Source organism: Dyadobacter sp. HNCC25DJ183 (assembly GCF_056895175.1).
On sequence record NZ_JBXHAP010000008.1, the window covers coordinates 57,672 to 288,357 of the forward strand.

183 protein-coding genes, 1 tRNA gene and 1 pseudogene (2 of these 185 only partly in view) are annotated in these 230,686 nt (G+C 48.1%); 103 read left to right on the plus strand and 82 right to left on the minus strand.

Annotated elements, in window-relative coordinates:
* From AC1XTG_RS20045 to AC1XTG_RS20060, 4 genes are all read left to right on the plus strand, one after another.
* Positions 1-180 carry the 3' portion of an AGE family epimerase/isomerase gene (locus AC1XTG_RS20045; protein ID WP_484843173.1) on the plus strand. It extends 1,047 nt beyond the left edge of the window, so 180 of the gene's 1,227 nt are visible here — the last part of the coding sequence; its start codon lies off the left edge, out of view; the stop codon is at positions 178-180.
* A gap of 2 nt (positions 181-182) precedes the next feature.
* The gene (locus tag AC1XTG_RS20050; protein WP_082489187.1) at positions 183-1,343 is read left to right on the plus strand and encodes a sialidase family protein; all 1,161 of its coding nucleotides are present in this window, start codon (positions 183-185) and stop codon (positions 1,341-1,343) included.
* Between the two features lie 60 nt (positions 1,344-1,403).
* The gene (locus AC1XTG_RS20055; RefSeq protein WP_484843174.1) at positions 1,404-2,342 is read left to right on the plus strand and encodes a glycerophosphodiester phosphodiesterase family protein; all 939 of its coding nucleotides are present in this window, start codon (positions 1,404-1,406) and stop codon (positions 2,340-2,342) included.
* A gap of 150 nt (positions 2,343-2,492) precedes the next feature.
* Positions 2,493-3,032, plus strand: a complete 540-nt coding sequence (locus AC1XTG_RS20060; protein WP_484843175.1) for a YceI family protein — start codon at positions 2,493-2,495, stop codon at positions 3,030-3,032.
* 89 nt (positions 3,033-3,121) lie between these two features.
* On the opposite strand, the gene AC1XTG_RS20065 is transcribed toward AC1XTG_RS20060, so the two are convergent.
* The 11 genes from AC1XTG_RS20065 to AC1XTG_RS20115 form a co-directional block, all read right to left on the minus strand.
* The gene (locus AC1XTG_RS20065) at positions 3,122-4,870 is read right to left on the minus strand and encodes a DUF6528 family protein (RefSeq protein WP_484843176.1); all 1,749 of its coding nucleotides are present in this window, start codon (positions 4,868-4,870) and stop codon (positions 3,122-3,124) included.
* 13 nt (positions 4,871-4,883) lie between these two features.
* Positions 4,884-6,437 carry a RagB/SusD family nutrient uptake outer membrane protein gene (locus AC1XTG_RS20070; RefSeq protein WP_484843177.1) on the minus strand — a complete coding sequence of 518 codons (1,554 nt, stop codon included), beginning with the start codon at positions 6,435-6,437 and terminating at the stop codon, positions 4,884-4,886.
* A 20-nt stretch (positions 6,438-6,457) separates the two neighbouring features.
* Positions 6,458-9,832: a TonB-dependent receptor gene (locus tag AC1XTG_RS20075; protein WP_484843178.1), complete on the minus strand. Its 3,375-nt coding sequence runs from the start codon at positions 9,830-9,832 to the stop codon at positions 6,458-6,460.
* A gap of 306 nt (positions 9,833-10,138) precedes the next feature.
* Positions 10,139-11,143, minus strand: coding sequence for a FecR family protein (locus AC1XTG_RS20080; protein WP_484843179.1), 1,005 nt, complete (start codon positions 11,141-11,143; stop codon positions 10,139-10,141).
* A gap of 12 nt (positions 11,144-11,155) precedes the next feature.
* On the minus strand, positions 11,156-11,713 hold the full coding sequence (locus tag AC1XTG_RS20085) for an RNA polymerase sigma factor (protein ID WP_484843180.1): 558 nt from the start codon (positions 11,711-11,713) through the stop codon (positions 11,156-11,158).
* 237 nt (positions 11,714-11,950) lie between these two features.
* Positions 11,951-12,628 carry a VTT domain-containing protein gene (locus AC1XTG_RS20090; RefSeq protein ID WP_056284375.1) on the minus strand — a complete coding sequence of 226 codons (678 nt, stop codon included), beginning with the start codon at positions 12,626-12,628 and terminating at the stop codon, positions 11,951-11,953.
* A 62-nt stretch (positions 12,629-12,690) separates the two neighbouring features.
* Complete coding sequence (locus tag AC1XTG_RS20095; RefSeq protein WP_056286371.1) at positions 12,691-13,077, minus strand: GreA/GreB family elongation factor; 387 nt, start codon at positions 13,075-13,077, stop codon at positions 12,691-12,693.
* A 226-nt stretch (positions 13,078-13,303) separates the two neighbouring features.
* Positions 13,304-14,287 (minus strand): hypothetical protein, encoded by a 984-nt coding sequence (locus AC1XTG_RS20100; RefSeq protein ID WP_056284372.1) that lies wholly within the window; start codon positions 14,285-14,287, stop codon positions 13,304-13,306.
* A 128-nt stretch (positions 14,288-14,415) separates the two neighbouring features.
* The gene (locus tag AC1XTG_RS20105; protein WP_484843181.1) at positions 14,416-15,261 is read right to left on the minus strand and encodes a helix-turn-helix domain-containing protein; all 846 of its coding nucleotides are present in this window, start codon (positions 15,259-15,261) and stop codon (positions 14,416-14,418) included.
* 5 nt (positions 15,262-15,266) lie between these two features.
* The gene (locus AC1XTG_RS20110; protein ID WP_484843182.1) at positions 15,267-16,082 is read right to left on the minus strand and encodes an oxidoreductase; all 816 of its coding nucleotides are present in this window, start codon (positions 16,080-16,082) and stop codon (positions 15,267-15,269) included.
* A gap of 140 nt (positions 16,083-16,222) precedes the next feature.
* Entirely contained in the window at positions 16,223-16,501 is a 279-nt protein-coding gene (locus AC1XTG_RS20115) for a hypothetical protein (protein ID WP_484843183.1), read from the minus strand.
* A gap of 336 nt (positions 16,502-16,837) precedes the next feature.
* Between AC1XTG_RS20115 and AC1XTG_RS20120 the strand changes: the two genes are divergently transcribed.
* From AC1XTG_RS20120 to AC1XTG_RS20150, 7 genes are all read left to right on the plus strand, one after another.
* The gene (locus AC1XTG_RS20120; protein WP_082489226.1) at positions 16,838-16,915 is read left to right on the plus strand and encodes a potassium-transporting ATPase subunit F; all 78 of its coding nucleotides are present in this window, start codon (positions 16,838-16,840) and stop codon (positions 16,913-16,915) included.
* A 48-nt stretch (positions 16,916-16,963) separates the two neighbouring features.
* Positions 16,964-18,649 carry a potassium-transporting ATPase subunit KdpA gene (gene kdpA / locus AC1XTG_RS20125; protein WP_484843184.1) on the plus strand — a complete coding sequence of 562 codons (1,686 nt, stop codon included), beginning with the start codon at positions 16,964-16,966 and terminating at the stop codon, positions 18,647-18,649.
* A gap of 158 nt (positions 18,650-18,807) precedes the next feature.
* Complete coding sequence (gene kdpB, locus AC1XTG_RS20130) at positions 18,808-20,847, plus strand: potassium-transporting ATPase subunit KdpB (protein ID WP_484843185.1); 2,040 nt, start codon at positions 18,808-18,810, stop codon at positions 20,845-20,847.
* A gap of 61 nt (positions 20,848-20,908) precedes the next feature.
* Positions 20,909-21,472, plus strand: coding sequence for a K(+)-transporting ATPase subunit C (locus AC1XTG_RS20135; protein ID WP_056284353.1), 564 nt, complete (start codon positions 20,909-20,911; stop codon positions 21,470-21,472).
* A gap of 27 nt (positions 21,473-21,499) precedes the next feature.
* Positions 21,500-22,585 carry a porin gene (locus tag AC1XTG_RS20140; RefSeq protein WP_484843186.1) on the plus strand — a complete coding sequence of 362 codons (1,086 nt, stop codon included), beginning with the start codon at positions 21,500-21,502 and terminating at the stop codon, positions 22,583-22,585.
* A 299-nt stretch (positions 22,586-22,884) separates the two neighbouring features.
* Entirely contained in the window at positions 22,885-24,009 is a 1,125-nt protein-coding gene (locus AC1XTG_RS20145) for a sensor protein KdpD (RefSeq protein ID WP_484843187.1), read from the plus strand.
* 30 nt (positions 24,010-24,039) lie between these two features.
* Positions 24,040-25,764, plus strand: a complete 1,725-nt coding sequence (locus AC1XTG_RS20150; RefSeq protein ID WP_484843188.1) for a sensor histidine kinase — start codon at positions 24,040-24,042, stop codon at positions 25,762-25,764.
* Between the two features lie 135 nt (positions 25,765-25,899).
* Here the strand turns inward: AC1XTG_RS20150 and AC1XTG_RS20155 are convergent, their stop codons facing one another.
* Positions 25,900-26,409, minus strand: coding sequence for a T9SS type A sorting domain-containing protein (locus AC1XTG_RS20155; protein ID WP_484843409.1), 510 nt, complete (start codon positions 26,407-26,409; stop codon positions 25,900-25,902).
* Between AC1XTG_RS20155 and AC1XTG_RS20160 the strand changes: the two genes are divergently transcribed.
* The gene (locus AC1XTG_RS20160) at positions 26,402-26,743 is read left to right on the plus strand and encodes a hypothetical protein (protein WP_484843413.1); all 342 of its coding nucleotides are present in this window, start codon (positions 26,402-26,404) and stop codon (positions 26,741-26,743) included. The two genes, AC1XTG_RS20155 and AC1XTG_RS20160, sit on opposite strands and share 8 nt — an antisense overlap.
* Positions 26,744-26,775: 32 nt before the next feature.
* Here AC1XTG_RS20160 and AC1XTG_RS20165 read toward each other — a convergent pair.
* The 10 genes and pseudogenes from AC1XTG_RS20165 to AC1XTG_RS20210 all read right to left on the minus strand — a co-directional run.
* Positions 26,776-27,333: pseudogene (locus tag AC1XTG_RS20165) on the minus strand (hypothetical protein); the annotation flags it as partial.
* A 28-nt stretch (positions 27,334-27,361) separates the two neighbouring features.
* The gene (locus tag AC1XTG_RS20170) at positions 27,362-28,030 is read right to left on the minus strand and encodes a hypothetical protein (RefSeq protein WP_484843189.1); all 669 of its coding nucleotides are present in this window, start codon (positions 28,028-28,030) and stop codon (positions 27,362-27,364) included.
* A gap of 122 nt (positions 28,031-28,152) precedes the next feature.
* Positions 28,153-29,730 (minus strand): trypsin-like peptidase domain-containing protein, encoded by a 1,578-nt coding sequence (locus AC1XTG_RS20175; protein ID WP_484843190.1) that lies wholly within the window; start codon positions 29,728-29,730, stop codon positions 28,153-28,155.
* A gap of 513 nt (positions 29,731-30,243) precedes the next feature.
* Positions 30,244-31,338: a hypothetical protein gene (locus tag AC1XTG_RS20180; RefSeq protein WP_484843191.1), complete on the minus strand. Its 1,095-nt coding sequence runs from the start codon at positions 31,336-31,338 to the stop codon at positions 30,244-30,246.
* A gap of 5 nt (positions 31,339-31,343) precedes the next feature.
* A complete protein-coding gene (locus tag AC1XTG_RS20185; RefSeq protein WP_484843192.1) occupies positions 31,344-34,508 on the minus strand; it encodes an FAD-dependent oxidoreductase in 3,165 nt (1,054 codons plus the stop codon).
* Between the two features lie 33 nt (positions 34,509-34,541).
* Positions 34,542-35,837 (minus strand): TolB-like translocation protein, encoded by a 1,296-nt coding sequence (locus AC1XTG_RS20190; protein ID WP_484843193.1) that lies wholly within the window; start codon positions 35,835-35,837, stop codon positions 34,542-34,544.
* A gap of 21 nt (positions 35,838-35,858) precedes the next feature.
* Complete coding sequence (locus AC1XTG_RS20195; protein WP_484843194.1) at positions 35,859-37,301, minus strand: RagB/SusD family nutrient uptake outer membrane protein; 1,443 nt, start codon at positions 37,299-37,301, stop codon at positions 35,859-35,861.
* Positions 37,302-37,313: 12 nt separating this feature from the next.
* On the minus strand, positions 37,314-40,781 hold the full coding sequence (locus AC1XTG_RS20200; protein ID WP_484843195.1) for a SusC/RagA family TonB-linked outer membrane protein: 3,468 nt from the start codon (positions 40,779-40,781) through the stop codon (positions 37,314-37,316).
* A gap of 70 nt (positions 40,782-40,851) precedes the next feature.
* Positions 40,852-41,850: a FecR family protein gene (locus AC1XTG_RS20205; RefSeq protein WP_484843196.1), complete on the minus strand. Its 999-nt coding sequence runs from the start codon at positions 41,848-41,850 to the stop codon at positions 40,852-40,854.
* 1 nt (position 41,851) lies between these two features.
* Positions 41,852-42,490: an RNA polymerase sigma-70 factor gene (locus tag AC1XTG_RS20210; RefSeq protein ID WP_056284312.1), complete on the minus strand. Its 639-nt coding sequence runs from the start codon at positions 42,488-42,490 to the stop codon at positions 41,852-41,854.
* Between the two features lie 315 nt (positions 42,491-42,805).
* On the opposite strand from AC1XTG_RS20210, the gene gdhA reads away from it, so the two are divergent.
* The 18 genes from gdhA to AC1XTG_RS20300 all read left to right on the plus strand — a co-directional run bounded on the left by gdhA (position 42,806) and on the right by AC1XTG_RS20300 (position 59,356).
* On the plus strand, positions 42,806-44,122 hold the full coding sequence (gene gdhA, locus AC1XTG_RS20215; protein WP_056286368.1) for an NADP-specific glutamate dehydrogenase: 1,317 nt from the start codon (positions 42,806-42,808) through the stop codon (positions 44,120-44,122).
* A 115-nt stretch (positions 44,123-44,237) separates the two neighbouring features.
* On the plus strand, positions 44,238-44,672 hold the full coding sequence (locus AC1XTG_RS20220; RefSeq protein ID WP_484843197.1) for a cupin domain-containing protein: 435 nt from the start codon (positions 44,238-44,240) through the stop codon (positions 44,670-44,672).
* 41 nt (positions 44,673-44,713) lie between these two features.
* Positions 44,714-45,520 carry an AraC family transcriptional regulator gene (locus AC1XTG_RS20225; RefSeq protein ID WP_484843198.1) on the plus strand — a complete coding sequence of 269 codons (807 nt, stop codon included), beginning with the start codon at positions 44,714-44,716 and terminating at the stop codon, positions 45,518-45,520.
* Positions 45,521-45,592: 72 nt separating this feature from the next.
* A complete protein-coding gene (locus AC1XTG_RS20230; protein ID WP_484843199.1) occupies positions 45,593-46,564 on the plus strand; it encodes a nitrilase family protein in 972 nt (323 codons plus the stop codon).
* Positions 46,565-46,706: 142 nt separating this feature from the next.
* A complete protein-coding gene (locus tag AC1XTG_RS20235) occupies positions 46,707-47,711 on the plus strand; it encodes a WD40/YVTN/BNR-like repeat-containing protein (RefSeq protein ID WP_484843200.1) in 1,005 nt (334 codons plus the stop codon).
* A 2-nt stretch (positions 47,712-47,713) separates the two neighbouring features.
* The gene (locus tag AC1XTG_RS20240; protein ID WP_484843201.1) at positions 47,714-47,857 is read left to right on the plus strand and encodes a hypothetical protein; all 144 of its coding nucleotides are present in this window, start codon (positions 47,714-47,716) and stop codon (positions 47,855-47,857) included.
* A 50-nt stretch (positions 47,858-47,907) separates the two neighbouring features.
* Positions 47,908-48,129 carry a hypothetical protein gene (locus AC1XTG_RS20245; RefSeq protein ID WP_484843202.1) on the plus strand — a complete coding sequence of 74 codons (222 nt, stop codon included), beginning with the start codon at positions 47,908-47,910 and terminating at the stop codon, positions 48,127-48,129.
* A gap of 216 nt (positions 48,130-48,345) precedes the next feature.
* A complete protein-coding gene (locus tag AC1XTG_RS20250) occupies positions 48,346-48,753 on the plus strand; it encodes an EthD family reductase (RefSeq protein WP_082489183.1) in 408 nt (135 codons plus the stop codon).
* 205 nt (positions 48,754-48,958) lie between these two features.
* Positions 48,959-49,495 (plus strand): alpha-L-rhamnosidase C-terminal domain-containing protein, encoded by a 537-nt coding sequence (locus AC1XTG_RS20255; protein WP_484843203.1) that lies wholly within the window; start codon positions 48,959-48,961, stop codon positions 49,493-49,495.
* Positions 49,492-50,361 carry a helix-turn-helix domain-containing protein gene (locus tag AC1XTG_RS20260; RefSeq protein WP_056284295.1) on the plus strand — a complete coding sequence of 290 codons (870 nt, stop codon included), beginning with the start codon at positions 49,492-49,494 and terminating at the stop codon, positions 50,359-50,361. Before AC1XTG_RS20255 ends, AC1XTG_RS20260 begins: the two co-directional genes overlap by 4 nt.
* Positions 50,362-50,480: 119 nt before the next feature.
* On the plus strand, positions 50,481-50,996 hold the full coding sequence (locus AC1XTG_RS20265; protein ID WP_056284292.1) for a cyclophilin-like fold protein: 516 nt from the start codon (positions 50,481-50,483) through the stop codon (positions 50,994-50,996).
* A 249-nt stretch (positions 50,997-51,245) separates the two neighbouring features.
* Complete coding sequence (locus AC1XTG_RS20270; RefSeq protein WP_157474704.1) at positions 51,246-51,449, plus strand: hypothetical protein; 204 nt, start codon at positions 51,246-51,248, stop codon at positions 51,447-51,449.
* Positions 51,450-51,520: 71 nt separating this feature from the next.
* Complete coding sequence (gene paoA, locus AC1XTG_RS20275; protein ID WP_484843204.1) at positions 51,521-52,165, plus strand: aldehyde dehydrogenase iron-sulfur subunit PaoA; 645 nt, start codon at positions 51,521-51,523, stop codon at positions 52,163-52,165.
* A gap of 45 nt (positions 52,166-52,210) precedes the next feature.
* Positions 52,211-53,161, plus strand: coding sequence for an FAD binding domain-containing protein (locus AC1XTG_RS20280; RefSeq protein ID WP_484843205.1), 951 nt, complete (start codon positions 52,211-52,213; stop codon positions 53,159-53,161).
* A gap of 1 nt (position 53,162) precedes the next feature.
* Positions 53,163-55,361 carry an aldehyde oxidoreductase molybdenum-binding subunit PaoC gene (gene paoC, locus AC1XTG_RS20285; protein WP_484843206.1) on the plus strand — a complete coding sequence of 733 codons (2,199 nt, stop codon included), beginning with the start codon at positions 53,163-53,165 and terminating at the stop codon, positions 55,359-55,361.
* Between the two features lie 115 nt (positions 55,362-55,476).
* Entirely contained in the window at positions 55,477-56,109 is a 633-nt protein-coding gene (locus tag AC1XTG_RS20290) for a (2Fe-2S)-binding protein (protein ID WP_056284279.1), read from the plus strand.
* Complete coding sequence (locus AC1XTG_RS20295) at positions 56,106-57,125, plus strand: FAD binding domain-containing protein (protein WP_056284276.1); 1,020 nt, start codon at positions 56,106-56,108, stop codon at positions 57,123-57,125. The genes AC1XTG_RS20290 and AC1XTG_RS20295 overlap by 4 nt, the downstream gene beginning before the upstream one ends.
* A 2-nt stretch (positions 57,126-57,127) precedes the next feature.
* Entirely contained in the window at positions 57,128-59,356 is a 2,229-nt protein-coding gene (locus AC1XTG_RS20300; RefSeq protein ID WP_484843207.1) for a xanthine dehydrogenase family protein molybdopterin-binding subunit, read from the plus strand.
* Between the two features lie 26 nt (positions 59,357-59,382).
* On the opposite strand, the gene AC1XTG_RS20305 is transcribed toward AC1XTG_RS20300, so the two are convergent.
* The 3 genes from AC1XTG_RS20305 to AC1XTG_RS20315 all read right to left on the minus strand — a co-directional run bounded on the left by AC1XTG_RS20305 (position 59,383) and on the right by AC1XTG_RS20315 (position 62,441).
* Positions 59,383-60,510: a PAS domain S-box protein gene (locus AC1XTG_RS20305; RefSeq protein WP_484843208.1), complete on the minus strand. Its 1,128-nt coding sequence runs from the start codon at positions 60,508-60,510 to the stop codon at positions 59,383-59,385.
* 223 nt (positions 60,511-60,733) lie between these two features.
* On the minus strand, positions 60,734-61,438 hold the full coding sequence (locus AC1XTG_RS20310) for a LytR/AlgR family response regulator transcription factor (protein WP_484843209.1): 705 nt from the start codon (positions 61,436-61,438) through the stop codon (positions 60,734-60,736).
* Positions 61,425-62,441: a sensor histidine kinase gene (locus AC1XTG_RS20315; protein WP_484843210.1), complete on the minus strand. Its 1,017-nt coding sequence runs from the start codon at positions 62,439-62,441 to the stop codon at positions 61,425-61,427. The genes AC1XTG_RS20310 and AC1XTG_RS20315 overlap by 14 nt, the downstream gene beginning before the upstream one ends.
* A 138-nt stretch (positions 62,442-62,579) precedes the next feature.
* Here AC1XTG_RS20315 and AC1XTG_RS20320 point away from each other — a divergent pair, with 138 nt between their 5' ends.
* The 7 genes from AC1XTG_RS20320 (at position 62,580) to AC1XTG_RS20350 (ending at position 73,839) form a co-directional block, all read left to right on the plus strand.
* On the plus strand, positions 62,580-64,145 hold the full coding sequence (locus AC1XTG_RS20320) for a serine hydrolase (protein ID WP_484843211.1): 1,566 nt from the start codon (positions 62,580-62,582) through the stop codon (positions 64,143-64,145).
* A 160-nt stretch (positions 64,146-64,305) separates the two neighbouring features.
* A complete protein-coding gene (locus AC1XTG_RS20325; RefSeq protein WP_056284255.1) occupies positions 64,306-64,899 on the plus strand; it encodes an RNA polymerase sigma factor in 594 nt (197 codons plus the stop codon).
* 141 nt (positions 64,900-65,040) lie between these two features.
* Entirely contained in the window at positions 65,041-66,075 is a 1,035-nt protein-coding gene (locus AC1XTG_RS20330) for a FecR family protein (protein WP_484843212.1), read from the plus strand.
* Positions 66,076-66,279: 204 nt separating this feature from the next.
* Positions 66,280-69,816: a SusC/RagA family TonB-linked outer membrane protein gene (locus AC1XTG_RS20335; RefSeq protein WP_484843213.1), complete on the plus strand. Its 3,537-nt coding sequence runs from the start codon at positions 66,280-66,282 to the stop codon at positions 69,814-69,816.
* Positions 69,817-69,860: 44 nt separating this feature from the next.
* Entirely contained in the window at positions 69,861-71,684 is a 1,824-nt protein-coding gene (locus AC1XTG_RS20340) for a RagB/SusD family nutrient uptake outer membrane protein (RefSeq protein ID WP_484843214.1), read from the plus strand.
* Positions 71,685-71,981: 297 nt separating this feature from the next.
* Positions 71,982-72,911, plus strand: a complete 930-nt coding sequence (locus AC1XTG_RS20345) for an alpha/beta hydrolase family protein (RefSeq protein ID WP_484843215.1) — start codon at positions 71,982-71,984, stop codon at positions 72,909-72,911.
* Positions 72,912-72,924: 13 nt separating this feature from the next.
* Positions 72,925-73,839, plus strand: a complete 915-nt coding sequence (locus AC1XTG_RS20350; RefSeq protein ID WP_484843216.1) for a helix-turn-helix domain-containing protein — start codon at positions 72,925-72,927, stop codon at positions 73,837-73,839.
* Here AC1XTG_RS20350 and AC1XTG_RS20355 read toward each other — a convergent pair.
* Positions 73,836-74,789, minus strand: a complete 954-nt coding sequence (locus AC1XTG_RS20355) for an AraC family transcriptional regulator (protein WP_484843217.1) — start codon at positions 74,787-74,789, stop codon at positions 73,836-73,838. The two genes, AC1XTG_RS20350 and AC1XTG_RS20355, sit on opposite strands and share 4 nt — an antisense overlap.
* Positions 74,790-74,882: 93 nt before the next feature.
* Between AC1XTG_RS20355 and AC1XTG_RS20360 the strand changes: the two genes are divergently transcribed.
* The 3 genes from AC1XTG_RS20360 (at position 74,883) to AC1XTG_RS20370 (ending at position 77,265) form a co-directional block, all read left to right on the plus strand.
* On the plus strand, positions 74,883-76,022 hold the full coding sequence (locus AC1XTG_RS20360; protein WP_484843218.1) for an FAD-dependent oxidoreductase: 1,140 nt from the start codon (positions 74,883-74,885) through the stop codon (positions 76,020-76,022).
* 209 nt (positions 76,023-76,231) lie between these two features.
* Positions 76,232-76,936 (plus strand): response regulator transcription factor, encoded by a 705-nt coding sequence (locus tag AC1XTG_RS20365; RefSeq protein WP_484843219.1) that lies wholly within the window; start codon positions 76,232-76,234, stop codon positions 76,934-76,936.
* A complete protein-coding gene (locus AC1XTG_RS20370; RefSeq protein ID WP_484843220.1) occupies positions 76,933-77,265 on the plus strand; it encodes an Hpt domain-containing protein in 333 nt (110 codons plus the stop codon). The genes AC1XTG_RS20365 and AC1XTG_RS20370 overlap by 4 nt, the downstream gene beginning before the upstream one ends.
* Here AC1XTG_RS20370 and AC1XTG_RS20375 read toward each other — a convergent pair.
* Positions 77,260-82,896, minus strand: a complete 5,637-nt coding sequence (locus AC1XTG_RS20375) for a hybrid sensor histidine kinase/response regulator (RefSeq protein ID WP_484843221.1) — start codon at positions 82,894-82,896, stop codon at positions 77,260-77,262. The genes AC1XTG_RS20370 and AC1XTG_RS20375 overlap by 6 nt on opposite strands.
* 194 nt (positions 82,897-83,090) lie before the next feature.
* On the opposite strand from AC1XTG_RS20375, the gene AC1XTG_RS20380 reads away from it, so the two are divergent.
* The 5 genes from AC1XTG_RS20380 to AC1XTG_RS20400 are packed head-to-tail and all read left to right on the plus strand — an operon-like array spanning position 83,091 to position 88,589.
* Positions 83,091-84,341 carry a styrene monooxygenase/indole monooxygenase family protein gene (locus AC1XTG_RS20380; protein WP_484843222.1) on the plus strand — a complete coding sequence of 417 codons (1,251 nt, stop codon included), beginning with the start codon at positions 83,091-83,093 and terminating at the stop codon, positions 84,339-84,341.
* Positions 84,342-84,391: 50 nt separating this feature from the next.
* The gene (locus tag AC1XTG_RS20385) at positions 84,392-85,399 is read left to right on the plus strand and encodes a class I SAM-dependent methyltransferase (RefSeq protein WP_484843223.1); all 1,008 of its coding nucleotides are present in this window, start codon (positions 84,392-84,394) and stop codon (positions 85,397-85,399) included.
* A gap of 59 nt (positions 85,400-85,458) precedes the next feature.
* Entirely contained in the window at positions 85,459-86,676 is a 1,218-nt protein-coding gene (locus AC1XTG_RS20390) for a serine hydrolase domain-containing protein (RefSeq protein ID WP_056284212.1), read from the plus strand.
* Between the two features lie 23 nt (positions 86,677-86,699).
* The gene (locus AC1XTG_RS20395) at positions 86,700-87,458 is read left to right on the plus strand and encodes a hypothetical protein (RefSeq protein ID WP_484843224.1); all 759 of its coding nucleotides are present in this window, start codon (positions 86,700-86,702) and stop codon (positions 87,456-87,458) included.
* Between the two features lie 21 nt (positions 87,459-87,479).
* Positions 87,480-88,589, plus strand: coding sequence for a ThiF family adenylyltransferase (locus tag AC1XTG_RS20400; protein ID WP_056284207.1), 1,110 nt, complete (start codon positions 87,480-87,482; stop codon positions 88,587-88,589).
* A 217-nt stretch (positions 88,590-88,806) separates the two neighbouring features.
* On the opposite strand, the gene AC1XTG_RS20405 is transcribed toward AC1XTG_RS20400, so the two are convergent.
* The 3 genes from AC1XTG_RS20405 to AC1XTG_RS20415 all read right to left on the minus strand — a co-directional run bounded on the left by AC1XTG_RS20405 (position 88,807) and on the right by AC1XTG_RS20415 (position 94,470).
* On the minus strand, positions 88,807-92,658 hold the full coding sequence (locus AC1XTG_RS20405; protein ID WP_484843225.1) for a GEVED domain-containing protein: 3,852 nt from the start codon (positions 92,656-92,658) through the stop codon (positions 88,807-88,809).
* Positions 92,659-93,028: 370 nt separating this feature from the next.
* Positions 93,029-93,112, minus strand: a tRNA-Leu gene (locus tag AC1XTG_RS20410).
* Between the two features lie 113 nt (positions 93,113-93,225).
* Positions 93,226-94,470 (minus strand): ABC transporter permease, encoded by a 1,245-nt coding sequence (locus AC1XTG_RS20415; protein ID WP_484843226.1) that lies wholly within the window; start codon positions 94,468-94,470, stop codon positions 93,226-93,228.
* 147 nt (positions 94,471-94,617) lie between these two features.
* Between AC1XTG_RS20415 and AC1XTG_RS20420 the strand changes: the two genes are divergently transcribed.
* The 10 genes from AC1XTG_RS20420 to AC1XTG_RS20465 all read left to right on the plus strand — a co-directional run bounded on the left by AC1XTG_RS20420 (position 94,618) and on the right by AC1XTG_RS20465 (position 105,891).
* Positions 94,618-95,904 (plus strand): asparagine synthetase B, encoded by a 1,287-nt coding sequence (locus AC1XTG_RS20420; RefSeq protein ID WP_409012514.1) that lies wholly within the window; start codon positions 94,618-94,620, stop codon positions 95,902-95,904.
* Between the two features lie 167 nt (positions 95,905-96,071).
* The gene (locus tag AC1XTG_RS20425; RefSeq protein ID WP_056284182.1) at positions 96,072-97,316 is read left to right on the plus strand and encodes an efflux RND transporter periplasmic adaptor subunit; all 1,245 of its coding nucleotides are present in this window, start codon (positions 96,072-96,074) and stop codon (positions 97,314-97,316) included.
* Between the two features lie 8 nt (positions 97,317-97,324).
* Positions 97,325-98,767 carry a TolC family protein gene (locus AC1XTG_RS20430; protein WP_056286355.1) on the plus strand — a complete coding sequence of 481 codons (1,443 nt, stop codon included), beginning with the start codon at positions 97,325-97,327 and terminating at the stop codon, positions 98,765-98,767.
* A 163-nt stretch (positions 98,768-98,930) separates the two neighbouring features.
* On the plus strand, positions 98,931-99,593 hold the full coding sequence (locus AC1XTG_RS20435; protein ID WP_056284175.1) for an ABC transporter ATP-binding protein: 663 nt from the start codon (positions 98,931-98,933) through the stop codon (positions 99,591-99,593).
* 111 nt (positions 99,594-99,704) lie between these two features.
* Complete coding sequence (locus tag AC1XTG_RS20440; RefSeq protein ID WP_056284172.1) at positions 99,705-100,949, plus strand: ABC transporter permease; 1,245 nt, start codon at positions 99,705-99,707, stop codon at positions 100,947-100,949.
* A gap of 62 nt (positions 100,950-101,011) precedes the next feature.
* A complete protein-coding gene (locus AC1XTG_RS20445) occupies positions 101,012-102,178 on the plus strand; it encodes an ABC transporter permease (protein ID WP_484843227.1) in 1,167 nt (388 codons plus the stop codon).
* Positions 102,179-102,295: 117 nt separating this feature from the next.
* Positions 102,296-103,669, plus strand: a complete 1,374-nt coding sequence (locus AC1XTG_RS20450) for a sigma-54-dependent transcriptional regulator (RefSeq protein ID WP_484843228.1) — start codon at positions 102,296-102,298, stop codon at positions 103,667-103,669.
* Positions 103,666-104,961: a sensor histidine kinase gene (locus AC1XTG_RS20455; RefSeq protein ID WP_484843229.1), complete on the plus strand. Its 1,296-nt coding sequence runs from the start codon at positions 103,666-103,668 to the stop codon at positions 104,959-104,961. The genes AC1XTG_RS20450 and AC1XTG_RS20455 overlap by 4 nt, the downstream gene beginning before the upstream one ends.
* A 109-nt stretch (positions 104,962-105,070) precedes the next feature.
* Positions 105,071-105,322 (plus strand): hypothetical protein, encoded by a 252-nt coding sequence (locus tag AC1XTG_RS20460; protein ID WP_484843230.1) that lies wholly within the window; start codon positions 105,071-105,073, stop codon positions 105,320-105,322.
* A 32-nt stretch (positions 105,323-105,354) separates the two neighbouring features.
* A complete protein-coding gene (locus AC1XTG_RS20465) occupies positions 105,355-105,891 on the plus strand; it encodes a methyltransferase domain-containing protein (protein ID WP_484843231.1) in 537 nt (178 codons plus the stop codon).
* Positions 105,892-105,896: 5 nt separating this feature from the next.
* On the opposite strand, the gene AC1XTG_RS20470 is transcribed toward AC1XTG_RS20465, so the two are convergent.
* Genes AC1XTG_RS20470 through AC1XTG_RS20490 form a run of 5 tightly spaced genes read right to left on the minus strand, consistent with a single transcriptional unit; the run spans position 105,897 to position 111,176 of the window.
* Positions 105,897-106,919, minus strand: coding sequence for a phosphotriesterase family protein (locus AC1XTG_RS20470; protein ID WP_484843232.1), 1,023 nt, complete (start codon positions 106,917-106,919; stop codon positions 105,897-105,899).
* Positions 106,919-108,118, minus strand: a complete 1,200-nt coding sequence (locus tag AC1XTG_RS20475; protein ID WP_484843233.1) for a site-2 protease family protein — start codon at positions 108,116-108,118, stop codon at positions 106,919-106,921. Before AC1XTG_RS20475 ends, AC1XTG_RS20470 begins: the two co-directional genes overlap by 1 nt.
* Positions 108,108-108,743 carry an HAD family hydrolase gene (locus tag AC1XTG_RS20480; protein WP_484843234.1) on the minus strand — a complete coding sequence of 212 codons (636 nt, stop codon included), beginning with the start codon at positions 108,741-108,743 and terminating at the stop codon, positions 108,108-108,110. Before AC1XTG_RS20480 ends, AC1XTG_RS20475 begins: the two co-directional genes overlap by 11 nt.
* 26 nt (positions 108,744-108,769) lie before the next feature.
* Complete coding sequence (locus AC1XTG_RS20485) at positions 108,770-109,723, minus strand: acetyl-CoA carboxylase carboxyltransferase subunit alpha (RefSeq protein ID WP_484843235.1); 954 nt, start codon at positions 109,721-109,723, stop codon at positions 108,770-108,772.
* 34 nt (positions 109,724-109,757) lie between these two features.
* Positions 109,758-111,176, minus strand: coding sequence for an MBL fold metallo-hydrolase RNA specificity domain-containing protein (locus AC1XTG_RS20490; protein ID WP_056284131.1), 1,419 nt, complete (start codon positions 111,174-111,176; stop codon positions 109,758-109,760).
* Positions 111,177-111,316: 140 nt separating this feature from the next.
* Here AC1XTG_RS20490 and dacB point away from each other — a divergent pair, with 140 nt between their 5' ends.
* Both dacB and AC1XTG_RS20500 read left to right on the plus strand, forming a co-directional pair.
* Positions 111,317-112,783, plus strand: coding sequence for a D-alanyl-D-alanine carboxypeptidase/D-alanyl-D-alanine endopeptidase (gene dacB / locus AC1XTG_RS20495; RefSeq protein ID WP_484843236.1), 1,467 nt, complete (start codon positions 111,317-111,319; stop codon positions 112,781-112,783).
* Between the two features lie 44 nt (positions 112,784-112,827).
* Positions 112,828-113,844 carry a hypothetical protein gene (locus AC1XTG_RS20500; protein WP_484843237.1) on the plus strand — a complete coding sequence of 339 codons (1,017 nt, stop codon included), beginning with the start codon at positions 112,828-112,830 and terminating at the stop codon, positions 113,842-113,844.
* A 79-nt stretch (positions 113,845-113,923) separates the two neighbouring features.
* Here AC1XTG_RS20500 and hslV read toward each other — a convergent pair whose 3' ends face one another.
* The 7 genes from hslV to AC1XTG_RS20535 all read right to left on the minus strand — a co-directional run bounded on the left by hslV (position 113,924) and on the right by AC1XTG_RS20535 (position 122,282).
* Positions 113,924-114,463 (minus strand): ATP-dependent protease subunit HslV, encoded by a 540-nt coding sequence (gene hslV / locus AC1XTG_RS20505; protein WP_031529165.1) that lies wholly within the window; start codon positions 114,461-114,463, stop codon positions 113,924-113,926.
* A 111-nt stretch (positions 114,464-114,574) separates the two neighbouring features.
* Entirely contained in the window at positions 114,575-116,272 is a 1,698-nt protein-coding gene (locus AC1XTG_RS20510; protein WP_484843238.1) for a pyruvate dehydrogenase complex dihydrolipoamide acetyltransferase, read from the minus strand.
* A gap of 114 nt (positions 116,273-116,386) precedes the next feature.
* Positions 116,387-118,174 carry a translation elongation factor 4 gene (gene lepA / locus AC1XTG_RS20515; protein WP_056284121.1) on the minus strand — a complete coding sequence of 596 codons (1,788 nt, stop codon included), beginning with the start codon at positions 118,172-118,174 and terminating at the stop codon, positions 116,387-116,389.
* A gap of 143 nt (positions 118,175-118,317) precedes the next feature.
* Positions 118,318-119,331, minus strand: a complete 1,014-nt coding sequence (locus tag AC1XTG_RS20520) for a zinc-binding alcohol dehydrogenase family protein (RefSeq protein WP_484843239.1) — start codon at positions 119,329-119,331, stop codon at positions 118,318-118,320.
* Between the two features lie 37 nt (positions 119,332-119,368).
* Entirely contained in the window at positions 119,369-120,157 is a 789-nt protein-coding gene (locus AC1XTG_RS20525) for an SDR family oxidoreductase (RefSeq protein ID WP_056284117.1), read from the minus strand.
* A gap of 35 nt (positions 120,158-120,192) precedes the next feature.
* Entirely contained in the window at positions 120,193-121,446 is a 1,254-nt protein-coding gene (fucP, locus tag AC1XTG_RS20530) for an L-fucose:H+ symporter permease (protein WP_484843240.1), read from the minus strand.
* A gap of 86 nt (positions 121,447-121,532) precedes the next feature.
* Positions 121,533-122,282: a LytR/AlgR family response regulator transcription factor gene (locus AC1XTG_RS20535; protein WP_484843241.1), complete on the minus strand. Its 750-nt coding sequence runs from the start codon at positions 122,280-122,282 to the stop codon at positions 121,533-121,535.
* Positions 122,283-122,527: 245 nt separating this feature from the next.
* On the opposite strand from AC1XTG_RS20535, the gene AC1XTG_RS20540 reads away from it, so the two are divergent.
* Both AC1XTG_RS20540 and AC1XTG_RS20545 read left to right on the plus strand, forming a co-directional pair.
* Positions 122,528-124,129: a tail fiber domain-containing protein gene (locus tag AC1XTG_RS20540; protein WP_484843242.1), complete on the plus strand. Its 1,602-nt coding sequence runs from the start codon at positions 122,528-122,530 to the stop codon at positions 124,127-124,129.
* Positions 124,130-124,136: 7 nt separating this feature from the next.
* On the plus strand, positions 124,137-124,385 hold the full coding sequence (locus AC1XTG_RS20545; RefSeq protein ID WP_056284103.1) for a hypothetical protein: 249 nt from the start codon (positions 124,137-124,139) through the stop codon (positions 124,383-124,385).
* Between the two features lies 1 nt (position 124,386).
* On the opposite strand, the gene AC1XTG_RS20550 is transcribed toward AC1XTG_RS20545, so the two are convergent.
* The 5 genes from AC1XTG_RS20550 to AC1XTG_RS20570 form a co-directional block, all read right to left on the minus strand.
* Positions 124,387-125,400 carry a cytochrome d ubiquinol oxidase subunit II gene (locus AC1XTG_RS20550; protein WP_056284101.1) on the minus strand — a complete coding sequence of 338 codons (1,014 nt, stop codon included), beginning with the start codon at positions 125,398-125,400 and terminating at the stop codon, positions 124,387-124,389.
* Between the two features lie 97 nt (positions 125,401-125,497).
* Entirely contained in the window at positions 125,498-126,805 is a 1,308-nt protein-coding gene (locus tag AC1XTG_RS20555) for a cytochrome ubiquinol oxidase subunit I (RefSeq protein ID WP_484843243.1), read from the minus strand.
* Positions 126,806-126,876: 71 nt separating this feature from the next.
* Positions 126,877-127,878: a 3-hydroxyacyl-CoA dehydrogenase family protein gene (locus AC1XTG_RS20560; protein WP_484843244.1), complete on the minus strand. Its 1,002-nt coding sequence runs from the start codon at positions 127,876-127,878 to the stop codon at positions 126,877-126,879.
* A gap of 102 nt (positions 127,879-127,980) precedes the next feature.
* The gene (locus AC1XTG_RS20565) at positions 127,981-128,178 is read right to left on the minus strand and encodes a CsbD family protein (protein WP_056284092.1); all 198 of its coding nucleotides are present in this window, start codon (positions 128,176-128,178) and stop codon (positions 127,981-127,983) included.
* A 152-nt stretch (positions 128,179-128,330) separates the two neighbouring features.
* Complete coding sequence (locus AC1XTG_RS20570) at positions 128,331-129,599, minus strand: AGE family epimerase/isomerase (protein WP_484843245.1); 1,269 nt, start codon at positions 129,597-129,599, stop codon at positions 128,331-128,333.
* A gap of 234 nt (positions 129,600-129,833) precedes the next feature.
* Between AC1XTG_RS20570 and AC1XTG_RS20575 the strand changes: the two genes are divergently transcribed.
* Positions 129,834-131,555 carry a PHP domain-containing protein gene (locus AC1XTG_RS20575; protein ID WP_484843246.1) on the plus strand — a complete coding sequence of 574 codons (1,722 nt, stop codon included), beginning with the start codon at positions 129,834-129,836 and terminating at the stop codon, positions 131,553-131,555.
* 68 nt (positions 131,556-131,623) lie between these two features.
* Here the strand turns inward: AC1XTG_RS20575 and AC1XTG_RS20580 are convergent, their stop codons facing one another.
* Complete coding sequence (locus tag AC1XTG_RS20580; RefSeq protein ID WP_484843247.1) at positions 131,624-132,556, minus strand: LysR substrate-binding domain-containing protein; 933 nt, start codon at positions 132,554-132,556, stop codon at positions 131,624-131,626.
* A gap of 204 nt (positions 132,557-132,760) precedes the next feature.
* Here AC1XTG_RS20580 and AC1XTG_RS20585 point away from each other — a divergent pair, with 204 nt between their 5' ends.
* The 4 genes from AC1XTG_RS20585 to AC1XTG_RS20600 all read left to right on the plus strand — a co-directional run bounded on the left by AC1XTG_RS20585 (position 132,761) and on the right by AC1XTG_RS20600 (position 136,493).
* Complete coding sequence (locus tag AC1XTG_RS20585) at positions 132,761-132,985, plus strand: hypothetical protein (protein ID WP_484843248.1); 225 nt, start codon at positions 132,761-132,763, stop codon at positions 132,983-132,985.
* A gap of 103 nt (positions 132,986-133,088) precedes the next feature.
* Positions 133,089-133,658, plus strand: coding sequence for an RNA polymerase sigma-70 factor (locus AC1XTG_RS20590; RefSeq protein WP_484843249.1), 570 nt, complete (start codon positions 133,089-133,091; stop codon positions 133,656-133,658).
* A 6-nt stretch (positions 133,659-133,664) separates the two neighbouring features.
* Positions 133,665-134,657 (plus strand): FecR family protein, encoded by a 993-nt coding sequence (locus tag AC1XTG_RS20595; protein WP_484843250.1) that lies wholly within the window; start codon positions 133,665-133,667, stop codon positions 134,655-134,657.
* A gap of 15 nt (positions 134,658-134,672) precedes the next feature.
* Complete coding sequence (locus AC1XTG_RS20600) at positions 134,673-136,493, plus strand: STN and carboxypeptidase regulatory-like domain-containing protein (protein ID WP_484843251.1); 1,821 nt, start codon at positions 134,673-134,675, stop codon at positions 136,491-136,493.
* Here the strand turns inward: AC1XTG_RS20600 and AC1XTG_RS20605 are convergent.
* Both AC1XTG_RS20605 and AC1XTG_RS20610 read right to left on the minus strand, forming a co-directional pair.
* Entirely contained in the window at positions 136,488-136,874 is a 387-nt protein-coding gene (locus AC1XTG_RS20605) for a zeta toxin family protein (protein WP_484843252.1), read from the minus strand. The genes AC1XTG_RS20600 and AC1XTG_RS20605 overlap by 6 nt on opposite strands.
* Positions 136,867-137,127 (minus strand): hypothetical protein, encoded by a 261-nt coding sequence (locus AC1XTG_RS20610; RefSeq protein ID WP_484843253.1) that lies wholly within the window; start codon positions 137,125-137,127, stop codon positions 136,867-136,869. The genes AC1XTG_RS20605 and AC1XTG_RS20610 overlap by 8 nt, the downstream gene beginning before the upstream one ends.
* 207 nt (positions 137,128-137,334) lie before the next feature.
* Between AC1XTG_RS20610 and AC1XTG_RS20615 the strand changes: the two genes are divergently transcribed.
* Positions 137,335-138,435: a hypothetical protein gene (locus tag AC1XTG_RS20615; RefSeq protein ID WP_484843254.1), complete on the plus strand. Its 1,101-nt coding sequence runs from the start codon at positions 137,335-137,337 to the stop codon at positions 138,433-138,435.
* 186 nt (positions 138,436-138,621) lie between these two features.
* Positions 138,622-139,104, plus strand: coding sequence for a CHRD domain-containing protein (locus tag AC1XTG_RS20620; protein WP_056284061.1), 483 nt, complete (start codon positions 138,622-138,624; stop codon positions 139,102-139,104).
* Positions 139,105-139,189: 85 nt separating this feature from the next.
* Here AC1XTG_RS20620 and alaS read toward each other — a convergent pair whose 3' ends face one another.
* From alaS to AC1XTG_RS20635, 3 genes are all read right to left on the minus strand, one after another.
* Positions 139,190-141,850: an alanine--tRNA ligase gene (gene alaS, locus AC1XTG_RS20625; RefSeq protein ID WP_484843255.1), complete on the minus strand. Its 2,661-nt coding sequence runs from the start codon at positions 141,848-141,850 to the stop codon at positions 139,190-139,192.
* A gap of 15 nt (positions 141,851-141,865) precedes the next feature.
* Positions 141,866-142,435, minus strand: coding sequence for an RNA polymerase sigma factor (locus tag AC1XTG_RS20630; RefSeq protein ID WP_484843256.1), 570 nt, complete (start codon positions 142,433-142,435; stop codon positions 141,866-141,868).
* A 114-nt stretch (positions 142,436-142,549) separates the two neighbouring features.
* Positions 142,550-145,717, minus strand: coding sequence for a glycoside hydrolase family 9 protein (locus AC1XTG_RS20635; RefSeq protein ID WP_484843257.1), 3,168 nt, complete (start codon positions 145,715-145,717; stop codon positions 142,550-142,552).
* 246 nt (positions 145,718-145,963) lie between these two features.
* Here AC1XTG_RS20635 and AC1XTG_RS20640 point away from each other — a divergent pair, with 246 nt between their 5' ends.
* The 10 genes from AC1XTG_RS20640 to AC1XTG_RS20685 all read left to right on the plus strand — a co-directional run bounded on the left by AC1XTG_RS20640 (position 145,964) and on the right by AC1XTG_RS20685 (position 160,043).
* A complete protein-coding gene (locus AC1XTG_RS20640) occupies positions 145,964-146,350 on the plus strand; it encodes a hypothetical protein (protein WP_056284048.1) in 387 nt (128 codons plus the stop codon).
* A gap of 502 nt (positions 146,351-146,852) precedes the next feature.
* Entirely contained in the window at positions 146,853-149,930 is a 3,078-nt protein-coding gene (locus AC1XTG_RS20645) for a SusC/RagA family TonB-linked outer membrane protein (protein ID WP_229238619.1), read from the plus strand.
* 36 nt (positions 149,931-149,966) lie between these two features.
* Complete coding sequence (locus AC1XTG_RS20650) at positions 149,967-151,625, plus strand: RagB/SusD family nutrient uptake outer membrane protein (protein ID WP_484843258.1); 1,659 nt, start codon at positions 149,967-149,969, stop codon at positions 151,623-151,625.
* Positions 151,626-151,750: 125 nt separating this feature from the next.
* Entirely contained in the window at positions 151,751-152,662 is a 912-nt protein-coding gene (locus AC1XTG_RS20655) for a sugar phosphate isomerase/epimerase family protein (protein ID WP_409012513.1), read from the plus strand.
* A gap of 166 nt (positions 152,663-152,828) precedes the next feature.
* Positions 152,829-154,193 carry a 3-keto-disaccharide hydrolase gene (locus tag AC1XTG_RS20660; protein ID WP_484843259.1) on the plus strand — a complete coding sequence of 455 codons (1,365 nt, stop codon included), beginning with the start codon at positions 152,829-152,831 and terminating at the stop codon, positions 154,191-154,193.
* A 113-nt stretch (positions 154,194-154,306) separates the two neighbouring features.
* A complete protein-coding gene (locus AC1XTG_RS20665) occupies positions 154,307-155,647 on the plus strand; it encodes a Gfo/Idh/MocA family protein (protein WP_484843260.1) in 1,341 nt (446 codons plus the stop codon).
* Between the two features lie 42 nt (positions 155,648-155,689).
* A complete protein-coding gene (locus AC1XTG_RS20670; RefSeq protein WP_484843261.1) occupies positions 155,690-156,736 on the plus strand; it encodes a DUF6807 domain-containing protein in 1,047 nt (348 codons plus the stop codon).
* 440 nt (positions 156,737-157,176) lie between these two features.
* A complete protein-coding gene (locus AC1XTG_RS20675; RefSeq protein ID WP_484843262.1) occupies positions 157,177-157,740 on the plus strand; it encodes a DUF1697 domain-containing protein in 564 nt (187 codons plus the stop codon).
* Between the two features lie 84 nt (positions 157,741-157,824).
* Positions 157,825-158,238 carry a Dabb family protein gene (locus tag AC1XTG_RS20680; protein ID WP_484843263.1) on the plus strand — a complete coding sequence of 138 codons (414 nt, stop codon included), beginning with the start codon at positions 157,825-157,827 and terminating at the stop codon, positions 158,236-158,238.
* 38 nt (positions 158,239-158,276) lie between these two features.
* Positions 158,277-160,043 (plus strand): glycoside hydrolase family 9 protein, encoded by a 1,767-nt coding sequence (locus tag AC1XTG_RS20685; protein WP_484843264.1) that lies wholly within the window; start codon positions 158,277-158,279, stop codon positions 160,041-160,043.
* On the opposite strand, the gene AC1XTG_RS20690 is transcribed toward AC1XTG_RS20685, so the two are convergent.
* Positions 160,044-160,250 (minus strand): hypothetical protein, encoded by a 207-nt coding sequence (locus tag AC1XTG_RS20690; protein ID WP_056284030.1) that lies wholly within the window; start codon positions 160,248-160,250, stop codon positions 160,044-160,046.
* Positions 160,251-160,393: 143 nt separating this feature from the next.
* Here AC1XTG_RS20690 and AC1XTG_RS20695 point away from each other — a divergent pair, with 143 nt between their 5' ends.
* Complete coding sequence (locus tag AC1XTG_RS20695) at positions 160,394-161,752, plus strand: acyl-CoA dehydrogenase family protein (protein ID WP_484843265.1); 1,359 nt, start codon at positions 160,394-160,396, stop codon at positions 161,750-161,752.
* 21 nt (positions 161,753-161,773) lie between these two features.
* Here AC1XTG_RS20695 and AC1XTG_RS20700 read toward each other — a convergent pair whose 3' ends face one another.
* The gene (locus tag AC1XTG_RS20700; RefSeq protein WP_484843266.1) at positions 161,774-162,526 is read right to left on the minus strand and encodes a hypothetical protein; all 753 of its coding nucleotides are present in this window, start codon (positions 162,524-162,526) and stop codon (positions 161,774-161,776) included.
* 163 nt (positions 162,527-162,689) lie between these two features.
* On the opposite strand from AC1XTG_RS20700, the gene AC1XTG_RS20705 reads away from it, so the two are divergent.
* Complete coding sequence (locus AC1XTG_RS20705; protein ID WP_056284021.1) at positions 162,690-163,091, plus strand: DoxX family protein; 402 nt, start codon at positions 162,690-162,692, stop codon at positions 163,089-163,091.
* Between the two features lie 140 nt (positions 163,092-163,231).
* Here the strand turns inward: AC1XTG_RS20705 and AC1XTG_RS20710 are convergent, their stop codons facing one another.
* Complete coding sequence (locus AC1XTG_RS20710; RefSeq protein ID WP_439554936.1) at positions 163,232-164,188, minus strand: 3-keto-disaccharide hydrolase; 957 nt, start codon at positions 164,186-164,188, stop codon at positions 163,232-163,234.
* 170 nt (positions 164,189-164,358) lie between these two features.
* Here AC1XTG_RS20710 and AC1XTG_RS20715 point away from each other — a divergent pair, with 170 nt between their 5' ends.
* Positions 164,359-165,615 (plus strand): sensor histidine kinase, encoded by a 1,257-nt coding sequence (locus AC1XTG_RS20715; protein ID WP_484843267.1) that lies wholly within the window; start codon positions 164,359-164,361, stop codon positions 165,613-165,615.
* A gap of 58 nt (positions 165,616-165,673) precedes the next feature.
* Here the strand turns inward: AC1XTG_RS20715 and AC1XTG_RS20720 are convergent, their stop codons facing one another.
* From AC1XTG_RS20720 to AC1XTG_RS20735, 4 genes are all read right to left on the minus strand, one after another.
* Positions 165,674-165,928, minus strand: a complete 255-nt coding sequence (locus AC1XTG_RS20720; RefSeq protein ID WP_056284013.1) for a DUF3072 domain-containing protein — start codon at positions 165,926-165,928, stop codon at positions 165,674-165,676.
* A gap of 97 nt (positions 165,929-166,025) precedes the next feature.
* Positions 166,026-166,451, minus strand: coding sequence for a VOC family protein (locus tag AC1XTG_RS20725; RefSeq protein WP_056286342.1), 426 nt, complete (start codon positions 166,449-166,451; stop codon positions 166,026-166,028).
* Between the two features lie 178 nt (positions 166,452-166,629).
* The gene (locus tag AC1XTG_RS20730; protein WP_056284010.1) at positions 166,630-167,034 is read right to left on the minus strand and encodes a response regulator; all 405 of its coding nucleotides are present in this window, start codon (positions 167,032-167,034) and stop codon (positions 166,630-166,632) included.
* A gap of 112 nt (positions 167,035-167,146) precedes the next feature.
* Positions 167,147-167,971: a DUF4349 domain-containing protein gene (locus AC1XTG_RS20735; protein ID WP_484843268.1), complete on the minus strand. Its 825-nt coding sequence runs from the start codon at positions 167,969-167,971 to the stop codon at positions 167,147-167,149.
* 137 nt (positions 167,972-168,108) lie between these two features.
* Here AC1XTG_RS20735 and AC1XTG_RS20740 point away from each other — a divergent pair, with 137 nt between their 5' ends.
* The 3 genes from AC1XTG_RS20740 to AC1XTG_RS20750 all read left to right on the plus strand — a co-directional run bounded on the left by AC1XTG_RS20740 (position 168,109) and on the right by AC1XTG_RS20750 (position 169,368).
* Entirely contained in the window at positions 168,109-168,324 is a 216-nt protein-coding gene (locus AC1XTG_RS20740; RefSeq protein WP_056284005.1) for a hypothetical protein, read from the plus strand.
* Positions 168,325-168,330: 6 nt separating this feature from the next.
* Entirely contained in the window at positions 168,331-169,110 is a 780-nt protein-coding gene (locus tag AC1XTG_RS20745) for an ATPase (protein WP_484843269.1), read from the plus strand.
* Between the two features lie 66 nt (positions 169,111-169,176).
* Positions 169,177-169,368, plus strand: coding sequence for a hypothetical protein (locus tag AC1XTG_RS20750; protein ID WP_031529117.1), 192 nt, complete (start codon positions 169,177-169,179; stop codon positions 169,366-169,368).
* Between the two features lies 1 nt (position 169,369).
* Here AC1XTG_RS20750 and AC1XTG_RS20755 read toward each other — a convergent pair whose 3' ends face one another.
* Positions 169,370-171,724, minus strand: coding sequence for an ABC transporter permease (locus tag AC1XTG_RS20755; protein WP_484843270.1), 2,355 nt, complete (start codon positions 171,722-171,724; stop codon positions 169,370-169,372).
* Positions 171,725-172,144: 420 nt separating this feature from the next.
* Here AC1XTG_RS20755 and AC1XTG_RS20760 point away from each other — a divergent pair, with 420 nt between their 5' ends.
* Both AC1XTG_RS20760 and AC1XTG_RS20765 read left to right on the plus strand, forming a co-directional pair.
* Complete coding sequence (locus AC1XTG_RS20760; protein WP_056283998.1) at positions 172,145-172,720, plus strand: porin family protein; 576 nt, start codon at positions 172,145-172,147, stop codon at positions 172,718-172,720.
* A gap of 211 nt (positions 172,721-172,931) precedes the next feature.
* Positions 172,932-173,183, plus strand: a complete 252-nt coding sequence (locus AC1XTG_RS20765) for a hypothetical protein (protein ID WP_484843271.1) — start codon at positions 172,932-172,934, stop codon at positions 173,181-173,183.
* 48 nt (positions 173,184-173,231) lie between these two features.
* On the opposite strand, the gene AC1XTG_RS20770 is transcribed toward AC1XTG_RS20765, so the two are convergent.
* From AC1XTG_RS20770 to AC1XTG_RS20795, 6 genes are all read right to left on the minus strand, one after another.
* A complete protein-coding gene (locus AC1XTG_RS20770) occupies positions 173,232-174,896 on the minus strand; it encodes an FAD-dependent oxidoreductase (protein ID WP_484843272.1) in 1,665 nt (554 codons plus the stop codon).
* 20 nt (positions 174,897-174,916) lie between these two features.
* The gene (locus tag AC1XTG_RS20775) at positions 174,917-176,929 is read right to left on the minus strand and encodes an FAD-dependent oxidoreductase (protein WP_484843273.1); all 2,013 of its coding nucleotides are present in this window, start codon (positions 176,927-176,929) and stop codon (positions 174,917-174,919) included.
* Positions 176,930-176,962: 33 nt separating this feature from the next.
* Entirely contained in the window at positions 176,963-178,402 is a 1,440-nt protein-coding gene (locus AC1XTG_RS20780; protein WP_484843274.1) for a RagB/SusD family nutrient uptake outer membrane protein, read from the minus strand.
* 27 nt (positions 178,403-178,429) lie between these two features.
* Positions 178,430-181,750, minus strand: a complete 3,321-nt coding sequence (locus tag AC1XTG_RS20785) for a TonB-dependent receptor (RefSeq protein ID WP_484843275.1) — start codon at positions 181,748-181,750, stop codon at positions 178,430-178,432.
* 206 nt (positions 181,751-181,956) lie between these two features.
* Positions 181,957-183,087 (minus strand): FecR family protein, encoded by a 1,131-nt coding sequence (locus AC1XTG_RS20790; RefSeq protein WP_484843276.1) that lies wholly within the window; start codon positions 183,085-183,087, stop codon positions 181,957-181,959.
* Between the two features lie 117 nt (positions 183,088-183,204).
* A complete protein-coding gene (locus AC1XTG_RS20795; protein ID WP_056286336.1) occupies positions 183,205-183,813 on the minus strand; it encodes an RNA polymerase sigma factor in 609 nt (202 codons plus the stop codon).
* A gap of 297 nt (positions 183,814-184,110) precedes the next feature.
* Between AC1XTG_RS20795 and AC1XTG_RS20800 the strand changes: the two genes are divergently transcribed.
* Complete coding sequence (locus AC1XTG_RS20800) at positions 184,111-184,395, plus strand: type II toxin-antitoxin system TacA family antitoxin (protein WP_031529107.1); 285 nt, start codon at positions 184,111-184,113, stop codon at positions 184,393-184,395.
* Complete coding sequence (locus tag AC1XTG_RS20805) at positions 184,385-184,900, plus strand: GNAT family N-acetyltransferase (protein WP_484843277.1); 516 nt, start codon at positions 184,385-184,387, stop codon at positions 184,898-184,900. The genes AC1XTG_RS20800 and AC1XTG_RS20805 overlap by 11 nt, the downstream gene beginning before the upstream one ends.
* A gap of 51 nt (positions 184,901-184,951) precedes the next feature.
* Here AC1XTG_RS20805 and AC1XTG_RS20810 read toward each other — a convergent pair whose 3' ends face one another.
* From AC1XTG_RS20810 to AC1XTG_RS20825, 4 genes are all read right to left on the minus strand, one after another.
* Complete coding sequence (locus AC1XTG_RS20810) at positions 184,952-186,301, minus strand: aryl-sulfate sulfotransferase (RefSeq protein ID WP_484843278.1); 1,350 nt, start codon at positions 186,299-186,301, stop codon at positions 184,952-184,954.
* Positions 186,302-186,304: 3 nt separating this feature from the next.
* Positions 186,305-187,906, minus strand: a complete 1,602-nt coding sequence (locus AC1XTG_RS20815; RefSeq protein ID WP_484843279.1) for a SusD/RagB family nutrient-binding outer membrane lipoprotein — start codon at positions 187,904-187,906, stop codon at positions 186,305-186,307.
* Between the two features lie 14 nt (positions 187,907-187,920).
* A complete protein-coding gene (locus AC1XTG_RS20820) occupies positions 187,921-191,109 on the minus strand; it encodes a SusC/RagA family TonB-linked outer membrane protein (protein WP_484843280.1) in 3,189 nt (1,062 codons plus the stop codon).
* A 188-nt stretch (positions 191,110-191,297) separates the two neighbouring features.
* Complete coding sequence (locus AC1XTG_RS20825) at positions 191,298-195,413, minus strand: hybrid sensor histidine kinase/response regulator (protein WP_484843281.1); 4,116 nt, start codon at positions 195,411-195,413, stop codon at positions 191,298-191,300.
* A gap of 228 nt (positions 195,414-195,641) precedes the next feature.
* Here AC1XTG_RS20825 and AC1XTG_RS20830 point away from each other — a divergent pair, with 228 nt between their 5' ends.
* Positions 195,642-196,244 carry a GDSL-type esterase/lipase family protein gene (locus AC1XTG_RS20830; protein ID WP_484843282.1) on the plus strand — a complete coding sequence of 201 codons (603 nt, stop codon included), beginning with the start codon at positions 195,642-195,644 and terminating at the stop codon, positions 196,242-196,244.
* 1 nt (position 196,245) lies between these two features.
* The gene (locus tag AC1XTG_RS20835; RefSeq protein WP_484843283.1) at positions 196,246-196,998 is read left to right on the plus strand and encodes an esterase family protein; all 753 of its coding nucleotides are present in this window, start codon (positions 196,246-196,248) and stop codon (positions 196,996-196,998) included.
* Positions 196,999-197,025: 27 nt separating this feature from the next.
* Here AC1XTG_RS20835 and AC1XTG_RS20840 read toward each other — a convergent pair whose 3' ends face one another.
* Positions 197,026-197,586, minus strand: coding sequence for an RNA polymerase sigma factor (locus AC1XTG_RS20840; protein WP_056283967.1), 561 nt, complete (start codon positions 197,584-197,586; stop codon positions 197,026-197,028).
* 383 nt (positions 197,587-197,969) lie between these two features.
* Between AC1XTG_RS20840 and AC1XTG_RS20845 the strand changes: the two genes are divergently transcribed.
* Genes AC1XTG_RS20845 through AC1XTG_RS20855 form a run of 3 tightly spaced genes read left to right on the plus strand, consistent with a single transcriptional unit; the run spans position 197,970 to position 199,477 of the window.
* Positions 197,970-198,197, plus strand: coding sequence for a helix-turn-helix domain-containing protein (locus tag AC1XTG_RS20845; protein WP_484843284.1), 228 nt, complete (start codon positions 197,970-197,972; stop codon positions 198,195-198,197).
* Positions 198,175-198,495 (plus strand): HipA N-terminal domain-containing protein, encoded by a 321-nt coding sequence (locus AC1XTG_RS20850; RefSeq protein ID WP_484843285.1) that lies wholly within the window; start codon positions 198,175-198,177, stop codon positions 198,493-198,495. Before AC1XTG_RS20845 ends, AC1XTG_RS20850 begins: the two co-directional genes overlap by 23 nt.
* A 1-nt stretch (position 198,496) precedes the next feature.
* A complete protein-coding gene (locus AC1XTG_RS20855; RefSeq protein ID WP_484843286.1) occupies positions 198,497-199,477 on the plus strand; it encodes a HipA domain-containing protein in 981 nt (326 codons plus the stop codon).
* A gap of 88 nt (positions 199,478-199,565) precedes the next feature.
* On the opposite strand, the gene AC1XTG_RS20860 is transcribed toward AC1XTG_RS20855, so the two are convergent.
* A complete protein-coding gene (locus AC1XTG_RS20860) occupies positions 199,566-201,350 on the minus strand; it encodes a RagB/SusD family nutrient uptake outer membrane protein (protein ID WP_056283954.1) in 1,785 nt (594 codons plus the stop codon).
* 6 nt (positions 201,351-201,356) lie between these two features.
* Positions 201,357-204,713, minus strand: coding sequence for a SusC/RagA family TonB-linked outer membrane protein (locus AC1XTG_RS20865; RefSeq protein ID WP_484843287.1), 3,357 nt, complete (start codon positions 204,711-204,713; stop codon positions 201,357-201,359).
* A gap of 495 nt (positions 204,714-205,208) precedes the next feature.
* Between AC1XTG_RS20865 and AC1XTG_RS20870 the strand changes: the two genes are divergently transcribed.
* Positions 205,209-206,075, plus strand: a complete 867-nt coding sequence (locus tag AC1XTG_RS20870; RefSeq protein WP_056283947.1) for a lysophospholipid acyltransferase family protein — start codon at positions 205,209-205,211, stop codon at positions 206,073-206,075.
* A 15-nt stretch (positions 206,076-206,090) separates the two neighbouring features.
* Here the strand turns inward: AC1XTG_RS20870 and AC1XTG_RS20875 are convergent, their stop codons facing one another.
* The gene (locus AC1XTG_RS20875; RefSeq protein ID WP_484843288.1) at positions 206,091-207,269 is read right to left on the minus strand and encodes an ABC transporter permease; all 1,179 of its coding nucleotides are present in this window, start codon (positions 207,267-207,269) and stop codon (positions 206,091-206,093) included.
* 129 nt (positions 207,270-207,398) lie between these two features.
* Here AC1XTG_RS20875 and mnmH point away from each other — a divergent pair, with 129 nt between their 5' ends.
* From mnmH to AC1XTG_RS20890, 3 genes are read left to right on the plus strand one after another with little or no spacing between them, the layout of a single operon-like run.
* Positions 207,399-208,454 (plus strand): tRNA 2-selenouridine(34) synthase MnmH, encoded by a 1,056-nt coding sequence (gene mnmH / locus AC1XTG_RS20880; RefSeq protein WP_484843289.1) that lies wholly within the window; start codon positions 207,399-207,401, stop codon positions 208,452-208,454.
* A complete protein-coding gene (gene selD, locus AC1XTG_RS20885; RefSeq protein WP_484843290.1) occupies positions 208,451-209,491 on the plus strand; it encodes a selenide, water dikinase SelD in 1,041 nt (346 codons plus the stop codon). Before mnmH ends, selD begins: the two co-directional genes overlap by 4 nt.
* 46 nt (positions 209,492-209,537) lie before the next feature.
* Positions 209,538-210,239: a DUF2490 domain-containing protein gene (locus AC1XTG_RS20890; RefSeq protein WP_484843291.1), complete on the plus strand. Its 702-nt coding sequence runs from the start codon at positions 209,538-209,540 to the stop codon at positions 210,237-210,239.
* 30 nt (positions 210,240-210,269) lie between these two features.
* Here the strand turns inward: AC1XTG_RS20890 and AC1XTG_RS20895 are convergent, their stop codons facing one another.
* Positions 210,270-210,653 (minus strand): DoxX family protein, encoded by a 384-nt coding sequence (locus AC1XTG_RS20895; RefSeq protein ID WP_056283933.1) that lies wholly within the window; start codon positions 210,651-210,653, stop codon positions 210,270-210,272.
* A gap of 112 nt (positions 210,654-210,765) precedes the next feature.
* Here AC1XTG_RS20895 and AC1XTG_RS20900 point away from each other — a divergent pair, with 112 nt between their 5' ends.
* The 6 genes from AC1XTG_RS20900 to AC1XTG_RS20925 all read left to right on the plus strand — a co-directional run bounded on the left by AC1XTG_RS20900 (position 210,766) and on the right by AC1XTG_RS20925 (position 219,187).
* The gene (locus AC1XTG_RS20900; RefSeq protein WP_484843292.1) at positions 210,766-211,104 is read left to right on the plus strand and encodes a winged helix-turn-helix transcriptional regulator; all 339 of its coding nucleotides are present in this window, start codon (positions 210,766-210,768) and stop codon (positions 211,102-211,104) included.
* A gap of 50 nt (positions 211,105-211,154) precedes the next feature.
* Complete coding sequence (locus AC1XTG_RS20905) at positions 211,155-214,943, plus strand: metallophosphoesterase family protein (protein WP_484843293.1); 3,789 nt, start codon at positions 211,155-211,157, stop codon at positions 214,941-214,943.
* 188 nt (positions 214,944-215,131) lie between these two features.
* On the plus strand, positions 215,132-215,494 hold the full coding sequence (locus tag AC1XTG_RS20910) for a YtxH domain-containing protein (RefSeq protein ID WP_056283926.1): 363 nt from the start codon (positions 215,132-215,134) through the stop codon (positions 215,492-215,494).
* Positions 215,494-215,925, plus strand: coding sequence for a YsnF/AvaK domain-containing protein (locus tag AC1XTG_RS20915; RefSeq protein WP_082489177.1), 432 nt, complete (start codon positions 215,494-215,496; stop codon positions 215,923-215,925). Before AC1XTG_RS20910 ends, AC1XTG_RS20915 begins: the two co-directional genes overlap by 1 nt.
* 59 nt (positions 215,926-215,984) lie before the next feature.
* The gene (locus AC1XTG_RS20920) at positions 215,985-216,923 is read left to right on the plus strand and encodes a YsnF/AvaK domain-containing protein (RefSeq protein WP_484843294.1); all 939 of its coding nucleotides are present in this window, start codon (positions 215,985-215,987) and stop codon (positions 216,921-216,923) included.
* 185 nt (positions 216,924-217,108) lie between these two features.
* On the plus strand, positions 217,109-219,187 hold the full coding sequence (locus AC1XTG_RS20925) for a CehA/McbA family metallohydrolase (RefSeq protein WP_484843410.1): 2,079 nt from the start codon (positions 217,109-217,111) through the stop codon (positions 219,185-219,187).
* 1 nt (position 219,188) lies between these two features.
* Here AC1XTG_RS20925 and AC1XTG_RS20930 read toward each other — a convergent pair whose 3' ends face one another.
* Positions 219,189-220,265: a calcium:cation antiporter gene (locus AC1XTG_RS20930; RefSeq protein WP_056283915.1), complete on the minus strand. Its 1,077-nt coding sequence runs from the start codon at positions 220,263-220,265 to the stop codon at positions 219,189-219,191.
* A 260-nt stretch (positions 220,266-220,525) separates the two neighbouring features.
* Between AC1XTG_RS20930 and AC1XTG_RS20935 the strand changes: the two genes are divergently transcribed.
* The gene (locus AC1XTG_RS20935; RefSeq protein ID WP_484843295.1) at positions 220,526-221,023 is read left to right on the plus strand and encodes a GyrI-like domain-containing protein; all 498 of its coding nucleotides are present in this window, start codon (positions 220,526-220,528) and stop codon (positions 221,021-221,023) included.
* A 67-nt stretch (positions 221,024-221,090) separates the two neighbouring features.
* Here the strand turns inward: AC1XTG_RS20935 and AC1XTG_RS20940 are convergent, their stop codons facing one another.
* Positions 221,091-221,534: an SRPBCC family protein gene (locus tag AC1XTG_RS20940; protein WP_056283909.1), complete on the minus strand. Its 444-nt coding sequence runs from the start codon at positions 221,532-221,534 to the stop codon at positions 221,091-221,093.
* Between the two features lie 142 nt (positions 221,535-221,676).
* Here AC1XTG_RS20940 and AC1XTG_RS20945 point away from each other — a divergent pair, with 142 nt between their 5' ends.
* On the plus strand, positions 221,677-222,669 hold the full coding sequence (locus AC1XTG_RS20945; RefSeq protein WP_056286320.1) for a GlxA family transcriptional regulator: 993 nt from the start codon (positions 221,677-221,679) through the stop codon (positions 222,667-222,669).
* A 40-nt stretch (positions 222,670-222,709) separates the two neighbouring features.
* On the opposite strand, the gene AC1XTG_RS20950 is transcribed toward AC1XTG_RS20945, so the two are convergent.
* From AC1XTG_RS20950 to AC1XTG_RS20965, 4 genes are all read right to left on the minus strand, one after another.
* Entirely contained in the window at positions 222,710-225,211 is a 2,502-nt protein-coding gene (locus AC1XTG_RS20950; protein WP_484843296.1) for a phosphocholine-specific phospholipase C, read from the minus strand.
* A 233-nt stretch (positions 225,212-225,444) separates the two neighbouring features.
* Complete coding sequence (locus AC1XTG_RS20955; RefSeq protein WP_484843297.1) at positions 225,445-227,277, minus strand: RagB/SusD family nutrient uptake outer membrane protein; 1,833 nt, start codon at positions 227,275-227,277, stop codon at positions 225,445-225,447.
* A 20-nt stretch (positions 227,278-227,297) separates the two neighbouring features.
* Complete coding sequence (locus AC1XTG_RS20960) at positions 227,298-230,438, minus strand: SusC/RagA family TonB-linked outer membrane protein (RefSeq protein ID WP_484843298.1); 3,141 nt, start codon at positions 230,436-230,438, stop codon at positions 227,298-227,300.
* A gap of 101 nt (positions 230,439-230,539) precedes the next feature.
* Positions 230,540-230,686: the final stretch of a helix-turn-helix domain-containing protein gene (locus tag AC1XTG_RS20965; RefSeq protein WP_484843299.1), read on the minus strand. It continues 690 nt past the right edge of the window; 147 of the gene's 837 nt are visible here — the last part of the coding sequence; its start codon lies beyond the right edge, outside the window; it ends in the stop codon at positions 230,540-230,542.

A 230,686-nucleotide genomic window follows, 5' to 3' on the forward strand; every position in this document is an offset into this window, starting at 1 on the left:
GGCGAATGGTTTGGTTACCTGCACCGCGACGGAAGCGTGGCGCAAACGGCCAAAGGCAATTTGTTCAAAGGCCCATTCCACCTGCCGCGACAGGAATGGTATTGCGCGCAGCTGATGCAGGAATTGGTCGGAAAGGAAGCAGCGAAAAACATCGTGGAAACTGAAAAACAGAACTTTTGAATATGAAAATGATAAAATTCACCCTCATCGCATTGTTGATCTGCCAGTTCGCCGTCCAGGCGCAGAGGCCCGTATTTGTGTCGGGCGCGGAAGGTTATAAATCATTCCGAATCCCTGCCATTGTAAGCGCGCCGAATGGTGACCTGCTTGCATTTGCAGAGGGCCGCGTGGCCGGAAGTGGTGATTTTGGTGATATTGACATTGTGATGAAACGCAGCAAGGATAAAGGCAAAACGTGGTCGGCGTCGCAAGTGGTGGCGGGTTACGATAAGCTGCAAGCCGGAAATCCGGCCCCGGTGTTCGACCTGAGCGATCCGGCTTTTCCGAAAGGGCGATTGTTTTTGTTTTACAATACCGGTAACAACCACGAAGGCGAAGTAAGGAAGGGAAAAGGACTGCGCGAGGTCTGGTATATCACCTCAACCGATGCCGGCGCTACCTGGACAGAACCTGTGAACATTACCACGCAGGTCCACAAACCCAACATGCCGGACGTGAATGCGGCTTATCATTTCAGCGAAGATTGGAGGAGTTATGCCAACACGCCCGGGCACGGCATGCAGCTTACCGAAGGTCCGTATAAAGGAAGGATCTACATTGCCGCCAACCATTCTGCGGGAGATCCAAAGCCCAAAAGTGCAGATTACCAGGCACATGGCTTTTACAGCGACGATCACGGCAAGACATTTAAACTGAGCGAAACCATTTCTTTTGAAGGCTCCAACGAAGCTACGACGGCAGAAATTTCAGGTGGAAGGGTCATGTTCAATGCCAGAAACCAGCACGGCGATGTGCGTGCGCGCATTGTGGCGGTGAGCAGTGATGGTGGTGTGAAATGGGATACTACTTATTTTGACCACAACCTGCCGGATCCCGTATGCGAAGGAAGCATTCTGACCATTGGCAAAAACAAAAAACAAAACATCCTCGCATTCTCCAACGCTGCCGACACCAAAAACCGTGATAACCTCACATTAAGGATCAGTTTCGATGATGGAAAAACATGGACGAAACAGTATGTAGTGGATAAAAGCAACGCCGGTGAAAGGGACTTTACTGCGTACTCTGATCTTGTAAAAACAGGAAAAAAGACGATCGGAGTGCTTTATGAACGGGACGGTTATAAATCGATTGTATACAAAGAGATAACCTGGGGTAAGTAGGTTAGCTGTTTTTATGCAAAATCGAGGACAAGCCAAACCCCTGATTTTAACAAAACATATATGCAAACGCGACCCATTTACGGCCTGATTTTAGCAGGTATGCTGACGTTCAGCGGTAGTTTTTCAGTCTGTGCACAGGATAAGTTGAATGTGATCAAATCCGGCAGTGCGAAGGAAATGCATGCTTTTTTCAAATATACAGGCAACGACAGGCTGCTGATTGCGGGACATCGCGGTGGTATGGTGAAGGGATTTCCTGAAAATTCGATTGCTACTTTTGAAAATACGCTGAAACATACGCCGGCATTTTTCGAGATCGATCCGCGGCTGACCAAGGATAGCGTGATCGTTTTGATGCACGACGCCACGCTGGACCGCACCACGACCGGAACGGGAAACCTGAAAGATTACACTTATGAAGAACTGAAAAAGTTCAGGCTGAAAGATGCCGAAGGTAATGTGACCAACTTTCAGATCCCGACCTTAGCGGAGGTCATTGAATGGGCGCGGGGGAAAACAATCCTGAACCTGGACCGCAAAGACGTGCCTTTGAAAATGACGGCTGACCTGATCCGTAAACACAAAGCCGACGCCTTCGTCATGCTCACAGTGCACAATCCCGCAGAGGCAAGGTTCTACCTCGATGATAACAAGGACCGCATGTTTTCCGCATTTGTCACGAACAAAAAGCAGTTTGACGAATACGAGCAGGCGGGCATTCCTTTTACCCAAATGATCGCCTATATCGGTCCGCGTGTGAAGCCCGACAACCAGGAGCTTTACACCATGCTCCACAAAAAAGGCACCATGTGCATGATATCGGCGGCTTCCTCTTACGACAAGCTCAAAAGCGCCGAGGAAAGAAAGGCTGCGTACATCTCCATTGTGAAAGACGGCGCGTCCATACTTGAAACGGACCTGCCGATCGAGGTCGCAGAAACCTTGGACGATCTCATCAAAAAGGATACGCCCAAGAAGAAATTTTTCGGAAGAAAATAGCGGCTGGTTGAGAGCTTCGCATCGGTGCACTATACCAGAGGTTACTACTAACCTTTGGTATACTACTATATAATGAATAGTTACAAGATCTATGTTTGTGCTGCCAATCAGAAATGGTTCAATGATCAGTATAAACATAACTCTTGCACAATGTCAAAAATAGTTTGGAATGTAGATCCCATGCATTCGGAAGTTCTGTTCAAGGTAAAACACCTTGTTATCTCAACAGTAACAGGATCATTCAAATCCTTCAACGGCCAAGCCGTTACCGACGGAGATGATTTCGGGAATGCAGAAATTGAATTCACGATCGATGTAAACAGCGTGGATACAGGGCAGCCTGCGCGTGATGAGCATTTGAAGAACAGCGACTTCTTCGAGGCAGAAACTTATCCGCAGTTCAACTTCAAATCCACCTCATTTACCAAAATCAAAGCCGATTTATACAAACTGAAAGGTAACCTGACGATGAAAGGTATTACCAAAGAAGTGGAATTGGAAGCAGAATATGGCGGCACCGTAAGGGACCCCTGGGGCAATACGAAGGTAGGGTTTGAAGTGACGGGGGTGATTGACCGCAAAGACTTCAATGTTACATTCAACTCAGTGACTGAAACTGGGGGCCTGGCTTTGGGTGAAAACATCAGGATCATCGCCAATATCCAGCTCGCCAAGCAGGTAGCTGCCTGAGTTGTGTACAAAAAAGGCTCCGACTTTTGCATCGGAGCCTTTCTAATTTCTTAAAACGTACTAACCCAGTTTGCCGGACACCAGAATCCTCACTGATAAAACCACCGGGCTTTATATACCTTCATATCCGGGAATGCTAAGCTGCGTTCGGGAGCAAGGAAACGTACGTGATAAGTCCACCAGCTTTTTTCCGGGATTGTGAAAATGTACTGGCCGGAGCGGTCCCGGTTCAGGCTCTTGATATTTTCAGCATCGGGAAATCCTTTGATCTTCGTGAACTGATGATCGTTCTGGTTGAAAATCCATGCGCCGGTATGTTCGGTTACGAACAGGGTATTTTCATCCGAAGTAAGGCCCAGTTCATGCCCGCCTTCACCGGGGATCTTCCAATGCGCTTTCAGGGCAAGACTGTTACCATTCAATTTATACTCCCGCAAAACATCAAAGCCCAATGCGAAAAGGCTTTCCCTTTTGGCATCCCACACAACACCGTGCGCTGAATACAGGCTGTCTGTAAAGAGCGGCTGATTGGGTTTGTTGAGATCGAAAAGCATGATCTTGTTTCCTTTGGCATGCGTGGAAGCCGCAGCTGCCAGCCTGTTGCCGGGAAGCAGTGTAATGGAATGTGCATTGGGCACTTCCGCGAAGAAGGTAACTTTTTTATCAGCCACGTTCAGGATTGCAATCGCTCCGGACGAGGAAGAAATCAGTATTTGTTTTCCATTGTTAATGGATTTGCAATCGTCAGTCGAGTTGAACTTCCGGTTTCTGAACTCCTCGGGAAGGTCCTGGGCTTCGTGCGCATCCCAGCTCCATATTACCTGGGGAATGCTGTCGCGGGATTTGTTGTAATCGACAATCAGGATTTTGCTGTCGCCACAAACGAGGAAGGATTTAGGTGGAATGGCTTGCGCATATTCCTGATTTAGCCACGCTTTTTTCAAAGATTCGTAATTGGGTTTCAAATCTTTAAAGCTGTAATCGTTATCGGCTTTCTTGACAGCCTCGTACATGAAAGAACCCTGGTAACCCACTTCGACAAGAGCTGAAATCACTTCATTCCAGTCGATAATTCCTTTTCCGGGCAGCCAATGGCGCTCGTTTACATTATCGTAGTCGGAAATGTGAAGCATACGGATCCGCTTGTTCACTGCCCTCACAAAATCCTGGGGCGTTTCTTTCAGGAGGTGATTGGAGTCAAAACAGATGCCGATGTTGTTGATACCGTGGAGTATCTGCAGGATTTCCTTGCTCGTGTTGCCCAGGCAGGTGCGCGGGAGGCATTCGATGTTGAGCGACGCGCCTTTTTTCCGGCAGTACACTGATAACTCTTTCAGCGATTCCCGGCAAGCCGCTATTTTAGCTGTCCGCTCCGCATCTGCAATCGGCTCCGTACTCGGGTGGATCACGATCTGTTTCACCTTCATTTCCATTGCCAGGTCAATATACTCTTTGGCATTGCGCAGGATCTCCGGCCTCTTTGCGGGATCGGTTTCGGCCAGGTCGAACTTTTTCCCATAAGGAATATGTGTTGACCAGACTATCAGCCCTGCCTTTTTTGCATCCCGGTAAAAGTTCTTCACAAAAGCCAGTCGCTCCGCCGGTGTACCATTTACCAGATCCGGCTTCCAGTTAAGCTCTACGTGTTCAATGCCGCTTGCTTTCACCTCGCGTAAAGTCTCGGGTGTCAAATCCGGGAACAAGCCGGAAGCTGTGCCCAGCTTCCAGCTTTCCGGAATTTTTTTGGTACCCTGAGCAACACAAGGTTGAAAAACGTAGCCTGTCGCCAGTACAGCGAGCAGTATCAGGTATTTCAATCGTGCTATCCCTTCATTCATGGTTGTTCCGGTTTTAGTATCCAACGTTTTGTTCAAGTTTAGGATTTCTGTCGCGTTGTACATCCGGGATTGGCCACCAGTAATCGCGTTGGGCATTGAATGTGCGGGTCATGATCGGCTTGGCCTCGTAAGTAAGAACGGGCGCATTCAGTACCCTTTCGGCCGTTTTCCATCTGCGGATATCCGTATAGTACAAGCCTTCACCTGCAAATTCTACCCGGCGTTCCAGACGGATGATCTCACGCATTTCTTCTTTCGTTTTGCCTGCGCTTACAGTTGGCATTCCGGCCCTTGCGCGTATTTTGTTCACCGCGTCCAGTACCGTTGCGTCCGGAGCTGCGGAAACTTCGTTTTGCGCTTCGGCATACATGAGCAATATATCTGCGAAGCGGATCACCATATAGTTGGTCTCCGAGCGACCATCCTGAAGATTATTGGTGTTGGCCTCTTTATCATAAATGGTATACTTCTTCGTACCATATCCGGTTACCACAAACCGGGAAGGGGTAACCACCTCACCCTGGAACACATCGCCCGGATATACGATCGTCTGGTACATACGCGGGTCGCGGTTGTCGTGCGGCTTAGCTGGGTCGTACAATGGCGACTGTGATTGCGGCAGTCCGTCTTTCATCAGGTACGCATTCACAAGATCGCGCACGGGTGCATTCGTATTGTACTGGCGACCGATGAGGTCAAAAGAGTTGCCTTGCTGGGGCGCGATAAACTGCACGTCAAAGATCGACTCGCTGCTGTTTTCGTTGGCAGGAAGGAACAATGCGCGGTAGTTTGGAAAAAGGGCATAGCCGATTCCCGGAAGATCAATAACAGCTTTGGCTGCATCGGCTGCAAGCTTCCATTTAGCCACATCTCCCGACGTATTCACCAGCGGGCTCGCTTCAAAAAGCAGTATTTTTGCTTTCAAAGCCAGTGCCGCGCCCTGGGTTGCTCTGCCTTTATCCGTAGCAGCCGCATACTTCACCGGCAACGCAGCAATGGCCGCATCCAGATCTTTCATGATCTGCTGTACCACTTCCTCCCGCGAATTGCGCGGCAGTTCCGACTGGGTAGCCGGGTCTGGCTTGTCGAGGATCAAAGGCACACCACCGTAGTAGGTTGCAAGCGTGGAGTAATACAATGCTCTCAGGAAACTGGCTTCTCCCTTCATCCGGTTTCTCAATGCGGCATCCATGGACACGCCATCGATTTTTGCAAGAAGCGTGTTGCAACGTCCGATCCCACGATAAGCATCGTCCCACCTGCTGGTGATGATCGCCGAGTTGCTGGCAGTTTGGGTACCGGCTCCGATCACGTTCCAGCCTCCCGAGTTGTCGTAATTATATGCATTGGGCGTGGCCGTTTCTTCCCAGAGGGGCGTTGCGGTGCCGCCGTACATGCCTGCACTGCGTAAAACAGCGTAGCAGCCGGTCAGTCCCATGACCGCATTGGATTCGGATGTCCAGAACGTTTCTTCGGTATACCGGTCATTAGGCTGCACATTCAACATATCGTTTCCGCAGCCGGCCAGGACTAAGCTGAGCGTAAAAACGCATATTATCTTTTTCATAATGTCTTTTTAAGGTGGGATTAGAAAGTAACATTCAGACCAAAACTCACAGTCTTGAGCATGGGATAGTCGTAAAGGTTATCAGCCGTGATATTGCGTTCAGGATCAGAGTCTTTGTACTTCGAAAAAGTAAAGAAGTTCTGAACATTGGCAAACAAATTCAGCTTGCTGATCGATGCCCGCGAAACCCACTTCTCGGGAAAAGCATAATTGAGCTGAATGTTCTGCGCGCGCAGGTACGATCCGCTTCTTAGCCAGGCAGTTGAGCCCTGGTAGTTTTCCGAAGCTCCCTGCGGCGTGGTAAGGATAGGCAGCTTTGCGCCCCGGTTTTCCGGTGTCCACGAGTCAGTTGCCCATTCTTTGGTCAGTCCGGCGCCGTTGTTCACCGGATAAGCCAGGTTGGCAGTTGGGTAAATGTTGATACCCTGCACACCCTGAAAGTAGGTATTGAGGCTAAACTGTTTGTAGGTCAGGTTGATCGCAAAGCTGTAATTCCATTTCGGTATGGAAGATCCGGTGATTACGCGGTCGTCTCCGTTGATCGTACCATTGCCGTCCACATCCTTGTACTTGATATAACCCGGCTTCACCGCACTGCTCACTTTTGCGCTGTTGTTTACTTCTTCCTGTGTCTGGTAAATGCCCTCGGCCTGCAACAAATAGTAAGCGTCCAGTGCGTAACCTTCTTTCAGGATCCTTCTGCCGTTGATTACAGTCTCGCCATTCAGGTCGACGATCTTGTTTTTAACATAACTTACAGAAGGACGGATTTCATACCTGAATGCACCAATCCGGTTTCTGTGGCTCATGGTAAGTTCAAAACCTTTGTTGTCCACCACCCCGATATTGCTTTGCGGACCTGCCAATGCGCCGATCTGCGAAGGCAATGCTACCTGCCGCAATATGCCTGATGTTCTCTTCTTGAATACCTCAAATTCAGCAGAAAGCTTTCCTGACCACAACTCTGCATCAATGCCGGCATTGTAAGTGGTGGTAGTTTCCCATGAAATGTTCGGATCGTTGTAGGAAGTAGCCGCAGCACCGGGTTGCAGTACATTGCCAAACGAGTAGTCAGCGCCCAGATTAACCACATTGAGGTAGCTGTAAAGCGGTACAGCCTGGTTACCCAGCTTGCCGATAGATGCGCGGAGTTTCAGAAGATTGATAAAGTTTACGTCAAAGAAGCTTTCCTGGTCAATGCGCCAGCCGGCAGAAAGGCCGGGGAATACGCCCCAGCGGTTATTTTGACCAAAACGCGAGGAACCATCGTACCTTAAAACCGCTTCAAGCAGGTATTTTTCTTTAAAATCATAATTTGCCCGGCCGAAAAAGGAGGTAAGCTTGTCGCGTGTTACTTCGCCACCAATTACCGGATTCAATGCGCTGGCTTTTAAGTCAGTAAGCATGTTTCCCGAAAGGTTTTCTATGCTCGCATTGAACAGGCTGTTGTCAAAATCGTTATAGCTCGTTCCTACCAGGGCAGACAAGTTGTGCCCGCCTGCAAATGTTTTGTTCCAGGAAAGCGTCTGGAAGAAGTTCAGATTAAGGTTGCTTACGTTACCATTGTAGGAAACCGTCTGACCATAGTTCATTACTGCCAGCGTAAGCGGATCGTAGGTATTTACCCTTGAATTAAAGCGTCTTTCCACATTATCCAGTTTGTCGATACCCAGGTTGACACTGTACTTGATATCATACGGAAGCTGGTAATCAGCAAAAAGCTTGGCGAAAATGCGCTGCACGGTAGGTTTGCGGTAACCTTCTTTTACGAGTTTCATCGGATTTTCGATCAGGTTACGTCCGGGTGTCCTGAACACGACGTTACCATAACGGCCATCTTCCACATAGGGCGTAAAAATGGGCAGTACGCGCATCAGCGAAGTAAAATAACCGCCGGTACCATCTGCCGGCTCGGTGGATTTGCGGTAGTTGGCAATGATATTGGCTCCTACGCGCAGGCGGTTTGTTACCTGCGTAGACAGGTTCAGGTCTATCGAATAGCGTTTTGCATTATCGTTGGCGATCAGCACGCCTTTCTGGTCCATGTAACCCAGGGATAGCTTGTAAAGCGTTTTGTCAGTTCCTCCTGAAAACTGCAGATGGTGCTGGTTGAGCGAGCCATTCTTCATTACCTGGTCAAACCAGTTGATATTCGGATAAGCATACGGATTGCTGGCCATTCCATTTCTGTATTGCTCAATCTGCGCGTCCGAATAGTCCACCACGGTTTTGCCTTCGTTGCGCAGTGCCTGGTTTTTCAGTTGCATATACTGAATGGGGTCCCAGATCACGTCCGGCATCATCGTCGGGCTTTGGATACCGTGCGAGAAGTTGTAGCTGATCTTGCTTTTACCTGCTACTCCTGTTTTGGTCGTGATCAAAACAACACCGTTTGCAGCGCGGGAACCGTAAATGGCGGCCGAAGCATCTTTCAACACGGTAATCGTTTCGATATCGTTGGGATTCACCTCATTCATATCGTATTCCATTCCATTGACCAAAACCAGCGGGTTGCTGTTGTTCGTCGTACCTACACCCCTGATGCGAATGGTGGCGTTATCGGCGCCGGGACGTGACCCTGCCTGGTTTACCCAAAGTCCTGATACACCATGCAGTGCCTGACTGGCGTTGGTTACCGGGGTATTTTCCTTGGTTTTCATATCCAGCATAGAAAGCGCGCCTGTCAGGTTCACCTTCTTCTGCGTTCCATACCCCACTACTACCACTTCTTCCAGCGCTTTTGTGTCCGGTTTGAGGGTGATGTCCAGGGTAGTTTGGCTGCCGACAGCAACTTCCTGGGTCAGGTAGCCCACAAAGGAGAATACCAGCACATCGGAATCCGTCTGCGCGGAGATCTGGTATTTTCCATTTACATCGGTCGTTGTTCCCTGCTGGGTCCCTTTGAGCAGTACACTTACACCGGGCAAACCGGCGCCTGTTTCATCGGCGACGGTCCCGGTAAGCAGCCGGGCAGCGGCATTTACGGACTCAATGGTGCCCGTGGGCTTCTGAGGAAGTGCTTTCTCCTCCTTTTTCTCTGTTTTAAGTAAAATCCGGTTTTCCGAAACAGTGTAGCTGACTGCGATCGGTTTCAGAAGATCCCTTAAAATCGCATCCAGGTTTTTGTTTGTAGCATTGACATTCACTTTCTGGTTAATGTCAATCACACTGGAACTGTACACAAAACGCACATTGGTCTGACTTTCAATCGACAAAAGCACTTTTTTTAATTTAACATTCTCCAATTTCAGGGAAACAGGCCTGCTGAGTATTTCCTGTCCGGCGGCTTCGCGGGCATACGCAAATCCGCAAAAAAGCAGAATGATGAGAAATTGGTGAACTGACATTTTCATTGCTCGCCAGGCCAGGCCTGGGATCCGTAATTTTTTGTTCATAAATTGTTAAGGTCTAAGGTTTATACGACTTTAAACAGGTGCATTTCCGCTCGTAAGATGTCGTTAACAGGCGTCGGGCGGTGTACTTTCATAAGCCGGCAATGTTGGCGCATTGTCGGCTTACTTTCTTTCGGGTAATTGGAAAAGGGTTTAGGGAAGTGCTTTAATCAAGTGGGTTAAGGTGAATAAAAAATGTAAAGTTGCTCGCTTCGTGTTATTCCCGTATTAAGAAGATTTCATCAGAAGTTTAAGATTTTCAATACTGTGAATGCGGGCGCACTTGACGGGCTGTGATCAGATCCTGGTTCATTTTTCACAGCCGGTACCATTTACGAATATGGTCGTGCCGCGTATCTCGTACTCCGCATTTACCACTCCGCAAACCATTTCGAGCTGCTGGTACATGGTCAGTCCGTTTAGATCGCCCGTAAATGCGCATTCGTTCAAAACAGCATTTCCTACCAGGATTTCAACGCCATAAGCCTGCTGCATCCTGGCCAGCACATTGCGCACGGTTGCTTCATCAAACTGGAAATCCGAAACAGCTGGTTTGGGTAGTATCACTTCGGGCACATCGACGATATCCTGTCGGATGGTCTTGCTTTGAGCATCGTACAACACGCGCTGATTAGGGGTGATGATCACGCCATTCTTTTTTCTGCTGCCGCTACCGTCCGGCGCATACACAGATACCCGCCCTGATTTAACCGAAACTTCAATCGTATTGCTGCCTCTTTGCGGTTTGATCCGGAAGCTCGTGCCGAGTACTTCCGTTACCAGGTCGCCGGTGTGCACCAGAAACGGCATTTCAGTATTGCGCTTGATGTCGAAGAATGCTTCTCCGGTCAGGTAAACTGTCCGGGTCTTTTTTCCATAATTCTCTTCTGTGATGATGCTCGCATTTTCCGAGAGGATCACCACACTACCGTCTGGCAAGGTGACTTTGTGCTGAGAGCGGGCAATGTTCTTGGTCTCAATACCATGAATGGAAGTTGCCGCGGCAGGGACGCGCTCGTCATTTTGATTGATGTACCAATAGGAGAGCAGCATTGTAAAACAGGCAGCTACACCCATCCAGATCCACTTATTAATGAACCACGGCCGCCTTTCGCGGGGTGTCATATCTGATTCTATCCTGTCCCACAGCAGCCGGCCGGTTTCGGCAGCTTCGGGTTCAGCTTGAAAGGGTTGGTTGAGGTTGTTTTGGGTAAAATGGGTATCAGACCATTTTTGTAGCATCTCGATCTCCTCCGGTGAACAATTGCCTGCCAGGTACTTTTCAGAAAGGATGTTAAATTCATGATGTGTCATCAAGCCCGGATTTTAGTTGTTGGAGTGATAGTTCTGCAGGTGTTGCCGCAGCATTTTGAGAGACTTGGTAATGTGGTATTCTACGGCTTTGTCGGTAAGATCCATTTGCCGCGCGATCTTTTTGACTGGCATTTCCTCGATTTTGCTCATCCGGAAAATGGCAGCTGTTTTTTCGGGCATCTTCTGCAGTACATTTTCGATTGCTTTCGAAAGGTCTCTTACATGAAAGATTTCGTCGGAATTGGCAGACTCGAATACGTGATGCAAAAGCTGGTACTCGCGGTATTTCCGCAGGTTGATCTGGGCTTTGATGAATTTGTTGGTGAGATTCCGCGCGGCAATGAAAAGGTAAATGCGCAATTGCTGGATCTGCGCCTGCTGGCGGTTTTGCCAGAGGCTTAGCATCAGGTCATGGACGATCTCTTCGGTATCTTCTTTGGAACCAAGCTGTTGGTACACGAAACTATACAGCTGCCGCCAGTACCTTTGGTAAATAACCTTGAAGGCATCTGGATCATCGTTTTTCAATAAACATACCAACAATTCGTCGGTAAGATCTGCGTAGGGCATCAGGATCTTGATTTATTGCCTAAGGTTCGCCTCGGCAGGCAAATCCCTAAAATTTCGTCTATTTATTTTTTAAAAAGTGCTAACAACAAGCATATAGCTGTGTTTTCGGCCTGCAAAACAAAGGCGTTTCAGATTGTCCGCAAAAAAGAAATCCCTCTGCGCATCAGAAATGAGCAGAGGGACAAAGCCGCTATTCTTCCATGAAAAGCGGATAGTAATAAACAGGCTGTATGGAAATCAGATGCTCGCCGTTGTGTTCGAATTGCTGGCAACGCGGTCGCCTTTGACGAACTGCCATACCAATGGGAGCACTGACAGTGCAACGATGGCGAGTATTACTTTCTCAAAATTTTCCCTGACAATGTCAATGCTGCCCAGGAAGTAGCCTGCGAGTGTAAGTCCCACGATCCAGACGAATGCACCGATAACATTGAATTTGAAGAAAACGGCATAGTTCATTTTCCCTATCCCGGCTACAAATGGCGCCAGGGTGCGAACGATGGGAACAAAGCGGGCAATCACGATGGTAGAAGGTCCGTGTTTGTCGTAAAAACTGTTTGTGCGCGCCAGTTGCTCGGGTTTGATCAGCGCTCTGCCGAATATTCTGGTTCTTAATGCCCTTTCCCCGAAGTACTTGCCGAACATGTAGTTACAGGTATCGCCAAGTACGGCGGCTACCAAAAGCAATGCAATAATTAACCATACATTCAGGGATTCGCCGTATTTAGCCGCCATCATACCGGCAGCAAACAGCAGGGAATCGCCGGGTAAAAAAGGCATGAACACCACACCGGTTTCGATGAAGATGATCAGGAAGAGTACGATGTAAGCAAGTGCGCCATAATCCTCAACTATTTGTCCGAGATATAAATCCAGGTGTAAGAAAATGTCAATAAACTGGCTGAGGAATTCCATTTAAATGTGTTTTGATATGGATTACTGGTTGGACTTTTTTTGAATTAATCTTCCTGTTGCGATCAGCTCTGTTTTACATCCAGGATTTCGAACTTCTTCATACCTGCCGGCATCTTCCATTCCACGGTTTCTCCCTTGCACAAACCGATCATGGCCGCGCCCATTGGTGTTAAAATCGAGATCTTCTTTGCATTGAAATCTGCGTGTGCGGGCATTACAATGGAGAATTCCATTTCTCTGTTCGTGGTCAGTTCCCGTACTTTTACAAACGAGTTCAGGCGAATGCTGTCGGCCGGTAGCTCGTCATCTTCAACAACAATGGCGCGGTTCAGCTCGTAAGACAGGGACATTTCGTTTGTCCCGGTGTTATTGGAGAGCGTTTCTGTAAACTGTTTCAGCATGCGAAAATCATCGCGGCTAAGTATGACGTGGTTTCTTTGCGTGTTCATTTTGATTGACATTAATTGATTGATACCTGTAATAAGGAAATCAGGCCCTTGAAGTCTCCCGCTTCAAATGGCCGATGTGTGACATTCGTCGTTATGTAATAAATAATTCACACACCACTTTTCAGGGAAGTGTGGAGGCAGGAGTTTTTTTGTAAAAAGATGTAGTCTGTTTAGCTGTTCCGGATTGGTGGAAACTGGATTTCAGATCAGAAATAAAGAACAATCCTTAATTCTGATGGATCAGCGCGCTTGCAGCAAGCTGGTGAAAGACTTTCTCATCCAGTTTATAGCGGTCGTTCAGGGTAAGACTGCTTCTTGCATTGAAAAGCGCGTGATTGACAGCATTGTACATCAGCCAGTAAGATGGATCTGAACCAAGTATACGCTGCTCAAACCGGAGCCGTTCTTTGGCCTGTTTGGCTAATTGCACCGGAATAGGCAAGGCTTTCAATATCTCATCGTCGGCCCGGTACACTGTTTTTTGCTGGAACTGTTCATATACCCTAGCCGTCAATGTCGGCTGTTGCTGATTGAGCCCTTCGAGCAGGTTATAGAGCTGCTCCTGAAACATTTCCGGAGCAAGAGTACTTTGATGGATCTTCCGCAACGAAGGTTCTTTTTTTAGCAAGGTCGAAATAGACGCACTTTTTCCTGCCCTTTTCTTTTTCGTCTCGTGCGCCCCTTGTTGCAGCCAATCCTGGTAGTCGGTCAGCGCGGCAAAGGAGTCAGCCCAACCCATTAAACCATTTTGGCACAAAGCCCGGTACATACTCCCGGCGTGCCCTGAACTGCCGTCGAGAATGGTCGTGAGCGTTTGTCCCTGTATGCTGAATGGCGTTTTGCCATTGTAGCTGTTTGTCAAAATAAGACTGCGTTGTAAAGATTCTCCGCCGATCGTGAGTTCGTGGGGAAGAATGATACTGATACTGAATTCACCTGTGGAAGTATACTTGATCTGCAAGCTGTAATCGGAATACAGCTTGTCGATCACCTCCCGGATAAGGATGTTAGGGATTATAGAATAGTCAGCACTCTGAATACCAAAGATAGTTTTCCGCTCTCCCAAAGGCTCGCCAACTACCAGCTGCTGCCTGTCAGTGGCCATGATTTCATAGTCCGGCAAAATATCCGCCAGCCAAACCGGTCTGACCGGATAGCAAATATCATCCCAGGAATCTGATAAACTTGGCTGAGCAGTTAAGTACGTCATGACTTACAATTTTTACAGTTGTAAATTTACTAAGGCAAACTTGCTATTCCAAATAACGGTTCAAACTTTGATCTTGCCAGAGTGCATACTTGTAGTGAAACGATAGGAGCGCTGAGGGTGAGGAATCTCTACTGGCGACTGCTGATCCTGTTTTGTGCAGTGAGCTCGGAGGGTGTCATGCCGAATGTTTTTTTGAATGCGAATGAAAAGTGTGACAGGTTTTCAAAGCCGACTTCCAGGTAAACCTCTGACGGCCGCATTTCTCTTTTTGAAATAAGATAATGTGCTTGTTCCAGTCGCTTTTGTTGCAACCACTTTTCCGGCGTCGTTTCGAATATTCTGGTGAAATCGCGCTTGAATGCAGACAAGCTGCGGCCTGCGAGTTTGGCGAAAGACGAAAGCGGAATGTTGTACTTGAAGTTGTGGTTCATGTACATCTCCAGATCTATCTTATGCGGCTCTTGAAAATCAAACAAAAGCTTTCTTTGAGAATCGCCGGTTTGAAGCAATAGCTCAATCGCTTCGTAGCTTTTGAGTTCTGCGAGTTTTGCGGTTAATCTTTTCGGATGATCGGCATAGGGAAGCAATGAACCGAAAAAGCCTTTCAAAAATGCATTATCTGTCAGGTCGATCATGGCCTTACCCTTGTATGCGTTTTGTTTCGGAAGATCGTTTTCTGATGCATACCGCTGCAAGGTTTTCTGATCGAGGAACAGGCTGATCAATGAAGGCGGCTCGCCGTTGGGACCAGCTTTTTTCAATTTTTTAAACAGCTCATTACGCCGCATCAGGCAGATGGTACCCTCTTTCATTACAAATGTCCCCTCATTCGAGAAGTAATGCGATTCGCCAGAGAGCATGATCCCCAATGCATGATCGGGAAAGTAGTGTTCACTGCTCTGCATTTTCTGATGGCCCTGCGCATACAGGAAGTTGTGCTGAATGACGACGTTTTCCAGTATGCTCGATTCCATTGCGGCTATTTTATTTGGCTCATGATCAGTTTGTCCATTTGCTTGTCGGACAGAATCCTTCTCAAAAATAATAAAAGCGAAGAGGCCAGTTGCGAAGTGGTATACCGTGTTTTCGGGTTTTTGGCTTCGATTCCATTCCTGACGAGCTTGGCGATCACTTCTGGTTCGGCGATATCCTTATTCAATCGGGTAAAAACGTTGTGCGTTTTCGCTGCGAGGTCTTTATAAGCAGTGTGTCCCGAAACTTTCATCAGAATATCCGTTGCGACATTCCCCCATTCAGATCGGGTAGCACCCGGCTCTACCACGATCACGTCAATGCCGAAATCCTTTACTTCACTCCGCATACTATCGCTCAATGCTTCCAAAGCGAATTTGCTTGCGTGGTACCAGCCGCCCAGCGGGAAGGCAATCTTGCCGCCAACTGACGAAATGTTCACGATCTTACCGTATCTGTTTTCACGCATTTTCGGCAAAACCAATTGCGCCAGACGCATGGCGCCGAATACATTCACCTCCAATTGATAGCGTGCATCGCCGATCGGAATATCCTCGATTGCGCCTTCCATTCCAAACCCCGCATTGTTTACCAAAATATCAATACTTCCAGCTTCCTGAAAGATTTGATTCACACAGGCGGTCACGCTTTCATCTACCGTTACATCGAGCGCGATGGGTTTAATGCCATAGCTTTTTAATGTTTCCAGCTTATCGATCCGCCGTGCAGCACCGTACACATTATAACCATGTTGCGCGAGATAAATGGCCGTCGCCATCCCAATTCCAGCCGAAGCCCCTGTTACCAAAACTGTCTTTTTCATGTTGCCTGATGTTTTTGTTTATGTAAAATCTACACAACAAAGGTACCTCAGCCCCACAGGCGCCGGTTTGTTGAAAAGTCCAGGTTTGTTTGTTCAGAGGGTCAGGGTATAAATTGGCTCAGCGGCTGCGAAGTTCATTTTCAAGATCTTGAAAAGCCGTAAATGACCAAACCGACCAGTACTGCTTCTGTGATCCAGATGGTGCGGGTGTTATAATGCGATATTCGCCGGATAAGCCAGTGGCCTCCCAGGCAAAGGATCATGATAGGCAGGCCGAGAACAATTTCAAGCGGATAGTCGCGCTTCTGGTCCGGTGTTCCATAGAGCACATAGAACAAACCATGCAGGATCTCGTACAACCCCACCAATGCACCCAGCGTCAGTGGTGTAATCCAGGTCAGCAACTTCCGCGTGTTCATGTTTTCTGTGGTTTGATCTTTATCAAAGCTACTTTAATGGCTTCCAAAATGACAGGTTGCAAAAAAGGGAAGAAATTCTTTCTGTTCTATCAAAATGATACCGCCTTATCATTTTGATAGGGTTACCTGGTGACCTGGATTAGTGGTATTTCACATTAATGTATTGATCCATAAGTAGATGCAGCATGATGCGTGCAGCTGGCATATTAATGGAACCTCCTCCATCATTACTACTTAAATATCTAAAATCATGTTAACAATCCTCTTAATTCTCGCCGGGCTGATCTGCTTCGCGATCTTTTATGGTTCAGTATACTATTTCGAAAAAATCTGATTATGGCAGCGCTATTCATCGTCGCGATCCTGGTGTTTGGGTACATGTGCTATGTGCTGGTCAAGCCGGAAAAATTTTAAAAACAAGCGGCTTCGGCAACAAACCGGGCCGGACTAAATCACAAATAAATGAATACTGAATTATTAGGTGTTATTGCCATGTTTGTCATCACGGTGGTGCTGGCAATCCCCTTCGGGAAATACATCGCCAAAGTGTACGCAGGCGATAAAACGCTGCTCGACCCGATGCTGGGTCCGCTGGACAAGTTGCTCTTCAAACTTACGGGCATAGATGAAAAGCGCGAAATGACCTGGAAAGAGCACATGTTCGCGCTGCTCACCATCAATATGGTATGGTACCTGCTTTGCACGTTTGTCTTGATGAACCAAAGCTGGCTGCCGCTCAACCCCGATGGTAACCCCGACCAAACCGCCGACCTGGCATTCAATACCAGCATTTCGTTCGTGGTGAACTGTAACTTGCAGCACTATTCGGGTGAAAGCGGCGTGAGTTATCTCTCGCAATTGTTTTTAATGTTCCTGCAATTTGTCAGCGCCGGTACCGGTCTGGCAGCGGCGGCGATCATTTTTATTGCATTAAAAAACAGGACTACCGAGCAGCTGGGCAACTTCTGGAATTTGCTTGTGAAGTCCTGCACACGCATCTTGCTACCGTTGTCGATTTTAGTCGCCACTATTCTGGCGTTCAATGGAACACCGATGACGTTTGACGGAAAAGATACCGTGATTAATGTGCAGGGCGATACGGTTCAGGTTTCTACCGGCCCCGTGGCTGCTTTTACAGCGATCAAACATTTGGGCACCAATGGTGGAGGGTTCTTCGGTACCAACTCGGCGCATCCGCTCGAAAATCCGAATTACCTGACCAATATGGTTGAAATGTTTTCGCAGCTGATCGTTCCGTTCGCGATGGTATTTGCCTTCGGTTATTTTTTGAGACGGAGAAAATTCGGCTGGATGATCTTCGGCGTGATGACGATCGGCTTTATGCTACTCGTCATTCCGACCATGGTTTGGGAAATCAATGGTAACCCGGCGATCGGGAAACTGGGTGTCGATATTTCATCGGGTGCGATGGAAGGCAAGGAAGTCCGCTTCGGCAGCGCCGCATCTGCATTTTGGAGTATAGCCACTACCGTTATCTCGACAGGCTCCGTCAATTCCATGCACGACAGCGCGATGCCGCTTTCAGGAATGATGCAGTTGCTGGCGATGATGACCAATGCATTTTACGGCGGCTGCGGCGCGGGGATACTCAACTTTTTCGTCTTCATTGTACTGGCAGTATTTATCAGCGGTTTGATGGTAGGCCGCACGCCGGAGCTTTTTGGTAAAAAAATTGAGGCGCGCGAAATGAAGATTGCAATGATCGTCGCACTGCTTCACCCGCTCATGATCCTGGCAGGTACCGCATTGGCTTCCGCCTTTCCCGAAGTCACATCGGCCAACCTAAACAACCCGAGCTTCCACGGTTTCAGCGAGATGCTTTATGAATACACTTCTTCGGCCGCCAACAACGGTAGTGGTTTTGAGGGACTTGGTGACAATAATCTCTGGTGGAATATTACAACGGGTATTGTACTGATCTTCTCCCGCTTCATCCCGATCATCGGCCCGGTAGCAATCGCAGGTCTTTTAGCCAAAAAGAAATTCATCCCGGAAAGCGCAGGTACGCTGCCTACTGACTCAGCTACTTTCGGCCTGATGACACTCGGCGTAATCGTGATCATCGCCGCACTATCCTTCTTCCCGGCACTTACGCTGGGGCCAATTGCGGAGTATTTTAGCTTTTAGAGCTATCAGCTGTCGGTTATCGGCAGTCGGCTTTTGGGCCGGTTACATTTAAAAATCTTATTGGAGGATTTCAAATATCAATTAAACCAATGCTGTCTAATAAATGCAGAAAGCTCAAAGCCGATTGCCGAAAGCCGACTGCCGACAGCCCATATACAATGAAAACTCAAAGTGCATCCTTATTCCAAAAGGAGCTTGTTAACGAGGCGATTAAGCAATCGTTTATAAAACTCAACCCAAAATTGCTCTTCCGTAACCCGGTCATGTTTACCGTGGAAATCGGGACCGTAGTGATGCTGATCGTCAGTCTGTGGATCCTGGCGGGTGAAAAATCGCAGGGCAGCTTCGGCTATAACTTCGTGGTATTTCTGATCCTTTTCCTGACGCTGCTTTTTGCCAATTTCGCAGAAGCAATTGCCGAAGCCAGGGGTAAAGCGCAGGCGGACAGTTTACGGAAAACACGGGAAGAAACCCAGGCGAAACTGGTTGTCGACAACGTGCAGGGATTCAATGTAAATACCAAACAGGTGATGTCGGCCCAGATGAAAAAGGGCGACGTGTTTATCTGCGAGGCAGGCGACAACATTCCGATGGACGGTGAGATCATCGAAGGTCTGGCTACCATCGACGAGAGTGCGATCACAGGTGAATCCGCACCGGTAATCCGCGAGGCAGGCGGCGATAAAAGCAGCGTCACCGGCGGTACCAAAGTGCTTTCCGACCGGATCAAAGTACGCGTGACCACTGCGCCGGGCGAAAGTTTTCTGGACAAAATGATCGCGCTGGTAGAAGGTGCCAGTCGCCAGAAAACACCGAACGAAATTGCGCTGACGATCCTGCTGGCTGGTTTCACGCTGGTATTTATCATTGTGTGTATCACCTTGCAGCCTTTTGCCAGCTACGCAAGTACGCCAATTACGATTGCTGCATTCATTTCCCTGTTCGTGTGCCTTATCCCAACCACGATCGGCGGGCTGCTTTCGGCCATCGGTATTGCCGGCATGGACCGTGCATTGCGGGCAAATGTGATCACCAAATCAGGTAAAGCAGTGGAAACTGCCGGAGACGTGGACGTGCTTTTGCTGGATAAAACAGGTACCATCACCATCGGTAACCGTAAAGCCACCCGGTTTCACGCTGCCAGAGGCATTAATGATACTCATTTTATCAAAAGCGCCGTACTGAGCTCGATTGCCGACGAAACGCCGGAAGGTAAATCCATCCTCGAACTGGCCAATGCGACGCCTGCTACTTACACTTTGCCCAGTCCGAAGTTTGTAGAATTTACCGCCGAAACCCGCAGTTCAGGAGTCGATTATGAGAATACCCGCATCAGAAAAGGGGCTTTCGATTCTATCAAAAAACTGGTGGAAAGCGCGGGCAACCATTTCCCGGAGGAGATTGATACCAAAGTGAAAGAGATCTCCAACAATGGTGGTACCCCGCTGGTGGTTGCTGAAAACGAGCGGGTACTGGGTGTCATCGAGTTGCAGGATATTATCAAAACCGGTATCAGCGAGCGTTTTGAAAGGCTACGCAAAATGGGCGTCAAAACAGTAATGGTAACAGGTGATAACCCGCTGACTGCCAAGTTTATCGCCGAAAAAGCAGGTGTAGACGATTTCATTGCCGAAGCCAAGCCGGAAGACAAAATGAACTACATCAAGAAAGAACAGGAAGGCGGCCGCCTCGTGGCGATGATGGGTGACGGTACCAACGACGCGCCTGCATTGGCCCAAGCCGACGTAGGTGTAGCGATGAACAGCGGTACCCAGGCAGCGAAAGAGGCCGGCAACATGGTAGACCTGGACAACGACCCGACCAAGCTGATCGAAATCGTAGAAATCGGAAAACAACTCCTGATGACCCGCGGTACGATGACTACTTTCTCCATCGCCAACGACGTAGCCAAGTACTTTGCAATAATCCCGGCACTTTTTATAGCCAGCATTCCGGCGCTGCAAGGATTGAATATCATGCGCCTGTCCAGCCCTGAAAGCGCAATACTCTCAGCCGTGATTTTCAATGCGATCATCATCCCATTCCTGATCCCGCTGGCTTTGCGCGGCGTAAAATATACCCCGATCGGTGCAAGTGCATTGCTGCGGAAGAACCTGTTTATCTACGGCCTGGGCGGCGTGCTGGTTCCTTTTGTGGGAATTAAAGTGATTGATATGGTAGTGAGTATCTGGTTGTAAAAAAATACAAAAGTCAAACAAAGGTCTAAAAGCTAATCGCTAACAGCCAAAAGCTAAAACTATGAAAACGAATTTAATGCCTGCCATCAGGCTCACTCTTGCTACACTCGTGCTTTTTTGTGTAGTGTATCCCGGCATCGTCTGGGCGATTGCCCAGCTTGCTCCCAACAGTGGAAAAGGAGAAGTGATTATAAGTGGCGATAAGAAGTATTACGCCAACATCGGGCAGGTTTTTACGGAAGACAAATATTTCAATTCCCGTCCGTCCGCGGTGGACTATAACTCTGCCGGTAGCGGGGGTAGCAACAAAGGCCCATCCAATCCCGAGTACCTGGCTGTGGTGCAGGCGCGGATTGATACCTTCCTGGTGCATAATCCGGGCGTCGCAAAAGAAGATATCCCCGTAGAAATGGTAACTGCCAGCGCCAGCGGACTTGACCCGCACATTTCGGAGCAGGCTGCATTGATCCAGGCTGAGCGCATTGCGCAAGTTCGCGGTATTTCCAAAACAGCAATCACTGACCTGATCGGTAAAAATACGGAAGGCGCATTGCTGGGCATTTTCGGCCCGTCGTCACGTGTCAATGTATTGAAGCTGAACCTGGCTTTGGACGCGCTTAAATAGTAATTCAATTTTTTGATTTTAACACAAATGAAAAAGTACCTCGTGGCAGCTATGATGCTTGCCTTGTTTCAAAATACCAATGCCCAGGATTCAACCGAGACTGCCCCTGTATTTACCGTAAGCGGATACCTGGAAGCTTATTATAATTGCGATTTCAACCGTCCGGTTAATAACACCACGCCGTCGTTCTTATACAATTTTAACCGTGCAGGTGAAGTCAACATCAACCTCGGCTTTATTAAAGGAAGCTACAACAGCGACCGCGTCCGCGCGAACCTGGCTTTGGGAGTAGGTACTTATATGAATGCCAACTACGCCGCCGAGCCGGGCGTGCTGAAAAACATTTACGAGGCCAATGCTGGTGTGAAGCTCGCTAAAAATGCCAATCTGTGGCTGGATGCAGGTATTATGTCGTCGCACATTGGTTTTGAGAGTGCGATCGGAAAAGATAACTGGGCATTGACCCGCAGCTTGGTGGCCGAAAATTCGCCGTACTTCGAATCGGGCGCAAAGCTGAATTTTACAACAAATAATGGCAAACTCTACCTGGCCGCGATGTACCTGAACGGTTGGCAGCGTATACAGCGCGTGGACGGCAATACGACCCCGGCATTCGGGACGCAGGTAACTTACAAACCAAGTTCGGCTGTGACATTGAATTACAGCACATTCATCGGCAACGACAAGCCCGACAGCGCGCGCCTCATGCGTTACTATCATAATGTGTATGGGATATTCCAGTTAAGTCCGCAATGGGGCATCACCGCCGGTTTTGATTACGGTACCGAGCAAAAGGAAAAAGGCAGCAGCAAGTATAACCGGTGGCTGGTACCCGTCATGATCGTGCGCTACTCGCCAACTTCAAAAGTCAATGTCGCCGTTCGCGGGGAATATTTTGAAGACAAAAATGGCGTGATCATTGCGACGGGAACGGAGTCAGGATTCAGGACGTGGGGCTTTTCAGTGAATGCAAATTACCTTATTTTGCCGAACCTGGTTTGGCGGATTGAAGCGCGAACTTTGTCGAGTAAGGATCCGATTTTTGTGGAGCAGAATGATGGTGTTAACAGGGATAATACTTTTGTCACGACGTCGCTGGCGATATTGTTTTAATATGATCTAGCCTTCTGGATTAAGCCACTTTTGTCATTCTGAGCGTAGCTTCCTTTTGTCACCCTGAGCGGACCGGGCCGCCGGGCGGTCGAAGGGCGCAACCGGAGGTAAAGCTAACGACATTGCTGTAGCCTCTGGCCACGCCACCTTTGTCACCCTGAGCGGAGTCGAAGGGCGCAACCGGAGGTAACCAGGTAACATTGTGCTTACCTCCGGCGATGCCCTTCGACCGCCCGGCGGCCCGGTCCGCTCAGGGTGACAAAAGGAAGGAAGAAACCAACAACCCAAACCCCCACCTCATGTCCGAAACCAACCCAAGCGCGCAACACTTCCTTGACCTGATTAAAAAGTCACGGCGGGGGAAATTTAAAATTTACATTGGTATGAGTGCCGGGGTGGGGAAGACTTACCGGATGTTGCAGGAAGCGCATACGCTTATGCGGAATGGGATTGATGTGAAGATCGGGTATGTGGAGACGCATAACCGGAAGGAGACGCATGATTTGCTGGATGGATTGCCGGTGATTCCACGCAGAAAACTCTTTTATAAAGGGAAAGAACTGGATGAGCTGGATGTGCAGGCGGTGATCGGGCTGCGGCCGGAGATTGTGATTGTGGATGAGCTGGCGCATACCAATATTGAGGGGAGTAAAAATGACAAACGCTGGCAGGATGTGCTGGAAATTTTGGAGGCGGGGATCAATGTGATCAGCGCGGTGAATATCCAACATATTGAAAGCCTGAACGAAGAAATTAAGCAGATCACCGGTGTGGAAGTGCGGGAGCGGATTCCCGACAATGTGCTCGCAATGGCCGATGAAGTGGTCAATATCGATTTGACGGCGGATGAATTGATCACGCGGTTGAAAGAAGGCAAAATTTACCAGCCTGAGAAGATCCAGACTGCGCTGAACAACTTTTTTCAGGCCGACAATATCCTGCAATTGCGTGAGCTGGCATTGAAAGAAGTAGCCAGTCAGGTAGAGCGGAAGGTGGATTCGCAGGTGCCGAAAATGATCGCGCAGCGTCGCGAGAAATTTCTGGCTTGCGTGAGTTCCAATGAAGTCACTGCCAAGCATGTGATCCGGAAAACGGCCCGGCTTGCCGGCTATTATAACAGCAAATGGTTTTTACTTTACGTAGAAACTCCCAAGGAAAGTAAGGACAGGATTGCATTGGACAAGCAGCGGCATTTGATCAATAACTTTAAATTGGCGACCGAAATGGGCGCCGAAATTATCCGCGTGCAAAACCGGAATATTTCAGAAGCGATTATTCAGGTAGCCGAGCAGAAGGAAATCACGACCATTTGCATTGGAAAGCCGCATATTACATTGATAAGGGTTATTTTGGTTACAAACCTTTTTAATAACCTCCTGAAAAAACTATCATCCTCAAACACCGATCTTGTGATCCTTTCCTGAAAAACCGGATCTTGCCAAACAACCCAACTCATGAATATTAAAACCAAACTTCGCCTGAGCATCGGTCTGCTTTTCGTAATGATTTTGCTGCTTACACTCATATCGTCCAAATACATTTACAGTCTGCGCGACGATACCACCAACATTCTGGCCGACAATTATCAGTCACTGGAATATTCCCGCAACATGCTGACCGCACTGGATCAAATGCAGGCAGACCCGAATGCAAGGCTGGCTTTTCAGACGAATTTGAAAAAACAAAAGGCCAATGTTACCGAAATAGGAGAGGCGGAAGCGACCCAGCGCGTGGAAGACCACTTTCTGGAACTGCTATCAGATCGCAACCAGACAAATGCATTGCCGCTGATCAGGAAAGACATTTCGGAGATCATGGGTGTGAACATGCGTGCGATACAGGCGAAAAGCGATAAGGCGGTTCTTACTGTCAAATCGGCGATTGCGTGGATTCTCATTGCAGGCACGATTTGCTTTATAGTTTCATTGACGTTATTCATCAATTTGCCCGGCAGCATTGCCAATCCGATCAAAGCGCTGGCTGAAAGCTTTCGTGAAATCGCGGGCAAAAATTATGCACAACGCGTTCACCTGGACCGCAAGGATGAATTCGGTCAATTGGCTGACTCTTTTAATACAATGGCGGAAAAACTGGAAGAATATGACAACAGCAATCTGTCCAGGATATTGATCGAAAAGAAGCGAATTGAGGCTTTGATCAACAATATGCATGAGCCCGTTATCGGTTTGGATGAAAATAAAATTGTCCTTTTTGCCAATGAAGAAGCATTGAAAATTACTGGTCTCTCGATGTCGGATATGATAGGCAGGTCGGCATTGGAATTGTCTTTACAAAATGACCTGATCCGCGCGCTGATACAGCAGCCGCAGACCGCCAGCACATCGGGCAGTCAGCCTGCGCTGAAAATTTACGCAAACAATAAGGAAAGCTATTTCGAGAAAGAAATCGTGGATATCACCATTACGCGCACCGGAGAGCGGCAGAAAGCTTTTATTGGTCAGGTGATTGTGTTGAAAAATGTGACGATGTTTAAAGAGCTGGATTTTGCCAAAACAAACTTCATAGCGACCGTTTCCCACGAATTGAAAACACCGATATCTTCCATTAAAATGAGTCTGCAACTGCTGGATAACCATCACACTGGCGAGGTGAACGAGCAGCAGAGACAGCTGATTGAAAGCATCCGCGAAGACAGCGACCGACTACTGAAAATTACGGGCGAGCTGCTGAATATGTCGCAGGTTGAAACCGGGAACATTCAGCTGACGATCCAGCAAAGCAAGCCGGAGCAGATCCTGCAATATGCTTTGGATGCAGTGAAAACGACGGTGGATCAGAAAGACATTAAGTTGATGATCCTGGTGCCTGAATATCTGCCTGACGTGAAGGCCGACCTGGAAAAAACGGCGTGGGTATTGATCAATTTTCTCACGAATGCGATCCGGTATTCGCAGCCCGAAAGCAAGGTGCTCGTGGAGATCAGGGAAGAGAAGAATGCGATTCGGTTTTCGGTAAAAGACGAAGGAAAAGGTATAGACAGCCGCTATCGCGACAGGATATTCGACCGCTATTTCCAGGTACCCGGAAGTGCCAAAACAGGTACGGGACTTGGACTGGCAATCAGCAAGGAATTTATCGAAGCACAGGGGGGCAGCATCGGGGTTGATAGCGAAGTGGGAATGGGGAGCACATTTCACTTCGAGCTTGCCAGAGCGTAGATACTTGTTGTTCCGTCGGATTTGAACATTACGGTCGCTAGTATTTGCCGGAGTATCAAATAAGGACGTTATGAAAAGGATAAAAGCAAAAAAGCCCCTCCACTTGCGCGGAGGAGCTTTTGCGCCTTTGGCTTCTCATTTTAAAACTACCTGTACTTTCTCCGGCTTTTTATTCGATTTAACCGGGTACAGGAGGTGAAGAAAGTAGGTGCCGCGTGGTAAATCGCTCACGTTCAGGTCAAACTTTTGCTTTTTAGATAGGTCTGTCGTGCTTTTGCTAATATTCGTATCAACCTTTTTCATTGTCATGCCCGATCCTTCACTGATAAGAAGGATATTTTCCGGTAATGTGGGATTGTCCTCTGCCGATTCAAATTCCACTGCGATCACATCCGTCGCAGGGTTTGGGTATATCGCCATTTTGAAACAATTTTGAGAAATCAGCGATGCGCCGCTGCTAAGGCTGCCGCAACTATTTGACACGTTCAGGCTGATCGTCGAATATTCAGCCGTATAGTCGACGAAATCGACGTATGAGTTTGTTGCCGAACTACTAAAATAGCCATTGTTGCCGCCGCTTCCATAGGTTTTAGTCCAGTTGTAACTGAGCCACTGCTGATAGCTGGGGGAAGCTGATATGGTCAAAGTACTTCCTGTACAGAAAGTGGTGTTCGACGGCGATACACTACTCAGAATCGGGTTCCCGACCCATACTTCCCTATTGACGTTAAAGGTCCCGCAGCCGTTTACTATCCGGCCGGTAATTGTGACAAGCCCATTGCTCGATCCAACTCTCGTAGCCACTCCCGACGAATTGATAGTGAGCTTACTGGCGTCACTTGTAAGCCAGGTAACTGATCCCGTGGCAGTACCGTTCAATGTAAAAGTGGAGCTGGTACATATAGGACTGGGCCCATTTATGGCAGTCACAGTGCCTGTGCCACTAGGTCTGGTAATCACTAATGTTTGGGACGTATAAAATCCGGATACATCCGATCTCATAGCCCTTACCGTAATTGATCCGCCAGATGAACCTGGGGTGACTGTGATACTGTTCCCACTGCCGGTGTATGTCCAGCCACTCGGAAGAAACCATTGATAGGATGTAGCGTTTGTAACCGGATCAACCGAAGCCGTGAAAGAGCTCACCGAGCAGTTAACAGCGTATGATCCGCTTTGAGCAGCACCGTCTATCTTGATATTGCCCACAGGCCCTAAATATCTTATCTGGGTTGATCGGGTTACCGATGTACAGGTAGAACTTGGGTTGCAAGCAGAGACAGCCACAGATATCGTGCCGTTTGAAGCAGAATTATTCCATTTCACAGGCACTGTCACTAGTCCTACGCCGGTCGATGCAGTTGTAATGACGCCATTTGTAACGGTCCAGGTATAGGTACAGTTACTCGGAGACGATGCACAAAGGTTCGTGACAATATAGAATACATTAGTTTCCGGCGGCGCCGACGTAGCATAACTTGAATTGACAGGTTGAATCTGAAGAGTTTGAGCGGAGGTCTTTAAAGCGACCGTCAGCAGCAGCGCTAGTACAAGTAAAACATTTTTCATAGGGCATAATAGTTATACAGTTAGATGATTAGAAAAAAAATGAAATGTACAGATGGTTTAATGGCAGGAATTTAATTCCGTATCCACGTGTAACGCCCGCGTCATTTGAATTTTGTCCAATAAATGCTTTGGATCTCTGCGCATAATAGGCCAAAGAAGTTTCTGTGGAGATTGCCAGATTTTTAAGTACGAAATAACGAACTCCAACAAACGCGCCTGCTCCAATTTTGCCAACAGTTACGGTAGAAGTTTCAAATGTGTCTGGCAACTGATCCGAAGGAACATTCTTTTGTTTATACCAGGAATAACTCGCATATGGTCCGTAAAACAACTGGAACCGGCCGTTTGATTTTCTGAATTCTATCCCGGCTTCCAACAAATAATTCAATGTTGATTGCGTATAAAGTGTAATGGCGGGAGAGAGTGAGTCCACTTTTCCGGAAGGCTTTAAGTTCTCATAATCAAAGCCCACATTAAGACGGAGTGCGCTCTTTTCCGGATTTTTCGCGTATCTCAGCATCATTAACGGCGTTCCTGATTTTAACAGATTGTAAGCATCAATGCTTAAATCCCAATGTAATTCATTTTGAAAATAACTGGTAGATTTTGTCAAATCCTGTGCATTGGTTTGCGGAACAAATGCGAATGCGATCAGAAACAATAAGTACAGAAATGATAGCGCAATTTTCGGCGACATTTACTAAAATAGTTTTGGTGATTGTGATTGTTTGATTAAATAAAATTCTCGGAAAGGAATACTTTTTAAACTGTAAGGAAACAGCTAAAAGGATTTCCAGAATGGAACAGAAAAGTATCTCCTTACTTAATATTGACCCTCCGTTTCTCTACCTTTTTACCTTTAACAATATGGACGAAGTAAGTTCCGCTTTCAAATTTGCTTACGTCGATCTCCATTTTGTTATTGACGATATTCTTTCGTATCCTTTCACTCGTTACATCCAGGGTTAAGGCAGGGGTTGATGATTTGTCGCTAAAAAGGTATAGTGCATCCGGTAGCAATTCTTTCTGGTCGGTCCTGCTAAATTCAACTGTTAACACATTGCTTGCAGGATTGGGATAGATGAGAATTGACGACCAATTAGCCCAGAATTCAATTGTTCTTGTGGACGTGCCACATTCGTTTGTAACGGAAAGCGGACTGAAGAAAAGACTTTGTCCTGGTTGCAGTTGAAAGTCAAACCGGTTTATGCCGGGTGAGCCGCTCGGAATGCCGCTACTCCAGCTTTGATTCCATGAATAGGAAGTATTGCGAACTGGATAGAGCGTCATGTAGTGATTATCGTAGGGCGTCACAACCGTCAGGGAACTGACAGGTGTGTTGGAAAAATCATACGTCAGCAGGTTCAATGCAGGTTTTCCCACTGTAAGGTCCAGCGTTATCGCCTGGCCTTCCCACGTGGCCCTGACCCAGCCCCAGCCCGACGCACTCGGACCATTGGCTGTAATGTTTGCAAAATTGCCGCCTGAATTTACAATTGAAACATTACTTGATGTAGTCCATGTAACATTCTGACCGGCCGCCAAGTGCGGCATGTTCACAGTCCTGTTCGTGCCGTAACAAAGAATTTCCGGACGTATTCCGTTAAAGGAAAACGGCTTCAAATAATCCATGCTGGTCAGATTGGAATAGGGAGAAAGCCAGTATTTTAATTGCTTGTCAGTCGACGAAGACCTGTCCCACATTTTGTCAAACCTTCCGAAGTTTTCGGCATATGACAGCGCTCCGATAACTTGTCTCGAATCATTTAGCAATGCACCGCCAGATGCTCCGGATGCAGTTCCTCCCTGGTCCCAGCTGACAGTTGTTTTCCATGGATCATAGGATTGTATTGTCGCTTTATGTCCAAACGATATTTTTTGGGGATCGCCATTAGGATGGGCAATGTGCGAGAAGTTTCCGGAGGGAGCTTCTCTTTTCCAACCCGCATAAACGAGATCAGGATCAAGAGGCAAGTTGTTAGGATGTATCTCCAATAAAGCGAAATCGGTAAAGAAGTCAGCAGCTCTGAAAATTGCTCCGGTATAAACTTCCGTTGTTTCGTTGACAGTACCGCCACAGGTTGTACGACGAAGCTTGAATGTAAATGTTGCATTTTGCGCAGATGCCTTTTCCGCAGCCGACAGGCTTACATCAAAGTTGTTAGCGGTCAATATATGTCTGGCTGTTAAAACATACGGTTTTTTATCATTGTTTTCATTGTTCAATAAAATACCTGATGCAGTAACACCATTGACTGATATCTGGCATACCGCATTTGCAGGAATGAGATAGCCGGGAGGTGCACATTGTACATTAGTTTGTGCGACAGATTCTCCTATGCAAATCGAGCTGCATACAATGAGAATAAATGCAATCCTTTGTAGAGCGTTTTTCATATGTGATCATTTTAGAGTTGATGTTCATTTGTGTTGCTGGAATGCGCGTATTTTATGTTTCTTAACCTGAGCTGCGCATTAATTATATGCGTATCAATCGGGTGGAACTTTGCAAAAAAGGTTTTGCGCAGGCCAAAGCTTTCGAGATCTAAATTCATGTGAATCAGATCTGTTTATTAAGCAAGTTTAACGGGTAAGAAATATGCTTTGTTAAAACGCGCCACTGTATACGCTTCCATATAGCATTGTTAATTGATGCAGGCGATAATGCACTGAATAGTGTGAGGAGCTTTCTGAACAGAGGGACGTTTAACTTGTAAGAAAGTTACTTGAATGTCAGACTCGCTTCAAAAAAAATCGACTAACACAATATAGCATTCGATGAATGCAACTTAATCTTCGACAAACACAGAATAAATACAGTCGGGGGTACTTTGCCGGGAATGATTTGGAAGGGAATTCCGGTAATGGGAGGTTGAGGCAGGTGCTCCATTTGAGCACCTTCAGAAGTTGTTACCGCGAGGCCGATCGTGCGCTTTCGAATTCTTTTACTGCCTTTTGCACGACAGGTATATCGCTTTGCGACAGCTTTTTTACAGTTTCAAGAACCTGCGGGGATTGGGTGCGACTGTGCTTTAATGCGGCGAGAATTTTGACAGACATCCAGGGATTTTCCGCACTTAAATCTTCTGCCAAAGTAGTGTAAAAGCTTTCCGATAGCTGGGCTGCGGGTCGTAACCGGGTCAGTATCTCCACGCGTTCGGGCTGTTTTTTATTTTTGTAAATGGCTGCCAGGCGGTCTTGTAATGCAGGTTGTGTCAGGTCCAGCTGCTGTAATGCATTGAGCGTCACTGCGTGCAGCGTAGGATTTGCAGCATCGGTAAGACTGCTTAAAACGAGCGATTCTGTGAAGCTGTTTTGCGGCAGATTTCCCTGCGCGAACATATCGAGCAAAAAAGGCTGGTATTTTTCGCGTTGTGCCTGCAATGCTTTTTCGAGGAGATTTTTGTCAGTCAATCTCGCAGCAGTCAACTTTGCAAGTTGTTCTTTTTCTCCTACATGGATTAAATGCCAGAGCGTATGCGTGGTGTAAACAGCCTTTTCCACCGCCGCCTGCGCGATTTCATGTTTGGTAGCACCGCTTACCACATCCACGCTGTCTTCTTTTTTCTCGTCCACCAGCTCGCTCAACGAATATTCCCGCAGCGGCGACCAATCATCGTTCAGGATCGACATGAGTCTCCGGTAATCGAACGTGGAAAAATCGCTGTGATCGGTTTTGGTTAACGGCTCTTTAAATACTTCCAGACCAGCAAAATCGCCGGTTCCGTCCCAATAAATCCCAACGTCTATCGGGCGGCAGTCGCCGGTGAGGCATACCTCGGTGGCAATGCGCCGGTACCAGTAAATAATACCGTCTGGAGTAGTGAATTCCTGAACCGCAAAGGGTTCCATGTGGTCGTCGTTGATGCTTGCTGAGAATCCTTCGGTAGTCAAAGTCAGCCTTTCCAGCTCGGGAGTCCGGTAATAAGTTCTTTCCACCAGCTGCCCGAAAGTCAGCGTGGTGGAAAGCAGGAAAAACAACGGTATCAATCGGTTATTTAGCATTGATATTAGATTTCGACTTCTTTTTTCAATGCCCTCACAGGTTGCGGATAGGAGAGTCCTGCCACGTATTTCTGCCATTCCTGCGGCTTGTAACCCCAATTTTTCCCTGTAAGTTCTTTCAGTTCATTGAGTGCAAATGTCTTGTAATTATAATGCAGATCTCCGAGATAAGCTTGTAAAAGCTCGTACCCTTTTTTGCTTCCGCACCGCGCCATGGCCGCCGCCACGCTGATTTCCAGTGAACCGCCGTATACGCGCCACCTCACTTTTTCGTAGGTCGAAGTCACAAAACCGCCCACGTTCGGATCTTTCAATACGTTTTCGAACCCGCTGATCAGTGATGGGTCGGGCAGACGCTCGGCATATACTGCAAGCGCGATGATGCGGTTGTGAAACGGAACAAATTTGATATCAATGCGCTCATTGAAGTAGTCGCTCGTACGTGGTACCATTCCCCCGCCGGAAGCTGTTTTTTCAAGAATATGCCGGATTTTTGCCGTTTCCGAACCACTTCCGGACATGCCCAGCAAAGCAATGTTCTGATTGATTTTCCAGAACAATCCTTCCAGCTTGTTCTTGGGCCGGCCGCGAATGTTGTCGTAATCGTCGATATACCCTTTTGGATAACCGTCTTCCTGTTCCAGCTCGAACAAATTGGCCAGTTCTGCTCCGATGAGGGCATTACCACTGGCCTCGCCAAACCATGCCAGCATTTTGGCAAGCAGCAGCTTCCCTTCCGGACGATCGGTTTTTTCGAAACGTTCTTTGATCAGGGGCAAAATCAACGACTTCTCCACCCGGCTGCATTCGTACAGGTATTCCGTCGCGCCGGATTCCAGCTGTTGCACGCGGCGTTCTATTTCTGCTTTGTCGGCGCGGAGATCACCCGGTTTTTTGCTCAAATATTCAGCCGGAAGATATCCCAGCGAAACCCATTCTTTCTGCAAAGTGCTGACGCTGTAATCTCTTGGACGCACTTTTTTCCAGGCTATGTCGGCAGCGATTTGTCCGGTGAGGTAACCCAGCACGAGCAAATCAGCGGTCATCCGCGTGAACTGCAATGCATTGCGGCTTTGCCCAAACCCGCGACCTGATATCAGCAGGCCGTCGAGCTTTTTGGGGACAATGGAACGGTAAGGAATTTCAACAGTAATGTCATTGGAATGGGGCAGTAGAAATCCACATTTGCTATACTCCGACGAAGCTACATTGTGCGGGTCGAAATCGCTGCTGGCGAGTGCCAGTACATCCTCGAAGTGCCGTTTTTCAACACAATCAATCAGGTCCAGATTATGGATACCATCAATGCGCCGCGACTCGCGCACGGTCATAAATGGGTGAAAGTCATAGCAATGCGCCTCATAATGCGAGATAAAAAATCCGCGCTGCTGCTCGGACACTTTCCGGTTGTCGAGAATGTCGTAGTCACGGTTGGTGGCCGAAGGTAATTTGCCCGCGCCGGCAATGTCCCATTGACTGTAATTTTGGGTAAATCCGATGCGCGAATCGCCGATCTGGAAACTTGCACCCGCCATCGCAGCCACGTCGCCATCACCGGTAGCGTCGATGGTCACTTCGCCAAGTACCAGTTCCAGCTGTCCGTGGCGGCACACTACTACACCTTTCACCGTATTGTCTTTCGAAACTGCCTGGCAAAGTATCGCCGAGGTCAGAAACTGTCCGCCTTTTTCCACCACCGAGCGCAGGTGATAAATCTGCCGCCCGATCTTTTTGTTCATGTTAGCTTCCAGCGCAAGTCTTTCCGCTTCTTCATTCTGTTTTTTGAAGAACACATTTTCTTTCACGCCGTGGTAATACCCCATCACGCCACCCATGGTTTTGGTGCCGCCGAGGTCATTGAAATAGTCCACGACAATGGTATCCGCTCCTTTTTCCACCGAACCGGCCGCAGCGAGCGCCCCGGCTGTACCGCCGCCCGCAATTACCACCTGGGTTTGCTTCCTCGCAACGACTGCGTCCATCCAATCGAGATGTACGGCCTGTAACGGCACATTGAACCCCGGCTCGTCCACCTCTTCGAATTTCACCTTCCTGATATCCAGTTTTTTACCGGGAAGAATCAGGTTTTGAGGAGGTGCGGTTTGTGTCGAAATTTTTACCCGGTCTACCAGGGCCTGGGCATTTTTTTCTAATGCTAAAAGTGCCGTCGCGGAAAGGGGTGTAGCGGTACTATCCAGCACGTAATGTCCATTTAATGACGGAATTGGAGCTGCATTGTCTGCTAGTGTCAGCGAAGCTTCCAATGCGTATTGCTGGATCTGGGCGGTTGATAAACCTGCGCCCAGTGTCTTGATTTTTAAGCCGAGCTGCGTAGCGATCTGCCTGCCTTTATGCTCGATCTCTTCCAGTTTGTCGGTGTCGACCGAATATTCGAATGCAAGAAATGCGTGGTCGTCCGAGAGTTTTCCCGGGTATAATGTCAGCTTATTTCCATCCAATCCAAAAGCGGCATCCGTTTTGATCTCCTTGAATGCCGGTTTACTTACTTTATTTAATTCCACTACAAAACCGGCCTTTTGCACTTTCAGCGACTTTCCTGCCAGCCGGCGGCTGAATATCAGCTGGTCGGAAGCATCGATAAAGGTTTTGCATGGAACGGAGAAAATACCCTGTTTGGTAGCCAGCAATACGCCGCTTACCTGACCTTTGCTTTCAAACAATCCGCAGGTATCGGTCATCAGCAAAAGATCCACTTTGCCGACGAGCAGGTTGCGTACCATTCCCTTTCGGATACTGCCTTTGAAAAGCGCAATGTGATCGCCAAGCTGACTTTTTCCTTTGCCGGTACCTTTGGTATTCTTGATTTCCATGAGCTCCTGCTCGGGTAGCAGCAGTTCCTGCAGGTCGGGCCGTAATGTGTCGAATCCTTGTGCATTGAGCCAGAGCCGGCTTTTGGCAGCTATTTCAAATCCCGGACTCGACCGCTTTTCCACGACCAGCACTTTCTTCCCTTTTGAAGCTGCGTGGAGCGCAGCGAAGTATCCCGAAAGTCCCGCGCCATTGATCACAATATCGTAATGCCCGACCGCATTCTTGCCATCGAATTGCCGACCGATCTCAGCCATGGCCTGCTCGCTGAGCAACGAGCTGGTCAGGAATACGGCGCCGGTGGCGGGTAATGTCAGATTTAGAAATTTACGCCTGTCCATTGTAAAGGTTTTTAACTTGTCAGGGACAAGTGGTTAAGGTTTCAGTTCTTCAATTGTCTTTTGCAGGTCGGCAATGTACACGCCCCTGTTATTATCGTCGTACCCATTAAAAATCACATATCTGCCGCTGCGGTCCCACGTTGGGTGGGCGTCCATCCGGAAGGAATTGTCTTCTACTTTGGGTACCCGCACATTCGCGAGAAGTATCTCCTTGCCCGTTTTCGTGTTCATCAGCCGGATCGGCACAATTCCGTCTCCTTTCGCCACGCTTTTTTCGTGGTTATAAGCGTCAGTAATGATCAGCGGCAGGCCTTTCGGATGAAAGCTGGGGTGGCCGGATCCCGGGGAGAATACGGTTTTCAGCTCGGAGCCGTCGTACTTCGCGGTAATGAGTTCGAGGCCGTTTTTGGTGCTGTCTACTTCCAGGTTCATCGAAAAGTGGTCACCGTCGGGCATCCAGGCCATGTGGTGGCCGCCTTTGGCATATTGTTTCGTGGTCACGGCGGTGCGGATATCGCTGCCGTCGGGCCTGATGGTGATGAGCGCTACTTTTCTCGGCCCGCCAGTTTTTGGTTTGATAATCAGGCAGGTCATCAGCCTGGTACCCTGTGCGTTCCACATCGCTTTGAATGTGTAAATTTCATAGTTCTCGGGATTGTCGATTCCGACCTTTGGTTTGGCTTCGTCGAAAATGCGTTTGATAGAAGCGATCATTTTCGTTTTGCCTGTTTTTACATCCGTTACAAAGAGGCCGTCGTTATTTACTACGCCCGAATTTTTGCGGCGGAATTTTTCAGGCAAAATCACCCCGTATCCCGACTGTGCGTTTACCGAATTGATCATATTGTGGCTTGCTGCCTGTTTTCCATCCGGTGTTACCATGAATGTGGCACCTTCCCATTTCCGGGATGTTTTGCGGATCGGGTCATGCAGGATGGTATAAGCTTTCCAGGTGCTGGTATCTACCTGATTGTAAAACAATTCGTGATCGGTTGCGCCCCACTGCACATTTGCGCCGACCTGCATTTCCCAGCCAAAAGAACGTTCGATGACAGTTTCCTTGCCAGTCGCCATGTCTATCAATACCACCTCGCCGACGTCACCTGCTTCGGGATAATGGTCCTCGAAAGGGATGCGGAACAAGGCAATGTATTTGCCCGACGGACTAATGGGCGAGGTGTCGTGGAAACGGTGGATGATCTTGCCCGAAGCGATTTTCCGGATCGGAATGTCGGCCGCGCCGCCGAGGGTGTTTGTTTTCGGAAAAATCATTCCCGAAAACGCAGCCGCCAGCGCACATATCCATATGGTTATCAAACAATTTTTCATAAATGTTTTGGTCGGATCAGCTTAATAACCTTCATTTTGTTTCAGTTTCGGATTGGCATCCGTGTCGGATTGCGGGAATGGGAAGAGTACGTGGAATGGCTGGATTTTCGGGTTCCGGTTGAAGGTCGTTTCGGCTTTCACGGCATCGATCAGTTTGCCGGTCCGCAGCAGATCAAAGCGACGGTGGTTTTCAAAGGTCAGTTCCAGGCGTCGTTCCAGCCAGACAGCTTCTTTGAATGACTGGTAGGTCAGGCCGGTTAATGCCGCAAGTTTGGCTCTCGTCCGTACTTTGTTCAATGCGGCATAAGCCTCGGCAGTAGGTCCGTTGTTCACTTCATTCAATGCTTCGGCGTAAAGCAGCAGTAAGTCGGAGTAGCGGAGAATGGGAATGCTGGTTCCTTCGCCGCCGCTCGTTTTCGCCGTTTTATCCCATAATTTTTGGAAGGAAACTGCTTTGGTAAAGTCCGGATCGGTGATGGACAGCTGGGTGGTAGTTCCATTGTAGGTATAGGAGGTCAGAAAAGTAATCGGTTTTCTGGCGTCCTCGGCTGAATAGAGATCAAACAGACTCTTGGTAGGCCGCGCAATCCCACTTCCGCCGCTCGGGTAAATGAGGGCACCCCGCACGCCATAACCTCTTCCCTGACCATGGCCGCGGACATCCGTCAGGTATTGAACTTCAAACACATTCTCTTTTCCACCTCTTGCTGTAAGCGCAAATGCATCAGCAAAGTTGGCATAAAGGTCATAAACCCCGGAATCGATCACCTGTTTGAGCTTGGCAACTGCCTGCGCCCAGTAGGGAGACTGGCGGTTGGTACCTGCCATCGTAATATACACTTTGGCAAGAATCCCCATGGCAGCGCCTTTTGTAGCCCTGCCCACATCGCTGGCCGGGTAGGTGGCCGGAAGCACACTTTCAGCCGCAGTGAGGTCATCAATAATCAACTTATAAACTTCTTCCACCGAAGCTTTTTCCACTTCCAGACCTTCCAGCGAAGCAGTTTCGGACGTCACGATCGGCACGCCGCCATACCATCTTACCAGGTTGAAATAATGCAACGCCCGCAGGAAACGCGCTTCGGCAATGTAACGGGTTTTCAATGCTTCGTCCATGGTGATGCCGGGCAGCCTGTCGATCACAATGTTGGACCGGTTAATGCCCCGGAAACCACCGGCATATTGAGCTATGAAAGAGTTGGCTGTGGTGATCTCGTAACGCCAGAGCTGCGGCCGGTCGGCGGCACCTGTCAGGAACGGGATCGCATCGTCGGTCGTCACCAGATCGGCAAATGGGTCAAGGTTTCCGATGGCGGCGTAGCAGGCGCCGAGCGCAGCTTTCGCGTCTTCGGCGGTTTTATAATAGGTAGCGTTTGTCAGGTTGGTGACGGGCGTAAGGTCGAGCTTGCTCTCGCAGGACATGGTCAGCAGGGCCGGAAGCAGATATATAAGGTAACGTTTCATGGATTTTATATTTTAAAATGTCAGGTTCAGTCCTACAAGAATGGTTTTGGAAGCAGGGTATCCGCCGTAATCGATACCCTGGCTTAGCGAGGAACTTCCGTAGCGGTTTACCTCAGGATCGTAACCGGTGTATTTGGTCAGCGTGAAAAGGTTTTGCGCGGCTACATAGATTTTAGCCTGCTGCGACCGCAGTTTGCTGCGCCATTGCGGAGGCAGGTTATAACCCAGCGAAATGTTCTTGAACCTCAGATACGAACCGTCTTCCACATGAAGGGTCGACAACAACCGTGAGCCGCCGGCCGCATTGGCGCGGGGAATGGTGTTGCTTGGGTTGGTAGGCGTCCAGCGGTCCAGTACACGTGTCGACTGGTTGTTTCCACCCGTGAAATTCAGCTGATCGAATGAGCCATAGTTCAGGATTTCATTGCCATAAGAACCTTGCACGAATATATTGAACTCGAAACCCTTGTAAGAAACTGTGTTGTTGACTCCCCCGAAAAAATCAGGATTGGCGCTGCCCAGGATATCCCGGTCATTGTCGTTGATCGCGCCGTTGCCGTCACGGTCCAGGTAGCGGATGTCACCAGGCTTGGCGGTTTTTTGTGCCGAATTGTCTACTTCCGACTGGTTCTGGAAAATGCCGTCCATGACCAGTCCGTAGTAGTTGCCTAGCTCGGTTCCCACGCGGAGCAGGATGGGGTTTTGGGATGTATTGGAGATCGTAGCATCCGAGCCGGTCCGGAATTCCTGGCGACCATCGAGGGTCAGGATCTTGTTGCGGTTGAATGTGATGTTGAACTCCGAACTCCATCTGAAACCACCTTTGTCGATATTGACGGTATTGAGCGCCAGTTCGAGACCTTTATTCTGTACGCTGCCAATGTTTTTCAGTGTAGTAGAAAACCCGGACGAAGTTGGTACACCGACGTCAAAAAGCAGGTCCGAAGTCTTTTTGTAATAATAATCGGCTGACAGTGTAATCCGGTTACGGAACAATCCCAGATCCAGACCAATGTCAAATTGCGCGTTTTTCTCCCATCTCAAATCGGGATTGGCGATACCGGCCGTGGCCGAACCTGTGTTGAGCACGCCGCCGATCACGTAAGGCGAAGCGCTGATGTTGGCCAGATATCTGTAATTCCCGATCTCCTGGTTTCCCGATAGTCCGTAGCTGGTACGAAGTTTCGCCTCGGTAACCGAGGGGATGTTACTGAACCAGCTTTCATTATGCAGCTTCCAGGCCAGTGCGCCAGATGGGAAAAAGCCCTGCTTGCGGTTAGGTCCGAATCGGGATGAACCGTCGCGGCGGCCAGTCAGGGTCAGCAAAAAACGGTCGTCATACCCGTAGTTTACACGTGCCAGGTAGGAGATGAGCGCCCATTCACTGGCTGTGGACGAAGGAGCGATCAGGGTAGATCCGGCGCCGAGATTGTTGTATTCAGCAAAGTCGTCGGAAAATGTATTAGCCCTGGCTACCGCTTCTTCCGTTTTGATCTCCTGGATCGTATATCCGACTAATGCGCTGAATGAATTTTTAGGGTTAAAATTTTTGGTGTAGTTTAATGTATTCTCATTCAGCCAGTTGAGTCTCTGTCTGGTGGTGATTGCCGCGCTTCCCTGCACGCTGGCGCCTACGAGTGCATTTCTGGTGACGTAGTAGTTGAGCCGGGAGGCCAGAATGTCGGCACCGATGCTGCTCCTGAAATTCAACCCGTCCATGATCTTGATGTCAACAAAAGAGTTGGCCAGCAACCTGATCGCAGAGGTTTTGTTGGTAAACTCATTCAATAGTGCCAGCGGGTTGTCGGCGCCGAGGCCATTCAGCTGTCCCTGGTTTTTGTAGTACGTGCCATCCTCGTTGTACATTTTAAATGTCGGCGAGTAGTTCATGGCTGCGCTGATCACGCCGGTGTAAGCAAGGTTGTTGGTAGGTTCCGTTTGTGCATCGTTGCTTTCGGTATATGCGCCCTGAAACGTCAGGCCGACTTTAATGCGCGAGGATACGTCCGAGTCGATATTCGAGCGTAAGGTGTAGCGCTTGAAACCCGAATTCTTGATAATACCGTCCTGATCGTAGTAACCGAACGAGATCGCATACCTTGATTTTTCCGAACCGCCGGAAATGCCCAGTTGGTGATTCTGGATCGGGGCATTTTGAAGAATGGCGTCCTGCCAGTCTGTTCCTTCACCGATCGCGGAAGGTAGAGGGCGGTCGGCATTGGAGCCGTCGAAATAGGGTTTACCTCCATTGTTAACCTGCGCTTCGTTGACAAACTCGGCAAACTGTTGTCCATTTAGCAAAGGTATTTTGCGGCGCACCGATTGCACCCCGTAATATCCTTCATAGCTCACTACCGTTTTTCCAGCCTTGCCATGTTTGGTCGTGACCATCACCACGCCATTGGATCCCCGGGAACCGTAAATGGCTGTGGCAGAAGCATCTTTCAGGATTTCAATGGATTCGATGTCGTTCGGGTTGATCGAGTTGAGGTTATCGGTAGGAAATCCGTCGACCACGTAAAGCGGGTCATTACTGGCATTTACCGAACCTGAGCCGCGGATACGGATGGTGGAGCTGCCGCCCGGCCGGGCCGAGTTACTTACTACCTGCACGCCTGCCGCCCGTCCCTGCATCGCGCGGTCGAGCGACACAATGGGTGTGGCTTTGATATTCCCTTCCCCGATCTTGGATACTGCGCCGGTCAGGTCACTTTTTTTGACCGTACCATATCCCACTACCACCACCTCTTCAAGCGCTTTGGTATCCGCAGCAAGCTTCACAGATAGGTTCGACTGGTTGGTTACTTCAATCTCTTTTGATAAATATCCAACAAAGGAAAACACCAGCGACACAGGTAATGCATTCAGCGTCAGTCTGTAATTTCCAGATGCGTCGGTGGCAGTACCTTGCTGGGTACCTTTTACCATTACACTCACACCCGGCAGAGGCTCGCCCGCCTCATCGGTTACCTTTCCCGAAATACTCACATCGGCACGGTTCTGAACCGGCGCAGCTGACGCGAGTGTCTCATTTGCAGCTGACTTACCTAATCCATTCTGCAAATCAGCCGGGTTTTCAAGACCTGTGGTTTTGATCTTTCCGGGGACCAAAGTATTGGTACCACTGCTCCGGTCGACGATCAGGTAAGAGCTTTTATTTACCTTTTTATAGGTGAGGCCCAGCGGCGAGAGCATTTCATCCAGGTTCTTTTCAACATTCCATTGTTTGTTAATGCGGAAATTGGGTACCTGCACACCATTCGTTGCCTGTGCGTCGAAGAGAATATCAATCCGGAAATGATGTTTCAGCTCGTTAAGCGCATCTCTCAAGAGCAGCGTTTTTGACTGGTGCTGCGCATTGGAATGGGTTTGTTTCGTCTGGATTACGGCCAGCGCCTGGGCACCTGCCGGAACTGAAATCAGTAAATGAAGAAAGAGGAGAGCTCCCCAAATGGTAGCCGGGTAGTAAAGTCTGGACATAATGGGTTGGGTTGTTTAGGAACAGTTTTGTATTCGCGACGGCCGGAAGATCAGCACCGGCCGCCGTACTTCAGTGGTCTGTAAAAAGCACTTTGTTGTTCTCGCGGGTGACCGAGAGGTCGAGTACTTCCGCGATGGATTGTAAAAATTCATCAATGGTACGTCCTTTAAATGATCCCATCAGCTGCCGGTTGGCGATTGTCTGGCTGCTGAATTTCACGTCAAGTCCGTACGTTTCATGGAGCTGGTAACCCATCTCTTCCAGGGTTGTCTCGTCAAACACGAACCGTTTGTTTTCCCATTCCGAATAGGTCTCAGGCGCTTCGGTGCGGGTTTTCTCCATTGGCCGGTCTTTCTTGAGCTTCACTACATCGCCGGGTTTCATAATGAGCTCTTTTTCATTTGTGGCTTCCTTGTAATGCAGTTTAACCTTTCCGTTGTTCAGCACCACTTTGGAGCCAAACTTCCGGGCCGACATCGTGAATTCGGTGCCCAGTACCTCCACGGCGAAGTTTTCGGGCGTATTAACGATGAATTTCTGGTGATTTTTAAGATGTTTCACTTCAAAACTTGCGTCACCTTTCAGGAATACCTCCCTTTTTTTATCTCCAAAATTCCAGCGTGAAAGCTTTAATACCGAGTTCCCATTCAGTTTTACTTTGCTGCCGTCGCTAAGCTCGAATATCTCAATCTCACCATAGCCTGTTTTGTAGGAAACATAGGTGATCGTGTCCCGGTTGTACCAGGCTAATCCTAATGCAATAGCTATTACGGCGGCGATTTTCCCTGCATTGTAATGCGTCCAGTTTGCCAGTTTCTCACGGAAGCTGGTGCGCTCCTCAGGAGAGGCAAGTTCTTCTTGTTCAACAATTGAAAAAAAATTTTCCAGCGCAGTCTCGCTTGGCGCGTCGTATTGAAGATGGTTTCGTTCCCATTCTTCAAGCCACTCATAGTAAAGTTCTTCGTTATGCCTGTCTGTCAGCCAGTTTTCAATGGCCGTGCGCTGCAGGGGAGATGTTCTGTTTGCAAAATGGTCGAATATGAGCCGCTTGCTGATGGTTGGTTTCATATCAAATCCAATGTTCTTTTAAGCCCTGGCGCAGGGAAAGCAGCGCCCGGCTGATGTGTACTTCTACCGTTTTGATGGAAATGCCCAGCTCGTCTGCGATCTCCTGATACTTTTTTTCTTCAAAGCGGCTCATCAGGAATATCTTACGGCACTGAGGCGGAAGGCTTTGCACCAGGCGCTCCACATGGTGCAGGATCTCTTCATACTGCGTGATCATATCGGGCAGCTGACCACTGCCAGATACGTGCCCGGCCGCTGCTTCCAGCTGTTCGGTTGGCTGAAATTCCAGCCTGATGTAGTTGTAAGCCTCGTTTCTCACCGAGCGGAACAGGTAAAACCGGTAGGAGGTGGTGATGTTTTCGTAAGACCTTGATTTCCAAAGTTTGCAAAAAACCTCGCTGACAATGTCCTGCGCTACCGCATCTGAATATACGAAGCGGGCCGCGTGGCTGCAAAGTACCTTGTGATAGCGCTTGAACAGCAATTCAAAACCATGTTTCGGACTTTTTGCAAAACCGTTGCGGATCATCCATTCACTGTCAACAGGACCGTCCGTCTGAGCCGGTGTGCGCCCCACATTCATTACATTGTCCGACTCATCGTTCTCCCCGGAGGAATTTTGTGGCAGATTATCAGTCATAAGAGGCAGGACAATTTTTTCTTTGAATCGGTCTATTATATACAAGACAACTTTTAGAAAAATACCCCTTAATGGATTCTGGATTTTCTTTAAGAAAAATGTGAATAATTATTGGTCAGTATCTGCAGCGACTCGCAATAGCGACGATTTCTTACCTTTGTTCATTCTGGTGCGCAATTCCCTGATGCGATCACGTTCACAAAAAAGGCGGATTTGATTGCGATTGTTAAAGCGGGAATGTCATTTCATACAAAAGCCACCACTTTTACCAGTTATTCACCAACCACCGAAACAGTGACTTCAGTACAATCCTTTATGGACCGGATCGTAAAGCGAAATCCGGGTGAAAACGAATTCCACCAGGCTGTCAGAGAGGTAGCTGAAACAATTATTCCTTTCATTGAGAATAAACCACAATACCAGAATGCGAAGATTCTCGACCGTATGGCAGAGCCTGAGCGCGTCATCATTTTCAGGGTTCCCTGGATGAATGATCTTGGAGAGGTGGAGGTTAACCGGGGTTATCGTGTTCAGATGAACAGCGCAATCGGCCCTTACAAAGGTGGACTTCGTTTTCATCCTTCCGTCAATCTGGGCACGCTTAAATTCCTTGCATTCGAGCAAATTTTTAAGAATAGCTTAACTCAGCTTCCAATGGGTGGTGGTAAAGGCGGGGCTGACTTTGACCCAAAAGGACGTTCCGACCGGGAGGTGATGTTCTTTTGCCAGAGCTTTATGACAGAGCTTTTCCGTCATATCAGTTCAGATAATGATGTACCGGCAGGAGATATCGGCGTAGGAGCCAGAGAAATCGGGTTTTTGTTTGGCCAATACAAGCGCCTGAAAAACGAGTTCACGGGAGTATTGACGGGAAAAGGCGCCAGCTATGGCGGAAGCCTGATCCGCCCGGAAGCTACCGGTTATGGGGTGGTGTATTTTGTGGAACAAATGCTGAAACAGCGTAACGACAGCATCAAGGGAAAAAGAGTTGTCATTTCCGGGTCCGGGAATGTAGCACAATATACCCTTGAAAAGTGCATCGAACACGGTGCCAAGGTACTGACGTTGTCTGATTCATCGGGATACATTTACGATGAACAGGGCATTGACGCTGATAAGTTTGCCTACATCATGCACCTGAAAAATGAAGAGCGGGGCCGGATCAATTCGTATGCCGATAAGTTCGGATGTGAGTTTGTAGCCGGGAGGAAGCCTTGGGAGGTTCCATGTGATATTGCCCTGCCTAATGCTACCCAGAACGAACTTGACGCAGATGATGCCCGTCTGCTGATTAAAAACGGCTGTTTTTGCGTGGCGGAAGGTGCCAATATGCCTTGTACGCCGGAAGCTATCGAGGTATTTGAAAACAATGATATTCTTTATGCGCCCGGAAAGGCGGCGAATGCGGGTGGTGTGGCAGTTTCAGGACTGGAAATGTCGCAAAATTCACTCCGCTTATCGTGGTCGCGCGACGAGGTAGACAAGAAATTACAGGATATCATATTAAATATCCACTCCACATGCCTGCGGTACGGACGTAAGCCCGACGGTCGGATGAGCTACATGCAGGGCGCCAATATAGGAGGCTTTGTACGGGTAGCCGACGCAATGCTTGCACAAGGACTTGTTTGATCCGCTGTTGCCGCATACTACTTTTAGGCTGCGTCTTACACACCAATCTTGGTAAATACCAACACGTCTGACTCTTGTGTATCCCAATTTTGCAACGTACTAAAACAACAGTAACATGCGAACACAGGTTATTTTGCTTTGTTATCGCCTGAAAACTTACCTGTCATTCATTGCGATAATCTTTCTTGTTCATATGTCGTACTTATCAGGTATGGCTCAAACCGGGCCGACGCGCAAAGCATTGCTGGACGTTATGCTGACCAGTCAGCAACTATCCAAGGTGGAGGTCAACGAAGTTACAATGGCGGCGGGCCAGAGAGCGCCCAGGCACAGCCATCCTTGTGCAGTGGTGGGGTATGTGTCTTCCGGCCGGGTGCTGTTTCAAATGGAGGGAGAAGAAAAACGCATCATTGAAGCCGGGGAAGCCTTTTACGAACCCAAAGACAAGGTTGTCCTGCACTTTGACAATGAATCTTCGGAGCAGCCGCTGACATTCATTGCTTTCTATTTAAAGCAAGCCGACGAAGAATTGGTGAAGATTATCAAGTAGGATTTAACATCTTTGATCTGCACTTAGTAAAGCAGTTTAACATGCAACGTCCAGCAACTACCGCACTTTCCCAATTGATCAAACACTTTTTGATCATTGACAGCGATGTTGCGGCGAACCGGAACCTGCGAATGTTTTCGGACGGCAATACCGGCATGGTTTTCAACTATAAAGATCCCATTCTGATCAGGCAAGATGGCAAGCCGGCTGCATTGCTTCCAGCTTGTTTCATGTACGGGCCATTTCGCCAGTATCAGGATATGACTGCCACAGGCAGAATCGGGCTCCTGGTTGCCGTGTTTCATCCTTTCGCCTTTTCTTCCATGTTGAAAATGCAGGCTAACAATATGGTAGACCAGATCGTTGACCTCGAATCCGTTTACCAGCAGGAGGCCGGCGATGTGTTTGATCGGATATGCAATGCTTCGGATTGCAATGGGAAAATCAGGGTTGTGGAAGATTTTTTTCTGGGGAAGCTTTCGAATTTCAAGCCGGTGAGCCATTATGCTATTCAGGCCGTCAAATTGATTCAGCAGCGGAATGGTGACGTGCCGGTCAGTGCGCTCTTGTCGTCGCTGCAAATTAGTGAAAGGAAATTGGAGCGCGTTTTTCAAGATAACATCGGCTACCCGGCCAAAAAATTTGCAGGCATAATCAAGGTGCAGCATTTCCTGAGGTTACTCCGGCAAAACAGGCCGTCGAATTACACAGGTCTGGTTTATGAATCCGGTTTTTTTGACCAGGCGCATTCCATTCGGGTTATGAAAAATATTTCAGGGCTTACTCCGGGCGATTATATAGCGAATGCTCATTTGCTGGCTGCCAACTTTTTAGAAATGCATATATGAGTGTCGGTTTTGTACAATCTTCAAAGTTTGCGTCGGTCTAGCTTTGCAGCATTCAACATTGATGTAAAAGACATGGAAAATTTAAAGGTTGCGACTGCCCAGTTCGAGAACCGCAGCGGAGACAAATCTTATAATCTCGAAATGATCAACAGGCTTTCCGCAAAAGCCGCACAAGAAGGTGCCACCGTGATCGCCTTTCATGAATGCTCGGTAACGGGCTATACCTTTGCGCGAAAGTTATCCCGCGAACAGCTGCTTGAAATCTCCGAAATCATCCCCGATGGTCCGAGTATTCAAAGGCTAACTGAAATCTCTCGCGCCAATAACATTACCATTTTGGCCGGCTTGTTTGAAAAGGACGCTGAGGACAATATGTACAAGGCATACGTGTGTGTTAATGCGGACGGACTTGTGGCCAAATTCCGGAAACTGCACCCTTTCATCAACCCTCACCTTACTCCGGGCAATGAGTATGTTGTCTTTGATTTATTTGGATGGAAATGCGGGATACTGATCTGTTATGACAACAACATTATCGAAAATGTACGGGCAACCAAATTGCTGGGAGCTGATATCATTTTTATGCCGCATGTAACCATGTGCACACCTTCTTCCCGCCCGGGCGCTGGCTTTGTCGATCCGGCTTTGTGGCTGAACAGGGAGTCTGATCCTACTACATTGCGTCAGGAATTTGACGGGCTTAAAGGGCGTGGCTGGCTAATGAAATGGTTGCCGGCGAGAGCTTACGACAATGCGGTCTACGCCTTCTTTTCGAACCCGATCGGAATGGACGATGACCAACTTAAAAATGGGTGTTCAATGATCGTAGACCCTTTTGGAGACATCGTCGCCGAATGCCGGGAATTGGGTGATGCTATTGCAATAGCGACACTTTCACCGGAGAAAATAAATGCCGCCGGAGGAAGCAGATACATCAATGCACGCAAACCAGATTTATACAGCGAAATCATTGGAAAGGCACATACTTCGGAACAAAAGGTTGTCTGGCTCAACGATTCCGGCAGCATTCCGGGGAAAAGCTGAATTTACACGCGTTTACATTTCTTTTTACAATTGCCGGACAAGGTTTTACAATTGATTTACAAGCACGGATAAGCAGGCGGCTACATTTGGATATGTGAAGTAAAAACAATTTTTAGCTATCATCTATCAAATCATTTCAGTCATGAAAATCCATCGCCTACCGTTCGTTCTCCTTGTTTTATTCTCGTTTGCCTTTTATCAGGCTTCTAAATCTCCAAAGTCAGCCCCACTTACGGAGAGCCATGAAAAGCTGAATAAGGTGGTAGCTGCAAACATCATCTTTAAATCTTCTGATGGCGGCAAAACCTGGCAGGACATTAGTGCAGGGCTGCCTGTAAATGCGACCGCAAACGGATTTCCGAAGGATGGTTTCATTGCCAATGAGAATGGAATCTATCTGCGCACTGCAAATGAATTGTATTACCGCAAACCAAATTCCGGGACTTCTTTTTGGAAAAGGGAGACTGTTCCGGTCAACCGTGCGAGTATTGTTCCTGGTAAAAATGGAGTGCTTGCATTTAACTATGGCGGGCAGTTTTCACAAAAAGTAAACGGAACAGATTTATGGCAGCCGATCTACACGGGTTTTCCGGGCAAGAACGTCCGCACTGTTTTTGAAGCCGGGGACACTGTTTTTGTCGGTTGCGATAAAGGCCTTTTTAAATCTGATGACAATGGAAAATCCTGGGAGCGGGTCTATGACGGAGGCTGGGCGATGAAACTGGTTGCGTCGGATGGTGTGTTGTTGGCAACCAGCCAGAAAGGCATTATCCGATCGGTAGATGGTGGTGAAAATTGGGTGAATGTGATTAATGAAGGCGGGGTGGGCATTGCTATAGAACGCATCAAAGGCGGATTTGCCGCGATCACCTTCAATACTGAAACGGAGACAAGAAGAGTACGGACATCTTATGACGGCGGTAAAACCTGGCAGCCTATCGATGCCGAGCTTCCGCCAAGTATGGAGGTCGCCTCGATAACGCAGGTTGGGGAATACCTGTTCTGCGGTCACCCGGCTGGCATTTACAGATCCTCAGACAAGGGAAAAACGTGGAAGCTTTTACTTCCGGCTATACAGGACAAAGTCTTCAACCTGTCTGTTTCCGGCAATGTGATTTACGCCATACCCAGAAGTGGAGGCTGTTAAAAATGCATGTTGTGGTTGCATTCATGTTCCGGGAGATCGATTTGATGGGAGATCAGATCGGGCGGTTTGATACCGGCCATCTGACTTTTCATCCCGCGTCCATCCCTGCGGCTGGATCGAGATTCCCCGATATGCTTACAAATTAAAAAAGGATGGGAAAGGACACGTTTTTCTGATCATTCACGGGGAGAAGATTTTGGTTTATAATGCTGCAGAAAACAGCTTTGAAACCAACCCCGGCATCATTCAATATCCCGCAACACTCAAACCAACCTCCTTACAAAGCGACGCGGCGGGCAATATCTGGATCGGCTCCAAAAGTGGACTGGGCGTTTTTAGTGCCAAAATGAAGCGGTACTATTCGGCAGGTGATGTTTCAGAGTTTCAGGCTACTTTACAAAAAGCGGCACGCATTTAATCTATCACCCATTTTCTTATCCAGCAAACCCTACATTACATTCAGTGCTATACTCATAATATTAATTTGGTGGTTAGCTGCAAAGAAAATATTGCTACATACCGCTTAATATGTAAATGCGACGAGTTGCCTGTTTGAAAGTATGAAATATGGTTTAAGGTTAATAAACTTGTATAAAAAGGGCAGGGTTGCCGGTTAACACTTAAAATCAATGATATGAAGCTAAGATTCACTTTCTCACTTTTTCTTTTGCTCAAATGTTTCGCTGCATTCAGTCAGGAAAATCAGAATGAAGGCCCTGCTTCAAAGGGCACAATTAAGATCCTTGTTATGTACCCTTATGCCGAAGGCAAAACTTTCGATATGGCGTATTATGAAACGAAACACATGCCGATGGTCGCCGGCTTTTTGGGGTCAAATTTGATTAAATACACAATTGAAAAGGGACTTGCCAGTGGCATTCCAAATCAACCGCTGCCATTTATGGCCATCGGTACATTCTACGTAAAAAGCCTGAGTGAGTATCAAGCTGCGCTGGCGCCAAAAAGGGATGCGATCCGCGCCGATTTTGCAAACTACACGAATATCAGCCCGGTGATTTTAGTGAGTGAGATCGTAAAATGAAAATCAAATTTACGTGTAATTATCCGCGACATTGTCACTTTGCCTTAATCGGTAAAACTGGTAAATGAAACAGTAAAATGTATAAAACAAATTCAAGCCAAGCTGACAATATTTGATGCGCATTGACACGAAATGTGATGTCATCAACAACCGCTTCGCCAAGAAACTGCCTATATGGAGATCATTCGGTAAAGTTTAGCAGTTGATGGCTTTTTGTTTCCAGCAATACACGCCGTTGAGCTGGCGGACATATCGCTACATCCAGCTGGTGGTCGAGATCAGGGCGGATCCCCTGGTGATCGATGACATTTACGGCACTTTCACGGGCTATCCTTTCGAGCAAAAAGCGAAATCGGCTGGCGTACTGCCCGGCTTTGCGCATTTGAGACCTATATGGATTGTCCATATTATGATCAGTTGCAATACATTGGCGACGCCCACGTCGCGCTCGGATTGCCATGCGTGGGGATCGAGCCCTAACATTGAATTTTTCAGGACGGTTTTGGGGATTGACAGCGATGCGGCAGGTTTTGCAAAAGTGAAAATAACACCTCATTTGGGTTCGATCACAAGTATCAGCGGGGAGATGCCGCACCCGAACGGCGTTATTTCGGTGAACTATCAAGTGCAGCAAGGCGCGATGCAAGCAGAGATCAATCTTCCGGAAAAAACCTCGGGGAGCTTCGTTTGGAAGGGTAAAACCGTCCCTTTGAAGCCAGGGAAAAATGCGCTAAAAATATGAAAGATCGTAACGTTGCACCTGTATCCGAATTTGGTGCTGAGCTCAGAAACCAGGGATTCAAGGTTTTTGAAATCAAAGCTGGTGAAAATGTGGTCAGGACTTACAACCGGAAAGATTTTTATAAAATCTGCCTGGTTACAGGTCGCAGTATTGTGCAGTACGCCGACCGCGGAATTGAGATCGATGCAAAGACTTTATTCTTCGGTAACCCGCATATCCCATACTCCTGGGAGATCATTTCGGAGGAATATACCGGGTACACCTGTTTGTTTTCGGAAGGTTTTTTGAAGGTCAATGAACGTTCGGAAAGCCTGCAGGAAAGCCCGTTATTCAAAATAGGAGGGACGCCCATTTTTACATTATCTGAGGAGCAGCGGGACTTCATTGCTTCGATATTTCAGAAGATGATCGCCGAAGATGCGACAGACTACTTGTTCAAGCATGATCTGATGCGTAACTACATCAACCTGCTCATTCACGAAGCATTGAAAATGCAGCCCGCTGAGAATTTCTTTAAACATAAAAATGCGGCCGAGCGTACGGCTTCTTTGTTTTTTGACCTTTTGGAAAGACAATTTCCAATTGAAAGTATCGATCAGCCCATGCAGTTTAAAACGGCCCAGGAATTTGCTAACCGGCTCTCGGTGCATGTGAATCATTTGAACCGGTCTGTGAAAGAAATTACAGGCAGACCGACCAGCGCCCACATTGCAGAAAGGATCATTATGGAGGCAAAAGCGCTTCTCATCCATACCGATTGGACCATTGCCGAAATTGGCTATGCGCTTGGATTTGAGTATCCTGCGTATTTCAACAACTATTTTAAAAGACTCACCGGCACTGTGCCATCTTCGGTGCGATCCTGATTCATCTTGCGACGTGCTTTGGTCAGCATTGTTTGATATCCATAGTATACCGGTTGATTTCCATTGGATTCAGCAGTGGGATTCCCGCTAGATTTGAAGTATTAAAACGCAGAAAGCACATGAAACAATCAAGAGCAATCCTGTACCCTTTACTGGTATTTATCCTGGCGATCATGGCATGTAATTCAAACGGTAGCATGGACCCGAACCGCAATAACGACACCGGGCTGGAAAGCCCCGGTCAGGATAGCCCCGGCATCGACAGCACTGACGTGGACTCTTCCGGCAACCGATTGAAAATCATCATTGGTTCAAGAACATTCAATGCCACGCTGGTTTCGAGCCCGACCGTTACGGCCTTCAAAGCAAGACTTCCAATGACAGTGAACATGACCGAGTTGAATGGCAATGAAAAGCTTTACAATTTCGGCAGCGCCTTGCCAACCAAAGCTTCCAACCCGCGCAACATCGCAGCCGGTGATCTGATGCTTTACGGATCCTTCACGCTGGTGCTTTTTTACGAGTCATTTCCGACACCGTACAGCTATACCAGGCTAGGGAAAATAGACAATCCATCCGGTTTTGCTGCGGCTGTCGGCAAAGGTTCGGTTTCAGTCCGCTTTGAAATGGAATAGGGAAGGGGTGGAGTTGTCAGAGTCGCTTTTTAACGAAGCGATACCTCGCCTTTGTAGCCCCAGAGGGGCTTCCAGTCTATCACGAAATCGCACAAGATAGGATGTAGGGGGCTCCTCCGGAGCCAGGTTTTGGAATATTTATTTCGCCTTTTTTGCATCGCCTTTGTAGCCCCAGAGGGGCTTCCTGTTTATAGAAACATCGCACAAGATATGAAAAAGGGCTCCGGAGGGGCCTCCTGACCGACTACAATGAAGGAGGCCTCGCGGGAGCCTGGATATAGAGGAAATCTGTTTATGGCGATCGCTTCCGCGATCCGCCAGCTGGACGATGCGGATATGCCTTTCGGACAGTTTGATATTCATAAGGAATTGTTTGATATCCTACATTCTCCTCAATCGTGTCAGCTTATATTGGGTATATCAAAAGAGTGCAGAATGATCACGATTTTGTGACTATGACTTAGCTTACTTTTACACGGTATAGTTATTGTAGTTCAACAAGTTATACGCAAAAGGGCGAAACTATGAAAGAAGAAAATTCAGCAGGCCACATCAGCCGGCGCGAAATGCTGGCCGGGACTGCAATTGCAGTTACCACGCTGGCTATTACCAAGGTCACCGGAGTAGAGGCGGGGCCGGAGCCGCAGGCCGTTACACCTGTTGTTTCAGCTGAGGTATCGTTCACCGTGAACGGAAAGGTCCAGAAACTGGAAATCGATACCCGGACAACATTGCTGGATTCACTCCGGGAACATTTGCACCTGACAGGCACCAAAAAAGGTTGTGATCATGGACAGTGCGGTGCTTGCACGGTGCTTGTCAATGGCAAGCGTATCAATTCCTGTCTTTCGCTTGCATTACAGCATGAAAATGATTCGATCACAACCATCGAGGGGCTGGGCACACCGGAAAAGCTTCATCCGATGCAATCTGCATTCATCAAGCATGACGGATACCAATGCGGTTATTGCACGCCTGGACAGATCTGTTCGGCCGTGGCTGTTCTGGAAGAGATAAAGGCAGGCATCCCCAGTCATGCCAGTGCCGATTTGAATTCGAAAGTTGCTTTTACCAATGAAGAATTCAGGGAACGGATGAGCGGGAATATCTGCCGGTGCGGCGCATACTCCAACATTGCCGAGGCAGCAGCAGAAGTTGCGGGCGCATAGCGGGTAAAACCTAATGCATCATTTTCACCAAAGACATTCCATCCGATGAAATCATTCACATACCAGCGCGTGACTACGCCAGTCGAGGCGGCCGCAGCCATTGCTGCTAAACCAGGTGCTAAATTTCTAGCCGGCGGCACAAACCTGCTCGACCTGATGAAATTACAGATCGAAACGCCCACCCACCTGATCGACATCGGCCGTATTGGACTGGATAAAATTGAACCGACAGCCAATGGCGGCGTAAGAATAGGCGCACTCGTCACCAACACCGACCTTGCGGCAGACCCGCTTATCCGCAAAGATTACGGCATTTTATCCAGGGCATTGGTCGCTGGCGCTTCGGGTCAGCTTCGTAATAAGGCGACGACGGCGGGCAATCTTTTGCAGCGCACGCGGTGCCCTTATTTCTATGATACCAATCAGCCATGTAACAAGCGGGTGCCCGGAAGCGGTTGCGCAGCCATTGCCGGTTTCAGTCGGCAACTAGCTGTTATAGGCAGCAGCGATGCCTGCATTGCCACCTATCCCGGCGATATGGCCGTGGCTATGACGGCGTTGGATGCGACGGTTGAAACCATTAACCCAGCTGGCAAGACCCGGCAGGTTCCCATTTCGCAGCTTTATCGTTTACCGGGGAAAACGCCGCATCTGGAAACCACGCTGGAAAAAAATGAGCTTATCACTTCCGTGGTGCTGCCTGCTCCGGCCGGAGGCACACATATCTATCATAAAGTCCGTGACCGGGCTTCCTATGCATTCGCACTGGTTTCGGTTGCTGCCATTTTATTTAAAGATGGGACTGGCAGGATTGCCGTTGGCGGCATTGCTCCAAAACCCTGGCGTGTTCCCGGGGCAGAAAGTCTGTTACCATCGGGCGCCAAGCCATTTTCTGCAAAACTGATGGAAGGCGCCAGGCCCACTAAGGAGAATGAATTCAAAGTCAATTTGGTAGAACGCACTATTGCACTGGTCTTAAAAGAAGGGAAAAGCTGATATGAAATTCGACAAACCAGCAGGGCAAAACCCCATCGATCAGTTAAAGGTCGTTGGCAAGCCAACCGACCGCATTGAAGGCCCTTTGAAAACAACCGGCACGGCCAAATATGCCTATGAATACAATGAGGAGGTTACTAATCCTGCTTACGGCTATATCTTAGGTGCGGCCATTGCGCGTGGGACCATTACGCGCATCGATCAGGCTGCGGCCAAAGCTGCGCCAGGTGTGTTGGCAATTGTCACCGCTGCGAATGCCGGTCCATTGCAGGCTGGAAAGTTTTACGTCAGCCGTTTTCTGGCCGGGCCGCAGGTCGACCATTATCACCAGGCGGTGGCTATCGTCGTGGCTGAAACTTTCGAACAGGCACGGTCAGCAGCCGCGCTTTTGAAGGTTGAATACAAAAAACAAGCTGGCAATTATGATCTGGAAGCTTCAAAAGAGGGTGCCCAGCCTCCTAACCCAGGCCCATACACGCCTCCGGGTGAATCCCGCACAGGCGACTTTGACGGAGCATTCAAAACAGCTGAGGTAAAAATAGATCGATCTTATTCCACACCTGACCAGGCACATGCGATGATGGAGCCTCACGCCACCATTGCAAAATGGGAGGGTGATAAGCTGACATGCTGGTGTACCATTCAGCAGATTAACTGGGGCGTACGCGACCTAGCTTTCATATTAGGTATACCCAAAGAAAATGTGCGGCTTATCTCAGCTTACATCGGCGGTGGTTTCGGCGGGAAGGGTACAGTGCTTTCAGATCTTGTGGCTGCAAGCCTAGCGGCCCGTGCTGCTGGCCGGCCGGTAAAGCTGACATTGCAGCGTCCTTTGATGTTCAATAACACCATTCACAGGCCTAAAACCATTCAGCGGATCAGGATCGGGGCAAATCCCGACGGCACTATTACGGCGATAGGTCATGAAAGCTGGTCGGGTAATCTGCCAGGGGGCATGACCGAATCTGCTACTGCATCAACCAGGATATTATATGCGGGTGCCAACAGGCTTACCAGGCTCCGGCTGGCCGTTTTGCATCTTGCTGAGGGCAGCGCCATGCGGGCACCGGGAGAGGCATCGGGTATGATGGCACTGGAAATAGCGATGGACGAAATGGCTGAAAAGCTGCAAATGGACCCGGTCGAGTTCCGGATCAAAAATGATACACAGGAAGATCCCGAGAAACCGGGACGCAAGTTTTCGACCCGTAAACTGGTTGAATGCCTGCGCGAGGGAGCTAAGAAATCTGGATGGGAGCGCCGAAATGCCAAGCCGGGTGCAATCAAGGAAGGGGACTGGCTCATCGGGATGGGCGTGGCCGCAGCGATGCGGGGTGCTCCCATTACTAAATCCGCTGCACGTGTACGGCTGGATAGCAACGGCAGGATCACTGTGGAAACCGATATGACCGACATCGGCACCGGCACCTATACCATTATCGCCCAGACAGCCGCAGAAATGATGGGCGTCGGGATTGATCAGGTTCAGGTGAAGCTTGGCGACTCGTCTTTCCCCGAGTCATCAGGGTCAGGCGGGCAGTGGGGAGCAGCATCTTCCACTTCCGGCGTGTATGCGGCCTGCATCAAACTGAGGGAGGCAGTAGCCGGTAAGCTTGGTTTCGATGTGGAAAAAGCACGGTTTTCGGATGGTCGTATTATTCTTGGTGATAAAAGTGCTGCCTTAATTGAGGCTGCCAAAGGCGGGGAGCTTGTCGCCGAGGATACAATGACCTATGGCGAACTTTCCAAAGAATACGCGCAGGATACATTCGGGGCGCATTTTGTGGAAGTGGGCGTGAATGCATTTACCTATGAAATCCGTGTAAGAAGAATGTTGGCAGTGTGCCACGCAGGCAGGATTTTGAATCCAAAGGCGGCGCGCAGCCAGATAATCGGCGCGATGACGATGGGCGTAGGCGCAGCATTAATGGAGGAAATGGTTGTGGACAAGAAGGTAGGCTTTTTTGTAAATCATGACCTGGCAGGCTACGAAGTGCCTGTTCATGCAGACATCCCGCACCAGGAAGTAATCCTGTTGGAAGATCTTGACCCTACGATGTCGCCGATGAAAGCGAAGGGAATTGGTGAGCTGGGCATTGTTGGTGTGGCAGCAGCCGTGGCCAATGCAGTTTATAATGCGACCGGCATCAGGGTTAGAGATTATCCTGTTACGCTGGATAAGCTATTAAGAGTAGTTTAAATAGATAGCGACTGGGAATTATCACGGACCCGAGATCATTCGCATGATTTTAGTACGGGTACAATAACATTTACCCAATTACCTGCAGCACTGTATTTATATCACGAGGATCACCATGGAGAACGAAAATAATGCCGGCGAACCGGAAAGCACGGGTGCATCGCGGCGTGCATTCCTGAAACAATCGTCCGCGCTTGCTGCCTTCGCGCTGACGCCGCCCGCCGCCGTTCACGCCGTGGAGAGAGGGCTGGACGAAAAAGTGGCAGTTGCATTTGAACAGCAGCCGCTTCGCGTGGAGATCAATGGTGTAGCGCAACAATTATCGGTGGAGCCGCGGGTGACTTTACTGGACTTACTTCGCGAACAATTAAACCTTACCGGCACCAAAAAAGGCTGCGACCACGGTCAGTGCGGCGCTTGCACGGTGCACGTCGATGGGCAGCGCGTCAATTCCTGCCTCACGCTGGCACTCACCACGGAAGGCAGCAAGGTTACAACGATCGAGGGATTGGGTAGTGTCGACAAACTGCATCCGATGCAGGAAGCATTTATCAAACACGATGGATTTCAATGCGGCTATTGCACACCTGGACAAATCATGTCGGCCGTGGCCTGCATTAATGAAGGACATGCCAATTCGCCCGACGAAGTGCGGGAATATATGAGTGGAAATATCTGCCGCTGCGGTGCGTACGCCAACATTGTGGAAGCGATCATGGAAGTTAAATCGAAAGGAGGCCGGATATGAACCCATTTCAATTCACGCGTGCAAACACGACCCAGGCGGCAGTATCGGCCGTTTCAAAAGAAACTGGCGCCTATTTTCTGGCCGGTGGCACAAACCTGATCGATCTTGTCAAAAGGGAGGTTATCATTCCCGAGCGGCTCGTTGACATTAACCGTTTGCCCCTTGCCACGATTGAAGAAACCGCCTCAGGTATCCGAATTGGAGCAATGGCAAAAAACTCGGCGGTTGCCGATCACCCGTTGATTAAAAAACATTTCCCATTGCTATCCATGGCCTTGAATGCAGGTGCTTCTGCCCAGCTTCGCAACATGGCGACCGTAGGAGGCAACATGATGCAGCGGACACGCTGTCCGTATTTTTATGATCATTCCATGCCTTGCAATAAACGCAGTCCGGTGCAGTCGGGTCCTTTCAAAGGGCAGCTTAATGGTCCCGCAGGCTGTGGTGCGATTGGTGGTGTCAACAGAATGCATGCGATCTTCGGGACTTCCGAAAAATGCATCGCCGTGCACCCCAGCGACATGTGCATTGCGCTGGCTGCACTGGACGCGACGGTCAATGTAACGGGGCCAAAAGGGAACCGCAGCATTCCTTTTGCCGAATTTCACCGCCTGCCAGGCGATGCTCCACAGAAAGATAACACGCTCCTTCCGGGAGAGCTGATTCTTTCAGTAGATGTTCCAAAAAATGAAATGAGCAAATATTCGCATTATCTCAAAGTGCGCGACCGCGCATCCTATGCATTTGCGCTGGTGTCAGTGGGCGTTGCTGCGGATATGAAGGGCAAGACGATTCAGGATATCAGGCTGGCGATGGGCGGCGTAGCACATAAGCCGTGGAGGCTCGCCGAAGCGGAGGTTTATTTGAAAGGGAAGGAAGCAACCCTTGAAAATTTCAAACAAGCCGCCACCTTGGCTATGCAAGGCGCAAAAGGTTACGGGGAAAATGATTTTAAACTGACCCTAGCTCCAAATGCCATCATCGAAGCACTTCAAATCGCCACGCAAACCGTCTGATCATGAAAAACGAAAAAAATCCACCGCTTGACCGGATCGACGGACGAATGAAAGTAACCGGCGGAGCCAAATACTTTGCTGATTTTGCCATTCCCAATATGACCTATTGTGTCATTGTAGGCAGTGAGATCGCGCGTGGGACCGTCACTAATATTGATATTAAAAAAGCACAAGGCGCTCCGGGCGTGCTCGGCGTATTTACCCATCAGAACATGCCGCCCATTCCGGGCTGGGATGCGCCGCCAAGCAAGCAGGCTGACGGACCACCGCCCAAGCCGGATACTGAAGAAAAATACCGCATTCTCAGCAGTCCGAAAATTCTGTTCGACGGGCAGCCGATTGCCATGGTTGTCGCTGATACCTACGAGCGCGCCACCTACGCGGCATCATTGGTCAAAGCCACTTACAGCAAGCAGGCAGCACGGACGGATCTGGACAAACATAAAAAAGACGAGATCACACCCAAGGGTGGCGATTACGCGCGCGGAAATGCAAAAGCTTTTGAATCCGCTCCTGTCCAGCTGGAATCGGAATATACCATTCCGATTGAAGTCCATAATCCGATGGAATTGCATGGGATTGTTGTGCATTGGACCGGCGCTGATCAGCTGATGATCTATGCCAAAACGCAGGGCGTCAATTCTACCCAGCAGGCTATGGCGCAAGCATTCAAACTGGATCCAAAAAACATCCATGTGCATACCGAATTCATGGGAGGCGGCTTTGGAATGGGATTACGCACCTGGCCGCAGGAAACCGCGACTGTGGCTATCGCCAAAAAGGTAGGTCGCCCCGTGAAACTGGTGATGCACCGCAGCCAGATGTTTACCATGGTTGGTCACCGTCCTTACACGGCGCAGTCCATTCAAATGGGCGCGGACAAAAATGGCAAACTCATCTCCATTCATCACGCGGCAACAGCAGAAACAGCTAAATACGAAGACTTCACGGAAGCGACTGTCAACATGACGAAGTTTATGTATGACTGTCCGAATGTAAGCACGCGCTATCGCCTCGTGCGCCTGGACCGCAGTGTACCCATCTGGATGCGCGGTCCCGGTGAAGCGACAGGTGCATTTGCATTGGAGTCGGCCATGGACGAAATGGCGCACAAGCTAAACATGGACCCGATTGAGTTTAGGATCAAAAATTATACGGAAACAGATCCCGAACACAACCGGCCGTATTCAAGCAAACATTTAAAAGAAGCTTACGAGCGCGGCGCCGAAGCTATCGGCTGGAAAGACCGGAAAAACGAGCCGGGCGTCAGCAAAGAAGACAACTGGCTTGCCGGTTATGGCATGAGCACTGGTGTCTTTAATGCATTCAGATGGGAAGCTTCGGCCAGAGTGGTGCTTAATGCGGATGGATCGCTGGTGGTGCAAAGTGCGGTGACCGACATCGGTCCGGGCACGGGCACAGCCTTGACGATGATCGCACACAATGTGCTGGACATTCCTTTTGATCGCATCAAGGTCGAGTATGGCGACACGTCGTTACCCAAAGCGCCAAGCCAGGGCGGTTCGGCGATTGTGTCCGCGGTAGGCTCTGCTGTTTTTGATACTTGTACCAAAATCAAAAACGAGCTGTTTGAACTTGCGACAAAGGCAGGTGCACCGCTTGCCGGCAGTAAGGCCGCTGATCTTTCAATTGAAAATGGCAATGTGTTCAGCTCAAACAATCCTTCAAAAAAGGTGACGGTGGCAGAATTGATGAAAGCCAATAATTTGCCCTCTATCGCACAAACGGCCGACTCGAAAGGGAGCGCCGAGCAGGAAAAATATTCGATGTATTCTTTCTCCGTGCATTTTGTGAAGGTTAAAGTGAATGCACTTACAGGTGCTGTTCGTGTGAGCAAAGCCGTCAGCGTAGCTGATTCGGGCAGGATTATCAGTCCAAAAACAGCAGCCAGCCAAATGATCGGCGGCGTAACGGGCGGCATCGGGATGGCGCTGACTGAGGAAGCGATCATTGATCACCGATTTGGTCGGTTTGTCAACAACAACCTGGCGGATTACCACGTAGCAGTCCATGCCGACGTGCCCGCAATCGAAACCATTTTCATTGATAAACCCGACCCGATCATCAACCCGATGGGCGCGAAAGGAATGGGTGAGATTGCGTTAATCGGCTTTTCTGCGGCGGTTGCCAACGCGGTTTTTAATGCGACTGGAAAGCGGATCAGGCAGCTGCCTATTACACCGGATAAGGTGATGCAGCAGGTATCTTGAAGCTCAATTTATGATTCTTGATGGTTCTAGTAAGCCAGTGTATTGCTTTTTGCCAGACGTTCTTTGGATTGCAATAGCCGCGTCACCTTCGTAAATCCGATTACGTCGCCGGAGTCATCATGAATAGCAGTAATCACGATTCTTGCCCAGAACCGGGAACCATCTTTTCTAAGACGCCAACCTTCCGTTTTTGCTGAGCCAACCGCGGTAACCCGCTGGATCAGCAACTGTGGCACCCGAAGCGCCAGATCCTCATCACTGTAGAATATACTAAAATTTTTACCAATGACTTCGTGCGCTTTATAGCCTTTTAAAATCTCAGCTCCCTTATTCCAGTTTTCCACATTCCCTTCCTTATCCAGGAGAAGGATCGCGTAGTCTTCAATTTCTTCGACCATTTTGCTGAAACGAAGCGCTTTGATGTCTTTTTCAGCTAGTGACTCGGTGACAATAGCACGAATCCGCTGATCCAGCAGATCAGTAGTCTGGGACATCATCGCGATCCATTCTTCATCGACTTCCTGATATCCATTTTTGACAAGACTCACAAGTGCCATGATCGTGGTTAAGGGCTGCCTTATATCATGTGACTGGATGTAAGCGATTTTTACCAGAGACTCATTCTTTGACTGGATTTCGTCCATTTGTTTCTTTAATAACTTGTCACGTATTTCCAGTTCAAGCATAAATACAACCTGTCTTGCCAGAACTGTAAGTGCGGTTTTCTGGATCTCGCTGAGATCATTGGGTTTGAGATCGAACAAGCACAGCGTGCCAAGTTTGTACCCATTATTAAGCGCAAGGGGAACACCCGCATAAAAACGAACGCCAGGATCAAACTTTACCAGTACATTTTCATGAAACCGCAAGTCCTTGGTTGCATCAGGGACAATCATCAGCTCGTCTTCCTCAATGGCATACCGGCAGAAAGAAGTTTCGTGCGGCATTACCTCGTGGTCCACTCCGATCCGTACCTTGATCCAGTTATGGTGCTCATCCAGAAGCGTTATGAGGGCCACCGGCTTTTCACACAGGCTGGCAGCTAATTCAACGATATCCTGAAACTCCTTCTTTTTGTCAAACTCAGTTTCCAGGAGAAACCGGACCAATTTCAACCTTTCATGCTCCCTGTCCGATCCAGACTTATTCACCATAACCGTATTCTTTATCAACATGCAGTATCCCTGCGTGTCATTTAACTATAATGGGTTCTTAAACATGATATTAATCTAATCACAAAATCTTACACTATGAACTTTAAATGTTAATTCTGCACAAAGATTTCCGCAGTGTTGTTTGCCAAGGACGTTTTCCAAGTAAGTGCATGTACCGCTCAGTTAACACCGGCAAATCCATACAGCTTGGTAGTTCAGCTTTTTATTGCCAACCCAGCTTCACTCGCAAGGCGCTTTTATAGGTATCTCCAACCGGCAGATGTTTTCCTGCAACTACAATCTTTAACTTTTCGAAATAGTTGATTTTGCTGATGTTAACAATGTAGGACTTATGGATCCGGACGAAGCAATTATCCGGTAATATCTGTTCCATATTCTTCATTCGCTCCAATGTCAAAAGTTTGCCAGTTGTGAGATAAAAAACAAGGTAATCGCCCAGGCCTTCGATGTAAAGGATCGTTTCGTAATCCACCTTCTGGGTCTTGTATTCTGTTTTCAAAAGCACATATCCGGAGCAAGGCGGCATTGCCGACGATTCCATTCGCTGCTTTGCCTTGGCTATGCCAATAAGGAAGCGCTCAAAGGTTATCGGCTTTAAAAGGTAGTCTACCACATCATATTCGTATCCATTCAAAGCGTATTCTGCATAAGCTGTGGTGATGATTACTTTGATTTTGCTATTGTTCAAAGACCTCATGATATCAATGCCTGTGATCTCCGGCATTTGTATGTCCAGGAACACCAGGTCAGCCAATCCATTTTGAATAGCGTCAAGTGCCTGGTTAGCGCTCGTCGTTTGCAGAACAAGTTGAAGACCCGGTGTTCTTTTGATGTAACCTGCTAACAACCGGATAGCGGGGTGCTCGTCATCTACGACGAGGCAACGCAGCACGTTATGATGCTCCATACAGTAACTGCAGTTTTACGATAAACAGGTCCCCGTTGCTTGTGATATCTAACCGGTGACGTCCGGTATAAAGCAAATTCAATCGCTGCTTTACGTTATGAATGCCAATGCCCCCGGTCGCATCCTTTCGATGACTTCCAATTGCATTGCTGCAAATGAAATCCAGTCCGACCGGGTCACTGCTGATCTCGATATTCAGCCAGCGTTTTTCGTCGCTTACTTTCCCGTGCTTAAATGCATTTTCTATGAATGGGATCAATAGGAATGGAGGTATTCTGGCCTCTTCGTTGCTGATTTTTCGGGTAATTTCTATTTCTGAGGGATGCTCGAAACGGAGTTGTTGTAACGCGACATATTTTTCGAGATAGTTGATTTCCGTGCTTAACAATACCGTTTCGTCGCTGTTGTATAGCATGTACCGGAGTAGCTCAGACAATCCGGATATCGCCGGCAATGCAAGCGGACTCTGTTCAGACACAAGCGAGTAAATGTTATTTAAATGATTGAACAGAAAGTGCGGATTGATTTGTGAGCGTAGTAAGGACAATTCTGTCTTGCGGTTTTGCAATTCTAATGCTACTTGTTGCACTTCTTTATACTGGGAATACCTGACCAGATAAAAAACGGTTGCAAAGCCCACCTGTGTTGCAATCGGAAAAATGACCAGCTGGAAATAACGTGTCATACGCACAGGGGCATCTTCAAACAGCCTTGTCCAGGACAGCGCACAGAAAAAACTGATGATGCAGATCAGCAACAGTCCGCTGATCAGGGGTAGGTAACGCTTTCCAGGATGGTACCTGAATAGCAAAAGGTAAGCGCTTAGCGCCAGCAGATAATATATCCCAATGTCGCCTGTGAACTGTACCCATTCGGAAAGGCTGTGACTGCCATTCCCAACAGAAAAGTACCCGCGTGCCAAGGCAGGTAATTGCTTTGCGAGACCAAGCAGCGCATAAAAAACAACGAACGCTACCGAGAATAAAAGGAGCCTTTTCTTCATGGAACGAAGGTATTATAAATTTACCCTATCTACCTGACAGGGACTTACCTGTTTGTCGATGTGTTTTGCCTGTTGAACGACTTTCGGGGTTTCGGATAAACCTGCCGCCTACCTTGCCCGAAATTTAAACGTTCGATGATGAAACAATTTCCCCTGTTTTTAGCCCTTTTATGGTTGGTAAATGCAGTTGCATTAGTCCAATCCCAGCCGATTGATTCCTATTTTCAAGAACTCGGCCACCTCAAACAACATAATGGCAACATTTTACTGGCCCAAAACGGAAAGCCGGTTGTCAACTTTTCGTCTGGTTATTCAGACTTCCGCAGGCAGGTGCTAAACACCTCAGGTACTCAGTTTAATCTGGCTTCGATATCAAAGGTCATTACTGCAACTGCGGTATTGCAACTGAGAGACAGGGGCGGTTTTAATCTGGATGACGCAGTAAGTAACTACCTGCCTGACTTTCGGTACAGCGACATCAGGATCCGTCATTTGTTGACGCATACCTCCGGCCTTCCGGACCTGGAATTGTTTGAAAACCTGGTACGGCAATTCCCGGATACAATTATTACAAACCGGAATGTGTTACCGGAGCTGCACAAATGGGAGCGGGGCTTGTATTTCAAACCTGGCGATGAATTCCGGTACTGTAATACCGAGTATAATGTTCTGGCCCTTTTGGTGGAAAAAGTGAGTGGGATGCCGTTTCAGTCATATTTACAAAAATATATTTTCACACCATCGGGAATGAATGAAACCTATGTCGGCGGCGCTGAGATGAGCAGTAAAAAAGCTGCTCGTCCCACGGCGCATCCACACATGAAGCCGCACCCTGGCTACGATTCTTCGTTCGTCCTGGTCGATTCAATGTCAAGGTTCCGGTACTTGACTTATAATAACAGCGGCACAGTAGGTCAAGGCGGTGTAATCAGTACGGTCACAGATATGCTCCGCTTTGACAAGGCTTATTTTGATGGGAAACTTCTTAAAACGGGTACTATGCAGGAAGCAATGACGCCTGTCAAACTCAACAATGGACAGATATATTATTCCAAGGGAATGGATACGATGGCTGGTGAAGGCGCGATGACTTATGGCTTAGGCTGGGAGATTTTTGAGCAGAAAAGGTTTGGGAAATCTGTCGGTCACGGCGGTTTCAAATTCGGACTTGCCACTTTTTACTTGCATAACCTTGCCAAAAATCAGACGATCATAGGCTTTGACAATACTGCTGGCAGCGAGTTCGGGCGGTTCATCACATCAGCATTACTATTGTTAAACAACCAGTCGCCGCTCCCATTCAGGACCCGGAAATCATTGGTGACACTTTATGGAACAGCATTGGTGAAACAGGGTATCAACCACGCTGCTGCGCTTTTCAATGCAAACAAGGGGGACACTTTGACGTACTACTTACATGAAGGAGAGATGAATGAGCTTGGCTATAATCTTTTTTACATGTCGGATATGTCAAACCATCGGGAGTTGGCACTCGAAGTTTTTAAACTGGCCACCTTTATTTTCCCTGAAAGTTTCAATACTTACGACAGCTATGGCCAACTGTTGAGGGACACCGGGAAGAAGGAAGACGCTATCCGGATGTACCGGAAATCAATTGAGTTGAACCCGGCCAATGAGGACGGAAAGAGGATTCTCAGTCAGTTATTAAAGTCAGACAGCGATCGTAATTCACCCAATCGGTAAATCACTGCTCACTATCTGACCAAAAACGAATCAGACTTGACTATAAACTGCAGCATTACAAATTCTACGTTTTAATTTTTTATTAAGTTAATCCTCAATCCACTAAAGAAGTAAAAACAAAAGATATATTTGAGGTCACGCGACACGATCATTGGTAATCATGAATTCCGGTAGCCTATTCGACGAAAGAGAAAGCCTCGCTGCACTGGCGCGGGGTGACGAGTCGGCGTTCGTGCAAATCTTCCAGGAGTACAGCCCCAAGGTTTACCGGGTCGCATTGAAATTTCTGGACTCCCGAGAAGCTGCGGAAGAGGTGGTGCAGGATATTTTCATGGACATCTGGCTCCGTCGTGAGAAAATGGCCGAAGTCCTGAACCTGGGCGGTTACCTGCGGGGAATGGTGCGGAAGCAGGTTTACGACGCTTATCGCTCAAACACCGTATTCTCGAACCTGGCCAGCGAGCTGAATTACCTCAATCAATCGGCCAACACCACCGAACAGCTGATCCAGGAGCATGAATATGAATGCTTTTTAGAAGAAGTAATCGGCAAGCTGCCTGTTCACCAACAGGAAATTTACCGGCTCGCACGCCAGGAAGAACTTAGCCACGAGGAGATCGCGCAGCGGCTGAACCTTACGCGTCTGGCCGTCAAATCTCACATGAAGCGTATCCTCAGTTTCATTCGCGTCCGGCTGGAACCCCTCTTAAAAGCTGAGATGCTGGCTTTTATTTCCCCTTTTTTGATGAATTAGAAGATCAGGATTCCCTGATTTCCTCATTATGTATTCCATTCTCAATTTATTTTGAAAATGCGTGCCCCCTGCGACACTTTTCGCGGACATGTATTTTATAAGCCGGACAATAAGCCGGAACATCATCATTTTTTTGTTCTGATGGAAAAAGAACCAGACGGCCGGGACACACCGGATCCCGGACAAACCCAGCGATTTGATTATTTGATGGCGCGCTATATTGCCCGCGAAGCTTCCGGGGCGGAGCAGGAGGAGCTGCGATGGCTTGCCGAGAATGGTTTTGAGACACAATTCAAAAGATGGATAGACGAGCAGTACAACCTCGAAACCGGCACCGAATCCATGCCGGACCAGGTGCAGGCCGAAATCCTGGTTAATATTCTGGGTGCAACCCCGGCAAAACAAAAGTCATTTCAATTCCGGTGGAGCTGGGCAGCAGCGGCTATCCTCCTGCTGGGTTCGGTATGGTGGCTTACAGCCCGGAATGTGCCCGTCAATGAGAACATTGCCCGCACGGAAATCCATTCAGAGAATTCGGATCAGCTGAATTTTAAAGGAAAGCAATACCTGAACCTCCCCGATGGCAGCAGCGTGCTCATGAACGAAGGCAGTGAGCTGAGCTACTCTCCCGGGATGTTCGCAAAGGGAACCCGTACCGTAAACTTAAAGGGCGAAGCCTACTTTGATGTAGCGCATGATCCGAAAAGCGTTTTTCAGGTGAGGGCAGGAGAGATCCTGACGCGTGTGTTGGGGACCGCATTCAATGTTCGCGTTCTGCCGGGTGAAGTGAAGGTGACAGTTACCCGCGGGCTCGTGGAAGTGGGAGGTAATGACCGTGTTTATACGAAGTTGAAACCTGACGAGCAGGTTACTGTCAATGTAGAAAATGATCAGTTCACGACTACGCGCATTAACGCAGAGCGGGAACTGGCCTGGCGAAACAACTACCTGGTTTTTGACAACATAAGACTTGAAGAAGCCCGCGAGCTGATCGAGCATCACTACGGCACCGAGCTTACATTTACCGAGCCCGAAATCCTCAAATGCCGCGTCACCGCTTCCTTCCTGAATGCAGAAGATTTGCCTACCGTTCTCAAAGTACTATCCGCATTGACGGGCGCTACCTATTCCATCGATGGGAAAAAGGCGACTATAACGGGAGGTTCCTGTACCTAACCCTTGCAAAACCAGCTTAACCAACCATAACATGCCAACCCAACACCTCCTCCGCCCACATCCCGACGACAGCTAGACGGCACGACCCGTATATGGAGTAAAAAACAAAGCCCCCCGGCGGCCACCGGAAGGCTTCAATACCGTAGCAAATGGATGTTACGGCTCCGTTTTTAACATTTTGGAATCACTAAAAACGTCTGGTAAATGTATAAAAATTTTATCAACCGGGGAAGGCATGCCCTTTCTGCCCTACAACCCGCTATTAAGTCGATCATGCGAATAGGGTTGCTCTATCTCATTATTACCGTCACCTGTGCACAGCTGCTACTGGCTAATTCGTCAGGTGCACAGTCGCTGGCCGAAATCCAGGTTTCAGTCGAGCTCAGGAACGAAGAAGTCAGGAGTCTTCTCAAACAAATAGAGAAGCAGACTGCACTGCGCTTCGCTTACATGGAAAACCAGCTGAGCCGTAAGGAAAAGTTTAATCTTCCAAAAGGCCGGTACAGGGTTTCAGAGGCGCTGAATGTCACATTGCCCGCCTTGAACCTGGCCTATATGAACACAGGAAACGTTGTGTATATCGTGCGGAAGCAGCCCGACCAGGGAGACGGGAAATCTCCGCAGTCAGGCATAAGTGAGCATACCGGTGTGGCACCTGCCGCGCCTGTTCAACTAACAGTAAAGGGGAAAGTTGCCGATGAAAAAGGGGAGGGGTTGCCGGGTGTCAACATTATTTTAAGAGGTACCCAACAAGGACAGATCAGCGATGTAAATGGCCGGTTTTCTATTGAAGTTCCCGACGAAAACGCCGTGCTCGTGTTTTCTTTCGTGGGGTACATTCCGCAGGAAGTGGCAGTTGGTAAAAAAACGGAGATCGAGGTTCTGTTAAAAGTGGATCAGAAGGCGCTTGATGAAGTGGTGGTAGTCGGCTACGGCACCCAGCAACGTAAGAACATCTCTGGTTCCATCGCTACTGCACCGACAGAGCTGGTCGCCAACCGGCCGGTCATGAATGTGGGCCAGGCACTACAGGGAACGGTCGCCAACCTTTCCGTCAATGTGGGGAATGGCCGGGCAGATACTTCGCCGAGCTACAACATCCGCGGCCAGAATTCGATCAATGGGACCGACGGGCCGATGGTGGTGATCGACGGCATCATTATGGATGCTGCCGCGCTCAACAACCTCAATCCCCAGGATATTGAAAATGTAAGTGTACTGAAAGATGCTGCGTCGGCCGCCATTTACGGTTCGCGTGCAGCTTTCGGGGTGATTTTGGTCAAAACCAAATCGGGCCGGACTGAAAAACCCCAGATCAGCTATAACAATAATTTCGTGATCAAGCAGCCGACTTACCGACCACAGATCGTGGAGGACCCTTATACCAACTTTTGGTACTCTAATCAAATGGGTGCTTTTCAGTTCGGTGCACACGTGCTGGAATATGCCCAGCGTCTGCAAAACGACCCGGGCCTGCCCAAATTCATGGAGTTCGGCGGTTCCTGGACTTACTTTGAAAGCACAAACTGGTATGATCAGATTTTCAGGAAACAAGCATTTTCAACGCAGCACGGGATCGAGATCTCGGGTAAAACGGATCGCGTAAATTATCTTTTGTCAGGGAATTTTCAGCACGAAGACGGTCTGCTTAAACCCGTTGGCGAAGATTTTAACCGCTATAATATTCGCAGCAAGCTGGATTTCAGAGTGACCGACTGGTGGACGATCGGCAACAATACCAGCTTTATGCGTAACAGCTACTCTCGCCCCAGCGCATTCAATGACGCTTTTCTGTTTTACTCTCAAACAATGGGATCTTATGAGGCAGTACGCAATCCGGAAGGCGGCTGGTCGTCGGCGGGTGTTCAAAGTGTAGGTAAAATGATCGACGGCGGACAAGCAGAAACGACGAACAATCTCTTTCAATCATCGCTCAACACAAAGATCACTTTACTGAAAGATGTGCTGGATTTGCAGGGCAATTTTGCTTATACCAACAATATGACGCTGAATCAGTGGGGTAATTTCTCCGTTCCCTACAAGCGCGGTCCGAGCCTGCCCTTTATTTCGGGAGGTAACAATGCGGCAGCGAGAGGTACCACGCCCCGCACTCAGATCTACATGGATGCGTATGCGAATTTTACCAAAACATTTGCGCAAAAGCATTTCGTGAACGTAATGGCGGGTTACAGCCAGGAATCGTATCGTAACCAGTATCTGTACTACGACCGGGTGGGGCTCGTTACACCTACTTTCCCTACGCCGCAGCTGGCAACAGGTACTATATCCTTGCAGGAGAGCGTTACGAAGTGGGCGATGCGAAGCGGATTTGCCAGGCTGAACTACATTTTCGACAATAAATACATTGTGGAAATGAACGGCCGCTACGACGGATCTTCCCGGTTCCCGAAAGGCAAACGCTTTGTTTTTAATCCCTCGGCTTCCGTGGCGTGGGTACTCTCTAACGAATCGTTTATGGAGTTCCTGACACCGGTAGCGAGCCACCTGAAAGTGCGGGCTTCTTATGGCCAGCTTGCGAACCAGGCCAGCAGTGTGTTCGGGTATATGCCAACAATGGGTTTTTCAAGATTGAATGCCATGCTTGATGGTACGCGCCCGATGACCGTCGGCGCACCTGGGCTCGTGGCAGGCGACTATACCTGGGAGCGCGTAATCACGCGTAATTTGGGACTTGACATGAATTTCCTGAGCGACAGGCTTTCATTCTCGGGTGACCTTTTCATCAGGGACACAAAGGATATGCTCACCAAAGCCAAAACCTATCCCGGTACGCTCGGCGCGGCTGCTCCCAATGTGAATGCGGCCGACCTGCAAACCAGAGGATGGGAAGTTAACCTGGGCTGGCGCGACCGGTTCAAGTTGGGTAAAGACGATTTTCGATACAATTTCAATTTGATCCTTTCTGATAACCGCGCCAAAATTACCCGGTACGACAATGCGACGGGTACGCTGGACGACCATTATGTAGGGAAGCGGATGGGCGAAATCTGGGGACTTACCACATTGGGCTACTTTGGCAGCAATGATGAAGTGAAAGCCCATGCAGATCAGTCGCAGGTATCTTCCAATGCCTATCCGCTCGAAGCAGGTGACCTCAAATTCGCTGACCTTAACGCAGATGGAAAGGTGAACCGCGGGCAATGGACGCTCAATGACCACGGCGACTATTCTATTATCGGAAACAGCGAGCCGCGCTACGCATTCGGTCTGAACCTGCGCGGCGAATGGAAAGGCTTTGATGTGGGCGCGTTTTTCCAGGGAGTAGGCAGGCGTAATTTTTACCCGACCTACCGCAGTACTACAACGGATTACGAGTTTTACAGCTATTACGCCACGCAATGGACGCATCTCACACCGCACATGCGTGATAACCACTGGACGCCCGAACGTACTGATACATTCTACCCTCGCCTGAAACCCGGCATTGCTGAGACACCCGGCAGGGAAATGGCAGTGGAGCAAACCCGCTATCTGCAGAACGCTGCCTATTTGCGTTTGAAAAACCTGTCTATCGGGTACACGCTTCCCGCGAATGCGACCAAAGCAATCCGTCTGAGCAGGGTCCGCGTTTTTGCCAGTGGGGATAACCTGTTTACGTGGAGCAAGCTTCCGAAGTTCTACCAGGTTGACCCTGAACTTGCCGGACGTGCAAGCAATGGTGGCGGGATCGCCTATTCCTTGCAGCGTGTTTTTTCTTGTGGCCTGAATGTAACTTTTTAAATCTCAAATGTCATGTGCATGCATGACATCATACTGTATCTGTTATGAAAATCAAGCTGATTAAATATAGATCCCTGGTTCCGGCAATTTTAGCCGCAATCTTCCTTGGCAGCTGCGACGATGCTTTTTTAAATGTGCGCCCCGAGACGGAGATCACTGCCGATGCATTCTTCGCTACACCTGCCGATCTTGAAATTTACTCCAATCAATTTTACACCTATCTGCCCGATCCTGTTAATGACCGGGGTTCCGACAATGTGGTGGCTACGGCCATTGATAACGAGTATGCCTATATGGTGATGAGGGGCGTAGTCAATCCGGACAATGTAGGCCAGTGGGCTTCACAATGGAACCGGTTGCGTACGATTAATTTCATGCTCGAAAGGGTAAATCAGACTGCCGGAGCTGCTGCGGATATTAACCATTATGTCGGCATTGCACGTTTTTTCCGGGCTCTGCATTACTACGATCTGGTGAGACAATACTCCAATGTGCCCTGGTATGGACGCACATTAAAGACTACCGATACCGAGCTGCTTTTCAAATCCCAGGATCCAAGAGCGGTTGTGGTTGATTCGATTATGGCGGATCTTGCCTTTGCGGTGGAGCATATCAAGCCTTCTATTGATGGGAAAGTATCCAAAACAAGATTGACAAAGTACGCTGCGCTAGCCGCGCAGAGCCGTATTGCGCTTGAAGAAGGGACCACGCGAAAATACCGCAAGGAGCTGGGCCTGAATGATGGAAACCGTTTTCTGGAAACTGCCCGGGACGCAGCAAAACAACTGATGGATACCGGTCTTTTCTCGATTTTTACTGCCAATGGGGCCGGCGAACGTAAACGAGCGTATGAAGCGCTTTTCAACAGCGAAAGCCTGAGCGGTAATCCTGAAATGATCCTGATCAGGGAATACAACCTTGCTGAAAGTGTTACCAATACCAAAAAAGCAGTTTTTAATGAAAATACCGGGTTATCGCGTGATTTGCTGGAAGCGTATCTGGCGGTCCAGAATGGAAAAGCAGTGCCGTTCCAGCAGGTTGCAGGTTATCAGACCATGACCTACTGGCAGGTATTCCAAAACAGGGATCCCCGTCTGAATCAAACCTTCATGCAGCCGCTTTTCAAAATGCCGGGCAATCCGAAGATCGCCTACCCAAACTGGAACATAGGCGGCTACCCGCAGGTCAAATCGTACCCGACAGATGCAGACCAGATTGACCTCGCAGGCGGACGCGGGCATACAGACAATCCGGTTTTCAGACTGGCGGAGGTTTATCTCAACTATTGCGAAGCCAAAGCCGAGCTGGGCGAGCTCACGCAGGCGGACCTGGACCTGGCGATCAAACCGTTGCGGGATCGCGTAGGAATGCCCGCGCCGGTGCTTGCCGACTGGCTCGCAAACATCGATGCGCGCCTTGCCGGCAAATATCCCAATATTACTTCTGCACAACGCGGAGCTGTGCTTGAACTGCGCCGTGAGCGTCGCGTGGAGCTTGCCTGCGAAGGATTTCGTCTGAACGATCTGAAACGCTGGAAAGTAGCAAACCTCGCGGCAGAAACGCCGGTGGGCATGTACATTGGCAAACTCGGGGCAGTAGATATTTCTGGCGACGGGGTACCGGAATTCTACATTTCCGAAGCTGGGGAAGGAATTGAGCAGGTACGTCAGCAATATCCGGGTGTGGAGATTTTCGAATATAAACTGAATGCGTCACCTTTTGAATTGACGGGTGGCGATAAAGGATTTATCAGGATCAAAGCGCAGAACAACATTTTCAGCTTTCCGGAAAAGTACTACTACCGTCCTGTCAGCAATCAGGATATACTGGTTAATTCAAACCTGAAACAGCACCCATTGTGGCAATAGCTGCTCATCAAATCCTTCCGGCGGCATAGTCGGGAGTTAATGCGTAGCCATACGCGAAACGGATAAACAAAAAGAGTGCAGATGATTGATTTCAATCGTCTGCACTCTTCTTGTTTTTACCCGCAACGGAACAATGTCCGACCAATACTGGATGATTTCAAATATTATGTGCCTTTACTAAGTGTATCCGTAATGCATCCCTTTTCCGGATTTTGGCTAAGCAATGCCCCGATTTCACTACGCCGGGGAGTTAAGGGCTGATGAACTTTGCATTATCAAAATTTAATCAAAGATCAAATGAAACAGTCACAAACACCCATCATGAGTTTTAGTCCGGTTGTATTACCAGTTGCCGGCCGCCACGTAGATCTTGAAATGAAAGTCTCTGCTCCTGCCAGCGGAAATAACCTGCCGGTCATTCTTCTTTCGCATGGACATGGTCCGTCTAACTTTCTTTCTTCGTACAAGGGATATGCCCCCATGGTTGATTTCTTTGCGGCAAAAGGCTTCGTGGTAATTCAACCCACTCATCAAAATTCGAGAGCACTTGCGCTTCCTTCATCCCTTCCTGAAGCACCCTTGTTTTGGAGTTCACGGGCAACGGATATGCAATTTATCCTGGATCATCTGGACGAGATTATTGCGACAGTACCTGGGCTAGCCGGGAGAGTTGATAAAACAAAAGTGGCTGCCGTCGGCCATTCCATGGGCGGCCAGACCGTGGCTATGCTGGCAGGTATGGAGGTAACCGACCCCGCCACAGGTAAAATAGTGAATGCTGCAGAACCGAGATTAAAAGCCCTGGTGCTGATTGGCGCGTCTGGTGGACCCGAAGGATTTAACGGAGTAAACAGACAGCATTATCCTGTGTTGGCGGCGGGCAATTTCGGCACCATGACTTTGCCAGCACTTATTGTGAATGGGGACAAAGACATCAACCTCATGTTCTCTGATGTGGACAATTGGCGAGCAGATGCTTATTACCAAAGTCCGGGACCGAAAGACCTGCTGACTGTTTTCGGTGCCGAACACATCTTTGGTGGCATATCGGGGTATGATGCCCGCGAAACAAGTGATGAAAATCCGGAGCGTGTTGCCTTTGTATGTGAAAGCATTCTTGCCTATGTTCGGAGTATGTTTGATCCAAACGATACAAGCTGGGAAGATGCCAGGAAAAGCCTTAACGGCGTACAGGGTGCATTAGGCAGTATTGAAAGTAAATTATAAAACAGGCATTATTATGAAGGATGAGCTGTCTAGCCATAGATTCCATTCCTTATCAAGGCTGCATAAGGCGCTGGACATTCCGGCACCTATGCACCCATTGGTAAGTTTAATCAACAATGCTGATGGGACCGTTCCGCTGGAAAGACTTCCCAGTCCCCATATTCTTAATTTTTACAAGATCTCTTATAAGATGAACTTCCAGGGAAAGTTTAAATATGGGCAGCATTACTACGATTTCGACGAGGGGGGAATGTTCTTTGTTTCGCCTAATCAGATCACGGGAGGCCACGCACCAATCAGTGATCAGTCTGGTTATACTCTACTTTTTCACCCGGATTTTTTACTGGGTTACGAACTCGCCCGAAAGATCAAAGAGTACGGATTTTTTTCCTATTCTATCCATGAAGCGCTGCACTTATCCGAAAAGGAAAAGACCACGATCATTTCTGTTTTTGAAAGCATTGAAGAAGAATTGAAGGACAGAATTGATAATTTCAGCCAGGACGTTGTGATTTCTCAGATCGAATTGCTGCTGAATTATGCCAACCGGTTTTACAACCGGCAATTCATTACCCGTAAGGCAGTAAGCAGCGATCTGCTTCAAAAGGTGGAAGACATTTTACATTCCTACTTTCAGTCAACACCCGCCCAAAAGCAGGGGCTTCCAACTGTTCAATTTCTGTCTGAGCAATTAAACGTGAGTGCGAGTTATTTAAGTGATATGCTGAGATCACTTACAGGACAAAATACGCAACAGCACATTCATAATCACCTGATCGAAAAAGCAAAGGAACAGTTATCGACGAGCGATGCTTCGATCAGCGAAATAGCGTATGAATTAGGGTTTGAACATCCGCAGTCTTTCAGCAAACTTTTCAAGCTCAAAACCAGTGTATCTCCTTTGGATTTCAGGCGTTCTTTTAATTAAAGCATAACTGAAAACTTCTTTGGCTTAACACCAATGTGCTTTTCGAATACCCTGGAAAAGTGGCTCAGGTTGGCAAAGCCGAGTTGATATCCTACCTCTGAAACGGACAGCCTTTCTGTTTTTAATAGACGCGCCGCCTCATTGATGCGGAATGCCTGATAATAGCTGAATATGCTGTTGCCGAATATTTGTCTGAATAACCTTTTTAGTTTCGTTGGACTCATTTGGGCGCTACTTGCTAATTCACTAATTACCGGCGGGACTTCCAGGTGTTCCAGCATTTGTTCCTTAATCCGGTAAATGGTTTGAATATCCTTGCCATTTAATGCATAAAGCTGGTTTTCATCCCGCTTTTCCAGGACCATTAACAATCGGCAAATCAGTTCCTCGGTTTTTACACGCCGAAAAAATAAGGCAAAATTGTCATCAACCGTTTCGCTTACCAGCTGATCAATAATGGTCTGTAAAGCGGGAAATACCATTTCTTCAAAAAACAAAGGCTGCGTGTTTTCCAGCAGGCCTTGCAAGGCCGGCGATTTGTGGGATAAAAAGAGTCTTTTCAGATAATTGGCGTCCATTTCTACATTGATCATTGCCCGGTTGCGTTGAATTGGAATAACCAGATTAGGGTTCAGGCGACTGGTTAAGATCAAAACCGACGGGGCCTGCTGATCTGCTGGTATATGGGTTGATGTCGTTAGCACATGCTGGAACTTAAACAGGATCATTCTTCCCGCAGTTTCTATATCCGGATTGTCAATGACGAGGTCTTCTCGGAGCTGGTAATTGAAAATGATCAGCCGGATAAACTCATTGAATTCGAACCCGGCGCAATAACCATTACCGAATTTCTGAGGAATATCCAGTCGCCAGTTTTTCACCTCTGTCCCTAGTCGATGAGCTAGCCCGATCAGCACTTTGGGTATTGTTGATTGTTTATCTTCTTCCATTAAAGTCTTTTGAGACTATTTTTGAGTCTAATGTAGCTAATTTGCTTCTAACAGACTTGGTAAGTTTGCATTGGGATTAATCAATACCAACTCATGATGCTTAGTAACAAACAGGTAGCCATTGTTGGCGCTGGGCCGGTTGGTCTTACGTTGGCCAGCTTATTACAACAACAAGGTGTCCATGTCACTGTCTATGAGCGGGACAAAGACGCTCAGGCCAGAATCTGGGGTGGGACCCTTGACCTTCATAAAGAGTCGGGGCAAGCTGCCTTGAAAAAAGCAGGTTTGCTCGAACGCTATTTTGCGCTGGCAAAACCAATGGGGAGGACTCTGGCCGATCAGCACGGCAATGTTATTTTTTCTAACAAACCAACCGCTGAAAACCAATTTGATCAACCCGAAATCAGCAGAAATGATTTACGGACTTTACTGCTTGATAGTTTGGCTACCAGCACAGTACTTTGGGACAGAAAATTGACAGGGCTTTCCCGGGACAATGGAAAATGGAAGCTACATTTTGACGGAAAACCGGATGCTGCCGCTGATCTGGTGATCGGCGCAAACGGCGGGATGTCCAGGCTAAGATCTTATGTGACAGATGCACAGGTCGAAGACACTGGCACCTTTATTATCCAGGGCGAAGTGCTTGACCCGGCACAGAAATGCCCCAACTTCTACCAATTGTGTAACGGCAATATTTTGATGAGTTCGTACCAAGGCAACTTACTGGTAGCAAACCCCGATAATCACGGGGCATTGGCTTACGGAGTAACATTCCAAAAACCAGAAGAATGGTCGAACGGTCCTGGACTGGATTTTAAAAGCCCGGCCCGTATCTGCACTTACCTTTCCGAAAGATTTGCGGATTGGGACAAGCGTTATCATGAATTGTTCAAGGCCACATCGTTCTTTGTTGGTTTGCCCACCCGAAAACTGTCTCTTGACAATCCCTGGAAAGTAAACCGACCGTTACCAGTGACACTGATCGGAGATGCCGCACATCTGATGCCGCCTTTTGCCGGTCAGGGTGTAAATATTGGCCTGATGGACGCTTTATTGTTAGCAGGTAATCTGACCAGCGATAATTATGAAACCATGCAGGCCGCTATTGAAGATTATGAGCACAAGATGTTTGCCTATGCATCTGATGCCCAAAGAGCATCCAGCGAGAATGAGATGGAGATTCGTCAACGCGACTTCACGTTTCAGAGATTCATGTCTCCTTCGCAGTAAACAATTTATGAAGAAGGGTTCAATTACAGTTGACTGTGAATGCATTGCTGTCAGCCTGTGGCTGTTTTGCCGCTTTTAGTTATTTGCATTGAAATGGAAATATGACACCAAAACCATTCAATAAGAATATTGGGGAAAAAAGAAATGGAGGACGATATAACTCTATTTTTGCCGCCTTTGCATCCCGAAATTTGCACTAACTCAACACAATGGAAACGCCAAGCTTACTACTGATCGACGACGAGATCCAATACAGTGAATTGACCAAGGAATATCTGGAAATGAAGGGCTGCAAGGTCATGCTGAAACACGATGGACAGGCCGGGCTCGACGCATTTAAACTACATTCGTTTGACCTCTGTGTGCTGGATGTTAAAATGCCTAAAAAAGACGGCTTCACACTGGCCGAAGAGATCAAGGAAATCAATGAAATGACACCCATTATTTTCCTGACCGGGCAGTCGCTGAAAGAAGACAAGATCAAAGGCCTGACGCTCGGCGCAGACGATTATCTGACCAAACCATTCAGCATGGAAGAGCTTTACCTGCGGATCAAAGCCATTTTGAAAAGGGTAAAAGTGCAGGAGAAATCGGTTGTGATTGACCAATATCAGTGGGGCGATTCAAAATTTGACCTTGAACTCCGGGAGCTCACAGTTGCAGGTGAAAAAATCAAGCTTACTTCCATTGAATCCAAGCTGCTGAAACTGTTTTGTGACAATCAGAATAAAGTACTCACGCGCGATGCAGCAATGATAGGAATTTGGGGCGATGAGGAGCATTACCGCGGATATAGTTTGAATGTGTACGTCGGCAAGCTACGCAAGTTCCTGAAACCCGATTCTTCCGTGGAGATCCTGAATCTGCATGGAGAAGGTTATAAGCTGGTGTATAAACAAAGTGTGGCCGGATGATCGATTTGTCTTTGCTTAAAAATCTGATGTCAGGCGATGAAAAACTTGTCGCACGTTTTATTTCGATTTTTAGAACACAGGTACCCGCGCAGGTTCGGCAACTGCCTGGCCTTTGCGAGAATCAGGAATGGGAAGAACTTTCAACTTCGCTCCACAGCCTTAAAACCCAGTTCAGCTATGTGGGCATAATTGAATTTGCTGAACAAATGCGGGAAATGGAAGAAAATGTCGACAATGGAGATACCAGCTCAATCGCAGCCGGGATCAGTCAGTTTATAAAAGCCTTCGATCAATTCATGCAAGCGGAATTTCCGGAAAACAGCTTATAGCGTTTGCTCCATCTGCTTTGTCGCTTCCAGCAATTTCCTGATCTTATATTTTAATTTTTTGGCTTCAATGGGTTTGGTGATATAATCGTCCATACCTGCATTCCGGCACTTTTGCGCTTCGGCCGGATTCGCATTGGAAGTAAAGGCGAGAATAGGCGTGTTTTTATCTTTTTCCCGCAATCGAATCGCCTGAGTTGCCTTGTAACCGTCCATGACGGGCATTTTTACATCCATTAATATGATGTCAAAACTTGCTTCGTCCAGCTTTTTCAGCGCGATCTCACCATTGTCGGCAATCGTAACACGCACGTTCTGGATGATTTTTTTCAAAGTTTCTTCCGCGACGACCTGATTGAAGAGGTTGTCTTCCACCAGCAGGATATTCACGCCGGAAAGTATTCTTTCATTGTCTTCATCCTCCACATGCTCACCAGGGTTGCAGATCTCGAAAGTCAGGTTGAAACTGAATGTGGTACCCTGGCCCAGAATGCTGTTCACCTGCATGCTGCCGCCCTGTTCTTCCACGAGCTTTTTAGCGATAAACAATCCCAGCCCGGTCCCCGATTGTTTGGTGTTCAGATCGTCGTCAATGCGGGTGAACGTTTCAAATATATAAGCCAGCTTGTCCTGCGCAATGCCGATGCCCGTGTCGGTTACCTCGAATAGCAGCTCCTCACTTTCCCGGTCTTTGTTCACTACACTTACCCGGATCGAAACACCGCCATTATCGGTGAATTTGACTGCATTGCCGGCCAGGTTAAGCAAAATCTGATGCAGTCGGATCGGGTCGCCGATCAGTTGCAGACTTACATCATCGTCGACGGCCACTTGCAAATTAAGTCCCTTTTCTTCCGCAATTACTCTCAGGATATAACCCAGTCTGTTCATCCTGTCGCGCACCTGAAATGGTTTATTTACAAATGAAAACTTGCCAGCCTCGATTTTAGAATAGTCGAGAATGTCGTTGATGATCGCCAGCAGGTTTTCGGAAGAGTACCTGATCCCCTTCGCATACTCGGTTTGCTTCGCATCGAGCTGGGTATCGAAGATCAGCTCCGACATGCCCAGGATCGCCGTCATCGGTGTGCGGATCTCGTGGCTCATATTAGCGAAAAACTGCTCCTTGAACCTTGATTTCTCTTCCACAAGCTGCTTCTGACGTTCAATTTCCTCTTTCTGAACCTGGATTTCCGCAGTTCGTACCGCCACTTTTTGTTCCAGCTTTTCATAGAGAATCGCATTCTCAATGGAAACTGCAATTTGTCCTGACAGTAACTTCAAAAGCTGGGTGCGTTCATTGGTAAATACCGCTGTGGCCAGGTTATTTTCAAGATAAAGCACCCCCACCAGCTTGCCTTGGTTCAATGCCGGAATGCACAATGCAGAGCGGATTTGCCTTTCTGCGATTACCGGATCGTTTTTAAAGGCATCACTGGCAAGTGCATCGTGCAGGACGACGTCTGATTTTGTGTGAAAAACGTGCTCGATAATGCTGGCCGGAACTTCATTCGAATCGGCCAGGCGCAGCTTGCGGACGTCGCTCACTTCATCAATCACCGACCTTCTGGCTTCAATGTACAATTCACCGCCCCAGTCGAGCACGAAATAGCCCGACTGCGCGCCCGCGTTTTCAATGGCGAACTGCATGAGCTTTTCCATTAACCTGCTGAACACTACCTCACTGGAAATTGCAGTAGAAGCTTTCATCAGTGTAGCCAGATCCAGTGTGGAAACAATGCTTTCTCCCGCAGTAGCCTTGGATGTGAATGGAAGCGTCTGATCAAAGATATCCTGTGAAAGTACCGGGAATTCAGCCAACAATTGTCGCTCTTTGATCACACAACCCCATTCTCTGTAACCGTCCAATGCTGCACTCAGGTAAGTCAGGGCCATTTTGATCTGGCCTTTTTCACTCCAAAACCTGCCGCAAAGCTCATTGGACAGCGCTGCTTCGTGCAAATGTCCGTTCGCATTGCTGGTCTTAATGGCTTTGTCGTAGCTAACAGCGGCTTGCTCACTCTTCCCTTTTGCAGCAAAAATCTCGGCCTCGAGCAGATAAACCCTGTGTTCCAGGTTGATGGGAATGTGCCGGGAAAGCTTCCTTAATTTATCGCAATGTTTGACAGCATTTTTGAGGTGAAGATTACTTCCGCGCCCCGTTTTGTAAACCGCGCTATTCAGCAGACTGAAAAAGAATGAGAAAAGCGATTCGAACTGGGTACCGCGCACATTGGTGGCAAACCGCTCAGCCTGCCGCGCATATTCCAGTCCTTTTTCAGTTTCACCGGAGAAACAGGCAAGCGCCATTTTGTAGGCAAAGCAGACAAACATGCGGGAGTTATTCTTCAAAGCAAAAATGCCGGAAAAATGAGCTCCTTCATCGAAATAATCCCCGGTCAAAACGACAGGGTCATTATTCTCGCCCAGCAGGTTGCAGGCGATCTGAATCAGCGGCTCGTTATAATGCGAAACCGGTTCTTTGGAGAGCGATTTGGGCAGCTGCTTGTAACGTAGCATTTCGTGCTTTACCCAATGGAGGTTTTTGCCGGAAAGTAATAAGTGGAAACTGTAAGAACTGGATGCATAGGAGCAATATTCCACGTCGCCACGTTCAACCCCGGTTTGGTAAGCAACCCGAAGTGGTTCGAGCGATTCATTGATATGTTCGCCCGACGAGCGGTTGATGATGTTGAACAAAAGTAATGTCCGCGCTTTTGCTGCTGAGTTTTCCATCCGGTCGGCGAGCTTCAATGCCACATTTCCGTACCGGTAACAAGCTTTATGATTTGTTTCAATGGCATTCACAATGGCGCCGTAAGTCGCAAATGTGATCGCAGATTCAGGCGCGATGCCGTATTTGAGCGACAGCTCGACCATTTTGAGTACCATTACCGGGTACAGCTTGGGTATTGCAGAAAACGAGGCGGCGGTAATGTTCTGCAAAAGGCGCATCGCAGCCAGCTTATCTGGCTCGGTCATTTTAGGCAAGTTTTCAAGATCCTCGATTTGCTTGCCGCGCATCAGCCATTTGGATTTCAAATAGCCGACAATCGTGTGAACAGTGCTGACCTTCGAAGGGAAAGTAACATTCAGATCTTTTAATACTTTCAATGACAGCGCAATAGCGTCCAAATGCTGCTCATGAAATATAAGGCTCTGGATCTGGGTATGATATAGCTCAATCCGATCTGCTGCATTTTTTGTGAGACCTAATGCCGTTTCGGCAACGCTCATACAAGTTGCTGCGTCGCCAGCCAGGTAGGCGCTCTCGGCGAGATGCAGATGCAGGTCGAATGTAAGCTGATATGCATTTGTCCAATCTTCGTGAGTCAGCATTTCCTGCCCGATCCTGAAATAGGCCATAGCCACTGAATATGCAGCGGAGGATCTGGCCTTTTTGCCTGCTTCAAAATTCAGTCCGGCTATTTTATGCCGCTCTTCGGGTTGTGAAAAGTTTTTGGGGTGATGATTGAGATGGTTGACGATCTCGAAAAGCTGCTCGTAACGCTCCGCGGGTGAAAGTCTTTCAAGCAAAAAATAGCCGATATTCACATGCATTTCGTCCCGTGATTCGGGTGAAAGCAGGTTATAAGCCGCCTGCTGCACCTGGTCATGGACGAACCGGTACCGTTTTGTTGTCAGAAACTGATGCTCATTTCCCCGGTCGGCCGAGAGGCGCAGCAAATTTTCTGTTACCGCTTCGCGCAAATCCTCCGCCGTTTCCTGCGGCGTTTTATCATTTAATGCCGAAAGCATGATCAGATCGAAATCCGAACCAATGCACGATGCGGTCACCAAAGACTGGCGAGCTGGTTCCCCCAGGTTGTTGATCTTGGAAGTAAGTAATTGCTGCGATGTTCCCGACAATGCATAACCCGCTACTTCCTGCTGATTCCAGGTCCATTTACGTTGCTGACTGCTGTATGCTACCAGTCCGTTCGCTACCAGGTCTTTGATCGTTTCCGAGACAAAAAACGGGTTGCCGAGCGTGCGGGTGAGCACCACGTCGGCGAGCCGGGCGGCGATGTTCGGGGGACAGGAAAGCGTGTCGGATACCATTTCAGTAATGTCCGCGGATTGTAACGGATACAATGTGAATGGGGTCAGGCCGGCTGTTGCCGCGTCCATATCCTTTAATGCAGCGCGCAGCGGATGGTTTTCAGTCAGTTCATTGTCACGGTAAGTGCCGATGATCAGCAGGTTGGAGCCTTCTACCGAGTAGGTAACCCGGCTCAGAAAGCGCAAGCTGGAAGGGTCGGCCCAATGAAGATCGTCGAGGAAAATGACAAGCGGGTGTTCCTCTTTGGTAAAAACATTGATAAACCGTGTAAACACATTCACAAAGCGGTTCTGCGCTTCAATGGGCGTCAGGCTTTCTACCAGCGGCTGCGTTCCGATGATCTTTTCCAGCTCGGGAATTACATCAATTATGATCTGCCCGAAAAGACCCACTGCGTCCAGTATCTGTGCTTTCCAGCAGCCCCGGTCACCGAGTGAAATCTTGCAGACGAGCTCTTTAAAAGCTTGTATAATCGCCTCGAATGGGATATTCTGCACATATTGGTCAAACTTTCCTGTAATAAACAACACGTTTTGAGCTTCTATCCGGTTTTGCAGCTCCCGGATCAGCGACGATTTACCGATACCCGAATTACCTGAAACCAGTACCATTTCATTGCGCTCACCAATGCGCCCGAAAGCTGCAGTTAAAAGCGCGATCTCCTGGTCACGTCCATACAGCTTATCCGACAGACTGAACTCGCCGGCAGTATCATGCGCGGCGATTTGAACTTGAAATGCCTCATTCCCCTTATTTAGATTTGTCGCGCAACATGCAAGATCGTGCCTGATCCCGCTTGTGGTCTGGTAACGCCCGGAAGGCTTTTTGGATAAAAGTTTCAGAATAATCTCCGAAACCGCAACTGGTACTTCCGGGTTAATTTCTGACGGGTTTGCAGCCGAGCGCGCCATGTGTGCATGCACCAGCTCATTGGGATCGGCATTTTCAAAGGGTAAAACGCCAGTGAAAAGCTGGTAGAACATGACGCCCAAATGGTAGTAATCCGACCGGAAATCCACCGGAATGTCCATCAGCCCGCTTTGCTCGGGCGACATATATTGCAATGCAGCCAGGGAGGTGTTCGCCCGGGTAACCTGACCTGAATTTTCCTGTAAAACCGCGTAGCATAAATCAGTCAATCGGGTTTCAAGTGTATCTGTATTGATCAGGAAATGAACCGGCCGCAGATCCGGATGCGCAATGTTGTGGTATTGCAGCTCTTCGATGATTTGTGTTAAAGACAATGCAATCTTCAACGCGGCATCAATTGCTGGCTGGTTTTCTGATAGATAAGCTTCCAGGTTGCAGCCTTCAAAATCGTCCATTTCGAGCACCAGGTAATTTTCCGGCCGCAGCAAGCGACGGTGATTTAAAATCCGGCTGAATGTAAACTGGCTGCCGAATTCAAATTCCTGCTCGATTTCCTGACCAGCCGCATCGTGAACACCGCTAAAAGGAATAACCTTCAAAATCAGCGTTTCTCCGGTGGCTGAATCTTCCGCGCGTACCGTTGATTTATGCAGTTCTTTATGTAATACATTGAAGATCCGGTATTCCTGAACGTTTATCATAGCCAGAGGTCGTGAGTATCGTAATGCTGTGTATATCAAAGTCCTGCAAAGTCTGACTTTCACCTTATATCATCAAATCCCGCCGCCCGATTTTTATAATTTTTTATACTTTTTTAGGACTTCTTTCAATTTGACCGCTTTGCGCCGCCTTACCTTTGTCGTGTTCAAAAAATCAAATGCAAAATCAAAGCGCAATGAGAAAGATAGCAATCATGGGAGCAGGGCAGTCGGGGTTGCACCTGGCGATCAGACTTGTAAAAAGCGGATACGACGTGACGATCATTTCGGAACGTTCTGCCGAAGAGATCTTCAACGGTCCGCCGACGGGAGCAACCTATCTTTTTCACGACACGCTGCAATTGGAGCGCGAGCTTGGTCTCGATTTCTGGAACGACACAGCTTATCATTCCACGGGTTTCAATATCAATTTCGGTAAGCCGGACGGAAACTTCGCTTTCGGTATTAAATCACGCACCAGCAAGCCCGGTGTTTCCATTGATCAGCGTCTTAAATTTTACCAATGGATCAAGCTTTTTGAAAAGCTGGGAGGCAAGTTCGTAGTGAGCGACACCACACCTTCTGATCTGCTCGAATGCACAGCGCAGTTTGATCTTGTCATTGTATCATCGGGAAAGGGCCCGCTCGCCAGGCTTTTTACAAAAGATGAGCAGCGCTCTACACACGAAAAGCCGGCCCGGAAGCTTGTACAGCTGCATATCAACGATTTTGAACAAACCGATAAGACGAAATTTACTTCCATCACCCTGGATGCATTAATGGGTAGCGGAGAAATCATTACCGCACCATTTTATCAGAAAGACGATATTCAATGCTCTTTTATATTGGTCGAAAGCATTCCCGGCGGGCCAATGGACGTGTTCGATGACGCGACGACTGCCTCAGAATTGCTCGCAAAAGCAAAAGAAATGATCCGGACATTAATGCCCTGGCGCTACCCGGCCTTTGCCAATGCGGAGGTGATCGCCGACAATGCATTTTTAAAAGGTTCGTTCACGCCGGTAGTACGTAAGCCGGTGGTACAGCTCAACTCAACTGCGGCAGTACTCGGAGTAGGCGATACCGTTATTTTAAATGATCCTATCGTTGGTCAAGGAGGTAATAATGCGTCCAAAATGGCCAACGTGTACGCCAAAGCGATCATTGCGAGAGGCAACAAACCTTTTGACGTAGCCTGGATGAACGAGACTTTTGAGACCTTTTGGGAGTATTCGAAATATACAAACCGGTTCTCGGACATATTCCTGGCGCCCGCACAGCCGCACGTGGTGGAAGTGCTCCAGGCCGCCACGGAAAATCCTGAAATCGCCTCTGATTTTGTAAACGGCTTTAACCACCCGCCCGCATTATTCCCTTGGCTCGACGATGCGGAAGAGGCTAAGAAATACCTGAACAGCAAAACCCGAACCGCAGAGCCTGTCGTGTAACAGGCCTGCAATACCCAAATCGTTACTTACTCACACGTAAAATTCAAACAATGAACAAGCTCAACTTCGCATCTGTCGCAGATGCAGAACAGGAGAACTATGTCTCCGTTCCAACAGAAAAAGACTTTGTATTCGAGTCACAAACGATCTCCATGCTGCGCCAGATGCTGGCGAACGGCGGGCCTGACGAGCAGGAGTATCCGCTCATTGATCATATTATGCAGCAGTTATACCGCATGAAGCAAAGTGGGATGATAGGCGAAATGGAAACTGCTTTCCTGCAAAGCATTTTTAATAATGAATTTTTAGCAAATACCATTCACGGCTACGTGTATCGCAAACCGTTAGGCTATGCAGGCGACTACGCGCTGATCGATATGATCTATACATACGACAGTTTCAACCATCCTGATTACCAAAAGTGGGACCGTTACTTTCACTATCACGCGGCAACAGAGGCAGTGCGAAACCGGAAAGCATTTTTTAAAGACAAATTGCTGGCCAAACTGAAAGACCGCAAATCGCCGCTCAACCTGCTGAATGTAGCCAGCGGTCCCGCGCGTGACCTGTTCGAGTTGTATCAAATGATCGATCCACAGACGCTGCGGACGACTTGCGTGGATATTGATTCCGATGCCATTTCTTTTGCAGGTAACCTTTGTCAACCCTATGAAGATCAGGTTCATTTTTGCAGAAAAAACATTCTGCGCTTTTCAGGAGCTGAGAAGTATGATGTAATCTGGTCGGCTGGTCTGTTTGATTATTTTGAAGATCGCGTGTTTATCATGGCTATCAAACGGCTGCTTACTTTCCTAAAACCTGGCGGTGAGATCCTGATCGGTAACTTTTCAGAAAACAATCCGAGCCGCGGTTACATGGAAATTTTCGGCGAATGGTTCCTGATTCACAGAAGTCCCGAAGAGCTTATCCGGCTCTCCATGGAAGCGGGTGTGAATCGTGCAAACATCACCGTAGAACAGGAGCCGCTGGGCATTAATCTGTTCCTCAAAATCCGCAGCGCATTATCCGCAGAGCAGTCAGCACTCTGCATGAACTAGTCTCGCTTACCCAATTCAATTATATCCATACCAATCAAAAATTCTCAATTAACTCAAAGATGAAAAATCGCTTTTTAAAATCCGGTACATTCTGTTTTGTCTTACTATCGTCCCTGTTTGCCACCAGCTGCCGGGAAGACGAACTGCTTTCGGAGCAGGTTACTACCGAAAAAATTTCGGATTCCACGCGTGCGGCCAAGTTCGGGGTTCCTACCAAGTTTGACCAACATGTATTCGCACAGAAAATAGAAGAATATATGGAGCCGCTCGTGGCGGGATACGGCTACACCATCTACAATGACGGTGTTCCTTATTATGTGTCCAATGGCGGCGATGGTTTTGCGCGCAAACCTGTCGATACTCCTTTGCAATTCCACAGCGCAATGGCGAAACAGGAAATTTCTAAGGTGAGCCAATATGTAACGGCCATTGCGGTGATCCACGCACTTCAAAAGCATAAGGTAGACCTGGGTTCAGCGGTGTGGCCTTACCTGCCCAAATACTGGAAGCCAAGTAAGGAATTCAAGACGCTAACCTTTGAAAGACTGCTGGCGCACCAGACCGGGCTGATTGATTACCACGACCATTACAAACTGTCACTGACAGTCTCAGGCGATGTGAACAAAGCTGTTTTTGAAGCCAAGACTGTTAAAAACGACGACGTGAACTACCTGTTGCTTGGCATTATATTGCCTTATCTGGAAGCGAAGAAGCTCGCTATACAAGGAAACAGCACAAAGCTGAACAGGCTGGAACAGTCGAATGACAATTTTTTTGAGTATGGTGAACAGTTCCGTGCTTATGTGAGAGAGAATGTGTTCAAGGCTGCTGCACTGGAAAGTGCAAGTGTGATCGACTGGGGCGGCTGGAACGAAAAAGGCACTATTCCATCTTCGCAGGCCAGCAAGGGATACCCTACCAAAAATGGCGATGAGCCGGGAACGAAAAAGGTGCAGCACCTGGTCGACTGCGGAGTGACCGGCTTGTACATGAGTGCAGAGCAGTTTGCGAAATTACAATCAGCAGTTGCCCAGTTCAGGATTGTCAGCTTTGATAACCTCAACAGGATGAAATCCAAGCTACTCGGTTTTGACGGAAGCGTTGCAGGCAAAAAGAGCATTTATTACTGGAAAAAGGGCGAAGAAAATAATTGCGAAGCGATGATCATGGATTTTGGAAAAGTGCAGGTTGCAGTATTCGCTACCTCCACACACAGCCAGATCTCCAATCCTGCGGTGCTGTCGCAGATGTATGAGGCTTCTTTTAAAGAGTTGTAACAATTACATTAATATCAGCTCCAATGGCATTTAACTTTCATCATCTCATCGAGAACTTCGAGCTCCGGGAACTGAAAAGTGAGACAGATATAGTTGATCATCTTACTTTAAGAAGAGAAGTTTATAAAAAGGAGTATTCCGGCAAATACATGGACAACCAGTATGATCTGTTGCCCAGTGACTGGAAAGCAAACCTGATCGGCATATTTTCAGGAGCGCGGCAGATTGCAACAATCAGGGTTGTCAAAAGACAGGTTAATGCAGCAATTGAAAAGCAGTTGCAAACTATTAACCATCAGTTTGATCTGCAAATCAAGCCTGACTTTTCAAATGTTCTGCCGACGGAATATGCATTTGATCTGGATTGTCAGGGACGTCCGGGCTATAAAGATGCGACCGTTGAGCTGAGCAGGGTTGCAGTATCCGATGAATTCCGGGGCCTGGGTTTGTGCAGGTTCGCCATGCTGGCGGCGGTCGGAATTTCAATCCTGGATAATGCCAAGTATTGTCTTTACTCCTGCTCGACCGGCTCGGTCAGGTTCCATGCAGATCTTCTGCCGATGATGGAGGGAATCACGGCGAAGCAAAACAGCGCAGGTTATCCGGGATTCAAATTCCCGACCTCGTCTGCGGCGGTTCTGTCTTCGGTCGAGCGTATTTCTCAACAACAAACGAACCAGGCCATTCTTGCAGGTATTGTGTGCAGATACGGAATGGGGGTGTTGGGCGATAATTTCTTTGCAAAAACCAATGCCGCCCAGCAGTTGCCGTCTTTCGCTTGATAAACCTTTTAATCATTGCTCATGGATTCAATGACGAAGTGCAACCACAAATCTTCGGAGCATTTAAGCGACACTTTTAAGCCTGTCTTTTATCAGCTGGACGATGTAGATGACAAGAAAAGGCTGGACTTTCTACTGGAACGAAATCCTGATGTCATGATTTTTGATACAATCTACGATCAGCTTTTTGAACTGGTAAAAATTGAAAACGCTGTTAAGAAACTAGATGACGAGCAGGCAGAGGCAGAAATCCGGAAACATCTCGATGGTCGGAAATATGCGGAATATGGTGTCTGGGTGTTTTACCCATGGAGCAGGAGGCTGGTCCATCTGCTTGACTGCGAAGCGTTTTATAAAGTCAGGACAAACAGGAATAATTGTAAAATCACCACCGGGGAACAACAGGTTCTATCAACAAAAAAAGTGGGCATCATTGGCTTGTCAATCGGACATGCTGTTGCAATGACGCTCGCCACCGAGCGATCAGTCGGCGAGCTGCGCCTGGCGGACTATGATCAGATTGAACTTTCGAACCTCAACCGTATTCAGACAAGCACGCACAATCTGGGCATGAACAAGGCGGTTGTTGCGGCCCGGGCTATCGCAGAGATCGATCCGTTCATTAAAGTGCAGGTTTACCGGAGTGGAATTTCGGAAGGCAGTATTGATCAGTTCCTTACAGAGGGAGGGAAGCTTGATGTGTTGGTGGAAGTATGTGATGGCATCGATGTTAAATTCATGGCCCGGCACAAGGCGCGTGAATATGGAATCCCGGTGGTGATGGACACCAGCGATCGCGGAATGATCGACATTGAGCGTTTTGATATGGAGCCGGAACGCCCGGTCTTCCACGGATTGTTGAACGATGTTGATGCTGGCTTTTCGGGGAATCTGACAACGGAAGAGAAAATAGAATTGGTAGGTTCGATCATCGATATGAGCAAAATTTCGGATCGGTTGAAAATTTCTATGACTCAGATAGGCAAGACGATTTTATCCTGGCCGCAACTGGCTTCCTCGGTGGCATTAGGCGGTGCTATTACTGCAGACAGCTGTCGAAAAATCCTGCTCGGCACCAATGTGAAGTCAGGAAGATATTATGTGGATATAGATCAAATAATCGGAGTCTGAACGGCTCCGATTATCTGATCTGGACGCCTACTGCATCACCAATCGGTGTACTCGTATCGAGCCCCGTTCTTCGACGCTAAGCAAGTAAATCACACTGGTTGAAGGGTTTTTGTATCCGCAACGAAACGTTCATTGTATGACCCAGATATCTGCATTAAGTTCATTAAATGCTTCTCCTTTCGATCAGCTTTTCTGAGTTATGTTCCGTCGGAAAGCGCTACTCTTTTACTATTTTCCTGATTTCGGTAATACTTCCGTTGTCAAACTTTAGAATGTTTAAACCAGGAGACAGCGTGTCTATCATAATAATGTTGGACCCAGGTTGTAAAATCTTGCTTTTATGAGATAGTACTCTCCCTGATACGTTATAGTGGGTTATGTTCCAAGTGCCTTTCTTAATTGCATTAATTTCGATGTATACTTTATCAGAACCAGGATTTGGATAGAAATTTCCGACCAGGTTTTTTTCTGTATCGCTTCCCAATGCAATTGTTTTTGAGTAAGCATATTTGGTATCCAGGTCTATCATTTTCAGGCGGTAATATGCTTTTCCGGAAGGCGTTTTTGGGTCAATGAAAGTGTAAGTGCGTGATTCGTTTGGTGCTTGCGTGCCTATTTTTTCAAATGTTTTTGCATTCATGCTCCTTTGGATCTCGAAATGACTAAAATCAACTTCTGAGCTGGTTTTCCAGGTAAGCTCATTGCTTTTCTCAATGGCTTTTCCTGTGAAAGAAATTAATGTAACCGGTAAAGCTTGAGCAATTGATTTCGCTATAAAGCCGCTAGATCCTGCTACAGGGAATGTCACTTCCCAAATGGAATTGGTTGCATTCCAGGCAAAGCTATAATCTCCTGCATTCCAAGAATTTGCGCCGCCTGGGATATATGTGGGCGACCCGGAATAATTCAAGCCTGTCGGACTGGTCCCTGCAAATTTAACGATCTGGAAGTTGGCAATACCTGATACATCATCCGGACCGGTCGGTAAAAGGCCGGCACTTATGGTTGCATTATAGGCATCAAAATCGGATTGTGAGAAGTATAAGGTTACCGTGCCGGTTGCTGTGTTAGCGTTGGTGGCTGGTGTAATTTCATAATGCCGCGGCACATAGCTGAAAGGTGGGGTTGTTTCAAGCCAGCTCTTGATAGTAGCTTCCGTAAAGCCGTTTGTGGGTGCTACTTTGGCTATATATTCACAACCATTGGCTACCAGGGGCGTTGAGGCTACATTTTGCGTGTTGGTCGTTGCCGCAGTCGGAAGAGAGACGTTGCCACTGCAAGCCGGGGCGACAATATTGACAAGGTAATCTTCCGTCTCGCCCAGGCGATAAGCTCCGCAGGCACTTTCAGTTACGTCACCGTTGCCGGATATAACCCTCATGCGCGTTAAACCTGGCAGGGCAGTTTCCGGAATGGTGATAGAACCAGTTAAAGTGTATTCCGGTGCAAAGTTTTCTGTTGAGAGATACACTCTTTCCCCTGGCGCATCGAAACTTCCGTTATGGTTAAAATCAATCCAGACAGACGTAAAACTAGTGAAGAAAGCGCCACAGCTAGTCATCCCAATAGAAATCGGAATCGTGTTTGCTGCTGTAAGATTCGGAGCAGCAGCGAGGGAGCTGTAATCTGAATATCTGCTGAGCACCGAGCCCGGGCCTCCGGTCTGACCACAGGTAGAGGAATTATTCAATTCGCCCACCGTAACATTGGCTATATCCGCAGAATTGGCATCGCTTGAAATGGAAGTACAGGAGCAATACAGGTAAGGACCTTGCACAGCCACCGGTGTGGATATGGTTGTGCTTGCGCCGGTCGGACAGGTTACTTCGCAGTAAAAATTGTCAGGACCTGTGATGGTCGTAGTGTATGTCGCATTCGTAGCACCTGCAATCGGACCAGCATTATTATACCATTGAAACGTGTTATTGGCAGTATTTATCGCAGGGCTGAGTGAGAAAGTGAAACTCACCTCCGGGCAAACCGGGTTTTGCGTGGCTACTGCATTTAATTGTAACGGAGTTTCGGTGCAGGGAGGAGGTGGTACAATATGGATCAGATAATCTTCCGTTTCCCCTGCTTCGTAATTTTGGCAGGCAGAATTTAGTGGAGCTTGGCCAGCATTCATAACGATGCGCATTCGGGTAACCCCTAGCGATGCAGTGATTGGGATCGTAAAAGAACCGCCGAAGGTTAATTCCTGAACACCTCGTGCCTGAGTGATGAATTCACCCGGACTTTCAAAAGTGCCATTGCGGTTATAATCTATCCAGATAGCAGTATAGAAAGAAGAAGAGGTCGCGCCAGAGGTAATTGAAAATGGAATCGTGCCTAATTGATTAAACACGGGCGCATCCACCACGGTTGTAAAGTCGCCATAGCTACCCGCCACGGAACCGGGTCCGCCGGTTTCAGAAACAGTAGTCGAATGGTTTAATGTTCCTGCTGTTACATTAGAAATATTTGCTGATGGCGCATATTGGGGGGCAGAAGGGCAATAGCATAACAAGACCGAAACAGGAATTGACCTTGTTGTTTTTGAGCCATTGGGGCAGGTTACTTCGCAATAAAAGTTATCGGGACTTGTAATTGTAGCGGTATAAGTGTTACTAGTTGCACCTGCAATGGGTCCGGCGTCATTAAACCATTGATAGGTGTTGCCAGTTGTATAAATGACTGGACTCAGAGAAAAAGTATACCTTGCTTCCGGGCAAACGGGAAGTTGTGTAGCGATGGTTTTGGTTTGTATCGGGTCACCGGTGCATGCAGGAAGTTCCCCAATGCTGACTAAATAATCTTCGGTTTCTCCCTCTCCATAATTTTCACATGCAGAGCCTACCGGGTTTTGACCGCCATTGGTAATAACTCTCATCCGCGTAGTGCCCGGCAAAGCGGTTGGAGGGATCGTAAAAGAACCGGTCAATGTCTGGTTTCCTGAATTTGGCACTGCGGTTTGATAAGCCTGTTCATCAGGACTTTCGAAAATGCCATTCTGATTGTAGTCAATCCAGATGGAAGTGGCGGCGTTGCCAGTGTTTGCACCAATTTGTATTGAAAATGGAATTGTAGCTAATCCATCAAACACAGGCGCATTAATCACGGTTGTATAATTGGAATATCTATTGATAACGGAGCCGGCCCCTCCGGTTTGAGAAAGATCAGAAGCGTTGTTCAGTGTCCCTGCCGTGACATTAAAAATGTCCGGACCTGTGGTATTGTTAGCAATAGAATTGCAATAGCATTCATTAAAAGGTATTAAACTAATGGCAACCGGAGTCGATTGGCCTGTTTGGGCCGTTTGACTGCATGTGACCTGACAATAGAAATTGTCGGCATTTGTAATGGTCGCCGTGTAGGTTGGGTTGACAGCACCCGCAATAGAACCGGCATTGTTAAACCATTGGTAAGTAAAACCGACAGCTTCAGCACTGTTGAGCGCGGAAGTTGATGAGAATGAGAGATCAATGGTTCCATTGAAGCAAGCAGTTGTTTGACTCGCAAGGGTATTTCCCGGTGCAGGTGCACCATTGCAAAGGGGCGGGGCTACAATATTTACCGTATAATCTTCTGTTTCACCACCCTCGTAACTTCCGCAAGGGTCTTCATATCCAACTGCTGCGGTAATCACCCGCATTCGTGTTTGGCCGGGCAATGCATCTCCGGGAACCGTGATTGTACCTGTTACAGTGGGATTTGGTTCGAAGAGGGCTCCCGACCGATACGCAAGTTCACCATTGCCGAAATTTCCGTCATGGTTATAGTCGATCCAAATTGAAGTTTTAACGGAATTAAAACCATTGCAATAGGCGACGCTTACAGAAAAAGGAACGGTTAAAGATCGTACGATATCCGGCGCAGACAGTTCGGTGTAATTCGAATAACTGCCCGGCACAGATCCTGTGCCAGCCGTTTGATTGCAAGTTGAAGGATTGTTTAATGTGCCGATTTGCACGTTTACAATATCCTGGACACCGCCACCGCCGGAGGCGCAATAAGTTTGAGCGTTGATGATGCCGCTACTGGCGAGACACAAAAGGATTGATAAAAATGTTGAGTAGAGCTTGGTTTTCATCCGAATGTAGTTAAGGTCTTTTGGTCGTATCAGGCGAGGTCTTATCGCTGGCAATGCACTTTGTTCAATAAGCAATGCAAGGCTATAAGCGGTAAGTTGTGATACAAAAGACAGGAAATGGTAGGCAGTGCACAATAGCAAATACTTGCTATCCCTGCGTCTAGGGAGCAAGTTGATGGGCTAGCGTATTTAAATCGATAATACTGGTGAGTTCGCAAATTTCTCACGCCAATTTCGACAACGTGTCCAGCTTCGGTTTAGTCAATTGAACCGGAGTCGAACCATTGAAGGGCTGACAAGGGGTAAAGATGAGGTTTTAATAGAGCTATGAAAGCAAAAAAGCCCCTCAACTTGCGTCGAAGGGCTTTTGTACCCAGAGCCGGAGTCGAACCGGCACGAGTGTAACCTCATTGGTGTTTGAGACCAACGCGTCTACCGATTCCGCCATCTGGGCATTCTCTTACTTGTTGGGAGTGCAAAAGTAGACAGAAAAACAGATTAAGCAAGTGTCAGACGGAAAAATTTAAGATCAATTCACATTTAAATTTCGCAAGGCTTCTAACCTCTTTATTCATAGCGCAATGCTTCTATCGGGTCCAGCCGCGATGCTTTGATAGCCGGGTAAATGCCCGATATTACTCCTACAAACACGCAAACTGCAATTCCCATTGCCATCCAAAGCCATGGGATAACAAATGAGCTTTCGCTGCTGATAGAGGTGGAGATCACATTCCCGATAATAATCCCCAGGAAAAGTCCGCCGATACCTCCCAAAATGCAGACGACAATGGCTTCGATCAGGAATTGAAATCGAATAACCCGCGGCGTGGCGCCGAGCGACTTGCGTATTCCTATTTCGCGCGTCCGCTCGGTTACTGACACGAGCATGATGTTCATCAAAGCAATGGACGCGCCGAGCAGCGTGATAATGCCAATACCGAACCCGCCCAGACGAAGGTACCCGGAGACTTCTTCAAAATTCTTTGCAATCGCATCTGCGCGGTCAATTTCGAAGGAATCTTCTTTACCCAACTGGTCCTGGCGGATCGTGCGCATGATGCCGCGTGCTTCTTCCACTATAAAATCCCCGTCTGCAATATTGGGTGCAGAGGCTGTGGTACTATAAGCAAGTGTCTGGTTGGCTGCCAGTCCGCGTGCGTTTTCCAACGGGATCAAAATAATGCGGTCCGAATCATTGTCTCCGCCAAGCGATCCTTTCTTTTGTAAAACACCGATAACCCTGTACCGGCTGCCCATAAATGTGATTTCCTTGTTGACCGGATCAGCACGTTCAAACAGCTTGCGGGCTATTTCCTGACCCAGCACAGCCACATTGAGCGACTTCTCCATATCGTTGCGGTCAATATTCCGGCCCTGATCGATCTTGTAACCTTTGATCCCAATATACTGATCGTCTGTCCCAACAACACTGCTGTTTGGATTAGTCTTTTTGGACTGGTAATTGACCTGAACTGCACCCGCAATGTCCGACGAAAGCGAAACGCGGGCATCGTATGAGTCTTTAAACTTCTGCGCAAATGCGACCGCCTGCCGGTAGTTGATCGGGGGATACTGCTTGCTGCGCCTGCCGCGGCTGAAAAAGCCGTCGTCGTACCGGTTGCGAATGGTAAAGGTATTGGCACCAAGGTCTGCGAAGCTGCTGTTCACGGAACTTTGAATTCCTTCAATGGCGGTGAGTATACCCACCAGCGAGGTTATGCCAATTGCAATGATAAGTGCGGTAAGTACCGTTCTTAGCAGGTTACTTTGAATGGACCTGAGGCCTTCGTCAACATTTTCACGGATATTCATAAGTACGGTAGCGAATGCACCAGAATGTATTACTCGTCGTTAAAAAGACCTGGGTTCCGAAATAGCAATCAACGTTACAGGATAGTACAGTTTCTGATCGGTTGATTTTATTTCTATATTTAATCATTACAATATGTAAAACTGCGCATGAAACCGGAAAGAATCAAACCAGTGATACGCCTGATTGTCCCGCTTATCATTTTTTTAGTTATCTCATTCAAAGGGATGTCCAACAGGATTTTAATCCCGATGGATGAAAGTCAGAAAAACCATTTGAAGGCTTATGGGATATCTTTCTGGATATTGAAAAATTTTGAAATGGAAATGGACTGGCTGCTCAACTACCGCGGCGGCAGCTTTATGGTGGCACACAACCAGCAGCTCGCTTCTGAAATGACGGTGCGCGGGGTCAGTTTCGAGGTGATTTCAGAAGGACAGGCAGGACAGATCCTCTCGCAGATCAGCGCGCCGGATGTGAATATGGATGCGGTGAAATTGCAGAAAGCGCCTAAAATCGCGGTTTATTCACCCAAATCGAAATTGCCCTGGGATGATGCCGTGACCTTGGTATTAACTTATGCTGAAATACCTTATGACGTGATTTACGATGAGGAGGTGCTGAGTACCAAATTGCCTGAATACGATTGGCTGCATTTGCACCATGAAGATTTCACAGGACAATTCGGAAAATTCTATCAGTACAAGGATTTCCCCTGGTACCGCGAGCAAAAGAAGGAAGCCGAAGAGACTGCTAACAAATTCCAGTTTGCAAATGTGCCGCAAATGAAGCAGGCGGTCGCCAAGCGGATCGCCGAGTTCGTGGCGGGAGGCGGTTATATGTTTGCGATGTGCAATGCAACGGATACATTTGATATTACCCTCGCCGCCGAAGGAATCGATATTGTGGACGCCATGTACGACGGCACACCTGCCGATCCAACGGCAAACAGCAAGCTGAACTACGAAAATACATTTGCATTCAGGGATTTTAAAACCATTCCTTACCCATACGAGATCGAGTTTTCGGACATTGACAATCAGCCCGATGAACGTGGATTGAGTGAGTCCAATGATTTCTTTTCACTCTTTCAGTTTTCTGCCAAATGGGACCCGGTACCCAGCATGCTGACGCAGAATCACAAGACGATCATCAAAGGGTTTTTGGGACAAACCACTGCATTCAAAAACAGGCTGATTAAGCCAGAGGTAATCATTCTCGCTGAGAACAAGTCGGCGAAAGAGGCAAGATACATTCATAGTACACATGGAAAAGGCTTTTTTACCTTTTATGGCGGCCACGATCCGGAGGATTACCAGCATCGGGTGGGAGAGGAGCCGACGGACCTGAACCTGCACCCAAATTCGGCTGGGTACCGCCTGATTTTGAATAATATTCTGTTTCCGGCGGCAAAAAAGAAGAAGCTGAAAACCTAGTAGCAATTTCCTGTTCTATAACACACAAACCGTGCGGATCCGCACGGTTTTTTGCTTTTGTGAAAGGAGGTAAGTGTCTGTTGATAAGTGTGTTATCCATTGGCATGATATTCGGACTAGGTAAGGTATTATTAGCCATGAACCTTACTTAAAAAGAAAGCCTCGAAATGGATCGGGAAATTGCCCCTCACTACCTGAAAAACGCCCGCTACCGACGGTTGCTATTTGTGCTGGCCGCCGTCGTTGTGCTCGGGTTTGTTATTTATTTTTTTCGAAAATCACTTTCCAGCACGGTGGAAAGTGCGCGGATCAGGACTGCGGTGGTTGAAACCGGAGATGTTGAAAATACATTGACAGCCAGCGGAGAGATCATTCCTGCTTACGAGCAGATCTTTACCAGTCCTATCCGGGCCAGTATCAAGCGCATCCTGATCACGCCTGGCACACAGGTACGGCCGGGACAGGCGCTGGTCGAGCTTGACAAATCATTGACCGAGATCGAGTTTGAGCGTTACCAGGACCAGCTTGCATTGAAACGGAACGGGATCGATCAACTCAAAATGAAGCTGAACAAGGATCTGTACGATGCAGAAATCAACGATCGGATCAAGTCTTTGAACATCAACAAATTGCGCGCTGATTTTGAAGATGCAAAGCGCCTGCAGAAAGTAGGCGGCGGTACTTTTGAAGACATTACCCGCGCAGAAAATGCATTGAAAATAGCCGAGCTTGAAAAAAGCCTTCTGGAAAATGACCTGCGTTATAACCGGGAGTCAATGGGTGCCAGCCTGAAAGAAACCGAACTGGGTGCGCAGATTGAAGGAAAGAACCTGAAAGAGCTGCAACACAAGCTCAAAATGGCCGATATCGTGGCCGACCGGAAAGGCGTACTTACCTGGGTGAATGAAAATATTGGCTCGTCGGTGAATGAAGGTGAAATGCTGGCCAAAGTCGCAGACCTGGGCAGCTTCCGGGTTGAAGGCAGCTGCTCCGACGTATATGCAGATCAGGTGAAGACGGGCTTGCCGGTCATTATCAGGATCAATGAAGCCGAAATGCGCGGCATGATCACGCAGGTGAAGCCTTCTGTGAAAGATGGAGTGATCGGATTTACGATTCAGCTCGAAAATGCAACGAACGAATCGCTCAGGCCCAACATGAAAGTGGAGGTATATGTGGTAACCAACAAGAGCAGTAATACGCTGCGGGTTGCCAATGGACCGGCATTTACCGGGAAGAGGAAGCAGCATGTATTTGTACTGCAAAATGGCGTCGCTTATCGCAGGGACGTGGAGCTGGGCTTGTCCAATTTCGATTTTGTGGAAGTAAAAAGCGGGTTGAAAGCAGGAGAGAAGGTGATCCTCACGGACCTGAATGCGTATGAACATCTGGAAGAAATCACCATTCAATGAGCGCGGCGATGAGAAACTTCTTCCATTTGATATTTATGCTTCTGGCTTTCTCCGCCTACGGACAGGTGCAGCAGCTGACGCTCTCCGAAGTAGTGGAAATTGCGCGGGAAAATTCCATTGCTTCCAAGCAGGCGGCTACCCAGAAGAAAACGAACTACTGGCAGTACCGTTCTTTTCTCGCCGATTACAAACCGCAGCTAAGCCTCAGCGGCACGATCCCGGGATTTAAAAGGAGTTATATAGAAGTGGTGCAGCCCGATGGTACGATCCTGTTCCAGCCGGTTTCCAACAACAATGCATTGCTGGGATTGTCACTCAGCCAGAGCATTGCGCTCACCGGTGGCAAGGTTTACGTGCAGCAGCAAATGCAGCGGTTTGATGATTTTGCAAGAAATACAACCCGGTACAATGGAGTACCTTTCGAGATTGGTATTGATCAGCCGCTTTTCAAATTCAATCCTTTGAAATGGGACAGGAAGATCCAGCCGCTGAAATACCAGGAGGGGAACCAGCAGTTTGTACAATCCATGGAGCAGATTGCGCTTGACGCTACCGGGTACTATTTTGATCTGCTGGTCGCGCAGGTGAATCTGCAGATTGCCGAGAAGAACAGGAGCAACAATGATATTTTGTACAAAATTGCGCAGCATAAACTGGAATTGGGTAAAATCTCGCAAAATGACCTTCTTCAACTCCAAATGGGTTTGCTCACTGCGCAAAAAGACCTCGCCTCTGCCCGGCAGGCCGCGGCAGTAGCTTCGCTGAAATTGAAGTTATTTATGGGCCTGAGGGACGAACGCGCCATTGCATTGGGTATCCCATTGGAGACGAAAGAGTTTGAAGTGGATACCCAGGTTGCACTTGACGAAGCTTTCGCGAACCGCTCAGCAGCAATCGGGTTTAAAAGGAAACTTCTGGAGGCAGAGCGCGACGTGCAGTCTGCCCGGAAGGACAATGGGCTGAATGCGTCGCTGGTGGCTACTTTCGGGTTATCGAACCAGGGCAGGGTGCCTGGTGACGTGTACATCAGTCCGCAGGACCGGGAGTTTGTCGAATTGCAGCTGGTATTGCCGATATTAACCTGGGGACGAAACAAGGCGCGGACGGAAGTAGCACGTACCAACCAGGAATTCGCACGGCAATCAGTAGAGCAGGATAAGTTAACCTTTGAACAGGAAATATTTACGCAGGTAACCCTTTTGCAAATGCTTCAAAAGCAGGTAAAACTCACCCGCACTGCCGACGATATTGCTGCCGAAAGGTACCAGATCGCCAAAGAAAGATTCATCCTGAGCGACCTGAGCGTAACCGACCTCGGCATCGCAACTCAGGAAAAAGACATTGCCAGAAGAGATTACGTGCTGGCATTGCGAGACTACTGGCAGTCGTATTACAGTTTGAGATTATTAACTCTTTATGATTTCGAAGCAAAAAGGAAGATAGTTTATTAGGAGGAAGGGGAGGACGGAGGAAGGGGACGAAAGGGGGTATGAGTGTTTACCGTCTGAAGTCCGCATTTATTTCAAAATCAATGTTAATACCTTTCTTCCCGTTCCTCCATCCTCCTTTTCCTCCGTAAAAGTCATTCACTCATTCACTCATTAAAAATGCGCCATGATTAATCTTCAAAATGTTGAGAAAGTTTACCGGACGAGTTCTATTGAAACGCTTGCTTTGAATAACATTAATATTCATGTCAAGAAAGGAGAGTTTGTTTCTATTATGGGGCCGTCGGGCTGCGGTAAGAGTACGCTGCTGAATATTATGGGGCTGCTTGACGAGCCTTCCAAGGGGCATATCGAGATTGATGGCAGCCGGGTAGAGCAGTATTCGGATAAAAACCTGGCCCGGCTTCGCAATCAGAAATTGGGTTTCATTTTTCAAAGCTTTCACCTGATCAATGATCTGTCGGTGATAGATAACGTCGAAATTCCGCTGCTTTACAGGAATAGCTCTGGTAAGGAGCGCAGGGAACTGGCGCAGGAGGCGCTGGAAAAAGTGGGGTTGAGCAACAGGATGAAGCATTTTCCCAAACAGCTTTCCGGCGGACAGAAGCAGCGTGTCGCCATCGCCCGGGCTATTGTAGGTAAACCCGAAATTATCCTGGCTGACGAACCTACAGGAAACCTGGATAGTGTAATGGGGAATGAAATCCTGAATATCCTGCAAAAGCTGAACAGCGACGGAGCGACGATCGTGATGGTAACCCACGACGATGCGATGGCTAAAAAGACCCACAGACTAATCCGCCTTTTCGACGGAACTCAGGTGGGATAAGGGAGAATGGGGAAAGGAGGAAAGGGACGAAGGAAGAAGAAACAAAAGTCCATCCTCCCTTTCTCCATCCTCCCATTCCTCCCCAATAAACAGATTTAACAACAAAGCACAATGCTAGCTAACTATATCAAAATCGCCTGGAAGGTTCTGCTGCGGCATCCTTTCTATACTTTTATAACACTGTTCGGCATTAGTCTTACCCTGACTGTGCTCATGGTGCTGACCTCCTTCCTGGACCATCTGTTTGGGACGCATTACCCGGAAGTGCGGCGGGACAGGTCGCTTTATATCGGGACTGTTATGCAAACGGATTCCACTATGAACAGCATGTCGTCCGGACCGGCTGGCTTTGGGTTTTTGGTAAAACATGCCAAATCCCTGAAATCTGCCGAACGTGTGAGTATCTTTTCCAATTTCAGCTTTTCCAACACCTATGTAAATGGAAAGCGGATCAAGCTGAATACCAAATATACCGACGCTGACTTCTGGTATGTGACGGGGTTCGAGTTTCTGGAAGGAAAGCCTTACAATGAAAACAATATCGCAAATGGCGATCATGTTGCTGTGATTACTGACGCATTGCGTGACCAGTATTTCGAGCCGGGTTCAGGATCTGTGGTCGGGCGAAATATTGAGATCGAGAATGTCATTTACAAAGTGATAGGAGTGGTAAAAGGCGGGCCACCGACTCGGGTGTACACTTACTCGGATATTTACTTCCCTTATACTGCGCCTAAAAGCAACTATGAGAACAAGGGAATGCGTGGCCGGTTCATTGCAATCGTGCTCGCCAAAGACCGCGCCGACCTTCCTGCGATCCAATCAGAATTTGACAGTAATATCTCGCGCATTCCTCTGGCAGAGATCGAGGATGGACAGAAGTTTACGGTACTGATCGTGAAAGCGGACAAGTACTTTAATCATTTTCTCAACACATTGGCCCGGTCCGATTCACAAAAGCTGATCTTTTATGCAATCGTGACGCTTGTGCTGGTCATGTTTATGGGTTTGCCTGCTATTAATCTGGTGAATGTAAATGTGAGCAGAATACTCGAAAGAGCGTCTGAAATCGGTGTCAGAAAAGCATTCGGTGCGCCGGCGAAGGCGTTGCTCTGGCAGTTTATCATCGAGAATGTATTTATCACGTTCATTGGCGGTGCATTCGCGCTTATTCTCTCTTTCGCAATTATCAAAATGATCAACGCCAGCGGCTGGATCGCCTACGCCGACCTGACGATCAACCTGCCCGTTTTCGCCATCAGCATCGCAGTTTGCTTGATCTTCGGTCTGCTATCCGGCGTGTTACCCGCATTCAGGATGTCAAAGCTGAGGATTGTGGAGGCTTTGAAGGGGTGAGAAAGGGAGGAAACTTATTCATCACACCGTTTATTCACTCATTCATCATTCAATAATTAAAAATGCTCTCACATCTTTTTAAATTGATCTGGAACAAAAAGGGGGCTCATGCTTTGCTTATTGTGGAGATATGGGCTTCGTTTCTCGTCCTGTTCGGCGTGCTCTCGCTGATTGTGTACAATGTGCGTAACTACTTGAAGCCTATTGGTTTTCAGTATGAAAAAGTCTGGGTTGTCGACCTGGCGAATAACCAGGACACCGTAAATGTAGCAGGCAAGCTGAACCGGATCATGGAACGGATCAGGACTTACCCGGAGGTAGAATCTGCTTCACGGATGAGCAGTAACACGCCGTTTTCGGCCAATCAGATGAGCAATTCGGTGAGCTACAAGAAGGTAAGCATCGGCAGCGACTTCTATTATACCGATGCGGAATTGTCGGAAACCATTGACCTGCCTGCCGTCAGGGGAAGGTGGTACCGCGATGCCGATCTGGTCTCCAAGTTTGTTCCCGTGGTGATCAACAAGGCATTGGAAGAAAAGTTATTTCAGGACGAAGTCGCAGTGGGCAAGGTATTGGGCGGTTCGGATAAGGTTTTTTTTAAAGTAACGGGAGTTGTAGAGCGGTTTAAGGCAAAAGGTGAATTTATGTCTGACAGCCCGGCAATGTTCCAGCTGATAAAGAAAGACGATGCATGGAATTCTAATGTGCTGATCAAAACAAAACCTGGAACAGACGCGCATTTCGAGGCGAGACTTGTGAAGGATATCGCGATGATGGCTCCGGGCTGGGGTATAGAAGTTACTTATCTGAAAGAATCCCTCAAAAACAGGCATAACCTGACACTTGTGCCGGTTATCATCTTCCTGATCGTAAGCGGATTTTTGCTCACCAATGTTGCACTCGGCCTCTTTGGTATTTTGAACCTTAACATCGGTAAAAGAAGAAATGAGATCGGGTTAAGGCGTGCGATGGGCGCAACCGAAGGAAAAGTCGCTATCCAGTTCCTGGGTGAAATATGGGTGCTGGCAAGTTTTAGTCTCCTCCTGGGCCTCGTTTTCGCAGTACAATTCCCGCTTATGCACGTTTTCGATCTCGACAACGAAGTATATCTGGTCGCGATCTTGGCGGCGATCGTAGTTATTTATATCATTGTAACCCTCTGCGCCTGGTTCCCCAGCAAACAAGCCGCCAGCATACATCCGGCGGTAGCGCTGCATGAAGAGTAATTTTGAATGAGTGAATGACCGGGAAGAGTGAATTACGATAATTGATTAAGTCTAATAGCTAACAGCTGAAAGCCAACAGCCGAAAGCCGACAGCCGAAAGCCGACAGCCCCATATTTATGCTCCTTATAGTCGACGACGATATTGCAATCCGGACTTCCCTGACTTTACTTCTCCGAAACGAGGGGTTTGATGTGAAGGGTGTTGGCTCGCCGGAGGAGGTTTTTGAGGTTTTGACATCAGTTACGCCGGAGTTGATTTTACTTGACCTTAACTTCTCTATCGAGACCTCCGGAAAAGAAGGAATGCAGCTTTTGCAGCGAATCAAGAAAAGCTATTCCGCCATTCCGGTGATTTTGATTACGGGCTGGGGTACGATCGACCTGGCTGTGAGAGGGATGCGGGAGGGTGCCATTGATTTTATTACAAAACCCTGGCAGAATGAATACCTCCTGCAATCCGTGCGCACGATCCTGAATCTCGCACAGCAGGAGCAGAAATCGGAAACCCGGCGGAAGCTGGAACAGAAGTACCATCTCGAAAACATCGTTGGACAAGATCCCAAGCTGCTCGAAATCCTTTCTACTGTGGGGCGGGTCGCCGCTACTGATGCGCCGGTATTGATTACCGGTGAAAGCGGGACAGGGAAGGAGCTGATTGCGGAGGCAATCCATTCCAACAGCAAGCGGAAATCGCGTCCGTTCGTAAAGGTTAACCTGGGCGGTATTTCGTCTACATTGTTTGAAAGCGAACTTTTCGGGCACGTCAGAGGCGCATTTACAGATGCGAAGTCTGACCGGATCGGACGGTTTGAAATGGCCAATAAAGGGTCGATTTTTTTGGATGAAATAGGGGAGCTGGATTTGCCAAGTCAGGTGAAATTGCTGCGTGTTTTGCAGGAAAGGACATTTGAGCCGCTGGGAAGCAGCAAAAGCAGGACGGTGGATGTGCGCGTGATTTGTGCTACTAACAGGAACCTGGAAGAAATGGTCGCACTTGGCACTTTCCGGGAAGACCTTTACTACCGCATTAACCTGATCACGGTGAAGCTGCCTGCACTCAGGGAGCGGCCCGACGACATTCCGCTGCTCTCGGAGTTTTTTGTAAATAATCTCAAAACCATTTACCAGCGCCCCGACCTGCAACTCAGTCAGCCTGCATTGAAGTGGCTGAGAACATTGCAATTGCAGGGGAACATTAGGCAGCTGAAAAACCTGGTTGAAAGGACCGTTTTGCTCTCGCCGAAAGACACGCTGGATATTGCTGATTTTCAGAAAAACCTGTCTGCGGGTGGACAGCCTGCTGCCGCGAAAAACCTGCCGGAAGTAGGAAGTATTACGCTTGAAGAAATGGAATACCAGATGATCAGTAAAGCAATGCAGTTTCATCAGAATAAGATCAGCAAAGTAGCGCGGTCGCTGGGTATCACTCGGTTTGCACTCTACCGAAGGCTTGAAAAGTATGGTATATCCTTCGATCCTGACGAACAATGAGGCTATCTACCCGCGCCAAATACATCAGCTACATTGCGGTACTGCATTTGGTGTTAATCATTCTGGTTGCCAATCTGCTTTCTGAAAACAAGCCATTATTCATTGCTTCCGAGGTATTTCTGTTGTTATCTGCTGCCGCATCCATTCAGCTGTACCGAAACTTTATGCAACCTATCCAATTTGTGAAATCCGGGATCGAAGCGATCAAGGACAAGGATTTTTCGATCAAGTTTGTGCCCACAGGCAAGGGTGAAATTGATACCCTGATCGAAGTTTACAACCTGATGATCGACCAGCTGCGGGAAGAGCGCACGCGCCTGCACGAGCAGCATTTCTTTCTGGAAAAGCTCATTGAAGCTTCGCCGATCTCCATTGTGATTCTCGACTATGACGAGAAAATCGATTCTCTTAACCACAAGGCGCAGGAACAATTTGGTGCGGTTGCGGAACAGTTACATGGAAAAGCATTGAATGAAACCAACCTGCCGCTGTTGCACGAGCTGGTGGATATGCAGGATGGAGACTCGCGTGTAGTGAAGACAAATGGCGTCGTGACCTTCAAGGTGCAACGCTCGCATTTTATGGATAAGGGTTTTAAAAGGTCCTTTCTGATGATCGAAGAGCTCACGAACGAGCTGCTGGTATCCGAAAAGAATGCGTATGGAAAAGTGATCAGGATGATGGCGCATGAAGTGAATAATACGCTTGGCGCCACCGATTCTATTTTACAAACTACCCGCAATATCCTGACTGATCCTGGTTTTACGGAGCTTAAAGAAGCACTCGGCGTTGCATCGGAGCGAAACGGGCGACTTACTCGCTTTATGCGGAATTTTGCCGATGTGGTCAGGTTACCGACACCCAATCGCGCAACTGCCGACTTGTCCCTGCTGGTTCGTGATGTAAGTACTTTTATGCAGGCAGCGGCATCTGAGCGTCAGGTTTCCATTCAGTTATTTTTGCCGGAGGCACCTATTGTTAAAAGTGTCGATACCGGCCAAATGGAGCACGTTCTGGTGAATGTGATCAAGAATGCAATGGAGGCTTGTGCGCCTGGGAATGTAATTGAAATACATCTGACTCAGTCGCTGCTGCTGATCAAAAACAATGGCACGCCTATTGAGCAGGAAGTGAATGCAAGTTTGTTTAATCCGTTTTTCAGTACCAAAAAAGATGGTCAGGGAATTGGTTTAACACTGACAAGGGAAATCCTCGTGAACCACAATTTCGGCTTTTCGTTGAAAACGGAAGAAGACGGCTGGACTGTTTTCCGGATTGAAATGGAAGAGTGAATAAGGTACATGACCATTCAAAATCTCATTTCGTCCTTTAATTAAACGATCCTGTATTTCTAATCTTAAAACTGCTTCTTGGATGTTTAAAGCAAGCATTTTACAGATTATGAAAAGCAAGATCACGGGCGGAGAAACTGAACTTCTGTTTTCATTTAAGATACTCCACAAATATGATGTCAAATATTATCGCTGCAAACAGACGGGATTTATTCAAACCGAGGAGCCTTACTGGCTTGATGAAGCTTATAAAAATGCGATTACAAAATTGGATGTTGGTCTGGTTCGCAGAAACTCTAACCTGGCCGATCTCACCGAGAAGCTCCTTGTCAAGTTCTTTGACTACAATGAGCTTTTTTAGACTACGCAGGAGGGTACGGGTTGTTCACACGTATGATGCGGGATAAAGGTTTCAAATTTTACCACACAGATCAATTTTGTGACAATCTTTTTGCCGAGTACTTCGATTTCGATCAATTAACAGAAGATAATCGATTTGAGCTTGTTACGGCTTTTGAAGTTTTTGAGCATTTAGCTGACCCATATCGGGAGATAAATGATATTCTTAAATTAGCTGATAACATCCTGTTTACTACCGAGATTATTCCCGCGAACATTGACAATATCTCGGAATGGTACTATATCTCAGGAGAAACCGGTCAACATATATCGTTCTACACAGTGAGTGCATTAGAATATCTCGCCAGGCAGTTTGGTCGCTATTTTTACACAAACGGAACGACAACTCATTTATTTACAAAAAGGTTTTTAGGCGCCGACCCATTTTTCACGCCTATTGTGCGCGAGCCGTTTTTACTTCGTAAAGCCAGAAAATATGTCAGAAGGTACGATGAAAAGGAGCGTATTCAAATGGAAAGCCTAATTGGTCACGACTGGCAATTTGTCAAGAATAAACTTAATGGCTTATGAGCGCACTAGTGCTTACGAATCTTTATCGCGAATGCATTTGCAGGGTTTGTAATCAGCAGCTGATTGATATCTTTTTCGGTAAATCCGCTTTGCTTTAATGCGGGAATGAGCTTGTCGGAAATGGAAGTATACCCTCTGAACTTTCCTCCATCGGGCTCGCCTGGCTGATACCAGCCGGCGTCGTGTGAAATCAAAACCTGATTCAACAGGCGCTTTGTTTTGAGATGATCAAGCAAAGCCGCCATTTTATCAATGTCCTCGTCGTTTATTCCATCCAAACTAATCCAGCAGCCGGTTTTCCCGATCCTTTCCATTTCCTCATAGCTGCCATTTGCATGTACCCAGACGAAAGCTGCGGGACTTACTCCGGCATTTTGCAGGATCTCGATTTCCTGAGCGGCGGGAAGCGCAGGACCTGTGTGAGAGCAGATGGTCAGTCCCGTTTTCAGGTGTGTCAATGCAGCTGCTTTTATTAGTTTTTGGTGGAGTTCAGATAATGCGCCACTGTTTACGCCGGTTTTGATAAATCCAGGCTTCACATTTGTCCCTTCAATACCATTTTCAAATTCACTTGTCCACCTGGCTGAAAGTTGCTCAGCAGTTTCGGTAAAGGCCCATTCAGGAAGGTATTTATTATCTGACGCGCCATAGTAGCCGGTATTTGTCAGAATTTGAAGACCGGATCTTTCCGAGAGTCTTTCCAGCAATCTGACATTCCGCCCGATGAATGCAGGGGTGCATTCCACGATACTTTGGAAGCCCCGTTCCTTAATCTCGATCAGGTAAGGAAGTACTTTTTTGATCACCTGCCCGTGCTCCCATCTGTCGGATGAAATTTGGCCGGCGCCAATGAAGTCAACAAGTACGTGTTCGTGAATAAGTGTTTTGCCAAGTCCGGCAGGTTTGATCCTGCCCTGAACTGTGTTGATATAAGTTTCTGAAAAACTGGGTATGTTAGAAAGGAGCACCGTCGCTGCCGAACTTTTGATAAATTCCCTGCGCGAATAGTTGCTGCTGCTTCGTCCCATTATTCGACAATGATAAATGGAGTCGGGCTGAATGAGATTACAAATATGATCAGCGCGCAAATCCCCAGAATAATCCGTGGCGTGTCGAGCGGTTCGTTCTGTTCAGTTTCGGGATGTTTGATTCCCAGAAAACGTCCAAGTATAAATACAAAAGGCAGAAAGCCAGTCGAACCCTGCAAATCTGGTCGCAGGTAAGACAATGCAAATTGGAGTACGACGATGATCAGGCTGCACATCAATGCGGTGCTAAGATTATCGAAAACCCTTTTAAAACAGATATAAAGCAGGTAAATGTAGATGAAAAGATACAGCAGCTGTTCGTAGAAGATTGCGTCGCTGCCCGTTGCGAAAGACTCTGCACGAAAAAGGCCAAGACCCGCATAGAATGCAAAAAGCCCGAACAGAATGGGCGCTACCACATCGAATTTCTTTTTTCCTATCAAACCGTAAAGAATGTGGCCGCCGTCGAGCTGGCCGATCGGGATCAGGTTAAGTGATGTGAAAAACAAGGCGAGATAGCCTGCCAGCAGATAAGGATAATGCTGCATTTCGTAAGGATGCGGCAGTCTCTCCGGGTTTGCAACGTAAGTTTTAAACAGCCAGAAAAGGATATTATCGCCTAATACAAGGTTACCTGAGGCATTTTCATAAACAAACTGCGGGTAGCTGGATCCGAATCGCGCATATTCCGGGTGGATCGTAAAGATATAATCCACTGGCGGCAAATGCGTAAATCCGTACCAGAGTACCGCCAGCGCCGCGACAAAGCCTGCCAATGGACCGGCGATCCCGATATCAAAGAATTTAAGACGAGATTTTACGACAGAAGTAATGCGGATAAACGCGCCCAGCGTGCCGATGCTTTGCGAGAAACCAAACCACATTGGAATGTAATAAGGCAAGGTCACTTTTACCTGATGGGCCCTTCCTACAAAATAGTGACCGAATTCGTGAATGGTCAGTATGGCAAGGAATGGAATGGAGAAATGGAAGCCTTGCTTGAATTGCTCCCAGCCCATTAACCGGGATTCAGCCTCAATGGATTTTGCGGCATCAACCCCGCCAAGAAATGCGAAAAAGTCGTAAACGAATGAGAAAATATTACCAAAAATCCATTCAGCACCTGCCAAAGTGGTTGTGATTACAGTCACAATAAAAAGTATCGCCTGAATCAGATAAGTGCGTGTGCTAGACTGCATATTCTTTTAGATATTCCAGAATGGTGGTCGGCTTTTGAACGTGAATAGTAGCAATGCCAAGCTTCGCTGCGCCTTGAATGTTGTCGTAATTATCGTCTAAGAACAGCGTCTCTTCTGCTTTAATGCCGGCCTGATCGAGCACTTTTTGGTAAATGCGCGTATCGGGTTTCATCAGGCCCATTTCATAAGAAAGGAAGACTATCTCAAAAAGATCTTCCAGCCTGTCGATACCTGTTGAGGCTTTCAGGATTTTGTTAACCTGGGTAATGTGAATGGAGCTGGTATTGCTAAGCAGGAAAATCCGGTATTTGGTCGCCAGCTTTTGAAGCAGTTCCACGCGCTCGGGTGGGAGATCAAGCAGCAGACTGTTCCAGGCTGTATCAATTGCCTCGTCGGACAGATCTGAGAAGTCCAGGATCTTTCTTACAAAATCACGGAATCCTGCTTCGTCGAGCGAGCCTGTCTCGAAATGCCGGAAAATGTCGTTATCCCTAAAAATTTCAAGTATTTCGCGCTGTTCCCGGCCACTCAGTTCCGCAAATGATTTCGACGCAACAGGAACATCAATGTTCAGAATGACGTCGCCTAAATCGAAAATAATGTTCTTGATCTGCGGATTTTTCATAGTTTTTGGGTGTTGCTGGCTATTAGCTACTCAACCACAACTCCCATGGCGCAGAACTTCTCGATGCGCTGGTCAATGCGGTCTTGCTCGTTGATGGAAGTAAGTGATGATATGTTTTCGAGGATTACTTTTTTCAGCTTTTCGGCCATCCAGTTATGATCCAGATGTGCGCCTCCGAGCGGTTCGGGGATAATTCCGTCTATCAGGCCGTTTTTCTTCATGTCCTTGGCCGTAATCTTCATCGCTTCCGCTGCCTGCTCCTTGAAATCCCAGCTCCTCCACAGGATCGCAGAGCAGTTTTCGGGAGAGATGACCGAGTACCAGGTATTTTCAAGCATTAAAACACGGTCACCTATCGCAATACCCAGTGCACCGCCAGAAGCGCCTTCTCCGATCACAATACAAATCACCGGTACTTTCAGCATGAACATTTCTTTCAGGTTCCGCGCGATGGCTTCGCCTTGTCCGCGTTCTTCGGCTTCCATACCCGGGAATGCACCCGGCGTGTCGATCAGCGTGACAATGGGCTTGTTGAATTTCTCGGCCAGCTTCATCAGGCGCAATGCCTTACGATAACCTTCCGGATTTGGCATCCCGAAATTCCTGTGCTGACGCTGCTTTGTGTTGCGCCCTTTCTGCTGGCCAATCAGCATAAAAGACTGTCCGCCTACATTCGCGAGCCCGCCAATAATAGCCGGATCATCACGTACCTGGCGATCACCGTGCAATTCAATGAACTCGTCACAAATCAGCTCGATGTAGTCAAGCGTGTAGGGGCGGTCCGGGTGACGTGAAAGCTGAACACGCTGCCAGCGCGTCAGGTTTTCAAAGATCTCTTTTCGAAGATTTGTGATATTGTTTTCCAATAAGGAAATGGCGTCTGAAAAATCCACATTGTTTTCCTGCGCCAATGTCTTCATTTCTTCGAGCTTACGTTCGAGCTCGGCCATAGGTTTTTCAAAATCCAGGTATGTTCTCATCTTTTAGGTTCTGGTTGGTCGGGGAAAAGCGTTTTCAGAGTTCGTAAGTGGTTCCCCTCACAGGTATTTCTACCGATTTAAAGCCATTTTCTTGAATCTTGCTTTGGAATTCAGCCATACTTTGCTGTTCTCCATGGACCAGGAACACGCGTTTGAGCTTTTCCGGGTCCTGCATTTTAACAAATCTCAGAAGATCGTTCTGATCTCCGTGGCCGCTAAATACGTCAATTTTTTCAATATTAGCCAAGACAGGCAGCTGCTTTCCGCGGATCGAGATTGTATCCTGTCCATTGAGCAGGCGCCAGCCCAGCGTGCCTTCGGAAGCATAGCCGATCATCAGGATTGTAGCGTATGGATTGCCGATGTTGGCTTCCACGTGCTGCTCCACTCGTCCGCCTTGCACCATTCCCGATGAGGAAATGATAATGCAGGGTTCATTGTAGTTGGATACAGCCCTGCTCGCATCGGCGCTTTCCAGGTAAATAAGGTTCTCGAAGTCGAAAAGCATATCATTGTCTTCCTGAAAATCCCGTGCCTCTCTGTTCAGCATTCTGGCGTGTTTCTGGTACACTTTCGTACTGCTGTGCGCAAGCGGACTATCCGAGAATACTTTGATAAACGGGAAAGACTTGTCCAGATATAACTGGTTGAGCGTGTACAGCAATGCCTGTGTGCGGCCAACACTGAACGAAGGAATAATGAGCCTGCCGGGTATGTCAATGCAGGTACGTTTGATCACATCTGCCAGCGCATCCACCGGCGTGCCTGTATTTTCATGCAGCCGATTCCCGTAGGTAGACTCGCAAACCAGGTAATCCACCTGTGGAACTTCCTGAGGATCAATCAGGAGCGGATAGTTTTTACGGCCGATATCTCCTGAGAAACAAAGCCGCTTCTTTTCGCCGTTTTCGTAAACTTCAAGCACAATGTGTGCAGCGCCAAGCAAATGTCCTGCCGGGTAGAAGGTCACAGTTACATTATCTGCAATGCGGTAGCGGTTACCAAAAGCAACCGGCACAAAATTGTCCATTGCTTCGATCACATGTTTTTCAACATAGTAGTCTTTCGGTACCTCTTTCTTTTTGCCGCGCTTTTTAGAAGAACCCTGTCGCGCATTAAGCCGCTTCTGGTGCAGGTTGGCAGCGTCTTTCAGCAGTAGCGACGTGAGCGCCATAGTGGGCTCCGTACACACAACCCTGCCTTCGAAACCCTCCTTGTATAAATTAGGAATGTTACCTGAGTGATCAATGTGAGCGTGTGTTAATAGTACTGTATTAATGAGGCTTGGTTCAAACGGAAAGACACCTTTTTGCTCTTCATATCTGTTTTTCCTGCCAATCTCATCCAGGTCAAAATCCGAGCCGCAGTCAATCAAAATCCGGTAGTCGTCAGATTCCAGCAGGAACATGCTTCCGGTCACTTGTTGTGCAGCTCCCCAAAATGTCAATTTCATATAAAAATGGGGTGAAAACCTAAATTGGTTTCATGCATCTGACAAAAGTACCAAAAATCAGGCTGAGATTTGGGCTTAACTTATTAGTTTAGATTCTCAGGCCAAAGTTTTACCCCTGTTTTCAGCTCGACTACATCTCTATGAATTTGCGTATTTTCCTGTGTACTATCCTTTTCTGTCCCGCTGTTTTTGGTCAAAAGGTAGATAGTACCGCATTGAACAACCTGCGCGACGCGGCGGTGGAATTTCAGAACAGCGAAATGATGCGAAGCGGGACACTGGCGATCAGCATCAAGTCGGTGAAGGAGAAGGTACCTGTTTTTGGCCTGCACCAGGAAATGTCTCTTCCGTCGGCATCGACATTGAAACTCGTTTCCACCGCTACTGTACTGGCTGTTTTTGGAGGCGATTATAAATTTCAGACTTTCCTTGAACACGACGGACAAATTAAAGGGGATACCTTGCTGGGGAACCTGTACATTCACGGAACGGGCGATCCTTCGCTGGGCAGTGAGCGGTTTCCGGGCTTTCTCAAATCTCCGGAACTGATTGGTCGATGGTCGGCAGCAGTTAAAAACGCCGGAATAAAGCACATTAAAGGAAAAGTGCTTGCCGATGCTTCTTTTTTCGATAGTGAAACGGTAGCCAGTACGTGGATTTGGGGAGATATGGGCAACTATTACGGAGCTGGTGTGCAGGGACTTAACTTGAATGAGAACCTATACCGCGCCAAGTTCAGGCCCGGCTCGGAACCTGGCGATCCTGCGACATTCTTAGGCATTGAACCGGCTATTCCATATCTCACATTTACGAACCGGGTAATTACCGGTGAAAAGGGGAGTGGCGACAAAACGATTCTTTATTCCAGTCCGCTCGGGAATCAGGTGGTGCTCACGGGAACGGTACCCGCAGGTACTGCCAGCTTCACCGTTAAAGGCTCCATTCCCAATGCAGCTGAATATGCCGCATTCGCATTGAAAACGGCACTTGCTAATGCAGCAATACGAATTTATGATCAGAACCCGCCTTTTTCAGGTGTAGTCACAGGAAGTCAAAGGAAGGTCTTGGATGAATATAAATCGCCTGCGTTGCGAGAGCTTTGCCAGCAGACAAACTACTGGAGTATCAACCTTTTTGCAGATGCATTCTTAAAGCAAGCAGGAAAGAGACTTTCCGGTAAATCGGACTTCGACAATGCGGCACTCGCAGTAACTGGTTACTGGTCTGCAAAAGGAGCTGATTTGCGGGGATTTTACATTAAAGATGGCAGCGGGCTCTCGCCTTCGGGTTCTATTACTGCCGGCAGCCTGACTGAGATTTTAAATCTCGCAAACAAAGAGGCAAGCTTTAATGATTTTTATAAAAGTATTGCAGTTTTAGGTCAAAATGGTACAGTCAGGAATCTGGCAAAAGGTACAAAGGCAGCGGGAAATGTGCATGCAAAAAGCGGCTCCATTGAAGGTACACGAGCGTATGCAGGCTATTTCACGACAAAGTCTGGCGCGCTGATGAGTTTTGCGATTATTGCCAACAAGTATATGCCTGGCAGCCAGCGTATAGTTTCCGACGAGCTCGTAAAGCTCATGGTCTTAATGGCGCAGTTGTGAGAAGTCTTGCTAGCTTTGCAGGATAGCTCAACTTCCGGTTACAAATGAATAAAATTGATGTATGCGTTATCTACTATGGTAAACCGTACCAAACGATCATCTCCATACTCTCACTCCTGAAATTCAGCGGTCAGCACATTAACAAGCTTTACATCACGATAGAAAAGTCACAGCCTTACGATAAATTCGGAGATGTGTACCATGTGATCAAAACGATTACCCCGCTGGTTGAGGTCGACCTGTACTACCCCGAATACTTTTACCAACTCGACTGTCTTGATTACGAGCGTACCCGACATGACAGCGCGTACCGCTACCATATTCCATATCAGTATGCACTTGAAAATGCGACAAGTGATTACCTGTTTATCATGCATAATGACATGGTTTTTCACCGGGATATGATCGGTGAGATGCTGCCCACATTCACTGATCCGAATGTGGCCGGAACAGGTTCAATCGGACAATGCTGGTCGTGTCCGGGCTTTTCCGCCGGGCTTTGCCACGGATCAAAGTTTGAGCAGTATGTTCCTACTCAGGAAGAGGCAATTGCGTTGCATGAAACATACAACACCCCACGAAAGGAAAAGGATATTGAAGTGTTAAAAACAGGGCGCGTTCACCCGATGCCCGAGTGCCGCCTGAATGAATATGCCTGCCTGATTAACCTGAATTTATATAGAAAAAACACGCTGCCGAAAGGCGATAACGTATGTTTTGGTGGAAACTGGGGCTTTACTGCCGATTTGGGTACGGGCTGGTTTCACCAGATGGTCAACCAGGGATTCCGTTTTCAGCACTTTGTTTTGGAAGACTATGCGAAGCATTCGCAGTTCAATCCGGTAGGTCAGGGGATACAAGCCTATACCAAGGCAGACAACTACAACCTGAGCGAGCGGAATGCATTGGAATACCTCAAAGCCAACTTCGAAACAGACGCAGCACTTGACAGGAAATACAAGCTCTTATCGAAACTAAGAGTTGCCAAAGGAAAGCTGGGAAAATTCCGGGCACTCTGGATCCACCGCGCTAAAAAAGTTTACAGGATGGTAGCTGAATAGGGTTTGTCAACCTGAACGTTTTTTGTCACCCTGAGCGGACAGGTGCGCTCAGGGTGACAAAGCTTTGCTAGCTCATTACTTACTTCACCTCCTCAATCACAAAGTTGTGATTCGTATAAATGCAAAGATCAGCTGCAACTGTGAGTCCCTCTCTCACCATTTCTCCTGCTGATAAATGCGGCGCGTGTTTTTTCAATGCCTGAGCAGCAGATAATGCATAATTTCCACCGGAGCCGATTGCTGCAATGCCGTTTTCAGGTTCCAGAACATCGCCTGTTCCTGAAATAACCAGGATTTCATCTTTGCTGGCTGTGATCATCATCGCTTCCAGCTTTCTTAAATAGCGGTCTGTACGCCAGTCTTTGGCAAGTTCAATTGCTGCGCGTTTCATATTGCCGCCGTATGCATTCAGTTTTTCTTCAAACCGCTCGATCAATGTAAATGCGTCCGCTGTGGAGCCTGCAAATCCGGCGAGGATCTTTCCTCCCATCAATACCCTGATTTTTTTGACATTACCTTTGGCAACAGTATTGCCCATTGTCGCTTGCCCGTCAGCGCCGAGCGAAACTGTTCCATTGTGTAAAACTCCCAGTACGGTTGTTGCGTGTATTTTCTCCATGAATATTGACTCTGAGTGATTCGATTTGGTTAGTGCTTCAAAACAAAAGTGCCAGACCGGGAAGCCTGACACTTTGTGCATTGGTTGGTATTTATAGAACTGATTTTGTCATTAAACCAGCATGCTCATCGGCTCTTCCAGCAATTTCTTAACTGTTAGCAGGAATTGGGCAGCAGTTGCTCCGTCCACCACACGGTGATCAGCAGAAAGCGTTACTTTCATAATGTTGGTCGGGTAAACCGTTCCGTCTTCTTTGAAAGCAGCAACCTTCTTGATCCCACCTACTGCAAGAATGCAGGAATCCGGCGGGTTGATGATCGCAGTAAATTCATCTACTCCGAACATACCCAGGTTGGATACAGAGAATGTATTTCCTTCCCATTCTTTCGGCTGCAATTTTTTATCCTTCGCTTTTCCGGCCAGTTCTTTTACCTCTGTTGAAATAGCAGAAAGCGTCTTTTTGTCAGCATCACGTACCACGGGAACAAGCAAACCTTCGTCTACCGCAACCGCAACACCTACATTGACATAATTGTATCTTCTGATCTTATCACCCAACCAGGCGGAGTTAACGGCAGGATGTTGCTTCAATGCAACTGCACAAGCTTTGATCACCATATCATTGAAGGAGATCTTGGCAGGGCTTACTTCATTGAGCTGCGGGCGAAGCGACATGGCTTTGTCCATTGTGATTTCCATGGTAACATAGAAATGCGGCGCAGTGAACAAGCTTTCGCTCAGGCGGCGCGCAATGGTCTTGCGCATTTGCGACACTGGTGTATCCGTGAAATCGCCGGTTGCAGGTGCGCTTGCTGCGGCTGGCGCAGCTTGTTCTGCCTGTTTTGGTTTTTCAGCAGGAGCAGCTGAGGCAGTTTCAGGCGCAGCTTGTTTAGCAGCAGGCTTGAATTCGTCTACATCCCGTTTTACGATCCTTCCATTGTCACCGCTGCCTTCGATCTGGCTCAGGTTGATTCCTTTCTCATCTGCCATTCTTTTGGCAAGCGGAGAAGCTTTGATCCGATCGCCGGAATCTGCTACGGAAACAGATTTGTCTGCTTCGCTTTCGCCAGCAGGTGCAGCTGATTTTTCCGGTGCAGGAGCACTTTCAGCAGCAGGTGCTTCGCCGTTTTCACGGGCGATCAATGCATCTACATTGGCGCCTTCTTCTCCGATTACCGCGATAATTCCATCGACAGGCACCGATTCACCTTCTTTAATTCCGACGAAAAGCAAAGTCCCGTCTTCATATGCTTCCAGCTCCATCGTGGCTTTGTCGGTTTCGACTTCTGCCAGAATATCACCGGATTTCACTTTATCACCTACTTTTTTCTGCCAGGAAACCAAAGTTCCCTCTTCCATCGTATCGCTCATTTTGGGCATACGAACCACAGCAGCATTGATTTTCTCGGCAGGTGCACTTGCAGGAGCGGGTTCCTTGGCTTCCTGCTCGGGGGTTACGGTTTCCACCGCAGCTGCTTCCGGCGCTGGTTTTGTATCCTCTTTTGGTGCGGCACTTCCGTTGCTTGAAGCTCCGTTGCTGCCACCTTCCAGCAGCGATTTATAATCTTCACCTTCGTTACCTACTACCGCCATAACTCCGTCAACTGGCACGGAATCACCTTTATTAACTCCGATGTAGAGAAGCGTACCGTCATAGTAAGATTCCATTTCCATCGTAGCCTTATCGGTTTCTACCTCAGCCAGGATATCGCCGGATTTTATTTTATCACCTACTTTTTTGTGCCATTCCGCGATAACACCCTCTTCCATGGTGTCGCTCATTTTGGGCATACGAATTACTTCTGCCATATCGCTTGTTAAGGTATTTTAGTTTCTTCGGTCTTAAATTAGATTCAGGTCAAAATTACAATAAAAGGCCAATTCTGCACCCAGTTTTGAGATAATTCTAAAACCCGGAATGCATTAATTGATCTTCAATACAGCCATAAACGCCTCCTGCGGGATCTCGACGTTACCAACCTGACGCATTCGTTTCTTTCCTTTTTTCTGTTTTTCAAGAAGCTTTCGTTTCCTTGAAATATCACCTCCGTAACACTTGGCCAATACGTCTTTACGCATTGCTTTCACTGTTTCCCGTGCAATGATCTTCTGACCTATCGCTGCCTGGATTGCAATTTCAAACATCTGCCGTGGGATCAGCTCACGCAATTTTTCGCAAAGCTTTTTACCCCATTCGTAAGATTTTGACCTGTGTACAATAGCAGATAATGCATCCACCGGCTCGCCGTTGAGCATCACATCCAATTTCACCATATCCGACTCCTGGTAACCTGCCAGTTCGTAGTCAAGGGAGGCGTAGCCGCGGGAAATGGTTTTAAGTTTATCAAAAAAGTCAAACACAACCTCAGCCAGCGGGATCAGGAATTGCAGCTCCACGCGCTCGGAAGTAAGGTAAACCTGATTTTTCAGGATACCTCTCTTGTCCATACACAAGTTGAGAATCGGACCGATGTAGTCCGACTTGGTAATAATCTGTGCATTGATATAAGGTTCTTCAATAACCTTGATATGATTTGGATCAGGCATCTCGGAAGGTGCGCTGATATTCAGGAGCTTGTCTTTTGTATTAACCACCCGGAACTGCACGGAAGGAACGGTCGTAATAACCGTCATATCGAATTCCCTTTCCAGCCTTTCCTGCACAATTTCCATGTGGAGCATGCCAAGAAACCCGCAACGGAACCCGAACCCAAGCGCAGCAGAAGTTTCTGGCTCCCATACAAGTGCCGCATCGTTTAGCTGCAGTTTCTCCATTGCTTCACGAAGCTCTTCAAATTCGCTGGTGTCAACAGGGTAAATGCCGGCGAAAACCATTGGTTTTACCTCTGAAAAACCAACAATAGCTTCTTTCGCGGGGCGATCAATATGTGTGAAAGTATCGCCTACTTTTACCTCTTTCGCAACCTTAATACCGGAAATCAGGTAACCTACATCACCACATTCCACGACTTGCTTTGGGATCTGCTGCAAGCCGAGGGTGCCGATTTCGTCAGCAATATATTCTTTTCCGGTCGCCATGAACTTAACCCTGTCGCCTTTACGGATACTTCCGTTTTTCACCCGGAAAATAACTTCGATACCGCGGTATGAATTAAAAACCGAGTCGAAAATCAACGCTTGCAAAGGTGCTTCGGGATCGCCTACCGGGGCAGGAATTCGCTCCACGATTGCATTCAGGATATCTTCAATGCCAATTCCCTCTTTTCCACTTGCAGGAATGATATCTTCCCGCTTGCAGTCAAGCAGGTCCACCATTTCATCCTTGATCTCCTCTGGCATTGCACCGGGGAGGTCAATTTTGTTGAGGACCGGAATGATCACCAGATCGTGGTTGATCGCAAGGTATAAGTTGGATATTGTCTGCGCCTCAGTGCCTTGTGATGCATCCACAAGCAGCAATGCACCCTCACAGGCCGCAATAGAGCGGGATACTTCGTATGAAAAATCGACGTGCCCGGGGGTATCGATCAGATTGAGGATGTATTCTTCTCCCTTGTAAATGTAGTTCATCTGAATCGCGTGGCTCTTGATTGTAATGCCTCGTTCGCGTTCCAGATCCATATTGTCCAGCAGCTGCGCCTGCATTTCCCGCTGCGTTACTGTTTTGGTAAATTCAAGCAGACGGTCGGCCAGGGTACTTTTGCCGTGGTCAATATGGGCAATAATGCAAAAATTACGGATTTTCTTCATGAAAATGGTTACTATTCAAATGCTTTGCGGTACAAACTCGGTTCAAAGCAAACACAAAATTACGAGGGGATTTAATATTTCAACTGCTTTTCTCAGGTAACTTGAAAGTATTACCGCGGTGAGGTGTTTTCAGGAAAATTGAGTTAGTCCAGCGACACCATCGCTTTGATCACTCCATTCGCAGGATCAAGCCAGCTTTCGAAAGTATCTTTTACCTCTCCAAAAGTGACCCGGTGCGTAATATATGTTTTCGGGTCAACCTGCCCGTTTTTCATATTTTTAATTACATGTTCAAAATCTTCCCGTGTTGCATTGCGGCTGCTCATCAATGTGGCTTCGCGTTTGTGAAACTCAGGGTGGCTGAATGTAATATCTCCCTTTTGCAGGCCCACAAGCACATAACTGCCTCCATGCGCAAGGTAGGTAAACGCCGTGTTGATGGCGCGCAGGCTTCCCGTCGCGTCGATGATCACGGTTGGCATTTCGCCATTTGTGATTTCTGCTAACCGTTCCAGAACAGGCTCAGTTAATGCATTCACGGTGTGTTGCACGCCGATTTTTTCACGACAAAAAGCAAGTCTGGCATCGTTGATATCCAATGCGATGACATTCCCGCCGGCTATTCTGGCAAATTCCATGGTACCCAGCCCGATTGGTCCTGCGCCTACTACCAGCACATTTTCACCTTCCCGAACACGCGCGCGCCGCACTCCGTGAGCGCCAATAGCCAGGGGTTCCACCAATGCAAGTTCGTCGAAGCTGAGGCCGTCGCCATGCACCAGGGAGTAGGAGGGCACCGAGAGGTACTCCACCATTCCGCCGTCAATGTGAACACCCGATACTTTCAAAGTAGCGCAGCAATTTGGCTTTCCATTCCGGCACGCAACACATTTCTGGCAATTAAAATAAGGTATGAAAGTGACAGCTTCACCGACTGAAAAATCATTACGATCTGTATTTACAACCTCTCCTGCCAGTTCGTGCCCCAGGATTCGGGGATAGTTGAAAAAAGGCTGCGTTCCTTCAAAGGCGTGCAGATCGGTTCCGCATATCCCTATTCGTCTGATGCGGATCAGCGAGTGACCAGACAGGATTTCAGGCTGTAAAGTATCCTGGTATTCAAAGTGGCCTGGTGTAGTGCAGACAAGTGTTTTCATTTGGCGAGGCGTCACTGAGTATTGGAATTAAAACAGATTAAGAATTGGCAAGCGCACGGTCCAGGTGTACATAGCCACCATCGACATAAATCAACTGTCCGGTTGTGTGGCTGGAACGCTCGGAAAGCAGGAATACTGTAGTATTTGCAATTTCTTCGGAAGTTGTCATCCGATTTTCGAGCGGAATATTGGCGGTAATGGAAGCTAACTTTTCAGCAGGATTTGGCAAAGTTTCAATCCAGCGTTCGTAAAGCGGCGTCCAGCATTCAGCTACAACAACTGCGTTGACCCGGATTCCGTATTTCAACAGTTCAACCGCCCATTCACGCGTTAATGCATTTCTTCCGCCATTGGCAGCGGCGTAAGCTGAGGTGCCTCCCTGGCCTGTATCCGCAGTTTTAGAGGTAATATTCACAATTGCGCCTTTGGATTGTTTCAATGCAGGCAAGGCATAATGCGCCATGAGATAGTAATGCACAACATTTTTATGCAAAGAGGCGATGAAACCGTTGTAGTCGCCATTTTCAAGACCAACACCGTCGTTTACACCTGCATTATTGACCAGGCCGTCGATCCGTCCGTATTTTTCCAAAACAGCTTTGACCGCCTTCTCAGATTCTTCCGGCTGCGTGAGCTCTGCAACAACCTGAAAGGAGGCGAAACCCTTCGAAGCGAGATCATCCACGATTTTCTGATTATCATCTGCATTCCGGCCTACTATAACCGGAATAGCGCCCTCTTTTGCCAAAACCTGCACGATCCCTTCGCCGATTCCCTTTGCGCCGCCGGTAACGATAACTACTTTATTTTGAAGCTGTAAATCCATATTGTTAAAGAATTCAGGTTAGTGGTTTCAGAAAATCAATGTGAAGTTCCGAGTGTGACCTTTTTGATAGAGTTATTTTTAATTGCAAAATAAAGAACAACCAGAAAGCACACCGCTGGAACAACGTAGGCGGTTTGGATAGAAGAAATGTCAGAAACCTGGCCCATTATAACGGGAAAGAAAGCGCCTCCGACAATAGACATAATCACAAGGGAAGAGCTAATTTTAGTCTTTTCACCAAGTCCGCGGATACTCAATGCAAATATCGTAGGGAACATGATCGACATGAAGAACTGTACGCCCACCAGCGCATATACCGCCGCCATTCCCGTAGTAGTGACCGCTACTGCGAGCAGGGCTACATTCAGAATACTATATAATGCAAGCAGTCGGGGAGGAGCAATGAAACGCATCAGGTAAGTGCCAATGAAACGGCCGATCATAAAGCTCAAAAACGCGCCGGACAGGAGGTACGCTGCGGTTTTTTCTTCTATCCCAGCCACTTTATCAGAAAAACGGATAAAAAAGCTGCTGATACAAACCTGTGCACCAACATAGAAAAACTGCGCGGTAGCACCCAGTAGCAGGTTTTTCTCGCCCCAAATGGAGCTACCGGCGGTACCTTCGCTTTCATTTTCGTCCTTGATTTCTGGCAGGGAAGTCCGCCAGATCAGCACTGCTACCAGCAACACAACCAAGCCAATTACTATAAATGGTACCTGCACGGAGGCGGCTTCTGCATTGAGATAGGAGTCAAGTGCTTCGCCGGACATGGCCTGTTGCTCTTGCTCCGAAAGTGTTTTGCCCGACAAGATGAAGGTGCCGCCCATCAAGGGTGCCAGAAATGCCGCGAGTCCATTGAAGGATTGTGCAAAATTCAGGCGCTGCGTTGCCGAATCAGGATCGCCTAAGACAGTTATATATGGATTTGCAGCGGTTTCAAGCATGGTCAGTCCGCTTGCAATGATGAATAATGCGATCAGGAAAAAGCCAAAATGGCGCATTTCGGCTGCGGGATAAAACAGGAATGTGCCAAAGGCAAAGAGCAGCAATCCAACTGTAATCCCAGCTTTGTAGCCGTATTTTTTCATAAACAGTCCTGCCGGGAATGCGATGAGGAAATAAGCAATGTAAGAGGCGGAGTCGATCAGGGCAGATTCAAAATCGCTGAGCTGGCATGCCTTCTTCAAATGCGGGATCAGTATTGGGTTGAGGTTGAGGGCAAAACCCCAGAGAAAAAACAGCGAAGTGATCAGGATAACAGCCAGCCGCGTTTTACGATCGTTCATAGGAGGTGGAATTTGAGTTCAGGAACGGGTGTAAAATAAAACAAAACAATTCAAAGGAATTATATTTTTTTACCCGCTAAACCAACCTACCTGATGTTCAGTTGTTGCTGTACCTCGTCTTTTCGCCGGCGGGAGACCTCCACCCGCGAGCCATCGGCGAGTACCAGGTATTCGTTATTGCTGCTGATACGAACGATGTATTCCAGGTTCACCAGATGCGATTTGTGCGTGCGGACGAACTTGAAATCCACCAGCATATCTTCAAAATGTTTAAGTGTTTTGCTGGCTATAAAGGTTTTATTGTCTTTCAAATGGATAACCGTGTAGTTCCTGTCGGCCTCAAATCTGAGGATCTCGCCAACCATGAAAAAGAAGATACCCTCGGTAGACGCAACTGCCAGTTTGAATTCCTTGTACTCCTTCTTTTCGAAGTTGCTGACCAGGTTTTCATATCGCTGGACTTTCTGTCTGGCCGAATCGCGTCTGAATAAATGCCTTCTTACTGCCACGACAAGATCCGCAGGATCAATTGGTTTTAGAAGATAATCCACGGCACTGAACCTGATCGCCTGAATGGCGTACTGGTTGTACGCGGTAGTGAAAATGACATTAAAGGAAGGTTTATCAATTGCTTTAAGAAGTTCGAAACCGTTCTGGTGCGGCATTTCGATGTCTAAAAAAACGAGCTCAGGGGAATATACCTGCAGCACACTCAGTGCTTCCGCGACGGAAGATGCAATTCTTAATTCCACGATTTGCGGTACATACTCGTGGATGTACTTATATAGAATGCTGCGCGACTTGAACTCGTCGTCTACTATCAATGCTTTGATCATGAGGGTAATATTTAGTTTGTTGATGGATGTGTACTTATTTCTAAGCACGTCCTGCAAGGTAAGTTGCTTGTGCCATCAGCGCCGATGGAATGTGCAATCGGCACTGATGGTTTATTTGGTGGATTGTCGATAGAGACGCGCCGATTTCCTTTTATTAAGTGGATTTGACCGGCAGCTAATCGGAATAACAGCTAGTGAAAGCATAGGTTAAGTTTGTCTGCTCATGTCAAACTCAATCGTCTTTTATGAAGCACCTTATCCGATTCGTCTTATTTTTCTTCCTCGCAGGCACCGTTCACGCGCAGGTACCGCAACAATTCAGCTTCCAGGGCGTAGCCCGGGACGCAGCCGGCAAAGTGGTTCAAAACCGTAACATCGGTCTGCGCATTTCAGTCAGGCCAACCACTGCACTCGGTAGCCCGGTTTATCAGGAAACACATGCAACGCAGACCTCTGCCAATGGAATTTTCAATATTTCGGTAGGAGCCGGCCTCGTACAAAGCGGTCAGTTTGCCGACATTAAATGGGACAGCGACAAATTTTTCCTGCAAGTAGAAATGGATCCGGATGGCGGAAGTAATTATATCAATCTGGGAGCGACGCAATTATTGAGTGTACCTTATGCATTGCACGCAGAAGAGGCGGGTAGGTGGAAGAATGATGATCCGGTAGTGCAACAGGGAAGTTACTCTAAAGGAAAACAATTGCCAATATTAGATTGGGAGCCTGGTAAAACCAAAATGTTGTGGTATCCACGTAAAGGTTCATTTCGCTTCGGATCCTGGAACGGGGAACACGTTTGGTCTGAACAAGGTATAGGTGACTTTTCCTTTGCTGGTGGAATTAACGCTGTTGCAAATGGCTATATGTCGTTTGCATATGGAGAAACCGTGAAGGCATCTGGACAGTTCTCCTTTGTATTTGGCTCGTCCTCAGAAGCGCTGCTCAACAGTATTGCTCTTGGCTTTGATGCAAAAGCGCTTGGTGAGTCTTCTATTGCCATTGGGGATAGAATACAAAGCCTCGGCTCCAAGTCAGTCGCTCTCGGTTATAATCTTCAGAGCAACTCGAAATACGGAATTAGCTTTGGATTAAGTAATGATATTTCAGATGCTGTTGACAATGATCTTAAACCAACTCATCGTTTATTTCAGATCGGAAATGGTGACGAGAATGTTGGAGGTGCGAGGAGAAATGCACTTACGATTCTGAGAAACGGTAATGTTGGGATTGGTAACAATGTCTTGAATCCAACTCACATTCTTGATGTAGGGCATAGAATTCGATTACGGAACAATCCAAATGGAATGACGGCTGGGCTTTGGCTCGATAATGATGCCGGTGCGCAGTACTGTTTTGTTGGTGGACTTGATAACAACCGGACAGGATTTTACTTTGAAGACGGAGGATGGATGTTTACAGTGCGAAACAATGGAAACACTTTCATCGCAGGAACTCTTACCCAAAACTCCGACCTCCGCCTCAAACGCGATATTCTCCCCATATCTGCCAACTTTGAAAAGCTATCTTCTATTTCCGGTAGGTATTATTACTGGAAAGATCCGCAGCGTAGTCAGGGTTTGCAAACGGGTTTGATCGCCCAGGAAGTGGAAGGTGTTTTTCCGGAGCTTGTTGAGACTGACAAGGATGGATATAAGTCAGTTAACTACATTGGCTTGATCCCGCATTTGCTGGAAGCAGTGAAGGAGTTGAAGCGCGAAAATGCACGGCTTGGCAGCGAGAACAAAAAGCTGGCCTCGGACGCGACCAAAATGGCTGACTTGCAGAAGAGGATAGAGGTAATCGAGGCGAGTTTGGTGCATTTACAAGCAACTTCATCTAACTAAGCGCGCTATGATTATTTTAATATGGATCTGCATCGTGGCAGATGTAGCGGCGGCGGTTTTCCTGCTTGTTACTTCCATGACTTCAAACCAGGATGCAGCAGGTGCAGGAATGGTGCTGCTGCCAGCTATTTTGCTGATCGGACTGGCTTTGCTCTCCTACTTTTTAATGCAGAAACAACACAATGGATGGGCATTTGTAACAAGCGGTTTTCCCGCGCTTATCCTGCTGTATCTGCTCTTTATTTCTGTAACCTGAATCAGGCGTGCTCCTGATACGGTTTGCTTTGGAAACTATAAATAAGGTAAAACAATGCAGGCAGGATAAACACACTGCCTAGCAGCAAAGCCATTCCAAGTGCCTGCATTGTTTTTTCCTGACCGCTGTGCTCTACGAGAGATAAGTACCCGTTTTTTAAAATAACGATATTGGGAAAGTGGCGGAAGGTGGTCGTAAGCAAAATCATGGTTACCTGAAAACCTGCAAGCGGGCGGAGGAGCCTGATCTTTCCCTGATAAAGCTGCTGCCACATATAAACAAGTGAAAGCGTAGCGGCCACAATGGCAATTCTGCCCACCCAATTGCCAAATACCCACTCAAACAAAGGTATGTTCTCAAAATAGGCAGCAGTGAATACCAGCGCGCCGCATACCACCGCAGCAATATTGAAAAACTGCGCCTTATGTGCGAAACGAAGCCTGTCATTTTCATTATCGGTTTCACCTATCAGGTATACCGAGGCCAGGAAGCCGCAAATTGCCACGGTAAACAGTCCAACCGCCACTGAAAACCAGTTAAGCCAACTCATAATATAAGCTTCCATAAAACTTCTTGCCTCTGGATTAATATGTCCTGAAACTGCACTTCCAGCTATTATCCCCAGGAACAAGGGTGTGATAAAACTGGAAACAGCGAAGATTGTATTGTAAATGCTCTGCATATCATCTACAACGGCATCATAATGCCGAAACGTAAAGGCAGTACCTCTCGCGATTATTCCCATCAACATGATCGTCAACGGAATATGCAGGAAGACCGACATGGTGGAATAGATCACCGGAAAGCCAACGAACAGAATCACGATTGCGATAATAAGCCACATGTGATTAGCTTCCCATATCGGGCCAATTGCAGAATAGAGCGTTTTCCGGGTGATTGCCTTGTTCTTTTTCGACGTAAACAACTCAATAATACCAGCACCAAAATCCGCTCCGCCCATCAAAAGATAGAGCAAGATCGATGTCCAGAGGAATGTGATGACGACGTAGAGCATTTTTAATGAGTGAATGAGTGAATGAATGTTTTAAGGAGTAAAGGGAGGATGGATGAAAGGGACGAAAGGGGGCAAATCAACATCCTCCCTTTCCTCCTTATTTATCATAAAGCGTTCCCACCATCTTAATCTGCCTGTAAAGCATGAATACCACGAAAATCGCAAGGGAGACGTACACTGCTGTGAATAGGTAAAATGAATAGGCGATGCCGGGCATGGGCGTTACTGCTTCGGCAGTTCGCATTACTTCGTATATAATCCAGGGTTGGCGACCCACTTCTGTAACTGTCCAGCCTGCTTCTACGGCAATGAATCCCAGCGGAGTGGCAAATACGAAGAGTTTCAAGAGCCATTTTGAACCAAGCCAGTCACGTTTTTTCCATAAAGCCAGAAAGTAAATCGCCGAGATCAGCATCATCGCCATTCCCATTCCCACCATAATTTGAAAAGCATAGTGGGTAATTGCGACTGGTGGATGGTTTTCTGGTTTGATCTTGTCAAGACCTGTTACTTCCGACTCAAAATCGCCATGAGCGAGAAAGCTCAGAAAACCAGGGAGTTTGATAGCATACTTAACTTCTTTGGCCTCTTCGTCAGGAATTCCACCGAGGATCAGTGAAGCAGATTTTTCAGTTTTGAAATGGGCTTCCATAGCGGCAAGCTTCGCAGGCTGTCTCTCCGCTACGTCCTTTGCGGAAATGTCGCCGCTGAGTGGTTGCAGAATGGCGGCTGCACAGCCAAATATCGCCGCAATCTTAAATGATTTTGAATGGAAAAGTACATTGTTACCCCGCATGATCATCAATGCATGCACACCCGCAACTGCAAAGCCTGTGGCTACGAAAGCAGCTATCGTCATGTGGAGCGCCTGCGAGAACCATGCTTTGTTAAACATGGCCTGGATCGGGTCAATGTTCAGGTACTGGCCGTTTACAAAATCAAACCCGGCGGGACTGTTCATCCACGCATTTGCAGCTACCACCAGGATCCCCGATGCAAGGCCGCTTACTCCGACAATCACGCCTGTAAACCAATGGAACCATTTGTTAAACCTGTCCCAGCCGTAAAGAAAGAAGCCTAATGCAATCGCCTCAATAAAAAATGCCGTTCCTTCGAGAGAAAACGGCATTCCGAAAATGGGTCCTGCGTGCTTCATGAATTCCGGCCAGAGCAGCCCCAGCTCGAAACTTAGCACCGTGCCCGAGACTGCACCCGTTGCAAAGAAGATAGCGACGCCTTTGCTCCATGCTTTGGTAACATTCTTGTACACAGGTTCGCCAGTCCGCAGCCAGTAAAAGTGAGCAACTGCCATGAAAAATGGCATCACCATACCAATGCAGGAAAATATAATGTGAAATCCCAGAGATAGGGCCATTTGGGATCTCGCAGCAATGAAATCGTCCATTTGGAGTAGAAATTAAGGTGCTTCAAAGCTAGTGAAGTATCCCCTAACTACCGCCTTCCAGCTGAAAAGAATCACGACTCCTCCGATTCCGAAGATTTATTTTTCTCGGCCAGTCTGCGCTTCACAATGTCTGCGGGGTATTTCAATGCCAACTCCCTGATCTCGTACGTAAATTCCTTAAAAGTCTCTTCCCAAACCGCTGCCTCGCCGGGTTCGTACTCGTAAAATCCATGTGAGTTGAGGATACCTTTGCCGCCTTCACGCACTACTTTATCAATAAGCTCAGGCACTTCGGTACTGTTATTCAGCGTTGGCAACAGGTTTTTCATCACGGTATGATAGGCAGGTACGCCGGTAAGGTCCATCCAGCGGAAAATTCCCACCATTGTCATGAAGTAGCCCGCGTTGTTCCGGCACGAGCGGTCCACATCCTCTATCGTCGCATATCCGTTCTCGACCAGGCTGATCGCCTCCCGGTACATCGCGTACATCAGTCTGTTGGTTATAAAGCCGGCGATATCTTTCCGCACCAGAATAGGTTCTTTACCCCATTCATGCGAAAGTTCATACAAGTATTCGCCGTATTTAATGTCTGACTGATCGCCGCAGATGATTTCCAGAAAACGCGTCGTATGTGCTGGCTCTGTCCAGTGCAAGCCCAGAAACCGCTCGGGGTACTGGGTGAGTTTTTGTAACTCGCTGATCGGAATGGCAGACGTGTTACTGGATAGTATCGCATCGGGTTTGATCACCGCCTCAATCTTTTGGTAAACCGATCCTTTGACGTCAATATTTTCAATCGTGCACTCATTCACGAGTTTGCAAGGATGCAGCACACTGTAATCTTCCGTGATAATCAGCCTTCTGAGGTAATATTCCGGCTCATTCTCGATCAGCCCATTCTCCCAGGAATTCTGTAAATGCTCCCTGATCCTTCTTTCGGCATGATCCATATCTGCACTCAGCGGTGCTACCGCGGCGACCTGATGTCCCGCGATCAGCAAGCAGGTTACAATGCTGCAACCCATTAAACCCAGGCCGACAATGCCGACAGGTATTTCATTCGTGTTCATAAACAGCAGAGTTTAGGTACTTTAATCTCGGTTTTTAAAACTGCTATATACGAAAAAAGCCCCGGAATCATTGATCCCGGGGCTCTTACCTGTTTCAAAAAACTATCTTGACCAGCTGTTCACTTCTGATTCAACTTCCTCTCTGGTCTTACCTAGTTTCTTCTGAAGTTTTCCAAGAAGTTCATCTTCTTTTCCATCTTCATATAACAGGTCGTCGTCAGTCAAATCTGCATATTGCTGCTTGAATTTTCCTTTAATCTCGTTCCAGTTTCCTTTTACTTGTTGTGTGAATGCACTCATGACTTTGGTTATTTAGTTTGAAAAATACTTATTAACGTCAGTTGAAAAAGCAGTTTCAAGAACTGTACCAAACATCCTGAGACTTAACAGGGCACATTTTCAAATCTTATTTTGAGAAAGAAATTCCCGCAACTGTCCAATTTTTTCTAAGATCAGGAATGGATTAGCTTGTCAAGGCGCACGATACCCTGGACCATCGAGCGCACTGAATGGTAGTTTACCTTCCACGAATGGCTCATGTGTTTCCAGATCGGCTCGCCCTGGCGCGTAAGTAACGGCAGCCACTCGCCAACTTCCGAATGGATCATGTGGTCAAAAACAAAACGATGGGTTGCGTCGTAGGCTTTCAGGTATTTTTCGTCGCCATAAACACGGTATGCATCCAGCATTCCGATAATGACCTCTGCCTGCTGCCAGAACTCTTTTTCCCGATCGTAAACCTCGCCAGCGTGCGAGCCTTCCACATACACTCCGCCAAATTCCCAGTCGATACCATGCTCTACCGCGTGATCGAAGGACGCCAGTAGTTGTTCCCGGTAATCATCGTAAGAAATGCCGGCAATATCCAGCGCATGCATCAGCAGCCACGCAAACTCTACATTATGTCCGTAGCTTGTATTATCTTCCGCGGAGCTCTTCATACCATCTTCACTAAACCGGTCCCAACCCCAGATAATGTCGAATTTGATCTGCGGGGCCACCGTCCAATCTGCCCAGAATTGCGGAATACCCGTTTTATAAACCGGGTGCATGATCTTGTTGATCAGCAATTGTATAATTTCCAACAGCTTGCGTTTGTGTACCTGCTGCTGGCTTGCTTCATATAAAGTTGTAAACGCTTCCATTAAATGCATGTGCGCATCGAGCGTCTTGCGGTCGCCGCCTGCCGGGCCCGGACCTTTCAGATCCCAGTTGCGGTGGAACATTTCGAAGTATCCGCCATAGTAAGTATCCGCACCATGTTTTTGAAGCAGGTCAAATACCTTCTCCGCATATTCCAGTCCGCGCGGGTCACCGGTTGCAAGCGTGTACTCGGCAAGACTGTACATGGCGAAACTATGGCCATAGATGATCTTTTCGTCGATTTTTACATTGCCTTTGCGGTCCATTAACCAGTAAAAACCGCCATGTTCCTTGTCCCACATTTTATCAATCAGGAAATCGACGCCGTGCCTGGCTATTTCAACGTATCTTCCCTCACCATATCCGGCCCGGTGTGCAGACGAGAATGTGAAAACGGTCCGGGTTTGCGCGATTAATGATTTTTCGTCTTCACCTGAGTCATTTCCTGCATTGTCGAAGTGTGTGATAAAACCGCCATTTTCTTTGTCAACACACCTGTTTTCCCAAAATGGCAGAAGTTCGTTCGTTAAGTGGTTGTGGATTTCGGCTCGGTAGCTTTTTAATTGTTCAATGTTCATCGGGTATAAAAAGGTAAGTTTTTTGATTTAACTGCTGTTTTGTTCAAATGGGCTATCTGCCGGAATTTATTGTATTAAAACAACCCATTACCCCGCGCAGGCCAGATCTACTAGGTAAGTCAGACCGATAAAATAACTACTGAGGCGCATTCGACGGAGAGGTAAGCAGCAATTGATTTGCAAATGCTGGTACATACTTTTTAATTCGCAGAACATTCTTTTGATATACTTCCTATGAGCAATTCCGAAATCGTCGAGATCCTTGAACTTACTGCCAAATTGCTCGAACTGCACGGTGCAGATCCGTTCAAAATCAAAGGCTATTCGGTAGCTGCATTTTACCTTGACAAATACAAGGAAGGTGAGCTACGGAACATGAGCGAGGCTGAACTCACCAAATTGCAGGGCGTAGGAAAAAGTACTGCGGCCAAAATCGCGCAGATTGCTCGCACTGGCACATTCTCCGAGCTGGAAGAACTCATCAGCAACACGCCGCTGGGAGTAATGGAGATGTTTAATATCAAAGGAATTGGTCCTAAAAAAATTGCTGTACTCTGGAAAGAGCTCGGCATTGATAACCTGCACGAACTGGAACTTGCGTGCCTCAATGGAGCTGTTGCAAAGCTGAAAGGATTTGGAGGTAGTATCCAGCAAAAGATACTCGACTCGCTCGCTTTCCTGAAAGATCAGGCCGGCAAGCTTAGAATGGATAAGGCGGAGGCGGTGGCCAATGCGATCATTGCCGAGTTAAGGAAAACGTTTGAGCCGGTAGAAGCAGCAGGTGATATCCGCCGCAAGTCCGAGATTGTAGATACCATCCGCATTTTGGCAGTGACTGATTCGCCGGCTTTGTTACATAATACAATTGGCGAAATTGACTTTCTCGTGCAAAATGAAAAGCAATCTTCTCCATTCGTCTGGCGGGGTAATGTGCAGGATGTAGCAGTGGCTGTTGAAATCGTGGCTGTAAAACCTGAACGCGCAATTAACGAGCTGTTTCTCGAAACCGCTGACGCAGAACATCTGGGCTTTCAAAATGCTTCCGGTACTTCCATCTGGCGGCAGGCTTATTACGAAAGTGCCGATTCCGAAGCAGCCATTTATGAGAAAGCAGGCTTCCCTTATATAGTACCCGAAATGCGCGAAGGAGCCGAGGAATTCATCTGGGCCGAAAAGCACAAGACCGAAGACCTGGTAACCTGGGACGATCTTCGCGGTATCCTGCACAACCACAGTACTTACTCGGATGGTCAGCATACTTTGGAGCAAATGGCAGTACACTGCCGCGACCTTGGTTTTGAGTACCTCGGCATTGCCGATCACTCGCAAACGGCGGTTTATGCACAGGGACTTACCATTGAACAGGTAATCAGCCAGCACCAGGAAATTGAAAAACTGAATGCCCGCTTTGCTGCTGAAAACCCGACCAAACCATTCAAAATTTTAAAAGGCATTGAATCCGATATCCTCGGCGACGGTTCTCTCGATTATCCGACCGATATCCTCGCATCCTTCGACTACATTGTTGCTTCCGTCCACAGTAACCTGACGATGTCACAGGAGAAGGCGACGGCGCGACTGCTAAAAGCCATTGAAAATCCATATACCACGATACTCGGTCACCCTACAGGCAGGCTCTTGCTATCCCGGGAAGGTTATCCCATTGATCATAAAGTGATTATAGATGCCTGTGCCGCAAATCAGGTAGTAATAGAGATCAATGCATCGCCTTGGCGGCTGGACATTGACTGGCGCTGGATTTCCTATTGTATGGAAAAAGGCGTGTTACTAAGCATCAACCCCGACGCCCACGCCATGGAAGGCTACCAGGATATGCACTACGGAGTAGCCAACGCCAGAAAAGGCGGGTTGACAAAGGATATGACGTTTAATGCATTTGACCTGGGGAAAATGGAGGAGTATCTGAGGAAGAGAAGAGAAGGAGTGAGGGCGTAAATTTTGAACTTCAAACCTCAGACTTCAAACCTCAGACCTCAAACTCTAAACTCATAAACTCTAAACTCCTAATACACCTTCAAAACATGTTCCTGCTGGTAAATTTCGGCTGGGAGGTGGTTGATGATTCCTTGCTTTAATGCATCTATCAGCCTTGTTTTCATTTGTTCACGGTTGACGATCAGGCAGACTTCGCGTGCTGGTTCGGGGAAACGGAAGTGGCGAATGTGTTTTTTACGTTCTTCGGAAAGCTCCATCACAGCCATTTCGGGCAAAATCGTGATCCCGCCATTTCGTTCGACCATTCTGATCAAGGTTTCCATACTGCCGGAGCGATAGCTGAAACTGCTGCCAAACTGACTGTTCCGGCTTAGTTCACACAGGCGCTGGATCTGCGTCCTGAAACAATGTCCCTCTTCCAGCAGCCAGAGTTCATTGGGTTCTATATCCGTAGGTAAAATGTACTGCTTGTTGTACAGGTCGGTGTTTTCAGAAACAAATGCGAAAAAGCGCTCCTTATATAGAGGCAGCTCCTGCAAGCTGCTTTCTTCCGACAGCGAAGCGATGATACCTACATCCAGATTGCCCATTTTCAGTTCGGAGATAATCTTCTCCGTGATCATTTCCGAAACGTGCAGTTTGATGTCGGGATATTCAGCAATAAATGGATTGACAAAATGCGGAAGCAGGTAAGGTGCAATGGTCGGGATCACACCTACACGCAACTCCCCGGAAAGATCGCCGTTGAAATGCTTGGCAATTTCATTCATTCGCGAAGTTTCACGCAGAATGGTCTTCGCCTGATCAATAATCTCGCGGCCGATTCCGGTGGGTACAATGGGCTGTTTGGTACGATCGAAAATCTTCACTGAAAGTTCTTCTTCCAGCTTTCTGATCATCATCGACAAAGTGGGCTGCGTTACATTACAATGTTCTGCCGCCTGCACAAAATGCCGGTAATTGTCAACCGCAACGATATATTCCAGCTGTTGAATGTTCATAAGTTCTAAATCCCAATCTATCCTGCGAAGATAAAAAATAGATTTTGCTTATATGAAACCCACTCTCATCAACATTGTTGATCTGTTTGTGAGTAGTATTAAAGCTTTATTAAATTTTCATATATCGCGATTTCCGGCGCGATTTTCTCGCTAACCCTCCTAATTTTGCTTTTCAAAACTATCGCTCACTTTAAATTTCGGACTATGAAAAATCTCAAAGTGCTCATGATGCTTGCCTTTCTGGCACTGACAGCTCCCGCAATTGCGCAAACGACCGTTCAGGACAAAGACAAAACGGCTGTTAAAACCAAAAAAGATGGTACACCAGACAAAAGGTATGCGGAGAATAAAAAATTAAAAAAGGACGGAACGCCTGATAAACGCTATAAATCAAACAAAGCAGATTCAACAAAGGCAAAGAAGAACTAGGTAACATATTCTTTCCTGAAAATTAGGGTAAGCGCCCGGCTGGTTGTCATTCCAATGAACAACCCAAGTCGGGCGCTTTTCTATTATAAAATCAATCAATGCGATGGATGCAGCCATAGCCGATCATGCAACAATTCTGAGCAGGGACCGGGAGTCGGAATTTGAGCGGATTTTCAAAAAACACTTTAAAGGACTTCATGTTTATGCCTGCACGATACTCCGGGATGATTTCATGGCAGAAGAAATGGTACAGAATGTCTTTTGCCGGCTTTGGGAAAAGGCGGAGCAGCTTGAAATCCGCGAATCGCTCAGCGGCTATCTGTATCGTTCCGTCTACCACGAAAGTCTGAACTATATCAAGCACTTGAAGGTGCGTGACGCTTATCAAAGCTACGCGATCCACCAAATGGACCATACCGACAATGCATCTCACGGTATTGAACTTGCAGAACTGGAACGCAGACTGGATACTGCATTAAAGGAGCTACCCGAAAAATGCAGGACGATTTTCCAGATGTCCCGCTTTGAAGAACTCAAATACCAAGAAATAGCCGAGCGGCTGGACCTGCCCGTTAAAACCGTGGAAAATCAAATGGGCAAAGCATTGCGGCTTTTAAGACTAAAACTGGTCGATTTTCTGCCAGCATCATTCCTTATATTTTTTCTTAGTTAACCCATCATGAAACAAGAATTAGACCGGCCCATAGATGATCTGCTCGTCAAGTCGCTGCTTGATGAAGCCACGGTCGCCGAACAAATGGAAATCAATCAATGGTTATCCGACAGCGATGATAACCTGCGTTATTTTGAGCATTTTGAACTGATCTGGAACCAGAGTAAACAACTGGAGTTAGTGAGCAGGGTAGATGAAAATGCTGCGTGGGCAAGGTTCAAAGACCGCGTGAACAAGGAGCAGCAGGAGTCTGCTAGGATTATGCCTTTGCATTCAAAGCGTGGCTTTTCACTGTTCAGGATTGCAGCGAGTATCCTATTCGCAGCTTGTGCAGGCTGGCTTACTTATCTGTTGGTTGAAAATCAGCATCAAAGCCGGCAAATCACGATAACCTCCGGTGAACAAACCCTGACGGATACTTTACCAGATGGTTCTGTGGTGACTTTAAACCGCAAATCTTCTATCACTTATCCAAAAGAATTCAATGGCGGAACAAGACAGGTAGCATTGTCGGGAGAGGCATTCTTTGATGTACAGCCAGATAAAAGCAAGCCTTTTGTTATCTCCGTAAATAATGTGAAAGTGCGGGTAGTGGGGACTTCATTCAATGTAAAAGACAATGCGAAGCAAACCGAAGTAATCGTGGAAACCGGACTGGTGGAAGTGGCGCAGCATGCGAAGAAGATCAGGGTGAAGCCCAGGGAAAAAGCGACTGCATCTCACGATACGAAGGATTTGGTGAAGCAACAATCCGGCGATGAGTTTTACAAATACTACCGTACCAACAAGCTCGTCTGCAACGATACGCCGCTCTGGCGACTGGTTGAAATCCTGAATGAGGCTTATGATGCTGATATTGTAATTGAAAACGAGAAAATCCGTAATCTGGCTATCAATACCACCTTTGAGCAGAAATCACTGGAAGATATCATTGCTGTAATCAGCGAAACTTTCAGGATCGAAGCGCAAAATAAGGAAAAGCAGATCATTTTGAAATAGCCCTTATCTTTCGGAATGATTTTGACTTCTAGCTTCATTCGTGCTTTACGGCTGGCCATCGTCCTCATTGTAGTTCCTCTTACAAGCTTTGCCCAGCAATTACTTAACAAACCGGTTGCCATTTCTGTGAAAGGGCAACCGGTTTCCGAGGTTTTAAAGATGATTGGTGTCCAGGGTAATTTTTACTTTTCATACAACAGCAATATCATTTCCGGCGACAGTCTGGTAAGTCTGAATGTAACCCGGAAATCCGTAAGCGACGTTCTTTTTCAGCTTTTTGGCGACAAGTATCAGTACAAGGAAAAGGGAGATTACCTGATCATACTTCCCGCGGCAAGGGATAGAACAATGGTTTTGACGGGCTACATTGTTGACCAGGAAACCAATGCACCAGTGGATTATGCGAGTGTTTACTCGCGGCAACTGCTGATTTCTACCATGTCGGAAGATGATGGACACTTTCGTTTGAAGGTCAGAGAACGTGCGTTTCCGGTGCATGTGGTAGTGAGCAAGGTAGGTTATGCGGACACTACGATCGTGTTTGACAATCCTGGAAAGACAGAAATGCGGGTATTGATTAATCAAAAAGCCGTGGAGCTGGATCCGTTGATCGTGCGTTACTCAGAAGGAGAATCAACCTGGCTGGGAAGGTTGTTCCTCTCGGCTAAAACACGTATGCAGAGCCGAAATATCAGCCGGTTTTTCGTCGCACTTCCTTATCAGGCTTCCCTGACGCCGGGTTTGGGAACACACGGAAGAATGAGTCCGCAGGTTGTTAACAAGTTTTCGCTCAACATTTTAGGCGGATATACCGCCGGTGTGAATGGCGCGGAGATTGCGGGCGGTTTCAATATCTCGCGGCAGGATGTGCGATATGTGCAGATCGCGGGCGTGTTCAATGTGGTATCGGGCAAAGTAGACGGTGTGCAGGTGGCAGGTTTTCACAACCAGATTATCGACTCACTTAGCGGCGTTCAGGTATCAGGGTTTAGCGGGATTGTCAAAAAGCAAATAGCAGGTGTTCAGGTCAGCGGTTTCCTCAGCCGCGGCGGTGAAGGCATGAGCGGCGCGCAGGTAGCTGGCGCACTTAACCTCCTTAAAGGACAGGGCAGCGGTGCACAAATTTCCGGCGCTTACAACCAGGCATCGGAAAACTTTAATGGCGTGCAGATAACCGGAGCTGCCAATCTTGCAAAAAAAACAATCTTCGGAATGCAAATCACCGGAGGTTTGAACATCGCCCGTGAGGAACTGCGCGGCATGCAGCTGGGTACGTTCAACTATGCCAAAAACCTGAAAGGATTTCAGCTGGGTATAATCAATGTGGCGGATAGTTCGTCCGGTGCAAGTTTCGGGCTGATCAACATCATCCGGAAAAGCACATCCAATATTTCGGTTTTTGCAATGGAGACGACGCCATTCAACGTTGCCTGGAAAATGGGGACGCACCGGTTTTACAGTATTCTCACTGCCGGAACGGATGCCGGTGCCGAAAAAAGGACGTACCAGTTTGGCGCCGGCTTTGGAAAAGAGTTCTTTCCATTTAGAAAAGTGGGCTTTTTTACCGAGCTCATGAGTTTGAACATGTTCCAGGGTGACTGGGAGAATACGCCTGTGATGCACCGTTTGCAGGTCGCTGCTACCTGGAAGCCCTCCAAGCGGATAGTTATCTTCGCCGGTCCGGCTTATTCATTTTATTACAACGATTTAAGAGAGAGCAAACCCGGCTACAAATCCTTTCCACCTTCCGGGTATCCTTCTACCAAAATAAGCAACAAAGTCACATCCTGGCTAGGCTGGCAGGGCGGCATCAGCTGGCGTTATGGGCGGTTATAAAAAAAGGATTAACTGCAATCTTCTATTTTCCTGAAAATATTTGGAGTGAGTTCTTTTGAAGTGAATCTTATATCCAACATTTCTGAACCGTTCAATGATTCGCCATGAAGTTGCTTCGCTAAAATGTCCTTCATAAGCGAAATCTGCGCCGGCCGAAATAGCTTCTTCTACAAGTTTGTCAAAAATCCGCGCCAACTCTTCTCCTGCCTTCTCTTTGGCATATTTAGAAACTTTAAATGCCCTGTAAAATTGATCCACGAATTGGTAGAAGGTCTTATCGCCATCAAACACTTTGAGATCTACATGGTCAGGTAATAGGCTAGTGCTAAGGACAGATTTTCCAGCTCCGTTAGGACCGGTAATTACAAAAAGTTCAGGCATAAAGCACGCCCGGGATACCATGTTTCTCTCTGATCTGAGCTGCTTCGGATAATGTCAAGGTTCTTATTTCAATTGGGTGGCGTTCGTCTGCGCTGAGTTGCATCAGCTTCATTGAACCATCCGGATATTCGTGAATAAAGCCATTTTTAGCGAGTTCAGAATCCCATATCATGAATACCGATCCCGATTCCAAAGTCTTCAATCTAAGCTCTTCGATCCCGAGGTTCAGCTTTGTTTCGTCTGTGTGTTTCATGAGTGGATAGTGATTTATCTGTAAGAACTTAGGTTGAATATATCTAACTGATGGCGTAAATAGAAAAAAATCACTCAAATTTTTAGGGTTAGCCGCATTCGTGTTGTCAGTATTGTACATACGGCGGCGAGAGAGCATTGAAGGCCTGCAATTGAATTGATCGCGACTGGCTGTATGTATTTGAATCATCTGTTTAAATACATTACTATGAAAACTCCATTCGCAATACTGTTCAAAATTTTGGTAACAGTAATTTCAGTTACTACTTTCTCAGCAAACGCATTCGCGCAAAAGGACACTACTTCCCTCATTCACGCAGGGCTTATATATCCAATCAGTTCTAATGGGCAGCGTGCTGCCGAGTATACCAACCGCTTTTCATTGCATGCGATCGCGGGCTTATCCAGGAATGAAACCGGTGCAGCAGTTGCCGGTGCAGCCAATGTGATCAAAAAAGAGGCGAAAGGAACCCAAATCGGAGGCGCAGCCAACCTCATCGGCGGCTCTGCACATGGAGCCCAGATCGCAGGGGCGGTGAATATCATCGGTCAGTCTGCGCAGGGAATGCAGATAGCGGGATTTTCCAATGTGATCAAAGAAAAGGCAGAAGGTGCGCAAATTGCCGGATTTATGAACCTGACCGGCACCTCGAACTCCGTGCAGATCGCGGGTTTTACCAACATCGTTAAAGACAGTGCGCAGGGGGCGCAGGTAGCCGGCTTTCTCAACAAGGCTGGTAACACCAATGCACAAATCTCCGGTTTTATGAACATCGCGAAGAAAGTAAAAGGTATCCAGTTAGCCGGTTTGATCAACATCGCCGACAGCAGCGACTATCCCATTGCATTGTTCAACTTCATCAAAAACGGAGAGAAATCCATTGCATTCACATTGGACGAATCCATGACGGGCATTGCGTCATTCCGGTCGGGAGGGAGGGTTTTATACGGAATCGCGGGAGTAGGGTATAACCTCAAAGACAATGACAAACCGCTGTATGCAGTAGAGGCGGGTTTAGGCGCTCATATCGGACTCGCACCGCAGTTCAGGATCAATGTGGAAGCGGTTAGCCAGTCACTTTCAGACTTCGACGGAGGCCACTTTTTTAAGAATTCGTTACGCATTTTGCCCGCGTATAAAGCAGGAAGCCGCTTTGAGATCTTTGCAGGTCCGACTGTTAACTACGCGACACACGAACGCGGCGAAGAATTCAGCTTTGTAAATAAATACCTCTGGAAGAATAAGAAGTCGGAGGATTTCCAGGGCGTATACATCGGATTTAATGTGGGTGTACAGCTCATTTTATAGTAAACCTTCTGGTTTTACTCCAAATTGTTGTAAAATTCAGCAGAAGGTAGCACTTGTCTACATTCTGGCGGATTGCAGCCGAAATAGTAATTTTCTCATAACCAGTTGTTTGTAGGTTTGGCCGGACGGGGGTATTATTATTTACCTTTTCCGGTCAAACCAATTTATTTACCAAAACAAAGGACTATGAGAAAATTAGCATTTTTGGGTGTGTTCCTGGTCGGCGGAATGTTTGCTGCGTGTACGGATGACGACGAAACAACAGACCCAACTCCCGTATTGCCTGAGCTGAAAGTAAGTACTACGCTTTCGGGTGCAAACGCAATACCAGCTAATCCATCAACAGCTACCGGTTCAGTAGATGGTGTGTTAGATCAGGAATCGAGGATCCTGAAACTGAATATTATGTACAGTGACTCGACTTCCGATTCAACAGCGACGGATTCTGTGTTTACACCAACCGCCTGGGCTATCTACAAGGCATCGGCAGATTCAACAGGTTCACTGGTGATTGATTTGGGAAAAGACATTAAATCTCCTTCCGCTTTCGTCGATACGTTGACAGAGGCGCAGGTTGCAGACTTGAAGGCCGGATTGTATTACGTGAACATACACACCGTGAAGTATCCAACAGGAGAAATTCGCGGCCAGCTGAAAACAGAAGATTAATACTCAACGTTGCGGAAAAGAAACGCTGCAAAAAAAGAGCGGTATCTGTTAAGATCCGCTCTTTTTGCATTGATATGTTTTTTATTTAAAACAATCCTTTGGCCTTTTCAAGTGCATTGTCCAGTCCGGATGCGTCAGAACCGCCGGCAGTTGCGAAAAATGGCTGACCGCCACCTCCACCGCGAATTTCCTGCGCCAGCTCTTTCACAATCTTACCTGCATTCAGGCCGGTCTCCTGCACAATGTTCTCTGCGATGAAAACAGAAAGCTGAGGCTTACCCGCGATCTCGGCACCAAAAACAGCAATCAGATTTTCGACCTGGTCGCGGAGCTCGTATGAAAGTTGCTTTAACGAGTCAGCCGAGGGAACACTTACCTTTTCTACAATGAGGTTAAATGTCCGGTGCGTCTCCATGTTTTCAATGAGCGCAGCTTTAAGCGACTGGATTTTCTCATTTTCGAGATTCGTAATTTTCTTCTGCAATGCAGTACGCTCGTCAAGTAACCCTTCCACTGCTTTTACCAGGTCTGTCGGATTTTTGAGCAGGTCTTTAATTTTGTTCAAAACAGCTTCCTGAGCACGCATCAGTTCCAGTGCTTTTTCACCTGTAACCGCCTCCACACGGCGAACTCCTGCTGACACAGAACCTTCGGAAGTAAACTTGAACACGCCAATCTGACCGGTAGAAGGCACGTGTGTACCTCCGCACAGTTCAAAGGAGTAGGTTGGATCGAAGATAATCAGTCTTACAAAATCGCCATATTTTTCACCAAATGTAGCAGTAGCTCCTTCATTCAGCGCCTGCTGGATCGGTACATTGCGGCGTTCTTCCAATGCGATATTTTCGCGTATTTTTTCATTCACGCGGTCCTCTATTTTCGAGAGTTCCTCGTCTGTTACTTTGGTGAAATGTGAAAAGTCAAAACGCAGCACCTCATCATTCAGGAAAGATCCCTTCTGTCCCACATGAGAGCCAAGTACTTCCCGCATAGCCGACAGCATCAGGTGGGTTGCCGAGTGATTGGATTCAATTTTTGCGCGACGGTCTTTGTCAATTCTTGCAGTTACAATACCTGCATCCTGCAAAACTTCATCCAGCTGCTTGTCACGTGAAATGTGAACGAAAAGATCATTTTCTTTCTTGGTATCAACGATATTGATCTTTCTTCCTCCATTTTCCTTGTCGCCTCCATTTACCAGAAGTACCCCTGTATCACCAACTTGTCCGCCCATTTCAGCGTAAAAAGGTGTGCGGTCGAGTACAATATGGTACTCTTCGCCGGTTTTAGTCTTTACTTTTCTGTATTTGACGATGTGACTGTGGGTTTCTTCAAAATCATAGCCCAGGAATTCAACACCATCTGCTTCTCTTACTTCAATCCAGTCAGTAGCTTCTTTGGCAGCATCCTGGCGTGATCGTTTTTTCTGTTCCGCCAATGCGTCCTGAAAGCCAGCCTCGTCGATCAGCAATCCTTTTTCTCTCGCGATCAATGCAGTAAGGTCAACCGGAAATCCGAACGTATCGCTGAGTTCAAAAACCTCATCGCCCGGAATCGTATTGATGCCTTTGCTTTTTAATGTAGCTGTGATCACATCAAGTCTTTTCAGTCCGGATTCAAGTGTACGCAGAAAGCTTCTTTCTTCTTCCAGAATTACCTTGGCTACAAATTCTTCCTGCGCTTTCAGTTCGGTGAAAACATCTTTGAACTGATCAGCGAGAACGGCAACGAGCTTGTAGAAAAATGGCTCCTGAAAGCCGAGGTAAGAATAACCGTAGCGAACTGCGCGGCGCAAAATCCTGCGGATTACATACCCGGCCTTTACATTGGAAGGCAGCTGCCCGTCGGTAATCGCAAATGCGACTGCGCGAATGTGATCTGAAATCACGCGCATTGCTATGTCTGCAAAAGGCTCCTCGCCCGATCCGTACCTTTTACCCGAAAGCGTTTCCAGTACCTGGATGGTGTTCTGGAAAACATCCGTATCGTAATTGGAAGTTTTTTGCTGGATCGCCATACAAAGCCGCTCAAAGCCCATTCCGGTGTCGACGTGCGTAGCAGGAAGCGGGATCAGTGAACCATCTGCCTTGCGCTCAAACTGCATAAAAACCAGGTTCCAGATTTCAACCACCTGAGGATGGTCGTTATTCACCAGCAACTTGCCCGAAACCTCTGCTACTTCTGCCGCACTTCTTAAATCAACGTGGATTTCGGAACACGGACCACAAGGGCCAGTATCGCCCATTTCCCAAAAATTATCTTTTTTGTTGCCAAGAATAATGCGGTCTTCTCCAACAATGCCCTTCCACAAGTCCCAGGCTTCCTGGTCAAAAGGCACACCGTCGCTGGCATCGCCTTCAAAAACGGAGACATACAATCTGTCCTTTGGCAATTTGTAAACCTCCGTCAAAAGCTCCCAAGCCCAGGCGATCGCTTCTTTTTTGAAATAATCACCAAACGACCAGTTACCGAGCATTTCGAACATGGTATGGTGATAAGTATCAAATCCGACGTCCTCTAAATCATTGTGTTTACCAGATACGCGCAGACATTTCTGCGTGTCGGCAATTCTTCTTGAAGGCGGTGTTCCGTTTCCTAAAAAAAAGTCTTTAAACTGCGCCATTCCCGAGTTGTTGAACATCAGCGTGGGATCGTTTTTGGCTACCAGGGGAGCCGAAGGCACGATGAGGTGTTGCTTACTGCGGAAAAAATCGAGAAAAGCCTGACGTATTTGATGCGAGGTCATTGTGTATTTGTTGTACTAAGTCTCCTGAAATGAGCCGCAAAGGTAAATAAAATTACGGATTGCTCTCGTCGCTTTCACGATATGGTCATTGATTGTGCCAGGGCTCACACCCAACTCTCCAGCGACGTCGCGGTGACTTTTTCCTTCTATTTTACACAGCCAGAAAATACGGCGCCGCCTCGGAGGAAGCTGCTTAATGGCGAGTTTAAGTAGCAGCTCCTGTTTTTCTTGGCGCGGTGATTGTTCAACTTCTACCTGGAACGGTTGATATTCAGCACTTAGCTGTTCTCTGATGCGCTGCTCGCAAGCGGCACGCGCCTGCAAGGTCAGCGAGGTGTTCCTGCAGATCGTAAACAGGTACCTCTTTACATGTTTCACCTTCGCGAGACTCTTTTTATTTTCCCACATCTTCAAAAAAACATCCTGCGCAATGTCCTGCGCCTGTTCCCTTGATTGGGTAAGCTTATGCGCATAGCCGCAGATCTTGTCGTGATAGGCTATGTAAAAGGTGGTAAAAGCAGAATCGCTGTCTGCTTTTACCAGCTCGAGTAGTGTTTCCTCACACAGGTCAGATTCGTGATGCAAGTCCATGGTAGTTTAGTGTGCCGGGTCAAATTAGGTACAAATCTGACTGGGTGATCATCCAGGAAATGCGAATGGGACCGTGGGTTATTCTGTGGTATTAGCCAATGTGCAAGGTTAGTATATGATCAATTTTTCGGTAAATACGGATTCGTTTAACTGATTTTGCACCTTTAAAATGTAAATTCCGGGAAGCAAGGCATTGCCTTGGAAGTGGGTACTACCAGCCGTATTTACCTTAAAAGAGTGCTTTTCAGCACTTGAAATGTCGTAAAGTGTGCCTGTCAGTAATTCGACATTTGCATTTTCAGCCTGCTTTACCGCCAGCCTGAAAACATTGCGTTCCACATAGACCAGCTCAAACACCGACTCGCATTGCTGAGCGGCAAAGCGTATTGTTGACAGGGTTGTTTTTCCGTCAAAGTCAACTTGCCTCAGGCGATAGTAGCTTTTTTGCTTCGGGTCAGGATCAGAAAATTGATAAGTGATAGCTACACTGCTTGCTCCCGCCGCTTTTACCTTACCGATCTCCTTGAAGTTGCGTGAGTCGGTACTTCGTTCAATGGCGAAATAATCCGCATTCGTTTCTTCTGCGGTCGTCCATTCCAGGTGTGTTCGGCACTTTGCGGAACGTACTTCAAAGCTGACCAGCCGAACAGGCAGCGCAACATTTACAACGGAACTGAAAAACGCAAATGCAGCCGCAGTCACAGCCATTTCCTGAATCGTAAACTCCGACATTTCAACCGCCTCCCGCGCATCAGTATACCTTCTCAGCACCGGATAAGGATCTTCTTTCTTGAAACCGTAAGGATATCTGTTCAGCGAATCCTGAATGGCAAAGCTGGATGGGCGGTTCATTACCAGCGATGCTGCCGGTCCAAAAACAGGTACACCAGGCACAGGATCTGCAAACTGGCTAGTAGCAGTCGACCAATGCAGCGGAAGGCGCGGATTATTCTTGCCCATGCCAGTAATGAAAGTTTTAGATAGCGGATTGTTGCCCAACGAGATATCCAGCTGAATTTTGGCAAGATCCAGCAATTCGGGTTTTTGAAGCAGATAGCTGAACATAATGTAATCAAATGCATAGCTCTGTGCCATTCCGAATGTACCGTAGCCTATATAATTCTTGAAAGGATGGTAAGCGCCGCGGTAGGCGTGGATATTCATGGTGCGGTCGTAATAGCTGGCCAGGACTTCGCTTTCCAGCTTTTCCTTGAACTCAGCGACAATCGTCCCATCAGTAGCAAACTTTGTCGTTGCATAAGCCCACGCGGCTTTCATGGTATGCTGCTGCCAGCTCATCGTCGCATGGAACTCGTGCGGGATTTGTGCGTACAAATTCAGGAAATCGGTATTGTATCCCGCCTGACCAGTCGCCTTATATAATTCTGCAGCCGCCCATGCGCGGTTGTCACGGTCTTCGGGATCAGGGTAGGGGCCTGCTGAAATGCCCGGAACACTCACTGGTGCAGACGCTTGCTGATGCGCAGCCAAAAACGCCCAGGCTTTGGTAGCTCTTTCAAGGCAGGAATCCGCGTAGGCAGGAAAATAGTTTTTCAGGTTCCGGTAAGCCATCGCCATTGCAGCCGCGAACATAGCTGTCGATTGTGTCGTTTTTTCAGAAACAAAAAGCGTTTTCGTCTCCTGCTCAGGCATTCCGGTTGACCATAATGCAGGGGTAACCCGGAAGTAAACACCGCCGTCCGGCGCCTGCATTTGTTTCAGCCAGTCCAATTCGTATTTCGCTTCGTCGAGTATATCCGGGATCTGGTTGCCGCTCTCAGGAATATTGAGGTGCGTATCAGGGAATTTCTTGGGATAGAGCTCAAAGGCGGTAAACAAGGTGAACAATGCACTGGCGGCAGTAGGAACGTACCTTCCATAATCGCCCGCGTCCAGCCAGCCGCCCTGCATCGGGATTTTGGTTCCGGGAGCAAAGTCTGTGTCGTTGTAAAGCGGCGAGTTAAGATGGCTGGCGTGTATCTCAGCTTCTCCGCCGGGCAGACCATTTCTCGCCCATTCTCCTGCGTTTGCCTGGTTCAGCGTGCCGGCTCTCTGGAAAAATAGTCCGCGGGCGGTATGGAAGTAGGTTTCATCGTAAATGTCTGTCTTAATCTCAAAACTTTCTGACCGGCCTAAACCTGCCACATATATATAGTATTTGCCGGGCGTAGTGAATGAGGAAAAATCTAGCTCAAAGACCATTTCACCGCTAAAAAGCGAATCGATTTTCAGAAAACTACTTGTTCCTGCAAAAACAACTTCGTCTTGCTGATTAAAAAGCTTGAAACCCGGCGGGTTGATGGTGTCAATGGAAAGAGGCCCTGCATCTCCCAGAAAATTGCCGAGCTTAGCCAGCTTTGGGCTATTCGGCAGATATCCGACCTGATTCACCTTTACGTTTCCCAGCATTACCTGATCCGAAAATGTGAATGTGGTGTCGAATGTGCCTGTATTGCCCGCAGGATCTTTGAGCTTCGTAACCTGCAAGGTGTAAGCGGCGCCATTTGTTAGCGGTTTTTCAAATATTAAAAACAGCTCATGCTGTACGATAGCGCTTCCTGACTGTGGGGTCAGGGCCGTGACAAACGCATGTCGACCTATTTTAACAGGATGTGCGGCGTTTTGATAATCCGGATCGGTGGGGCTGCTGACGCTGTAATTAGCTAGGGTATAGCACGTTTCCTTATCTGGCCGCTCGCTGATGTGGAGTTTGGCGACTTGGTTTGATACGGGCTCAAATTTAATCCCGGGCGGAGTTTGGTCGCGAAGCGAGATATCATCAACATAAAACATTACCTGAGCGGCCGTTGTCCCGAATTCAAGAAATTCAATGGAGCCAAGGTTATAGGTATCTGTTTTCAGGGCGGTTAACGGAACTACTACCTCCTGGTAATCAGTACCAATAGCTCCGCCTCCTTGCAGGTATGGTTGCAGGTCTACCCAGTTTCCCTTGGCGAAATAAGTGGCAAAGCGAATGGAAGTGGTTTGTCCGGGTTGATTCGATTTAATATAAAAGCGAAGCTCGTCAAACCTCGAAATATCAGCCCGCCACATGCCGGCGCAGTTGAATGCAATGCGGGGAGAATGCGAATTATCGGGTTCCGCCCGGAAGTAATAATCGCCTTCGTGCGCGTCGGGGCCCGACAGTATCGACCCGTAAGCCGTGGTACAAGTTGCAGGGCCGGTATTTTCCCCGTCCCAGAGTAGTTTGTTCTGCGCTGCCGCCGCTTGCTGCAACACTGAAACCACCAGAATTGAATAAAGTAGCTGTCTCATAAGCATGTTGGTTGGTGCAATCAATGTTATGACTGACAGCTGCGCCGGAATATATGTTTTGGTTGGAAAAAGTTTCAGCCATTTCACGACCGGTTTGGTGCAGGTTGGTGGGAGATGACCGTTTTTCAGTGAGTATAAACAGCTGACAGGCCTCTTTTTTGATCAGAAGCTTAACAGAGAAATAATACAGACACCTTGCGCTGATTGAATCTTTTGCAAAGCTGTAAACTTTAACGCGCTACAAAAATGAAACCGTTTTCAGAGTTATCGGCTGAGGAGTTGGCGATGGAAAACCTCTTCATTCGCTGGGTGCGTTTCCCTGACGATCAGGCTATCCGTTCGTTTTGGGAGAACTGGATTATTAAGTATCCGTCCAGGCAGGAAACTGTCGAAAAAGCCCGTGAGCTCGTACTTATCGCATCAGACTGGCGGCCGGATTCACTGACCAGTCAGGAAGTGAATTCTATATGGGGAAGAATCCGCAGCTCCCTGGATATAATCGGCGACCGTGAAGCAAAAAAATCCACCGGAGACGCTTCCGGCAATAACTCTATTGCGAGAAGCATTATCCTGATTCTGATGTCAGTAACTTTTCTTTTTTTTTTATTCTACTTCATTTTTACTAGCCACTAAGCTGGTTTCCGTGCCCGATCCTGCACTCTTCGGATAATTGCCTTTTTTATTCACCTGGCTGACAAACTTCTGTACAATCCTTCCTGATTTTTCCTGGTATAGTTCAATAAATCGGTTTTACTGTCAAGGCATAATACGTATATATTTTTGTACTATATGGTAAGATTTTACAATAAAATATTTGTAAATGTCTATCTTGACAACGTTCCCGACATCGATTGCATAAATAAACTTCCCTGATTAGTTCCGTTTTTCTTGCCGAATCTCTATCCTGAGTCCAAGTTTCAAATTGTACTTTGAGTGTAAATAATATGGTTATTGAAATTGTTCAAAAGTGCATTGAATAGCGCTACCCCAGGCACACGAATCCCCGATAAGTCACCACTCGTTTACGATAAATAAATATTTCAAGAAAAAGTATACTTTTTCTTTTAAGGGTTTTATGTGGTAAAGTCGTCAAATAAAATAATTGAAGGAACCTTAATGCAAATCATGTAAGCGTATGAAAAAAAACTTTACGACTGTTGGTCAGATACTTAGGCAGCTGACAATGGCGGGGATCATTGTCACGGGCTTTGCAGGCCAGGCGCTTGCCACGCGGCCTGCCGAAAATGTTGTTTCAGTAATCGACCGGACTGTAACTGGCAAAATTCTGGCTGCCGAAGACAACACACCGATTCCCGGTGTGTCGGTAGTATTGAAAGGCAGTCGCAACGGTACCAATACCGATGCAGACGGATCATATAAAATCGATATTCCCGAAGACGGCGCAGTACTCGTATTTTCAGCAGTGGGATTTGTCACTCAGGAAATTGCGGTAGGCAACAGAAGTGTGATAGATATCACGCTGGCAAGTGACCTGAAAACGCTGGGCGAAGTGGTAGTTGTGGGTTATGGAACTCAGAAAAAGAGCCAGTTGACCGGTGCCATTTCATCAGTAGGTTCAAAGGAAATCGGAGAATTGCCGATTACCAATGCGCGCCAGGCTTTGCAAGGCCGTGCAGCGGGTGTGGACGTGGTACAGGCGAGCAGCAAACCTGGTGCCGGTCCTACTGTCAGGATTCGCGGAAGAAGGTCTATCAATGCTTCCAACGATCCGCTGTATGTAGTGGACGGTATCCCGCTGGCGGGTAACATCGACGATTTTAACCCCAATGATATTGCCTCTATGGAAGTATTGAAAGATGCTTCTGCAACTGCAATCTACGGTTCACGCGGCTCAAACGGGGTTGTCCTGATCACAACCAAGCGCGGTAAGCCGGGCAAAACGGTTGTGAGCTATGACGGCTACTACGGTTCTTCCAAAGAACTCGGAAAAATTGACGTAATGAATGGTCCCGAGTTTGCTGAGTACAAACGCGAGTCGAGAAGGGCTGTGATCGATGCAAAAACAGGCCTGCCGCTTTACCCTGCCGGACCAGCCACTGCCGAGGCTGATGCTAAATTGTTTGAGCCCATTGAATTGGACGGTATCAAGAACAACCGTACTACGGATTATCAATCTTACCTGCTGCGCCCCGGCCATATTCAGAGCCACCAGGTGGGTTTACAGGGTGGAAATGAGAAAACCCAGTTTGCCATTTCTGCCAACTACTTTAATGACAAGGGAATTATCTACAACCAGGACTTTACGCGTTACACTTTTCGCATTAACCTCGATCATCAGATCACCAAAAGGATCAAGATCGGGACTTCTACGTTGGGTGTATACAGCACAAGAAACGGGGAGAACTTCAACCCATTCGGCGGGGCGCTCGCGGAAAATCCATTGGGAAAACCTTACGACGACAATGGAAAGCTGATATTTCTGCCGACTACCGATGGTTTGAGAACCAACCCGATTGCTGAAATCGTACCAGGCGCTCAGATAGACCTGACCAAACGTATCAGGCTTTTCAACAGTATTTACGGAGAATGGACGATCCTGGAAGGTTTAAAATACCGCGTCAATTTTGGTCCTGACCTCAACAACCGCCGCATCGGACGTTTTGTGGGCAGCCAGACCAATGCACGACGCGGCGGAGATCCGACCGGTTTCCAGTTCAACGAATACCAGTTCAACTATACATTGGAGAACATTTTAATGTATAACAAACAGTTTGCAGGCAAGCATAACCTCGGTGTGACGCTGCTTCACTCGGTTCAGAAAGACGATTTGGAAACCAACACATTCAGTGTGACCGGGATACCAGCAGAGTCGCAGGAGTTTTACAACCTAGGCCAGGCAACGATTGTGAATGGAGTAGGCTCCAACCTCGCACGTTGGGTGCTGAACTCCTACATGGCGCGTGTCAACTACGATTATAATGAAAAATACCTGTTGACAGTTACAGGCAGGTACGATGGTTCATCGCGGTTTGGTGCAGATACCAAATACGGATTTTTCCCGTCGGTTGCACTTGGCTGGAACATCAGCAACGAGCCTGTCCTTAAAAACGTAAACTGGGTAGACGAATTGAAACTCCGCGCCAGCTATGGTTCTACGGGTAACACGGCCATCGATCCTTATCAGACGCAGGCATTGCTGAGCCGGACTTCCTATGCTTTCGGCGCGGCTGCCGGTTTCGGTTATGCACCGGGTACGCTAGGTAACTCATTGTTGAAATGGGAAACTACATCTACCGCCAACGTCGGTCTTGATTTCAGTGTTTTTAAAGGCCGGGTATCCGGTTCTCTGGAATATTACCAGGCAGATACCAAAGACCTGCTTTTGCTGGATCAGCTTCCGATCACAAGCGGTTTCAGCCAGGTACGCCGTAATGTAGGAAGTACACGGAACAGCGGTATAGAGGTAACATTATCCACTGTGAATGTGGATGCGCCAAACGGATTTCGCTGGAATACCGATTTTCAGCTGACGAAAAACAAGGAGAAAATTCTTGAACTCTTCAATGGAAAAGTCGACGATATCGGTAATGCGAGATTCATCGGCCAGCCGCTTACCGCTTATTTTGACTACAAAAAAATCGGTATCTGGCAGTTGAACGAGCTTGATGAAGCGAAGAAATACCAGAGTGCGCCGGGGCAGATCAAGATCCAGGATACAAATGGTGACGGCAAAATCGATCCGTTTGACCGTGTGATCCTGGGATCGCAGGTACCTAAGTTTTCTGCCGGTATGACCAACCGTTTCGAGTTCAAAGGTTTTGATTTGTCGATCTTCGTTTTTGCGAGATTTGGAAGTATGTTCCGCAGCTTGTTCCACCAGGACAATATGACGCTGGCAGGCCGCTATAACAACCTCGATATCGACTACTGGACTCCGGAAAACCCTACCAATGAGTTTCCAAGACCAAATCAAAGCCAGGAGTTTCCTCCGTTCCGTTCGACAGTACTTTATTTTGACGGTACATTCATTAAAGTGCGTAACATCAACCTGGGCTACAATTTCCCGTCCAAGCTGACAGAAAAAATGAAAATCGGCAGTCTGCGCGTATTTATGAGTGCCCAGCAGCCATTCATTTTCTCTGAATACAGAACCAAATACAAAGGGATCGACAATGAAACGGATGGGGATATCAACGCCGACCAGACACCGGCTGTAAGACAGATTACATTTGGTATTAACCTGAAAATCTAAGTTCAACTAGTCGCTTACTATTATAATTATATAGATATGAAGGCATTATTTCGATTTAAAGTACTACTGGCTGCAACGCTGTTGTTGGGGAGCCAATCTTGCAGCGACCTGCTGGAAGAGACTCCTATCTCGCAGGTAGGCAGCGAATACATCAATACGCCGGCTGGTTTTGAAGCAGCCGTCAAGGGGGTTTATTCTTCTCTCCGGAACTACTACGGAACTGAGGATGCTATGACATTAAGTATCTTCGGCACTGATACTTATACCATGGGAGCCGATGGTTCTTTCAAGTTTGTCAACCAGTATACCTCGCAGATCGACGGCAGGCTGGCGGTGACCAATGCGATCTGGAACAGCTTTTATCCCGCGATCAATACTGCTAACATCGTTATCGATGTGTCGCCGAACATTACTGGTCTGGATCCGGCTTTGGTGAAGCGCCGCGTGGCTGAGGTGAAATTTTTGAGAGCGCACCATTACTTTATTTTGGTTCAAATGTTCGGACCGGTTTCGCTTGTTACGAAAGGGAACCTGGTGGCTAACAAAGAATTCAACCGCGCTCCTGTTCCCGAGATCTATGCACAGATCATTTCCGATCTTGAATCTGCATTGCCCGATTTAGGATTGGCAACATCTGATTACGGTCGCGTCACAAAAGCGGCTACTGAGCATTTGCTGGCAAGAGTTTACCTTACCAAAGCCACATCAGAAGCCAAAGCGGCAGATGATTACGTAAAAGCGACTACCTATGCGCAGAATGTGATCAAAAATTATTCATTCTCCCTGCTGCCGGATTTTGCAAGTGTTTGGGTACAAGGCGGAGGCGAGATCAATAATGAGGTCATTTTTGCGACGCAGTATACTTCCGATCCATTGACGAACGGAATTGGAAACCGTACCCACCTCTATTTTGGTATGGAATACGATACCCAGGCGGGAATGCAGCGTGACACCGAAAACGGACGTCCGTTCAAACGCTTCAAACCGACTACTTATATGTTGGAAACCGTTTTTGCGCCCGCTGATCGTGTGAATGATTCCCGTTACAAAAAGACATTCAAGGATACCTGGAAGAGCAACAAGCCGGGCACGTATACTAACCTGTTTGATACATCCAAAAAGCAGCTGACATTTGCATCCGGTGACACAACGATCTTCATTCCAGGCTATGAAATGTCGGAAGCTGAACGTGCAAAACGGCCATATCAGGTACTTACGCCAAGTTTGTACAAGGCGAATTTGTTTCCTGTGCTGAGAAAGTTCCTCGATGCACTTCGTCCGGACAGGACTTACGAGCAGGGTAGCCGCGACTTTTTGATGTTCCGCCTGGCTGAAACGCATTTGATAGCTGCGGAGGCGCTTATTCGTCAGGGTAAAAATGCAGAAGCTGCCGAGCACATCAATGTTGTTCGTCGCCGCGCAGCCTGGCCTGGCAAAGAAACCGCAATGGAAATTACGGCTGCAAAAGCAACAATGGACTTTATTATGGAAGAGCGCGAGCGCGAGCTGGCTGGCGAAATGTTCCGGTGGTTTGACCTGAAACGCTGGGGTAACCTTGTGGAGCGCGTGAAGCTGTACAATCCTGACGGCGCTGCCAATATCAAGGAGTTCCATAACCTGCGCCCCATTCCCCAGGATCAGATCGACCGTACTGCCGGCGGCCCGTCTGCCTATCCGCAAAATCCGGGATATTGAGGAAACGCTGTTTGAAACTGACCTTTAATTTAATGCAAGATCAAAGAGGAAAGTCCCTGATTCAGGGGCTTTCTTTCTTTATACAGTCTATACTTGTGAACCGACTTTTGACCAAATATTAAATCATGGATATGAATGCTACAAACCGCCGCGACTTCATTAAAACCGCAGGGATAGCAGCCGCAACTTTGCTTTCTGCCAGCTCCCGGGCCGAGTACCTGTTGAAAAAGGGAGATATCAGGATCGCATATTCCTCTATTACCTGGGGCGGAAAGGACGAGCAGGCTATTACGGAACTGGCCGGACTGGGTTTTCGTGGAATCCAGCTGCGCGCTAACACTTTTGGGCCTTACCGCAACAAACCTTCGGAGCTGAAAGCCCTTTTGGAAAAGAACAACCTGACACTCGCCATGTTTTCTAGTGGCAATGTAGAAACGGACCCTGCAAAGCTCCAGAGTACTATTGACACGCACGTGGCGCACGCCAGCTTTGTGAAAGCGCTCGGCGGCAATGCATTACAGTTAACCAACAGTCTTCGCCCGAAAGACAGGCTTCCTACCACGGAAGAGCTGAAGAAGCTCGCTGAGGTAATGAACGAAATCGGTAAACAAACGGCAGACCTGGGTGTGCAGGCGGTTTACCACAACCACATGAACCAGCTTGGGGAAACGCCGGAAGAAGTGGATGTGATCGTACAGGCAATGAATCCAAAATACATCAAGTTGCTGCTGGATATTGCGCACTATAAGCAGGGTGGCGGCGAGCCGCAGGACGCGGTTATCAAATACAAAAACATCCTGCATTCACTGCATTTGAAGGATACCAAGCCGGCAGAGACTAAAAACGGATACAAATTCGTAGAGCTGGGGCAGGGCAGGGTAGACGTTCCGGCTGTATTTGCTTCCCTCGAAAAAATTAAATTCAAAGGTTGGGCCGTAGTTGAGCTTGACGGGGTGCCGGATCCTGAGAAGTCGCCGCTGGTTTGCGCCGAGATCAACAAAAAGTATATTACGGAAAGCCTGAAATATCCATTGTAAGTCAGCAGGATTCATGTTCTTGCAAATCCGGCAGCGGGTTTCTTTATGCATTTGCTGGCCCGAATCGTTTTTGTAGGGGTAGTTATTGAAATAAATCGTTTAAATGTGCAGGTCGGGAGGACACATTCGTTAGTTTGCCCATCGATACAACAATTCCTTTTTTAAGATGAAAAAAATCAAAATCGCCTTCATCGGGCTGCTTTCGCTGGCTGCATTCTCGCCCGCATTCTCTCAGAAAACAAAGGGCGGCTGGCAGAATCTCTTCAATGGGAAAGACCTTACCGGCTGGAAGCAACTGAATGGACAGGCTAAATACGAAGTAAAAGACGGCGCCATTGTGGGCACTTCTGTAATGGGCACACCGAATTCTTTTCTCACAACCGAAAAAGATTATGGTGACTTTATCCTGGAAGTGGATGTGAAGGTAGATAACAAGCTGAACTCCGGGATACAGATCAGAAGTTTGTCAAAGCCGGATTACCAGAATGGCCGCGTTCACGGATATCAGGTTGAAATTGACCCGAGCGACCGGGCGTATTCAGCCGGGATTTATGATGAGGCCCGCCGTGGCTGGCTGTACCCGCTCGACCTGAATCCGGATGCAAAAACGGCCTTCAAGAAGGAGCAATGGAACAAATACCGTATTGAGGCCATCGGAAATTCTATCCGGACCTTTCTGAACGGTGTAGCTGTGGCGCACGTGATCGATGATGTGACGCCGAGCGGCTTCATTTGTCTGCAGGTGCATTCCATTGGAAGTAAGGATCTGGAAGGTACGCAGGTAAGCTGGAAGAATGTCCGCATTCAAACCACGAACCTGAAACCAAGTCCCGCTTCCAACATCCGCATTGTGAACCTGATCCCGAACGCACTGGATGCTGCGGAAAAGGCGCAGGGATGGTCATTGTTATACGATGGAAAGTCAGCGGATCAATGGCGCTCTTACGGTGGCACCGACTTCCCGTCCAAGCGCTGGGGCTACAATGATGGTACAATCACAATCTCGAAGTCAGACGGATCAGAGACTGGAAATGACATTGTTACCAAAAAGCTGTACGGTCCTGCATTCGAGTTTGAATTTGAATTTAAGCTGACCGAAGGAGCCAACAGCGGCGTAAAGTATTTTGTAGACCAGAAATTCAATTCCAAAGGGAAATCAGGGATCGGCTGCGAATACCAGGTACTCGACGATGAAAAACATCCCGACGCGAAACTGGGTAAAAATGGCAACCGTACCATCGCTTCTTTTTACGATGTGATACCCGCCGACAGACCTAAAAACGCTGTTAAGAAGATTGGTGAATGGAACCAGGGGCGCATTGTGGTGCAAAAAGATGGTATCGTGCAGCACTTTCTCAACGGGTACAAAGTGGTGGAATATGTGCGTGGCTCGCCGCAGTTCAAGGATTTTGTAATGAGCTCCAAATTCAAAAATTTCGAAGGATTCGGAATGTCGCAGCAGGGAAATCTGCTGTTGCAGGATCATGGCGACAATGTTTCTTTCCGCAGTTTGAAAGTGCGTGAGCTTTGAAAATGACGGTTTGAAAAAAGATTGAAAATTACAGTAGATAATCTGACAAGTCCTATTTACAACTGATTGCCGTCGCAATCGGATCTGACAATTAAAATTAACCTTTTAATAAAATGACAAGCAGAAGGGAATTTCTCAAAAATACAGCACTGGCATCTGCGGGTGTGGCCGTCGGTGCGAATGCTTTCAGTGCAGCCAGCTACCGTCGTATCCTTGGCGCGAATGACCGCGTTCGTGTTGGTATCATAGGGTTTTCAGACCGTTTTCGCAGCTCACTGGCACCCAGCTTTTCTGATCATGCCAAAGAATTGAATTTCGAGTTCATGGGTGTGTCCGATCTCTGGAACCGCCGCCGCGACGAGGCAGAAGCTTTCATGAAAGGCAAACCTTATGCTTCCAATGAGTTCGTAAAAGCGCGCAATAATGAAGAATTGCTGGCCCGCAAGGATGTGGATGCCGTCATCATCAGTACTGCCGATTTTCAACATGCATTGCATTGCGCCGAAGCAGTGAAATCGGGCCGCGATGTGTATGTGGAAAAACCTTTTGCCGAAACACTCGAAGACGCGAAAGTGGCATTGAAAGCAGTGGAGGCTTCCAAGCAAATTGTACAGGTGGGATCACAGCGCCGCAGCGCACCCAACTATTGGGCTGCTTATGAATATATCAAATCCGGAAAATTCGGTGACATTACTACGGTGGAAATGACTTGGAATGTAAACCAGCCTGGCAGGTGGAGGAGAAAAGAGCTGGTATCCCAGATCAGAAAAGAAGATACAGACTGGACTAGATTTTTGATGAACCGCCCGAAGGTAGAGTGGAACCCCCGCTACTATCTTGAATTCCGCCTTTTCTATCCATATTCATCTGGTATCCCCGGACAATGGATGGCGCACCAGATTGATACTGTACACTGGTTCTCAGGCCTGGATGCGCCGCGAAATGTGGTGGCAAATGGCGGGATCTATACCTGGAAAGACGGCCGCACGAATGTAGATACGTTCAGCGCCGCATTCGAGTACGGACCTTTTGACGATAAAAGCAAAGGATTCCAGGTGATCTATTCTTCCCGTTTCAACAATGAAGCAGGAGGGGTGAAGGAATATTACTACTCAAATGGTGGTATGATTAACCTGGATACCAACAAGATCACACCGGAAGGCGGCTTGAAGGCGAAAGATGCTAAGTCAATGGGATTAGAAGCCAACCTCCTTCCTGAAATGTCCTTAAAAACAGGCGATAAGATCGCGACAGATGCCAATACTGGCGCCGATCCGATGACTTCCCTGCACATGCGCAACTGGATGGAATGTATCCGCAGCCGCAAAGAGTCAAATGCGCCGGCGCGGGTTGGGTTCAACCACTCTGTTGCGAACATTATGGCGACACAGGCGCTGCACACAGGCAAACGTGTAAGCTGGGATAACAAGAAAAAGGAGATCGTTTTAAGCTAGGTATTGGTCTGTTTTGGTTTCAACAACTTAAATGCATTGACGGTGAAATTTAAAAAAACGGGTTTAATACTGGCAACACTTTCGTTAACCGCACTCGCCGGCGTGGCAAGCGCTCAAAAGGTAGACCTGATCAGAAATGAGAAGGAGAAGAAAGTGGATGTGAAAATCGACGGTAAGCCTTTTACCTCTTACTATTATCCGGGTGAAAGTGTCCTGAAAAAGGCGGTTCTTTATCCTGTTCACACGGCCAAAGGTACGGTCATCACAAGAGGCTGGCCGCTCGATCCGCGTGCCGGCGAGCGGGTAGATCACCCGCATCATGTGGGGATCTGGCTGAATTACGAAGATGTGAACGGAAATGATTACTGGAATAATTCAGATGCGGTAGACCACGCAAAACGTGCTTATGGTACGATACTGCATACCGGCATTACTTCGGCAAAAGGGGGCAAAGACAAAGGCGAACTGACTGTTACCGCCGACTGGGTTGATAAAAACGGTACGCTCACTTTGAAAGAAGTTACCAAATATACTTTCAGTGGCAAAGGCGACCACCGTTTGATCGACCGCAGTACTACATTGACTGCTGTACTGGATGAAGTTGCGATGCCCGACATCAAGGACGGAATGTACGCGATCCGTGTGGCGCGCGAACTGGAACTTCCTTCCAACAAGCCGGAGATTTTTACGGATGCAAGCGGCATTGCCACCAAGGTACCTGTCATGAACAATGAGGGAATTACCGGCAACTACCGCAACAGCAATGGAATTGAGGGAGAAGCTGTGTGGGGCAAGCGAGCTATCTGGTGCAACCTGACCGGCAAGATCAAAGACGAAAACATCAGTGTCGCAATCATTGATCACCCCAAGAACGTGGGTTACCCTGCTTACTGGCACGCTCGTGGCTACGGTTTATTTGCTGTAAATCCGCTTGGTATGAAGGCTTTGAGCGACGGAAAGGAAGTGCTGAATTTCAAACTTAAAAAGGGCGAGTCTACTACATTTCGCTACCGTATAGTAATTGCTTCCGAGCATTTGAAAGATGCTACCTTGAATGACCTCGCAGCAGCCTACGCGAAAACAGAATAGCGTTTATCTTGCAGAAATAACTAACAAGAGCTCCGGTTATGCCGGGGCTTTTTTGTTGAATATCGCATTCGGCAACGAGAGTATCATTCAGTGCGATCCGCAAAAATCTAACTACGAGGCTTTTTGATCTCTCGCGTGGAATGATTAGATTAGTTAAACTTACAGATAAATGAGCAAACCGGTGAAAAGCAAGACTAGGTAGGAAAGTCGGAAATTAGTGCTTCTGAGAAGAAAAGAATTATCAGCGACCATTTCAAGAGAAAGGCGGAAGAGGTTCGTGAGCTTATCAAAAGAAATCCAATTCCAGATACTTTTCTTGAAATCGGTCACGAAAGTCAGATTGAAAAGCCGGTGCAGACGAATTTAGAAAAGAAGCAAATTCAAATGAGAGAGACTTTAAGCCAATTTCCTTTTTCGTTTGATAAAAGTAAAAGCTAAAAATGCCTTCACAAATCTACATTGCGATGCTCCGGGGAATTAACGTGAGCGGGAAGAATATGATCAAAATGCCCGCTCTTGCGCAGCTTTTCACAGAGCTCGGCTTGGGAAATGTTAAGACGTATATACAAAGCGGGAACGTACTTTTTAGTGGTAAAGGTACGTCTGAGCAGGAGCTCGCAGCGGAAATCAGCGCGGGGATCAAGCGTGTTTTCGACTTTCAGGTAGAAACACTTGTGGTCAGTCTGCCAACTTTAAAGGCAGTTCTGCAAGGTAACCCGTTTATCAATGAAAGGAATGAGGATGTCGCCAAGCTGCACGCGACATTCCTGTACCAACTCCCCGATTCCGGGCAACTGGCCAAGATTGACCCTGGTAAGTTCTTGCCTGATGAATTTATGCTTGTAGGCGAAACCATCTATGTTTTCTGTCCTGAGGGGTATGGACGGACGAAACTGACCAATAACTTTTTTGAAAACAAGCTGAAAGTCACGGCAACTACCCGGAACTGGAAGACAGTTACGGAGCTTGTCAGGCTAGCGCAGGAAATGGAGGCAGAGTCCTAGTACTTTGATAGGGACGGAAGAAGTCGTATTCTTGACTTCCAAAACTCGCTTATTGCAGTAACCGACCGCATTTCCTTCCAGTATATGAAAGACAATTCAAGACGCAAATTCATTCAGAATGTAAGCCTGGCTTCGCTGGCATCTGTTTCGCCCCTGGCTGCCGAGCCGGAAAGGACTAAAGAGCTTTTCATTCATCACGTATTCTTTTATCTCAAAGACCCTAACAACGCCCAGGATGAGGCGAAGCTGCTGGAAGGATTACACAAACTGGCGAAAGTACCTACCATTCAATATGTGCACATCGGCAAGCCCGCCGAGACAAGCCGTTCTGTGATCGTTCGCGATTATACATTTTCGTGGATGTGCTTTTTCAAAAACATCATTGAGGAAGAGATATACCAAACCCACCCGATCCACCTCGACTTTATCAAAGAGTATTCACATTTATGGGAAAAGGTGGTGGTGTACGATTCAGTTGGCCCGAAGAAAGTAGGGTAACTGCAAAAGGAGCCTTTTAGCTACAAAACTTCACCTTCATGATCTTTAAAACGTTCTTGTCCAGGATCTGCACAATTTCAATGATCCTTTCTGTTGTGCAGGTTCAGAAACCTCTTTTTGCCCAGCATACAAGTGACGAGATCCGCCTTAATCAGGTGGGTTTTTATCCGAATGGTCCCAAGCTGGCGATCGTTTCGGGCGACAAGTATACCGACTTCAGTGTGCTTAATGCAAGCTCGGGCAAAGTGGTTTTTAAAGGTAAACTCGGGCCGCAGCTTACCAGTCAGCATTCTGGGAAAGTGACCCGGCCTGCCGATTTCACAAGTGTTGTCAAGCCCGGAAAGTACGTGATCGCGCTTTCGGGAACAGTGAAGTCTGCCCCTTTTGAGATTAAGAAGAATGTTCATAAAGGTGTGGCGCAAGCTTCATTAAAGGGCTTTTACTACCAGCGTGTGTCCGTCGATTTACCCGAAAAATATGCCGGTAAATGGGCGAGACCGGCGGGCCACCCCGACACCAAAGTGCTCATTCATCCTTCGGCAGTATCCGGGGACAGGCCTGAGAATTTCGTGATCAGTGCTCCGCGGGGCTGGTATGATGCCGGTGATTACAATAAGTATATCGTCAATTCGGGCATTACAGTGGGCACTTTGCTGTCGCTGTACGAAGATTTTCCACTCTATTTTGAAAATTTTAACACCAACATTCCCGAAAGCAACAACTCGGTACCCGACCTGCTTGACGAGGTGCTATACAACCTGAGGTGGATGCTGGCTATGCAGGATCCCGCCGATGGGGGAGTGTACCACAAGCTGACTAATCCGCGTTTTGACGGAATGATCATGCCCGATGCAGCCGACAAGCCGAGATACGTAGTTCAGAAAAATACGGTTGCTACCCTTGACTTTGTTGCCGTTATGGCGCAGGCCGGACGTATTTTCAAGAACTTTGAAAACAAACTGCCGGGACTTTCCGACTCCTGTCTGGTAGCCGCTGTGAAAGGCTGGGAATGGGCTAAAAAGAACCCCGATGTATACTATAATCAAAATGAGATCAATGCAAAATTTGATCCGGACATAGTTACAGGCGCCTACGGAGACAGAAGTGCAGCCGATGAATGGATCTGGGCGGCCAGTGAAATGTATGCAACCACAGGAAAAGCAGACTATCTCAAAGGTGTGGACATGAAATTCGGGGTGCCTATGCCGCTGCCTACATGGAGTATGGTACAGGCGCTGGGATACTATACGCTGTTGCGTACGGCCGAGGATCTTAAAACAGAAGCGGCGGTTGTGGATCCCGTAAGAAAGAGTGTTACTGCATTCTCCGACGAGCTTTTGAAAGAACTCGAAAAACAGCCTTACAACACGGTAATGGGCAAGAATGCAAAGGATTATTCGTGGGGCAGCAGCTCTGTGGCGGCTAATCAGGGAATTGCATTACTCTACACATTCAAGCTCACGAAAGACAGGAAGTACCTGCTAGCCGCGCTTGGTAACCTCGACTACCTGCTGGGCAGGAATGCCACTACCTACTGTTTCTTGACAGGTTTTGGATCAAAAAAAGTAATGCACCCGCATCATCGCCTGTCCATTGCCGACGGGATCGCCGATCCGGTACCCGGACTTTTGTCTGGCGGGCCGAACCCGGGGCAGCAGGATAAATGCACTACTTATACCAGTAAGTTTGCCGACGAATCCTTTACGGACGACGATTGTTCCTATGCATCCAATGAAATAGCAATCAACTGGAATGCGCCAATGGTTTATCTGTCGGCAGCAATAGAGGCATTAATGGAAAAGTAGTTATTTGACGGGAACAGTAGGTGGGGTTTCATTATAACCCTTCTTGCCTGTCATATTTTCCTCTTCCGATTCTTTGATCGCTTCTTTTTTCAGCGTTTTTTGAGGTTTGGCGCTATCATCTTCGTGCTTCGCTTCGCCTTTTGGTCCCGGACGTGATGGTGAGCTTCCTTCGATATCCTTTTCGTTTTCTTTTTCTTGCGCGTTCATAGTTTGTTTGCTTTTTCATGTATTTAGCAAAATTCATTCCTGCCTATACGCGACGGCGCGGAAATTTAGGGGAATGAAAAAGATTGGTCGTAACAACCTTCATTCAAAGTACTACAATATTCATTTTACAACACATCCAGCTTATGAGTATGCTTGAATCATTTTCGCAGATCCGGAACTTGTTGAAAAACATTGACATTGCCGCATTGAACAAACTTTCCAGGAAAGTTGACTTGAACCAGCTGATGGGAGTTGTTTCAAAAATGAGCGAGGAGGATCTGGGGAAAATGTTGAAATTCATGCAGGCAGGTTCGGGTAAGAAAAAGGCACTGCCGGTTGTAAATGGGGACTTTTATGAACTGACTGATACGCTGCAACCCGAAGAAAAGCTGATCCAGCTGAAAGTGCGTGAGTTCACGGAAACAGAGATCAAGCCCATTGCAAACCACTATTGGAACAATGCCCAGTTTCCAATGCACATTATTCCATTAATGGCGAAGCTGGATATCTGCGGTTTGACCTATAAAGGGTACGGTTGTGCCGGGAAGTCGGCATTGCTGGAAGGCTTTATCGCTATGGAAATGGCGCGTATTGACTCATCCATTTCCACATTTTTCGGTGTGCATAGCGGACTCGCGATGGGTTCTATCTACCTCTGCGGCTCCGAAGAACAAAAGCAATACTGGCTGCCCATCATGCAGAAAATGCAGGTTATCGGCGCTTTCGGGTTAACCGAGCCGGAAGTCGGCTCGGGTGCGGCTGGCGGATTGACCACTACCTGCAAAAGAAATGGCGATGAATGGACGATCAATGGTCAGAAGAAATGGATCGGTAACGCCACCTTCTCTGATATCACAATCATCTGGGCGAGGGATCTGGACGATAATCAGGTAAAGGGATTTATCGTGAAAAAAGAAAATCCCGGCTTCAAAGCAGAGAAAATGCAGGACAAAATGGCTTTGCGCACAGTCCAGAACGCATTGATCACACTTACAGACTGCAAAGTCCCGGAAACTGACAGGCTGCAAAACGCGAACTCTTTCAAGGATACAGCAAACGTACTGCGGATGACGCGGGCCGGTGTGGCCTGGCAGGCGGTTGGCTGCGGCCGCGGTGCTTATGAGCTTGCATTAAAATACACAATGGAAAGAAAACAGTTCGGTCGCCCCATTGCGGGGTTCCAGCTGGTACAGGACCTGCTCGTTACAATGCTGGGAGATCTTACCGCTATGCAGACGATGGTTTTCAGGCTCTCTCAATTGCAGGATACTGGCGTACTTACCGACGAGCACGCGTCCCTGGCAAAAGTATTTTGCACGCTCCGCATGCGCTCCATTGTTGATCACGCACGTGAGCTCTTCGGAGGAAATGGTATTTTGCTGGAATACGATATTGCCCGTTTTGTAGCCGATGCAGAGGCGATATATTCTTACGAAGGTACCAAGGAGATCAATTCGCTGATTGTTGGTCGGGCGATTACCGGTGAAAGTGCTTTTGTATAATGACAAAAATGGTTGTGGCGCTTAATTAAGATTTAAGCCCACAGCCAGCCCTATATAAGGTTTTCCATGGTAAATCCAGCTGTCGCGGTTTTTGTCAAGAAGGTGGTCCAGTCCGCCGATGATACCGAATGTAATCTGATTTAACCCCATCAGTACCGCCACGCCTTTCGACCAGACCAGCCCGTCGTACTCAATATTAATCGCATTGTTGGTAACCCACGGGTTCATAGCTGTTACGCCAAGACCCGTAATCAGTCCCGCCGAAATTCCGTAATGCTTTACATCCTGCGTGACCCTGCCGATCGGGTTCTTTTTGTAAGAGAGGCGGTAAATATCTGAACGGTATCCAAGGTAAACGACCCCATTTACATTGTTGCTGAACTGCTTCGGAAACGATTCAGCAGTAGGACGAAATTTGAGCGGAATCGTGAGGATATCTACATCAAAACCATTCTGCCAGTACTTATTTGCCCCGAGCGTTTCCTTGTCTGACTTCTGCGGATAAGACTTTTTCTGCATGGTGGTACTTTTCAGGTCCATTCTTTTCCAGCCTTTCTGCAGGGAATAGACCACGATGGAATCTTCGGTATTTTCAATGTAAACCTGCCGGTTCTTTCCTTTGAGCTCGGTATGATAAACGCCGTCTGCGAAATTGAACTTCGGACTGTCTTTCGCACTCCTGCAGCTGTAAATCAGGGAAGTGGCAACAATAATTAAAAGTGAGCGGATCAGCATTATGGCATTTTTAGCGTAATAGGTAAACATTTGTCTCATCCCTACTGATTTTACAGCCTAGATAAGGGGATACACGCAATCTTCTACTTGATGTCGCAAACACCCCCTCTTATTGCCGTATCCACACAGCGTTCCGAGTACGCGGGGATAGTAGTTTTGTATTGTCAAAGCATTTAAATAAAACACTCAAACTCCTGAAATCATGGAAGCAACATTTGGCAGTGAGCCTGTAAAAGCCAGGTCTTCGAAAGGTGTATTGGCAGGTAAAATCATCAGTACTTTGTGCGTGTTATTCCTTCTTTTTGATGCGATCATGAAAGTAATCAAAGAGCCGCATTCCATTGAGGGATCCGCGCAGCTGGGCTGGCCCGTGGATCAGGTACAAAGTATTGGAATTGTGTTGCTGCTGAGTACGATATTGTACATCATCCCGCGTACAGCAGTGCTGGGAGCCATTTTGATTACGGGCTATCTCGGAGGGGCAATCGCGATTATGGTGCGTGCGGGACAGCCGCTGTATTTCGCACTAGTATTCGGAATCCTGGTGTGGGTTGGATTGGGCCTGCGGAATGATCAGGTAAAAAGAATGCTTTTATCCAGATAGAATCAACAACCTGATCTCATTCTTAAAGAAACAACCGGATGTTGCGCAGCGCGGGCAAGTTAACCCGCCCGCAACTGCTCAACTTCCTGAATTGCCTGCCGCTGTTGCGGCATAATAATCTCAAATCACGCTAAAAAGCATTATTTAGCCGGGGTAATCACGATGTTACGGTATTCCACCGGACCGTGGTCGCCCTGAATGTACAGTGGTCCCGGCTCTCCTTCGTTGCTGTCCAGCGCTCCGCCGGTAATGCCCGGGATTTCCTGGTTACTGATCACCGTTTTGCCATTTGCCACGAGCGTCAGCATTCTGCCGATCAATGTGATATCGTAGGAATTCCACTCACCAGCGTCTTTGGCAACCATTTCACTCGGAGCAATAAATCCGTAAACCGATCCCATTTGATCTAGCGCAGGCTCCATTCCTTTGCTGTCGGTTACCTGCACCTCGTATCTGCCTCTCAGGTAAACCCCGCTGTTGCTTCCTTTCGGAATGCGGAACTCGATGTGCAGCTTGAAGTCGCCGAATTTCTGGTCAGTGATCAGGTTAGCGCCTGATTTAGGGCTGCGCAAAATACCGTTTTCGGCGACCCATTGATTTTCGCCTCCTACTGCATGCCAGCCTTTGATTTCATTGCCGGCAGTGAGCTTCACAGGGGTACCCCACGCGGGAGTTCCTTTTCCGCGGAGTGCAGGAGCGCGAACTCCTTTCCAGGTGTAGGTTTTTCCTTCCGGAGTGGTCATTGAGCCGCTCAGTGTTTCGCCTGATATAGTACCTTCGACGGTCAGGTTCTTGTCACCGCGCTCCCATTGTGGGGGGATCTCGAATTTAAATTTCCCATCAGCAAATTGTACCTCTGCAATGGGGCGGGCGCTGCCGGAGAAGCTGGTAAACTGTCCAACCAATGTTTTGGTACCAGAGTGGCGTACTTCAAGCCAGGACGGGGCAGGCTTGCCGTCTCTGTCCACGGTAATGTCCCAGCGGCCTTCCAAAGGTGAGGCGAGTGGTTTTGCTTCCAGCGGCGCAGCGGCAATGGAAGCGGCGGATAATGCAAGGCAGAAAAGCCTTTTCAGGTTAAGTCGGGATAATTTGATCATTGTATTGTGAATATTAAGAAAGGTCAATTTATGGATAAATTTCCAGAAAAATCTTGCGATCTGTTGCTGGAATGTAGCTGGTACTTCGTCCGGCGCTTTATTATAAAAACAACCGGAATTGCTTTTGATGCAGATCGACTTTGTGTAGATTTGAAGAAATGCACCTCATAATGAAGAGTCTTGATAAAAGTTTCCTTGACGACCTGGCAAGGATCGAGCAAATTCCGATAATCCCCAAAATGCTTGAAGTGATCTGCAAATCAACCGGAATGGGATTTGCGGCAGTGGCGAGGGTAACAGATGAAAAGTGGCTGGCATGCAGCGTTCGGGATGAAATCGAATTCGGCTTGAAGCAGGGCGAAGAGTTGCCGCTGGAAACGACAATATGTAACGAAATCAGGCAGCGCCACGAGCTGGTAGTTATCGATAATGTGGATGAAGACGGTATTTACTGCAATCATCACACTCCCCGAACTTACGGTTTCAAAAGCTACATTTCCGTTCCGATTTTCCTGAGAAACGGACAGTTCTTTGGCACGCTCTGCGCCATTGATCCCAAACCGGCCGCACTCAGCGACGTGAAGACAGTAGGTATGTTTGAAATGTTCACAGACCTGATTTCATTCCATTTACAAAATATAGAAGCTGTTGAAAAAAGCAGGCAGGCAGTGAGCGACCTGAACCACCAGCTTGCAGATTCCATTAATATCAATCATCAGTTCCATTTCATTTCTAATCACAATCTGCAGGAGCCGCTGCGCAAAATGCGTGTGTTTACGGGAATGCTCATTGACGCTACTGATAAAAACGATACTTCTAAAGCCCGGATTTATGCCGAGAAAGTCGATACCTGCGCACAGCAATTTTCCTCTATTGTTACCGAGCTTTCCGAATTCACCGAGCTGTACAATGAGACGAATTTCGAAGCGGTGAATCTGAACGATGTGGTATCAGAAGTAACAGAGCTGCTATCTCCGAGGCTTGAAGCAGCGGGTGCCAGTGTGCAGGTGAGCGCGCTTCCTACCGTAATTGCAAACCGTTTTCAAATGGCGCAGCTATTTAGTAACCTGATCACCAATTCAATGCAGTTTCCTAAAACAGATGGTGCGCATTTGATAGAGATTTCCACCAAAATCCCGCAGGAAAACAGCGCGGCAGACCGGCTGGGAAAAGGGAAAGAAATGGTAGAATTACAGATTCAGGACAATGGTTCAGGGTTCTCAGAAACGCACCTGGAACGAATTTTCGATATTTTCTCAAAATTCCCCGGCTACAAAAGCGGGCAGACAGAGGGTAACTCTCTTGCTTACTGCCGTAAGATCGTGAGCAATCACGGAGGCCGCATTACTGCCCAGTCAGTAGAAGGAAAAGGGACGCTCTTTGTGGTGATGCTTCCTCTAAAAAGACGCCCCGCGGCGAGTCATTAACACTTACCACAGGGCGAAACCCACTAAATAATCCTATGAAATGTTAACTGATGCGAGCCTATAATCCGCGGCCGGTCTGATGCTGTAATTCATCGATTTTTTTCGAAGCTTCTGCTTTAGTCAGCTTATCGTCAAATTCAACTCCTGCTTCGTCCGAAAGCGTTTTCAGATAAGATTGCTGTGCGCCTGTCATCGGTTCGTCGCCGGTTGTCCATTGATCAGGATCTTTCACGGTATTAGAGCCTTTGAGTGCCGCAGCGTCATTTGCTTCATTTTCTTTTTGACTCGATTGGTTTTTGTCTGAAGTAGCCATTTTGTTGATGTTTTTTCTAACTACAAACAAAAAAACCGAGCCAGTCAGCCGGCCCGGTCTATTGTAAAAAAGAGAATGTTAGCCCATTGCATTGGGATCAGCTGTGACTAGGAAAGTTGATCATCCAGTTCACCCCGTATTTGTCCTGAAAGCTGCCGAAATAATCACCCCAGAAAGCATCTTCCATTGGCATCTCAATCTTGCCGCCTACCGAAAGGCCATTGAAGAGACGATCAGCCTCTTCGCGGTTGTCAGCAAACACGGAAATGTAAGCATAGTTGCCCATGCTGAGCGTGTGGCCTGCGGAAGGCAGGATATCGGATGCCATCAAAACGTCATCCTTACCAATTGGAAGCGAGATATGCATGACGCGGTTCCGCTCATTTTCAGGAAGCTGCTCGGTTCCGGGCATTTCCGACATGCGGTTTACAGCCATGAATTCACCACCGAATACAGATTTGTAAAAGGTAAAAGCCTCTTCTGCATTGCCATCGAAGTTGAGGTAAGTGTTAATTTTCGGCATGATGAGAATGTTTTGGTTGACAGGTTTTGTTTCAGTTTTGGAAAACCAAAATTAAGCTGCCTTCTCAAACCAAATCGTCCCTAAAAGGGACATTCGCGGGGGGCGGTTGGGACAACGATTGCCGGGTTGTGTAATATGTATTTGGCGTGAATGCCAGTTTTGCCAGCTGTATTGCTGTCTAGCTTTTTTTCAAAAACTTGAACAGGATTTTGTTAACGATTTCCAGCAACACCCGGAAACTGTTCGGTTTTACGAAGAAATCGTCTGCGCCAGCTGCTAAGGCTTTCTTTTTTAGGTCAGGATTGTCAGAGGTAGATAGCATTACTGTCGGCAATGCAGCCAGTTCCGAATCTGATCTGATTTCCTTGATGGCTTCAATACCGTTCATTTTTGGCATATTCATATCCACCATCACCACGGTGTTAGAAAGGTCATCGGAGTCTTTCACATTTTCCAGCAGCTCCTTTCCGTCCTCCGCCTCAACCACCTTCACATTTGCATTCGCCTCTTCCAGTGCATCCTTAATCAGCATTCTATCGTCTTCGTCATCATCTGCAAGATGGACTGTCTGACCTTCTTCCATATCGTATTTGTATTTGATACAAAATTATCAAATAATCTCAATTGTTGATCAAGCCAAGATTAAGTTGACAATAGAGCGATCTGGGGCAGATTATGTGACAGTTTTCAGTGCTTTAAACCTCTTCTGGCGAACGTTGTTTGACCTTCCTGTTTCTGACGCGACTGAATATAAACCAAAGAAAAGGAACGATCAGCAGAAATGGCCATATGCTGATCATGGTCAGAGAGAAGGCACGAAGGTTATCCCAGCCTTCTGAAAAAGAAATGCCAAGCTCCTGCATGAATGACGATGAGCCACCGCTAACTGTGTAGAACTCAATCTGCAGCGTCGCATATTGTACCTGGTCTTTCAAGAGTTTCAGTTGTCCTTCGGTTGCCTCAATTTCTGTCCTGATGGCGCCGAGCTCTTTTTCAATCGCCAGAATGTCGGCTACGGAAGATGCTTTTGCAAGCAATTGCTTGTAACGGTTTTCAATATCCTTCTTCGTTTTCAGCCGGGCCTCGCTATCGATGTACTCTGCCGTCACATCCCTGACCCTGATTTCTTTCTTGTCAAAATGGCTGATTCCTTTTGTGGCGGCATTTATGAAGCTGTCAAACCGGGCAGCGGGTATCCGCACCAGCATCACATAATTGATCCTGTCGTGAGATTTGGTCTGCTGATCGGTTGCGATATAAGCCTCATTTGCCGCAGCGGCCGTGGTAATTTGCTTTCTTGTGTTTTCCGGATTGGTGGTTTCAAATGCAAGCTCACCTTCCCTGATCAGCTTGCGTGGGATCGCAGCATCGTTTGCAGACGCAGGTTTTACCCCATTTTCGCTGGGCACCTTCGGAGGCGAAGCAGGCATTTCAACTTGAAAAGCAATGTCCTGCGCATTCTCATTCTGCTGAGAGCACCCTGCAAGCAGCAGTACAAAAAACAAGATCAGATTTTTCATAGGGCTATTATATAATTTAATTAAATATAAAGATTGTTTGTTTTTGTGAAAATACTCCTGATATACTTTTTTTTTCGGCGTTCGTCAATTGATCCAATGTAGCTGTTGGTGTGCGATAAATTTAGTAGCTTCGATATATGAAAGCGAAAGAAAAAAGTGCATCAGGACGAGCTTCAAGAAGTAATCCATACCTAACTAAGCGCTTGCTGATCAGTCGTGCACAAAGCGCGGGGAGGGCTGCTGCCAAGGAAGCAATGCAGATCATGGGCTATGTAGTAACCGTGACAGACGGGTGGGTCGTGAAACGCTTTGCGGACGGATCTGTTGAGAAAATCAAGGAGTTGAAAGGTTAGCCAAAATTGAAAGACAACAACACACTATCACATCAAGAACTTCGTCTCCGTATTTTCGCTGGCCCAAATGGGTCAGGAAAAAGCACCGTCATAAAGTCAATTGGTGAGACAGTAGTTAACGGAAAGCCACTTTATTTGGGTATCTACGTCAATGCAGATGATATTGCCGTCGCAATCAGAAAAGGCACATTTACCTTTTCTTCTTATGAAGTGGAGAGTACAAAGGAAGAAATCCTGGACTTTGCCGGTGAATCAGGACTTCTGAATCCCAAGTTCAACATTCAGGAGCTTAGCCACTCGTTTGAACTTAGCGGGCTAAGGGTTATAATCAAACGCCCACCTAATTGCGAGAGGCTTGCACAAATTGTTGCCCGTTTTCTGCGGGAAAAGCTGCTGGCTGCAAAAAGGCGTTTTTCATTCGAAACCGTTTTCTCACACGAATCTAATTTGGATATCATGAGGCGCGCATCCGAGATGGGCTACAAAGTTTATTTATACTTTGTGTCTACGGAAGATGCCGAAATAAACAAATACCGTGTTGCACTCCGGGTTAAGAAGAAAGGACATAGTGTGCCTGCGGATCGCATTGAAAGCCGGTATTACCGATCATTAGGGTTCGTGCGACAAGCGAACGATATCGCTTATCAGGCATTTTTCTTTGATAACTCAATAGACAATGCACCATTTCGGCTCGTCGGCCACTTTCGGAAGGTAGGTGATGAGAAGGTTTGGGATGAAACGGATCTGTCGAATACCGCTGGCTGGTTTAACAAATATTGCATTTAGACAAGCCCCTTTCATTTGCACAGCTCCTCCTTCCTTTATTATCTTCGTAGTAGAAACCCGGAAGACATGATTAGCAAGATTTTTACTTTCCTCGTATTGGCAATGTCCAATATTCTCCTCTACTATTTAGTGATCGTTCTTGAACCGCAGGCTGACTATCGCGCCATGTTTATTGTGGTAAGAGCTATGCTGGTAACAAGCATCCTCATGCAGATTTTGACTGCAACCGGCTTCATGAAAGAAGAAAAGCTCTGGTAAATCACTCGCTGCGCAAACTTTTTACAGGATTCAGCAAGGCTGCTTTAACGGCCTGGTAACTCACCGTGACCAGCGAAACTGCGATTGCCAATAAACCGGCGCCTGCAAATATCCACCAGGGCATGTTGGTATGGTAGGAGAAGTCACTTAACCACAGCTGCATCGCATACCAGGCTACCGGTATCGCAATTACGATCGAGATCAGCACCAGCAGCATGAATTCCCGGGAAAGCAATGCAGTAATGCTCATCACCGACGCGCCAAGTACCTTTCGTACACCTATCTCCTTCACCCTGTTCTCAGCCATGTAAGTGGCAAGGCCGAAAAGTCCCAGGCAGGATATGAAAATTGTCAGGCCTGCAAATAACCCCGTCAGTGTCGCAATGCGGCGGGTATCCTCATATTTCAATGCGTAATCTTCGTCGACAAAGTGGTATTCAAACGGATAGTCTGGGTTGTGGCGGCGGAAAACGGCTTCAATGGCCTTTACATGTTCCGCAGTTTCGGCACTATTGCTGAGCTTGATGTTTATCACATTGAAACTGCTTTGTGCGCCTTCGATTACCATTGGCCTGAGATGTTCGTAAGGAGAACCAATTAGAAAATCCTTTACAACACCCACCACGTGGTACGCCAGCTCGCCGTCCTTTACAATCTGCCCGATGGGATCTTCAATGCGCATTACCTTGACGGCAGATTCGTTCAGCAGCATAGCCGAAGAATCTGACGGGAATTTGGTGAGGTCCATATCGCGGCCTGCAATGAGCTGCAATCCCGCCGTTTTCACCAGATCTTCATCCTCGCTAAACCGGTCGAAGTCAATTTTATCAGCCGGATTTTTACCTTTCCATTCAATTCCCCAGGTATCACTGTTAATGTAACTGAGCGGAGAAGCTGTTTTAGTCATCGACGCAGCCACGCCGCTACTTACCAGTTCGCGTTTGATCTGGTCATAGTTCTTTTCAAGATCACCCGTTATCCAGTGAAATATAATTTGTCCGCGGTCGTAACCCGCATTCCGGTTTTGCGCGTGGCGGATTTGTCTTACAACCACCAGCGTAGAAATAATAAGTACAATTGCAAAGCTGAATTGAATGACAACCAAAACTTTCCGCGGATTGACCGTTGCATTGGTTCTCTTGAAAGTACCTTTCAGTATCTCGATCGGTTTAAAGGAAGATAGGAAAAATGCAGGATAACTGCCGGCAATAAGGCCCGTAAGCAGCACGAAGGAGAGCAGCGCCAGCCAGAAAGCAGGGCTCGTGGATGGGAGTTGCAGATTTTTACCAATTAATGTGCCGAATGCAGGCAGCGTAAGCACAACAGCTACAAATGCGATTAACCCCGCGACGAAGGAGATCAGTATTGATTCTCCGATAAACTGCCCGACCAGCCAGGATTTATTGGCGCCGGCCGCTTTCCTGATACCTACTTCCTTGGCGCGTTTTTCACTTCGGGCCGTGCTGAGGTTCATGAAATTGATGCAGGCGATAAGCAATATAAAACCAGCTATAATGCTAAAAAGGCGCACAATAACAATGCGTCCACCTACTATTTTACCATTTTCAAAATTGGAGTATAAATGCCATTTATGGATCGGATGAAGAAAAATTTCATTCTCCTCGGTGCGCGCAGAATGCCTGATTGTAACATCCCTGATCTTTTGATCCAACAATGCAGGATTTGTATGGGGTTTGAGCTGTAAATAAGTCTTCACCGAATTATTGCCCCAGTGTTCGTCGTACTCGCCTGTCTTTTTCAGGTAATCCCAGGGGAGCAGAAATTCGAAAGTGAAAGCAGTATTGGTGGGCAGGTCTTTCATAATGCCCGTCACCGTGAAATTATCCTTATCTATCGTAATGACCTTGTTCAATGCATCCTCGGTACCGAACATTTTAACAGCCATCCTCTGGGTTATTACGATCGAGCCTGCATTGCTGAGCGCTGTTCGTACGTCGCCTTGTAAAAGCGGGAAGTCGAACATGGTCAGAAAAGCAGCGTCCGTAACCATTGCTTCGCTCGATATCTTCTTTTCGCCTGCTTTCGTTACGTACCAGCGCGAATGGTTGCGTGACATCGCGGCAATTTCAGGAAATTCTTCTTTGAGCGTGGTGCCCAGGATCTTGGGCGTACCATCCCAGCACTGTAATTTACCGTCGAACGTTCCCCGGTTCCACGCCGTATAGAGATACGGCGCATTGCGGTGAAACCGATCATAGCTTACTTCATTGTAGATCCACAGAAGGATAAGAATGGCGCTGGCCATTCCCACAACAAGGCCCAGGATGTTGATAGCAGAGAATCCCTTGTTACGCAGCAGGTTTCTTACAGCAATCTTGAAATAGTTTTTGATCATGGCTAACAGATGATAAGTAAAACCGGGGTATGTTTTCCGCAGAAAAAAGACCTGTTGTTTACATTGTTGCTGATTTTACTAAAATATCTGGCCAAATGTTATTCTGCTGAAAAACAGTAGGTTATTTGGTTCTGATTGTCTGAAATCGTTCGTTTATGAACAAGGAACGTCCAGTAGGGAACGCGTGAATATTTTGAATTCAGCCCAGCCCGCAAAAGGATCGTATGCAAAATTCGTATAACCGTATCTACTATAAAGCTTCTTTGCTCACAGGCGAACGAAAGTATAGGAAACCAAGGATTCCGGTTGGCACGGGATTTGAAATGTAACCGTTGTCCAGGTTAATTAACTGGGTCGGTTGCCTTCCCGGCAGTACGATTTCCGGGTACAACCGAAATCATTTTTAATCACTTTACTATTATGAAAAAATTATTATTTGCTGCGGTACTGTTCCTGTCCGTACAATCAGCATTCGCACAATCATTCAGCATCGGCCCAAAAGCAGGGTTAAACATCAGTAACTATACCGGCGGTGACATTCAGTCTGACGCTTTGGTAGGTTACCATCTCGGCGGTATTATCAATTACGGATTTGGAAAGGTATTCTCTCTGCAACCAGAAGTTTTGTTCTCCACACAAGGTGCGAAAGTTGACAGAAATGGAAATAAGTCTGATTTCAAAATCAGCTACGTTACCGTTCCGGTGATGTTCAAGTTCAAAACAAATGGCGGCTTCTACGTAGAATTCGGACCGCAGGCTGGTTTCAGGACTTCATCCGATATTCCTGATCAAACGATCAACAACTTCGCTAAAAACCTGGATCTGGCAGCGGCAGGTGGTATTGGATACCAGTCGCCGATCGGACTTGGAGTTGGCGTTCGCTATGTAGCAGGTCTTTCCAAAGTGGGAGATTTCACTGGTCAGAACATCAATCCTGATTTCAAAAACAGCGTGATCCAGGCCAGTTTATTCTGGGCGATCCCGCTGGTTAAGTAATCAAATTGGATTCTCAAAGAGAACGGACAGGCTAATCAGCCTGTCCGTTTTTTTATGTAGTTAGCTTTCAATCCGGTACACCTGCCTGTTCGTTCGGCTCACAATGCCGATTACCCTTAAAACTGACTTTGAAGTAATTGTATCCTTCGCGCGTTTTTTCTAAGTTTATAATCCACTTGCCATTCAGCTAATCTCTAACCCGGGTAGCGCAGTGATACTTCTTGAACTTATACTATTTATCGTCGCCGGGACAATCTGCTTTATCGTCAGCCAGATACTTAACTGGATTGAGGAACGGTACCCCCCGGCCCCCCGAACCCCAAGAAAGCGGCGCGGGAAGATTAAGGCAGACCTGGATATGGTCCTGCATTCGTACCAGCAGGGACTACTGAATGAAGAACAATATCTCGACCAAACCGATGAACTGATTGACGAACTGGCCGAATTAATGCATAAAAAATAAGCAGCTATCAAAAAAAATGCCTTCCCGTTAAGAGAAGGCATTTTGCATTTATTTGCCTGCTTGCGGCGCCACGTATTCGAGCCTCTGCTTGTCTTTCAATAGTTGTGCACGAAGCTGCGCATAATCTACATCCTGCACGGCCACTTTCTTATCAATAGCCAGTACCGCAGCCGAGGCAGCGCTCTGGCCGAGTATCATAAATACCGGCTCCATCCGGATTGACCCGAATGCAATGTGCGTGCTGGACAGGCAAACAGGTACCAGCAGGTTCTCGCATTCAGCCTTTTTAGGTACCAGCGATCCGTAGGAAATGGCGTAAGGTACCTTGGGATGTACGCCGATATCACCTTCATTTTGAACAAAACCGTCCTCTTTCACATAACGCTGTGCATTGTGCGCGTCCAGTGAATAAGATCCCATTCCCACAGATTGGTTGACTGTCTTTTTACCCAAAGTCTCATTTTCGGTCATAACTTCCTGGCCGATCATCCGACGTGCCTCGCGGACGTAGATCTGGTGCGGCCAGCCGCCGTTATCTTTGAATTCATCTTTTGGAAGGCCCCATTTCGCCATTTCGGCACGCACGCTGTCGGGCACATTCTTATCATTTGTCAGATAATACATCAGACCTTTCTGGTACAGCTCGTGTTCCTTGATGATCTGTTTTCTGCGCTCGTAAGTCGCATCAGGATAATCGTAGTTTTGGCCAATGAAATCGGTGCTGAATGGACCGTGGTTGTTGGTGTCCGTCTTTTTATTGGGAATTGGATCGTACTTATCGAACGTTTCTGACCAGCCCGCTTTGTAAACTCTTGCCAGCAGCTCGTATTTTGCAGGATCATAACCTTCCGGTTTGGCAAACGGAATACGGTTTTCAGGATTAGCGGAAAGGCACATTCTGAAACAGTAAGCCTGAATCTTGTTGTCACCGTCCCCGTTTTTCCCGATAGGCTCGGCAGATACATAAGGAAGCAGCCCGCTCTTCGGATCACCCTCGATCTTGTACGGACTCACATTCTTTTTGAAATAATGCCCGTGCTGGAAAACGCCCGCCTGAATCCCGTTCCATTCTTCATTGTAAACACTGTTGGCTTCACGTCCCACGTGGTATTTCACACCGGCTGAGGCCATTAAGTCTCCTTCATAGGTGGCGTCAATGAACATTTTGCCTTTGAAGGTTTTGCCGCTCAGTGTCTTGAAAGATACAATCCTGCCACCTTCCATTTTCACGCCTTTTTCGCGGTCCAGCCACTCATTGCGGTAAACTTTCAGGTTATTTTCTTTGACAAAATCCTCAAAAACGCGCTCGGCTACTTTGGGTTCGAATATCCACATCGTGCGGTCGGCGCCGTCCATGGCGGGCGTACCCTGGCCTTTGTTGCCATATTCTTCTTTCTTTTGCCACTGCCAGGCTGCGGGTTTGTCGTAATGCAGGTAAACGCGGTGGTAAAACTCCCGCGCGAGCCCGCCGATCACCGATTTGTTGCCCGTATCAGTAAAGCCCAATCCGCCCGACGAAAGTCCGCCGAGGTGCGTGTCAGGTGATACCATGATCACCGATTTGCCTTGCTTAACAACCTGTACTGCTGCCGTCACTGCGCCCGAAGTACCTCCGTAAACAATTACATCAGCTTCGAACTCATTTTTTTGGATATCCGCGTAGGATAAAGCGGGGAAGAGGGCTGCAAATACAAATGCGACTAATTTTTTCATTATTAAAAAGGTTAGGTAAATTATTTAACTGCCGGTACCATCAGCACCGCATCTGCGAGCACAAGCCCGTCGGCTCCTTTATTGGACATTTCTACAAAAGCATTGGAACCCGCAGCGATATCGAAATCCCCTAAAAACACCCATTCACCCGAAGTTTGACCTACTACCTGCACGTCGGCAGTTTTAATCGAAACATTCTTCTGGTTTTTACCATCGGAAACTGTGAGCGGGATAATGGAAGACAATCCTGGCAGCTTGGGTAAATAAATGTAAGCTGCGTATTTGCCGGCTTTGGCTATTACCGGCGTAAACCGGACAGTCTGCGTGCTTTTTGTAGTTGTGTCAGAAGCAAAAAACGAAGGTCCGTAGCCGCCTTTGTTGCCGGTATTCCATTTCCCTTCTACTTTAACATGCTGCTTATCTTCATTATCAACAACCACGTGCTGGATTTTACCGTTTACCAGCGGATTCGCCGCCAGCTGCTTTTGCAGTTTTGCAACATCCACTTTCTGCACGGGCAGCTTGCCATCAATCGCCATTACAGCCGCCGCCGCAGCTGACTGGGCGAGCACCATGAATACCGGCTCCATCCGGATTGAACCGTAAGCAATGTGCGTGGCAGACAGGCAAACTGGCACAAGCAGGTTGGTGCATTCGGCAGGTTTCGGGACAATCGCCTGGTAGGAAACAGGGTAGGGGCCAAAGCCGCCTACTTCCACATTACCTTCGTTTTTAACCATCCCATTCACCACAATGCGCTGGATGTTGTGCGAATCCATCGTATAAGCGGCCATTCCGACACCGTCAGTTACTACTTTTTTTCCTTCACAATTGGATTGTGTCATTACGTAGTTGCCCACCATTCTCCGCGCTTCACGTACATAAAGCTGCGGCGACCAGTTGCCTGTGTCGGTGTATTCATCTTTGGGGTAACCCCATTTCAGCATTTCGCTTCTGAGTTCCTGAGGTACCCGCGGGTCGTGACCCACGAAATACAACAGACCTTTGGTATACACCTCGTGTTCCCCGATGATCTCCCCGCGCTTTTTGTAGTCTGCATCGGGATACGCGTAGTTTGTTCCGATCATATCCGTAGAAAAGCCGTTGCGGTTGTTAATGTCCGTTTTGTTGTTCGGCATTTTGCTCCAGATGAAATAATCATTTAGCGTTTTCCGCTGCGGCTGCTTGTTCATCAGCCTTACCAGCAGTTCGTAGCGCGTAGAATCGTACCCTGCTGGTCTCGTGATAGGCAGCTGGTTGGCCGGATCGGAAGTGAGGCAAATGCGGTAATTATAAGCCTGTACCTTCTTGTCGCCGGTTCCGTCAGGCAGCAGCTTTTCGTCTGAAATGCCCCACAGCAGTCCGCTTTCGGGTTTGCCCGGGATTTTGTAGGGATCAATTCCGTCGGGGAACTGGTGGCCTGTCATGAGCTGTACCCCATTGATCGTCTCGCCATATTCAGCATTCGCCTCCCTGCCTACTGCATAGGAAACGCCTGCACGCGCCATCAGATCGCCCTCGTAAGAACAGTCAATAAACATTGCCGCTTCGATCGTGGTATTGGTTGCGGGAGCGGGTTTTGCGCTGTTTTCCAAAACAATGGAACTGATCGCCGTACCCTTCCTGGCTGCCGAAACAATCCTGTGCTGGTAAGTCACCTTGATGTCCGCTTCGTCCAGATATTGCTGCAGGTATTTCTTCGCTACGTGCGGCTCAAAGATCCATTGTTCAAACTTGCCGTAATGCTTGCCAAGTCTGCGGTAAAAGTCCAGTGAAAGGCCTGAGATCGCATATTTATTGCCAATATCAGTTTGCCCCAAACCGCCCGAGGTCATCCCGCCCAAATGCGAGGTAGGTTCGATCAGCGCGACCGTTTTTCCCATTTTCTTGGCTGTATAAGCCGCAATTACACCTGCTGCCGTGCCGCCGTAAATGCAGATATCCACTTTCCGGGCCGCCTGTCGCGGCGAGGAGCGGTACCCGGAAGCAACAAAGGCAGTCAGGATCGTAAAGGCTACCAGTTTTATCCTCATTTCATGCTTGATTTAGTGAGTAGTTGTCAGTTTTCAATATCCCGGGTTTTGATCGGTAGGCTTGATCGCCTTGTTGTAAAGAAGCTCGGAGTTCGGGATCGGCCACAGCATGTGCTTGTCTGCTACTACGATTTTCTTTGTCTCCAGAATCCGCTGCTTGGCGATACCCAATCTTTTGAGATCGTTCCATCGTTTTCCTTCATACATGGTTTCGTAGCCTCTTTCCTGCACCACTTTATCTATAAAGGCAGTAAGTCCTGAAAAATCACTCAACTTGAAATCCACTGCCGACGGTGCTTTGGAATTAAATCCGTAAGCCCGGCGGTGCACTTTGTTCAGACTTTCCAAACCCTCAGCTGTCGGTTTTCCATTCGCGCGGGCATCAGCCTCGGCATGAAAAAGAAGCAGATCAGCATAGCGGTACCAGGGATAATCGTTGCCTGCTCCTGCGGTTGCTGCCGGGTCACGGTATTTGCGGAATAGGCAGGAATTAGGCCCGAGCCCGATATCTACATTGTACAGAATGTGCGCTTTGCGGAGATCTTTGGCGTCCCAGTTCTTGATCACCGGGTTCGAAACCGAGTCGGTATACTGTGCGTACACCCCGCCAGGACCGTAGTAGTTAAACTTGTCAGTCTTGCGATGGGCGTAGCTGACCAGGCCAAAACCCTGCTGACGGGAGTATTTGAAATAGAAGATTTCCTCGGTGGTATTGACAACCTCAGGGCCATATATTTTCTGGAAATCCTCAGAAGTAACCACTTCCACAAGCGAGTATTTGTTACTCTCTACAACTTCCTTCGACTTGGTCTGAGCGCCTGCCCAGTTTTCCTGATACAGGTATATCTCTGACAAAAGCGTTTTTGCTGCCCATTTGGTTGGTCTGCCGATTTCAGCTGGCACATCAGGCAACCCTGCTTCGGCTTCCAGCGCATCGGCAAGGATCAGTTTGTACACATCCTCTACGCTCGCGCGGGGAATGTCGGCTACCGTCATATTTTCTTCGGTACGCAGCGGCACGCCGCCCCAGTTCCTTACCATTGCAAAATAGATCAGCGAGCGCAGGTACTTCGCCTCGGCAACAAACATCGCCTTTTCTTCCGGGCTCGTACTGGTACCTTTCGGAACATTGCTGATCACCAGGTTCGCATTGCGGATAGACTGGTAAAAGTTGTCCCAGATCACAGCTACGCGGTTGATGTTGGTATTATCAAGTCCCTGGTAAAGACTCACGGCAGTTTGGGTACCGCGCGAATTTCCGTAATCGGCCAATCCTTCCAGCTGTGCGGGATAGTTAATGGAAAGCCCATTATCAAGTCGCATCGGGCCGTAAATGGCATTAACTGCCGCTTTGGCTTCCGAGGCAGTATTATAGAAGTTTTCCGAAGCCAGTGATTTTGGTTTTTCTTCCAAAAGGTCCGAGCAGGACATGAAAACCACGGCTGAAAACAAGCAGGTGAATATCTTGTTCATTGTAAAATGTTTATGCTTTGTTAAAAATCAAAACCCAACTCTCAAACCTACTGTGGTCGTTTTTGCCGCAGGATACACATAGTGGTCGATCCCCTGTACAAAAGAGTTGCCGCTTCCGTAGGAGTTTACTTCGGGATCATACCACGAGTATTTCGTGAAAGTGATCAGGTTCTGGCCGCTTACATAGATCTGCGCATTGCGGAGCCACTTCAATTCCAGTTTTGATACCGGCAGATTGTAGCTCAGCTGAATGTTTTTGAAGCGCAGGTAAGAACCGTCTTCCACAAACCTGTCCGACATCTGTGCCTGGGAAGAAGTCCTGATGATCGGATACTTCGCGTCGGTGTTGGTGGGTGTCCAGTGATCCAGGTATACCTCACGCGGCATATTCAGTGCCTGTCCGTAATCATAACCTTGTCCCTGCGCGCTGAGGTTGAAAATGTCATTGCCCTGAGATCCCTGAATGAAAATGTTCAGGTCAAAGTTTTTGTAGGACATCGACGAATTGAAGCCGTAGGTAAACTTCGGATTGGGGTTACCGATGATCTTTTTATCACCCGCGTCCCTCGCGCCGTTGTTGTTGAAATCTTCATAGGCGATAAAACCTTTATCATCATACCCTTTCTCCACATACCCGTAAAAAGAGCCCAGCGGAAATCCTTCGCGCAGAATGTTGACATTGTCGTTCACAGCTGCACCAATCGTTTGTCCAAGGATATCATTGCCGCCGTACAGCTTCATGACCTTGTTTTTATTGATAGAAAGATTGGTTGAAATATTCCATTTGAATGCACCTTCCAGTACGGCTGCATTCACACCGAGTTCCAATCCTTTGTTCTGGATCTTCCCGATGTTCTGGATCGTGTAAGTATAGCCGAGCGAAGAAGGAAGTGCCACGTTGTTCAGCAGGTCGCGGGTATTCTTGATGTAGTAATCGGCTGTCAATGTAAACCGGTTGTTCAGAATGCCCAGGTCTATTCCGATATCAGCCTGCGCCGTAGTTTCCCATTTCAAAGGTGCAGCCAGTCTTGTTCCGGGTGCGTAGTAAATGTTTAGCGCGTCGCCGAAAACAACCTGATTGGAAATAAGCTGGTTCAGGGTAAAATACGGGTTAATGGACGTGTTGCCCGTTTCGCCGTAACCCGCGCGGATTTTCAGGTCAGAAATAAAAGGAACGCTCTTGATAAAGTTTTCCTCAGAAACACGCCACGCCAGTGCCGCAGAAGGGAATGAACCCCATTTCTCGCCCTCGCTGTACCGCGACGATCCATCGGCACGGAAGCTGACAGTAGCCAGGATCTTGCTGTTGAATGTATAATTCACCCGCGCCAGATAGGAGAGTAGTGCCCATTTCTGGTAAGAAGAGAATGGTACCTCCTGCGTAGCAGCAGCACCTATGTCGTAGGTTTCCTGGTTATCACTGATAAAGCCGCTTCCCGCCGCTCTGAAAGCAGTAGCGGTGTAATCCTGGTACGTAAAGCCCGCGACCGCCGATATATTATGTTTACCGAAATCCTTGATGTAGTTGACCGTGTTTTCGCTCAGAAAGCTGGTAATCTGCGCAGTTTCGATGCGCGCCGAGCCTTTTGAGTTGACAAAACGGGTGGTAGTGTAGGTATCGGTTTTGTCATCGGTGTTCTCAATTCCGGCAAGTGTTTTGAAAGTCAAACCTTTTACCGGCTCAAAAGTCACTGCTGCATTGGTGAGCACTTTATTAGAGCGGATCTTGTCCGAAAAGTAGTTCAGATAGTTCAGCGGGTTGGTGATCACATTGGATCCCCAGGCGTAAGATTCCGCAAGTCTTGAATAGCTTCCATCCGGCAGAATAGGTGCGATTGTTGGATATCCCGACAGCATTGCCGACATCAATGTACCTCCCCGGTTGCCACGTTCCGAATTCTTGCGGTCGGAGTCAATGCGGCTGAGAATGGAGCTGATATCAAACTTGAACTTCTTGCTCAGATCCGAACTCAGATTAACCCGCAATGCATTACGCACGTAGTCACTGCCCTTAACAATCCCGTCCTGATTGAAATTACTCAATGCGACTGAAAAGCGCGTTTTCTCGGTACCCCCGCTCACAGTCACTGCGTGGTTCTGAACAGGTGCTTTGCGGAAAACAATGTCCTGCCAGTCGGTACCTTCGCCGAAGCTGTTGATCTGGTCCTGGGTAAAATGCGGCGCAACGCCGTCGTTAGCAGCCTGCTCGTTATAGAAATTGGCGTACTCGGTCGCATTCATCAGGTCGAGCTTCTTGCGGATCGTCTGAACGCCATAATAGCCTTCATAGTCTACATTGATGCGACCTGCTTTCCCGCGTTTGGTAGAAATCAGTACCACGCCATTTGCCCCGCGCGAACCGTAAATAGCAGTTGCAGAAGCATCTTTCAGTACTTCAATGGATTCGATGTCGGCATTGTTGAGCAGAGTAGGGTTACCTGAATACGGAAAACCATCCACCACATAAAGCGGCTCATTGCTGCCCTGAATGGAGTTGGTACCTCTCACGCGCACACTGATCGGGCTGCCCGGAGCACCTGTGTTCTGCGACACGTACACGCCAGCCGCGCGGCCGGCGAGCGACTGCACCAGGTTTGTGGCCGGATATGCATTCAGTTCGGTTGATTTAATGGAAGCTACCGAGCCGGTCAGGTCGCTCTTTTTAACCTGTCCGTAACCGATCACCACGATCTCTTGCAAAGACTTGTCTTCCAGTACCATATTCACGATCAGTGCCGACTGGCTGCCGATCACAATTTCCTGCGACTGGTAACCTACAAAGCTGAAAATCAGCACTGCATTGGCAGTAGCGTCAGGTACGTCTACCTGAAACTGCCCTTCTGCATCGGTGGTGGTACCGGTTTGCGTGCCTTTCAAAACCACGCTCACACCAGGTAACCCTGTGCCTTTTTCATCCAGGACTTTCCCGGAAATGTTTTTAGCAGGTTTTACAGCGCCCTCGCTTGCCTTTACATCCGGCAAGCTTCCCTGTCGTTTCAAAATGATGATCTTTCCTGAAATTTCATATTGCAGTCCCAGTGGCGTAAGTACCTGATCCAGCACTTCATACAAAGGTTTGTCGTGGGCCGAAACAGTTACTTTTCTGGTTGAGTTGATCAGCTTGGAGCTGAATACAAACCGGACGTCGATCTGTTTTTCGAGCTGGGCGAGGACTTTCCTGACTTCACTTCCATTGGCGACAATGGATATTTTCTGACTGAGCAGCGTTTGTGCACGGCCCTCACGCGCATAACTGGTTCCTATCAACAAGAGGGCAAACAGGAGTTGGGTAGCTGTTATTCGCATCGTCCACTTTAATACCTGACGGCACTTTAAAGGTTTTTTCATAGATTTGATTGTTTTGTTAAGATTGAAAAGTTGGCAAAACAGCCCCCGCCTCCGAAATGGAGGTAAATGACGCCAATCATGTGGGGACAATAATCAGGAGTCGGTAATGCGGGAACATTGCCGGCTCTTTTTACTTGTTAGTCAGTGATTTCTGTTTTTTTGAGTAATGCGGGTTACGGGTTTACAATTAAGACCAGGTACTTGCATTAATTCCGGCAGCCCCTGCTGTGAATGACGATCTGCCCGTCGATGATCTCGTAATTGGCCTCAATGGCTTTACAAATGATCGAAAGCTTCTCGTGCAGGGTCTGATTATCCAACATGGCGGTAACCGGACAACCGTTCAGCAGCTCTTCGTCGAAAATGATATCGATGCCGTATGCCTTTCCAATCGACGCGATTGCCTGGCTGGCGGGCGTATCTTCAAACTCGAAATGGGGTACCTGCGATTTGGAGACGATGATTTCGGGCTTTTCCACCAGCGTTTTGACCATTCTCACATCATCACGTTCGAATATGATTTTCTGATTGGGCGACAGTACCACGCCTTCCTGCTCGCGCTTGCCAGCCTTTGCCTGCAAGCCCGCTCCGGCTTTGGTGAACACCGAAACGCGGCCTGTCTTTACCTCGACGGTGACCTGGTGCGACGATTCAAATGCATTGATCGTAAAACTGGTACCCAATACCTTGGTGATAAGCTCATTGGCATACACAAAAAACGGGCGGTCGGGGTCTTTGGAAATTTCAAAGAAGGCGTATCCATTCAGCACCACCTCGCGCTTTGAGTCTGTAAACCGGATGGGGTAAGTAATGCTGCTGCTGGGAGAAAGCGTGATCTGGCTGCCATCCGAAAGCTTTACTACCATCGGGTGGGCTGTTGCATTTGTCTTTTTAATTTGCTGCGGCTCTGACTGCTCCTGCGCCCGGCCGGTACCAAGTGTACCAATTGCCGGCAGTTGCTCATTGAGGTTTGAATGCGTCAGCCACCAACCTGCAACGATCAGCAATGCAACCGATGCTGCAAACCGGAACCAGACTGCCTTGTAAAACGGGCGCCGCGGCAATGTGCGCGTGCCGGGTTCCTGGCCAGTCTGCTGTATTCTTGCCACTGTATTTTTAACGATACTGTCGATCTCGGAGGCAGATAGCTCTGGTTCGTTTGTGCGCAGGGCCAATACCACCTGACGCGCCTGCCGGGTAACAGGCATTATCTGCGGGTTTTCTGCGAGCCATTGCGTCCACGCAGCGTCACTTTCGCGCGTAGGAGCGAGTACCCACTGTCTGAAAAACGGATCCCAGACAAAGTCCTCAGCTTCAAAATTTAGGTATTGGTCCATACAAGAATTTGCGTCTATGATACGATAGACAAAAACAGGTACAGGATACCAATAATTTTTAAATTATTTCTGGATAAAAGATAAAAACCAGGTTTCGTGACAGAATAAAGCGGGTTTTTACACAAACAAATGGATGAGCGCAAATACGATAAATTCGGCTTTCCAGTGATTTTGAAGCTGCTTGATCGCTATCTGAAGCAGGTTAGAGACTGTTTGTGGGGACACTTCCATGATCTCGGAGATTTGGTGGCGCTCCAACTCCTGGAAAAATTTCAGGTAAATCACCTCTTTCTGGCGGCGCGGAAGTTCGTCTACCAGTTTTTTGAGTTTATGTGTCAGTACCAGGGTCGATTCGTTATCAATGTACTCCTGCTCCACAGAAAACTCGATTTCAAAGGTACCTTCCTGGTTATCAAAAGGTTCGTCTGAAAGCCGCGATTTGCCGGTAATGTTGCGGTGCATCAGTCTGCGCAGCGAGGCCATCATATAAGGTTTGACGGCGATATCGGTGCTCAGGTTCTGCCGTTTTTCCCAAAGTGCCAGAAAAAGGTCCTGAATGCAGTCTTTGACAAACTCCTTGTCTCTTGAAAACTTACTGCCATAATGAAAAAGCGCCCGGAAGTGAGAGGACATCAACTGATCAAATGCAGTTACATCACCCGCAACAAACCGCTGCCACAACGCTTGATCGTCGGGCGCTTCGGAACGGGGCAATGCTATTTTCATCAGGAGTTTCGGTTTATTATCCAAAATAATGATAAATAACCTGTAAATCACAATATTCCTGTGAAATTGATCATATTAAAAGCTCACCACCGCCCTTTTTAATGCGCTTACACACCGCTGAAAACAAATGAAAATTGCTTGGCGTAGGTTGCGACAGGAAAGAGTGTGAAGATTTAAGGTGGACCTACCGGGATCTTCCACAAAGTGCATTTGATATGTACGCCAGATTTACGTACATTAGCTTGCAGGTGATGGATGATGCCTTACCTGAAAGCTAATATATATAACAGAATAGCAATGGCAACATTAGTAAATGACCGCATAGATGTACGGATCAGCAAAGAACAAAAGGAGCTGATCAAGTATGCTTCGGCGCTCCGCGGGTTTAAGAGCCTGTCAGAGTTTATTATTTATTGCGTCAATACAGAGGCGGGTAAAATTATCATGGATAATGAGAAGGTGTTAAAGACGATCGAAGACAAGAAGATTTTTGTAGATGCCATTCTGAATCCGCCAGCTCCGGGAGAAGGTCTTAAGAAAGCGCAATCAGCGGCCTTAAACCATGAAATAGATGGGATTTAGCATCAGTATTCTAAATAGTACCCATAAAAAAGAAAACTTCTGTTGTGACAGGGAGTCTTTAGACAATTACATTAAAAAACAGGCAAAGCAGGACGTAAAACGTTCACTATCGATCTGTTATGTGTTGGAGGATAGCGAAGGTGTAGTCAAGGGGTATTTTACTCTTTCGGCCGCATCAGTTTCTCGCGAAGATATGCCTGAGACAATGCTTGTAAAACTACCCAGGGGATATGCGGATTTCCCGGCAACATTGCTTGGCAGGCTGGCTCTCGACAAAACCGTGAAGGGACAAAAACTTGGATCTGCGTTGCTTTATGCAGCATTAAAGAAAGGCCTGATCAACGCTGAAGTAATTGCGTCACTAGCAGTAATCGTTGATCCGCTGGATAGCGACGCAAGAAAATTCTACGCCAGACACGAGTTTATAGACCTGCCTGGCAGCGGGCGGATGTTTCTCCCGATGGCGACAATCAGGAAGTTGGTTGAGCAGGAAAGAACTATTTAACAAACCAGCTTATACAATACTTACTGTTCCGCCTGAACACACCCAACGCTTTTACAGCTGAAACGGATTGACAATATACTCGGCCCGGTAAATAGGACTTGAAGTACTTAAAGTCCAGATTACTTGCCCGGTCTGGTCTGTTTTGATCAGCTTTCCGTTGGTTGCGCTGGCGGATAGAATATTTCCATCCGGCAGCATCATGGTGCTTCCCATAATGGCAGAATAAAGATCGGGTGAGAAAGTCGCGTGAATCTTGCTTGTTGCTTCCATTGTCGTTTCATTCAGTGTAAATGAAAGCACGCGGGAGCTTGGTCTGGCAGCAGATCCATTGTCAAAAAGCATGATCTCGTCGTTTGCATTGCGGTGTGCAAAATGCTGGAAGAGGAAATCAGAGCCTGCCGGCATTTTGAAAGTCCCGTTTTTACCCAACTTCCACATTACTTTTCCCGAAACTGCATTGATCTTCCAGACCTGCGAGAGTGCGCGCAGGGAAATGATGTAGTTGTTGTCCTTATCGATCACCAGCGAATTTCCCCAGGGCTGCGCATAGTTTGTAGGATCAATGTGCGTCAGCTCGTTAAAGGTCGACCAGGACCAGATCTTATTACCCTGGCTATCGAGCACCAGGATACCGTCACCGGGAAGATTGTCTTTGAACTCATTGGTGATCGCCACAACATTTCCTTTGCTGTCCATTTGAAAATCATGGTGAACCGATTTATCAAACCCTTTTTCACCCATTTTGAAATAAGACAGCGTATCGCCGGCGAGTGAAGTTTCAAGGATAATGTTGCCGTCTGCCATCGGGTTCGCATTTTCGTCCAAAAGAATCAATAGCGAATGCTTGGGCGTAAAGCGCGCTGTTTTGATCACGTATTTGGCAGGAGGAGACCAGTACCAGGCAATTTTACCATTTTTATCAAGAATGACCAGCCCATTGGGCTTGGTAGAAGGCACCAGAAAGTAGTATCCCGGCAAATTTTCCCGGATACTGTTTTTGCTTTCATCATAATACGCTTTCAGCCAGGCGGGCATTTCGGCTGTGGTAAAGTTTTTTACATCACCCGCCTGCTCCGCTCCGTCTTCCGCTTTGGAGATAATGCGGTAGTTGTAGGCCGTATTTTCTTTGAGCTCAAAAAGCGCAATCGAGTGGCTCTTTTTTGATGAAGAAACGGGCGACGAGACTGCATTGCTCTCGCTCCCCGCAGCAGGCCAGTACCTCACATTGGCCTCCGATTCTTTGGATAAAGTAAACTTGATCCTGGCCGTCAATGCAGCTATACCGCTGTTCAAAACCGTAGCGGATTGAACCTGCGGCGCCACAACGGCATTGTCGCTCTCGCAGGAAAAACCGATTCCTGCAAGAGCGACAAATAAGTACAGATTGAATTTTCTAAACATCGCTTATTCTTTGTCCCACCAAACTCTTTTCAGCCAGTCGTCAGCGCCGCCGATCCTGCCAATTGCCTCGGTATAATTCGTCGGGTTTTGTACAGCCTCTGATTCAGGATAGAAGAAACGACGCGGTATCACGCCATTGGTGCCGCTGGTGTACCAGTCCACCGAAGTAAAAGGCACTAATTTTGGGTAACCGGTTCTCCGGAAATTGGAGTAGGCCTCGCTTCCATTCAGGAAGAAGTTCACCCACATTTGCTCGTGGATCACCTTCATCCGGCCGTCCAGCGTAGTTGGGAAAACAGCGTAATTAGCTTTCAATGCATCAATAGCCGATTGCGCAATTGCTGGCGCGCCGGGGTAGCTGCTCATCATTTCGCAGCCCGCCTGAATGCCCTTCATGAAATGGTCCTGCGGATTGGTTTGTCCGCCCCAGCCGCGTGAGGCAGCTTCGGCAAGCAGCAGCTCCACCTCCGCATAAGTCAGGTGAAAAAACGGTGCATTGAATGCGGCTACGTATTTGCTGGGCTGCATTCTGCGGTAAGCTGTTGGAACCACCACGCTCTGCCCGGAAGCAAGCTTGATCGTTTGATCCGGCATCCACACATTCCACGACATACCTCCGTAAGTCAAGCCTTCCTGCAGATAGGGGGTAATATCCAGATTGTTGTTGTTGTCGATCGCTTCGCTGCCGTTGACAGGCAGGTAAGTGCCTCCGTAAATGAACAAACGGGGATCTTTGGTCGCTTTCAGGTGGTCTACCAAAGTATTCGCCAGCCTGAAACCCGAAGAGGAAACATCTGCCTGGAATACCTGTGAGCGGCCATTACCGCGGTTTTCACCGAAAGTATAGTTAATGGATTCGTGGCGCATCATGCAGGTATAGCTTTTGTCAGTCATCACACCGCCTGCGATGGCCGCTTCCACCTGCTGTTTGGCAAGATCGGGCTTCACTTTGGTAAGCCGGAAGCCAAGCCGCAGCCGCAGCGAGTTGCCGAACTTCATCCATTTGTCCACATTTCCATCATAAAATGCATCGCCCTGCACTGTGCCTTTGGTCGCATCCATTGCTTTGACAGCCGCGTCGAGTTCACTGAAAAAGCTGTTGTAGATTTCTTCCTGCGTATCGTATTTAGGTAAAAAGATCTTGTCTGTATACCCTTTGATCGCCTCCGAGTAGGGGATATCCCCGTAAAGGTCGGTAAGCCTTGAAAAGATGTACACCCGCAAAATCCGCGCTGCCGAATTGATATTCACCTGTGCGGGATCGTTTGTAGTCCGGTTGATCAGGTCCTGGATGTTTTTCAGGTCGCGGGGATAGGTGGTTTCCCAGAGCGTGTACCACTGACCTTTATCCAGAATGCGGTACTGGCCTCCGTGCTGCGTCCACCAGGAGCCTGCCAGGTGCTGCACCAGCGGCGAGCTGATCGCCAGGTCATAGCGCCACACATCTTCGCGCTGGCCCGACAGGTCAGCCTGTACCTTGGTAAGCTGCACGCCCGGAGAGATCGTGGAAAAGCCCGCAGGGTTCTTGTTTAATTCTTCAAAATGTTCGGTACAGCCCTGCATGAGCATCGCAAGCGCCGCCAGTGAATATATGATCTTTTTCATGTTCAATGTCTTGTTTAAAATTTCACTACCAGATTGAAACCGTACCTTCTGCGGCCAGGCAGAGAGCCGTATTCAAAGCCTTGTCCATTGCCGTTGTTGTAGTTCGACTCCGGGTCAATGTTGGGCGTGTTCTTGCTGATAATCCACAGGTTACGTCCGATCACACCGAGTGTAATGGTTTTGAAAGGCGTCTTTTTTAGCAACGAGCTTGAAAAGGTATAGTTAAGTCCCAGGTCGCGCAGCTTGATGTAGCTCGCATCGTAGATAAACGGCTCAGGGATGTTGTTCCCAATGCTCTGCCAGTAAGCCGCAGGACTGATCGGGATCGTGTTCGGCGCTCCTTCCTGGTTTACACCCACGCCGACAAAGCCCCTGTTGGCGCGGTCGACATAGTACGGACTTGCAGGATCATCCAGGTTAGCTTCCTGGCCTGCTGCCTGTGCAGCGGCTTGTGCCAGCTGGCGCTCGCGCTGGTATGCATTCCAGCCTTCGCGGCCTTCTTCCGTATTGGCGTGTGAACCGTTCATGTGCATGGTCATGTTGGTCATCGAGAACAAATCGCCGCCTACGCGCACGTCAAATGCTGCTTTCAGTTGCAATCCTTTGTAACCGATAGAGGTAATCACCCCGCCTGTCCAGTCGGGAAGCGTGTTGCCTAATGCGATTGGTCTTGCTGTCGGGAGCGGCTCTCCGTTGCTGCTGTTATACACACGGTTTCCATTATCGTCGCGCAAAAATCCATTTCCCATGATCGTTCCGAAAGGCTTGCCTTTTTCAGCGATGATCGTCGCGCCGGCCCAGCGTGCTTCCGCCACCGTGAAGGTTTCAAGCAGGTCGCTCAGCTCGACTACTTCGTTGACATTTTTTGCAAAATTCAATGACAAATCCCATTGAAAACCATTATCCAGCTTCACAGGCGTCGTATTAAGAAGGATCTCCACACCGCGGTTTCTCAGCTTGGCGGCATTCAGTGAAGCTGTATTGAAGCCCGTTGTCTCAGGAACCGTAATATCAAGCAAAACGTCGTTTGTTACTTCATCATAGTAGGTAAAGTCCAGCCCGATGCGGTCGTGGAACAGACGGATATCAGTTCCCAGCTCGAAAGAAGTCTTGATCTGCGGTTTAAGATTCGCATTCGGAATAGAGCCGCCAAGGATTTCTCCCATAGGTAACCCCCGGATCGAGCGGCCTGTCAGACTGTACGCGAAAGTGGTTTTGTATGGATCAAAATCACTACCAACCTGTCCCAATGAAGCCCTGATCTTGGCAAAAGAAAGTACCGGCGATTCGATCTTGAATGCGTCCGTTACCACAAAGCTCGCGTCGACAGAAGGGTAAAAGAAGGAATTGTTCTGAGGAGGAAGGGTGGAAGCCCAGTCGTTTCTGCCTTGCATGTTCAAAAACAGGAACTCGCGGAAGCTCAGCTGCGCGCTGGCAAAAACTGATTGGATCTCTTTGCGGTTGTCAAAAGGCTGGATCAGCTTCTCTGTAAAGTTGACCAGATTGGCCGTACCCGGCTGGATGATCTGCGTCGCGCTGATGTTATTTCCCTTGCTGCGGTACTTCATCAGGTTAGCGCCCACCATGGCCGAAATCTTGAAGTCTTTCCCCAGGTCTTTGTTGAAATTGAACAAACCCTGGAAATTGGTTTCATTCGTATTCATCGAAAGCTGGTTCAATGCACCGCCGTCGTAAGCCGGGGTATATTTATCGTAAAAATTCTCGTGGTTGAATGTAAAAAAGTCGGTACCTGCCTGCAAGTTGAGGCTGAACATGCTATTGAATGTATAGTTCATGTTCAGGTAACCGCCCGCTCTTTCCTTGGTACTTCTGTTGAAGGTTTTGTTGAGCGTCCAGTATGGATTCGAGCGGTAAATATTACCCGTGTAGTTTTTATAAGTCCCGTCCGGGTTGGTATAATCCTGTAACCATGCCTGGTCAAAGTTGGCAGCAAGGCCTAGCAAACCATTCCCGATGTTATTTACCTCGTCAGTCAACGCAGGCCGGTTTTTCACTTTTTCCGTCATGTAATTGATCTTGGCATCTACCGAAAGCTTGTTGGTAACCTTCGATGTAGCGCGGATCGCGAAAATGTTTTTGTCATAACCGCTTTTTGGTACAATATCGGTGTTGGTGATATTGGAATACGACATTCTGACCGTGTTATCATCTTTGCCGCCCGACACTGCGATCGTGTTCATCGCCGTTCTGCCCATTCTGAAAAAATCCTGGATATTATCGTCCATGTACCGGTAGGGGCGCACCGTGCCGTCTGCCTGGGTAATGGTTTCAAAATCGGTAAACTTGGGTCCCCAGTTGCTGGTGATATTTCTTGCCTGCAAAGGGTCAGTCGGGAAAACGCCGTCATTTCCCTGTCCATAGGTTTTCTGGCGCTCGTCCATGCGGGTGGAAATTTCATCCAGTGTAAATGAGCTGTTCAGCTCCACACCAACTCCCTTGTTTGCCTTGCCGCTTTTGGTAGTGATCAAAATCACCCCGTTCAATGCCCGGCTTCCGTACAATGCCGCCGCTGCCGATCCTTTCAGTACCGAAATGGACTCGATATCGTTGGGGTTAATGTCGGAAAGACCGTCGCCAAGGTCGAACCCGCCCCATTGACTTGCGCTTCCGATGTTACCATTCACCGCCGGCACCCCGTCAATCACATACAAAGGCTGGTTGCTGCCCTGCAATTCCCGGATCCCCCGGATCACCACGCGGCTTGAACCCGTAGGACCAGCCGTGGTAGATGAAATATTGACGCCCGCTACTTTTCCGGCAATGGACGCAATTGCATTGGTCTCACCATTATTGGCAATATTCTCCGCGCCTACATCAGACACGGCGTAGCCCAGTGCACGCTTTTCGCGTTTGATCCCTAGTGCCGTTACAGTTACCTCGGAAAGCACCTGCGTGTCTGCATTCAAAGAAACATCAATGGTAGTTTGCGTACCCACAGTAACATCTTTCGGGGCATATCCGATAAACGAAAAAGTAAGTACGCCGCCGCCCGGTACATCAATGGAGTAGTTACCGTTGGATCCCGAAGCAGTGCCCTGGTTGGTGCCTTTTACGAGCACGGAAACGCCCGGAAGCGGCTCGTTGGTTTCTGCATCTTTGACAAAACCTTTCACGGTCACGTTCTGTGCGCGGACCTGGAAGGCGAGAAGCAGAAAAAGAATGAGAGGAGAAATTCTTTTCATAGAGTTGTTAGTAGATAATTTTGCAAGGGTACAGAATTTAGAAAGAGTAGTTTGCTGCTGTCCAACAATGCAGTACATTGTTTTGTTGCGCCTAAATGCAAAACTAGTTACATAATGCATGCAGATCAGGTATCCAAATGTTACATATTGCATTATCAGGCGTTACCTGCGGTATGTAACATTCATCGTCAGAGCGCAGGCGGCGCAGCACTGCTCTTTTTACGACCGGCGTAAGCAGAAGGCAGCTCGTTGAACTTCTCGCGGAAATGTTTGGCAAAATATTTCGGATTATTAAACCCGACCTGGTAAGCGATTTCGGAAACAGTAAGCTGGCTTTGTTCAAGAAGCTGGCGCGAGCGGTCGAGGCGGATCGTGCGGATAAAATCGACGGGCGACTGGCCAGTCAGGGTATTAAGTTTTCTGTATAAATGAATGCGGCTCATGCCCAACTCCTTGCTGAATGCCTCCACTGAAAAATCCGGGTTAGCCATATTCTTCTCAACTACCTCAATGGCTTTCTGAATCAGCTTCTCGTCCAGTGAGCTGATCGCCACATCCTTTCCTTTGATGGTCACCTGCTGGCGGTAAGCCTTACGGGCTGCATTTTGCTGGTTGAGCAGACTTTTGATCTTCGATTGTAGTATTTCAAAATTGAAGGGTTTTTCAATGTAATCCTGCGCGCCTGTCTGGTAACCTTCCAGTTTTTGTTCCTCCGAGTTGCGTGCGGTCAGCAACAGCACCGGAATGTGCGAAGTAGCGGCATTCTCTTTCAGCCTGCGGCAAAGCTCGATCCCGTTCATTTCGGGCATCATTACGTCACTTACGATCAGGTCGGGCAGCTCGCCCAATGCATTTTTCAGTCCCGCCTTTCCGTCTGCCGCTTCAAGGATCTGGTAGTTTTCGGAGAGGTTTTCTTTTAGGTAATGCCGGAAATCCGCGTGGTCTTCCACGAGCAGGATCTTGGCGCGTGCAGGAGGTAAGTCTGCCGGTTGTTCAGCGATGAGGGGCGCAGCTGCCGGGCTCAGGCCCGTTTTCTGATCGGGCTTAACTTCACCGGGATCGGGCGCGGGAAGTGTGACGGTAAAGCAGCTTCCCTGGTCTGGCACGCTGGAAACGGTGATGGTACCTCCGTGTATCCTGACAAACTCCCGGGTAATGGAAAGTCCGATGCCGCTTCCCTGGTTGACCATGCTGGCAGGCAGCTCATTCTGAAAAAAACGGTCGAAGATCTTCTCCTGTTTTTCCGCCGGAATGCCGATTCCCGTATCCATTACATTGATTTCCAAAAACCTGAGCTGGTCGGGATTACGGATGATATTGGTAGTCACCTTCACGGTTCCGTTCTCGGGTGTAAACTTGAATGCATTGGAAAGCAGGTTAAACAGGATCTTTTCTAGCTTATCCTCATCAAAAAGCGTCACAAGCTCTTTAACCTGTGACTCGAAGCTGAGCTTCACATGTTTTTTCTCCGATAGATCCGAAAACGAGAAGGTAGCCTCGCGGATAAACCGGAGAATATCGCCTTCCCGCGGATGAAAGCGCAGTTCCTGAAATTCAAGCTTACCCAGGTCGAGCAGCTGGTTAACCAGGTTCAGAAGCCTTTTTGCATTGCGGTAAATCAGGTTAAGCTGCCCTTGCCTGCGTGGCTCGTCCGTTTCCCTCACCATATTTTCGATCGGGGACAGGATCAGTGTGAGCGGCGTGCGGAATTCGTGGCTTACATTGGTGAAAAAGTTGATCTTCATTTGATCCAGCTCGTGCATTCGCTGCGCCTCTTTCCTTTCCTGCTGATGCTCAAACCGGATCCGTTCCCGCCGCAGGATCTCTCTTCTTGACAAATACAGAATCAGACCGAGCAGAATAATGTAACACACTACCGCCGTCCAGGTCTGCCACCAGGGCGGCAGAATGATGATTTTCAGCTCGGCACCGCGCTCTGCCCAGATACCGTCATTGTTGGAGGCAGTTACTTTGAAAACATAGGTGCCCGGGTCCAGGTTGGTGTAAGTTGCCCTGCCGGATTTATCAAGCGGCGTAATCCAGTCCTTATCAAAACCTTCCAGCTGGTAGCGGTACCTGTTTTTTTCGGGATGAAAAAAGTCCAGCGCCGAAAATTCAATGGAAATCACATTCTGGTCGTGCCTGAATGTGATCTGCTGACTGTGGCTCAGCGCTTTTTCCAGGATCACCGATCCGTCTGTTTCTTTACCGATACCCACTTTTTTGTTAAACAGATACAGATCGGACAGGACTACCTGAGGTGTTCTGCTGCCGGTCTTTATTTGCTCAGGATCAAAAAGGTTAAACCCCTTTGAGCCGCCGAAAAGCACCTGCCCCGAGCGGGTGGTCAATGCAGCATTCTCCGTAAATTCTTTCCCCTGCAACCCGTCGGATTCATCGTAATTGATAAAGCTGAATTTCCATTGCCCTGTCGTGGCAGATACCTGCATTTTACTGAGCCCGTTAGTCGTGCCAAGCCAGAGATTACTCTGCTGGTCCTCTGTTATAGACAAAATGGTATTGTCAGGCAGCCCGTCTTCTTTTCTGAGCGTGCGAAAGCTGTTGCATTTTTGGTCATATAAATTCAATCCCTCGTGCGTACCAATCCATAGCAAGCCTCTTTTGTCTTCAAAAATCGTGTGCACCAGGTTGTTGCTCAATGCGCTGTCGCTTTCGGCATTGCTCAGGAAGTGTTCAAATCGATTGGTGGCATAATCGTATCGTTCAAGCCCGTAGGAGGTCCCGATCCATATTTTGCCAGCCTTATCTTCCCGGATCTCGCTTACATAGCTCGCGTGAATGGAATTGGGCGCGCCGCTTGCGAAGTGCGTGAATATCCCCGTAGACTTGTCGAGCCGGTCGAGGCCGCCGTTCAATGTACCTATCCAGAGCTGTCCTTTCGAATCCTCGAAAATCTCCCAGATACTATCGTCTGCAATGCTGTTTTTGTCAGCCGGGTTGTGCCGGAATGTTCTGAATGTTTTCCCGTCGAAGCAGCTGAGCCCGCCATAGTAAGTGCCGATCCATAGCTTTTTCTGACTGTCGATCAAAAGGCTTACGATCACATTGCTGCCAATGGAACCGGGATCGCCGGCTTTGTGCAGGTACGTTTTGAATGAATTGTTCTGTCTGTCAAAGTATATCAGCCCGCCTCCGTTAGCCGCCAGCCACAGATTTCCTTTCTCATCTTCTGCAAATCGGTTGAGATCGTTGAAAGGTAAACTCGCCGACTTGGAGCGGTTTTGCTCGTAAATGGGGAACCGGAAGATATTTTCATGGTAGTAATTGATCCCATCCTTATAAGTTCCCGTCCAGATAATGCCGCTATCGTCTTTGTAGAGGCTATTGATTGTGTTCTGGCTCAGGCTTTTCTTGTTATCAATATCATGCACCAGGTAACTGATCTGCCATTTTTGTTTGTCACGAATATTGATCCCGCCGTGATCGGTACCTATCCAGATCAGCCCGTTATTTCCCTCTACAATCCCCTGAATGATATTGGAGTTTAGCTTTGGGCCGGGTGTGTTTTTATCAATGTGGGTAAACGCTTTTGTTTTCGCATTGAAATAATGGACGCCGCTATTGGCCCGGAGCACGTAAATCCAAAGATCGCCGTCTTTGTCGATAGTAATGCTGTAAGGCAGCTGCTGGCCTGCATTCCGCTCCTGGAGCAATGCATTCCGGTAAAGGAGCCGGTGGCTTTGTCCATCAATTTGATCCAGTATCCCGTTCCGGTGCAGTACCCATAAGTTACCCTTTCCGTCCCTGCTGATCGCCGCAATCCGGTTGTCGGCGTGCCGGTAATGCAAATGCCGGGTAGCCTGGCCCGGGCGGTACAGGTAAATCCCCGAAGAATCGTGGACAAACCAGAATTGTCCGCGCACGTCCTTTACAATGTCAGAAACCGCCGCATCAGCAAGTCCGAAGCGGCGTACATACTGCATTGTATTCCGGATAAACGATTCTTTTTCCGGGTCGAAAATGCTGATCCCTTCAATGGTAGTAACCCAAACCCTGCCTTGCGGGTCTTCAAAAAGCTTGATAATGTGATTATTCTGAATGGAACTGGAATCGCGGATATCGTTTTTGAAAACACGCACATTCCTGCCGTCGTACCGGTTGAGGCCTGAAATGGTGCCAAACCACATATAACCCCGGCTGTCTTTTAAAAAGCAGGTAACCTGATTGTTGGAAAGCCCGCTGGCCGCATCGAGCTTCATAAACCGGTAGGGGGTAGACTGCGCGGAAGCTTGATAGGTCAGGGTAAGAAGAAATAAGAAAGAGAAGAGGATTTTTCCCCGCATCCGGCAGTGTCATTGAGTTTAGTAACCAATATAATACATATCTCACAACTTTGATGTGTGTGGATGTGACGCCTGCGGGAACCGGGCTTCGGGAACGCATTTTATGTAGATAACACAATCAAAAATTTGCCTTAACGTGCAGACAACATTGGTTAGCTATCTTTCACGCAGTTCAGGCGGCAATGCGCCTGCTGTTTATCCGGGCAATGGCCCAATTTGGAATCGCGTATGAATTGGTATGAAGAGGAAGTTTTAAGAGTCGAAAAAGAAGCAGAGAAGCTGGCATTCAAGCCGGAGACGATATTCTACGGCAGTTCCAGCTTTACCTTATGGGAAACGTTGTATACTGATTTTGAGGATTTAAAGCCTGTTAACCTCGGCTTCGGCGGGTCCACACTGGCGGCTTGCAGCTGGTTTTTCGACAGGATCATGGCCCAGCTCGATCAGCCGAAAACAATGCTGATTTATGCAGGTGACAATGATCTCGGCGACGGACGCAACCCTATGGAGGTATGCATTTTTTACAGGGAGCTGCTCGCCCAGATCCGCACCCGCTTCGGCGCAATCCCCTGTTATTACATCAGCATCAAGCCCAGTATCCAGCGTTGGGAGCTGCTGGCAGAGATCAAAACAACCAATCAGCTAATTCGTCAGGAAACTGAAAAAGACCAGCTTCAACATTTTGTTGACATTTTTCCTGCTATGCTGGGCGCGGACGGGCGACCGGTTAAATCATTGTTTGAAGCCGACGGGCTGCATTTGAGCCCGGCGGGCTATGCTGTTTGGGAGAAGGAAATTCGTGAAGCTTTAAGGTTGACAGACCACCAGTAATATGATCAGCTCCCCATCTCGCCCGGTAATTGAAAGACAGTACCATAAATGGTTCAGCACCGTGCTGGGCAGGGACATGGAAATGCTTGTTTTTGGGTCAGGCGGGACACCCGTTATTTTCTTTCCCACCAGATCGGCGCATTTCTACGATCTTGAAGACTGGAAGATCATCGACGCTATGAGCGAGCGCATTCACTCCCGTCAAATCCAGGTTTATTGCGTCGACAGTATTGACCGGGAAAGCTTTTACTCCAAAAAGCGACCTGCCGACCGGATCCTGCGCCATTTGCAATATGAGCGTTACATACTTACCGAAGTAATCCCTTTTATCAGACAAAGAAACCGGAGTAAGGAGCTGGCAGTAGCAGGGTGCAGCCTTGGCGCTTACCACGCAGTTAATATCGGATTGAGGCACCCGGAAATTTTCACCAAAATCGTGGGAATGAGCGGGCGGTACGACCTGACCAAACCGCTGGAATTTTTCGCAGATCTGTTTGACGGATATGTTGACGAGAATATTTATTTCAACATGCCCAACCACTTTGTACCCGGCATCCGCGATCCGAAACTTTTAAAACAGCTCAGAAAGTTGGATCTGACGCTCGTGATCGGGAGGGAAGATGCTTTTTTGCCAAATAACGAACAGCTGAGCGCTTCGCTGAATGCAATCGGAGTACCGCACCAGCTGATTATCTGGGAAGAGGAGGCGCACCGGCCCAGGTATTGGCGGCAGATGGTGAAGCTGTACCTGTAATCTGATCCGCATTCTGATCTTGCGGGACTAGTGATCGGGCGTTTCCGAGAGCATTTCCCTGATCTCTATCAATGCACTTCTAACCCTCGACTTGACGGTACCCAATGCAATTCCCAGCTGAGCAGCGGCATGCTCGTGGGTGTAATCCTGGAAATAGATCAGATCGATCACCTGCCTTTGCTTATCCGAAAGCCGCTCCACATACGCATTCAGCTCAGTAGCGCTCAGGCGCGGATTAGAAATGATCAGCGAGATAATATCTGCCTCTCCAACCGTTTCCCATCCCACATGATTTTTGAATTTCAGATTAGTACGCAGCCTGTCAATGGCCGTGTTGCGGGCAATATTGAGCATCCAGGTGAAAAGCGTTCCTTTTTCTTTCTGGTAGCTTCCAATGTGTATCCATATTTTCAACAGTGTATCCTGCACGACGTCATCCACCTGGTGCTCGTCTCTGATGATCTTATATACGATTTCCGTTAATGCAGGTGCATAGCGGTCGTGCAGCAACTTAAATGCGGGGTTGTTACCAGCTTTAAGAAGCGCCACCAATTCCGTTTCGGAAAAACTCACATCGTGTTTTTTCATCGAATAACAATCCGGCCGAAGCACGAAGCGAATTTCAGAAACAGACAGGTTTGAGGTGACCTGCGGAGAGCTGGCTGCGGTAAAGCGCGCGGGTGAAAGGTGTCATGTGAACGTTGTTGATGATGGTAACATACGCCCGGCACTTGTCAAAAAGATCGAAAGGGAAGTTGTTTTATCAGATTTCTGTCAGATAGAACTTCACCGGACAGTTTTGTTGTAAAAACATGGACATAAATTCGGTAGTATAATTCCGATTGCTAATTTTTTGGAGTAAAAAAGTCAAGTACTAACCTGAATTAAGCAAAATCGGAATTTTGATACCGATTTTGTTCTAAAATGACTTGATAATTCATTAATATTGTAAAATACGTAACATATTACCGATGAACAGGGTTGAATTAGGAAGGTCTATTGCTGCGCGAAGGCAGGACTTAGGTTTGAAGCAGGAAGACGCCGCCGAAATGGCGAACCTGACTGCCAAGACATTGTATACAATCGAGCGAGGCAAAGGGAATCCGTCACTGGCGTCGATGGAAAAGCTGCTCGACGTGTTAGGAATGACTCTTCATATAGCAATCAGATCAACAGATGATGAGGGGGCTCGTTTATAACAATGGCATTTTGGCCGGGTTTCTGGAAAAGGACCAAAGTGGCCTGTATACATTCGAGTATGAGGCGGGTTACCATTCTGATCCGGCGAAGCCTGCTATCAGTTTTACCTTGCCTAAAAGCGTGCGGGTCCACCAATCAGCAGAGTTGTTCGCCTTCTTTTTTGGCCTTTTATCCGAAGGAGTTAATAAAGATATCCAATGCCGTGCGCTGCGGATTGATGAAAATGACCATTTTAAAAGATTGCTTTTGACAGCCGGTGATGACACGATCGGCGCTATAACCGTTAAACCTGAATAATATGCAGTGTGCAGCGTGCTATCGGGAATCGAAACATGATTTTTGTCCCAAATGCAGTAAAAGGCTTTTCGACGGGATCAAAATCGCCGCGCGCCTTTCGTATGCGGCGCCGAAATCTGAAAATCTCCCGGACTATCTGAAACACACAACGAGACTCTCCATTTCGGGTGTACAGCTCAAATATTCCCTGCGCCGCGAAGAGAAAGCATTGGTACTGACCGAAAATCAGGGCGAATACATTGTAAAGCCCGTGCCGCCTTCCACTCAGCTGCTTGCCATTGAAGATGCACCCGAAAACGAGCATCTTACCATGCAGATCGCTGAGCAGGTATTCAAGATCCGTACCGCCGCGAATGCGCTCATCTACTTCGATGACGGACAACCTGCCTATATAACGAGGAGGTTTGATTTGAAAACCGACGGGAAGAAATACCAGCAGGAGGATTTCGCCCAGCTTTTGAACAGGACTACCGCGTCCAACGGACAAAATTACAAGTACGATGCTACCTACGAGGAGATCGGAATATTGATCCGCAAACACGTTGCCGCCGCGCCACCCGCGCTTGAAGCACTTTTCAGGCTGGTCGTATTCAATTATATAGTCGGGAATGGAGACGCGCATCTCAAAAACTTTTCACTGATACAACATGAATCAGGCGAGTACAGGCTTACACCCGCCTATGATCTGATGAGTACCAAGCTGCACACACCTTATGAAACCGATATTGCCTTAGAGCTTTACGAAGGCTGTCTGGATACGGATTTTTACTCGGCAAATGGATATTACGGCCGTCAGGATTTCATCGGCTTTGCAAAGCGCCTAGGAATAGCCGAAAAAAGAGCAACCGGCATTCTCGATAACTTTATCAGTCTTCAAAACCAGACTATGAAGCTCGTTGAAGATTCGCGGCTGTCGGAGGAGAGCAAAAGCAACTATTCAAAAATTGTTCTCGACAGGCTTTTACGTCTGAGCAGAAGATAAGGGAAACAAAAGCGGGACCGCACATTCGTGCAGTCCCGCTTTTGTTTGTTTTCAAAAATATTCACGCGGCCCGGTCTCAGGCGAGCTGTTATTGCCAGCCTGGATTTTGGCCCAGTTGCGGGTTTCTGACGCGGTCTGCTTCGGGAATAGGGTAGAGGTACTTCTTGTCTGCCCATTCACGCGGACCAGGGTTCCAGATCACCTCACCGGAAGTGCCGCCGGAAAGCTGCAGTCTTCCCGCTGCTGTCGACGGACTGACATCAACAAATGCAATCCCCGGCGTTGTGGAAGTTGGCTTGGTACCCTGGTAAAAATGCACGTCATTTTTTCCGTCACCATTCAGGTCGTGTTCACCGAGCTTGCTTACGTAAATTCCATTCATCGCCGCTTTCTGGAACAGGTCACCCAGCCTCCACCGGATCAGATCGTCGCGGCGAAGTCCTTCGAACACCATTTCCGTACCCCGCTCGCGCAGTACTTCCAGCAGCACAGGATCAGTAAACTTACCATTGAAAAACTCTATCATGTACGGATCTGCGACGGTCGGTACCGTGGTCAATGTAGCGCCTGTAATACCAGCCCTTTTCCGGAGTGCGCCAATGGTATTGGTCCATTCAGTTGCTGTCATCAAATCAAGTTCTGCCAGTGCCTCGGCTTTGTTCAGCAGCACTTCACCCCAGCGCATAATAATGTGCGCATTGTCATTGCGGCTCTCGTCATCGTAAGGAAAACGCTCATCAAAAGACCATTTGATAGGTTGGTAGCCCGTCACCGTTTGCGAAAAGTTAGGCGGCGCAATCACGGGTACGCCATTCTCCGTCCGGGTATAATCACCCACGCGGATCGTCTGTTTCAAACGCAGGTCACGGCTTTTGACCTCCTCCACAAAAGGCGTGGTCTTGTATCCCGCCTTGCCCGTAAACGGTGTACCATCCAGGTTGAGGTAAGTATTGACAAACCGGCGGGTCAAACTGGGGCGGTTGCCGTAAGTAGGACTGATAAAGCGCCGGTTGGCCGAGCTGTAAATCTGCAAGCTTGCGCTTAATGCGACGGAAAGAATGGTTTCGTCGGTATATGGCGTGCGGGCGATGAACATTTCGCGGTAAGCTCTGTCAAGAGACGCGCCCTGGTGCAGTGAGAAGCCGGTGATCGCATTCGCTTCTTTGATCACTTCCTCGTACCAGGTTTTGGCAGTCGCCTGCTTGTTGTAGCTGGTGTGATACTTGCGGAAAGACGCTTCGTACAAGCAGATCCGCGTTTTGTAAGCACGTGCCACGTTTTTGGTAATGCGGGTAACAGATGGATCGGAGGTTAATGTAATGTTTTCAATGGCAAAATTAAGATCAGCCAAAACCTTGTCCATTACTTCGAAACGATCGTCACGCGGCGCATTCAGCTTTTCCATATCAGTCACTTCGATCGGTGTTTCGATCCAGGGCACATTGCCGAAGCGCTTTACTTTATCAAAATAAAAGTAAGCTCTGAAAAAGCGGGCAAGACCCAGGTAATGGTTCTTGGTGCCTACCGTGCTTTTCTCCGTATTGGCAATGAAATAGTTGATATTACGGAGCGGCCGCCAGTTATCCAGTGCCCAGCCTGAGCTGGTGATCGGGCTCAATGCGCCCACAGCCAGGTAATCGTCTACCCCGTTTCTTGCCACGATATCAGAAACATCATCGTCCTGAAAAACACCCACGTCGGTATTTGGCAACAGGTCATAAAAAGAGTTGCTATACAATTCCAGACCACTTTCGGAGCCAAAAACGGCTTCGTTGGTCGCAGTGTCCACAGGGACTTCATTCAGGTCGCACGAGCTGGTTACCAGCAGAAGTGAGAGGGCCAGTGTGCTGCTTATGTATTTGAATTTTTTCATAACTGATTAAAAGTTAAGTGTCAGACCTACTGATATTGCTTTGAGCATCGGGTAGTTGTATCCGTCACCCGAAGTACCGCCGCTGAGGTCAGGATCGGACCCGTAAATGTTCGTAACATCCGTATCGCGTGTCCATTTGTACATCGGAGACCAGGTCCAGAGATTTTCCGCAGACAGGTACACCCTGAGATCGCGTGCCTGGATTTTATCCACAATACGTTGCGGAATGTTGTAGCCTACCTGCAGGTTTCTCAGCCTGATATACCCTGCATTCTGCAGGAAGCGGTCATTAGGTACCTGCAATGCGCGGCCGGTACCCTGGGCTGTGTAGCCGACCAGCCGGGGTAGGTATGCATCGAAGTTGCCCAGCTCGGGACGGAACATATTGTCTTCGTGCCAGCGGGGATATGCATTGTACGGTCTGTTATACTGTCCCCAGAAACGCGCCTCTGCCGACGGGTACCAGTCCTGTTTCATCACGCCCTGAAAAAGCCCGCTCAGGAAGATGCCATTCCAGTCGCCCGACAGGTTGATACCGAAAGTGCGGCGCGGCTCGGAGTTTCCGATGATCCGCTTGTCGCCAGAATTGCCGACCCTGTTCAGTCCGTGATAGATCACATTGTCGCCGTCGAGGTTCTTGAATTTAATATCGCCGGGATAGTTTTTCCGCGTGTTTGTATTTGGGATATTGGCCTGGGAAGGTGATTCCTGGATCTCGGCTTCCGACCTGAACAATCCTTCGACCTGGTAACCCCAGATCTCGCCAATGCGCTGGCCTTCGTAAAATTCTCTCTGGCTTTCGTTCGGATTATTGACGTTCGTCAGGTTCTTGTCCGGGTTGTTGTATTTGGTGATGATCGCCCAGGAATCCGCCAGCATAAATTTCAGGTTGTATTTAAATGGCTTTGAACCCAGGTTGAACTGATCTGCCCAGTCTACTGTCAGCTCCCATCCTGTTGTTTTCAGGTCTGCATAGTTGCCTTTCGGAACCTCGATACCAAATACATTAGGCACAGTTGGACCTACTGTAAACATATCCGAAGTGCGGCGCTGGTACATATCCCCGGTAAATGAAAGCTTGTTCCTGAGTGTGAAGAATTCAAGACCTACGTTGCCGGTAGTGGAAGTTTCCCAGGTAAGTCCGTCGGGAACAACACCCGGCTGGCGGGTACTCTGCGGACGAATGCCATTGATTACCCGGCCCGACTGCGAAATGGAGAATTTCTCGTTGAAAGAATAAGGATCTACGTTACCATTACCCAGTGAACCGTAGGAAGCGCGCAGTTTCAAATTGGAAAATACATTCGGGTTTACATTCCAGAAAGGCTCTTCCGAAATACGCCAGCCGGCTGATACCGACGGGAAAAATGCCCATTGCTGACTGGTCGGGAATTTTGAAGAACCATCATAGCGGCCGTTCACCTCCAGGAGATAACGCTCGCGGAAGTTGTAGTTCAGCCTGAAAAATCCACCTGCGATCGCCCATTTTTGCAAACCACCCGCAGTTACAATGCTTTGTCCCAGTGCCAGGTTGATATCGTCGGCATCTGCATACACAAGCCCGTTCCGGCGTGCCGTCAAATTGCTGTAATTGGATTGCTCATAGTTGAAACCGGCCAGCAGTGTGAAGTTATGTGCATTGTTAAAAGACTTCACATAATCAGCGTAGAAGTTGGTTGCAAGGTAGTTGGTAGTCCGTTTTCTTTCCTCGATATCATTGGTATTTGTCCCGGTGTAGCCGATAATGCCTTTTGCACGGCTGTAAGGAACCTGTACACGGTTTTGCTGGCTGCCAATGTCGGTACTCTGGAAAGTAAGGTCAGCACGAACGGAAAGTGTTTTGTCAAAAAACTGGGCTTTGGCAGCAACCTTGTTTTTGAGGAACCGCTGTGTATTGTCAATGCCATTTTTCCCGATATAGTAATCTCCGACGGTATAGGCAGCCGAGAAAGAAAGCGTTCCGTCCGGATTGAGCATCGGTGCCAGCGGGTGACCTTCATCCGCGATGTTACGGTAAATCCCGCTCCCCTCACCGACGTTGATCGGCTGGTGGTATTTCATGGTCGAGTACTCGGTATTGTTGTCGATCCGCAGCCAGGGTGTTACCTGAATACTTCCTTTCGCACGGAGGTTGTACATATTGTAAGTATCCGTGTTGTACCGGAACAAGCCGCCCTGCCCATTGTAACGCCCGCTCAGCAGGAAAGTAGCTTTATCGTTGCCGCCCGAAATGGACAAGTTGTGGTCGTGCGCGCTGAAACGTTCCTTGTAGAGTTCCCGGTACCAGTCGGTGCTGTAAAAATACTGGTACTCGCCCGTATTGGGGTCCACTTCGAAGCGCGGCAAAGAAGGATCTTCCCATCTTCTTTTAATCTCAGCGAGGTAGGCCGGTGAAAAGCTGATCGTTTTGTTGATCGCCGTCGGAGTATTTCCATTGTCGTTCCAGCGCGACCAGGCGTCGCTGAAACCCTGCGCCCACGGGTACGACTCCACAATGTTGTCGGGCACCTCGGTGGGGGATTTAACGGAATAATTGGCTGAGTACGAAACCGTCGTCTTACCTTCCGCGGCCGACTTGGTCGTGATCAGTACCACACCGAATGCAGCACGCGCCCCGTAAATCGAAGCCGAAGCTGCGTCTTTCAGTACCGAAATGCTTTCGATATCGTTGGGGTTCAGAAAGCGTGGGTCCGCTTCCACACCGTCGATAAGCACAAGCGCATTCCCGCGCTGGCCGATGGACGTGGTACCGCGGACATTGAATGCAGGCGACTGGGTTGGCTTACCGTCGAGCATGCGGAGGTTCAGGTTCGGAACCGCTCCAACAAGTCCCTGGGCCACATTCGTGATCGGGCGGTTGCGCAATACTTCCTGGCCAACCTGGTCTACGGCGCCGGTCAGGTTTACCTTCTTCTGAGTACCATATCCGACTACAACCACTTCGTTCAGAGATTTGGCATCGGCTTTCAGCTGCACATCAATGGCGCTTCTGGTACCAATCTCAATTTCCTGAGCGAGGTATCCCACATAGGAAAATACCAAGGTGGTGCCGCCTTCCGGAACGCTGATGCTGAAATTTCCATCGGCGTCGGTCATAGTCCCTACCTGGGTTCCCTTCACAACTACGTTTACCCCTGGGAGGCCCTGGGGCGTTGGTCCGTCGGTTACCTTGCCGGTCACCTGGCGATCGGCCACAATGGAAGGCGCGGTCGTGCGTGGATAGGGGGGCGGAGGAAGTAATTCTGCCTTTGCGGGTGTTTTTGCCCAGCTTGTTCCGCTAACCAGAGCGATCAAAGCAAAGCGAGCGAGCGAGTTTTGTACGGTGCTCCCCGAGAGGAACAGCCTGTTCTTGCAGCAATGCATAAGGGTAGATTTTGATTAATAAATGAGTTGGTGAGTTGAATATTAGCTTGCAGTTCGAGGAGTGGAGTTCGTTCAATGCTTTTGGCATAGTGTGAAACAACCGCAGGGTTTAACGGCGTAAAATTGAATAATTCCGATAAGATGTACTTTCGAAGAGGAGGTATTTAACAATTTGATAATTTAATCGGGGTTACAACCGAAAGCGTACGGGAATGGTACTTTACTATTATTTATTTAAATTTTAATAACAACTTGCCTTTTGCGATAACCTTTCAAAGTCTGTGGGAAACAGCCGAAAACACGGGTGATTTATTGTTTCAGAATGATGATCTGTTTGCCTTTCGTACAATGTGGTCGCGGGGGAAGCTATTATTCGGGTAACTTTGCAGGCGTTTTCAATGTAAGCTGGGATTTTCCGTTTTAACATGGATCCAGGGTTGAATACCGGGCGGTTTGAACCCATTGCATTGGACGGCAGTTATTAATTGACCAGCTATGAAAAATAATTCACAAACTTCTGCCTTCACCGGCATCAATAAATTCCTGTTCATTGCCGCATCAGCATTGTCATCCCTGATCTATCTGGTGACCTACCATTTGATGAAGTACCGCTACAAGGTTATCAAGAAAAACCTTTCAACTTCTTTCGGGCGTGAAGGCGAACAAAGGATCAGAACGATCATTTCCAAATACTACAAACACCTGGGCGACCTGGTGATCGAGCCGTTTTTATATTATATCGTAAGTCCGGGAAGCCGCAAAAAGCTGGCTAATTATACCAACCCGGAGCTGCTGGAAGAATTTTACCGCAACAAAAAGCACGTGGTGCTGCTGGCTTCGCATTATGGTAACTGGGAGTACCTGATTAATCTGCCCAAAGTGGTGGATTTTGAGGTGTATACTGCCTATACGCCCATTTCCAATCCGCGTATCAATAACTGGATCCTGAAAATGCGGTCTTCGCTGGGCGTGCGTTTGATTCCGAAGAAAAATTTTTACCGGGGCGCATTATCTACCTTGAAGCAGCGTGAAAACCCTTCGCTGGTGGTTGTGATCGCAGACCAGAGACCGGCCATGGACGCCAAGTATTTCGTCGATTTTTTAGGTCAGAAAACGCGGGTACAGATCGGCGCGGAAAAGTTGGCAATTGCTTCGGATTCGGCGGTTGTGTACCTGGAATGTACCAAAAGATCCCGTTTTCATTACGACTATACCTTCCACCTGATTTCGGAAAAACCATCTGAAGTATCGCCGATGACGATCACGGATGCTTATTATAACAAACTGGAAACCAACATCTCCAAAGCCCCGGCGCACTGGCTATGGTCGCACGACCGCTGGAAAGCACTTCCGCTGGGCTGATCGCCGTATCTTCATTCAGGATTTTTTATGGATCAAGTAGGTGCGCATCGGTTCAGATGGTACCCGCAAAACAATCCAGTAACCGATAAGTACACTGCTCACAACGGACAGGATTATTGTGCCTGTTGCGATAGCGGTAAATGCAGGTAACTGCTGGGTGAATGGGATTTCTAAAAAGAGAGCCGCAGCAGCTACCAGGATCGCCGAAACCACACTTGCGATTGCGCCGGAAGCCAGTACCAGCACAAAAACGCGCCGGATCAGCTTGCTGTTTCGTTCCTTGTTTGTGATGTTCTGATAATCGTCACCCAGACTGATCTGTAACAATACCATCTTAACAAGGCTATTCAACGATTCCAAAAGCACGAGTAGCATGATGACCACAGCAGCACACAATGCGAAAACCTGGAAACGGCTGAGCAAAGGATTGAAAAAACCATTTCTCAGCGGTTCAATGCGAACTGCTTTGTTAGTCAGCAAATTTTTAAAGGCTCCTTGACCTGAAAACAGTTTGTCTACTGCTTTACTTGCAGTTTGCCTGCCTGTATTTTCCTTGAAAAACAGGTAAGTAACTACACCAATTTCTTCCATTTTTCCGCTTATCTTCTGATCATGCAGCTGCACAAGCGTGGGCATGGAAACAAACAGGCCGGCTTGGATCTGGGAATTTCCCGGGAGCTCTTTCACAAGTCCCGTTACAGTCACAGGTTGGGCTAATTCTCCTAAATAAAACACCTTACCGACCGGATCTTGCGCCCCGAATAGCGCCGTTGCCGTTTCGCCGGTCAGTACAGCAGTGAAAGGATGCTGCAAAGCAGTCTGCGCGTTGCCACTTACCATTGGGAAATCAAAGATTTCAAATACCGAAGCATCCGCAAATACGCCATCAACAGTTACAGAATGCGAATTGCTGCTTTTTAGCTGGAAGCTGCTGTGTATGATCCTGGCTGATTTTTCAATGAGGTTCAAACCTGAACCTGTCCTGGTAGCGCCATTAAAAGAAGAAATACTGCTGGTTGTCTGCTCGCCGGGCGTGCTCCAATCCGTCATTAACTTATAAATGCGGTCAGATTTCGTATGAAAGCGGTCGTAGTCGAGCTGGTATTTGAAATAGCAGAAAAGGGGAATGCAAACGGACATAACGAGACAGAGGAGCACTAAGCGGATCCTGATTTCTTTCCGGACGTTGATCATTGACAGGCAGGGATGATATCTGAATACTTCTACCGTATTATACTCCAGTATTCGCGCCGAGGTTGGGTCTTGCGCATGATAATTCTCAATCAGAAATAGTGTTAATTTGTCAAAGCCCCTGCATTTATTATGATCAACAATATCTCCATTCAGGAATATCTCTCCATGCAAGCCGGCATTGTGCTGGCCGACGTGCGCACGCCTGCTGAGTTTGAACACGCCCATATTCCGGGCGCCGTTAACCTGCCCTTGTTCAGCAATCAGGAACGGGTGCTGGTGGGGACTACCTACAAGCAGGTCAGCCGGGAAGCCGCTATTTTGCTGGGCTTTGATCTGACAGGAAATAAATGGTCGGGCTTCATCAGGCAGGCACTTGAACTGGCACCCGACAAGCGGATTGCACTGCATTGCTGGCGCGGCGGAATGCGGAGCGGCGCCATGGCGTGGGCACTGGATTTGTACGGGTTCGATGTTTTCCTGATCCGGGGCGGCTATAAAAGTTACCGGCAATGGGCGAACCAGCAATTTGCCCGCGAGTACGAGCTGCTCGTACTGGGAGGTATGACTGGCTCGGGAAAAACGCGGCAGTTGGGCAGGCTGCGGGAGATGGGAGAGCAGGTGATCGATCTGGAAGAGCTGGCGCGGCACCAGGGTTCAGCTTATGGGACGATGAACAAAATGATACAGCCCACGCAGGGGCAGTTTGAAAACAACCTGGCCTGGGTGATGAAAGATATTGACGGGAACAGGCGCGTGTGGCTTGAAGATGAAAATCTGAATATCGGAAAGGTAACTATCCCGCGTGCATTGTGGGCTTCCATGATCCAGGCGCCTTTATTGAATGTGGAGGTGGATATAAACATTCGGGTAGCGGGGCTGGTAGGGGAGTATGGCGCGCTTGACAAGGATTTTCTGATCGCCTGTACACAGCGTATCCACAAGCGGCTGGGACCATTGCAGACCACCCAGGCTATTGAAGCAATACAGCAGGACAAGATGGACGATTTTATCAGGATTGTGCTGGTATATTATGATAAGGCTTACCTGAAAGCACTGGCCAGGTCTGATCCGGGCCGCATTCACACGCTTGCATTGGCAGGAGATTCCCTGGAAGAGCAGGTGAGACAGATTTTAGATTTTGCCAAAACAATCAAAACGCATCGCATACAATCATCGGTTTTATGAACATCAATGACATTAAGTTAACCCAGTACTCGCACGGCGCGGGCTGCGGATGCAAAATCAGCCCTGCCGTTCTGGATACGATTTTACATAGTTCCGTGCCCGCAGCTATTGACCCGCGCTTGCTGGTAGGTAATGACAAAAGGGACGATGCAGCAGTGCTCGACCTGGGCAACGGTACCGCACTGATCTCGACGACCGACTTTTTCATGCCCATTGTGGATGATGCATTTGAATTCGGGCGCATTGCTTCTACCAATGCGATCAGTGACGTGTACGCAATGGGAGGGAAACCTGTGCTGGCAATCGCGATACTGGGCTGGCCGGTGGACAAGCTTCCTGCCGAAGTGGCACAGCGCGTGCTGGAAGGTGCAAGAGCTGTGTGTGCGAAAGCCGGAATCACGCTCGCGGGCGGACATAGTATCGACTGCCCTGAACCTGTCTTCGGCCTGGCTGTGAACGGGATGGTGCAGATTGAACACCTGAAACAGAATTCAACAGCTACGGAAAGTTGCAGATTGTATCTGACGAAGCCACTGGGCGTGGGTATCCTGTCAACAGCGCAAAAACGCGGCATTTTGCGGGACGCAGACGCGGCCATTGCGCTGGAAAGTATGACGAAGCTGAATAACCTGGGAGAGGCACTGGGTAAAATGCCGGCTGTAAAAGCACTCACCGACGTGACAGGATTTGGCCTGCTGGGCCACCTTTCGGAAATGTGCGAAGGAAGCGGATTAACTGCCGGGATCGAGTTTGACAAAATGCCGGTGATTGGCTCGCTTCCCTATTATCTGGAACAAAACTGCTTTCCCGGCGGAACGCAGCGTAACTGGAATAGTTATGGTCACAAAATAGGCGAGCTCACCGAAACGCAACGTTACATTCTGGCTGATCCTCAAACGAGCGGCGGCTTGCTGATCGCCGTGGAGGGGCAGGAAGCTGAGCATTTTGAAACAGAATTACGCACGATGGGCTACGACCTCACCTGCTTTGGCACGCTGACCAGCCGGAGTAGCGGGCAGCTGATCGAAGTAAAGTAAATACCTGCTGGATTGATGAAGGATAGCCAATGTAAAACGGGCAGAAATGATGGTTACTCCATTCAGGATTTTTATGGCTGCATGCGTGCTGGCAAGTACACACTTCCATGTCTTGGCACAGCATGCGAACAGCGGCTGGACCTTTCTTTCACACACGCAGCAGCTGGGTAAGAAGTGGGACCTGCTTTTTGATGCGCAGGTCCGCACGGGAGATCAGTTCAGGTCGGTAAATACGCTGCTTTTACGGGCGGCGGCGGGCTATCGTGTAAATGATCAAAACGAATTTGCATTGGGTTATGCTTCAAAAAATGACTGGGAACGCGAAAATAACGAAGTTCAATTCCAGCCGGAACACCGCATTTACCAGCAGTATCAGCTGTCTACCAAACTCGGGCAAATCGAATGGACGGTGCGCGGGCGATTTGAGCAGCGGTTTGTAAAGTCGGAGCGGGTACTGTTTTCGCAGCGAGCCCGGGCATTTACCGCTTTTCAGATCCCCATTTTCGCTCAGGACGATTTTAAAAGAGGGTTATACCTCAATTTTCAGGATGAACTTTTCGTGAACGTTTCCCATAAAAGTCACGTGAACAATTCATTTTTCGATCAAAACAGAGTTTTAGGCTCGGTCGGTTACCGATGGAGCGAGAAGATCGACATGGAGCTGGGCTATATGTACTGGTATCAGCGGGAGCAGGATGGGGATGTCGCAACGAACGTGATCCAGCTGATGATCACGACGAGTTTTTAGTCACGCAGCTCCTGAATATTCCGGCCAAGATCACCTTCTTCCCCGGGCAATAAACCCGGCGATCAGCGCGAAGACAAGGTTAAATGCGATACTGGAACCCTCTGACCTGAGAAGGTGAAAAGCAACCGCAGCTGCCATCAATGCAACAACCCCGAAGGCGGCATATCGTGTGAGTTGCGGCCTGATGCCCAGGAGCATCGGAAGGATTAACCCCGCCGCCGCGAGCAGGTCTACTATTCCTGTGAACTTTACCAATCCGGGATGATCTGCGGCCCAGGGCCACATTTGCGCCAATTCGTCGGCAGGCTTAAAAAGTTTCATAAAAGAAGCCCAAACGAGCGTAGCCGCCAGCAGTACCTGCGCAGTCCATAATAATGTGTTCCTTGTTTTTGAAACAGGTTGTTTGCCAGTCATTTCTGAGTTGTTTAGATTGAAGGCAAAACTAGGTACCTTTACTATCGCTTCGATAGCGCTTCCTGTTTGGATAGCGCTATCCGAAAGGATAGTAACGCAAACAAGAAAACAGATGTTAGCAAAAGGTGGTTGTCCCAAAACAATGCTCACGATCAGTGATGCGCTCGATGCCCTGAACGGCCGGTGGAAATTGTTGATCCTGTTTACATTGTCCGAGCGGCCTAAGCGTTTCAAGGAAATTGCCAGGGCAGTTAACGGGATCACTGATAAAACACTGTCAAAAGAATTAAAGAGCCTGGAAGCAAACCAGCTTATCAAACGGGATGTTTATGACACATTCCCGCCTACTGTCGAATATACCATAACCCCGCACGGGTTATCGCTTGAAAAAGTGCTCGACGAGCTGCATTTCTGGGGTTTGGCCCACAGGAAGCAGGTAATCGGCAGTTAGCGTATTCGCCGGTCAATGAGAAATTGCTTCATTATTTTAAGAATTACGCTATGCCCCGACTATTACGATTTGGTTTTCTCTTCATCATTTCATCCATACTTGTATCCTGCGCAGGCTACCGCACCCGCTACTCCCGGGAGGCGCAAGACTGGCAGTCAAATGCGCCCGATCCTTCGTTGAAGCTCAAACATACGATGTACCTGATCGGGGACGCAGGAAATGACTCCCCCGAGCATCCGGCACCAGTTTTGGAATACCTCAAAGTAAAGCTGGCCACTGAGCCGAAAGAAAGTTCCGCATTGTTTATGGGGGATAATATTTACGAATACGGTATGCCGCCCGCAGAGGATTCGGCCAAACGAAAAGTGGCCGAGTACCGGATCGACTCCCAGCTGGAAACACTTGACGGGTTCAAAGGATATCCCATTTTCCTGCCCGGTAACCACGACTGGCGTGGTTGGGGTATCAAAGGTGTAAAGCGCCAGCAGAAATATGTGCAGGAATATCTCAATTCGCGCCGCGGGAAAACGGATAAGGAGGACTATGAAAACTATTTTCTCCCGCTCGACGCGTGCTCCGGTCCGGAAGTGGTGGAGCTTAATGACAATGTTGTGATCATCGTGGTGGATTCGCAGTGGTGGCTGGCCGACTGGGATAAAGATCCCAGGATCAATGACGGCTGCGAAATCAAGAACCGCGAACATTTCAGGTTTGTGTTTGAGAACGTAGTCCGCAAGTACAGAAACAAGAACGTGGTGATCGCCATGCATCACCCGCCTTATACCTACGGCCCGCACGGCGGCAAGTATACTTTCAGGCAGCATTTATTCCCGCTTACCGATATCAATCCAAAATTGTACATCCCGCTTCCGGTGATCGGCAGTCTGGCGGCTATTTTCCGGGGTACTATCGGTTCCAGGCAGGATGTGGCCAATCAGCATTATAAAGATCTGAGAACGGCCATTCTGGCGGGGGCTAAAAAGAATGGGAACTTCATCATTGCCAGTGGGCACGAGCATACGCTGCAATACATCGAGAACGACGACCAGAAAATGATTGTAAGCGGTAGCGGCTCAAAAAACAGCCCTGTCGGGATGGGCAAAGGTTCGCAGTTTGCCTCCACGTCTGTCGGTTTCAGTACGCTCAGTTTTTATGAAGGCGGAGAGACCTGGGTCCGGTATTGGGAGGTCAGTAAAGACGGGAAAGATGCAAAAGTGATATTTCAGAAGAAAGTCAAAGACGCGCTTAAAGTAGCGGCAATCGATCCGGCAACGCATTTTGCAGAATATGCGCAGCACGCGGATTCCAGCTCGCAATTTGTGAGCAAAACGGTAGTGAAGCCAGTGGGTAAATTTCACAAAGCCTTATTCGGTACGCACAACAGGGACCTTTACACACGCAAATACACATTTCCGGTCATGGATCTTGACCAGACTCTGGGAGGGCTGACGCCGGTAAAACAGGGTGGCGGCAACCAGACCAACTCGCTCCGGCTGCGCGCCAAGGACGGAAAAGAATACGTACTGCGCGGACTGACGAAAGATGTAACGCGGTTTTTGCCGGCTCCATTCAACAAAATGACGGCCGCCAAATACGTGGTCGAGGATAATTTCTTGTCTACCAATCCATTTGCGCCGCTGGCAATGCCGTCAATGGCGGAGGCTATTCACGTGTATCACACCAACCCGAAGCTTGTGTATGTACCTGCCCAGCCCGCGCTTGCCAGCTATAATCCCGTTTTTGGCGGTACCATGAATTTGTTCGAGGAGCGGCCCGACGGCAAAAAGTGGAAAGACGCTGCCTATTTCGGGAATGCCGATAAGATCATCAGTACCCCCGATGTGGTTGAGAGCATTTTGGAAAATAACAAAAGCAGGATCGATGAGCCCTGGATGCTGCGTACCCGGCTTTTTGATTTCCTGATCGGCGACTGGGACCGGCACGACGATCAATGGGCTTGGGCCTCCATCAAACAAAAGGACGGGAGTAATCTGCTGCGCCCCATTCCCCGTGACCGCGACCAGGCTTTTTCATTGTATGATGGTTTTATTACCAATGTGGCAGGACAAACGCTACCCTTTTTGCGGCAGCTGCAAAGTTTTACACCAGAGATCAAAAGCATGAAATGGACTACCTGGAGTGCAAGAATGATGGACCGAACTTTTCTGAATGGGCTGAGCTGGGAGCAATGGGAGGAGCAGGTGAAGTTTATACAGGCACGCCTGACGGACGGTGTGATCAGTAATGCATTTTCGGCGTGGCCGCAGGAAGCCAGGGAAGCCGCTTCGCCGGCGACCATCAAAAGCATTACGACCCGAAGAGATAACCTGATGCGCATTGCGAGGGCGCATTATGAATTTCTGGCCAGATCCGTGAATGTAATCGGATCGGAGGAAAAGGAGCGTTTTGCGGTGGAAAGGCTGGATGATGCGCATACCCGGGTGACCGTGTCGGAGATCAGTAAAAAGGGGCAGCTTAAAAAGGAGACTTTTCGCCGCGTTTTTGAAACAGGGCAAACAGAGGTGGTAACCCTGTACGGCAATGGAGATGAGGACGAATTCCTGGTGAAAGGGGATGTGAAAAAAGGGATCAAAATCCGCATAGTGGGAGGTACCGGCAAAGATCTCGTGGTGGACAGTTCGAATGTACATTCAGGCAGCAGGAAAACGATCGTGTATGATGACCTGAAAGAAAATACAGTTTCGCCCGGGCCGGAGACAAACGATAAGCGGACCAACGATTACGGCTTCAATACCTACGAGCGCAGAAGTGCGGAAAGTAACTACGATATCCTCCTTCCCATTCCCATAGCAGGCTATAACCCTGACGACGGTGTGTTTTTGGGTGCCAATGTGAGTCTGACCAAATATGGTTTTAAAAAAGAACCTTACGCTTCCATTCAGACATTCGGGGCCAGCTTTGCTTTTCATACACTTGCCTTCCGCGTCAATTATACGGGTGATTTTATCAATGCATTTAAGAAGTTCGATTTCTACCTGGATACGCATTACCGCGGCCCGACTTATGCATTCAACTACGCGGGTATAGGTAATGAATCCGTGCGCCCGGTGGACGATCCCAATTTTTACCGTGTTCGTCAAAGCGCATTGTACGTTTTTCCAGCTATTAAAAAGCGTTTCGCCGGAACAAGCGGCTTCATTGCGCTGGGACCTTATGCGGAGTTTAACGACATTCAGGCAACGGCGGGCCGCTTTATCACTTCGCCGGAAAATGGACTGGATACCGACATTTTTAAAACGAAATATTATTCAGGCGCCAAGTTGCTGGTTGACTTCAATGGGGTAGACCAGATTTCCACGCCCCATCGCGGGATCAGGTTCAATGCGGCATTCAACTGGACGAGTAACCTGAATACAGGCTATAACTTTGCTGCGTTGCGCGCGCATTTGTCATACTACACCCCGCTGGACGCAAGGGAAAATATCATCCTGGCCACTCAGGCAGGAACAGGCCTGAACTTTGGAGACGGTTATGAATTTTTCCAAATGCCCGTCATAGGCGGCAGGCAGGGGCTGCGCGGCTACCGCACGGAGCGGTTTTACGGCACAAGCAGCTTCTGGCACGCAACCGACCTGCGCGTCAGACTGGGGAATAGCACCAATCCTGCATTGCCACTTACCTATGGTATATTCGGCAGCTTTGATCACGGTCGTGTGTGGCTGGAAGACGATCCTTCTTCCAACTGGCATTTCGATTATGGCGGGGGCATCTGGCTGGCGCCTGTGGATCTGATCACGATCGCGGCCGGCGCATTTATACCCAAAGAAAAAAACGAGGAAAAGCCCAGGATTTCCGTTCAGCTCGGATTTTGGTTCTAGCACCAGCGAGTGTAAGCTTTGCTGCTGGTGCGGCACCTAAATTTGATACCATTCCATATTCCCATTTGCTACCGGGGTTTAGGATTCACCTTTTGAGGGGAATTTCAGGCAATTTATGCCGTAAACAGTCTTATCACGTACTGGCACATTTTTAGTTATTGTGGAGGCTCAACTAACTACCATACAAGATGAGCTCGAAATTTGATTTTGGACACGATGAAGATTCTAATGGCGGATTTGCATTAGGTTTTCTGATTGGTGCTACCGTAGGTGCATTAGCTGCAATTCTTTATGCGCCGAAATCAGGCGTGGAAACCCGTCAGCACCTGAAAGACCTCGCTGACCAGCAAAAAGACAATCTGAAAAATCAGTGGGAAGAAACCAAGGCAAAAGCGGCTGACGCAGCTGAACTGGCTAAGGAAAAGCTGAATTCAATTGCTGATCAGGCAAGAGGCACTGTTGATACTTACGCTGACAAGGCGAAGGGTGCAGTCGACAATGCTGCTGACGAAGCAAAAACAACAGCCGATAAATTTCAAAATCGCTATTGATGAATGCCCCGGAGCACAACTTTCAGGGTAACCATCAGGGACTACCAGCTGAGCAGTCACAGGTCATTCCTGTAATTGAGGAAAAGCTGGTAGTCACCACCGAATTGGTGGAAACCGGGAGCGTGACCGTTTCCAAGAAAGTTGTAGAAGAACAAGTACAGTTTGACGAACACATCACAAGCGAGCAGCTTCTGGTGGAAAGAAAAGAGATCAACCGCTACGTTGATACCGCTCCGCCTGCGATCCGGCAGGAGGGAGATGTAACGATTATCTCCGTTATGAAGGAGGTGCTCGTGGTTGAGAAACGGCTTATGCTGGTGGAAGAGGTTCATATCACGAAACAGCAGCAGCAAACGCCGCAGCATTTTTCTGAAACGCTGCGAAAAGAACAAATCAGTGTGTCGAGAAACCATCCTGATCAAAGGGGTTAACCTGATCAAAGGGGTTAATGGGACATGCGCATCAACAAACTATTTAATTAAAGGAGATCATGGCTAAGACAGTTGTTGGAATATTCGAATACGAAAGTGATGCCCAGGAGGCACAGAACTATTTGCTGGCAAACGGGTTCGCTGACGGGGATGTTGATATTAAGACTGCATCATACACGTCGGACAGCAGTTCGTCCACAGTAAATGATAATGATGATGTAATGGACCGTGTAGGAAATTTTTTCAGAGACCTTTTTGATGGGGACGAAGAAGAAACAAGGCGCTACTCGGAAGCGGGAAGGCGCGGCACGATCGTGACTGTACACGCTGTGGACGCTGCCGAAGCAGAAGCCGCAGCAGCGATACTAGACCAATACGGCGCGGTAGATGTGAATGGGGCAGCAGAGAACCGGATGATCCCAATGGACGAAGCAAATGTGCCTGCGGAGGTTTACACGGATCCCGTAATACCCACAACTGCTTATGATGCCACGCCAGGCACTTCTTATGCGGATCGTGATGTTGACACTTACGACAACCGCACCATCGACATTACCCCAGACGATGACCGCAGAACACGTGATTCTCTGGTTTCTGACGAACGCAGTGCCTCACTGCCGGTGATTGAGGAGCAGTTGCAGGTTGGAAAGCGTGAAATTGAAACAGGCGGTGTGCGTTTGAGAAGCCGCATCGTGGAGCGTCCTGTTCAGGAAAGCATTCGTTTGCGCCAGGAGCAGGTAAGTATCAGCAGAACTCCTGTGGATCGCATTGCCTCGGAGTCGGAATTGGAAACTTTCCGTGAGGGTACTATTGAAATGAAAGAATATGCCGAAATTCCTGTTGTTAACAAGGAGGCGCGCGTTGTGGAGGAAGTCAGTCTGAATAAGACGGTCGACGAACGTGATGAGATCATCAATGAAACTTTGCGAAATACCGAAGTAGAGGCAGAAGATCTCACAGACGAGGAAAGAATGAGAAGGTCCGGTCTGGATTTATAATGCTCAGCATCATATAGGATTTGAAACAGGCGCCCATTCGGTGCCTGTTTTTTGTTGTACAAAATCATCAGCGGGAAATAACCCGGCTGTGCAGTTGGATAAATAGTTTTTGACGAATAGATATAACAATAGCGTATTTGCATTTAAGGCTTCTTACCATTGCTAACCCTTAGTCCAACTGCGTGATGCATTCAATCCAAACCAAACTTATTGCTTTACTGCTCCTGCTAAGCGGACACTTAACAGCCCAGGTATTGATAGTGGATCCGCGCATGCACCACCTGCGGGCAGGGACTGAACGTGAATGGGACACCTTCAAGGGCACACCACAGAAGGAATTTTCGATCAGTTTCAAGGCAAAACCAAATGCATCGCCGGCGACGCTCAGCCTCAGGCAGGAGGATGTAAAGGCTGCGTGGGCTGTGAGTTTGAATGGACAGGAGCTTGGGCTGCTGGATCAGGATGAGAATGCGCGGGTGCGGTACTTGTCCATTCCGCCAAATACATTGAAAGAGGACGCGAATGTACTCACGATCCAGTACAGGGATGGACCTGGCAAAACGGACCTACTCCCGGATGATATGATGACTGGCGATATCCGCTTGATCGACAGTGAGCCGGGCAGCCTGATGAAAGAGGCGCAGGTGAACGTGCGCATTTTGGAAAAAGGCTCGCAGACGCTGGTACCGGCGAGAATAACTATAACCACACTTCAGAAGGCGCTTCAACCTGTGGCCGCAGCTCCCGGGCAGCAACCGCTTGCGGTAAGGACAGGCTGCGTTTATACAGGTGATGGAAAGGCCGCCTTCACTTTACCTGCGGGCAAATACAAGCTGTACGCAAGCCGCGGGTTTGAGTACGGTGTGGATTCTGTTTTGTTAGAAGTAAAAAAGGGCGAGGTAGCCAATCAGCAATTTACGATTGAAAGGGAAGTGCCCACGCAAGGCTGGATTTCTTCGGATACCCACATTCATACCCTCACCAACTCTGGCCACGGCGATGCTACTGTACAGGAAAGGCTGTTGACACTGGCGGGAGAAGGGATCGAGTTGCCTGTTTTTACCGATCATAATGTCGTATACAATGCCAGGCCGTTGGTACAGCAAATGGGATTGAACGCCGTATTCACCCCGGTGACCGGGAATGAATTTACCACGCAGGTGGGCCATTTTAATGTATTTCCCCTGGCCGACGGAGACAAGCCCGCTGATCATCACGTAAAAGACTGGAATTCGGTCTCGCAGGAACTGGCTCACCACAGGCAGGTAGTTATCCTCAACCACGGCCGGAATGTCTTTTACAACTTTCAGCCATTTGGCCCTTCGCGGCATATTTCCGAGGCCGGGCAGGATCTTGACGGCTGGGAGCTGCCCGTGAATGCCATGGAAGTGATGAATTCGAGTGCACAGCAAAAGGATATCATGCAGCTGTACAAGGATTGGTTTGGCCTTTTGAACAGGGGCTACTTCCTTACTCCTGTGGGTTCAAGTGATTCGCACGACGTAATGCGCTACCTGGTCGGGCAGGGCAGGACTTATATTCAATGCGAGGATGAAAAGCCCGGCGGGATCGATGTAGCCAAAGCAATGGACAACTTTCTGGCAGGACATGTGATGGTGAGTTTTGGGTTGATGGCGGAGATACGTGTAAACGGCAGCGATGGAACGGGCGGGCTTATTCCGTTATCGGGTCAGGATGTGCAGGTTTCTGCGCGCGTGCTGGGGCCGTCCTGGATTAAAGCCGACCGTATTTCTTTATACGCCAATGGAAAGAAGACACACGGAGCGCGCATTACCGGCAAAGGAAAGAATGGCGTGAAATGGGAGGGAAGCTGGACTATACCGGTAACATCACAGGATACTTACTTCGTCGCCATAGCCGAAGGTCCTGATCCGCAGCATCCTTTCTGGATCATACCAAAACCATATTCCCGTGTTTCGAGCGTGTGGAACCCTCAGGTAATCGGCTCTTCGGGGGCAGTTTGGATTAATGCCGACAAGGATGCAAAAAGAACAAGCGCATTCGCCTACGCGCAGCAGTTGATTGCGGATGCGGGAGAGCATGCAGACCAGCTGATCAGCCGCCTTAATGCATTTGACGAAGCTGTTGCGGTGCAGGCCGCTTCCATTTTACAAACTCAAAATAGGCTGACAGCAATAACAGCCTCGACCGCTTTCCGGCGCGCATCAAAACAGGTGAAAGCAGGCTTTGATGTTTACACCAGATCAATGCGCGAATCCGAAAAATTGAGAACAAATAAATAGATTATGGGACAACCGTCGTGAACAGGTAAACTGCAAAGATTACCAGCAGCACTACGCCCTGCATGATCGTGGTCCTGCCATTTGTAAATGCAAGCGCGACCGTAAAAAGCGACAGTACCAGCAGCACGGTTGATTTCATATCAATACCCAGCGTAATTGTAAATCCTGTCACAATGGAGACAACAGCTACCGCGGGAATGGTCAGTCCGATACTGGCTAGCGCAGAGCCAAGCGCAAGATTCAGGCTTATCTGCAGTTTGTTTTTGCGGGCAGCTTTATAGGCGGCCAAACCTTCGGGCAGCAGGATCATCAATGCCACAATCACACCCACCACAGACTCCGGTGCACCAGCAGCCGCTACTTTCTCTTCGATCATAGGTGCAAGTGTTTTGGCAAGCAATACTACGGCAGTGAGGCAAACGAGCAGCAGGAAAACGCTTAATGCAGTCTGACCTTTGGACGGCTGGTGCAGCTCGGGGCTTATTTCATCAGCTATATCTTCGGGTAGAAAGTAGGAGCGGTGCCGCACTGTTTGCACCATTACAAAGGTCCCGTACAGTACAAGGGAGATAATGGCGACAAAGATGAGCTGACTTACATTGTAAACCGGACCGGATATACTCGTGGTGTAATTGGGGAGTATCAGCGTAAGGACGGAAATGGCTGTTAAGGTAACGAGCGCTGCATTGGTACCATGCCGGCCGAAATGCTGCTCTTTGAACCTCACCCCGCCTACCAGCAGGCACAAACCGATAATACCGGTTAGGATGATCATAATGGCAGCAAAAACGGTATCCCGCGCCAGCATGTGCGAATCGGGGCCGCCTGCGAGCATGAGCGAGACGATCAGGGCTACTTCTATAACGGTGATGGCAATAGCGAGTACCAGCGTACCGGCGGGTTCTCCGACCCTGAGCGCGATGATCTCTGCATGGTGTACCGCCGCCAGGACGACGCCCATTAATCCTAATGTAACCAGTATATCAAACGCTCCATCCAATCCAAATGATTTTCCAAGATATAACAACCAGGCCAAAGCCGGCAAAATGATAGTCCAATATTCTTTTAATTTCCGCATTCGCAAAAGGGGTTCAGATGTGGGGTTTCTTATTTAATTATCGAAGATCGGGCGGTTCAGTGCAGCTTTATTCACAATAAACCCGCCGTTACAGATATCTAAAGGTAAGAACATATCCCCAAAAAAACTGAGCTAGCGCGATTCACTTGCTTAAAACGGAAGGATTATGTCTCAATCCGCCCTTTAATCTGACGTGATTGCCCTCCGAAAATCCTTGCGGAAGCACCTAGCTTTGCATGACAACAAATCAGCAACGGATCATGCTATCAGAACCAAAATCAGAACACCGGAATGCAATGCATTATGTGGCTATCGCCAAAACAGTGCACATGTACGATATACCTGATGTGCTGCCTCCGCTCATTCCCGAAGTGAAGCAATGGATGCAGGAGCGGGGCATTGAAGCAAGCGGGGTTGACTTTTTTCTTTATAAATCGATGAATGAAGAAGGTATGCTGGAATGCGAGGCAGGTTTTCCGGTGCGCCAGGCTGTGGAAGGTGACGGGGCGGTGATCGCGGGCATTTTTCCGGAAGGTCATTACGCCAGCATTGTTTATACCGGCGATTTCAAAGATATGATGCAGGGCCACGTGGCACTGGAAAAGTGGATCGCAGAACAGGGACTGATAGAGGTAAAGCAGGTTGAAAACGAGAAAACACAATGGGGCGGGCGAGCCGAATTTTACCTCGTAGATCCCGAACTGGAACCAGACCCGGAAAAATGGCAGACCGAGATCGTTTTTAAGCTGGCAGATTAACGCAATGCAAAACAAAGCTGCCTGGCTCCAATCTGATCTGAGCCGGGCAGCTTTGCATATTGAACATTCAATTCCAGTTGTCAATCTTGACATCAACGGGATTGGGGCTGCCTTCGCCGGTTTCAAGAAGTGATTTGAGGCTCATTAGAAATATGGCCCATTTGGTGCTGCAATGATGCATGAATTCCACCGGTTCCTGCCAGTTCATGTGTTTGAAGATGAGAATAATGTATTCGCCCTCTTCTCTCAGATCAAAACTGATCATAGTCGGGAGCCATTCAGCGGGGCCATCTGTTACCTCCCAAACGACGCGGGTTGGTGCGACGAGTTCCTTTACTTTCATGTCAAACCCGCCCGCTCCAAACCTGAATTCAAGGATACTTCCCACCTGATCGCCCTCGCCTTTTGTATCTGTGGTCCACCAGCCTGCCAGTCCGGCATTGGTAGTAAGTGCCTGATAAACATTTTGAATGGGAGCCTTGATCCCGATCCGGTGTAGGATATCTGCCATATTTGCTTTTGATTGATGTTAAAGGTTATACCGTCTTTGATTTCTCAAAAGTATGGACTTGTCCAAACATCGCAACTATGCAAAATGGACAATCCCGCGGGTTGATTTGGACAAGATGTATGTATATCTTTCTGCAAAAAACATGAAAAAAATAACCATCCTCGTTCCCGACGGCCAGGGTAACCTGAGCAGCATTATTGGTGCATACAAGATATTGACGAGGGCCAATAACTTCTGGAAAGAAAAGGAGAACAGGGAAGGCTACCAGATCCAGCTGGCAGGACTTTCCAGCGAGCAGGACTTTCATGACGGTCTGTTTTCAGTGCGGCCGCATACCCATTTGTCCGCGGTAAAAAAGACTGACCTGGTGATTATTCCTTCTGTAAACCATCAGTTCAGGGAAGCTATAGAAAAGAATGCATACCTGATTCAATGGCTGAAAGAACAGTACATGCTGGGCGCCGAGGTCGCGAGTATTTGTACAGGCGCATTCCTGCTGGCACAAACAGGCCTGCTAAGTGGAAAAAGCTGTTCGACGCACTGGGCGTTTGCAGATTCGTTTCGCGCTATGTTCCCGCAGGTGGATGTAAAAAGGGACGGGCTGATCACCAATGAGCACGGGATCTATACCAATGGCGGGGCTTATTCATTTCTGAACCTGATTATTTACCTCGTTGAAAGATACTTTGACAGGCAAACGGCAATCTTCTGTTCCAAGGTTTTTCAAATCGATATTGACAGACAAACCCAGGCACCCTTTATCATTTTTGCGGGCCAGAAATCGCACGACGACGAGATCGTGAAAGAGGCACAAGCTTACATTGAAAACAATTTGCATAGCAGACTGTCCATTGCCGAGCTTATCTCGAATTATGCCGTGGGCAGGAGAAACTTTGACCGGAGATTTATCAAAGCTACCGGAAACACGCCGATCGAATATGCACAGCGTGTGCGGGTGGAGGCTGCAAAAAAGGCTTTCGAGACCAGCTGCAAGAATGTAAAGGAGGTAATGTATGAATCGGGTTATTCGGATATGAAAGCTTTCCGCGAGGTGTTCAGGAAGATTACAGGCCTGTCACCACTGGAGTACCGGTCAAGGTACAACAAGGAAACAGGCGCTGAATCTTTCCTATGAATCATTTTGCAATGAGATATTCGTTTTGTTGGACAGCCAGTTACACAACGCCGCCCATTAATGGGTCTGTTTTAGTGACTGAACCCGTTTCCACCCTGCCGGCAAAGCGTTCTTCAAAGGTCTGGCTGTCTTTTACCTTCACACTCAGGTCGTACCAGTTAAAGCTTTTTGCTAAATTGAATGTGAACTGCGTACTGCCGCCGGCCGCGATGGTCTTTTTCCTGCTGCCGGTTTTATAGCTGTTGTCAACCAGCTCGATCGCCTGTGCCTTGTTATCCTGATTTGTAATGGAGATAATCACATTGCCGGTTAGTTTGGAATTCCTGGCTTCATATTCACAATTCACTTGTAACAACGGGTTATTCTGGTCACCGGTAAATTCGCGGAAAAAGCCGTTTGGTCCGTAGACGCGCAGGTGGTAACTGCCATTTTCGAAGTCGCTGATCTTGTACTGATCGGCCAGTGAATCACCTGCGGAGACGCTATAATCCCAGGAGCGCAGCGTTTCATTCTGGTAGGGGTTCATCGCGTACACTCTGAATGGAGAGCCGGCTGCTTGCTTGCCGAAAACTCTATTCCCAGCCTTGTAAGCCACTTTGATCTCACCTGTGGCTTTGTCAAAATGATTATCTACGTAAAGCTCGTAAGGCAGCGCACATGCAGCCCGTACCCCTTTTTCCTGCGTCGGGAACAATGCAGAAGCTACCAGGTTCTCGCTGATTTCGCGGATTTCTGCCGGCGTAAGCTTTTTGAAATTGTCGGGCGCCTGCTTGAATTGTGCCTGGTGAATGCGCTCGATAAAAGGCTTTTTGTCCAGAAATTCAGGTTTATCAATTTTCTCGCCATTGTAGGGGCGGAACACCGAAGTAAGGTCGCCGCAAATGGTACGTCTCCATTGCGTAATATTCTCGTCAACGATCTTCTTGTTGAATTTGCGTGCTACGAAATTTTCCAAAAACTGTAATGAAGAGGTATGGTCAAACACTTCCGAGTTGACAAACCCGCCCCGCGTCCAGGGGGAAGCCACGATCATCGGCACGCGGTAGCCCAGCCCGATCGATCCTTCGCGCAGCTTGCTTTCTGACATGGAAGGATTGGTCTGCTGTGTCCTGGTGGCAAAATCCAGTTTTGGATCTATGTTCGCGGATACCTTGCCGGTGTTCTCTTTGTATGGATTGGGTACTGTATAAGGTGGCAGGTGGTCGAAGTAGCCGTCGTTTTCGTCATAGGTCAGCACGAAAATGGTCTTCTTCCATACCTCCGGATTTTTCAGCAATATTTCCATTACCTCGCTCACATACCACGGCCCAAACCACGGCTGACCCGGGTGATCAGAAAAATGGGCAGGCGGCATCAGCCAGGAAACAGCAGGCAAAGTACCGTTTTGTACATCCTGGCGGAACTGGTGAAATACATCGCCTTTGGGTACGCTCAACGTGCGCTCGGTTCCATTGTCGTCATACTGCATGGAGGCCAGCGCGTGAAAGTCGGCATCGTTGATATTGGTTGTAAATGCCCTGGTATTCAGGCTTTTTTCATTTCCTGATAATGCATTGAAAGTATCCGCATTGAATTTCGCCTGGGCGGTTTCGATGCTGGCCAGTACTTTCCGGGCAGCTGCCAGCTTCTGTGCATTAGCGTCGCCTGACTGTTTTTCAAGCTCTCCAATGGTTTCCAGAATAGCATCCTTCTTGGTTTGGAGATTGGCAATGCCACCCTCATGGAACCGCACATTGTACTGCTTGAAATATTCGAGCACATTGGTGCCGAAGTTGCTCAGCCACGCGCTTTCTTCTCCTTTCAGCCCGTAGCCCATTGTAATCTCATTCTGGTACACTTTCCAGGGAACGCCAATCTCTTCCAGTCTTTCGGGGAAAGTTTTCCAGGTCAGTTCAGGATAAACGTAGTTGCTGATATTCCACAAATGCGCCATTCCCTCCGCCTCATTTTTCTCGCGAACGGTTCCGCTCATCCAATAGTACCGGTTGGGGTGCGTCCCCGTAATGCTTGAACAGAAGTTATGATCACATACTGTAAATGCATCCGCCAGCGAGTAGTAAAACGGGAAATCGGACCTGTCGCAGTAGCCCATGGTGAGCGGGATATGGGAGAATTCCTTGCGGCCGGGCTTTTTCACGTCCAGCCATTTATCGTACTTGCCACCATTCATGGCATCGGTCTGGTCACTCCAACCGTGGGGAACCGATCCCATCCAGGCTACTTTGGTATCCTTCACATTCAGGTGAAAAGGCGCGTAGGTATCACCTTCTTTATTGGACTGGAACCACACCTTGTTCTTATTCGGCAGATCAATCGCCCGTGGGTCATTGTACCCCCGCACGCCCTGCAATGTACCGAGCTGGTGATCGAAGGACCTGTTTTCGAGCATTAAAAAAACGATATGTTCGGCGTCGTAGAATGTACTTCCGGGTTCGGGGTCAATAGCGAGCGCCTGCTGAATAACAGGCGGCAGCATATTCGCCATTGTGCCGGTACCAGCCAGCATAGCCGCTTTTTTTAGAAAATCTCTGCGTGAATCCATTTGTTACTTATTGGTAGTTGAGCTTAGTCGCTTTGAATGTGGGACGAGAAAAAGAAGTGCAAAATTATCGCAGCACGCATTTCCCAATGTTAAGTCGCTGTTACGATTTGATGATTTCTAACAGGTGTTAAAACTTTTAAAACAAAGCGTGAGGATAATGGATTTATAATGTTGGTGGCGAAAAAAAAGACGCCTCGATAGCAGGCGTCTTTTTTGAAAGAAATGGAGATAATCTATTCAGGAATGCTGGTCAATGGCGGTATGTTTCGCTCGTAGCCTGCGTACCCTTTATTCTGGTTGATAACACCCCTTGTATTTCCCTGTATCGTAGGAGAGGGAATGGGCCAGAGTACGTGGTACGGGCTCATGGTATATTCGTCTCCATGCCGCGTTTTCACACCTTTATTGTAAAAGTTGCTCTTCGCCATTACCCAGTCGTAAAAGAAGTTGTTGTCAGAAAAGTTGTTCAGACTGTACGTCTTACCATTTGGCGCAGGTTTACCGGTCTGTGCGAAAATATAGGCAATACGTGTCAGCTCGGTCTTGCGGGGCTCTTCATAATAAAGCTCTCTCGCTCTTTCGTCCAGGATTGTACCGATGTTGATCTTTCCTGCAGCAAGCGGGGCCGCGCCTGCGCGCTGACGAACCGCATTCAGATCCTTGGCAGCATTCACCAGGTCCCCTTTCCAGAGGTAAGCTTCCGCACGTAATAAATGGGTTTCCGCAAGACGGAAGACGTACCAGTCGGTGTGGCCGCCCGTCGCCTGCACCCGCTCCGGATCAGGTGCGTATAGTTTATAATGCGGCCAGTCAAACCAGCAGCGGATCGTATCGATGGTTAAAACTGCGCCTGCCGCCGTGCGGAGTTGCAGGTTTTTGCCATAATAATCGTCTTTGCCTTTTAATGCCGGATTGTTGTAAACCAGGTCCTGCATGCGCATCCAGTTGCCTGGCGCGTGGCGCAGGTCATTTTTGTCATCCCAGATACCGTGCGTGGAATACCAGGTTGGCCTTAACCGGCCAATGCCGCGGCCATACTTGTTTACCTGGTCGATCTCAATGTTATAGCTGTCGATCGTACCGCGGTTTCCTGTCGGCGTGTTGATATTATTATGCCAGAACGGAACCGCATTACGCATGCTCTGGATACCACCGTCAAAATTACCATCGATCAGCAGCCTGTCAATCACAAGCAGCAGCGCCTCGGTATTATTGTTCAGAGATTTGTTTTCGGGACGGTGCAGGTCCCATACCACATTTCGGGTTGCGTCACTTTGATTTACCCCAAACCGGCTCGTCATCAAACGGTGCGTCCCACCGTCGATTACATTGCTCGCAGACTTGATCGCATCGTCAAAAAGTCCGAGCGCCAGGTTGATTTTGGTTAGAAGGTGACTCACTGCGCCTCTGGTTACCGTGCCTTTATCCGTGCTGACCGGCACCCACTTTTCAGCAAATTCCAGGTCTTCCTTCATTTTTTGAAGGATCACCTCACGTTTAGTAGACTGAAAGTCCAGTTTTGGCTCAACTACCTCATCCAGAATTAAAGGAACGTCGCCGAATTGATGGGTCAAACGGTAGTAGCGGTAGGCACGATGGAAATAAGCTGCTCCTAGTAATGCATTCTTTTCTTCCTCACTATTATAAGTTGGCTGATTAATGCGGGAGATAGCAACATTGGCATACTTGATACCCTTATAACCCTCTAACCAATACCAGCCGATCCGATTGTAATCAATAGCATTCAGCTGTGCATCGGGTGTAATCTGCAGATTCATATTTTGCGCAGGCCCCGATTTGTCTGTGGTTCCTTCCACAGCAATGTCGGAGAAAATGGCTTCTGTAAGGATCGGCGGATTGTCTCCAAACCATTCATAGCGCATATTGCGCTCGCAGGCAATCAGCGTGGCTTTCAGGCCCTCCGGATCGTTGAAGGTGTTTTCGGGGGCAAAAAATGAAAGTGGTCTTGGTTCCAGTCTCGCTTTGTCGCAGCTGAGTAAAGTCGCGCCCAGCATGACGAAACTGGCTGCGCCTATATTTCTGAATTTTTTATATCTGAATATCATCTTAATTTCTGTTTGGCTTATCACAAAGTAATGTCAACACCCAGCGTCAGCAGGCGTGGCGATGGTACGTTCTGATTATCATCGTTAGGTTCTGCATCCCAGAAATCCCACTTTGGTGCCCAGTATCCCAGGTTCTTCGCAGAGAAAAAGAATTTGAGATTGTCCACTCCGATTTTCTCCACCATCTTCTTCGGCAGAGAGTAACCCATCGAAATGTTGTCCAGACGAATGAATGAACGCTCCTGGAACACACCGAAGCCACTCGCGCCGCCCTCGCTTGAATACAGCCTTGCCCATTCGTTTGAGCGGTTTTCCTCGGTCCAGTAAGGGAAGCGATAGGAGCTTGTTCTGTCCAGGAATCCGTCGCGGTTTTTGCGTTGATTGTAAGCCGCCTTGTGGCCCCAATACGAATAAATGGCAATGCCGAGATCCAGCGTTTTGAAGAGTTTGAAGTCATTGCGCAGCGTCCACCGGAAGCGGGGGTTTGTCCAGCCCTGGAACTGCTTGTCTGCATTGGTGAATTTTCCGTCGCCGTCCACATCTTCCAGCTTGAAATCACCCGGTTTTACGCCATACTTTGCAGCTGCATCTTTTTCCTCGACCTGCCAAACGCCCAGTATTTTATAATCCCAAATTTCGTCCAGCGACCGGCCGATGAATCTTTTATTGGCCACGTCGTCTTTCTCACGACCGTTTTCGTCCAGGTCACCATACAGTCTCGCGATCTTGTTCCGGTTTAGCTGAAAAGTGAGTGTCGAGCGCCAGGAGAAGTTTTCACGGTTCATATTTACAGAGTTAAGTGTAGCCTCTATACCTCTGTTCTGTACTTCGCCCAGATTGTCCCAAACCGAGCTGAAACCGAGTATATCGGGCAATGCGCGTTGCACGAGCAGGTCTGTTGTGGAGGAGCGGTACACTTCCAGCGAGCCGTCGATCTTATTATTGAATAAACCGAAGTCGAGACCGAGGTTGTAGGAAGCAGTTCTTTCCCATCTCAGATTGGCATTCTGCATCCGGTTTACATAAAGCTGGTTGGCCAGGTATACCGTACCGTCCGGACGAACGTGCAGGTATTTGCCCGTTTGCAAATCGGAAACTGCTGAATACAAGCCGATGTCCCGGTTTCCATTGCTACCCCAGGTGGCGCGCAGTTTACCGTAATTCAGCCAGCTTATACCTTTCCAGAAAGGCTCATCCGTAAATACCCATCCTAATGCCACCGATCCAAAGGTTGCACGCGGATTAGCCTGTCCGAAAGCAGAGTAACCATCGCGGCGGGTAGACAAGGTGATCATATACCGATCCTTGAACGAATAGAACAGCCTGGCCATCAATGCGTCGCCGGTGCTATATTCATCATTGCTGGATACCGTCGGGTTAATGCCCGTGCCAATTCCGTGGTAGCTGAGTGCATCCGTCGGCAGGAAGCCTTTGTTGGTCATGGTGTTATCCCAGCGCTGGTATTTTTCAGCATTCGCAAGGAAAGTGAAGTCAAAATTGTGTTTGCCGAATGTCCTTGTCCATTTCAGGATATTATCAACCTGCCACTGGAAGGTTTTGCGGTTCTGACGGGATCCCGATCCGCCCGTTGCGGCCCATTCAGCGTGTCCGGCTGATTCGTGGTTGAAACGGTCGTAGAACTCGAAGCGTGGGGTGTAGTTAACGCGGAACGAGAAGCCAAGCGGAAGCGTAATCAGACCATACAATGTGGTGTTGAAGGTTGTGATCTTGTGAGAGCGGTCTATAAACTGACGGTCGTAATAAGGGTGGTTACCTCCGCTCGCTTCGTTGTTAGGGCGCCATTTATAGTTACCGTTTTCATCAAATTCCGAGCCCCAGGGCGATAGTATCCGGGCCAGCCCATAATCCACAGGCACCTGGCTTTCATCCCGGTCGGCAAATTGTGCATTCACCCCGACAGAAAGAAACTTGGACACCTGGCCTTCGAGATTCACACGACCGCGCACAGTCGAAAACTTGTCGCCTGTGATAATCCCCTCATTGTTGAGGTAACCCAGCGACATATAATAGTTGATCGCCTCCTTTCTTCCCGACAAGCTGACGGTATGGTCCTGGCGAAGACCGGTTTGAAATACCTTTGAATACCAGTCGACACTGCGTCCTGCCTTGTAGTTTTCAATCTCCACAGGCTGCATGCCGAGTCTCTGCAACCAAACCGTGGTAGGATCGCCGGTTGAGCCGTCGTAAGCGAGCCATTGATCCAGGCTAACGTCGCCTGGCAGCGTTGCAGGATTGTCAAACTGATGTGGCTGGTAGGTTGCATTGATATTTTTCATCACATCACCACGCCAGGTTATAAATTCATCAGCGCCGAGTACGGGCTGGTTTTTGGAAACATTTCCGATTCCGACGTTGGAGTTGATGTTAATTCTTGTTTTCCCTTCTTTGCCTTTTTTGGTAGTAATCAAAATAACCCCGCTTGCAGCCTTGGAACCAAATACCGCGGCGGAACTGGCGTCTTTCAGTACGTCAATCGTCTCGATATCATTGGGATTAATGTCGCTGAGCTCGCCCAGGTAAATGGCGCCGTCCAACACGAGCAGCGGACTGGTACTCGCATTGATAGAGTTCCGGCCCCGTACCAGCAGGCTACCACCTCCCTTTGCCGAAGGCGACATACCGACATTCAGACCGGCCACATTACCCCGGAGGATATCCTGTACAGAATTGGGGTTTTCATTGTCGAGCCGGCTGGTGTTGATCTGCGAAACCGCTCCCGTAAGGTCGCGCTTCTTTTGAACGCCGTAACCGACCACAACTACTTCGTCCAGCGTTTTCTGGTCGCTTGACAGGCTCACATCAATTACACTGGCATTGCCCACTTCTTTTTCCTGAGTGAGATAGCCGACCGCCGAAAACACCAGCACTGCGCCATTTTCAGGTACGGTCAGCTGGTATTTTCCGTCGACGTCCGTGGTTGTTCCCGTGGTAGTGCCCTTTACAACCACGGTCACGCCGGGAATAGGGGAGCTGTCTTCGGTAGAGAGTACTTTGCCGCTGACCGCTTTGTCGGCCACATTGGTTTGTTGATTGAACGCCGGAGCGGAAGGAACTGCCATTACATAGCGTGGCATAAAGCAGAATAGCACCAGCAAAATCACCAATGTTGTTATTGGTACCTGGTAGTTCTTCTTTTTCATAGGAGAATAGGTTGAGTTAGGATGAATTATATCAATATATCCAGACGCAATAGAATCTTTTCTCCCCCTACATGTATGTAACCGATTGTTTCAATTTCTCCTTACACGCGTAGCCGGAACAGGAGCGGGGTTGTTCCCGTGTATTTTTTGAATTGTTTGCAGAGGTGGCTTTCGTCGGTGTAGCCGAATTCGTGGGCAATTTCACTGAGTGTCATCAAACTGTAAAGCAGGCGGGCTTCTATGAGCTT

Bases quoted from the DNA above. Each gene is read 5' to 3' on its own strand.
- AC1XTG_RS20050 (WP_082489187.1), top strand. From the start codon at position 183: ATGAAAATGATAAAATTCACCCTCATCGCATTGTTGATCTGCCAGTTC.
- AC1XTG_RS20055 (WP_484843174.1), top strand. From the start codon at position 1,404: ATGCAAACGCGACCCATTTACGGCCTGATTTTAGCAGGTATGCTGACG.
- AC1XTG_RS20060 (WP_484843175.1), top strand. From the start codon at position 2,493: ATGTCAAAAATAGTTTGGAATGTAGATCCCATGCATTCGGAAGTTCTG.
- AC1XTG_RS20065 (WP_484843176.1), bottom strand. From the start codon at position 4,870: ATGAATGAAGGGATAGCACGATTGAAATACCTGATACTGCTCGCTGTA.
- AC1XTG_RS20070 (WP_484843177.1), bottom strand. From the start codon at position 6,437: ATGAAAAAGATAATATGCGTTTTTACGCTCAGCTTAGTCCTGGCCGGC.
- AC1XTG_RS20075 (WP_484843178.1), bottom strand. From the start codon at position 9,832: ATGAACAAAAAATTACGGATCCCAGGCCTGGCCTGGCGAGCAATGAAA.
- AC1XTG_RS20080 (WP_484843179.1), bottom strand. From the start codon at position 11,143: ATGACACATCATGAATTTAACATCCTTTCTGAAAAGTACCTGGCAGGC.
- AC1XTG_RS20085 (WP_484843180.1), bottom strand. From the start codon at position 11,713: ATGCCCTACGCAGATCTTACCGACGAATTGTTGGTATGTTTATTGAAA.
- AC1XTG_RS20090 (WP_056284375.1), bottom strand. From the start codon at position 12,628: ATGGAATTCCTCAGCCAGTTTATTGACATTTTCTTACACCTGGATTTA.
- AC1XTG_RS20095 (WP_056286371.1), bottom strand. From the start codon at position 13,077: ATGAACACGCAAAGAAACCACGTCATACTTAGCCGCGATGATTTTCGC.
- AC1XTG_RS20100 (WP_056284372.1), bottom strand. From the start codon at position 14,287: ATGACGTACTTAACTGCTCAGCCAAGTTTATCAGATTCCTGGGATGAT.
- AC1XTG_RS20105 (WP_484843181.1), bottom strand. From the start codon at position 15,261: ATGGAATCGAGCATACTGGAAAACGTCGTCATTCAGCACAACTTCCTG.
- AC1XTG_RS20110 (WP_484843182.1), bottom strand. From the start codon at position 16,082: ATGAAAAAGACAGTTTTGGTAACAGGGGCTTCGGCTGGAATTGGGATG.
- AC1XTG_RS20115 (WP_484843183.1), bottom strand. From the start codon at position 16,501: ATGAACACGCGGAAGTTGCTGACCTGGATTACACCACTGACGCTGGGT.
- AC1XTG_RS20120 (WP_082489226.1), top strand. From the start codon at position 16,838: ATGGCAGCGCTATTCATCGTCGCGATCCTGGTGTTTGGGTACATGTGC.
- kdpA (WP_484843184.1), top strand. From the start codon at position 16,964: ATGAATACTGAATTATTAGGTGTTATTGCCATGTTTGTCATCACGGTG.
- kdpB (WP_484843185.1), top strand. From the start codon at position 18,808: ATGAAAACTCAAAGTGCATCCTTATTCCAAAAGGAGCTTGTTAACGAG.
- AC1XTG_RS20135 (WP_056284353.1), top strand. From the start codon at position 20,909: ATGAAAACGAATTTAATGCCTGCCATCAGGCTCACTCTTGCTACACTC.
- AC1XTG_RS20140 (WP_484843186.1), top strand. From the start codon at position 21,500: ATGAAAAAGTACCTCGTGGCAGCTATGATGCTTGCCTTGTTTCAAAAT.
- AC1XTG_RS20145 (WP_484843187.1), top strand. From the start codon at position 22,885: ATGTCCGAAACCAACCCAAGCGCGCAACACTTCCTTGACCTGATTAAA.
- AC1XTG_RS20150 (WP_484843188.1), top strand. From the start codon at position 24,040: ATGAATATTAAAACCAAACTTCGCCTGAGCATCGGTCTGCTTTTCGTA.
- AC1XTG_RS20160 (WP_484843413.1), top strand. From the start codon at position 26,402: ATGGTCAAAGTACTTCCTGTACAGAAAGTGGTGTTCGACGGCGATACA.
- AC1XTG_RS20170 (WP_484843189.1), bottom strand. From the start codon at position 28,030: ATGTCGCCGAAAATTGCGCTATCATTTCTGTACTTATTGTTTCTGATC.
- AC1XTG_RS20175 (WP_484843190.1), bottom strand. From the start codon at position 29,730: ATGAAAAACGCTCTACAAAGGATTGCATTTATTCTCATTGTATGCAGC.
- AC1XTG_RS20180 (WP_484843191.1), bottom strand. From the start codon at position 31,338: ATGCTAAATAACCGATTGATACCGTTGTTTTTCCTGCTTTCCACCACG.
- AC1XTG_RS20185 (WP_484843192.1), bottom strand. From the start codon at position 34,508: ATGGACAGGCGTAAATTTCTAAATCTGACATTACCCGCCACCGGCGCC.
- AC1XTG_RS20190 (WP_484843193.1), bottom strand. From the start codon at position 35,837: ATGAAAAATTGTTTGATAACCATATGGATATGTGCGCTGGCGGCTGCG.
- AC1XTG_RS20195 (WP_484843194.1), bottom strand. From the start codon at position 37,301: ATGAAACGTTACCTTATATATCTGCTTCCGGCCCTGCTGACCATGTCC.
- AC1XTG_RS20200 (WP_484843195.1), bottom strand. From the start codon at position 40,781: ATGTCCAGACTTTACTACCCGGCTACCATTTGGGGAGCTCTCCTCTTT.
- AC1XTG_RS20205 (WP_484843196.1), bottom strand. From the start codon at position 41,850: ATGAAACCAACCATCAGCAAGCGGCTCATATTCGACCATTTTGCAAAC.
- AC1XTG_RS20210 (WP_056284312.1), bottom strand. From the start codon at position 42,490: ATGACTGATAATCTGCCACAAAATTCCTCCGGGGAGAACGATGAGTCG.
- gdhA (WP_056286368.1), top strand. From the start codon at position 42,806: ATGGACCGGATCGTAAAGCGAAATCCGGGTGAAAACGAATTCCACCAG.
- AC1XTG_RS20220 (WP_484843197.1), top strand. From the start codon at position 44,238: ATGCGAACACAGGTTATTTTGCTTTGTTATCGCCTGAAAACTTACCTG.
- AC1XTG_RS20225 (WP_484843198.1), top strand. From the start codon at position 44,714: ATGCAACGTCCAGCAACTACCGCACTTTCCCAATTGATCAAACACTTT.
- AC1XTG_RS20230 (WP_484843199.1), top strand. From the start codon at position 45,593: ATGGAAAATTTAAAGGTTGCGACTGCCCAGTTCGAGAACCGCAGCGGA.
- AC1XTG_RS20235 (WP_484843200.1), top strand. From the start codon at position 46,707: ATGAAAATCCATCGCCTACCGTTCGTTCTCCTTGTTTTATTCTCGTTT.
- AC1XTG_RS20240 (WP_484843201.1), top strand. From the start codon at position 47,714: ATGCATGTTGTGGTTGCATTCATGTTCCGGGAGATCGATTTGATGGGA.
- AC1XTG_RS20250 (WP_082489183.1), top strand. From the start codon at position 48,346: ATGAAGCTAAGATTCACTTTCTCACTTTTTCTTTTGCTCAAATGTTTC.
- AC1XTG_RS20255 (WP_484843203.1), top strand. From the start codon at position 48,959: ATGGCTTTTTGTTTCCAGCAATACACGCCGTTGAGCTGGCGGACATAT.
- AC1XTG_RS20260 (WP_056284295.1), top strand. From the start codon at position 49,492: ATGAAAGATCGTAACGTTGCACCTGTATCCGAATTTGGTGCTGAGCTC.
- AC1XTG_RS20265 (WP_056284292.1), top strand. From the start codon at position 50,481: ATGAAACAATCAAGAGCAATCCTGTACCCTTTACTGGTATTTATCCTG.
- AC1XTG_RS20270 (WP_157474704.1), top strand. From the start codon at position 51,246: ATGAAGGAGGCCTCGCGGGAGCCTGGATATAGAGGAAATCTGTTTATG.
- paoA (WP_484843204.1), top strand. From the start codon at position 51,521: ATGAAAGAAGAAAATTCAGCAGGCCACATCAGCCGGCGCGAAATGCTG.
- AC1XTG_RS20280 (WP_484843205.1), top strand. From the start codon at position 52,211: ATGAAATCATTCACATACCAGCGCGTGACTACGCCAGTCGAGGCGGCC.
- paoC (WP_484843206.1), top strand. From the start codon at position 53,163: ATGAAATTCGACAAACCAGCAGGGCAAAACCCCATCGATCAGTTAAAG.
- AC1XTG_RS20290 (WP_056284279.1), top strand. From the start codon at position 55,477: ATGGAGAACGAAAATAATGCCGGCGAACCGGAAAGCACGGGTGCATCG.
- AC1XTG_RS20295 (WP_056284276.1), top strand. From the start codon at position 56,106: ATGAACCCATTTCAATTCACGCGTGCAAACACGACCCAGGCGGCAGTA.
- AC1XTG_RS20300 (WP_484843207.1), top strand. From the start codon at position 57,128: ATGAAAAACGAAAAAAATCCACCGCTTGACCGGATCGACGGACGAATG.
- AC1XTG_RS20305 (WP_484843208.1), bottom strand. From the start codon at position 60,510: ATGGTGAATAAGTCTGGATCGGACAGGGAGCATGAAAGGTTGAAATTG.
- AC1XTG_RS20310 (WP_484843209.1), bottom strand. From the start codon at position 61,438: ATGGAGCATCATAACGTGCTGCGTTGCCTCGTCGTAGATGACGAGCAC.
- AC1XTG_RS20315 (WP_484843210.1), bottom strand. From the start codon at position 62,441: ATGAAGAAAAGGCTCCTTTTATTCTCGGTAGCGTTCGTTGTTTTTTAT.
- AC1XTG_RS20320 (WP_484843211.1), top strand. From the start codon at position 62,580: ATGAAACAATTTCCCCTGTTTTTAGCCCTTTTATGGTTGGTAAATGCA.
- AC1XTG_RS20325 (WP_056284255.1), top strand. From the start codon at position 64,306: ATGAATTCCGGTAGCCTATTCGACGAAAGAGAAAGCCTCGCTGCACTG.
- AC1XTG_RS20330 (WP_484843212.1), top strand. From the start codon at position 65,041: ATGGAAAAAGAACCAGACGGCCGGGACACACCGGATCCCGGACAAACC.
- AC1XTG_RS20335 (WP_484843213.1), top strand. From the start codon at position 66,280: ATGTATAAAAATTTTATCAACCGGGGAAGGCATGCCCTTTCTGCCCTA.
- AC1XTG_RS20340 (WP_484843214.1), top strand. From the start codon at position 69,861: ATGAAAATCAAGCTGATTAAATATAGATCCCTGGTTCCGGCAATTTTA.
- AC1XTG_RS20345 (WP_484843215.1), top strand. From the start codon at position 71,982: ATGAAACAGTCACAAACACCCATCATGAGTTTTAGTCCGGTTGTATTA.
- AC1XTG_RS20350 (WP_484843216.1), top strand. From the start codon at position 72,925: ATGAAGGATGAGCTGTCTAGCCATAGATTCCATTCCTTATCAAGGCTG.
- AC1XTG_RS20355 (WP_484843217.1), bottom strand. From the start codon at position 74,789: ATGGAAGAAGATAAACAATCAACAATACCCAAAGTGCTGATCGGGCTA.
- AC1XTG_RS20360 (WP_484843218.1), top strand. From the start codon at position 74,883: ATGATGCTTAGTAACAAACAGGTAGCCATTGTTGGCGCTGGGCCGGTT.
- AC1XTG_RS20365 (WP_484843219.1), top strand. From the start codon at position 76,232: ATGGAAACGCCAAGCTTACTACTGATCGACGACGAGATCCAATACAGT.
- AC1XTG_RS20370 (WP_484843220.1), top strand. From the start codon at position 76,933: ATGATCGATTTGTCTTTGCTTAAAAATCTGATGTCAGGCGATGAAAAA.
- AC1XTG_RS20375 (WP_484843221.1), bottom strand. From the start codon at position 82,896: ATGATAAACGTTCAGGAATACCGGATCTTCAATGTATTACATAAAGAA.
- AC1XTG_RS20380 (WP_484843222.1), top strand. From the start codon at position 83,091: ATGAGAAAGATAGCAATCATGGGAGCAGGGCAGTCGGGGTTGCACCTG.
- AC1XTG_RS20385 (WP_484843223.1), top strand. From the start codon at position 84,392: ATGAACAAGCTCAACTTCGCATCTGTCGCAGATGCAGAACAGGAGAAC.
- AC1XTG_RS20390 (WP_056284212.1), top strand. From the start codon at position 85,459: ATGAAAAATCGCTTTTTAAAATCCGGTACATTCTGTTTTGTCTTACTA.
- AC1XTG_RS20395 (WP_484843224.1), top strand. From the start codon at position 86,700: ATGGCATTTAACTTTCATCATCTCATCGAGAACTTCGAGCTCCGGGAA.
- AC1XTG_RS20400 (WP_056284207.1), top strand. From the start codon at position 87,480: ATGGATTCAATGACGAAGTGCAACCACAAATCTTCGGAGCATTTAAGC.
- AC1XTG_RS20405 (WP_484843225.1), bottom strand. From the start codon at position 92,658: ATGAAAACCAAGCTCTACTCAACATTTTTATCAATCCTTTTGTGTCTC.
- AC1XTG_RS20415 (WP_484843226.1), bottom strand. From the start codon at position 94,470: ATGAATATCCGTGAAAATGTTGACGAAGGCCTCAGGTCCATTCAAAGT.
- AC1XTG_RS20420 (WP_409012514.1), top strand. From the start codon at position 94,618: ATGAAACCGGAAAGAATCAAACCAGTGATACGCCTGATTGTCCCGCTT.
- AC1XTG_RS20425 (WP_056284182.1), top strand. From the start codon at position 96,072: ATGGATCGGGAAATTGCCCCTCACTACCTGAAAAACGCCCGCTACCGA.
- AC1XTG_RS20430 (WP_056286355.1), top strand. From the start codon at position 97,325: ATGAGAAACTTCTTCCATTTGATATTTATGCTTCTGGCTTTCTCCGCC.
- AC1XTG_RS20435 (WP_056284175.1), top strand. From the start codon at position 98,931: ATGATTAATCTTCAAAATGTTGAGAAAGTTTACCGGACGAGTTCTATT.
- AC1XTG_RS20440 (WP_056284172.1), top strand. From the start codon at position 99,705: ATGCTAGCTAACTATATCAAAATCGCCTGGAAGGTTCTGCTGCGGCAT.
- AC1XTG_RS20445 (WP_484843227.1), top strand. From the start codon at position 101,012: ATGCTCTCACATCTTTTTAAATTGATCTGGAACAAAAAGGGGGCTCAT.
- AC1XTG_RS20450 (WP_484843228.1), top strand. From the start codon at position 102,296: ATGCTCCTTATAGTCGACGACGATATTGCAATCCGGACTTCCCTGACT.
- AC1XTG_RS20455 (WP_484843229.1), top strand. From the start codon at position 103,666: ATGAGGCTATCTACCCGCGCCAAATACATCAGCTACATTGCGGTACTG.
- AC1XTG_RS20460 (WP_484843230.1), top strand. From the start codon at position 105,071: ATGAAAAGCAAGATCACGGGCGGAGAAACTGAACTTCTGTTTTCATTT.
- AC1XTG_RS20465 (WP_484843231.1), top strand. From the start codon at position 105,355: ATGATGCGGGATAAAGGTTTCAAATTTTACCACACAGATCAATTTTGT.
- AC1XTG_RS20470 (WP_484843232.1), bottom strand. From the start codon at position 106,919: ATGGGACGAAGCAGCAGCAACTATTCGCGCAGGGAATTTATCAAAAGT.
- AC1XTG_RS20475 (WP_484843233.1), bottom strand. From the start codon at position 108,118: ATGCAGTCTAGCACACGCACTTATCTGATTCAGGCGATACTTTTTATT.
- AC1XTG_RS20480 (WP_484843234.1), bottom strand. From the start codon at position 108,743: ATGAAAAATCCGCAGATCAAGAACATTATTTTCGATTTAGGCGACGTC.
- AC1XTG_RS20485 (WP_484843235.1), bottom strand. From the start codon at position 109,723: ATGAGAACATACCTGGATTTTGAAAAACCTATGGCCGAGCTCGAACGT.
- AC1XTG_RS20490 (WP_056284131.1), bottom strand. From the start codon at position 111,176: ATGAAATTGACATTTTGGGGAGCTGCACAACAAGTGACCGGAAGCATG.
- dacB (WP_484843236.1), top strand. From the start codon at position 111,317: ATGAATTTGCGTATTTTCCTGTGTACTATCCTTTTCTGTCCCGCTGTT.
- AC1XTG_RS20500 (WP_484843237.1), top strand. From the start codon at position 112,828: ATGAATAAAATTGATGTATGCGTTATCTACTATGGTAAACCGTACCAA.
- hslV (WP_031529165.1), bottom strand. From the start codon at position 114,463: ATGGAGAAAATACACGCAACAACCGTACTGGGAGTTTTACACAATGGA.
- AC1XTG_RS20510 (WP_484843238.1), bottom strand. From the start codon at position 116,272: ATGGCAGAAGTAATTCGTATGCCCAAAATGAGCGACACCATGGAAGAG.
- lepA (WP_056284121.1), bottom strand. From the start codon at position 118,174: ATGAAGAAAATCCGTAATTTTTGCATTATTGCCCATATTGACCACGGC.
- AC1XTG_RS20520 (WP_484843239.1), bottom strand. From the start codon at position 119,331: ATGAAAACACTTGTCTGCACTACACCAGGCCACTTTGAATACCAGGAT.
- AC1XTG_RS20525 (WP_056284117.1), bottom strand. From the start codon at position 120,157: ATGGATTTACAGCTTCAAAATAAAGTAGTTATCGTTACCGGCGGCGCA.
- fucP (WP_484843240.1), bottom strand. From the start codon at position 121,446: ATGAACGATCGTAAAACGCGGCTGGCTGTTATCCTGATCACTTCGCTG.
- AC1XTG_RS20535 (WP_484843241.1), bottom strand. From the start codon at position 122,282: ATGATCAAAGCATTGATAGTAGACGACGAGTTCAAGTCGCGCAGCATT.
- AC1XTG_RS20540 (WP_484843242.1), top strand. From the start codon at position 122,528: ATGAAGCACCTTATCCGATTCGTCTTATTTTTCTTCCTCGCAGGCACC.
- AC1XTG_RS20545 (WP_056284103.1), top strand. From the start codon at position 124,137: ATGATTATTTTAATATGGATCTGCATCGTGGCAGATGTAGCGGCGGCG.
- AC1XTG_RS20550 (WP_056284101.1), bottom strand. From the start codon at position 125,400: ATGCTCTACGTCGTCATCACATTCCTCTGGACATCGATCTTGCTCTAT.
- AC1XTG_RS20555 (WP_484843243.1), bottom strand. From the start codon at position 126,805: ATGGACGATTTCATTGCTGCGAGATCCCAAATGGCCCTATCTCTGGGA.
- AC1XTG_RS20560 (WP_484843244.1), bottom strand. From the start codon at position 127,878: ATGAACACGAATGAAATACCTGTCGGCATTGTCGGCCTGGGTTTAATG.
- AC1XTG_RS20565 (WP_056284092.1), bottom strand. From the start codon at position 128,178: ATGAGTGCATTCACACAACAAGTAAAAGGAAACTGGAACGAGATTAAA.
- AC1XTG_RS20570 (WP_484843245.1), bottom strand. From the start codon at position 129,599: ATGAACATTGAACAATTAAAAAGCTACCGAGCCGAAATCCACAACCAC.
- AC1XTG_RS20575 (WP_484843246.1), top strand. From the start codon at position 129,834: ATGAGCAATTCCGAAATCGTCGAGATCCTTGAACTTACTGCCAAATTG.
- AC1XTG_RS20580 (WP_484843247.1), bottom strand. From the start codon at position 132,556: ATGAACATTCAACAGCTGGAATATATCGTTGCGGTTGACAATTACCGG.
- AC1XTG_RS20585 (WP_484843248.1), top strand. From the start codon at position 132,761: ATGAAAAATCTCAAAGTGCTCATGATGCTTGCCTTTCTGGCACTGACA.
- AC1XTG_RS20590 (WP_484843249.1), top strand. From the start codon at position 133,089: ATGGATGCAGCCATAGCCGATCATGCAACAATTCTGAGCAGGGACCGG.
- AC1XTG_RS20595 (WP_484843250.1), top strand. From the start codon at position 133,665: ATGAAACAAGAATTAGACCGGCCCATAGATGATCTGCTCGTCAAGTCG.
- AC1XTG_RS20600 (WP_484843251.1), top strand. From the start codon at position 134,673: ATGATTTTGACTTCTAGCTTCATTCGTGCTTTACGGCTGGCCATCGTC.
- AC1XTG_RS20605 (WP_484843252.1), bottom strand. From the start codon at position 136,874: ATGCCTGAACTTTTTGTAATTACCGGTCCTAACGGAGCTGGAAAATCT.
- AC1XTG_RS20610 (WP_484843253.1), bottom strand. From the start codon at position 137,127: ATGAAACACACAGACGAAACAAAGCTGAACCTCGGGATCGAAGAGCTT.
- AC1XTG_RS20615 (WP_484843254.1), top strand. From the start codon at position 137,335: ATGAAAACTCCATTCGCAATACTGTTCAAAATTTTGGTAACAGTAATT.
- AC1XTG_RS20620 (WP_056284061.1), top strand. From the start codon at position 138,622: ATGAGAAAATTAGCATTTTTGGGTGTGTTCCTGGTCGGCGGAATGTTT.
- alaS (WP_484843255.1), bottom strand. From the start codon at position 141,850: ATGACCTCGCATCAAATACGTCAGGCTTTTCTCGATTTTTTCCGCAGT.
- AC1XTG_RS20635 (WP_484843257.1), bottom strand. From the start codon at position 145,717: ATGAGACAGCTACTTTATTCAATTCTGGTGGTTTCAGTGTTGCAGCAA.
- AC1XTG_RS20640 (WP_056284048.1), top strand. From the start codon at position 145,964: ATGAAACCGTTTTCAGAGTTATCGGCTGAGGAGTTGGCGATGGAAAAC.
- AC1XTG_RS20645 (WP_229238619.1), top strand. From the start codon at position 146,853: ATGAAAAAAAACTTTACGACTGTTGGTCAGATACTTAGGCAGCTGACA.
- AC1XTG_RS20650 (WP_484843258.1), top strand. From the start codon at position 149,967: ATGAAGGCATTATTTCGATTTAAAGTACTACTGGCTGCAACGCTGTTG.
- AC1XTG_RS20655 (WP_409012513.1), top strand. From the start codon at position 151,751: ATGGATATGAATGCTACAAACCGCCGCGACTTCATTAAAACCGCAGGG.
- AC1XTG_RS20660 (WP_484843259.1), top strand. From the start codon at position 152,829: ATGAAAAAAATCAAAATCGCCTTCATCGGGCTGCTTTCGCTGGCTGCA.
- AC1XTG_RS20665 (WP_484843260.1), top strand. From the start codon at position 154,307: ATGACAAGCAGAAGGGAATTTCTCAAAAATACAGCACTGGCATCTGCG.
- AC1XTG_RS20675 (WP_484843262.1), top strand. From the start codon at position 157,177: ATGCCTTCACAAATCTACATTGCGATGCTCCGGGGAATTAACGTGAGC.
- AC1XTG_RS20680 (WP_484843263.1), top strand. From the start codon at position 157,825: ATGAAAGACAATTCAAGACGCAAATTCATTCAGAATGTAAGCCTGGCT.
- AC1XTG_RS20685 (WP_484843264.1), top strand. From the start codon at position 158,277: ATGATCTTTAAAACGTTCTTGTCCAGGATCTGCACAATTTCAATGATC.
- AC1XTG_RS20690 (WP_056284030.1), bottom strand. From the start codon at position 160,250: ATGAACGCGCAAGAAAAAGAAAACGAAAAGGATATCGAAGGAAGCTCA.
- AC1XTG_RS20695 (WP_484843265.1), top strand. From the start codon at position 160,394: ATGAGTATGCTTGAATCATTTTCGCAGATCCGGAACTTGTTGAAAAAC.
- AC1XTG_RS20700 (WP_484843266.1), bottom strand. From the start codon at position 162,526: ATGAGACAAATGTTTACCTATTACGCTAAAAATGCCATAATGCTGATC.
- AC1XTG_RS20705 (WP_056284021.1), top strand. From the start codon at position 162,690: ATGGAAGCAACATTTGGCAGTGAGCCTGTAAAAGCCAGGTCTTCGAAA.
- AC1XTG_RS20710 (WP_439554936.1), bottom strand. From the start codon at position 164,188: ATGATCAAATTATCCCGACTTAACCTGAAAAGGCTTTTCTGCCTTGCA.
- AC1XTG_RS20715 (WP_484843267.1), top strand. From the start codon at position 164,359: ATGAAGAGTCTTGATAAAAGTTTCCTTGACGACCTGGCAAGGATCGAG.
- AC1XTG_RS20720 (WP_056284013.1), bottom strand. From the start codon at position 165,928: ATGGCTACTTCAGACAAAAACCAATCGAGTCAAAAAGAAAATGAAGCA.
- AC1XTG_RS20725 (WP_056286342.1), bottom strand. From the start codon at position 166,451: ATGCCGAAAATTAACACTTACCTCAACTTCGATGGCAATGCAGAAGAG.
- AC1XTG_RS20730 (WP_056284010.1), bottom strand. From the start codon at position 167,034: ATGGAAGAAGGTCAGACAGTCCATCTTGCAGATGATGACGAAGACGAT.
- AC1XTG_RS20735 (WP_484843268.1), bottom strand. From the start codon at position 167,971: ATGAAAAATCTGATCTTGTTTTTTGTACTGCTGCTTGCAGGGTGCTCT.
- AC1XTG_RS20740 (WP_056284005.1), top strand. From the start codon at position 168,109: ATGAAAGCGAAAGAAAAAAGTGCATCAGGACGAGCTTCAAGAAGTAAT.
- AC1XTG_RS20750 (WP_031529117.1), top strand. From the start codon at position 169,177: ATGATTAGCAAGATTTTTACTTTCCTCGTATTGGCAATGTCCAATATT.
- AC1XTG_RS20755 (WP_484843270.1), bottom strand. From the start codon at position 171,724: ATGATCAAAAACTATTTCAAGATTGCTGTAAGAAACCTGCTGCGTAAC.
- AC1XTG_RS20760 (WP_056283998.1), top strand. From the start codon at position 172,145: ATGAAAAAATTATTATTTGCTGCGGTACTGTTCCTGTCCGTACAATCA.
- AC1XTG_RS20770 (WP_484843272.1), bottom strand. From the start codon at position 174,896: ATGAAAAAATTAGTCGCATTTGTATTTGCAGCCCTCTTCCCCGCTTTA.
- AC1XTG_RS20775 (WP_484843273.1), bottom strand. From the start codon at position 176,929: ATGAGGATAAAACTGGTAGCCTTTACGATCCTGACTGCCTTTGTTGCT.
- AC1XTG_RS20780 (WP_484843274.1), bottom strand. From the start codon at position 178,402: ATGAACAAGATATTCACCTGCTTGTTTTCAGCCGTGGTTTTCATGTCC.
- AC1XTG_RS20785 (WP_484843275.1), bottom strand. From the start codon at position 181,750: ATGAAAAAACCTTTAAAGTGCCGTCAGGTATTAAAGTGGACGATGCGA.
- AC1XTG_RS20790 (WP_484843276.1), bottom strand. From the start codon at position 183,087: ATGGACCAATACCTAAATTTTGAAGCTGAGGACTTTGTCTGGGATCCG.
- AC1XTG_RS20795 (WP_056286336.1), bottom strand. From the start codon at position 183,813: ATGAAAATAGCATTGCCCCGTTCCGAAGCGCCCGACGATCAAGCGTTG.
- AC1XTG_RS20800 (WP_031529107.1), top strand. From the start codon at position 184,111: ATGGCAACATTAGTAAATGACCGCATAGATGTACGGATCAGCAAAGAA.
- AC1XTG_RS20805 (WP_484843277.1), top strand. From the start codon at position 184,385: ATGGGATTTAGCATCAGTATTCTAAATAGTACCCATAAAAAAGAAAAC.
- AC1XTG_RS20810 (WP_484843278.1), bottom strand. From the start codon at position 186,301: ATGTTTAGAAAATTCAATCTGTACTTATTTGTCGCTCTTGCAGGAATC.
- AC1XTG_RS20815 (WP_484843279.1), bottom strand. From the start codon at position 187,906: ATGAAAAAGATCATATATTCACTGGCGGCGCTTGCGATGCTCATGCAG.
- AC1XTG_RS20820 (WP_484843280.1), bottom strand. From the start codon at position 191,109: ATGAAAAGAATTTCTCCTCTCATTCTTTTTCTGCTTCTCGCCTTCCAG.
- AC1XTG_RS20825 (WP_484843281.1), bottom strand. From the start codon at position 195,413: ATGCGGGGAAAAATCCTCTTCTCTTTCTTATTTCTTCTTACCCTGACC.
- AC1XTG_RS20830 (WP_484843282.1), top strand. From the start codon at position 195,642: ATGAATTGGTATGAAGAGGAAGTTTTAAGAGTCGAAAAAGAAGCAGAG.
- AC1XTG_RS20835 (WP_484843283.1), top strand. From the start codon at position 196,246: ATGATCAGCTCCCCATCTCGCCCGGTAATTGAAAGACAGTACCATAAA.
- AC1XTG_RS20840 (WP_056283967.1), bottom strand. From the start codon at position 197,586: ATGAAAAAACACGATGTGAGTTTTTCCGAAACGGAATTGGTGGCGCTT.
- AC1XTG_RS20845 (WP_484843284.1), top strand. From the start codon at position 197,970: ATGAACAGGGTTGAATTAGGAAGGTCTATTGCTGCGCGAAGGCAGGAC.
- AC1XTG_RS20850 (WP_484843285.1), top strand. From the start codon at position 198,175: ATGATGAGGGGGCTCGTTTATAACAATGGCATTTTGGCCGGGTTTCTG.
- AC1XTG_RS20855 (WP_484843286.1), top strand. From the start codon at position 198,497: ATGCAGTGTGCAGCGTGCTATCGGGAATCGAAACATGATTTTTGTCCC.
- AC1XTG_RS20860 (WP_056283954.1), bottom strand. From the start codon at position 201,350: ATGAAAAAATTCAAATACATAAGCAGCACACTGGCCCTCTCACTTCTG.
- AC1XTG_RS20865 (WP_484843287.1), bottom strand. From the start codon at position 204,713: ATGCATTGCTGCAAGAACAGGCTGTTCCTCTCGGGGAGCACCGTACAA.
- AC1XTG_RS20870 (WP_056283947.1), top strand. From the start codon at position 205,209: ATGAAAAATAATTCACAAACTTCTGCCTTCACCGGCATCAATAAATTC.
- AC1XTG_RS20875 (WP_484843288.1), bottom strand. From the start codon at position 207,269: ATGATCAACGTCCGGAAAGAAATCAGGATCCGCTTAGTGCTCCTCTGT.
- mnmH (WP_484843289.1), top strand. From the start codon at position 207,399: ATGATCAACAATATCTCCATTCAGGAATATCTCTCCATGCAAGCCGGC.
- selD (WP_484843290.1), top strand. From the start codon at position 208,451: ATGAACATCAATGACATTAAGTTAACCCAGTACTCGCACGGCGCGGGC.
- AC1XTG_RS20890 (WP_484843291.1), top strand. From the start codon at position 209,538: ATGATGGTTACTCCATTCAGGATTTTTATGGCTGCATGCGTGCTGGCA.
- AC1XTG_RS20895 (WP_056283933.1), bottom strand. From the start codon at position 210,653: ATGACTGGCAAACAACCTGTTTCAAAAACAAGGAACACATTATTATGG.
- AC1XTG_RS20900 (WP_484843292.1), top strand. From the start codon at position 210,766: ATGTTAGCAAAAGGTGGTTGTCCCAAAACAATGCTCACGATCAGTGAT.
- AC1XTG_RS20905 (WP_484843293.1), top strand. From the start codon at position 211,155: ATGCCCCGACTATTACGATTTGGTTTTCTCTTCATCATTTCATCCATA.
- AC1XTG_RS20910 (WP_056283926.1), top strand. From the start codon at position 215,132: ATGAGCTCGAAATTTGATTTTGGACACGATGAAGATTCTAATGGCGGA.
- AC1XTG_RS20915 (WP_082489177.1), top strand. From the start codon at position 215,494: ATGAATGCCCCGGAGCACAACTTTCAGGGTAACCATCAGGGACTACCA.
- AC1XTG_RS20920 (WP_484843294.1), top strand. From the start codon at position 215,985: ATGGCTAAGACAGTTGTTGGAATATTCGAATACGAAAGTGATGCCCAG.
- AC1XTG_RS20925 (WP_484843410.1), top strand. From the start codon at position 217,109: ATGCATTCAATCCAAACCAAACTTATTGCTTTACTGCTCCTGCTAAGC.
- AC1XTG_RS20930 (WP_056283915.1), bottom strand. From the start codon at position 220,265: ATGCGGAAATTAAAAGAATATTGGACTATCATTTTGCCGGCTTTGGCC.
- AC1XTG_RS20935 (WP_484843295.1), top strand. From the start codon at position 220,526: ATGCTATCAGAACCAAAATCAGAACACCGGAATGCAATGCATTATGTG.
- AC1XTG_RS20940 (WP_056283909.1), bottom strand. From the start codon at position 221,534: ATGGCAGATATCCTACACCGGATCGGGATCAAGGCTCCCATTCAAAAT.
- AC1XTG_RS20945 (WP_056286320.1), top strand. From the start codon at position 221,677: ATGAAAAAAATAACCATCCTCGTTCCCGACGGCCAGGGTAACCTGAGC.
- AC1XTG_RS20950 (WP_484843296.1), bottom strand. From the start codon at position 225,211: ATGGATTCACGCAGAGATTTTCTAAAAAAAGCGGCTATGCTGGCTGGT.
- AC1XTG_RS20955 (WP_484843297.1), bottom strand. From the start codon at position 227,277: ATGATATTCAGATATAAAAAATTCAGAAATATAGGCGCAGCCAGTTTC.
- AC1XTG_RS20960 (WP_484843298.1), bottom strand. From the start codon at position 230,438: ATGAAAAAGAAGAACTACCAGGTACCAATAACAACATTGGTGATTTTG.